At 47.8% G+C, this 230,686-nt stretch carries 233 protein-coding genes, 1 tRNA gene, 1 other RNA gene, 4 pseudogenes, 3 riboswitches and 2 other annotated features (2 of these 244 only partly in view); of the genes and pseudogenes, 51 read left to right on the top strand and 188 right to left on the bottom strand.

The genetic code is table 11. The features are described from left to right. From NOM72_RS02945 to dnaE, 7 genes are all read right to left on the bottom strand, one after another. On the bottom strand, positions 1-262 hold the 5' portion of the coding sequence (locus tag NOM72_RS02945) for a DUF441 domain-containing protein (protein ID WP_023469036.1). 209 nt of this gene lie to the left of the window's left edge; only the first 262 of its 471 coding nucleotides appear in the window; the start codon lies at positions 260-262; its stop codon lies off the left edge, out of view. A gap of 59 nt (positions 263-321) precedes the next feature. Continuing rightward, complete coding sequence (gene pyk, locus NOM72_RS02940) at positions 322-2,070, bottom strand: pyruvate kinase (protein WP_050677653.1); 1,749 nt, start codon at positions 2,068-2,070, stop codon at positions 322-324. Between the two features lie 65 nt (positions 2,071-2,135). Then, the gene (gene pfkA, locus NOM72_RS02935; RefSeq protein ID WP_023469038.1) at positions 2,136-3,104 is read right to left on the bottom strand and encodes a 6-phosphofructokinase; all 969 of its coding nucleotides are present in this window, start codon (positions 3,102-3,104) and stop codon (positions 2,136-2,138) included. Between the two features lie 147 nt (positions 3,105-3,251). Beyond that, entirely contained in the window at positions 3,252-4,187 is a 936-nt protein-coding gene (gene accA, locus NOM72_RS02930; protein WP_023469039.1) for an acetyl-CoA carboxylase carboxyl transferase subunit alpha, read from the bottom strand. Continuing rightward, positions 4,174-5,034, bottom strand: coding sequence for an acetyl-CoA carboxylase, carboxyltransferase subunit beta (gene accD, locus NOM72_RS02925; RefSeq protein ID WP_255997741.1), 861 nt, complete (start codon positions 5,032-5,034; stop codon positions 4,174-4,176). Before accD ends, accA begins: the two co-directional genes overlap by 14 nt. 21 nt (positions 5,035-5,055) lie before the next feature. Then, positions 5,056-5,574, bottom strand: coding sequence for a FadR/GntR family transcriptional regulator (locus tag NOM72_RS02920; RefSeq protein WP_255997739.1), 519 nt, complete (start codon positions 5,572-5,574; stop codon positions 5,056-5,058). Between the two features lie 102 nt (positions 5,575-5,676). After that, positions 5,677-8,838, bottom strand: coding sequence for a DNA polymerase III subunit alpha (dnaE, locus tag NOM72_RS02915; RefSeq protein WP_055968756.1), 3,162 nt, complete (start codon positions 8,836-8,838; stop codon positions 5,677-5,679). A gap of 146 nt (positions 8,839-8,984) precedes the next feature. Between dnaE and NOM72_RS02910 the strand changes: the two genes are divergently transcribed. Next, positions 8,985-9,179 (top strand): YtzJ family protein, encoded by a 195-nt coding sequence (locus NOM72_RS02910; RefSeq protein WP_023469043.1) that lies wholly within the window; start codon positions 8,985-8,987, stop codon positions 9,177-9,179. Positions 9,180-9,244: 65 nt separating this feature from the next. Here the strand turns inward: NOM72_RS02910 and NOM72_RS02905 are convergent, their stop codons facing one another. Beyond that, positions 9,245-10,180, bottom strand: coding sequence for a DHH family phosphoesterase (locus NOM72_RS02905; RefSeq protein ID WP_035396547.1), 936 nt, complete (start codon positions 10,178-10,180; stop codon positions 9,245-9,247). Positions 10,181-10,243: 63 nt separating this feature from the next. Here NOM72_RS02905 and NOM72_RS02900 point away from each other — a divergent pair, with 63 nt between their 5' ends. Then, entirely contained in the window at positions 10,244-10,552 is a 309-nt protein-coding gene (locus tag NOM72_RS02900) for a YtpI family protein (protein ID WP_023469045.1), read from the top strand. 51 nt (positions 10,553-10,603) lie between these two features. Here the strand turns inward: NOM72_RS02900 and NOM72_RS02895 are convergent, their stop codons facing one another. Next, positions 10,604-11,914: a DRTGG domain-containing protein gene (locus tag NOM72_RS02895; RefSeq protein WP_023469046.1), complete on the bottom strand. Its 1,311-nt coding sequence runs from the start codon at positions 11,912-11,914 to the stop codon at positions 10,604-10,606. 155 nt (positions 11,915-12,069) lie between these two features. Here NOM72_RS02895 and NOM72_RS02890 point away from each other — a divergent pair, with 155 nt between their 5' ends. Further along, a complete protein-coding gene (locus NOM72_RS02890; RefSeq protein ID WP_255997735.1) occupies positions 12,070-13,173 on the top strand; it encodes a M24 family metallopeptidase in 1,104 nt (367 codons plus the stop codon). 254 nt (positions 13,174-13,427) lie between these two features. On the opposite strand, the gene NOM72_RS02885 is transcribed toward NOM72_RS02890, so the two are convergent. Then, positions 13,428-14,153, bottom strand: a complete 726-nt coding sequence (locus tag NOM72_RS02885; protein WP_023469048.1) for an SDR family oxidoreductase — start codon at positions 14,151-14,153, stop codon at positions 13,428-13,430. A 154-nt stretch (positions 14,154-14,307) separates the two neighbouring features. Between NOM72_RS02885 and NOM72_RS02880 the strand changes: the two genes are divergently transcribed. Continuing rightward, positions 14,308-14,745 carry a universal stress protein gene (locus tag NOM72_RS02880; RefSeq protein WP_029342342.1) on the top strand — a complete coding sequence of 146 codons (438 nt, stop codon included), beginning with the start codon at positions 14,308-14,310 and terminating at the stop codon, positions 14,743-14,745. 107 nt (positions 14,746-14,852) lie between these two features. On the opposite strand, the gene NOM72_RS02875 is transcribed toward NOM72_RS02880, so the two are convergent. From NOM72_RS02875 to tpx, 4 genes are all read right to left on the bottom strand, one after another. After that, entirely contained in the window at positions 14,853-15,458 is a 606-nt protein-coding gene (locus NOM72_RS02875) for a 3D domain-containing protein (protein ID WP_023469050.1), read from the bottom strand. Positions 15,459-15,762: 304 nt separating this feature from the next. After that, positions 15,763-16,974 carry an acetate kinase gene (locus NOM72_RS02870; RefSeq protein ID WP_023469051.1) on the bottom strand — a complete coding sequence of 404 codons (1,212 nt, stop codon included), beginning with the start codon at positions 16,972-16,974 and terminating at the stop codon, positions 15,763-15,765. Between the two features lie 120 nt (positions 16,975-17,094). Beyond that, complete coding sequence (locus NOM72_RS02865) at positions 17,095-18,003, bottom strand: class I SAM-dependent methyltransferase (RefSeq protein WP_023469052.1); 909 nt, start codon at positions 18,001-18,003, stop codon at positions 17,095-17,097. A gap of 100 nt (positions 18,004-18,103) precedes the next feature. Continuing rightward, complete coding sequence (gene tpx / locus NOM72_RS02860) at positions 18,104-18,595, bottom strand: thiol peroxidase (protein ID WP_255997733.1); 492 nt, start codon at positions 18,593-18,595, stop codon at positions 18,104-18,106. Positions 18,596-18,767: 172 nt separating this feature from the next. Between tpx and NOM72_RS02855 the strand changes: the two genes are divergently transcribed. Together NOM72_RS02855 and NOM72_RS02850 are read left to right on the top strand one after the other, a co-directional pair. Then, on the top strand, positions 18,768-19,583 hold the full coding sequence (locus NOM72_RS02855; RefSeq protein ID WP_023469054.1) for an NAD kinase: 816 nt from the start codon (positions 18,768-18,770) through the stop codon (positions 19,581-19,583). A 90-nt stretch (positions 19,584-19,673) separates the two neighbouring features. Next, on the top strand, positions 19,674-20,441 hold the full coding sequence (locus NOM72_RS02850; RefSeq protein WP_255997731.1) for a MerR family transcriptional regulator: 768 nt from the start codon (positions 19,674-19,676) through the stop codon (positions 20,439-20,441). Here NOM72_RS02850 and NOM72_RS02845 read toward each other — a convergent pair. Next, complete coding sequence (locus NOM72_RS02845; RefSeq protein WP_255997729.1) at positions 20,433-21,992, bottom strand: amidohydrolase; 1,560 nt, start codon at positions 21,990-21,992, stop codon at positions 20,433-20,435. The two genes, NOM72_RS02850 and NOM72_RS02845, sit on opposite strands and share 9 nt — an antisense overlap. Positions 21,993-22,059: 67 nt before the next feature. After that, the gene (gene ezrA, locus NOM72_RS02840) at positions 22,060-23,766 is read right to left on the bottom strand and encodes a septation ring formation regulator EzrA (protein ID WP_023469057.1); all 1,707 of its coding nucleotides are present in this window, start codon (positions 23,764-23,766) and stop codon (positions 22,060-22,062) included. A gap of 223 nt (positions 23,767-23,989) precedes the next feature. On the opposite strand from ezrA, the gene NOM72_RS02835 reads away from it, so the two are divergent. The 3 genes from NOM72_RS02835 to NOM72_RS02825 all read left to right on the top strand — a co-directional run bounded on the left by NOM72_RS02835 (position 23,990) and on the right by NOM72_RS02825 (position 25,990). After that, complete coding sequence (locus NOM72_RS02835) at positions 23,990-24,475, top strand: GAF domain-containing protein (RefSeq protein ID WP_023469058.1); 486 nt, start codon at positions 23,990-23,992, stop codon at positions 24,473-24,475. A gap of 233 nt (positions 24,476-24,708) precedes the next feature. Further along, positions 24,709-25,308 (top strand): 30S ribosomal protein S4, encoded by a 600-nt coding sequence (gene rpsD / locus NOM72_RS02830; protein WP_023469059.1) that lies wholly within the window; start codon positions 24,709-24,711, stop codon positions 25,306-25,308. 154 nt (positions 25,309-25,462) lie between these two features. Further along, complete coding sequence (locus NOM72_RS02825) at positions 25,463-25,990, top strand: biotin transporter BioY (RefSeq protein ID WP_023469060.1); 528 nt, start codon at positions 25,463-25,465, stop codon at positions 25,988-25,990. A 45-nt stretch (positions 25,991-26,035) separates the two neighbouring features. Here NOM72_RS02825 and tyrS read toward each other — a convergent pair whose 3' ends face one another. Further along, positions 26,036-27,283, bottom strand: coding sequence for a tyrosine--tRNA ligase (tyrS, locus tag NOM72_RS02820; protein ID WP_255997718.1), 1,248 nt, complete (start codon positions 27,281-27,283; stop codon positions 26,036-26,038). A gap of 56 nt (positions 27,284-27,339) precedes the next feature. After that, positions 27,340-27,544 (bottom strand) — a binding site (T-box leader). A 148-nt stretch (positions 27,545-27,692) separates the two neighbouring features. Here tyrS and NOM72_RS02815 point away from each other — a divergent pair. Then, positions 27,693-30,233 (top strand): transglycosylase domain-containing protein, encoded by a 2,541-nt coding sequence (locus NOM72_RS02815; protein WP_255997716.1) that lies wholly within the window; start codon positions 27,693-27,695, stop codon positions 30,231-30,233. 46 nt (positions 30,234-30,279) lie between these two features. Here NOM72_RS02815 and acsA read toward each other — a convergent pair whose 3' ends face one another. Next, positions 30,280-31,983 carry an acetate--CoA ligase gene (gene acsA, locus NOM72_RS02810; RefSeq protein ID WP_058264716.1) on the bottom strand — a complete coding sequence of 568 codons (1,704 nt, stop codon included), beginning with the start codon at positions 31,981-31,983 and terminating at the stop codon, positions 30,280-30,282. Between the two features lie 146 nt (positions 31,984-32,129). Between acsA and NOM72_RS02805 the strand changes: the two genes are divergently transcribed. The 4 genes from NOM72_RS02805 (at position 32,130) to NOM72_RS02790 (ending at position 35,464) form a co-directional block, all read left to right on the top strand. Next, a complete protein-coding gene (locus tag NOM72_RS02805; protein WP_023469064.1) occupies positions 32,130-32,762 on the top strand; it encodes a GNAT family N-acetyltransferase in 633 nt (210 codons plus the stop codon). A gap of 18 nt (positions 32,763-32,780) precedes the next feature. After that, the gene (locus NOM72_RS02800; protein ID WP_255997715.1) at positions 32,781-33,413 is read left to right on the top strand and encodes an acetoin utilization AcuB family protein; all 633 of its coding nucleotides are present in this window, start codon (positions 32,781-32,783) and stop codon (positions 33,411-33,413) included. After that, complete coding sequence (locus NOM72_RS02795) at positions 33,410-34,603, top strand: acetoin utilization protein AcuC (protein WP_055968781.1); 1,194 nt, start codon at positions 33,410-33,412, stop codon at positions 34,601-34,603. Before NOM72_RS02800 ends, NOM72_RS02795 begins: the two co-directional genes overlap by 4 nt. 105 nt (positions 34,604-34,708) lie before the next feature. Then, entirely contained in the window at positions 34,709-35,464 is a 756-nt protein-coding gene (locus NOM72_RS02790) for a maltotransferase domain-containing protein (RefSeq protein ID WP_143404496.1), read from the top strand. A 53-nt stretch (positions 35,465-35,517) separates the two neighbouring features. On the opposite strand, the gene ccpA is transcribed toward NOM72_RS02790, so the two are convergent. From ccpA to NOM72_RS02770, 4 genes are all read right to left on the bottom strand, one after another. Further along, positions 35,518-36,528: a catabolite control protein A gene (ccpA, locus tag NOM72_RS02785; RefSeq protein ID WP_023469068.1), complete on the bottom strand. Its 1,011-nt coding sequence runs from the start codon at positions 36,526-36,528 to the stop codon at positions 35,518-35,520. A 158-nt stretch (positions 36,529-36,686) separates the two neighbouring features. After that, on the bottom strand, positions 36,687-37,772 hold the full coding sequence (locus tag NOM72_RS02780; RefSeq protein WP_023469069.1) for a bifunctional 3-deoxy-7-phosphoheptulonate synthase/chorismate mutase: 1,086 nt from the start codon (positions 37,770-37,772) through the stop codon (positions 36,687-36,689). A 199-nt stretch (positions 37,773-37,971) separates the two neighbouring features. Beyond that, positions 37,972-38,508: a YtxH domain-containing protein gene (locus NOM72_RS02775; protein ID WP_035396501.1), complete on the bottom strand. Its 537-nt coding sequence runs from the start codon at positions 38,506-38,508 to the stop codon at positions 37,972-37,974. Beyond that, entirely contained in the window at positions 38,505-39,074 is a 570-nt protein-coding gene (locus NOM72_RS02770; RefSeq protein ID WP_255997714.1) for a DUF948 domain-containing protein, read from the bottom strand. The genes NOM72_RS02775 and NOM72_RS02770 overlap by 4 nt, the downstream gene beginning before the upstream one ends. Positions 39,075-39,213: 139 nt before the next feature. Between NOM72_RS02770 and NOM72_RS02765 the strand changes: the two genes are divergently transcribed. Then, the gene (locus tag NOM72_RS02765; protein ID WP_029342360.1) at positions 39,214-40,326 is read left to right on the top strand and encodes an aminopeptidase; all 1,113 of its coding nucleotides are present in this window, start codon (positions 39,214-39,216) and stop codon (positions 40,324-40,326) included. Between the two features lie 53 nt (positions 40,327-40,379). On the opposite strand, the gene NOM72_RS02760 is transcribed toward NOM72_RS02765, so the two are convergent. The 7 genes from NOM72_RS02760 to NOM72_RS02730 form a co-directional block, all read right to left on the bottom strand. After that, positions 40,380-40,820 carry a Dps family protein gene (locus NOM72_RS02760; RefSeq protein WP_023469073.1) on the bottom strand — a complete coding sequence of 147 codons (441 nt, stop codon included), beginning with the start codon at positions 40,818-40,820 and terminating at the stop codon, positions 40,380-40,382. Positions 40,821-40,912: 92 nt separating this feature from the next. Then, on the bottom strand, positions 40,913-41,428 hold the full coding sequence (locus NOM72_RS02755) for a DUF2179 domain-containing protein (RefSeq protein WP_023469074.1): 516 nt from the start codon (positions 41,426-41,428) through the stop codon (positions 40,913-40,915). Positions 41,429-41,600: 172 nt separating this feature from the next. Beyond that, the gene (murC, locus tag NOM72_RS02750) at positions 41,601-42,896 is read right to left on the bottom strand and encodes a UDP-N-acetylmuramate--L-alanine ligase (RefSeq protein WP_023469075.1); all 1,296 of its coding nucleotides are present in this window, start codon (positions 42,894-42,896) and stop codon (positions 41,601-41,603) included. A gap of 78 nt (positions 42,897-42,974) precedes the next feature. Continuing rightward, positions 42,975-43,712 (bottom strand): hypothetical protein, encoded by a 738-nt coding sequence (locus NOM72_RS02745; RefSeq protein ID WP_255997713.1) that lies wholly within the window; start codon positions 43,710-43,712, stop codon positions 42,975-42,977. A 37-nt stretch (positions 43,713-43,749) separates the two neighbouring features. Further along, on the bottom strand, positions 43,750-44,358 hold the full coding sequence (gene ytpR / locus NOM72_RS02740; protein ID WP_255997711.1) for a YtpR family tRNA-binding protein: 609 nt from the start codon (positions 44,356-44,358) through the stop codon (positions 43,750-43,752). A 53-nt stretch (positions 44,359-44,411) separates the two neighbouring features. After that, positions 44,412-45,209, bottom strand: a complete 798-nt coding sequence (locus NOM72_RS02735) for a DUF1444 domain-containing protein (RefSeq protein WP_023469078.1) — start codon at positions 45,207-45,209, stop codon at positions 44,412-44,414. A gap of 53 nt (positions 45,210-45,262) precedes the next feature. Then, positions 45,263-45,571, bottom strand: coding sequence for a thioredoxin family protein (locus NOM72_RS02730; protein ID WP_023469079.1), 309 nt, complete (start codon positions 45,569-45,571; stop codon positions 45,263-45,265). Positions 45,572-45,697: 126 nt separating this feature from the next. Between NOM72_RS02730 and NOM72_RS02725 the strand changes: the two genes are divergently transcribed. After that, entirely contained in the window at positions 45,698-45,988 is a 291-nt protein-coding gene (locus tag NOM72_RS02725; protein WP_023469080.1) for a hypothetical protein, read from the top strand. Between the two features lie 83 nt (positions 45,989-46,071). On the opposite strand, the gene NOM72_RS02720 is transcribed toward NOM72_RS02725, so the two are convergent. Beyond that, a complete protein-coding gene (locus NOM72_RS02720; protein WP_023469081.1) occupies positions 46,072-47,085 on the bottom strand; it encodes a PTS sugar transporter subunit IIC in 1,014 nt (337 codons plus the stop codon). A gap of 157 nt (positions 47,086-47,242) precedes the next feature. Next, entirely contained in the window at positions 47,243-48,313 is a 1,071-nt protein-coding gene (locus NOM72_RS02715; RefSeq protein WP_255997710.1) for a M42 family metallopeptidase, read from the bottom strand. A gap of 119 nt (positions 48,314-48,432) precedes the next feature. On the opposite strand from NOM72_RS02715, the gene NOM72_RS02710 reads away from it, so the two are divergent. Both NOM72_RS02710 and NOM72_RS02705 read left to right on the top strand, forming a co-directional pair. Beyond that, positions 48,433-48,735 carry a PepSY domain-containing protein gene (locus NOM72_RS02710; RefSeq protein WP_023469083.1) on the top strand — a complete coding sequence of 101 codons (303 nt, stop codon included), beginning with the start codon at positions 48,433-48,435 and terminating at the stop codon, positions 48,733-48,735. Between the two features lie 69 nt (positions 48,736-48,804). Next, positions 48,805-49,161 (top strand): DUF1304 domain-containing protein, encoded by a 357-nt coding sequence (locus NOM72_RS02705; RefSeq protein WP_058264707.1) that lies wholly within the window; start codon positions 48,805-48,807, stop codon positions 49,159-49,161. Between the two features lie 41 nt (positions 49,162-49,202). Here NOM72_RS02705 and NOM72_RS02700 read toward each other — a convergent pair whose 3' ends face one another. Further along, positions 49,203-49,718: a hypothetical protein gene (locus NOM72_RS02700; RefSeq protein WP_058264706.1), complete on the bottom strand. Its 516-nt coding sequence runs from the start codon at positions 49,716-49,718 to the stop codon at positions 49,203-49,205. A 116-nt stretch (positions 49,719-49,834) separates the two neighbouring features. Then, complete coding sequence (gene trmB, locus NOM72_RS02695; protein ID WP_023469086.1) at positions 49,835-50,476, bottom strand: tRNA (guanosine(46)-N7)-methyltransferase TrmB; 642 nt, start codon at positions 50,474-50,476, stop codon at positions 49,835-49,837. 176 nt (positions 50,477-50,652) lie between these two features. Between trmB and cydS the strand changes: the two genes are divergently transcribed. From cydS to budA, 3 genes are all read left to right on the top strand, one after another. Beyond that, positions 50,653-50,754: a cytochrome bd oxidase small subunit CydS family protein gene (gene cydS / locus NOM72_RS16200; RefSeq protein WP_483298311.1), complete on the top strand. Its 102-nt coding sequence runs from the start codon at positions 50,653-50,655 to the stop codon at positions 50,752-50,754. A gap of 161 nt (positions 50,755-50,915) precedes the next feature. Beyond that, the gene (gene alsS, locus NOM72_RS02690) at positions 50,916-52,607 is read left to right on the top strand and encodes an acetolactate synthase AlsS (protein ID WP_255997707.1); all 1,692 of its coding nucleotides are present in this window, start codon (positions 50,916-50,918) and stop codon (positions 52,605-52,607) included. An 11-nt stretch (positions 52,608-52,618) separates the two neighbouring features. Continuing rightward, positions 52,619-53,332, top strand: coding sequence for an acetolactate decarboxylase (gene budA / locus NOM72_RS02685; protein WP_023469089.1), 714 nt, complete (start codon positions 52,619-52,621; stop codon positions 53,330-53,332). Positions 53,333-53,372: 40 nt separating this feature from the next. On the opposite strand, the gene NOM72_RS02680 is transcribed toward budA, so the two are convergent. The 6 genes from NOM72_RS02680 to pepV are packed head-to-tail and all read right to left on the bottom strand — an operon-like array spanning position 53,373 to position 60,410. Then, the gene (locus NOM72_RS02680; RefSeq protein ID WP_023469090.1) at positions 53,373-54,173 is read right to left on the bottom strand and encodes a phosphotransferase family protein; all 801 of its coding nucleotides are present in this window, start codon (positions 54,171-54,173) and stop codon (positions 53,373-53,375) included. A gap of 51 nt (positions 54,174-54,224) precedes the next feature. Beyond that, positions 54,225-56,366, bottom strand: a complete 2,142-nt coding sequence (gene pulA, locus NOM72_RS02675; RefSeq protein WP_255997704.1) for a type I pullulanase — start codon at positions 56,364-56,366, stop codon at positions 54,225-54,227. 34 nt (positions 56,367-56,400) lie between these two features. Further along, the gene (locus NOM72_RS02670; RefSeq protein WP_241492304.1) at positions 56,401-57,276 is read right to left on the bottom strand and encodes a hypothetical protein; all 876 of its coding nucleotides are present in this window, start codon (positions 57,274-57,276) and stop codon (positions 56,401-56,403) included. A 1-nt stretch (position 57,277) separates the two neighbouring features. Then, complete coding sequence (gene thpR, locus NOM72_RS02665) at positions 57,278-57,796, bottom strand: RNA 2',3'-cyclic phosphodiesterase (RefSeq protein ID WP_035396473.1); 519 nt, start codon at positions 57,794-57,796, stop codon at positions 57,278-57,280. An 8-nt stretch (positions 57,797-57,804) separates the two neighbouring features. After that, positions 57,805-58,953 carry an MFS transporter gene (locus tag NOM72_RS02660; protein ID WP_023469093.1) on the bottom strand — a complete coding sequence of 383 codons (1,149 nt, stop codon included), beginning with the start codon at positions 58,951-58,953 and terminating at the stop codon, positions 57,805-57,807. Between the two features lie 59 nt (positions 58,954-59,012). Then, complete coding sequence (gene pepV, locus NOM72_RS02655) at positions 59,013-60,410, bottom strand: dipeptidase PepV (protein WP_023469094.1); 1,398 nt, start codon at positions 60,408-60,410, stop codon at positions 59,013-59,015. 321 nt (positions 60,411-60,731) lie between these two features. Between pepV and NOM72_RS02650 the strand changes: the two genes are divergently transcribed. After that, a complete protein-coding gene (locus tag NOM72_RS02650) occupies positions 60,732-60,950 on the top strand; it encodes a DeoR family transcriptional regulator (RefSeq protein WP_023469095.1) in 219 nt (72 codons plus the stop codon). Between the two features lie 108 nt (positions 60,951-61,058). Further along, entirely contained in the window at positions 61,059-61,691 is a 633-nt protein-coding gene (locus NOM72_RS02645) for an SDR family oxidoreductase (RefSeq protein ID WP_023469096.1), read from the top strand. 60 nt (positions 61,692-61,751) lie between these two features. On the opposite strand, the gene NOM72_RS02640 is transcribed toward NOM72_RS02645, so the two are convergent. After that, positions 61,752-62,471: a pseudouridine synthase gene (locus tag NOM72_RS02640; protein ID WP_023469097.1), complete on the bottom strand. Its 720-nt coding sequence runs from the start codon at positions 62,469-62,471 to the stop codon at positions 61,752-61,754. Then, the gene (locus NOM72_RS02635; RefSeq protein ID WP_058264703.1) at positions 62,458-64,122 is read right to left on the bottom strand and encodes a putative polysaccharide biosynthesis protein; all 1,665 of its coding nucleotides are present in this window, start codon (positions 64,120-64,122) and stop codon (positions 62,458-62,460) included. The genes NOM72_RS02640 and NOM72_RS02635 overlap by 14 nt, the downstream gene beginning before the upstream one ends. A 192-nt stretch (positions 64,123-64,314) precedes the next feature. Between NOM72_RS02635 and NOM72_RS02630 the strand changes: the two genes are divergently transcribed. Next, positions 64,315-65,586 (top strand): BaiN/RdsA family NAD(P)/FAD-dependent oxidoreductase, encoded by a 1,272-nt coding sequence (locus NOM72_RS02630; protein WP_058713884.1) that lies wholly within the window; start codon positions 64,315-64,317, stop codon positions 65,584-65,586. 61 nt (positions 65,587-65,647) lie between these two features. Here NOM72_RS02630 and NOM72_RS02625 read toward each other — a convergent pair whose 3' ends face one another. From NOM72_RS02625 to NOM72_RS02605, 5 genes are all read right to left on the bottom strand, one after another. Continuing rightward, complete coding sequence (locus NOM72_RS02625; protein WP_255997698.1) at positions 65,648-66,625, bottom strand: hypothetical protein; 978 nt, start codon at positions 66,623-66,625, stop codon at positions 65,648-65,650. A gap of 131 nt (positions 66,626-66,756) precedes the next feature. Next, positions 66,757-69,162: a leucine--tRNA ligase gene (leuS, locus tag NOM72_RS02620; protein WP_035396465.1), complete on the bottom strand. Its 2,406-nt coding sequence runs from the start codon at positions 69,160-69,162 to the stop codon at positions 66,757-66,759. A gap of 47 nt (positions 69,163-69,209) precedes the next feature. Next, positions 69,210-69,432: a binding site (T-box leader), on the bottom strand. 38 nt (positions 69,433-69,470) lie between these two features. Then, positions 69,471-70,115, bottom strand: coding sequence for an HAD family hydrolase (locus NOM72_RS02615; protein ID WP_035396464.1), 645 nt, complete (start codon positions 70,113-70,115; stop codon positions 69,471-69,473). Between the two features lie 94 nt (positions 70,116-70,209). Next, complete coding sequence (locus NOM72_RS02610; RefSeq protein WP_023469103.1) at positions 70,210-71,244, bottom strand: GNAT family N-acetyltransferase; 1,035 nt, start codon at positions 71,242-71,244, stop codon at positions 70,210-70,212. A 183-nt stretch (positions 71,245-71,427) separates the two neighbouring features. Then, the gene (locus NOM72_RS02605; RefSeq protein ID WP_255997695.1) at positions 71,428-72,606 is read right to left on the bottom strand and encodes an MDR family MFS transporter; all 1,179 of its coding nucleotides are present in this window, start codon (positions 72,604-72,606) and stop codon (positions 71,428-71,430) included. Between the two features lie 153 nt (positions 72,607-72,759). Between NOM72_RS02605 and mnmM the strand changes: the two genes are divergently transcribed. Next, entirely contained in the window at positions 72,760-73,359 is a 600-nt protein-coding gene (gene mnmM / locus NOM72_RS02600) for a tRNA 5-(aminomethyl)-2-thiouridylate-methyltransferase MnmM (protein WP_255343803.1), read from the top strand. Positions 73,360-73,409: 50 nt separating this feature from the next. On the opposite strand, the gene NOM72_RS02595 is transcribed toward mnmM, so the two are convergent. The 3 genes from NOM72_RS02595 to metK form a co-directional block, all read right to left on the bottom strand. Then, a complete protein-coding gene (locus NOM72_RS02595) occupies positions 73,410-74,114 on the bottom strand; it encodes a serine aminopeptidase domain-containing protein (protein ID WP_035396459.1) in 705 nt (234 codons plus the stop codon). A 78-nt stretch (positions 74,115-74,192) separates the two neighbouring features. Next, positions 74,193-74,681 (bottom strand): GNAT family N-acetyltransferase, encoded by a 489-nt coding sequence (locus NOM72_RS02590; RefSeq protein WP_023469107.1) that lies wholly within the window; start codon positions 74,679-74,681, stop codon positions 74,193-74,195. Between the two features lie 137 nt (positions 74,682-74,818). After that, complete coding sequence (gene metK, locus NOM72_RS02585; RefSeq protein ID WP_023469108.1) at positions 74,819-76,027, bottom strand: methionine adenosyltransferase; 1,209 nt, start codon at positions 76,025-76,027, stop codon at positions 74,819-74,821. A gap of 128 nt (positions 76,028-76,155) precedes the next feature. Further along, positions 76,156-76,282, bottom strand: a riboswitch (SAM riboswitch). A 234-nt stretch (positions 76,283-76,516) separates the two neighbouring features. Here metK and pckA point away from each other — a divergent pair. Next, positions 76,517-78,085: a phosphoenolpyruvate carboxykinase (ATP) gene (gene pckA, locus NOM72_RS02580; RefSeq protein WP_023469109.1), complete on the top strand. Its 1,569-nt coding sequence runs from the start codon at positions 76,517-76,519 to the stop codon at positions 78,083-78,085. 230 nt (positions 78,086-78,315) lie between these two features. On the opposite strand, the gene NOM72_RS02575 is transcribed toward pckA, so the two are convergent. The 9 genes from NOM72_RS02575 to NOM72_RS02535 form a co-directional block, all read right to left on the bottom strand. Continuing rightward, positions 78,316-79,569 carry an EAL and HDOD domain-containing protein gene (locus tag NOM72_RS02575; RefSeq protein ID WP_035396409.1) on the bottom strand — a complete coding sequence of 418 codons (1,254 nt, stop codon included), beginning with the start codon at positions 79,567-79,569 and terminating at the stop codon, positions 78,316-78,318. Between the two features lie 167 nt (positions 79,570-79,736). Then, entirely contained in the window at positions 79,737-80,501 is a 765-nt protein-coding gene (locus NOM72_RS02570) for an alpha/beta hydrolase family protein (protein ID WP_255997691.1), read from the bottom strand. Next, the gene (ytkD, locus tag NOM72_RS02565) at positions 80,473-80,946 is read right to left on the bottom strand and encodes an RNA deprotection pyrophosphohydrolase (protein WP_023469112.1); all 474 of its coding nucleotides are present in this window, start codon (positions 80,944-80,946) and stop codon (positions 80,473-80,475) included. The genes NOM72_RS02570 and ytkD overlap by 29 nt, the downstream gene beginning before the upstream one ends. 172 nt (positions 80,947-81,118) lie before the next feature. After that, a complete protein-coding gene (locus NOM72_RS02560; RefSeq protein ID WP_023469113.1) occupies positions 81,119-82,468 on the bottom strand; it encodes a glucose-6-phosphate isomerase in 1,350 nt (449 codons plus the stop codon). Between the two features lie 113 nt (positions 82,469-82,581). Beyond that, positions 82,582-83,748, bottom strand: a complete 1,167-nt coding sequence (locus NOM72_RS02555) for an iron-containing alcohol dehydrogenase (protein WP_023469114.1) — start codon at positions 83,746-83,748, stop codon at positions 82,582-82,584. 136 nt (positions 83,749-83,884) lie between these two features. After that, a complete protein-coding gene (gene yugI / locus NOM72_RS02550) occupies positions 83,885-84,277 on the bottom strand; it encodes a S1 domain-containing post-transcriptional regulator GSP13 (protein WP_012371159.1) in 393 nt (130 codons plus the stop codon). A 437-nt stretch (positions 84,278-84,714) separates the two neighbouring features. Then, complete coding sequence (locus NOM72_RS02545; protein WP_023469115.1) at positions 84,715-85,758, bottom strand: ribonucleotide-diphosphate reductase subunit beta; 1,044 nt, start codon at positions 85,756-85,758, stop codon at positions 84,715-84,717. Further along, positions 85,727-86,215 carry a flavodoxin domain-containing protein gene (locus NOM72_RS02540; RefSeq protein WP_023469116.1) on the bottom strand — a complete coding sequence of 163 codons (489 nt, stop codon included), beginning with the start codon at positions 86,213-86,215 and terminating at the stop codon, positions 85,727-85,729. Before NOM72_RS02540 ends, NOM72_RS02545 begins: the two co-directional genes overlap by 32 nt. An 18-nt stretch (positions 86,216-86,233) precedes the next feature. Next, positions 86,234-88,501, bottom strand: a complete 2,268-nt coding sequence (locus NOM72_RS02535; RefSeq protein ID WP_023469117.1) for a ribonucleoside-diphosphate reductase subunit alpha — start codon at positions 88,499-88,501, stop codon at positions 86,234-86,236. Between the two features lie 456 nt (positions 88,502-88,957). Here NOM72_RS02535 and NOM72_RS02530 point away from each other — a divergent pair, with 456 nt between their 5' ends. From NOM72_RS02530 to NOM72_RS02515, 4 genes are read left to right on the top strand one after another with little or no spacing between them, the layout of a single operon-like run. Next, positions 88,958-89,197, top strand: a complete 240-nt coding sequence (locus tag NOM72_RS02530) for a NifU N-terminal domain-containing protein (protein WP_023469118.1) — start codon at positions 88,958-88,960, stop codon at positions 89,195-89,197. 56 nt (positions 89,198-89,253) lie between these two features. Continuing rightward, positions 89,254-90,048, top strand: a complete 795-nt coding sequence (locus NOM72_RS02525; RefSeq protein WP_035396406.1) for a glycosyltransferase family 2 protein — start codon at positions 89,254-89,256, stop codon at positions 90,046-90,048. Positions 90,049-90,052: 4 nt separating this feature from the next. Continuing rightward, the gene (locus NOM72_RS02520; protein ID WP_023469120.1) at positions 90,053-90,550 is read left to right on the top strand and encodes an Lrp/AsnC family transcriptional regulator; all 498 of its coding nucleotides are present in this window, start codon (positions 90,053-90,055) and stop codon (positions 90,548-90,550) included. Then, the gene (locus tag NOM72_RS02515) at positions 90,547-91,737 is read left to right on the top strand and encodes an aminotransferase (protein ID WP_255997687.1); all 1,191 of its coding nucleotides are present in this window, start codon (positions 90,547-90,549) and stop codon (positions 91,735-91,737) included. The genes NOM72_RS02520 and NOM72_RS02515 overlap by 4 nt, the downstream gene beginning before the upstream one ends. Positions 91,738-91,778: 41 nt before the next feature. Here the strand turns inward: NOM72_RS02515 and NOM72_RS02510 are convergent, their stop codons facing one another. Continuing rightward, positions 91,779-92,666, bottom strand: a complete 888-nt coding sequence (locus NOM72_RS02510; RefSeq protein WP_235515937.1) for a MazG nucleotide pyrophosphohydrolase domain-containing protein — start codon at positions 92,664-92,666, stop codon at positions 91,779-91,781. Then, positions 92,632-92,817, bottom strand: coding sequence for a hypothetical protein (locus tag NOM72_RS02505; RefSeq protein ID WP_035396401.1), 186 nt, complete (start codon positions 92,815-92,817; stop codon positions 92,632-92,634). The genes NOM72_RS02510 and NOM72_RS02505 overlap by 35 nt, the downstream gene beginning before the upstream one ends. A 93-nt stretch (positions 92,818-92,910) precedes the next feature. Between NOM72_RS02505 and ytvI the strand changes: the two genes are divergently transcribed. Continuing rightward, the gene (ytvI, locus tag NOM72_RS02500; protein WP_255997684.1) at positions 92,911-94,035 is read left to right on the top strand and encodes a sporulation integral membrane protein YtvI; all 1,125 of its coding nucleotides are present in this window, start codon (positions 92,911-92,913) and stop codon (positions 94,033-94,035) included. On the opposite strand, the gene NOM72_RS02495 is transcribed toward ytvI, so the two are convergent. From NOM72_RS02495 to NOM72_RS02485, 3 genes are read right to left on the bottom strand one after another with little or no spacing between them, the layout of a single operon-like run. Continuing rightward, complete coding sequence (locus tag NOM72_RS02495) at positions 94,015-94,683, bottom strand: DUF429 domain-containing protein (RefSeq protein WP_255997682.1); 669 nt, start codon at positions 94,681-94,683, stop codon at positions 94,015-94,017. The two genes, ytvI and NOM72_RS02495, sit on opposite strands and share 21 nt — an antisense overlap. Further along, positions 94,664-94,834 carry a hypothetical protein gene (locus tag NOM72_RS02490; protein ID WP_255997680.1) on the bottom strand — a complete coding sequence of 57 codons (171 nt, stop codon included), beginning with the start codon at positions 94,832-94,834 and terminating at the stop codon, positions 94,664-94,666. The genes NOM72_RS02495 and NOM72_RS02490 overlap by 20 nt, the downstream gene beginning before the upstream one ends. Beyond that, positions 94,831-96,243, bottom strand: a complete 1,413-nt coding sequence (locus tag NOM72_RS02485) for a leucyl aminopeptidase (RefSeq protein WP_023469127.1) — start codon at positions 96,241-96,243, stop codon at positions 94,831-94,833. Before NOM72_RS02485 ends, NOM72_RS02490 begins: the two co-directional genes overlap by 4 nt. 353 nt (positions 96,244-96,596) lie before the next feature. Here NOM72_RS02485 and ptsP point away from each other — a divergent pair, with 353 nt between their 5' ends. Further along, the gene (ptsP, locus tag NOM72_RS02480) at positions 96,597-98,321 is read left to right on the top strand and encodes a phosphoenolpyruvate--protein phosphotransferase (RefSeq protein WP_023469128.1); all 1,725 of its coding nucleotides are present in this window, start codon (positions 96,597-96,599) and stop codon (positions 98,319-98,321) included. Between the two features lie 108 nt (positions 98,322-98,429). Here ptsP and NOM72_RS02475 read toward each other — a convergent pair whose 3' ends face one another. From NOM72_RS02475 to NOM72_RS02450, 6 genes are all read right to left on the bottom strand, one after another. Next, the gene (locus NOM72_RS02475; RefSeq protein ID WP_023469129.1) at positions 98,430-99,947 is read right to left on the bottom strand and encodes an MDR family MFS transporter; all 1,518 of its coding nucleotides are present in this window, start codon (positions 99,945-99,947) and stop codon (positions 98,430-98,432) included. A gap of 152 nt (positions 99,948-100,099) precedes the next feature. After that, on the bottom strand, positions 100,100-102,211 hold the full coding sequence (gene ptsG, locus NOM72_RS02470) for a glucose-specific PTS transporter subunit IIBC (RefSeq protein WP_075643069.1): 2,112 nt from the start codon (positions 102,209-102,211) through the stop codon (positions 100,100-100,102). 129 nt (positions 102,212-102,340) lie between these two features. Further along, positions 102,341-103,864: a glucose-specific PTS transporter subunit IIBC gene (gene ptsG, locus NOM72_RS02465; protein ID WP_029342409.1), complete on the bottom strand. Its 1,524-nt coding sequence runs from the start codon at positions 103,862-103,864 to the stop codon at positions 102,341-102,343. A 217-nt stretch (positions 103,865-104,081) separates the two neighbouring features. Next, positions 104,082-104,939, bottom strand: a complete 858-nt coding sequence (glcT, locus tag NOM72_RS02460; RefSeq protein ID WP_023469132.1) for a glucose PTS transporter transcription antiterminator GlcT — start codon at positions 104,937-104,939, stop codon at positions 104,082-104,084. A gap of 101 nt (positions 104,940-105,040) precedes the next feature. Continuing rightward, on the bottom strand, positions 105,041-105,358 hold the full coding sequence (locus NOM72_RS02455; RefSeq protein WP_023469133.1) for a YuiB family protein: 318 nt from the start codon (positions 105,356-105,358) through the stop codon (positions 105,041-105,043). Positions 105,359-105,439: 81 nt separating this feature from the next. Continuing rightward, a complete protein-coding gene (locus tag NOM72_RS02450) occupies positions 105,440-106,651 on the bottom strand; it encodes an NAD(P)/FAD-dependent oxidoreductase (RefSeq protein ID WP_023469134.1) in 1,212 nt (403 codons plus the stop codon). A 243-nt stretch (positions 106,652-106,894) separates the two neighbouring features. Between NOM72_RS02450 and NOM72_RS02445 the strand changes: the two genes are divergently transcribed. Further along, positions 106,895-107,893, top strand: a complete 999-nt coding sequence (locus NOM72_RS02445; RefSeq protein WP_023469135.1) for an NAD(P)/FAD-dependent oxidoreductase — start codon at positions 106,895-106,897, stop codon at positions 107,891-107,893. A 242-nt stretch (positions 107,894-108,135) separates the two neighbouring features. Here the strand turns inward: NOM72_RS02445 and NOM72_RS02440 are convergent, their stop codons facing one another. From NOM72_RS02440 to NOM72_RS02365, 15 genes and pseudogenes are all read right to left on the bottom strand, one after another. Then, positions 108,136-108,627, bottom strand: a complete 492-nt coding sequence (locus NOM72_RS02440; protein ID WP_255997675.1) for a GNAT family N-acetyltransferase — start codon at positions 108,625-108,627, stop codon at positions 108,136-108,138. Then, the gene (locus NOM72_RS02435; protein ID WP_075643068.1) at positions 108,624-109,127 is read right to left on the bottom strand and encodes a GNAT family N-acetyltransferase; all 504 of its coding nucleotides are present in this window, start codon (positions 109,125-109,127) and stop codon (positions 108,624-108,626) included. The genes NOM72_RS02440 and NOM72_RS02435 overlap by 4 nt, the downstream gene beginning before the upstream one ends. Beyond that, on the bottom strand, positions 109,124-109,990 hold the full coding sequence (locus NOM72_RS02430; protein WP_035396393.1) for an NAD-dependent epimerase/dehydratase family protein: 867 nt from the start codon (positions 109,988-109,990) through the stop codon (positions 109,124-109,126). The genes NOM72_RS02435 and NOM72_RS02430 overlap by 4 nt, the downstream gene beginning before the upstream one ends. A gap of 117 nt (positions 109,991-110,107) precedes the next feature. Next, positions 110,108-110,200 (bottom strand): annotated as a pseudogene (locus NOM72_RS02425) (iron-sulfur cluster assembly accessory protein); the annotation flags it as partial. A gap of 122 nt (positions 110,201-110,322) precedes the next feature. Next, positions 110,323-111,093: a 7TM-DISM domain-containing protein gene (locus tag NOM72_RS02420; protein ID WP_255997672.1), complete on the bottom strand. Its 771-nt coding sequence runs from the start codon at positions 111,091-111,093 to the stop codon at positions 110,323-110,325. Next, a complete protein-coding gene (locus tag NOM72_RS02415; RefSeq protein ID WP_174316503.1) occupies positions 111,090-111,641 on the bottom strand; it encodes an ImmA/IrrE family metallo-endopeptidase in 552 nt (183 codons plus the stop codon). The genes NOM72_RS02420 and NOM72_RS02415 overlap by 4 nt, the downstream gene beginning before the upstream one ends. A 267-nt stretch (positions 111,642-111,908) precedes the next feature. Beyond that, on the bottom strand, positions 111,909-112,244 hold the full coding sequence (locus NOM72_RS02410) for a DUF2577 family protein (protein WP_255997670.1): 336 nt from the start codon (positions 112,242-112,244) through the stop codon (positions 111,909-111,911). A 16-nt stretch (positions 112,245-112,260) separates the two neighbouring features. Then, positions 112,261-114,822 (bottom strand): phage tail protein, encoded by a 2,562-nt coding sequence (locus NOM72_RS02405; RefSeq protein WP_255997668.1) that lies wholly within the window; start codon positions 114,820-114,822, stop codon positions 112,261-112,263. Continuing rightward, on the bottom strand, positions 114,819-115,112 hold the full coding sequence (locus NOM72_RS02400) for a hypothetical protein (protein WP_174316506.1): 294 nt from the start codon (positions 115,110-115,112) through the stop codon (positions 114,819-114,821). The genes NOM72_RS02405 and NOM72_RS02400 overlap by 4 nt, the downstream gene beginning before the upstream one ends. Before the next feature lie 48 nt (positions 115,113-115,160). Beyond that, positions 115,161-115,700 carry a hypothetical protein gene (locus tag NOM72_RS02395; RefSeq protein ID WP_255997666.1) on the bottom strand — a complete coding sequence of 180 codons (540 nt, stop codon included), beginning with the start codon at positions 115,698-115,700 and terminating at the stop codon, positions 115,161-115,163. 69 nt (positions 115,701-115,769) lie between these two features. Continuing rightward, a complete protein-coding gene (locus NOM72_RS02390; protein ID WP_370688695.1) occupies positions 115,770-117,509 on the bottom strand; it encodes a DEAD/DEAH box helicase in 1,740 nt (579 codons plus the stop codon). Positions 117,510-117,639: 130 nt separating this feature from the next. Next, positions 117,640-117,858 carry a hypothetical protein gene (locus tag NOM72_RS02380; protein WP_255997663.1) on the bottom strand — a complete coding sequence of 73 codons (219 nt, stop codon included), beginning with the start codon at positions 117,856-117,858 and terminating at the stop codon, positions 117,640-117,642. A 2,154-nt stretch (positions 117,859-120,012) separates the two neighbouring features. Beyond that, the gene (locus NOM72_RS02375; RefSeq protein ID WP_255997662.1) at positions 120,013-120,417 is read right to left on the bottom strand and encodes a hypothetical protein; all 405 of its coding nucleotides are present in this window, start codon (positions 120,415-120,417) and stop codon (positions 120,013-120,015) included. Continuing rightward, positions 120,418-120,948, bottom strand: a complete 531-nt coding sequence (locus tag NOM72_RS02370) for a hypothetical protein (protein ID WP_255997661.1) — start codon at positions 120,946-120,948, stop codon at positions 120,418-120,420. It abuts the gene before it with no gap. Then, the gene (locus tag NOM72_RS02365; RefSeq protein ID WP_255997660.1) at positions 120,948-121,133 is read right to left on the bottom strand and encodes a hypothetical protein; all 186 of its coding nucleotides are present in this window, start codon (positions 121,131-121,133) and stop codon (positions 120,948-120,950) included. The genes NOM72_RS02370 and NOM72_RS02365 overlap by 1 nt, the downstream gene beginning before the upstream one ends. Positions 121,134-121,264: 131 nt before the next feature. On the opposite strand from NOM72_RS02365, the gene NOM72_RS16165 reads away from it, so the two are divergent. Together NOM72_RS16165 and NOM72_RS02360 are read left to right on the top strand one after the other, a co-directional pair. Further along, the gene (locus tag NOM72_RS16165) at positions 121,265-121,450 is read left to right on the top strand and encodes a ribbon-helix-helix domain-containing protein (RefSeq protein ID WP_370688647.1); all 186 of its coding nucleotides are present in this window, start codon (positions 121,265-121,267) and stop codon (positions 121,448-121,450) included. 102 nt (positions 121,451-121,552) lie between these two features. After that, positions 121,553-121,744, top strand: a complete 192-nt coding sequence (locus tag NOM72_RS02360; protein ID WP_255997659.1) for a YegP family protein — start codon at positions 121,553-121,555, stop codon at positions 121,742-121,744. Between the two features lie 978 nt (positions 121,745-122,722). On the opposite strand, the gene NOM72_RS02355 is transcribed toward NOM72_RS02360, so the two are convergent. The 3 genes from NOM72_RS02355 to NOM72_RS02345 form a co-directional block, all read right to left on the bottom strand. Beyond that, positions 122,723-123,730 carry a hypothetical protein gene (locus NOM72_RS02355; protein WP_255997658.1) on the bottom strand — a complete coding sequence of 336 codons (1,008 nt, stop codon included), beginning with the start codon at positions 123,728-123,730 and terminating at the stop codon, positions 122,723-122,725. A gap of 177 nt (positions 123,731-123,907) precedes the next feature. After that, a complete protein-coding gene (locus NOM72_RS02350; protein WP_255997657.1) occupies positions 123,908-124,999 on the bottom strand; it encodes a tyrosine-type recombinase/integrase in 1,092 nt (363 codons plus the stop codon). 146 nt (positions 125,000-125,145) lie between these two features. Beyond that, a complete protein-coding gene (locus tag NOM72_RS02345; RefSeq protein ID WP_029342414.1) occupies positions 125,146-125,496 on the bottom strand; it encodes a HesB/IscA family protein in 351 nt (116 codons plus the stop codon). A gap of 111 nt (positions 125,497-125,607) precedes the next feature. After that, positions 125,608-125,749, top strand: a riboswitch (FMN riboswitch). A gap of 155 nt (positions 125,750-125,904) precedes the next feature. On the opposite strand from NOM72_RS02345, the gene NOM72_RS02340 reads away from it, so the two are divergent. Further along, positions 125,905-126,471, top strand: coding sequence for an ECF transporter S component (locus tag NOM72_RS02340; protein WP_255997656.1), 567 nt, complete (start codon positions 125,905-125,907; stop codon positions 126,469-126,471). Positions 126,472-126,547: 76 nt separating this feature from the next. Here the strand turns inward: NOM72_RS02340 and NOM72_RS02335 are convergent, their stop codons facing one another. Continuing rightward, a complete protein-coding gene (locus NOM72_RS02335) occupies positions 126,548-126,781 on the bottom strand; it encodes a YuzB family protein (RefSeq protein WP_023469141.1) in 234 nt (77 codons plus the stop codon). A gap of 92 nt (positions 126,782-126,873) precedes the next feature. On the opposite strand from NOM72_RS02335, the gene NOM72_RS02330 reads away from it, so the two are divergent. Beyond that, positions 126,874-127,926, top strand: a complete 1,053-nt coding sequence (locus tag NOM72_RS02330; protein ID WP_055968842.1) for an NAD(P)/FAD-dependent oxidoreductase — start codon at positions 126,874-126,876, stop codon at positions 127,924-127,926. A gap of 39 nt (positions 127,927-127,965) precedes the next feature. Here NOM72_RS02330 and NOM72_RS02325 read toward each other — a convergent pair whose 3' ends face one another. Then, entirely contained in the window at positions 127,966-128,262 is a 297-nt protein-coding gene (locus NOM72_RS02325; protein ID WP_255997655.1) for a DUF1462 family protein, read from the bottom strand. Between the two features lie 109 nt (positions 128,263-128,371). On the opposite strand from NOM72_RS02325, the gene NOM72_RS02320 reads away from it, so the two are divergent. Continuing rightward, the gene (locus NOM72_RS02320) at positions 128,372-128,599 is read left to right on the top strand and encodes a NifU family protein (protein WP_012371190.1); all 228 of its coding nucleotides are present in this window, start codon (positions 128,372-128,374) and stop codon (positions 128,597-128,599) included. 42 nt (positions 128,600-128,641) lie between these two features. On the opposite strand, the gene NOM72_RS02315 is transcribed toward NOM72_RS02320, so the two are convergent. Together NOM72_RS02315 and NOM72_RS02310 are read right to left on the bottom strand one after the other, a co-directional pair. Continuing rightward, complete coding sequence (locus tag NOM72_RS02315; protein ID WP_023469144.1) at positions 128,642-129,406, bottom strand: TIGR01457 family HAD-type hydrolase; 765 nt, start codon at positions 129,404-129,406, stop codon at positions 128,642-128,644. Between the two features lie 6 nt (positions 129,407-129,412). Beyond that, positions 129,413-129,856, bottom strand: a complete 444-nt coding sequence (locus NOM72_RS02310) for a DUF86 domain-containing protein (RefSeq protein ID WP_023469145.1) — start codon at positions 129,854-129,856, stop codon at positions 129,413-129,415. A 151-nt stretch (positions 129,857-130,007) separates the two neighbouring features. Between NOM72_RS02310 and glpX the strand changes: the two genes are divergently transcribed. Together glpX and NOM72_RS02300 are read left to right on the top strand one after the other, a co-directional pair. Continuing rightward, a complete protein-coding gene (gene glpX / locus NOM72_RS02305) occupies positions 130,008-130,988 on the top strand; it encodes a class II fructose-bisphosphatase (RefSeq protein WP_174316518.1) in 981 nt (326 codons plus the stop codon). A gap of 35 nt (positions 130,989-131,023) precedes the next feature. Then, a complete protein-coding gene (locus tag NOM72_RS02300) occupies positions 131,024-131,299 on the top strand; it encodes a DUF3055 domain-containing protein (protein WP_023469147.1) in 276 nt (91 codons plus the stop codon). Between the two features lie 33 nt (positions 131,300-131,332). Here the strand turns inward: NOM72_RS02300 and NOM72_RS02295 are convergent, their stop codons facing one another. The 28 genes and pseudogenes from NOM72_RS02295 to NOM72_RS02160 form a co-directional block, all read right to left on the bottom strand. Further along, positions 131,333-131,779 (bottom strand): general stress protein, encoded by a 447-nt coding sequence (locus NOM72_RS02295; protein ID WP_023469148.1) that lies wholly within the window; start codon positions 131,777-131,779, stop codon positions 131,333-131,335. Positions 131,780-131,864: 85 nt separating this feature from the next. Then, positions 131,865-132,242 (bottom strand): YutD family protein, encoded by a 378-nt coding sequence (locus NOM72_RS02290; RefSeq protein WP_023469149.1) that lies wholly within the window; start codon positions 132,240-132,242, stop codon positions 131,865-131,867. Positions 132,243-132,336: 94 nt separating this feature from the next. Beyond that, positions 132,337-133,236 carry a lipoyl synthase gene (gene lipA / locus NOM72_RS02285; RefSeq protein ID WP_023469150.1) on the bottom strand — a complete coding sequence of 300 codons (900 nt, stop codon included), beginning with the start codon at positions 133,234-133,236 and terminating at the stop codon, positions 132,337-132,339. Between the two features lie 62 nt (positions 133,237-133,298). After that, positions 133,299-134,600 carry a bifunctional metallophosphatase/5'-nucleotidase gene (locus tag NOM72_RS02280; RefSeq protein ID WP_035396386.1) on the bottom strand — a complete coding sequence of 434 codons (1,302 nt, stop codon included), beginning with the start codon at positions 134,598-134,600 and terminating at the stop codon, positions 133,299-133,301. Between the two features lie 21 nt (positions 134,601-134,621). Continuing rightward, positions 134,622-135,464 carry a DUF72 domain-containing protein gene (locus NOM72_RS02275; protein ID WP_023469152.1) on the bottom strand — a complete coding sequence of 281 codons (843 nt, stop codon included), beginning with the start codon at positions 135,462-135,464 and terminating at the stop codon, positions 134,622-134,624. Between the two features lie 77 nt (positions 135,465-135,541). Continuing rightward, the gene (locus NOM72_RS02270; RefSeq protein ID WP_023469153.1) at positions 135,542-136,096 is read right to left on the bottom strand and encodes a dihydrofolate reductase family protein; all 555 of its coding nucleotides are present in this window, start codon (positions 136,094-136,096) and stop codon (positions 135,542-135,544) included. Between the two features lie 84 nt (positions 136,097-136,180). After that, positions 136,181-136,309, bottom strand: a pseudogene (locus NOM72_RS02265) (hypothetical protein); the annotation flags it as partial. 52 nt (positions 136,310-136,361) lie between these two features. Then, on the bottom strand, positions 136,362-137,507 hold the full coding sequence (locus NOM72_RS02260; protein WP_255997652.1) for a PD-(D/E)XK nuclease family protein: 1,146 nt from the start codon (positions 137,505-137,507) through the stop codon (positions 136,362-136,364). 301 nt (positions 137,508-137,808) lie between these two features. Further along, entirely contained in the window at positions 137,809-139,206 is a 1,398-nt protein-coding gene (gene sufB / locus NOM72_RS02255) for a Fe-S cluster assembly protein SufB (protein ID WP_023469154.1), read from the bottom strand. Between the two features lie 36 nt (positions 139,207-139,242). Further along, on the bottom strand, positions 139,243-139,677 hold the full coding sequence (gene sufU / locus NOM72_RS02250) for a Fe-S cluster assembly sulfur transfer protein SufU (protein WP_255997651.1): 435 nt from the start codon (positions 139,675-139,677) through the stop codon (positions 139,243-139,245). After that, positions 139,667-140,890, bottom strand: a complete 1,224-nt coding sequence (locus NOM72_RS02245; RefSeq protein WP_255997649.1) for a cysteine desulfurase — start codon at positions 140,888-140,890, stop codon at positions 139,667-139,669. The genes sufU and NOM72_RS02245 overlap by 11 nt, the downstream gene beginning before the upstream one ends. A 1-nt stretch (position 140,891) precedes the next feature. Continuing rightward, positions 140,892-142,169: a Fe-S cluster assembly protein SufD gene (gene sufD, locus NOM72_RS02240; protein ID WP_023469157.1), complete on the bottom strand. Its 1,278-nt coding sequence runs from the start codon at positions 142,167-142,169 to the stop codon at positions 140,892-140,894. Positions 142,170-142,187: 18 nt separating this feature from the next. After that, entirely contained in the window at positions 142,188-142,973 is a 786-nt protein-coding gene (sufC, locus tag NOM72_RS02235; protein ID WP_023469158.1) for a Fe-S cluster assembly ATPase SufC, read from the bottom strand. A 133-nt stretch (positions 142,974-143,106) separates the two neighbouring features. Beyond that, positions 143,107-144,357 (bottom strand): MDR family MFS transporter, encoded by a 1,251-nt coding sequence (locus NOM72_RS02230; RefSeq protein ID WP_214771212.1) that lies wholly within the window; start codon positions 144,355-144,357, stop codon positions 143,107-143,109. Between the two features lie 79 nt (positions 144,358-144,436). Next, positions 144,437-145,270 carry a MetQ/NlpA family ABC transporter substrate-binding protein gene (locus NOM72_RS02225; protein ID WP_023469160.1) on the bottom strand — a complete coding sequence of 278 codons (834 nt, stop codon included), beginning with the start codon at positions 145,268-145,270 and terminating at the stop codon, positions 144,437-144,439. 32 nt (positions 145,271-145,302) lie between these two features. Further along, complete coding sequence (locus NOM72_RS02220) at positions 145,303-145,968, bottom strand: methionine ABC transporter permease (protein ID WP_023469161.1); 666 nt, start codon at positions 145,966-145,968, stop codon at positions 145,303-145,305. Further along, positions 145,965-146,987: a methionine ABC transporter ATP-binding protein gene (locus tag NOM72_RS02215; protein WP_023469162.1), complete on the bottom strand. Its 1,023-nt coding sequence runs from the start codon at positions 146,985-146,987 to the stop codon at positions 145,965-145,967. Before NOM72_RS02215 ends, NOM72_RS02220 begins: the two co-directional genes overlap by 4 nt. Before the next feature lie 78 nt (positions 146,988-147,065). Then, positions 147,066-147,170, bottom strand: a riboswitch (SAM riboswitch). A 57-nt stretch (positions 147,171-147,227) separates the two neighbouring features. Next, positions 147,228-148,394, bottom strand: a complete 1,167-nt coding sequence (locus tag NOM72_RS02210) for a bifunctional cystathionine gamma-lyase/homocysteine desulfhydrase (RefSeq protein ID WP_023469163.1) — start codon at positions 148,392-148,394, stop codon at positions 147,228-147,230. Continuing rightward, a complete protein-coding gene (locus NOM72_RS02205; protein ID WP_023469164.1) occupies positions 148,387-149,310 on the bottom strand; it encodes a PLP-dependent cysteine synthase family protein in 924 nt (307 codons plus the stop codon). The genes NOM72_RS02210 and NOM72_RS02205 overlap by 8 nt, the downstream gene beginning before the upstream one ends. Beyond that, positions 149,307-149,771 (bottom strand): S-ribosylhomocysteine lyase, encoded by a 465-nt coding sequence (locus tag NOM72_RS02200; protein WP_023469165.1) that lies wholly within the window; start codon positions 149,769-149,771, stop codon positions 149,307-149,309. The genes NOM72_RS02205 and NOM72_RS02200 overlap by 4 nt, the downstream gene beginning before the upstream one ends. Positions 149,772-149,774: 3 nt before the next feature. Further along, positions 149,775-150,413 (bottom strand): class I SAM-dependent methyltransferase, encoded by a 639-nt coding sequence (locus tag NOM72_RS02195; protein WP_023469166.1) that lies wholly within the window; start codon positions 150,411-150,413, stop codon positions 149,775-149,777. Positions 150,414-150,951: 538 nt separating this feature from the next. After that, positions 150,952-151,233 (bottom strand): thioredoxin family protein, encoded by a 282-nt coding sequence (locus NOM72_RS02190; RefSeq protein ID WP_023469167.1) that lies wholly within the window; start codon positions 151,231-151,233, stop codon positions 150,952-150,954. 98 nt (positions 151,234-151,331) lie between these two features. After that, complete coding sequence (gene gcvH / locus NOM72_RS02185) at positions 151,332-151,715, bottom strand: glycine cleavage system protein GcvH (RefSeq protein WP_050678664.1); 384 nt, start codon at positions 151,713-151,715, stop codon at positions 151,332-151,334. Positions 151,716-151,779: 64 nt separating this feature from the next. Then, positions 151,780-152,142 (bottom strand): arsenate reductase family protein, encoded by a 363-nt coding sequence (locus tag NOM72_RS02180; protein ID WP_149427757.1) that lies wholly within the window; start codon positions 152,140-152,142, stop codon positions 151,780-151,782. A gap of 34 nt (positions 152,143-152,176) precedes the next feature. Continuing rightward, positions 152,177-152,629 carry a DinB family protein gene (locus NOM72_RS02175; protein ID WP_255997646.1) on the bottom strand — a complete coding sequence of 151 codons (453 nt, stop codon included), beginning with the start codon at positions 152,627-152,629 and terminating at the stop codon, positions 152,177-152,179. A gap of 75 nt (positions 152,630-152,704) precedes the next feature. Next, positions 152,705-154,489 (bottom strand): acyl-CoA dehydrogenase family protein, encoded by a 1,785-nt coding sequence (locus NOM72_RS02170; RefSeq protein ID WP_255997644.1) that lies wholly within the window; start codon positions 154,487-154,489, stop codon positions 152,705-152,707. After that, positions 154,486-155,676, bottom strand: coding sequence for an acetyl-CoA C-acetyltransferase (locus tag NOM72_RS02165; RefSeq protein WP_055968856.1), 1,191 nt, complete (start codon positions 155,674-155,676; stop codon positions 154,486-154,488). Before NOM72_RS02165 ends, NOM72_RS02170 begins: the two co-directional genes overlap by 4 nt. 17 nt (positions 155,677-155,693) lie before the next feature. Continuing rightward, entirely contained in the window at positions 155,694-158,111 is a 2,418-nt protein-coding gene (locus tag NOM72_RS02160; protein ID WP_255997642.1) for a 3-hydroxyacyl-CoA dehydrogenase/enoyl-CoA hydratase family protein, read from the bottom strand. A gap of 183 nt (positions 158,112-158,294) precedes the next feature. Between NOM72_RS02160 and NOM72_RS02155 the strand changes: the two genes are divergently transcribed. Beyond that, positions 158,295-158,942: a class I SAM-dependent methyltransferase gene (locus NOM72_RS02155; protein ID WP_255997640.1), complete on the top strand. Its 648-nt coding sequence runs from the start codon at positions 158,295-158,297 to the stop codon at positions 158,940-158,942. A gap of 1 nt (position 158,943) precedes the next feature. After that, positions 158,944-159,201 carry a hypothetical protein gene (locus tag NOM72_RS02150; RefSeq protein ID WP_214859494.1) on the top strand — a complete coding sequence of 86 codons (258 nt, stop codon included), beginning with the start codon at positions 158,944-158,946 and terminating at the stop codon, positions 159,199-159,201. A gap of 359 nt (positions 159,202-159,560) precedes the next feature. Here NOM72_RS02150 and NOM72_RS02145 read toward each other — a convergent pair whose 3' ends face one another. The 13 genes and pseudogenes from NOM72_RS02145 to NOM72_RS02085 form a co-directional block, all read right to left on the bottom strand. Then, positions 159,561-160,379, bottom strand: a complete 819-nt coding sequence (locus NOM72_RS02145; RefSeq protein WP_214859492.1) for a DUF2785 domain-containing protein — start codon at positions 160,377-160,379, stop codon at positions 159,561-159,563. A 59-nt stretch (positions 160,380-160,438) separates the two neighbouring features. After that, positions 160,439-161,356, bottom strand: coding sequence for a proline dehydrogenase family protein (locus tag NOM72_RS02140; protein WP_023469178.1), 918 nt, complete (start codon positions 161,354-161,356; stop codon positions 160,439-160,441). An 84-nt stretch (positions 161,357-161,440) separates the two neighbouring features. Further along, positions 161,441-162,115 carry a TVP38/TMEM64 family protein gene (locus NOM72_RS02135; RefSeq protein ID WP_075643063.1) on the bottom strand — a complete coding sequence of 225 codons (675 nt, stop codon included), beginning with the start codon at positions 162,113-162,115 and terminating at the stop codon, positions 161,441-161,443. Beyond that, complete coding sequence (gene trhA / locus NOM72_RS02130) at positions 162,112-162,771, bottom strand: PAQR family membrane homeostasis protein TrhA (protein WP_035396436.1); 660 nt, start codon at positions 162,769-162,771, stop codon at positions 162,112-162,114. Before trhA ends, NOM72_RS02135 begins: the two co-directional genes overlap by 4 nt. A gap of 218 nt (positions 162,772-162,989) precedes the next feature. Next, a pseudogene (hisIE, locus tag NOM72_RS02125) lies at positions 162,990-163,605 on the bottom strand (bifunctional phosphoribosyl-AMP cyclohydrolase/phosphoribosyl-ATP diphosphatase HisIE). Then, the gene (hisF, locus tag NOM72_RS02120) at positions 163,602-164,351 is read right to left on the bottom strand and encodes an imidazole glycerol phosphate synthase subunit HisF (RefSeq protein ID WP_023469183.1); all 750 of its coding nucleotides are present in this window, start codon (positions 164,349-164,351) and stop codon (positions 163,602-163,604) included. The pseudogene hisIE and the gene hisF overlap by 4 nt, the downstream one beginning before the upstream one ends. Next, positions 164,345-165,049: a 1-(5-phosphoribosyl)-5-[(5-phosphoribosylamino)methylideneamino]imidazole-4-carboxamide isomerase gene (gene hisA, locus NOM72_RS02115; RefSeq protein WP_029342450.1), complete on the bottom strand. Its 705-nt coding sequence runs from the start codon at positions 165,047-165,049 to the stop codon at positions 164,345-164,347. Before hisA ends, hisF begins: the two co-directional genes overlap by 7 nt. Then, complete coding sequence (gene hisH / locus NOM72_RS02110; RefSeq protein WP_255997628.1) at positions 165,022-165,609, bottom strand: imidazole glycerol phosphate synthase subunit HisH; 588 nt, start codon at positions 165,607-165,609, stop codon at positions 165,022-165,024. Before hisH ends, hisA begins: the two co-directional genes overlap by 28 nt. Continuing rightward, on the bottom strand, positions 165,606-166,187 hold the full coding sequence (gene hisB / locus NOM72_RS02105) for an imidazoleglycerol-phosphate dehydratase HisB (protein WP_035396348.1): 582 nt from the start codon (positions 166,185-166,187) through the stop codon (positions 165,606-165,608). The genes hisH and hisB overlap by 4 nt, the downstream gene beginning before the upstream one ends. After that, entirely contained in the window at positions 166,160-167,131 is a 972-nt protein-coding gene (locus NOM72_RS02100; RefSeq protein ID WP_255997627.1) for a pyridoxal phosphate-dependent aminotransferase, read from the bottom strand. Before NOM72_RS02100 ends, hisB begins: the two co-directional genes overlap by 28 nt. Then, the gene (gene hisD, locus NOM72_RS02095) at positions 167,131-168,348 is read right to left on the bottom strand and encodes a histidinol dehydrogenase (RefSeq protein WP_255997626.1); all 1,218 of its coding nucleotides are present in this window, start codon (positions 168,346-168,348) and stop codon (positions 167,131-167,133) included. Before hisD ends, NOM72_RS02100 begins: the two co-directional genes overlap by 1 nt. Then, a complete protein-coding gene (hisG, locus tag NOM72_RS02090; RefSeq protein ID WP_023469189.1) occupies positions 168,345-168,956 on the bottom strand; it encodes an ATP phosphoribosyltransferase in 612 nt (203 codons plus the stop codon). Before hisG ends, hisD begins: the two co-directional genes overlap by 4 nt. Then, on the bottom strand, positions 168,957-169,778 hold the full coding sequence (locus NOM72_RS02085) for an ATP phosphoribosyltransferase regulatory subunit (protein WP_035396343.1): 822 nt from the start codon (positions 169,776-169,778) through the stop codon (positions 168,957-168,959). It abuts the gene before it with no gap. A gap of 122 nt (positions 169,779-169,900) precedes the next feature. Between NOM72_RS02085 and hisJ the strand changes: the two genes are divergently transcribed. Next, positions 169,901-170,695 carry a histidinol-phosphatase HisJ gene (gene hisJ / locus NOM72_RS02080; RefSeq protein ID WP_255997625.1) on the top strand — a complete coding sequence of 265 codons (795 nt, stop codon included), beginning with the start codon at positions 169,901-169,903 and terminating at the stop codon, positions 170,693-170,695. Positions 170,696-170,765: 70 nt separating this feature from the next. On the opposite strand, the gene NOM72_RS02075 is transcribed toward hisJ, so the two are convergent. The 3 genes from NOM72_RS02075 to hxlA form a co-directional block, all read right to left on the bottom strand. After that, on the bottom strand, positions 170,766-171,533 hold the full coding sequence (locus tag NOM72_RS02075; protein WP_255997624.1) for a hypothetical protein: 768 nt from the start codon (positions 171,531-171,533) through the stop codon (positions 170,766-170,768). Positions 171,534-171,692: 159 nt separating this feature from the next. Beyond that, a complete protein-coding gene (gene hxlB, locus NOM72_RS02070; protein ID WP_255997623.1) occupies positions 171,693-172,241 on the bottom strand; it encodes a 6-phospho-3-hexuloisomerase in 549 nt (182 codons plus the stop codon). Next, positions 172,242-172,877, bottom strand: coding sequence for a 3-hexulose-6-phosphate synthase (gene hxlA / locus NOM72_RS02065; protein ID WP_023469194.1), 636 nt, complete (start codon positions 172,875-172,877; stop codon positions 172,242-172,244). Positions 172,878-173,081: 204 nt separating this feature from the next. Between hxlA and hxlR the strand changes: the two genes are divergently transcribed. Next, entirely contained in the window at positions 173,082-173,447 is a 366-nt protein-coding gene (gene hxlR, locus NOM72_RS02060; protein ID WP_029342458.1) for a transcriptional activator HxlR, read from the top strand. A 56-nt stretch (positions 173,448-173,503) separates the two neighbouring features. On the opposite strand, the gene NOM72_RS02055 is transcribed toward hxlR, so the two are convergent. The 15 genes from NOM72_RS02055 to NOM72_RS01980 all read right to left on the bottom strand — a co-directional run bounded on the left by NOM72_RS02055 (position 173,504) and on the right by NOM72_RS01980 (position 186,298). Beyond that, complete coding sequence (locus tag NOM72_RS02055) at positions 173,504-174,013, bottom strand: GNAT family N-acetyltransferase (RefSeq protein ID WP_023469196.1); 510 nt, start codon at positions 174,011-174,013, stop codon at positions 173,504-173,506. A gap of 71 nt (positions 174,014-174,084) precedes the next feature. Next, positions 174,085-174,924, bottom strand: a complete 840-nt coding sequence (locus tag NOM72_RS02050) for a GIY-YIG nuclease family protein (protein WP_035396329.1) — start codon at positions 174,922-174,924, stop codon at positions 174,085-174,087. Positions 174,925-175,049: 125 nt separating this feature from the next. Further along, positions 175,050-175,408, bottom strand: a transfer-messenger RNA (tmRNA) gene (gene ssrA, locus NOM72_RS02045). A gap of 58 nt (positions 175,409-175,466) precedes the next feature. Then, positions 175,467-175,937 (bottom strand): SsrA-binding protein SmpB, encoded by a 471-nt coding sequence (gene smpB, locus NOM72_RS02040; protein ID WP_023469198.1) that lies wholly within the window; start codon positions 175,935-175,937, stop codon positions 175,467-175,469. A gap of 32 nt (positions 175,938-175,969) precedes the next feature. After that, complete coding sequence (rnr, locus tag NOM72_RS02035) at positions 175,970-178,324, bottom strand: ribonuclease R (RefSeq protein WP_023469199.1); 2,355 nt, start codon at positions 178,322-178,324, stop codon at positions 175,970-175,972. 14 nt (positions 178,325-178,338) lie between these two features. Beyond that, positions 178,339-179,079 (bottom strand): alpha/beta hydrolase, encoded by a 741-nt coding sequence (locus tag NOM72_RS02030; RefSeq protein WP_023469200.1) that lies wholly within the window; start codon positions 179,077-179,079, stop codon positions 178,339-178,341. Positions 179,080-179,180: 101 nt separating this feature from the next. After that, positions 179,181-179,414, bottom strand: coding sequence for a preprotein translocase subunit SecG (gene secG / locus NOM72_RS02025; RefSeq protein ID WP_023469201.1), 234 nt, complete (start codon positions 179,412-179,414; stop codon positions 179,181-179,183). Positions 179,415-179,551: 137 nt separating this feature from the next. Further along, entirely contained in the window at positions 179,552-180,469 is a 918-nt protein-coding gene (gene rbsB / locus NOM72_RS02020; RefSeq protein WP_035396322.1) for a ribose ABC transporter substrate-binding protein RbsB, read from the bottom strand. Positions 180,470-180,496: 27 nt separating this feature from the next. Next, on the bottom strand, positions 180,497-181,465 hold the full coding sequence (rbsC, locus tag NOM72_RS02015; protein ID WP_050678685.1) for a ribose ABC transporter permease: 969 nt from the start codon (positions 181,463-181,465) through the stop codon (positions 180,497-180,499). Between the two features lies 1 nt (position 181,466). Next, positions 181,467-182,945, bottom strand: a complete 1,479-nt coding sequence (locus tag NOM72_RS02010; RefSeq protein WP_058264675.1) for a sugar ABC transporter ATP-binding protein — start codon at positions 182,943-182,945, stop codon at positions 181,467-181,469. A gap of 12 nt (positions 182,946-182,957) precedes the next feature. Continuing rightward, positions 182,958-183,347, bottom strand: a complete 390-nt coding sequence (gene rbsD / locus NOM72_RS02005; RefSeq protein WP_058264674.1) for a D-ribose pyranase — start codon at positions 183,345-183,347, stop codon at positions 182,958-182,960. Continuing rightward, positions 183,344-184,222 carry a ribokinase gene (rbsK, locus tag NOM72_RS02000; RefSeq protein WP_255997618.1) on the bottom strand — a complete coding sequence of 293 codons (879 nt, stop codon included), beginning with the start codon at positions 184,220-184,222 and terminating at the stop codon, positions 183,344-183,346. The genes rbsD and rbsK overlap by 4 nt, the downstream gene beginning before the upstream one ends. Beyond that, positions 184,219-185,199: a LacI family DNA-binding transcriptional regulator gene (locus tag NOM72_RS01995; RefSeq protein ID WP_214771288.1), complete on the bottom strand. Its 981-nt coding sequence runs from the start codon at positions 185,197-185,199 to the stop codon at positions 184,219-184,221. Before NOM72_RS01995 ends, rbsK begins: the two co-directional genes overlap by 4 nt. 189 nt (positions 185,200-185,388) lie before the next feature. After that, the gene (locus NOM72_RS01990) at positions 185,389-185,628 is read right to left on the bottom strand and encodes a hypothetical protein (RefSeq protein WP_255997612.1); all 240 of its coding nucleotides are present in this window, start codon (positions 185,626-185,628) and stop codon (positions 185,389-185,391) included. 322 nt (positions 185,629-185,950) lie between these two features. Further along, the gene (locus tag NOM72_RS01980; protein ID WP_255997610.1) at positions 185,951-186,298 is read right to left on the bottom strand and encodes a hypothetical protein; all 348 of its coding nucleotides are present in this window, start codon (positions 186,296-186,298) and stop codon (positions 185,951-185,953) included. A 135-nt stretch (positions 186,299-186,433) separates the two neighbouring features. On the opposite strand from NOM72_RS01980, the gene NOM72_RS01975 reads away from it, so the two are divergent. Beyond that, positions 186,434-186,754 carry a hypothetical protein gene (locus NOM72_RS01975; RefSeq protein WP_255997608.1) on the top strand — a complete coding sequence of 107 codons (321 nt, stop codon included), beginning with the start codon at positions 186,434-186,436 and terminating at the stop codon, positions 186,752-186,754. 137 nt (positions 186,755-186,891) lie between these two features. On the opposite strand, the gene NOM72_RS01970 is transcribed toward NOM72_RS01975, so the two are convergent. From NOM72_RS01970 to NOM72_RS01925, 10 genes are all read right to left on the bottom strand, one after another. Next, positions 186,892-187,140: a hypothetical protein gene (locus NOM72_RS01970; RefSeq protein ID WP_230088506.1), complete on the bottom strand. Its 249-nt coding sequence runs from the start codon at positions 187,138-187,140 to the stop codon at positions 186,892-186,894. Between the two features lie 12 nt (positions 187,141-187,152). After that, on the bottom strand, positions 187,153-188,064 hold the full coding sequence (locus tag NOM72_RS01965) for an acyl-ACP desaturase (protein ID WP_035396308.1): 912 nt from the start codon (positions 188,062-188,064) through the stop codon (positions 187,153-187,155). Positions 188,065-188,332: 268 nt separating this feature from the next. Next, positions 188,333-189,625: a phosphopyruvate hydratase gene (gene eno, locus NOM72_RS01960; protein WP_023469213.1), complete on the bottom strand. Its 1,293-nt coding sequence runs from the start codon at positions 189,623-189,625 to the stop codon at positions 188,333-188,335. Positions 189,626-189,684: 59 nt separating this feature from the next. Further along, the gene (gpmI, locus tag NOM72_RS01955; RefSeq protein WP_035396306.1) at positions 189,685-191,232 is read right to left on the bottom strand and encodes a 2,3-bisphosphoglycerate-independent phosphoglycerate mutase; all 1,548 of its coding nucleotides are present in this window, start codon (positions 191,230-191,232) and stop codon (positions 189,685-189,687) included. Continuing rightward, the gene (gene tpiA, locus NOM72_RS01950) at positions 191,233-191,985 is read right to left on the bottom strand and encodes a triose-phosphate isomerase (protein WP_023469215.1); all 753 of its coding nucleotides are present in this window, start codon (positions 191,983-191,985) and stop codon (positions 191,233-191,235) included. A gap of 27 nt (positions 191,986-192,012) precedes the next feature. Then, entirely contained in the window at positions 192,013-193,197 is a 1,185-nt protein-coding gene (locus NOM72_RS01945; protein ID WP_223040747.1) for a phosphoglycerate kinase, read from the bottom strand. A gap of 121 nt (positions 193,198-193,318) precedes the next feature. Further along, entirely contained in the window at positions 193,319-194,326 is a 1,008-nt protein-coding gene (gene gap / locus NOM72_RS01940; RefSeq protein ID WP_023469217.1) for a type I glyceraldehyde-3-phosphate dehydrogenase, read from the bottom strand. A gap of 53 nt (positions 194,327-194,379) precedes the next feature. Next, the gene (locus tag NOM72_RS01935) at positions 194,380-195,408 is read right to left on the bottom strand and encodes a sugar-binding transcriptional regulator (protein ID WP_023469218.1); all 1,029 of its coding nucleotides are present in this window, start codon (positions 195,406-195,408) and stop codon (positions 194,380-194,382) included. Positions 195,409-195,523: 115 nt separating this feature from the next. Beyond that, positions 195,524-195,784 carry a glutaredoxin family protein gene (locus NOM72_RS01930; protein ID WP_023469219.1) on the bottom strand — a complete coding sequence of 87 codons (261 nt, stop codon included), beginning with the start codon at positions 195,782-195,784 and terminating at the stop codon, positions 195,524-195,526. Beyond that, on the bottom strand, positions 195,775-196,917 hold the full coding sequence (locus tag NOM72_RS01925) for an RNA polymerase factor sigma-54 (RefSeq protein WP_255997602.1): 1,143 nt from the start codon (positions 196,915-196,917) through the stop codon (positions 195,775-195,777). Before NOM72_RS01925 ends, NOM72_RS01930 begins: the two co-directional genes overlap by 10 nt. A gap of 153 nt (positions 196,918-197,070) precedes the next feature. Here NOM72_RS01925 and NOM72_RS01920 point away from each other — a divergent pair. After that, positions 197,071-197,146 (top strand) — tRNA-Arg (locus NOM72_RS01920). 182 nt (positions 197,147-197,328) lie between these two features. After that, positions 197,329-197,913, top strand: a pseudogene (gene clpP / locus NOM72_RS01915) (ATP-dependent Clp endopeptidase proteolytic subunit ClpP); the annotation flags it as partial. Positions 197,914-198,034: 121 nt separating this feature from the next. Here clpP and NOM72_RS01910 read toward each other — a convergent pair. The 11 genes from NOM72_RS01910 to hprK form a co-directional block, all read right to left on the bottom strand. After that, complete coding sequence (locus tag NOM72_RS01910) at positions 198,035-198,271, bottom strand: hypothetical protein (RefSeq protein ID WP_023469221.1); 237 nt, start codon at positions 198,269-198,271, stop codon at positions 198,035-198,037. 82 nt (positions 198,272-198,353) lie between these two features. Further along, entirely contained in the window at positions 198,354-199,310 is a 957-nt protein-coding gene (gene whiA, locus NOM72_RS01905) for a DNA-binding protein WhiA (RefSeq protein WP_023469222.1), read from the bottom strand. After that, positions 199,307-200,305 carry a gluconeogenesis factor YvcK family protein gene (locus NOM72_RS01900; protein ID WP_255997599.1) on the bottom strand — a complete coding sequence of 333 codons (999 nt, stop codon included), beginning with the start codon at positions 200,303-200,305 and terminating at the stop codon, positions 199,307-199,309. Before NOM72_RS01900 ends, whiA begins: the two co-directional genes overlap by 4 nt. Next, the gene (gene rapZ, locus NOM72_RS01895) at positions 200,305-201,174 is read right to left on the bottom strand and encodes an RNase adapter RapZ (protein ID WP_055968920.1); all 870 of its coding nucleotides are present in this window, start codon (positions 201,172-201,174) and stop codon (positions 200,305-200,307) included. Before rapZ ends, NOM72_RS01900 begins: the two co-directional genes overlap by 1 nt. Positions 201,175-201,285: 111 nt before the next feature. Next, on the bottom strand, positions 201,286-202,248 hold the full coding sequence (trxB, locus tag NOM72_RS01890) for a thioredoxin-disulfide reductase (protein ID WP_023469225.1): 963 nt from the start codon (positions 202,246-202,248) through the stop codon (positions 201,286-201,288). Positions 202,249-202,309: 61 nt separating this feature from the next. Then, complete coding sequence (locus NOM72_RS01885) at positions 202,310-203,794, bottom strand: tetratricopeptide repeat protein (RefSeq protein WP_255997595.1); 1,485 nt, start codon at positions 203,792-203,794, stop codon at positions 202,310-202,312. A gap of 96 nt (positions 203,795-203,890) precedes the next feature. Continuing rightward, positions 203,891-204,271: a sporulation phosphorelay system protein KapB gene (kapB, locus tag NOM72_RS01880; protein WP_023469227.1), complete on the bottom strand. Its 381-nt coding sequence runs from the start codon at positions 204,269-204,271 to the stop codon at positions 203,891-203,893. A gap of 30 nt (positions 204,272-204,301) precedes the next feature. Next, complete coding sequence (locus NOM72_RS01875) at positions 204,302-204,784, bottom strand: acyltransferase (RefSeq protein WP_255997593.1); 483 nt, start codon at positions 204,782-204,784, stop codon at positions 204,302-204,304. Then, complete coding sequence (gene ppaX / locus NOM72_RS01870; RefSeq protein ID WP_255997591.1) at positions 204,768-205,424, bottom strand: pyrophosphatase PpaX; 657 nt, start codon at positions 205,422-205,424, stop codon at positions 204,768-204,770. The genes NOM72_RS01875 and ppaX overlap by 17 nt, the downstream gene beginning before the upstream one ends. A gap of 3 nt (positions 205,425-205,427) precedes the next feature. Next, on the bottom strand, positions 205,428-206,261 hold the full coding sequence (lgt, locus tag NOM72_RS01865) for a prolipoprotein diacylglyceryl transferase (RefSeq protein ID WP_215147234.1): 834 nt from the start codon (positions 206,259-206,261) through the stop codon (positions 205,428-205,430). Next, positions 206,261-207,196: an HPr(Ser) kinase/phosphatase gene (hprK, locus tag NOM72_RS01860; RefSeq protein WP_023469231.1), complete on the bottom strand. Its 936-nt coding sequence runs from the start codon at positions 207,194-207,196 to the stop codon at positions 206,261-206,263. The genes lgt and hprK overlap by 1 nt, the downstream gene beginning before the upstream one ends. 126 nt (positions 207,197-207,322) lie before the next feature. On the opposite strand from hprK, the gene NOM72_RS01855 reads away from it, so the two are divergent. Then, entirely contained in the window at positions 207,323-207,706 is a 384-nt protein-coding gene (locus NOM72_RS01855) for a hypothetical protein (RefSeq protein WP_023469232.1), read from the top strand. Between the two features lie 236 nt (positions 207,707-207,942). Here the strand turns inward: NOM72_RS01855 and NOM72_RS01850 are convergent, their stop codons facing one another. The 17 genes from NOM72_RS01850 to NOM72_RS01770 form a co-directional block, all read right to left on the bottom strand. After that, positions 207,943-209,052: a DUF4097 family beta strand repeat-containing protein gene (locus tag NOM72_RS01850; RefSeq protein WP_035396288.1), complete on the bottom strand. Its 1,110-nt coding sequence runs from the start codon at positions 209,050-209,052 to the stop codon at positions 207,943-207,945. A 100-nt stretch (positions 209,053-209,152) separates the two neighbouring features. Then, entirely contained in the window at positions 209,153-212,008 is a 2,856-nt protein-coding gene (uvrA, locus tag NOM72_RS01845; RefSeq protein ID WP_035396286.1) for an excinuclease ABC subunit UvrA, read from the bottom strand. 1 nt (position 212,009) lies between these two features. Beyond that, positions 212,010-213,977 (bottom strand): excinuclease ABC subunit UvrB, encoded by a 1,968-nt coding sequence (gene uvrB, locus NOM72_RS01840; RefSeq protein ID WP_023469235.1) that lies wholly within the window; start codon positions 213,975-213,977, stop codon positions 212,010-212,012. Between the two features lie 206 nt (positions 213,978-214,183). Further along, positions 214,184-215,347 carry a PDZ domain-containing protein gene (locus NOM72_RS01835; RefSeq protein ID WP_255997586.1) on the bottom strand — a complete coding sequence of 388 codons (1,164 nt, stop codon included), beginning with the start codon at positions 215,345-215,347 and terminating at the stop codon, positions 214,184-214,186. Positions 215,348-215,369: 22 nt separating this feature from the next. Continuing rightward, positions 215,370-216,794 carry a S41 family peptidase gene (locus NOM72_RS01830; protein ID WP_255997585.1) on the bottom strand — a complete coding sequence of 475 codons (1,425 nt, stop codon included), beginning with the start codon at positions 216,792-216,794 and terminating at the stop codon, positions 215,370-215,372. A gap of 94 nt (positions 216,795-216,888) precedes the next feature. After that, complete coding sequence (locus tag NOM72_RS01825; protein WP_255997583.1) at positions 216,889-218,274, bottom strand: M23 family metallopeptidase; 1,386 nt, start codon at positions 218,272-218,274, stop codon at positions 216,889-216,891. Positions 218,275-218,314: 40 nt separating this feature from the next. Further along, positions 218,315-219,214 (bottom strand): permease-like cell division protein FtsX, encoded by a 900-nt coding sequence (ftsX, locus tag NOM72_RS01820; protein WP_023469239.1) that lies wholly within the window; start codon positions 219,212-219,214, stop codon positions 218,315-218,317. Next, a complete protein-coding gene (gene ftsE, locus NOM72_RS01815) occupies positions 219,204-219,890 on the bottom strand; it encodes a cell division ATP-binding protein FtsE (RefSeq protein WP_023469240.1) in 687 nt (228 codons plus the stop codon). Before ftsE ends, ftsX begins: the two co-directional genes overlap by 11 nt. A 195-nt stretch (positions 219,891-220,085) precedes the next feature. Beyond that, entirely contained in the window at positions 220,086-220,457 is a 372-nt protein-coding gene (gene cccB, locus NOM72_RS01810; protein WP_023469241.1) for a cytochrome c551, read from the bottom strand. Positions 220,458-220,573: 116 nt separating this feature from the next. Next, positions 220,574-221,443, bottom strand: a complete 870-nt coding sequence (locus tag NOM72_RS01805; protein ID WP_023469242.1) for a YitT family protein — start codon at positions 221,441-221,443, stop codon at positions 220,574-220,576. 97 nt (positions 221,444-221,540) lie between these two features. Further along, positions 221,541-222,044 carry a GNAT family N-acetyltransferase gene (locus NOM72_RS01800; RefSeq protein ID WP_255997580.1) on the bottom strand — a complete coding sequence of 168 codons (504 nt, stop codon included), beginning with the start codon at positions 222,042-222,044 and terminating at the stop codon, positions 221,541-221,543. Next, entirely contained in the window at positions 222,044-222,811 is a 768-nt protein-coding gene (locus tag NOM72_RS01795; protein ID WP_255997578.1) for a class I SAM-dependent methyltransferase, read from the bottom strand. Before NOM72_RS01795 ends, NOM72_RS01800 begins: the two co-directional genes overlap by 1 nt. Before the next feature lie 60 nt (positions 222,812-222,871). Then, positions 222,872-223,972, bottom strand: a complete 1,101-nt coding sequence (gene prfB / locus NOM72_RS01790) for a peptide chain release factor 2 (protein ID WP_023469245.1) — start codon at positions 223,970-223,972, stop codon at positions 222,872-222,874. Between the two features lie 68 nt (positions 223,973-224,040). Further along, entirely contained in the window at positions 224,041-226,560 is a 2,520-nt protein-coding gene (secA, locus tag NOM72_RS01785) for a preprotein translocase subunit SecA (protein ID WP_255997575.1), read from the bottom strand. Between the two features lie 3 nt (positions 226,561-226,563). After that, the gene (locus NOM72_RS01780; RefSeq protein WP_255343755.1) at positions 226,564-226,692 is read right to left on the bottom strand and encodes a hypothetical protein; all 129 of its coding nucleotides are present in this window, start codon (positions 226,690-226,692) and stop codon (positions 226,564-226,566) included. Between the two features lie 84 nt (positions 226,693-226,776). Continuing rightward, a complete protein-coding gene (gene hpf, locus NOM72_RS01775; protein WP_023469247.1) occupies positions 226,777-227,340 on the bottom strand; it encodes a ribosome hibernation-promoting factor, HPF/YfiA family in 564 nt (187 codons plus the stop codon). 279 nt (positions 227,341-227,619) lie between these two features. Beyond that, positions 227,620-227,820 carry a cold shock domain-containing protein gene (locus tag NOM72_RS01770; protein WP_023469248.1) on the bottom strand — a complete coding sequence of 67 codons (201 nt, stop codon included), beginning with the start codon at positions 227,818-227,820 and terminating at the stop codon, positions 227,620-227,622. 252 nt (positions 227,821-228,072) lie between these two features. Here NOM72_RS01770 and NOM72_RS01765 point away from each other — a divergent pair, with 252 nt between their 5' ends. The 3 genes from NOM72_RS01765 to NOM72_RS01755 form a co-directional block, all read left to right on the top strand. Next, entirely contained in the window at positions 228,073-228,579 is a 507-nt protein-coding gene (locus NOM72_RS01765) for a competence protein ComK (protein WP_255997572.1), read from the top strand. Between the two features lie 94 nt (positions 228,580-228,673). Then, positions 228,674-230,515 carry a hypothetical protein gene (locus NOM72_RS01760; RefSeq protein WP_255997570.1) on the top strand — a complete coding sequence of 614 codons (1,842 nt, stop codon included), beginning with the start codon at positions 228,674-228,676 and terminating at the stop codon, positions 230,513-230,515. A gap of 11 nt (positions 230,516-230,526) precedes the next feature. Next, positions 230,527-230,686: the 5' portion of an EscU/YscU/HrcU family type III secretion system export apparatus switch protein gene (locus NOM72_RS01755; protein WP_255997568.1), read on the top strand. 131 nt of this gene lie beyond the right edge of the window; the window shows 160 of its 291 coding nt (coding positions 1-160); its start codon is at positions 230,527-230,529; its stop codon lies off the right edge, out of view.

The following is a 230,686-nucleotide window of genomic DNA, read 5'->3' as shown; positions in this document are numbered from 1 at the left end:
ATGAGATGATGCCGATGTGTCCCCGAATACTTTGGAGCAACTCCTTAAATCCGATATCCCCTGCTGCAATCGGTACGAGGATCGCTGCCGTGATCAATGTGACGCCCCACGTGATCCCCTTTGCCTGCAAGGAAGGAAACAGTCTACCATCCAGCCCGATTGCCTTGATGATCAGCAGGAAGGCTGCAGCGATGATTAATGATTTATTTTGTGCGATGACCCCAATGAAGACGAGGGCAATCAAAAAAAGATAAGCTTCCATACGTCCTCCTCATACAAAAAAAGACGGACATGACCTAAGTCACGTCCGTCATGAATGGATTATGCGTTATATAGTTTACCTGTCAATGGATCGATTGAGATCATTTGACCGTCTTTGAAGACTGTCAATGCATCTTCGACACCAACGATGACTGGTTTACCGAGTGATGGTCCAACGATTCCAGCATGGCTTGTCAATCCGCCATCAACTGTGATCATCGCTGCAGCCATCTCGATTGCAGGCATCATGTCACGATCAGTTGAGTTCGTAACGAGGATCATGCCTGGCTTCGCTTTAGAGTTTGCTTCTTCAGCATTGTTTGCGATGACGACTTCGCCAACGACTCCACGCTCACCGATACCGCGACCGTTTGCGATCTCTTTACCGACGATGTGGATTTTCAACATGTTCGTTGTACCAGCAGTCAAAGCAGGAATACCTGCTGAGATGACGACGAGATCACCATCTGTGACGAAACCAGCGTCTTTTGCTGTGTCCGCAGCAAGTGTCAACATGTCATCCGTGTTGTCTGAAAGATGATCAACGACGATTGGGTACACGCCCCATACGATGTTTAACTGACGTGCGACACGTGCGCTTGGTGTAACCGCGACGATGTTTGGCTCCGGACGGTATTTCGAGATACGTGCAGCCGTGTAACCCGATTGTGTCGGTGTCAAGATTGCTTTTGCGTCCAAGTTGATTGCAGTGTGCGTAACCGCTTGAGCGATTGCATCCGTTACTGTGTGCTCACTACGTGTCTGACGATCTTTCAACAAGAGCTTGTAGTCGAGCATTTTTTCTGTACGTTTTGCGATCGAGTGCATCATTTGGACAGATTCGATTGGGTAGTCCCCTGCTGCTGTCTCACCTGAAAGCATGATTGCATCCGTACCATCAAGAATCGCGTTCGCGACGTCTGATGCTTCAGCACGTGTTGGACGTGGGAAACGTTGCATCGAGTCAAGCATTTGTGTTGCTGTAATGACTGGTTTACCGAAGTCGTTACAAAGCTTGATCAAGTCTTTTTGAGTTGGCGTGACTTCTTCCGTTGGAATCTCGATACCGAGGTCACCACGCGCTACCATCAAACCGTCCGAAATCGCAAGGATTTCTTCGATGTTATCGACACCTTCTTGGTTCTCGATTTTCGGGAAGATTTTGATATGGCTCGCGTTGTTTTTCTCAAGCAATTGACGAATCGCAACGACGTCTGACGCACGGCGTACGAAAGATGCCGCGATCAAATCGATATCGCTCTTGATACCGAACTCGATATCCGCAATATCTTTTTCTGTCAAAGCAGGAAGGTTAACCTTCACGTTTGGCAAGTTAACGCCTTTTTTCGTCTTGATGACGCCTTCGTTTTCGATGGAACAACGAAGCTCACGGTTCGGAAGTTTTTCAGTGACACGAAGACCGATGAGACCGTCATCAAGCATGATCATCGAACCAACTTCGACGTCATCATAGAGTCCTTCATACGTGACTGAGAATTTATCTTTCGTTCCGACGATTTCGTTTGCGTCTCCGCTAACGATGATGACTTCTTGACCACGTTCGAGAAGCGCTTTTCCTTCTTCAAACGAATGTGTCCGGATTTCTGGTCCTTTCGTATCAAGAAGAATCGTAACGATTTTGTTTGCTTCTTTCGCTGCACGACGGATATCCGTGATACGTGCACCGTGTTCTTCATAATCGCCGTGTGAGAAGTTCAAACGAGCGACGTTCATACCTGCTTCAATCATTTCTGGAAGACGTTTTTCTGACGCCGGTCCAATCGTACATACAATTTTAGTTCTACGCATATTCCATAAACCTCCTACGGTGTTTGGCCAAGTTCTCTTGTCCATTTCAATCCTATCGACGTTCGTTAAATCGAAAGCTGTTTTGAAAGCTCAAGAATATCAAGATCCAGCTCATGTTTATTTTCGTCGAGTGCCTCATCGATATCGAGATCGATCATCTTACCACCACGTACACCTACGACACGTCCTTGTTTTCCTTGAAGTAGGATTTCGATGGCATGCGCCCCCATCCGACTTGCAAGTACACGGTCCGCTGCCGTTGGTGCTCCACCACGTTGAACGTGACCAAGTACCGTGACGCGTGTATCGAGACCTGTTTCTTTTGCGATCGCGTCTCCCACGTCCTGAGCACGACCTGCTCCTTCAGCGACGATGACGATTGAGTGCTTCTTACCGCGGTCGACACCACTTTGAATACGGGAAAGCACTTCTTTTAAATCTTCAGGACGCTCGGGAACAAGAATCGATTCTGCTCCACCAGCAAGTCCTGCATATAATGCGATATCACCCGCATCGCGTCCCATGACTTCAATGACATACGTTCGCTCATGCGACGATGCCGTATCACGGATTTTATCGATCGCTTCAAGCGCCGTGTTGAGCGCTGTATCAAAACCGATCGTATAGTCCGTTCCAGGGATGTCGTTATCGATCGTACCTGGAAGTCCAATTGTCGGGAAACCAAGTCCCGTCAATTTTTGGGCACCACGATACGACCCGTCTCCGCCTACGACGACGAGTGCATCAATTTCAAATTTCTTTAGATTGACGACCGCTTTTGCTCGTCCTTCTTCTGTACGGAACTCAGGGCAACGTGCTGAACGTAGGAACGTTCCGCCTCGTTGAATGATGTCACCGACTGATCCAAGGTTCAACTGGACGATGTCCCCGTTGATTAATCCTTGGTAGCCATTGTAGACACCGAATACTTCTAAGCCATGAAAAATCGCTTTACGCGTGACAGCACGCACCGCAGCGTTCATACCGGGTGCATCGCCGCCACTCGTTAAGACAGCAATCCGTTTTAAACTCACGTTAATCACCTCTCCATTAATCTGAATCTAAAATAGCACGTTGTTTTCTTGTTTTACAACAGGGCAGATTGCATAAACTTTCACTAGCTTTTTCATCATCGATTCCGGAAATGAGGAATATCAATCATGATAGCGATTACATGGTGCTTATGTGCCAATTTGGTGATATTTTTCAGTCCGCTGATCAATGAGCTCTTCCTTGGTCAGATGAACCAATGATTCGAGCTTCTGTACCAATACAGTTTTTAATTTATCCGCCTGTAATGACACATCGAGATGCGCCCCTCCGACGACTTCTGGAATGATGGCATCCGCGATCCCGAGTCGTAATAAATCAGGCGCTGTGATTTTCATCGATTCTGCCGCTTTCTCCGCAAGACTTGCATCTTTCCATAACAATGCTGCAGCACCTTCAGGAGAGATGACCGAATACGTTGAATTCTCGAGCATCAAGAGTTGATCACACACTCCGATTCCTAAAGCACCACCTGATCCACCTTCACCGATGACGATTGAGATGATTGGAACCGTCATGCCAGCCATCTCAAACAAGTTTTTCGCGATGGCCTCACTCTGACCACGTTCTTCTGCTGCACGTCCTGGGTAAGCCCCTTTCGTGTCGATGAACGTAATGATTGGTCGATTGAATTTCTCCGCTTGTTGCATGAGACGTAGTGCTTTTCGGTACCCCTCCGGATGTGGCATCCCGAAATTACGACGAATGTTTTCTTTTGTATCTTTTCCGCGTTGATGACCGATGATCGTCACCGGACGACCATTCAGTGTTCCGATTCCACCGACGATTGCCGCATCATCATATCCATGACGATCGCCGTGCAACTCGATGAAGTCTTCACAAATGGATTCAATGTAATCGAGTGTCGTTGGACGTTCTGGATGACGTGCCAATTGAACGCGATTCCACGCTTTCATATTCCCGTAAATATCGAGTTCTAACCGATGAAGGCGTTCTTCAAGAAGTTGGAGTTCTTCCTTGAAGTCTAGTCCTTGTGTTTCCGCCATATCATGGAGCTCAAGAATTTTTTCGCGTAACGCGATGACTGGTTGGTCAAATGGTTGCATGGTTCGTTCCCTCCGCATGTAGCTTTAAGATTCGCGTATAGTACGTTTTCAGATCATGTCGTGATACGACATCGTCCAGTTGACCTGCTTGTAATAAGAATTCTGCTGTTTGGAAATCTTCCGGTAGTTTTTCACGTATCGTCTGTTCGATGATCCGTCGACCTGCAAACCCGATCAACGCCCCCGGTTCAGCGATGTTAAAGTCACCGAGCATCGCAAAACTTGCTGATACCCCGCCGGTCGTCGGATGCGTCATACAAGAAATATAAAGTAATCCAGCATCTGAATGCTGTTTTAAGAAGAGACTCGATTTCGCCATCTGCATGAGACTAACCATTCCCTCTTGCATCCGTGCTCCACCTGAAGCGGAGAAAATCGTGACAGGTAGACGATGTTTTGTTGCGTAACGAACCGCTTCAGAAATCGCAGCACCGACTGCTGCACCCATCGAGCCCATGCGGAATCGTGCATCCATGACACAAGCGACGAGTGGGTGACCATTCACATTCCCGACGCCACAGACGATCGCTTCCTCAAGACCCGTTCTGACTTGGTCGCCCTTTAATTTTTCCAGGTAATCCTGGAATCCAAGCGGATCTGCTTGAACTGCCGGTAAGTCGAAATACGTCACCGAACCTTCATCGAATAATTGCGTAAAACGTTCTTGCGCGGTCAACGGGTGATGATACCCACATGAACAGACACGTAAGTTCGCCTCCAGTTGTTTCGTATATTGGATTAATTTACATTTCGGACATTTCGTCATTAGGCCAACTGGCACATCGACACGCTGCTCCTTCGAAGTCAGCGTGACGAACTTTTTAGGTTTTCGAAAAAATGCTTGCACGTTCAGTTCCCCCTTGTCATCCTATGGGCGGTTCAAGAGTTGTTCCCGTTCCGCCTGCGTATAGAGTTCCCCTTGACCGAAGCTTTTATGGAAGGCATTGACTTGTCGCCAGATTCGTTCAAACAAATCGTTATCGACCGTCTGAATCAACGTCTCACGAAACGCTGCATCGGATGATACGACTGATGCAAGCACCGAAAGGTCATCCAGCTGCGTGAGCGCTGCTTGCTCAAGCAAGCGGAGCGTTCCTGCCAAGTCTTCGAACTTCGAATCGCCAGTCACTAAGAATTGAGCGATGATTTGAATATAGGTATGATCGTCACGGTTCAATAGAAAGCTTCCGCCTCCATGTCGTGTCTCGACGATCCCTAAATAAGCGAGCGTCCGTAATGCTTCTCGCACGGACGGTCGACTGATGGATAGTCGTTCTGCCAGTTCCCGTTCTGATGGAATACGGTCTCCTGGAACTAATCCATCTTGTTCGATCATCAATTTAATCGCCGCGATATTGGCTTCAAACGCATTTCGTTTCTTCTCCATATCGATACGGCACCACCTTTCTGACCCTTCAGTAGGTTGCTTCAATCGGTGGCATTGGTCAGACCAATTACCCCTTATTATAACAAATCTTATTACCTAGTACTAGTTTGAGCGGGGGACATTTTTCAGGACGACATGATCCTCGCCAAACCGAATACGTAGCCGAGCTAGTAATTCCTCATCATGCTGCACTGCATAGAGCGGCGGTAACGATTTCGTCTCGCGTGAATCCGCGTAGCGAACGACGACTGGAATATCGCCTGGTACTGCTTCAAGCAACTGTTCGAGTGCGGCCAGCTCATTTTTTGATGTTAACTTGACGAATAGCACATCTTGCCCAAGCGGACGCAGACGTTCCAAAATGAACTGACGCTCCCCTTCGCGATCCTGCACCTTTAGTTCAATCAGCAAGACGTTCCCTAAATAAAGTGATCGACGGAATCGTTCATATTGATTCGGGAAGACGACGACCTCTTCATTCGAATATCCGTCGACTGCCTGAATGACCGCCATCGTTTGACCGCGTTTCGTCTTGAATTCTCGAATCTGATCAATATAACAGACTAAATAATGTGTTTCCGAACCGACGCCAAGGTCATGGAAATAAGCAGATTCAACCGGAGCTTTCATTGCTGTCGTCAACGGCGAATACGTCAACCAGAACCCAAGCGCTTCCCGTTCTAATCGTGCCCAATCGGAATCACTTCGTTTCGAGGACTTCTGTGTCCGGCGTTTCCCGAGAATTGCCAACTCGTCTGGAAGTAATGTATTCGACGACTCAGTGAAATATTCGAGTACTTCTTGTTCAGCGAGTCCGCGATCGCCGTGTGTCGCTCGGTCTAGCGCACCACTGTAGAGTAACAATTCGATTTTTGCGCGCTCCTTCTTACCCCATCCGACGTGGGTCAATAGATCAGCAATCGTCGCCGTGTGCTTTGATGCTTCCTTTACACGTTCGAACTCTCGCTCGGAAATACCTTTAATCACATGTATTCCGAGACGAATCCCTTTGCCTTCTAACGAAGAACGGTAATCGGAAATCCAGACGTCCGGCGATAGGACAGGAAGACGTCGTTCGCGCATCAATCGGACGAGACGCTCCGGTTGTTCGACCGAGACGAGTAAAAAAATGTGTGGGAAATGCGCTTTGATATATCCGAGGGCGTAACTAATCTTTGAATAGGCGACCGCATGGCTTCGGTTGAATCCATACCCAGCAAATCGCTCAATTTGTTCATAGAGTGAATGTGCAATCGCATCATCGAATCCATTCGACTTTGCTCCTTCGAGAAAACGAACCCGTTCCTGTTCGAGCGAATCCGTACTTTTTTTAGAAATCGCACGTCGTAATAAATCTGCTTGCGCGAGTGTAAATCCAGCTACTCGACGGGTGATTTCCATGACTTGTTCCTGATAGACGATGATGCCATACGTTGGTGCAAGTACGTCTTCTAATACGGGATGCAACATCTGATAAGGTTGACCAGCTTTTCGTTTCGCGTACAGATCAATGAATTTCATTGGTCCCGGACGATAGAGTGACATCGTTGCTACCAAATCCTCGAACCGATTCGGTTTGACTTCGCGCAACGTCTGTTTCATACCTGTCGACTCGAATTGGAAAATATCATCCGTCTCGGCGCGGGCAAAGACTTGGAATGTCGCGCGGTCTTCTTCTGGAATTTGCGTGAGCGTAAAGGATGGCTGTTCTCGTCGAATCAATTCTTCCATCCGACGCAAACGACTGAGATTTCGTAATCCTAACAAGTCAATTTTCAACAATCCTTGACGTTCCAATGCCTGCATCAAAAACTGCGTCACATAGCGTTCATTTGGTCCCGTTTCAACGGGTGTCGTCTCGACGAGCTGTTCAGATCCAATGACGACGCCGGCCGCGTGAACCGAACGTTGTCGCGGGAGACCCTCGACCGCTTGCGCTAGTTGCAACAGTTGCCGGCGCTTTTCGCTTCCAGAGAACCAGCGATATGTCTGTTTGTTTTGTTCGATCCCTTGTAACGTCGTGGATTTTCCAAGCTGCTTGACTGCAGCATCTAATTCATCCTTCGAAAACTCTAGCGTCCGTCCGACGTCTCGCAAAGCGGCTTTGGCACCGAGCGTCGACAATGTACCGATTTGAGCGACGTGATCTTTTCCATAACGCATCACGAGATCCTCTAATACTTCTTCGCGTCGTTCATCTTCGATATCGATATCGATATCCGGCATCGAAATCCGCTCGGGGTTCAAGAAACGTTCGAATAGTAATCCATACTTCAATGGATCCACCGTCGTGATTCCAAGCGCATAGCTGACAAGTGATCCGGCTGCTGAGCCTCGACCAGGTCCAACGAAGATGCCTTTCGCTTTTGCACTACGTACGAGTTCTTCAACGATTAAAAAATAATCGGCAAATCCTGTCTTATGGATGACTGATAGTTCATAAGCGAGACGTTCCCGCGCTTCATTACTTTCATGACCATGTGCCAGTAACCCTTCCTCAGCACGTTTCCGTAATAACGCATTCGAGTCTTCCGCGACACGCGGCAGTGGACGTTGTTGAAACGGTAATTCCAAGCGTTCAGATGTCGTAGCAAACTGCTCCGCCATCGTAATTTCTCGCTCGGTAAAGTCTTCGAGTAACTCTTCCCGGGTCTTTAAATGCATCAGACGATCTGTCTTTTGGTCTTGGAACGTCGTCGCTTCACCAATCGCACGTATCGCTTGATACGCTGACGCTTCATCTCGACGGATGTAACGAACAGGATCGACTGGGACGGTCTCAACACCAAGCGCTGCTGCGACTTCGCGGTAACGCGCACGACTCTCTCGTTCGACCGTTGAGCGACTAGAGGTCACGCCCATATATGTACGCGCTCCTTGAACATGTCCCATCCATTGAACGAAGGAACGACGTAGACGCGTCGCATCTTCAGAGGCTTGACGCAGTGGCACGAGCACCGCGATCAGTGATGAAACTTCAGTCTCCCCTTGTTGACTGGCTAGTCGATACAGTTGACGCAGTCCATCAGAAGAAAAAGCAAACCATAAGATACAAAATTCTTCTTCTTCGATTCGCTGCTCCCATCCGACGATCGGTTGCATATTTCGACGCTGACATGCATCGATGAATGCGGGAACTCCTGTCAATGTCGTTTCACAGATGACCGCTCGTCCGATGTGTCGACGGACTAGTTCATCGAGATAGGGCTCGATTCGAACTAAACTCTGCAATGGACTAAACTGCGTTCGAACATTTATATGCATCTTCCATTCTCCTTTCTCTTCTGATGGATGTTTTTAAAAGTTTTCAGAACCTTCATATCTAACTGACTCAAGTACTCGCCATCTGATTTATTATTCGATACAATAAGTATAGAAATATCATGACGGGTACGGAAGGAGCGTTTCTCATGATTTTGAATCGCAGTCAAATCGCACGTGAAAAAGTCGAACAATTAAAGCTCGGTGTTACCGCTTTTACTGAAACGGAAGAAATCGCTGAGAAGATTCGCAAATCTGTCGCTGAACTTCAACTGAATGTCATTGAAGATCACACAGATCGTGGCGTTTGGTTCATTCCGCAAGACGAAACAAAAACGCAATAAGCGTAAAAAGGCTGTTCGCTTCGCTTCCTCAATGAGAGGAGTGAGACCGAGCAGCCTTTTTCCATTTAAAACTGGAAGTTAGCAGCGACCTCGTCCAGACGACGGATGACACGTTCGACTTCACTCAACTGTCCAATCGTTGCACCAGACGCCATCGGATGTCCACCACCATTGAATTCTTTTGCTACTTCATTGATGACGGGACCCTTCGAACGAATCCGGACGCGAACCTCCGTATCCGTCTCAAGGAACAATGCCCAACACTTCATGCCTTTTAAACCGGCAAAACTATTGACGAGCAACGATGCTTGCTCAACCGTCGCACCAAACTGCTTCAACGTATCTTGTGTCAATACGACATAACCGACACCTTGATCCGTCAATTGAATATGTTGCAGGACGTATCCTTGTAAATGAAGCGCCGCAAGTTCTGTTTCGTACATATTGCGATACAACCAGTCCGTATCGATTCCTGCATCAATCAATTGCGCTGCGACTTCAAATGTTCGTTTCGTCGTGCCACGGAATTGGAAACGTCCCGTATCACCAACGATCCCAGCGTAGAATTGAATGGCAGCTGATGTTGGAATCTCGTATCCCCATTCGTTCAATAAATGAACGAGCAGTTCCGATGTCGAACTCATCGTCGTATCGACGAGTTGTACTGGTGCGTATGGATCTTCATCCGGATGATGGTCGATTTTAATGACGTCTTTTCCTGTCATTGCGACCTTCCCGTCAATCCGCGCTTGATTCGCTGTATCCAGAATCACGACTAACGCCTCTTTGTATAATTCATCGTCTACTTGATCGAGCTCTCCCATGAATGACAATGATGTCGCCATTTCTCCGGCCGTTAATACCGTTTTGCTAGGAAATTGATGTTGTAACGTCAATTGCAAACCGAATTGACTACCGAGTGCATCGGGATCTGGACGTTCATGACGATGAATGATGATCGTATCTGCCGCTTCAATCATTTGTTTGATTTGCTCTTTCACTGTGCACAGCTCCTCTAATCTTGATATGATATGAGATGAAGACAAAAAGGAGGTCCTTTTAACATGCAATTCATCCTCATCGCCCTCATCGTTTTCTCGCTTGGTGGGTATTTGTTAGCAAAACGCCGCGCGTTCCATACGAAAAGCACGAACCGAAAATACTTGTTCAATACGCAAGCGAGCATTTGGTTGAGCTTGTTCGTTATCCTATTTGCCGTCAACCAGTTCGTTTCTGGAAACGGATTAACGACACTCGTCGGGAAAATCGTTTGTTCCATTTTAATCATCGTCGGTGTTGCTTCATTCATCGCCGGATTCATCCGTTACAAAAAGATTTATCCGTATGTCGTCCGCGAGATGGAGCAATCCTGAGCTAGATTCAGAGGAACCGAAGTCCATTGACTTCGGTTCTTTTTGGTTCATTTAACGATCGATGAGTTGGGATGTCACGAGTGCCTTCGCAACGATTTGTGTGCCTTGATACATCTCGACATCGACTTTCCCGAATTTTCGACCGACGTCAAAGACATTCGCCCGGATCGTTACCGTGCTCTCGATTTGAACAGGTTTAATGAAATAGATGCTGACGTTTTCGATGACAAGGTCACCTTTCTTCATGTGACGCAACATTCGCGTCGCCCCTTCGACTAGAAGTGTCGTCAACACCCCACTCGAAGCAGTCCCCATGAAGTTCGTCATTTGTGGTGAGACCTCAAGCGATAAGTACGGTCCCCGTTCGTCCTCTGCCGCCTTGATTTGCCCCGTGATTAGATCGTCGAACGTCTCTCCGACTTGTGGCTGACGATTCGCGAGTTGCAGTGCCTTGAGGACGTCTTGACGGCTAATGATCCCGAGCAATCGACCGTACTGGTCGATGACCGGCAGCATCTCGATTCCTTCCCAGACCATCTGATGCGCAGAATTCGTGACACTCGTTCGAATACCGACCGTGATCGGATGACGGGTCATGACTTTTTCAACAGCCCAGTCATGTGGACGGTCAATGATGTCCTTCGCTGTCACGACACCGACGACCTTCATTTGTTCATCGATGACGGGATAACGGTTGTGTTTCGTCTGCTCATTCAACTCGTGCCAGCGTGAAATCGGATCCGTCGTCTGTAAATAGAACGTATCATGCAACGGAATTAAAATATCCGAAACGAGTAAAATCTCCTTTTTGATCAATCGATCATAAATCGCTCGGTTGATCATCGTCGCAACCGTGAACGTATCGTAGGATGTCGAAATGATCGGCAACTCCATTTCATCCGCTAATCGTTTCGCATCTTCTGTCGTATCGAAGCCACCGGTAATCAATACAGCAGCTCCTGCTTCAAGCACGAGTTCATGTGCTTTTTCGCGGTTTCCGATGATGACGAGACTATCGACATCGATATAGCGCATCATCGCTTCGAGCTTCATTGCGCCAATGACGAATTTCGTCAACGTCTTGTGTAATCCATTTCGACCACCGAGCACCTGACCGTCGACGATGTTCACGACTTCCGCGAATGTCAGCTTCTCGATATTTTCTTTTTGTTTCTTTTTAATCCGAATCGTTCCGACTCGCTCAATCGTCGAAACGAACCCTAAATTTTCTGCTTCCTTGATGGCGCGATAAGCCGTCCCCTCGGATACGGTCAAATCCTTCGCGATTTGTCGGACGGAAATCTTTGTTCCGACATCAAGATCTTCGATATGTCGAATGATCTGTTCGTGTTTCGTAGGCATACTGTATCCCTTCTTTTCCTTTTTTCTACTCTCCTGTCATTATACTGTACTACTCTAAAGATGAAAACGTGTACTAGTCTGATTTACGATAAATGTTTTTCGAAGCGGACGATGATATACTTATGTAGAAAATGAGTAGAGAGGTGGAATCATATATGAGCGAACGTACGAATCAAATCAGTGAATTCCTGAAAGAACAAGGAATCGACTTAGCCGTCGTCACTTCGAAGGCAAATGTGTTTTACTTCTCAGGAGTCTACGCTGAACCCCACGAACGTGTTATGGCGGTTCTCGTCGATGTAACCGGTAAGCATGTATTATTCTGTCCGGCACTCGAAGCAAGTATCGTTGCAGCGAGTCCTTGGGAAGGAGACGTCGTGACCTATGAGGATCACGAAAACCCATTTGATCGATTAGCAGAATTATTCGCGACATTCGAGCACTCGAATAACCGAATCGGTATCGAAGGAGAACACATGACGTTTAGTCGCTATCAGGAACTAAGCTCACGTCTCGAGAACGCAGCCATTCTTGATATCGGTGAGTCTTTACAAGCGCTTCGTCTGAAGAAAACACCGGAAGAAATCGCTATTCTTCAAGAAGCAGCCACACTTGCGGATGAAGCAATTGAAATCGGTAAACAAGCAATCCGCCCAGGGATCACGGAAATCGAAGTCATTGCAGAAATCGAATATGAAATGAAGAAAAAAGGTGTCCGTGAGATGTCATTTGATACGCTTGTCCTATTTGGTGCAAACAGTGCTGATCCGCACGGTGTACCCGGCGAACGTGTCATCCAAGAAGGCGACTTCGTCTTATTCGACCTCGGCGTCGTTTGGAAAGGCTACTGTTCCGATATTACACGAACCTTCATTTATGGCGAAGCGAACGAAGAACAGAAAAAAATCTATGAAACGGTTCGTCAAGCACTTGAAGCCGCGACAGAAGCGAGTCAGATCGGCACGACACTCGGTGCGTTAGATAAGGCAGCACGTGACGTTATTTCAAATGCTGGCTACGGACAGTACTTCACGCACCGCGTTGGTCATGGACTTGGAATCGAGGTTCATGAATTCCCGTCCCTCGCGTCGAACAACCTACTGACGGCTGAAGCTGGTATCGTCTACACACTCGAACCAGGCATTTATGTTCCAGGTGTCGGTGGCGTCCGTATCGAGGATGATATTCATCTCACTGCGGAAGGTCCAGTTGCGTTAACTCGCACACCAAAACATCTTCAATCCATTCCATCATCTTAACTCAAGAAAAATGGAGCTGACTCAACAGTCAGTCTCTATAAAGATAAGGGTGGCAGAATGATAATCTGCCACCCTTATCTCGTGGATGACGCGTCACACGCCACTCCTACAGGAAAAGCGCATTTATGCGCTGTCAGAGACGAACAAGACCCGCTTTCCTGCTTAAATGAAGCATGAAAACTGGCTTGTGTCTCGCCTGAGGAAAGGGCGTGAAAAGACGCGTCATTCTTTTTTTGAGTCAACCTCATTTTCTCTTACTTACGGGATTGATGGACGACATTGACGCCACCTGTCACATCGAGGATTGCTCCCGTGATCATACTTGATTCTTCTGCCAACAAGAAAGAGATTGCGCGAGCGATATCTTCTCCGACACCCGTTCTTCCGACCGGCGTCGCCTCATCTTGCTCCGCTTCAGAAATCAACTTCGTCTTATTGTCACCGACGATGTTTCCCGGGTTGACCATGTTGACCGTGATGCCGTGTTCGGCCTCTTCAAGCGCTACACTCTTCGTCAAACTTACCATCCCGCTTTTAGCAGCAGCGAACGCTGCCCGGCATACCCATCCTGGCGCTGTTGCACTTTCCGGGAAACCGTACGTAATGATTCGACCGTAGGTTTGCTTACGCATGACAGGCAATACTTGACGTAACAGCCAAAAACTAGCTGTCAGATTTCCAGTGATCACTTCATTCCATTCCTGATCGGTGTAATCCACTAACGCTTTTCGTTCAAATATATAAGGTCCTGCATTAAGTATCAACGCATCAATCCGACCTTGCTCGTTGATTGCTTGTTGGGTTGCGCGTTCCAATTCTTCTTGATTCGTCACATCTGCTTGAATCGTTATGAGATTCGGATGTGTAAATTCGGGTTCGGAACGATGAAACGCTGTCACTCTCCAACCTTCTTCCAGTAACTGGCGCGTCACTCGTTCTCCCAGTCCTTTTGTACCTGCTGTAATTAACGCGTGCCTCATCTTGGCATCGCCCCCTTTCACTGACTCCATCTTACGACGGAACAGAAAGGAAGGACAATTTTTAGAACTCACTGAATGTTTCATCCGCTCCCAGTAAGAGAATGGTATAATTAGGTTGTACTCATCATATCGATTACGAAGGGATGGATTCATCATGGCAATCGTCTATCATAATGTACTCGTAGCAGTAGATGGCTCAAAAGAGGCAGAACGTGCCTTTGAGACGGCAATCGATGTTTCATTGCGGAATGATGCAAAATTGATCATCGCACACGTCATTGATACACGGACATTCGCAACAGTAGAAGCCTATGACCGCACTATCACGGAACGTGCCGAATCTTACGCGAAGGAATTGCTAGACGAATACGTCAAGACTGCTCAAGATCGCGGTGTACAGGAAGTCGAAGTAGCGATTGAATACGGCTCACCGAAAGTAACGATCGCCAAAAAGCTTGCCCCTAATCATGATGCTGATTTAATCATTTGTGGCGCAACTGGTTTAAACGCTGTTGAACGTTTCTTCATCGGTAGTGTCTCTGAAAGCATTACGCGTTACGCAAAATGTGACGTCTTGATCGTCCGTTTATGAATCACTCTTCGTCAAAAAGCCTCTCTTCCTTCATTTCAAAGGAAGAGAGGCTTTTTGACGATCTGCTTAAATAAAAAACCATCGAACCAATGTCCGATGGTTTGCAATCATTTGTATTTTACTGTGACCGAACGACGACCCCAGTTGAATGCTTCTGAACGAGAGTAGTAAAGGATATCCATCTTTTTCCCTTTAATAGCACCGCCAGTATCAGCAGCTGTATACGTCCCTTTTAATTTCCCTTTGTAATACACTTTCACTGTCGAACGAAGTGGAATGACACGTGGATCAACCGCTACGACTTTCTTTTTCGAGCTTTTGATGTTCCAACCGATTGCTGTCAGATTACCACTACCTGGATCATATGGTGTATAAGCTGTTGCACTTACGTTCGTGATTGTTTTCCAACCACCTGTCGATTGTTTTTTCGATCCACTCGATTTTACGAGTTTCGAGTATTTCGCGCTAAGATAAGCCGTTTTACCTTTGTAGCTTACTTTGTACCAGTTCCCTGTTTTTGCTTTGTACGATAACGTTTGGTTCTTATATAGAAGACCGAGTTTTTTCGACGAAGTAGTTGCTTTTTGACGAATGACTAGGCTATCGACTGTTGACTTGACGCTTTTCTTAGTTGCAGCCTCTGCTTGAAGACCTGCGAACGAACTGAGTGCTAACACGACCGTTAAAACACTTGCGAGCATCCGTTTCATCATGTATTTTCTCCTCCATCATTGTTTCGTGTTTGTTAACTGAGATTAATATACATGACAAAATGAGAGTGTGCCGTTACATATAGACCACAAAAATATGTCTGTACTATTACTTTTATGTTACAAAGGACTCATTTTTTTAAGAAATCGCTCTTTTTCAGGTTTATTTTTACAAAGATGACGATTCATTTTTCGTTATATGACAAACACCGTAACAATAGAACGTAAGTTCGTATATTTTCATTCTTAGATTTCATCAAAAAAAGGACTGAATCGTCGGAATAACGACTCAGTCCTTTTGACACAATTATGCGTTTTGAGCAACCAATCCACCAACACGAACCGTGTCGCGTGCAATCATCAATTCCTCATTCGTTGGAATGATGATGACTTTAACTGGTGAGTGTGGGTAGTTAATGAAGAGTTCTTCTCCACGAGCACCATTGTTGAGTGATGGATCCCAGTAGACGCCCATGAATTCGAGACCACGTAAGACACGCTCACGGATTGAATCTGAGTTTTCTCCGACACCGGCTGTGAAGATGATCGCATCGACACCATTCATCTCAGCAGCGTATTGCCCGATGTAACCGTGGATACGGTTCGCAAAGATACGGAGTGCCATCTCTGAACGATGGTTTCCTTCTTTAGCAGCTGTCTGGACATCACGCAAGTCACTTGAAAGACCTGAAAGACCGTAGATTCCAGACTCTTTGTTCATGACGTTCAAGACGTCTTCTGCTGTTTTCCCTGTTTTCTCCATCAAGAATGGAATCAACGCTGGGTCAAGTGAACCAGAACGTGTTCCCATCGTAATCCCTTCAAGCGGTGTGAAGCCCATCGTCGTATCGATTGATTCGCCACCCGAAACTGCTGCGATCGATGCTCCGCTACCTAGGTGACACGAGATCAAACGGAGGTCTTTTAACGGACGACCGAGTAATTCAGATGCACGTTCCGTAACGTATTTGTGGCTCGTACCGTGGAAACCATATTTACGGATACCGTATTCTGTATAGTAATCATACGGCAAGCTGTAAAGGAAGTTTTCTTCTGGCATCGTTTGGTGGAACGCTGTATCGAAGACTGCCACTTGTGGCACTTCCGGAAGCAATGCTTGGAATGCCCGGATTCCGATCAAGTTTGGTGGAATGTGAAGTGGTCCGAGTTCTGTGTACGACTCGATATCGTGCATGACTTCATCTGTAATCAATACAGAGTCTGCATATTTTTCTTTACCATGAAGCACACGGTGTCCAACACCTTTAATCTCATCGTAAGACGAGATGATTCCGAACTCCATCAATTTTTCGAGTGACAACTCGACTGCTTCTTTATGTGTTGCAAGTGGGAGGACATCTGTATACTTTTGTCCTTCACCATATTTGATCGTAAAGATTGCATCGTCTTTACCGACGCGTTCAACGAGTCCGACTGCGATCATCGTTTCGTTCGGCATTTCGAGCAATTGGAACTTCAAAGACGAACTACCTGCGTTTACCGCCATAATTTTTGCCATGATTTTTCCCCTTTTCCATTTGAATCCAATGAACATTCACATCTGTTTAGGTTTTCTTCTATTTCTGTTCTACAACTAGAATAGTCAAATTAACGACAGATTTCAATCACTTTGCGTAATTCATTTTAATTCTGTGTTAATCCATTCATCAATCTGTTTCACCATACCACCAAACGCGCGAGCATCTGTGAACGATGGCAACTCAGCAAGCAATGCTTGTTTTGGCATCTTCATACCGGCTAAATGATTACGGACGATCAAATAACTTTTTGCTGCCTGTTCTTGTTTGAACATCGTGAGCGGTAACTGCAAAATACCGATGACATGCGCTTTTGATTCGAAGTACTGTTTCAACTTCCCTTCCGTATCATGTTGAAACAGTCCGTTCGGAATGACGAAGACACCGAATCCGCCTGGTTTGACGTATTGCATCGCTTGTTCAATCAACAAGAAATGACTGTAGCTCATGCCTTCGTCTCGTTTTAAGATGTAAGAAGCGGCAGCCTCTTCATCTGGATAATAACCGACAGGAAGATCAGCCATCGCAAGATCAACTGGATCTAACAATAATGGTCGTAACGCATCTTGATGGGTATACGTGACTGGATAGTCGAGTAATTCCGTTACCGCTGCTGATAAACGAATCAATGTCTCATCTACCTCGACCGCCTCAGCAGATGTACCTGTCGAAAGCTGACTTAAGACAGCATGTAACATGCCACCTGTCCCACTCCCCAACTCAAGTAGTCGGATGTCCTCCTTACCTACCAATTTCCCGATTAGATAACCAGCAAACAAAGCGACGCTGTCTGGCGTCGGCAAATGGTTCGGTTGTGCTTGTTTCATCCCTTCTAGAATAGCAAGCGATACTGCCTTCCGAATGACCTCTTTGTCTACATTTTCAGTATGACGATCGTTCAATCGATCAATCACCGTCGTCAACGCTTCTAAATAGGGCATATCCAGATCACGTTCGATTTGTTTTGTTTGACGTGTTAATTCCTTATATAACTTTTCTAACGGCTCCATGTACGTCATCCTCTCCAAAACGAAACGGCCCCCCGTAGAGCGGGAGCCGTTTCTATCATTAGTTCCATTGTAACGCTTCAGCGGCGTTTGTAAACCATTCTTACTTCGCTTCACGTGCTGCAGCGAGTGCTGCTTCGAAATTGACTTCGTCTGTTGATTCTTCAAGATATTCAACGTACGTAATCTCGTTGTTTGAATCAAGAACGAAAACGGAACGGGCAAGCAGGCGTAATTCTTCGATGGCTACGCCGTAATGTGTACCGAATGAAAGATCACGGTGATCAGACAACGTCACGACTTGATCGAGACCGCTTGATGCGCACCAGCGACGTTGTGCGAATGGAAGGTCGTTTGAGACCGTCATGACCGTCACACCTTCAATTGTTGCTGCTTCTTCATTGAATTTACGTGTCTGCGCATCACAAACGCCTGTATCGATTGATGGGACGACGCTGATGATCCGGACACCTTGATATGTATCACGTGTTACCGGTGATAAGTCGTTAGCTAACACTTGAAAGTCAGGTGCTGTTTGTCCGACTTGAACCGCCGTACCTTGAAGTGTGATTGGATTTCCTTTAAACGTTGCCATTATGAATTCCCCTTTTCCCCTGAATGGATATACTGTATTTTCTATTTAACTATAGGAATGATCCGCGAAGATGGCAAGCATTCTGCCATAATTGATGGACTTCAGTACCCGTCTTTCCAAAAAACAGGTATAATGAAAGAGTTCATGAAACGCTTTCAAGGGGGAATTGACCATGGCTCGAAATAACGTCTACCTGTACTACCGAAATACACAAAGACACGAGACGCAGGTGCGAAAGTTGATTGATGTCGGTACACGATACGGACTGAACGTTGTCCAAGATCACCGACAAGCAAACATCATCGTCTCGATTGGTGGAGATGGGGCTTTCTTGCAAGCGGCACGCTTCACAGGTTTCCGTGATGATGCGATCTATGTTGGATTCGCTGAAGGACCAAACTCGTTCTACTGTGATTTTGATATCAATGATCTTTCTGCGGTCGAAGCGATCTTTAAAGAGACAGGCAACCGTGTCTCGGATGGTGAAATCGAAGTACGTCGTTATCCACTGCTCGAAGCATCCATCAACGGTGGACCACCGATGCTCTGTCTGAACGAATGTTCCGTGAAGTCGAGCATCATCAAATCACTCGCAATCGAAGTCTATATCGACGACTTCCTGTTTGAGACATTCCGCGGGGATGGGATGGTCATCTCAACACCGACGGGCTCTACGGCTTATAATAAGTCACTCTCTGGTGCAATCGTCGATCCATTGATTCACTGTCTTCAAGTCAGCGAAATTGCTTCCGTCAACAACAACCGGTACCGGACACTCGGTTCTGCTTTCCTACTGAACCGTGGACGGAAACTTTCGTTACGCATCATCGAAGACGGAAACGACTATCCGATCATCGGGATGGATAACGAAGCACTCAGTCTCACACGAACAGATTCAGTCGATATCCAGCTTTCTGAAAAAGAACTGAAAACCGTCAAATTGACGAACAATACATTTTGGCATAAGATTCAACGCTCGTTCTTATGACAATAAAAAAATCTGCCTCCTCGGGGCAGATTTTTTTATTGCGTCTTCCGTTACGTCACCCTTTATACTCCAATCAAAGGAGGTACACAAATGATGTATTCCACTCAGGAAATCGCCAAACTGACCGGCGTCACAAAACGAACACTCTATCATTATGAGACGATCGGTCTCCTCGTGCCAAAGCGCACCAATGCTGGTCACCGAAGTTACAGCAGAGAGGATCTTTTACGTTTACAACAAATCCTGCTCTACCGCTCTCTTGATTTCCCACTGTCAGAAATCCAAAGATTACTCACGCAATCTGATTCCAATCATCATACGACACTGAAAAAGCAGATTGCACTCCTTCAAAAAAAAGCTTCGCATTATCAAATGCTTGCTCGACTCGCTGAACAGACATTACTCACCTTAAAAGGAGGACTCCCGATGAAAGACGAACAATTATTCCGCGGTTTGCGTCATGACGAGATCGTTACGCATGAAAAACAACATGCAGATGAAGTCCAGCAACACTACGGTGACACTGACGCTTATCGAATCAGTGCAAAAAGACAACAATTACGAACACCGAAAGAGAAAGAACAACTGAGCAGCATGCATAAGCAACTCGATCAGCGCTTGACGACCCTTTACCGTGACGGGCATGCGGCAACGAATCCGGACGTTCAACAAGTCGTCAAAGAACAACATGATTTCATCGATACGTACTATTACCCATGCGCATTATCTCTCTTTGCCTCACTCGGTCAGATGTATGTGTCTGACGAACGATTCCGCGCCTATTACGATGCGTATGCCCCCGGACTATCCACGTTCTATTCGGAAGCTATTTCACACTATACGCAAACATCACACTAACGCGGCTTCCGCCTGATAAACGATTTTTCCAGCTTGGACCGTCTCGACCAAACGGTTATTCAAGATGGCTTCCCCACGCAAGCGATAGAAGTCTTCTTCAAAGATGACGAAGTCGGCATCATAGCCTGGTAAGAGCAATCCTTTTCGACCATGTGTTTCTGTCGCGAGATGTGGATTCTTCGTAAAGAGCAACAAGGCATCAAACATCGATAACGTCTCGTTCGTTTTATTGACACGCCCTGCCTTTCCTTCGGTTGCTGCATAAAGCGACCGTCGGACATCGGGGTCAGAGATCGGCGCATCTGCTCCGCCGCACAATAATGCGCCGGTCTCAGCTAACGAACGTAAACGGTAACTCCAGTCTAAGCGGTTCAATCCGAGTCGATCGACGATGAAGTCGGCGTCATCCAGTAAAAAGACTGGTTGAACGTCAATCAAGACCGGTAACTTCCGAATTCGCGCAAGCGTTTCTGGTCGGACGACCGTCGCATGAATGATGCGATCGCGTTTCCCTTTTGGTGCCGGATACTTCTCGAGCACCTGTACGAACCGCTCGATCGCTAAATCACCGATGACATGTGCCGCGACTGTGAATCCATAACTACGTGCGCGTTTGACGAGTTGTTCGAGTTGTTCTGGCGTATGCACTTCGATACCACGTGTCGTCGGATCATCGGAATAACCACGACCGAGAAGAGCGGTTCGTCCTCCGAGCGCGCCGTCGACGAACAGTTTCATCGCACCGATTGACATCGTTGACGGTAAAGTAGGTTGTTGTTGCACGAACTCATCGATGACAAGATGATGCACGAGCAGATGCGTATGGAAGCCTGTCTCTTGCGTCACTTCCTTATAGGCTTGCAAGATGTCCGCGACATCCCCGTGATACGACAAGTCTTCTGTGTGTGCCGCAATGATGCCATATTGGTATAAGTTCTTAATCGCTGACCGAAGGGACGCTTTATTTCTCTCTAAGTTTCCAGCTTGTAACGCATATAAAGGTTCAAGCGCCGCATCGTACAAGAATCCGTCTGCTTCTCCATTATCCGATAAACCGACCTTTCCACCTTCGATGACGGTTGACGCTTTATATCCGAGCTGTTGAAACAAGACATCGTTGACAAGTACTGTATGCCGGTCTGTTCGTTTCAACAAGGCAGGTGCATCAGGGAACAACTGATTGAGCCATGCTTTCGTCGGTGCACGATCAAGCTTCGTTTCGTCATAGCCTTCTGCCACATGGATTCCATTGACTGGTTCCGCCTTGAGAAAAGCTTGCCCTAACGCTTCAAGCGTCGTATAGCGCGAGGCATCGACACGATTGATCGCTTCCCCGTAACCGATCAGATGAATATGCGCATCCGTAAAGGCTGGATATACAGCTTTTCCGTTCAAGTCGTGAATTTGATCAATACGTCTACCGAAACGGCGGCGTAGCTTTCCTTCCTCTCCCATCGCGATGATCCGCGTCTTCTCGACGAACATCGCTGAATGGACATCCTCTTCGTGTGCCATCGTTCGAATCAATCCGTTTACGTATAGTGTTCCCATTCCACTCACTCCTCTTTTTACAAAAATAGGGTGACCATGACGGTCACCCTGAATTGTCGATCCTGATTTAAACGTGCAATGTTTCTTCTGGTGCACACGACCGTTTAATACGTTCGATCGCGGCCGGATCGTATTCATTTAGGACACGTTCCGCTAAGACAATCGTTCGTTCATAGTCTCCCGCTAAGAACTTCGTTTCCGCGATCGTCAGCGACATATGTATCTCGTTGTCGTGGCGACGGTACCGGTTCGCATACTGGACGAGCCGTTCGGCATACGTGACTTCGAACACTAATGTATCTAACCGTTCTTGCACATGTTTAAACGTTTCTTGGACGTCTTGACTTTGTGCGACGATCGATCGAACGTTAAACGGTAACTCCTCTAACCGTGTCTCAAGCGTCTGCAGTGAACGATTCGCATTTCGGAGCGCTTCTTCCACCTCAGCTGGTAAATTCGGTAATCCGAGTCGTTTCAGACGGAGACGTGTCTGCGACAGCTGATGACGCCATTCGACGATTCGTTCGCGAACTTCCGTCTCTTCTTTTCGAAGTGCTTGGAGTTCGATCGTAAAGCGTTCGTACTGAATCATCAACTGTTCTTCGAGGCGAATCGCATCGCGCATCTGATCTTCGAGCATACTGAACGGGATGATTTTTCCGGCAATCGACTCATCGAGATCTTTTGCTGCTTCAAACAGTAGCTCTTCGTCACGCTGGATTGTCTCATAGTGAATCCCTAAATCTGCTGAGATTTCATATTTTTCACGTAGGATGCTGAACTCTTGTGCCAATTGATGAATCCGTTCACGCATCCGTAGCGCTTTTTGTTTCAAGAATTGGTTTTCTTTTTTCACTTGATGACGCGCATCGACCTCACGACGGAACGTATCATACATTTGATCCACATCGGCCGATAACTGTTGAATCGCCTCTTCCAAACCGTCGACTTCTAGCATTTCGATTTTTTCAGAAAGGCTCAGACGTTGTTCCTCGAACCGTTTGATCTCGGATTGGAGACCGAGTGGTTCAAGTGGATACCCATCTAATGACATTTCCTTATAGCCCGCTCCGAGCTGATCAATCCGTTGACGCAATTCATGAGCGAGAATCTTCCATTGTTTCGGTACGAGTTCGACGAGTTGACGCGTCGTTGCTACTTCTTGCTCGAGTAACAAACTTGTTTCATACGCCTTCGTCACTTCACCTGAAGCTTCGTACTGACACATCTCATTCCAGTGCGCGTCGATTTGTTCACTTCGTTCTTCGAGACGCGCAAGCGCCGGACCGAATGAGTTCGCTTGAATCAATAATGATTTCCGAACTTGCCCTGAATCGGCTTCCCCTTGCGCTTTCAGTTCGGCTAGAACCGATTGATTCGTTTTGAACGTCGACATCTCGACGAGCATCTCATCGATCAACCCTTCGAGTTCTGCAATCAATTGTTCCGTTACTTCGAGGTCATTCTTGACGGCGATGAACCGATATTTATCGAGCGCTTCCTCCGCCCGGTAAAGGGTCTCATCGATTTGGGCGACGTGGACCGTTAATAACTCTTCCCACGCTTGATGCCAGGAGCTGAACTTCGTCTCCGTCTCACCCGCCATCGGTAGTTGCTTTAAGTCCTGCAACTCTTTTGGAATCGATGCACTGACGATGCCTTGTTTGCGCATATCAAGTTCATCGATTTTCGTGTAGTATTTTTTTCGACTGATCATGCTAAACAGCATGACGAGTAATACGATGACGATGACTCCGATCACCCATGCCCACATTTGTCACGACCTCCACTCTGTCCTACGACTTTAGATTTTCTCTAAATCGCAATAATCTTATCCTTATAATAGTATAGCGCAACCGTTTTGCATAGATTTACAAAGGCTTTTCCTGATTTCTTCCGCTGTTTTGAATCCTTTTTCCAAAAATCAATTGTTTGTCAGCTACGCGAAAACTCGTTAAACTAAGAAAAATACACTTTTCACGGGAGGAATTTTTATTATGTTCGAAACAAAGACATATGAAGGTGACCGGACGAAACAATACGACATGCTATCAAAACAACTCGATGCGCTATTAATGGGAGAAGACAATCAAGTCGCGAACTTATCGAATGCGAGCGCGTTGCTCAACCAGTTCCTCGATCGTATCAACTGGGTCGGCTTCTATTTGACGGATACGGAGCAAAACCAACTCGTCCTCGGACCGTTCCAAGGACTTCCAGCATGCGTCCGTATTCCATTTGGTCGTGGTGTCTGCGGAACGTCCGCAGCAGAACAGACGACACAACGAATCGAAGATGTGCATCAGTTCCCAGGTCACATCGCATGTGACGCGGCTTCGAATTCAGAAATCGTCATTCCACTCGTCAAAGACGGACAAACGATCGGTGTCCTCGATATCGACAGCCCAGAATTCAACCGTTTTGACGAAGTCGATCAAGCTGGTCTAGAAGCATTCTGTACGACACTGCTTCGCCATCTGTAATTCTGATTGACAGTCGATTGTCCACACCGTATACTTGTAAAAGTGCAGAAATGATAACGATAGCGGTCAAATCGCTTACGTATCACATTTCATGACTCGGTGAATAACCGGAGGGGCATCGTGTAACTTTGCTATCAAGCGAGGGTGCCACATCATGAAATGGGCGTAATGTGGGTTTGATGGCGTTATTATTTTTATGCAAATAATAACGAACAATAAGGAGGAGTCTTATTATGGCTCGCTATACAGGTCCAGCTTGGAAACTCTCACGTCGTCTCGGTATCTCACTTACTGAAACAGGAAAAGAAATCGCAAAACGCCCTTACGCACCAGGTCAACACGGTAACAGCCGTCGTAAAGTATCTGAGTACGGTCTTCAACTTCAAGCGAAGCAAACACTTCGTCACATGTACGGAGTAAACGAACGCCAATTCAACCGTATCTTCAACGATGCTGGCAAAATGCCTGGTATCCACGGTGAGAACTTCATGTTCTTACTCGAAGCACGTCTTGATAACGTCGTTTACCGTATGGGTATGGCTCGTACACGTCGTGCTGCTCGTCAGCTCGTCAACCACGGTCACATCCAAGTTGATGGACAACGCGTTGATATCCCATCATTCCGCGTGAAACCAGGTCAAACGATCTCAGTTCGCGAAAAATCGAAGAACTTTGTCGTTATCAAAGAAGCACTCGAAGTTGCTCCAGCAACTAAAGACTTCGTTACTTTCGATGCTGAGAAGCTCGAAGGAACGTTCGTCCGTCTTCCTGAGCGTTCTGAATTGAACGATCAAATCCAAGAACAACTCGTCGTCGAGTACTACTCACGTTAATCGATTGTTCCAGCACTCACTTCGGTGGGTGCCTTTTTTTATGCCTATGACTAAAATGTATACCTGGTCTTAAAAAAAGAGTGACGTCATTCATCCGTTTGTGTTAACCTTTAAATATACATAGTTAACACAAACGGAAAAGAGGACTTCATTCATGAAAACAAGAGATTTAACATTCATCGCCCTTGGTGCTGCCATCATCGCAGCCGTCAGTTCTTTGCCACAGATTCAACTTGTCGGTGCTGTTCCAATCACGCTCCAGATGCTCGCGATCATGACGGTCAGCGCGATTCTCGGTGGAAAACGTGGTGGACTCGCTGTCTTGATCTTCTTATTACTCGCAGCAGCTGGTCTACCGGTGCTTGGCGGAAAAGGCGGACTAGCCCCATTCGTCGGACCAACTGTTGGTTATTTGATTGCCTTTCCGATTGCCGGATTCTTCATCGGACTTGTTGCTGAAAAAACGCGTCGCTTCGTTCCCCTCTTCATCGGGATGATCGTCTTCGGACTTGGTTTAGTCTACCTCCTCGGAACATTCGGTCTAATGGCTGTACTCGATCTATCGTTCAAAGATGCTTTTGCGATTAACTATCCTTTCGTCTTATGGGATACGATCAAAGCTGTCATCGCCACGACGATTGCCGTTCGCTTGTTGCCACTTCGTTTATTCCGGACAGCTTAAAAAAACGCTCTCTGCATCTAAGTGCAGGGAGCGTTTCGTATATCATCAAGCATGCTCGATGACGAAGTATTTTTTCTTTCCGCGACGTACGATCGTAAAGCGACCGATTGCATCAGCTTCCGTGATTTCTTTCGTTAAATCTTGCTCGCGTTCTCCGTTTAGGTAGATTGCACCGTTCGTGACGTCTTCACGTGCTTGACGTTTTGACGGACTAATCTTCGCCTCAACGAGAACGTCGACGAGGTTTGTCGCTTCGCCGAGTGTAAAGCGTGGCATTCCTTTGAACGCATCTTCGATATCTTCGACTTGCAACGATTTAATATCTCCACTAAAGAGTGCTGTCGTAATACGTTGTGCTTGTGTCAGACCTTCTTCACCATGGACGAGAACGGTCATCTCTTCTGCAAGACGACGTTGCGCGACACGCTTCTCTGGTGCTGCCTTGACTTCTTCTGCGAGCGTGTCGAGTTCTTCGTGCGTTAAGAACGTGAAGTATTTCAAGAACTTGATGACGTCAAGATCGTCAACGTTGAACCAGAATTGGTAGAACTCGTACGGTGACGTTTTGTCAGCGTCTAGCCAAACCGCACCACCTGCTGTCTTACCGAATTTTTGACCGTCTGCTTTTGTAACAAGCGGTACCGTCAATCCGAATGCTTTTTCTTCATGTCCAGCACGACGAATCAATTCCATGCCTGCTGTGATGTTCCCCCATTGGTCACTTCCTCCGACTTGAAGGCGGCATCCTTTGTCTTCGTAGAGTTTCAAGAAGTCAAACGATTGAAGTAACATGTATGAGAACTCTGTGAACGAGATTCCGTTTTGAAGTCGTGAGTCAACAGAATCTTTCGCAAGCATGTAGCTGACCGGGAAGTGTTTTCCGATATCGCGTAAGAAATCGATGATCGTCAAATCTTTCGTCCAGTCCAGGTTATTGGCGATCGTGACCGGGTTTTCTCCTTCAAGTGGTAAGAAACGTGACAACTGGTCCTTAATCCGATTCGCGAACTCTTCGACGATATCCGATGTATTCAACGAACGTTCTGTTGCGCGACCACTCGGGTCTCCGATCATTCCCGTTGCTCCACCAACGAGACCTACGACATGGTGTCCTGCTTGTTGGAATCGTTTTAAGACTAAGATCGGCAACAGGTGTCCGATGTGAAGTGAATCCGCTGTTGGATCAAATCCTGTGTAAAGTGTCGTTGGTGTCTCGAGTAATGTCTTCAATCCTTCTTCATCCGTCATCTGGTTAATTAAACCGCGAAATTCTAAATCCTCTAATAACGTCATTGTGTCTCCTCCTAAAGTTCACTTTTAACAATAAAAAACCGTCCCTTCGTCTAAGACGAAGGGACGGAAGATTCCGTGGTACCACCCTGATTGCCCTTTTAAAAAGGACCACTTGGTTCGTCGATAACGGGACGGACCGCTTGATTTCTCAAGAAACTCCTGGAAGCGTAATTCATAAGTTCACTGTGTCCTAGTTCGCAGCACCACTAGGTCTCTGTCACAGGGAGTGACTTACTACTGTATTCCGATCACTGTTTAACGTATCATATGAAAATAAGATGGTTTCATGATACGTCGAAGGCGAATCCGCTGTCAAGCCAAAATTAAGCAATGGATTTATGGTATAATACGTCTATCTGTGATTTAATATTAATTTACACCTAAGTTTAAGATGCAAAGGAGATCATTTATGCGCGAGAACTGGTCCAAGTTTTGGAATCACCCCCGGACGAAAGCCGTTCGGCACTGGTCGAATATCACATACGATGTTTCATGGAACATCATTTTATTCCTCATCATAGCAGTGTTGCTCATTGGAAGCTTTTCTGTCGGAGCTGCCGGCGGATACTTCGCTTCCCTTGTCAAAGGTACGAAAGCCCCTCCATTGACGGAAATGAAACAACAAGTCAATAGCTATGCAGTAACGAGTCAGATTTATTGGGGAAGCGGCGAGAAATTGACGAACGTCTCTACTGATGAAGAACGTCAGCCTGTCGACATTAAAAATATCTCTCCGTATTTATTAGATGCCGTCTTATCAACTGAAGATACTGATTTTTATCAGCATGATGGTGTTGTCCCAAAAGCAACATTGCGTGCAGTCTTGCAAGAGCTGACAAACTCCGCGTCACGGACTGGCGGAAGTACGTTGACTCAACAATTAATTAAAAACCAAATTTTGACGAATGAAGTCTCGTTCGAACGCAAAGCAAAGGAAATCATCTTAGCGCTACGCCTCGAGAATGCGATGTCAAAAGACGAAATTCTTCAAGCTTATTTGAATGTCGTCTCATTTGGTCGAAATTCACTCGGACGTAACATTGCTGGAATTGAAGCGGCTTCTCAAGGTGTCTTTAATAAATCAGCGAAAAAGCTGACATTACCACAAGCAGCCTTCCTCGCCGGCATTCCGAAAAACCCTTATTATTACACACCGTATCTTCAAGGTGGCGTCGTCAAGAAAGATTTGACACCAAGTATCAATCGGATGAAAACCGTCTTGAAGCGGATGTATGTCGCAAAAAACATCACAAAAGAACAATACGAAAAAGCGATCAAGTACGATATTACGAAAGACTTTGCGAAACAATCGAAACGTTCACGTGACACATATCCGTATGTCTACGACTTAGCAGAGCGTGAAGCAACAAAAATCATGACGAAGTACTTGATGAAACAAGATGGAATTAAAGAAGATGAAGTCAAACCGTCTGAACTAGCAGAAGTTCGAGCAAACTACCAGGATCAAGCACTGGTTGCTCTCCGTCAAGGTGGCTACAAAGTTCACTTGACGCTGGATAAGAAAATTCATGAATCCATGCAACAACCTGCGAAGAACAATGGAAACTTCCCTGGCAGCATGCAGTACAAACAAGTCGTGGATCCAAAAACGAAAAAAACCGTTTCGAAACAAGATCCCGAAGAGACAGCAGCGGTCATGGTTCAAAACGAAACAGGTCGTATCCTTGGATTCGTCGGCGGGCGCTATATGGATGGGAAAGCGGATGACTTCAACCGGGCATTCCAAGCCAAACGTCAAATCGGATCGACAGCAAAACCAATTCTCGTATATTCAAATGGTATCGAGAACGGTTTAATTACTCCGGGATCGACCGTCAATGACGAAGAGTATTACTACCAGACCGTACCACGTCAACCAGGTGATCGCCCAATCAAGAACGAAGGCGGTCGTTATCGTGGGAACGTGACGGTTCGCACCGCACTTGAACTCTCATTAAATGTACCTGCTGTTAAGATTTACGAGAAGATGAACATGTCGAACTCGATTCAAAAACTCGTCGATATGGGCGTAGAAGTACCGGATGCGATTCGTTATGCTCCTTCGGCTGCACTCGGAACGATGGAGATCACACCAGTCGAACTTGCTGGTGCTTACGCAACACTCGCGAACTATGGTGAATTCGTACAACCATACGTCATTTCGAAAATCACGAAAGACGGAAAAAACATTTATAAAGCAAAACCAAAGAAAAAACGAATTTACGAACCACGAACGGCTTACTTGACGCTTGATATGATGCGCGGTGTCTTCACAAAAGGTACGGCAACATTTGCAAAAGACCGATTGAATGTTCCGGGAGACTGGGCAGGTAAAACCGGTACGACCAATGATGTCAAAGACTCTTACCTCGTTGGTTCGACACCTGGTGTGACCCTTGCCGTCTGGACAGGGCATGACCAAAACAACTCACTTATCGGTCCGACGACGTATTATCAACGCACACAGACGCTGTGGTCACAAATGGCGAACGCAGCATATGGCGCTAACAACAGCTATTTCAAATCAGGTGCTCGCTTCACACAACCATCTTCTGTAACAGCAAATGACTTTAAGAACAGTGGTCGTTTCAAAGAAGAAGATAAAAAGAAAAAAGCCGAAGAGGCGAAGAAAAAAGCGGAAGCTGAGAAAAAGAAAGAAGAAGCAGCTAAGCGAGCAGAAGAAGAAGCAAATAGAGCGGAAGAACAGAAACAAGAAGATCAACAAAACGAACAACAAGCTGAAGCAGATGCGAAGAAAAAAGCAGAGGAAGACGCAAAACGTGCTGCCGAGGAAAAAGCAAAAGCCGAGGCAGAGGCTAAGAAGAAAGCGGAAGCGGACGCTAAGAAAAAAGAAGCTGATGCTAAGAAAAAAGAAGCAGAGGCGAAGAAACAGCAAGAACAACAGAAGAAACAAGATGAAAAGAAAAACGATGCTGCTTCTGAAAACTAACAAAAAGGATGAATCACCTGTTGCGGTGATTCATCCTTTTTTACGTTCAATCTTCCATCGTCGACAGATCACCTGTTTCAAGATTCAACTCCCATGCTTTTAGAACACGGCGCATGATTTTACCACTTCGTGTCTTCGGCAATTTATCCCGGAAATCGATTTCTCTCGGTGCCGCGTGAGCAGCAAGCCCCTCTTTGACGAATGCTTGGATTTCTTGTTTTAGCTCATCCGTTGGCTCGTAACCATCACGCAAGGCAATGAATGCCTTGATGATTTCACCGCGGACTGGATCTGGTTTCCCGATGACCCCAGCTTCCGCGACAGCTGGATGCTCGACGAGACGACTTTCGACTTCAAACGGACCAACCCGTTCTCCAGCCGTCATGATGACGTCATCGACACGTCCTTGGAACCAGAAGTAACCTTCGTCATCCATATAGGCAGAATCCCCTGAGACATACCATCCTTTAAAGAAATACGATTCATATTTCTGCGGATTGTTCCAAATTTGACGCATCATCGATGGCCATGGTGTTTTTAAAGCAAGGTTCCCCATTCGGAATGGCGGTAACTCATTTCCTTGATCATCAATGATCGCAGCCTGAGTTCCTGGAATCGGTTTCCCCATCGATCCCGGTTTGATGTCCATCGACTTGTAGTTACAAATCATCATCGCGCCTGTCTCCGTCATCCACCATGTATCATGAATCCGTTGATCAAAGGCTTCTTTCCCCCAACGAATGACTTCTGGGTTCAACGGTTCGCCGACAGACAATACATGACGAAGACTTGAGAGATCATGATGATTTGCAACATCCGCTCCCGCTCCCATCAACATCCGGAAAGCCGTTGGTGCGCTATACCAGACCGTTACCTTGTACTTCTCAATGACACTGTACCAGAAATCCGGATTGAAGCGTCCACCGACGACGATATTCGTTGCCCCGTTCAAGAACGGAGCGAAGATACCGTAACTTGTTCCTGTGACCCATCCCGGGTCAGCCGTACACCAGTAGATATCATCTTCTTGGAGATCAAGTACCCAGCGACCTGTCATCAAGTGCTGAATCATCGCATTTTGAACGTGGAGCACACCTTTCGGCTTCCCTGTCGATCCTGAAGTGTAGTGCAGGATCAATCCGTCTTCACGATCTAACCAGACCGGTTCGAATACATCGGATGCTTGCTCGAACGCTTTGCGGAAATCGAGTAATGTGTCCGATTCTTCGACATCTTCGTCGACAAGTACTACTTTTTCAAGTGATTCCAGTTCCCCAACTGGAACACGTGGGAGCAATGCCTTCGTCGTCACGAGTAACTTCGCTTCAGAATCAAGCAAGCGATCACGGACCGCTTGTTCCATGAATGCTTCAAATAACGGACCGACGATTGCGCCTACCTTCAGTGCGCCAAGCAAGGCAAAATACAATTCAGGTGAACGTGGCATGAAGATGAAAATACGGTCACCCGTTTTGACCCCTGCGTCGACTAATACGTTTGCCGCTTTATTCGTCAATCGTTTCATATCTGCATATGTGAATCGTTGTTCCGTCGTTCCATCGAAATAGATCAGCGCATCCTTGTTCGCCCGCTCGCCTTCTGCGTGGCGGTCGATTGCTTCATGAGCCATGTTGACTTTCCCCGTTGTCGCCCATGAAAAGTACTGCTCAGCATCTTTCCAGTCGTACGTGTTCGTTTCATCATACTCTGCTAACCAATGCTTCCCCGGAAGCGCTTTCAAAACTTTCATGTCTCGTTCCTCCCCTTCTATGTTTTCCTCTTTATTATAAGCTAGTTATCCGTCAGTTCAATCCATTTGCCGTCAATTTGTTAAAAAATCCCTCTCTTTGCTCAAGCGCTTTCGTCTATAATGAATAGGAAGGTGGTGACGCTTACATGTTTGAAAAACAATTCAATCATCGGACGCATGAAACATCACTCGGTCCCGTTGACATCGAAGGTCCCGTACCGAGTCAAACACTAGCAACGTATACACTCGATTCAGGGTTGACGGCTTTTCGTCCACCCGCTGAACAACATCAAGCACTCGTTGAGATCGCAGACCTTGAGGAAGGACGGATCATCGTCGCTCGTCAAGGAACGGAAATCATCGGTTATGTGACTTACTTATACCCTGACCCTTACGAAACGTGGAGCGAAGGAAACAATCCGTACATCTTGGAACTCGGAGCGATCGAAGTCTCCTCTCGGTTCCGCGGACAACAGATCGGTAAAAAATTGCTTGAAATCTCTATGCTCGATCCTGCTATGGAACACTATTTGATTTTAACGACTGAATATTATTGGCATTGGGACCTAAAAGGGAGCGGACTATCGGTCTGGGATTACCGAAAGATCATGGAGAAGATGATGAACCATGGTGGTCTTGTCTTCTTCCCGACCGACGATCCGGAAATCGCCTCCCATCCTGCCAACTGCCTGATGGCACGTATCGGAAAACACGTCTCACCTGAAGTCGTCGCTCATTTTGATGCGCTACGCTTGAGAAGACGCTTCATGTATGACTGAGCTCGAGGAGGAATCGTCATGTTAATCGAACAAATCATGAATACGACGTGCATCACGATGCAACCGACGAATTCCATCGCGCATGCGATCGAACTCATGCAACGTCATCAGATTCGTCATGTTCTTGTCGTCAATGCCCGCCATGAACTCGTCGGTCTTGTCGGATTAAAGGAAATTCAAAGCGCAAGTAGTATCTTTCATCCGGATACAGCAAAACAAGACCTACAGTATCCGGTCTCAAGCATCATGATTGAAAGTCCTGTCACGGCTCATCCGCTCGATTTTCTCGAAGATGCGGCTGTGCTGTTTTATGAATACCGATTGACGTGTCTGCCAATCGTCCGCGGTCGACGCCTTGTCGGTGTCGTCACGGAAACGGATTTGTTGCGGACATTCGTTCAATTGACGGGTGCACTCGAACCAAGTTCTCAAATCGAAATCCGTGTTGAGAACACTGCTGGAACATTAGCAAAGATTGCCGCACTGCTTGCCAAAACGAATATCAATATCTTAAATGTACTCGTATATCCAACAGACGATCCGTATGTCCGGATCGTTGCGTTTCGTGTCCAGACGATGAATCCGATTCGGATCATCGAAAAGTTGCGCAAAGAAGGATTCGATGTACTTGGACCGGATGTGAGCAGATGAAGGATTTTGCTTATCTGTACAGTCCTGAAGAAGCGACTTATCGGTTTTCGGAGACACATCCATTCAATCCGATTCGCCTCGAATTAACTGTTTCCTTGCTTGAAGCGATGCATCAATTAGATGACATTCCTTGTATCGCGCCACGTCATGCGACTGATGAAGAATTGTCACTCGTTCATGATCAGGATTATATTGCCGCCGTCAAAGCAGCTGGAACCGGAGCATTAACCCCCCTCAAGGCACAGATGTATGGTCTTGGGACAGAAGATACCCCTTTGTTTCAAGGGATGCATTCGGGCGCTTCTCTCCTTGTCGGCGGCACGATCGAAGCGTGTGATCTCGTCTTATCTGGTCAATATAAACGGACCTTTCATATCGGCGGTGGATTGCATCACGGATTCCGTGGACGTGCCTCTGGTTTTTGTGTCTATAACGATACCGCTGTCGCCATGGCAGCCATGATTGAAAAATATCACTGTAAAATTCTTTATGTCGATACAGACGCCCATCACGGTGATGGTGTACAATGGGCCTTTTATAATCGAAAGGACGTCATGACATTGTCTCTCCATGAGACGGGTCGCTACTTATTTCCAGGAACGGGAATGGTGACGGAACGGGGGTCTGAAGAAGGGTATGGATTCAGCTGGAACGTGCCACTGGACGCCTTTACGGAAGATGATTCGTTTTTACTCGCGTATGAGACGGCACTCTTTGAAGCCTGCGAATTGTTCCAACCAGATCTCATCATTACGCAAAATGGTGCCGATGCACACGCGCTTGATCCATTGACTCATTTATCCTTAACGATGAAAAGTTATGAGCAGATCCCTCAAATCGCCGTCGCTGCAGCAAATAAATATACGAATGGAAAAATCGTTGCTTTAGGAGGCGGTGGCTATGACTGGTATCGTGTCGTCCCCCGCGCGTGGAGTCAAGTTTTTGCTGCCATGACCGGACAAGCTCCGTTTCACGGAGAGATTCCTACTTCATGGCAAAAACGTTGGAGTGGACAAGAAACACCCCCACCAACACACTGGCATGATCCAACACCACTCTACCCCACCATTCCGCGACGACCTGAAATCGAAGAAAAAAATTGGGAGACCGTCAAACGACTGATTTGGCCGTTCGTAAGTGATGAGCGTAAGAAACAATTGACTGCGACTTCCCCTTACTCCATTGATTAATTGACTTTTTATCTTCACATTTATTTCGTTCGGAGTTCACAACTTGTTGCTATACTAAATATGGAATTTTTACTTAGTAAATGAATAATAGTTGGGGGAATCATCATGAAAAAGGCATGGCTTTATTCCGGTCTTATTCTATCGACGGGGATCGTACTCGCAGGGTGCGGCAATGAAAAACAGGCAATGGATCACGATAACATGCAAGGGTCAGGAAAACCGACGGTCGAGGTCAACGTTAATGTTCCAGCCAAGACAATGGAAGAAGATAAAGTTGTTTTTAAAGCGTCAGCTGTCGAACAAAAGAAACCAGTCAATCTTGAGGACGTGACATTTGAAGTTTGGGAAGCCGGAAAACAAGACGGTGCCCATCAAAAGTTCAAGGCAACCTTGAAAAAGACCGGTTCTTATCAAGCAGAAGCTAAACTTGCTGAAGGTGAGTATGAAGGACTGTATCATATCAATGATAAAAAAGGACTCCATCATATGGATAAGATCTCATTCGTCGTCATGGATCATTCACATGAAAAAGAGGAAGCATCGCACGAGCATGGACATGATCACGAAGCCGTCGACGGTCTGTCTGTCCATTACATGGGCGCAACAAAAGCGAAAGCTGGTGCTGAACTTCCCGTCTCCTTTCATGTTTTCCTCGATGGGAAACCGCTAAAAGCGAACGTACAAGTGGAAGTCATTGAAACGGGCATTGAAAAGCATAACTACGTTCCTCTAGAAAAAAAGGATGATGCTTACAGCGGGAAAGTAACATTGACTGCACCTGGTCAGACGACGGTTCGACTCCATGTCGAAAATGACCAACTCCACCATCACCAAGATGAACTTATTACCGTCGCGAAATAAAAAAACGTCTCTTTTTTCAAGCAGCTTGCTTGAGAGAAGAGACGTTTTTTCGATTAAGGACGTGTCGAATCCCGTTGTTCGATCCGGTGTGGTAACGTGACATCGTTCGTTTCAATTTCTTCTTTGTTCAAGATTTTCGTCAATAGACGCATCGAGACTGCTCCGATATCATACATCGGTTGAACGACAGTCGTCAGTTTCGGACGAATCATCGTTGCAAGACGTGTGTTATCGTGTCCGATGACTTCGAAGTCTTCCGGTACACGGTGTCCCGCATCCTGTAAGGCATGGATGACACCAAGAGCCATCTCATCCGTTCCAGCAAAAATCGCGCGTGGGCAATCTTCTCCAAGTTCAAGCAATTGATTCATCGCCTTCATTCCTGAATCATACGTATAGTTTCCAAGGACGACATTTTGCTCGTTAAACGGAAGATTTGCTTCTTCGAGTGCTCGGCGATAACCCGCAAATTTCTTTTCACCATTGATTTGCTGTTCGAGTGGTCCAGTGATGAATCCAATCCGTTCATGTCCACGGTCAATCAAAGACTTAACAGCATCGTGCGCAGCACTCTCATAATCGATATTGACGGCAGGAAGATCATAATCTTGATTCAACGTCGCAGCAAGAACGATCGGAACCGGTGATGTTTTGAACTCACGAACGAGATCCTCATGCAAACGTCCACCCATGAAGATGATTCCATCCACCTGTTTTCCGAGTAATGTATTGAGCAAATGAATCTCTTTTTCCCGGTTTTGGTCGGAGTTACATAAAATGATGTTATATTTATACATTGTCGCGACATCCTCAATCCCGCGTGCTAAATCCGCAAAGAAGATGTTCGAGATATCGGGCACGATGACACCGACCGTCGTTGTTTTTTTACTTGCCAGTCCACGGGCAACAGCGTTTGGACGATAACCAAGCTGTTCGATTGCGTCTTGGACCTTCTTTCGTGTAGATGGTTTGACATTCGGGTTTCCGTTGACGACACGCGATACGGTCGCCATCGAAACAGCAGCCTCTCGCGCGACATCGTAAATCGTAATATTACTATTCAAAACAAATTCCTCCTTTAGTATGATCCATCTCAAGTGTTTTCATTTCGTTTTCATTTTTAGGCAACACGAAAGGAAGACAGGAAAAGATAGTTTTCTTTTCCCATTCTTCCTTCATTGTAAAACGTTTTCATTCGCTTTAGGTTACCCTTTTTCGGAAATCATTGAACGTTTAGTGCCGGAAAGGTAGTCGTCAAGTTTTCGATGAACGTATCGAATTCTTGGAAATCGAGTTGTTGATTCGCATCAGACAACGCAAGTGCTGGGAACGGATGGACTTCGACCATGACAGCGTCTGCCCCAATCGCGTATGCCGCTTTTGCTGTTGGCAAGAGTAAATCCTTACGTCCTGTCGAGTGCGTGACATCGACCATGACAGGAAGATGCGTCTCTTGCTTCAGAATCGGAACTGCTGAGATATCAAGCGTGTTCCGTGTTGCACGTTCATACGTCCGAATACCACGCTCACATAAGATGACTTGATCGTTACCACTCGCCATGATGTACTCAGCCGCGTACATGAATTCCTCGAGCGTTGCAGAAAGACCTCGTTTTAAAAGAACCGGCTTATTCGTCCGACCGACTTCTTTGAGTAAATCGAAGTTTTGCATGTTGCGTGCGCCGACCTGGATGATGTCGACATATGGTAAAGCAGATTCAACGGCGCTCGGTGTCATGATTTCAGTGATGACATGCAAACCGTGCGCGTCCGCTGCTTTTTTCAACATCTTTAGACCTTCGAGTCCTAGACCTTGGAAGTCGTAAGGCGATGTACGTGGTTTGTACGCTCCGCCTCGCATGAACTTCACGCCATGTTTCGCGAGCTGTTCCGCGACCTCAAATACTTGTTCTTCGCTCTCGACCGCACACGGTCCAGCGATCAATTGTTGTGAACCGTCTCCGATGACGGCATCTCCGATCCGGATGATCGTATTCGTCGGTTTTTGTTTCCGTGATACGAGTAATTTCCGAGTCCGATCTTCTCCTTGTAATTCGAGAGAAGCTTTGAAAATTTCTTTAAATACATGCTGAAGGCGTCCTGTTTCAAAAGGTCCATGGTTATTAGCGGCAATTGATTCGAGCATTTGACGTTCTCGAACAGGGTCGTATCGATCAAGCCCTTGTGCTCGTTTGACTTTTCCGATTTCAACGGCAATTTGACCTCGTCTGTTCATCAATTCCAATAATTCTGCATTCACTAAATCGAGTTCATCACGTAATCTTTTTAATTCTGCATGTTGATCCATGTCCTACCACTCCCTAATCAGCATATAGCTCGTAATAGCAACTAATTATAGCGAACTCTTTCCCTGTTGTACATAAAGAAGCTGCATGATTTCTTAAAATATGAAAATAAATTACGTTTTTTCATATAATTTTTTGATGTTTCCTCTATAAGGAAACATAGAAAAAGAGCCCTCATGATGAGAGCTCCTCATGTATTGATTATTTCTTATGATTCACATCAGACTGTGGATCATTGTCTTCCTCTTGTTCGTCTGCTAACTGTTCACGTAACTCCGAAAGTTCAACGACCGTCTCCGTGTCGATTTCTTCTGCAACAGACGCCCCATCGACTTCGTCGCCGATTTCACGTTCAATGTCCCGTACGAGTTGCTCCGCTTCCGCGAGAGCAGCATCAATGCTTGCCTGATCCTTCTCAAAGCCCGCATATTGTGCCGCTTCTTGAACCGTTGAATTGTTCTTCGCTTTTTCAATGACAGGTGCTGCCTTATCTTTCGCTAGTTGAATCCACTCACCTACGAGTGGCTCCGCTTTTTCGCGGACGACTTGTGTCTGTTCCGTCAAACGTTGACGGGCAGGAGCCGTACGCTCGTCAATCAGATTGCGTACTTCACGACCTGATTTTGGGCTAGAAAGGAGAGCTGCCGCAGCACCAATCAATCCACCAACGATGATTCCGGCAAGGAAGCCTCCTCCTTTAGAAGAATCTTGTGCTTGATATGGATGTTGTTTCGTCATGATTTACGATCTCCCTTCAACTCATCTGGAATGCTTTCAACGTCCGGTACTGACACGACTTCCGGTGTGACCGGCGCCTCTGCCTTTTTCCGGAATCGACGACGTGGCTTTTTCTCGACCGTCGTCGTTGCCGTCGAATGATTTTGAACCGTAGTCTCTGCCGGTTTATTTTTCTTAAATAACTCTACAGCGACCGAACCCCAACGGACTGCTTGCGCAATCTGTTCTTTATTCGTATCCGCCGCACCAGCGACCGTATCGGATACTGTCCGGACAGAATCTGTCACTTTGTTTAAAGACGTACCAAGTTCTTCGATCGAGTTTGCGACAGGTGTAAGCAATTCTGTTTTTTCTTCAATCGTATCGACCAGACGATTCGTCTTATGTAACAACGCTGTCGTCTCCATCATGATACCGTCTAATTGACGTTCAAGTCCTGCTGTCGTGTTGGCTACATTGTTGAGCGTCTTACTCGCAGCACCTAATACACGGGCAAGGAAAATGACGAGCACTACGAATGCGATCGCAGCGACTAATCCGGCGACTCCGCCTAATGTGATTTCCATGGTTCTTGCCTCCAATTTTTTTGCATAGTCTTTTGTTGATAGTTCGACATGTAGCAAGTCGTTCCTGCTACTCCAAATGGTTTATTTCCGTTACAATGATAAATGAAACCTACATAATCCATTTCGAGGGGGAAATTTCATGCGTGACCCACGTCTTACTCAACTGGCAACGAATCTCATTAACTATTCGGTTGCCCTTGAACCTGGTGAAAAAGTATTGATTGAAAACTTCGGCATCGAACGCGAACTGGTCGAGGCACTTGTTGAAGCTGCCTACGCGGCTGGCGGTCATCCGTTCGTCTTACTTAAGGATAATCGTATCCTACGAAAATTATACCGAAATGCTTCAGAAGAGCAACTCCAATTGATGGCAGACATCGAACGCAAGCAAATGCAAGCGATGGACGCATACATCGGACTACGTGCTGGTGATAACATCAATGAATTGTCAGATGTGCCGGCTGAACAGATGAAACTTTACGGTCAAACGATTGGTAAGATGCACACACAAGATCGTGTCAAAGGAACGAAATGGGTCGTCCTTCGTTTCCCAACCGCATCGATGGCGCAACTTGCCAATCAATCAACAGAAGCATTCGAAGACTTCTACTTCGATGTCTGTACGCTTGATTATGAAAAAATGGGTCAAGCGATGGAACCACTCGTTGACTTGATGAACCGGACGGATCGTGTTCGTCTCGTCGGACCAGGAACGGATCTAACGTTTTCGATCAAAGATATCCCAGCCATCAAATGCGCTGGAAATGCCAACATTCCAGACGGTGAAGTCTTTACGGCACCGGTCAAGGATTCGGTCAACGGTGTGATCTCGTACAATACACCGTCTCCATATCAAGGGTTCACGTTTGAAAACGTCAAACTGACGTTCAAAGACGGTAAAATCGTCGAAGCGACGGCGAACGATACGGATCGGATCAACCAAGTCTTCGATACAGATGCTGGTTCTCGTTTCGTCGGCGAATTCGCGATCGGCGTCAATCCTTTCATTCAGCATCCAATGAAGGATATTCTATTCGATGAAAAAATCGATGGCAGCTTCCACTTCACACCAGGTCAAGCTTACGAAGAAGCCTACAACGGTAATGACTCATCCGTTCACTGGGATCTCGTCAACATCCAACGTCCCGATTACGGTGGTGGAGAAATCTGGTTCGACGACGTATTGATCCGTAAAGACGGTCGTTTCGTTCTTCCAGAACTCGAAGTCCTCAATCCTGAAAACCTGAAATAAGAAAAAGCGGATGGCTCGTCCTACATAGGACGGGGTCATCCGTTTTCTATATCTTATTTTTTCAATGTCGCACGGAGCATCCAAATTTGTTTTTCGATTTCCTTCGCTTGACCAAGTAGATCATCTTCAACCGTCACGTCTTGTGCCTCAAGATGTTCAATCGCATCGAGCATCTCTTTTCGGACTTGTTGGAAGTCTTTGATGACGGAATCAATCATCTCATCTGCCGATAACCCCGATTTCGCTTCTTCAAGCGTCGTTTGCTCTAAATACTCTTTCAGTGTCGCAGAAGGTGTTCCGTTATTCATCAATAGACGTTCTGCAACAACATCATATTGTTCAGATACCCATGTATAAAGTTCTTCAAGCTTCTCGTGAAGCGTTAAGAAGTCTGGTCCTTTAATGTACCAATGATAATTGTGGAGTTTGACGAACAGTACCCCATAGTTTGCTACCTGTTGATTCAAAGCTGATTTTGCATGATTACTAATCATCTGATATTCCCCTTTCCTGATTTCAAATGACGTTCTATTTCATCTTTATCCTTAAATAACAAAGAATAAACATCATTCTCAGGAAAAGTGCTCTATCGAGGACGCTTTAATCCTTTCAACATATACCCACCTTTGAAGTCGACGGAATCGAATGCAACGAGGAATGCTTTCGGTTCGTATTCTTCGACGAGATTACGAAGCACTTTCATACGTGTTCGAGCCGCGAGCACATCTAACCGATAACGGACACCGTCTCGTCCTTGACCTTGATAATGTGTCACACCGAAACCATTATCGCGAATGACTTGAATCAGTTCCGCTGGAAATTCTTGCGTATGCACTTGAATCATATTGTAACCGATGGCGAGTTTTCGCTCGACATATCCACCGACGAGTATTCCTAGACCAAATCCAAGCGCATAAACGACCATACCGAGTGTCGTTAAGTCTTGGAATACGATTCCTAGTGCAAAAATGTAAATCAATGTTTCGACTGTGCCAAATAATCCAGCAATGACAGTCCGCCCTTTGACGAGCATGATCGTCCGTAATGTCAAAACAGGAACGTAAATCAACTGGAGCAATAAGATGAGTAAAATCTGTCCCATGGTGTCTTTCCTTTCCGTTAATAACTTCAACACATACACACTATTTCAAACTTTATTTCAAGATGCAATCCTATTTTAGATTTTCCTCATCGGTTTTTTGAAATTACTATCATAATTCAAAAATACGACAAAAAAAGTGCCACTCGGGTCGAGTGACACTTTTAATTCTCGTTTATTTCACACTTTGATACTGATGCTGATACGTCTGGATATCGCCCGCTCCCATGAACAGAAGCACAGCATTTTCATGCTGACGTAGAACAGAAACGTTGTCGCGCGTCAGAATAGAAGCTTGCGGGATTTTCTCCTGCAGATCTTCGACGCGAACTTGCCCTTCCTGCTCACGTGCCGATCCAAAGATTTCGCATAGATATGTCGCATCTGCCTCACGTAAAGAAGTCGCGAAATCATCCATGAATGATTTCAAGCGTGTGTACGTATGCGGTTGGAAAATCGCAATGACTTCACGGTCCGGATATTTTTTCCGTGCGGACTCAATCGTCGCGCTGATTTCCTTTGGATGGTGCGCGTAGTCATCTACTAGGATTTGTGTGCCGAATTCCGACTCACTGAAGCGACGTTTTACACCACCAAATGTGGCTAAACGTTCAGCAACGTCGTCTTTGCTCAATCCTTCGTACTGACAGATCGCAATGACAGAGAGTGCATTCAAGACATGATGACGACCGAATCCTGGAATGAGGAACGTGCCGTAGAAATCATCACGTAAATAAACATCAAATGATGTACCATCTGGCGTTGACGTCGCGTTTTCCGCGCGGAAATCATTGTTTTCTCCAAATCCATAATAGAGAACAGGTACATTCGCTTGAATGTTTTGAAGATGCTCATCATCTCCACAAGCAACGATCGCTTGCTTAACCTGCATCGCCATTTCTTGGAATGCCGAAACGACGTCATCGATTCCTGTGAAATAATCCGAATGATCGAAGTCGATATTCGTCATGATAGCGTAGTCCGGCTTGTAATATAAGAAGTGACGTTTGTATTCACATGCCTCGAAGACGAATGCTTTCGCATCCTCTACTCCTGCCCCTGTCCCGTCTCCGATCAAGAAAGCTGTCGGCGTGATACCGCTCAAGACGTGTGAAAGCAAACCTGTCGTCGACGTTTTTCCGTGTGAGCCTGTAATGGCGACCGAACGATATTCATTTGCTAGATGTCCTAAGAAATCGTAATAATGATGGATGGTTAAACCAAGTTCATTTGCCCGTGCGATTTCTGGATGATCATCTCCAAAAGCATTCCCTTGGATGATGACATAATCTTCTTTGATGTTATCCGCATTGAACGGGAAAAATGGAATTCCCTTAGCCCGTAACGCGTCTTCAGTAAAAATGTGCTTTTCGATGTCTGAACCTTGCACCTCATGATTCATCTCATGTAGTACTTGGGCGAGCGCACTCATCCCTGTTCCTTTGATTCCAACAAAATGATACTTTGTCATATAAAAGCCCTCCAATTCACGTTCCGGTCCGTACCATCGGGCTCGGGTACAAAACCTGTACCATTATAGCAAACCGATTTATTTTTTACCATGTAAATTATTTTGTTCTCGACGTGCGCGATACATCGCCATCAAGTCTTTCGTCGTCATAACGACGTTAACAGGCGGTCCGACCGGTTTTTTCACTTCCGACTGAACAGGCTTATCGACCTCAGTAACAGATGGATCTTGATCTACTTCAATAGCAGATGTATCAAAAGTCGGTGCGAAGCTCTCCGCTTGTTGCTCAGCTTCTTTTTCATCAGCAGACTCTTCACTTGATGTCTCTGTCGGAACAACTGATGGTTCCACCGTCTCACTGTTGGAAGATGTTTCAGTTTCGTCCGTTTCTTCTACTTCGGTTACGGTCGGCACTTCTTCTCTTACGAGCTCTTCACTTGTGTGAGGTTCCGGTATAAGTAATTCGACGTCCGTCACCGGTACAAGACCAGCATCTGCTTCCGCTTCGTCTAATACGACTTCTGGCGCGATTAGTTCTTGATTCGTCAAAGCAACCTCATCAGTATTTCCCTCTTCGACTGTTTCCGAAACCTGCTCACTCGTTTCCGTTTCTTCCGCAGCTTTTACGGTTTCCGATGCAGATTGCTTCGGACGTTGGAATCCATAAATCGGTGAAGGCACATCCGTTAAAACGAAGCGATCTTCACGCTCCTCTTTTTTCGGACGTTCCACCGGCTTTGTCTCACGTTCCCCTGCAAGCTCTCGACGAATCCGGGCAGCCTGCTCTTTTAGTGACTGTTCATAACGATTACTCATACGTTCACCCCTCCATCTTGTTAAAAAATCGGTCGAATCATCGACCGATTGAGAATGCTTCCCCTACTGCTTTTGTATCATCGAGTACAAGAATCCCTTTTTCTTGTGGTGCATCGACAAGTCCGAGCTCACGTACTGAACAGAGCATACCGCTTGATGGTACGCCGCGTAACGCTGAAGGACGGATGATTAACCCAGACGGCATGACCGCTCCTGGTTTAGCAACGACTACTTTTTGACCCGCCGCTACATTCGGTGCTCCACAAACGATTTGTAAAGTTCCGTTATCTACTTCTACCTGACAGACCGATAATTTATCAGCATCCGGATGCTTCTCGCAAGAAGCAACGAACCCAACAACGAATTTCGGAGAATAATCCACTTGTTCGAGTGACAATTCGATATCTCGACTCGCCAGTTCCTTTTGGATGCGTGTTGCCAATTCTTCCGTCAATTCAACCGGTCCTTGTGTCTCGATCGTAAACGTAGTCGAAGCATCAAACAGGTTGTAACCGACGACACGATCACCATGCTTGATAGTTGCTACGTCTCCTTCACGAGTCGCTGTCACTTCCGCACGTGGTGCGTCTTCCAAAATGATCATTAAGACGTCACCGACGCCCTCTTTATTATAAAACACATTCATTCAATCCATGACTCCCTTCCGTCTTTCTCACAATGCCTATTGTATCAGATTCTTCACTCTTTCGGCTGCTTGTTTTTCGCAAGGACGAAGACCGGTTCCAGATTGCCATCTTCATATAAGAATGGTAATGCTGTGACCGGTACCCGACCGTTCGAGAAGAAGTCAAACATCAGTTGCTGTAAGACATCATATCCGGCGTCATTACGAATATCCGCGAAAATCAGCACATCCTGATGCGGAATCCCGACAGCGAATTCTCCTTCGATTTGCGCCGCATAATCTGCTAATAACGTCTTGTTCAAAACACGACTCGCCTCATATCCGTCGCCGAGACTCAAGAAATAAAAGATATTCCCCGCGACTTCATCTTGTTTAAATGGCGCTTCAAGCGATTTCACATTAAAACGCGCTGCTTCTGATAACTGTTCAGCTGTCCATTCAGCAGACGCCAGTAACTCCTCATCAATCAAACGATACGTCGCTCCTAGATCAAGCGCGTACATGATTTTCGTCTCACCTGTATGTGGTGTACTGACGAGCGTCTTTCCTTCTTTTGTCGTATCGGCAAACGATTTAGCGCGAATGACAGGAAAGATTTTTTGCTCTTGTCCAACGAGTGAGATTTGATCCGTTTGTCCGAGTACAGCACGGATATATTCGATCGTCTCTTCGACTGCGATGACACCTCTTCGTTTTGCTTTTGCGACAAGCGGATTCAATCCGACATCAACGCCTGATTTATCGTTCTTTCGCTCAATTCGTAATACAGACTTTTCACGATCGAAATATGTCGTGTACCCTTCTTCTTCAAATGTTTGTGTCATCATTCTTCGGATTTGTTGTAGTTCCATTCGAATTCATCCTTTCTATCATGAAAAAAAGCGAGTCAGCGCTCGCTTTTTTCTTAAACCGTCTCTAAAAATGCTGTCACCTGTTCTGGTGTCTTCCGCTCTTTCCCGACATAACGCCCTGTCTCTTCACCATCGCGGAATGCAACAAAACTCGGAATTCCGAAGATGTCCATTTCCTGGGCAATTTCAATATGATCATCTCGATCGACATAGTAAAACTCGAAGCCGTTAAATGTTTGCTCGATTTCCGGCATGAACGGATCTAAGAAGCGGCAATCCGGACACCAGTTTGCTGAGAATAAAAAGACGGCATTTCCTTGTTTTGCTGTATCGAATTCTTGTTTGGATTGTAATGTTTTCATGATGATTTCCTCCTTTGATTTCCCTAGAAGTCATTGCCCTCATCATAGCATATTCAATTGTGACTGTGCGTTTTCGTGCTTGGTTTGCTATACTGCAACTAGAAAACACCTGGAAAGGACTTCACTATGGCAGATCAACCAATCAAACATCCGTTCGAACGCTTCGTCGGCTTCGTTGGCATGACGAGTTGTTTACGTTACGGCTATTCCTTCATTGATTCCGAACGAAGCTTACCCGAAATCTTTTTGTATTTGGTCGTCGGTTTTGCGATCATCATTTTACTCGAAGCACTCGGAAAACGACTCGCTCGAAAATTGCCCGTCGTACGCATGCGGTATTTGACTCCACTTTACCTCATTTACCTCTATGTTTTCTTTACGAGTTTTTATTCAAGTTCATTCGGATTCTCTTTATGAAAAAAGCTGATTCAAAAAGTCATATGCTTGTTCGTCCACCATTTGGTCAAACAGGCGTATCCTTTAGAATCAGCTTTTTGTATTTAATATTCGATTTTTAAATCGCCATCTTGAATCCGACCGAGACGTCGTAATAGGCGATAAATGAAATAACTGATGATGCCAGGCGCAAGGAAACAGAGGACAGCGACTGCTAGATAATACTCCATTTCGAACCCCATCGTTTTTAATAACATCAACGGACCAACGAATCCGCTCGTGCCCATACCAGAACCTTCCGGATTGCTCTCAAGCATCAACAGAACAGTCGCAAATGGCGCTAGGATTGCGCCGGCTACAGTCGGCGGTAGAAGAATCCAAGGATTTCGAATGATATTCCCTACTTGTAACATCGACGTACCAATCCCTTGGGCAACCACGCCACCGATTCCGTTATCACGGTAACTGATGACGCCAAACCCAATCATCTGTGCCGCACAACCGATCGTCGCCGCCCCTGCAGCAAGTCCATCCAAACCAAGCATGATTCCAAGCGCGGCACTCGAAATCGGCGCCGTCAATGCAAGACCCATGACGGTAGCAACAAAAATTCCCATGAATAATGGTTCGCGTTCCGTTCCCCAACGAATCAACTCACCAAGATCCGTCATCCCTTTCCCAATCCACTTTCCCGCGTAACGTCCGGCAACGAATCCGGCTAGTAACGTAACAAACGGCGTCAATAAAATATCGAGTCGTGTCGTCTTTGAAACGAGTTTTCCGACCTCTGTCGCAAGAAGCGTTGCAATGTAACTCCCTGCTGGTCCTCCTGCTTCATATCCGAACGCACCAACGGCAACTGCTGCGAACAAGATCAGCGGTGGTGCCTCAAGTGCAAACGCTACAGCCACACCGATTGCTGGTCCAGTCAGTGCGATCGCCTGCTCTCCTAACTGAATGAGGAACTTCGCCTCTACACCACGCCCCACCAGTCCTTCACCAATCGTCCGGATGATGAGACCCATGATCAACGAACTAAACAAGCCAAGTGCCATATAACTTAATACGGTGATGAAATATACTTTAGGGCTAAGTGAAATCCCTTTTTGTTTGAACATCTTGTCACGTCCTTTTCTTAACATCGCGTATCATTATATCAAATCTCCTTTCTATCCGACTACATTGTTTTTTCAACTGACAAGACAGTCCGTACTTACATCGTTCTTATTAAACAAAAACAGACAGCGGATTCACATCCACTGTCTGTCATGTCATTCACTTAACTTGCAGCGTCGCGAGCGTCGTCGTATCGAGGTTCGTGACGAGTTTCCGAAGCAATTCCTTCGCCGCATCATAATCATCTGTATGCATGATCGATGCATGCGTATGGATGTAGCGTGCTGGTAAACCAACGACTGTCGTTGGAATCCCATTATTCGAACGATGGATGACACCACCATCGGTTCCACCTGCACCGACATAATATTGGTACGGAATCTTGTTCGATTCTGCCGTATCGAGGACGTAATCTGTCATCTCTTTTGAGAGAATCATGACACTGTCTTTAATTCGAAGCAATGGGCCTTGTCCGAGTTGACCGAATTCCGTTTTGTCTCCTGATGCATCATTGGCAGGAGAAGCGTCGACGACGAACGCGACGTCGGGATCGATGAGTGCTGTCGCTGTTTGCGCTCCGCGCAATCCAACTTCTTCTTGAACCGTTGCACCCGAGAACAAAATGTTCGGATGATCCGCCGCTGTCGTCTCTTCCAGTAATTCAATCGCCATTCCGACACCATAGCGATTATCCCATGCTTTCGCCATGATCTTCTTCGGATTCGCCATCGGTGTGAACGGGAAGAATGGTACGGCAGGAATACCCGGACGTACTCCAAACGATTCTGCCTCTTCTTTTGAGTCTGCACCGATATCGATGAACATGTCTTTGATCGCCATCGGCTTATTGCGTACTTCTTCTGTCAACAAGTGTGGTGGAATCGATGCGATGACACCAGGGATGACACCGCTATCCGTACAGATCGAGAAGCGTTGCGCAAGCAACACTTGGCTCCACCAGCCACCGAGCGGTTGAATCCGTAACATTCCGTTCTTCGTGATTTGCGTCACCATGAATGCCACTTCGTCCATGTGCCCGGCAACCATGACTTTCGGTCCTGTCGCATCGCCTGTTCGTTTTCCGAAAATCGAACCGAGTCCATCCGTAACGATCTCATCCGTGACAGGTGTGATGCGCTCGCGAACGAACTGACGAACGTCGTGCTCAAACCCTGGTGCCCCATTTAATTCCGTCAGTGTTCGAAATAACTCTCTCGTTTTTTCATTCATATGTATCGCCTCCTGCTTCTCATTATACAAAAAATTGCTTCTATCACTTAACCTTTTGTTTCTCTCTGAACGAATTATTTGGTACAGTAGGAATAGAACCTGTAAGGAGGGGAATTTTAATGAAAAAACGCTATTGGATTATCGGATTGGCAGCAGCTGTCGTCGCCGCTTTCGCAGTGAAGAAAGCCGTTGATGACAAACAACTTTCTGCCGAGGAAGCGCTCGAAATCACGAAACGCACATTTTCAGCAAAAGGACGTGTCCAAGGTGCATGGATCTCTGCAACACCAGAGGCTTACGCATATGAGTCACGTGACTACCAAAGCTACAAAGGTGGCATCTCGGTCCTTGAAGGTGATGACGAAAAAACGTATCAATTCACAGTTGATGCCGAAACTGGCGCTTTACTCGAATACGCTTAATCAAAAGACCGTGCTTCGATCGACGAAGTACGGTCTTTTTTCCACGTTCATCTGAAGGAGGTATGATTCATGTCGATTCTTGCTACGCTGTTCGTTATCCTCGTTGCTTTGGAACACTTTTATATTTTAGCACTTGAAATGTTCTTTCTTTCTTCCAAAGCGGCTCGTCGAACGTTCGGTTTAACGGACGAAGCTGTTGCATCACAACAAATTCGGACACTTTTTGCGAATCAAGGCTTATATAATGGATTTTTAGCAGCCGGACTCGTATTTGGTCTGATTCGTCAGGATGTGGCTGTCCAATTGTTCTTTTTAGCATGTGTCATCATCGCTGCGCTTTATGGCGCCGTGACTGCCAATCGCTCCATTTTACTCAAACAAGGCTTGCCTGCCATACTCGCTTTCATCTTCGTGTTGCTTGCATGAGAAAAGCCCCTATCCGATTGGATAGAGGCTTTTTTTCTTAATTAACGCGGGTTGTCGTTGCGTTCGTAGATCGGGTTCATGTATTCCGTCGTCGAGTATAGACGTGGAACAACGATGTATAAGATGACTGCTGGTACAGCGATGATCAACAACATCAAGAGCATCGGTAACCAGTAGACGACTTTTTGTTGAAGATTATCCGAGTTACCGTCGATGTATTCTTTTACGCCATCAACTTTTGCAGCATCGGCACTCGTCAACAATTTACCGCTATCGGCATTGAAGAAGTGGATTTCACGTTTGATTGTGATGAAGATGCCGTCACGGACTGTCTCGATGACAGCGATCCCGCCGATGACTTCTTCTCCTTTTTCATTCGTGAACGTCTTCGGATCCTCGATTTCGACCGAACCTTTTTTATAATCGTAATGCGTCGTTGGTAATTCCTCATCTAATGCTTTCGTCATTTCTGAGGTATCAACCGCAGCAAGTACCGATTGACCGATACTTAATGCGAGAAAGAGCGCCGTTACGAAGGCTAAGCTTTTCTGCCACATCCCCAAATTCCCCCTTTACCTATAAGTACAAGTTCTTCAGTCAACAACATTGTACCAATTAATAAGAAAAAAGTGTGAAAGAAATACCAGGAAAATAAGAAAACTTTTTGTCTAAATTAATTTTGGTACGTTGCTTCCATCCGATAAATCGGTTGACCCATTGATGAAAAACGCTCTTCGTACTCTGTTCGGACGTTATCTTCCGGTTCATTCGCATGTAAATCAAGTGACATCCAGTCGAAGCGCATGCCGTATGCTGACATCGTCATCAAACTCGATTCGAACAACTTCCGATTATCTGTCTTGAAGTGGATTTGACCTTTCGCTGGTAAAATATCTTCATATGTCGAGAGGAATGTTTTATACGTCAAGCGGCGTTTCGCATGACGTGTCTTTGGCCATGGATCAGAGAAGTTCAAGTACACGCGGGACACTTCACCTTTTTCAAAGTAATCACGTAAGTCTTTTGCATCGACCGTCAAGACGCGAACGTTCGATTGTGGTGTTTCGACCAATTTTTGAACGATCGTCACGGCAACGCTTTCGAATAGTTCGATCGCGATGAAGTTGATATCCGGGTGTTGGTGCGCCATTCCGGTAATGAATGCTCCTTTCCCTGATCCCACTTCGATGTAGATCGGGTTATCATTCTTGAACTCGCTAGCCCATGCTCCTTTAAGAGATGCTGGTTCTGCTATATAGATCGAGGATTGTTCCTTCATATAATCCTGCGCCCATGGTTTATGTCGTAAACGCACTATCGTTCATCCTTTCCAAACTTAAATTATCCGCAGATAAGTTTATCATGATTCGGGTAATTATATAAGAACTTCTTCGTTTCCTATCGAAGAATGTTCAGCAGTTCGTCACTTGAGAAATAGTGAGCATTCTAATACACTTAAGGTACGTAAGAACCGAAAAGGAGGGCTATACTGTGGATGATTTCTTGATTAGTTGGGCATCTCCCATCGTTCTCGTCTTGGGAGTCACTGCTTTGTTCGTCTGGGCGACTTTCGGAAAAGTCGACGTCGAATAAGGGCAATCTCTGTACCTTGTGTAATCATACACAAGGTACTTTTTTTATTTTCTAAATGATTTTAGGTTGGTTTTACCATGAAACAGATGTATACTTTTTTGAAACAGATAATTTATTACAGCTATCGAACACCAAAAACGTTGGTAAAAAGGAGAATTGTAATGAACGAAAATAAAAACAGCGATTCAAAAGAATTAGTACAGAAGAAAACAGGTGCGGATCTAGTTGTCGATTCACTCATCGAGCAGGGTGTCGATTACATCTTCGGTATTCCCGGCGCCAAAATCGATTCCGTCTTCAATGTGTTACAGGACCGGGGACCTGAACTCATTGTTGCACGCCACGAACAAAACGCTGCCTTCATGGCTCAAGCCATCGGACGCTTGACGGACAAACCGGGTGTTGTTCTTGTGACATCTGGTCCTGGGGCATCGAATTTAGCGACTGGTCTTGTGACGGCGAACTCTGAAGGTGACCCTGTTGTCGCAATTGCCGGAGCTGTCACACGGGCCGATCGTTTAAAACGAACACATCAGTCGATGGACAATCAGGCACTCTTTACACCGATTACGAACTTCAGCGCGGAAGTACAAGATGCCGACAACATTCCAGAAGTATTATCGAATGCTTTCCGAACAGCTGAAACGACAGCTGGAGCTGCTTTCGTCAGTATCCCGCAAGACGTCGGGCTAAGCGAAGCGAACGTCACAGCGTTCCGTGCGGTTGAAGCTCCAAAGCTCGGCGTTGCACCAGAAGCATGGGTCGATGAAACAGCCCGTCTGATTCAAGAGGCAAAACTCCCTGTCTTGTTACTCGGTATGCGCGCGAGTCAACCAGACGTCGTACACTCGATTCGTTCGTTACTCAAAAACGTCTCGATTCCTGTCGTTCAGACATTCCAAGCAGCCGGCACATTATCACGTGAACTTGAATCGAATTTCTATGGACGTGTCGGACTGTTCCGCAACCAACCGGGTGACGCATTACTCGCAGAGGCGGATCTCGTGCTCTCGATCGGCTATGACCCGATCGGCTATGATCCGAAATTCTGGAACCAACCGACGCACGACCGCACGCTTGTCCACATCGATCAAATGCGCGCTGAAATTGACCACTTCTATCGTCCAGACCGTGAACTTGTCGGTGATATGGCGAAAACCGTCGATGCGATCGCTGAACGCCTACGACCACTCACATTACCTGAAAGCTCTGTTCAGTTCCTTGAAGGATTGCATCAACGTCTTGTCGATCGTGATGTTCCTCCTGTCGCGGATTCTCCGTTGACGCATCCACTTTATTTCATGAAGACGTTGCGTGAAAAAATTGCGGACGATGTCACCGTCACGGTCGATGTCGGCTCACACTATATTTGGATGGCACGTCATTTTCGTTCATATGAACCACGCCACCTTCTCTTTAGTAACGGGATGCAAACACTCGGCGTCGCACTTCCTTGGGCAATCGCGGCAACACTCGTACGTCCAAGAAAAAAAGCGGTCTCGATTTCAGGTGACGGCGGATTCCTCTTCTCTGCAATGGAACTTGAGACAGCTGTCCGCTTGAACTCACCACTCGTCCACTTCGTCTGGCGCGACAGCGGATTCGATATGGTCGCGTTCCAACAAGAGATGAAATACAAACGGAAATCCGGTACGTCATTTGGTGACGTTGATCTCGTCAAATATGCTGAGAGCTTTGGAGCAAAAGGACTTCGCGTCAATCATCCATCTGAACTAGCCGCGATCATGGATGAAGCACTCGCGACAGACGGTCCCGTCATCGTCGATGTACCGATCGATTACCGTGACAACATCGCGCTCGGAGAACAAGTTCATCTCGATCAATTGAACTAAGGAGGATTCACATGGCACACGATAAAACACTCGTCCAGATTTCAACGATGATGGCACTGCTTGACGGCGTATTTGAGAGTGAAGTCACGTATGCTTCCGTCCTTGATCAACGTGATTTCGGTATCGGAACGTTTGACCACTTAGACGGTGAGATGATTGGATTCGATGGTCAATTCTATCAACTCCGCTCAGATGGTAGTGCTCGACCGCTCCAACCTGAGACGACGACACCTTTCGCGACATTAACCCGTTTCGAGCCGGAACAAACCCTGACCGTGACGGAAGAGATGTCAAAAGCGACGTTTGAGCACTGGCTGAACGAACAACTCCCAACGATCAATAGCTTTTATGCTATCCGGATTGACGGAACATTCACGGAGGTTCAGACACGCACCGTCGCACGCCAGGAAAAACCGTTCGTTCCAATCACGGAAGCTGTCGCTTCTCAAAGCGCTCGTACGTTCGAGCACACGGAAGGAACGCTTGCCGGATACTATACACCACGATTTGGTCACGGTATCGCCGTCGCCGGATATCACCTTCATTTCATCGATGCTGCTCGCGCAGGTGGTGGTCACGTCTTTGACTACACAGTTAAGAACGTCACCGTCACATTCGAAGAAAAGCCGCAACTTGATTTACGTCTACCGACGACAGCGGCTTATCGATCGGCAGATCTCGAAAGTCATGATATTGAAAAAGAAATTAAAATCGCTGAAGGTTAAGCAAAAAAGCGTGTCGTTCCCTTTCGGAATGACACGCTTTTTAGTCGTTTGAGTATTCAAGTAGCTGTTCAAGAAAATGATAACTGTCGTCGACATCCGGATGACGCGTATCTTCATACCAGTAGAGTGACAATACTGCTTGCGCTACGACATACCAGTGCATCCGTTGTTTCAGATCACTCGTCAAAGGATGTCCATAATGTTCGAACCATTCTGGCCAAGCCGCTTCGTCGACATAACTATATAACATCATTCCAAGATCGTACGCACGGTCAGCAATAATCGCATCATCCCAATCGTTCAGATAGAGTTGACCGTCTGCTCCCGTCAACCAGTTATTGTGGTTTAAATCTGAATGACAAACGACCTGCTCATCCGTTCTTACCTGCTCCAGATTTTGTTCGAGGTAAACCATCGCATGTTCCACGAGCTCCGGATCCTCTAAATCATCCGGTTGAAAGTACAAACGACATTGTCGCAATAACTCATCAGGTTCGATCGGGCGCTGGTCAAGCTGTTGTAGCATGAACAGTAATTCCTTCGAATCATGGATTTTCCCAAGCAAACGTGCTACTTCAGGACGTTCCATCATTTCGGGCTCTAACTCGTCGCCTTCAATGAACTGTTGGGCGCTGATGACGTCCCCACTATAAATCCGTTTCGTCCATAATAACTTCGGAACGATTCCGTCTGCGGATAAAATCGCCAAAAACGGCGATGAATTTCGTTTTAAAAACAACTTCGATTGTCCGGTTGAAGCGATGTACGCTTCTCCTGTGATTCCACCTGCTGGCGTAAGGGTCCAGCCTTCGCCAAGCGCATCTAAAATATCTAATTCCATTATAATCCGCTCAACTTTTTTAGTAGATTTGCCTAAGGCACAATGCTTATCTTAACACGTTGCGATCGTCGTTGACAACGGAAGGACCTGAATCCTGTCGACACCTTTCAGAAGTGGGTCGACCGAGGCTTCATCCCCTTGTACATGCACATTCCAGCGTGAATGATCAAGTGAGATTTCAACGATTTCGCGCGTCGTATTGTAAACGATGAGCGTGCGTTGCCATGCATCATACGAGTGGACCGCTCCAAGTTCATAAGCAATGACACCCGGACGTAAGTCGATGAAATGAAGCAACTCGCGAATCTGATTCGCTCGGTGCAACCGGAATCCGCCATGCATTCTACGAATCTGCAAAATCGTCTTGATGTATGTGACAAGGGACAGATGATCATCCCGCCGTTCCCAGTCCATTCGATTGATCTCGTCTGGTGCGTTATAGCTGTTTTCAACACCTTGTTTCGTGCGTAAGAACTCTTGACCTGCGTGAAGAAACGGAATCCCTTGCGCAAACAAGGCAATCGTCTGAGCTAAGCGACTCATCCGCAATAATTGCTGTTCATCTGCCTCTGGACAAGATAACTTTAATTTATCGTATAACGTATGATTGTCGTGCGCTTCGACATAATTGATGGAATAGGTAGGTTCCGGAAAACGTCCGTACGTTTGATTGTCGATGTGGATACTTCCCGCAATCCCGTTTCGGACTTCCCCTTCCTTCCAGCCATCTCCCGCAACGAATCCTCGGTCGAATTCACTGAACGTCGATCCTTTTAACGCGTCACGGAACACATCATTAAAATGGGCGATCCGCGGCATTTGCGCAGCGGAGGCACTCATCGCCTTTAATCGTTCCGGTAACGCTGTCGCGAGATCCCACCCTTCTCCATACACTAGAATCGTTGGATCAATCGCATCGAGCGCCGCACGAACATCATTCATCGTCTCAATATCATGAATCCCCATCAAATCAAATCGAAAGGCATCAATCCGGTAGACTCGAGCAAAGTACGTCAAACAGTCAACGATCAGACGGCGCATCATGAATCGCTCAGATGCGGTATCATTTCCGACACCTGTTCCGTTCGATAGTGTTCCGTCTACTTCGTAGCGGAAATAATAACCAGGGACAAGCTGTTCGAGAGAGGAGCGTTCTCGAATGAAGACGTGATTCATGACGACATCGAATGTGACACGAATGCCTGCTTCATGGAGTCGCTCTACCATTTCCGCGTATTCTCTGACGCGAACGAGTGGTTCAACCGAACTCGCATAACTCCCAGCTAGCCCGAACCAAAGCATTGGGTCGTATCCCCAGTTATATGGAGACCGCGTCCGTTCATCGGTCGTCTCAAAAAAGTGGACTGGTAGCAATTGCAGATGGGTGATCCCGAGATCCAGGAGATAATCAAGTCCCGTCGCATGACCTCGAGGAGAGCGCGTTCCTCGTTCCGTCATCCCTGTGTATTGACCCGGATAACTTGAACCAGCTGAGTGATCGATCGTGAAATCACGGATATTCGCTTCGTAGATGACAGCGTCTGACGGTTTGACGAACAGAGGACGCGCGACACGCTTCGGGAACCACTTGGTCATCGTCCGTTCGACGTCAACGATGACACCGTATCGACCATTCTCCGATATCGCACTAGCGTACGGATCAACGATCTCTTGTGTGCCAAGGTATGTCGTCACTTCATACCGATACCAGCACTCTGCGATATCTTGTTCCAGTTGAAGATGATAAGCACCTTGCTCGTGTCGCTCCATTTCGTACTTTCCGAGCAACCGTTCATCTTGATCGTACACGACACACATGATCCGTTCTGCGACCGGTGACCAAACAGCAAAGTGAAATGTACCCTTTTCTTCCCAGACACCGAGCTTCCCTTCGTAACGGTACTTGCGCTCGAACGCTTCCGTCCGGACTAACCGGTCAGGAACGACGCGAATCGACCTCCCTGCTCCGAACACCTCATATCGGCATTCGAGCTCGACCGGTTCCAGAACCGTCAATTCATAAATCACCAGTTGTTCCTCACGGTGTGTTTCGACTTGCTGGATCGCAAGTGATTGTCCATCACATTCAAGCGACCAGTGGATTGACGGATTGCCTTCGACCTCGACTCGGATGCTTTGGAACGATGAGAACTCCGCCCGGATCACTGGTATCGCTACTTCTTGGTTTGTCATCTCTTTCGCAACGACAATGCCGTCGCTCCCTCCCTTACTCTTGAATGCGTGACTGTTCCTCACTTTGGATCGCCATTTGAAACGAAATCGATACGGTTTCCTTTAGGATTTTTTCACACACACGCATTTGAGCAGCTTTTGTATGAGTCGCATTCCCATTCATACGATTCAACCATTTAGGAAAATCCACTTTATTGACATACGTCGTCGTCGTTTCTTTTGGAATCTTATCAAAATAACCACTTGGAGCTAAGATGACCCGTTCGATCGGTAAATCGTAATCTCGTCCAAGAATCGTATGCAAAATGTCTTCCGTTCGTTTTAAACTGATATTCGGGTTCAAAATCTGTTTCACAGATGCTTTGAACGGTTGTTCCCGCCACAACTTATCTCGTCGAATATGATAAATACTCTCTTCACCATCGAGCCATTCCATGATATAGATCGCGGACGGACCGACGACAAATGGACTCAACTCGACTTCTCCGACTTGATAGTGAATGACCGCCCGATAAAACATCGCATATTGTTCATTTAGTAGATGCAACATCTGATAGAAGTCTAAATGACGTTTTAATGGAATCCGCCAAATGTCCTCCTCCCCTGCTCCGCCAGCGACGTTCAAGAGTTTTTGTAACTCGAGACGTTTTTTGTACCATTTATCAAACGCTCTTCGAGATAATTGTTTACCCGGAAGTTGAATGACTTCACTTTTTTTCATCACTTGCCACCACTTCTTCGGACGGATAAGCGTCTCCCCTGGAAACAATTCTCCTGTCTCCCATTTGCGATAAACGTTCGTATAATCAAGTGCCTGGTGTTCAACAAATCGTTTCGTCATCTCTAGCGGATTTTTTTCAAATCGACTATCTAAGTCATATAGTTTCATCAAAATTGCGATGGGGATCACCTCATTCCTCTTCACCTAGATGAATCCGATAAACCGGCTCATATCGCGGTGAAACCTCTGGTCGTACTTCAAATAGAACGAGTTCACGAACAGTCCACTCTATTGATCGGATCGGACTCGTCTTCCATTCGGCTGCCTCAGCGCGCCACTTTTTCGCGATCGTGACATGCGGAACGAATGGTCTGGTCGAATTCGGATCAATCTGTTCCACTAATTGAAACAATTCTTCCGATTCCGTTCCAAATCCTACGACGCGTGGTCGTTCATCCCGACCGAACGTGATCAAACGATCGAATCGTAGCACGAACGGTTCCATCGTACGCGCGATCTGCTGTAACTGCTGTTTCCACGACTGCTGTTCTTTTTCCTCCAATGGACCGAAAAAACGAAGTGTTAGATGATACTCTTCTAACGTATAGACGTTACGAAAGTACTCAGGTAGCGATAACCGTTCAGCAAGATTTGCCAAATCTTTAGAAGGGATCGGCAAAGCAATGAAAAAGTGTCGTTCTTGTCTCATCGTCGCGCTCACTCCTTCATACGACCACTGATACCATACAGAATCGCGCCTAGGATACTACTACTTGTATATACCCAAAAGACGGTATAGATTGTACTCTCCTCGAGTACAAAACCACTCATCAGATTAAACAACGCTGTCGCGAGTCCCGTCGTCGTCGCCATATATGTACTGACGGCTGTTGCGACCATCGTCTCTGGAACGAGAGATCGCACATAATCTAAGGCGACAGGGATCAACAGACCAACGATCATTCCTTGCATCGCAGATAATACCCACAGCATGACGATTGGAAGTTCTAAAGCAATCATCGCCGTCCGCGCAGCCGACAACAAGGAAACGAATACAAGAACCGGAATCGCTCCGAATCGTAATAACAGACGCGAGGCGATGCGCATGAACGGAATTTCGCACAGAACGGCGACGAAGAATAATGTTCCGACGAGTGCCGTCGTCTCGCCACGAATCGTGACGTAACTGCCAAAGTAATAATTGTTGGCGAAGATGGGTCCGAAGATCAAACTCCCCCCTGCTAGGAACAACAAGAAGCGTCGATTCGAGAAGAGTTGTTTTAACGGTACGGGTTGCTGATGTGAAACATGGACGCTGCCCGTCTCTTCAATACCGATCAGCACAAGGAAACCGAGAACCCATGCTGCACCGGTTGCATAAAAAATCAGATTTAGTCCGCCACCCTCAGTGATTTGCCCAAGAATGAAAACAGCTAAAGCGAACCCTGCTGAGCCAAAAAGACGTAAAGCGCCGTAATCCACTTTACGCTTTCGCGTGTACTCGATCGCTAATGTATCCACGAGCGGAATATGCGCGCACTGGAACAACGCCCAAACGCAAGAAATCAATAATAAAAGTAGATAAGCAGACGTCAATAAGTAACTGAGTGTAAAAATACCGGCAGCAAGCATCGCGACGAGCAAGAGTCGTTTCGGTTTTCCGAGTCGGTCCGCCGCGATTCCCCAAACAGGTTGTAGGAAAATGGAGAGAATCGGTCCAATCGCAACGATTGTTCCAATCTCTGAAGCCGACAGTCCGAACGCGTCGTTTGAGAAATAAAGCGCGAGATACGGAATGAGTGCTCCTTGTCCAAAGAAAATAAAGAAATATAAGGCTTGGAAATGATAGGTTTGACGATTTTTCACACGGAACTTCCTTTCAAGAAGCAATCCCCCCATCTTTACGATGCGGGGATCATCAATCATTATTTTGCGAGCTCATAAATCGCTTCTGCATAGATTGCGACAGCAAGCAATAGTTCATCAAAATCAACATATTCATCGACTTGGTGAGCAACTTCAGGACCACCCGGGAAGACTGGACCAAAAGCAACTCCCGCCGTCAATGAACGCGCATATGTGCCGCCACCAATTGCTATCAGATCAGCTGATTGGTTCGTATGGCGCTCATAGACGGCACTTAGCGTCTTGATCAATTCATGGTTTGGATCAACATGGTGCGGTGTCATGTGCGTCCGCGTCTGCAATTCAAAACCATATCCTGCCGCGGCTTCCTTGATGATTTGCAAACGTTCCGTGAAGTCTGCTGTATACGGGTAACGGATATTGATTGATGCCGTTCCTTGCTCTTCGGCGTAACGGAATACACCGCCATTGATCGTTAAGTCACCTGTCTCGTCTGAAGCAGCGACACCCATCGCTACACCGCGAGAATCCCGGAACATATGCGTCACGAGTTGAATGTAACGACGACCGTTATAATCCAAGTGAAGCGTATTGAGGAAACGTGCCAAATGTAAAGCAGCATTTTTACCATTGTCCGGCTCCATCGCATGGGCTGCGACACCATTGACATCAAGTATGAGACCTTCCGTTTCTTGCTTGACTGTTCCCGTCAAACCTTGTTCTTCAAGATAAGCATGGAAATCCGTCTCAAGCGTTCCTACTTCGACGACACGAAGAAGCGCTTGGGCATGACCTGGAACCATGTTCGGACGTTCGCCACCTTCAAAACGAACGAGATGGTAGCCTGTATCAGATGCTTGCGCTGGTTTCCCTTGAATCAATAACCCATCATAGAGTCCTTTTTCCGCATTGATGATCGGGAAGTCGGCATCTGGTGCAAAACCAAGTGTGGGCATCTCTTCATGTTTGAAGTAATGATTGACACAACGCCATTCACTCTCCTCATCCCCTCCTGCAATCAGACGGATGCGCTTCGAGAGTGGTAAGCCAAGTTCTTTGACGATTTTCAAAGCGTAATAAGCTGCCATCGTCGGTCCTTTATCATCGATTGCTCCACGTGCATACAGTTTTCCATCTACAAGCGTCGGGTTGAATGGACCGTATGTCCAGTGATCGCCACCAGCTGGTACGACGTCTAAGTGACAAAGAATACCGAGTAACTCTTCCCCTTGACCATATTCCAAATGTCCTGCATACCCATCGACATTTTTTGTCGTGAACCCATCGCGTTCCCCTGTCGCGAGCATCCAATCGAGGGCACGTTTGACTTCATGACCAAACGGCGCGCCCTCTTCGATCGTGGATTCGTCGAGTACACTCGGAATCCGTAATAATTCTTTTAAATCTTCTAATAAGTCCTCGCGACGTGCGAGTACTTCCTCTTTCCAATTCACCATCTGATTTCGCTCCTTCATTACGGGTTTTGGATTCGTTTCCTATACACCTTCCTAGTATAGCGAATATTCGTTCAGATACGAACATCCAAATTCTGTTTTCTTTTTTATTTATTGAAATGACGAACATTAATCTAAAATAAAACCTAAATTATCGACTTTACAAACCATTTGAATATATTTTTTATGAAAACGTTCGGTTAAATTACTTGCATTTTAATATCAAAACGTTATACTAAAGGCGAAACAACTGGATATTGCATTGTCTTTTGTCACCCGAAGCTTTAGAACACTATTCTATCCATTGGGGGAGTGGTTATACCAATGAAAGATTCTACAGACCGTATGTTGACCCGGATTAAATCGATCTATCTCTACATCCAAGAGAACGGAGCTACTACGACAGCAGAGTTGGTTGAAGAGTTTGGCATCACTTCAAGGACCGTCCAGCGGGATTTGAACGTGCTTGAATACAACAATCTCATTGTGAGCCCTCGACGCGGTACATGGACGTCGAGTAAGAAACAAAAGCAAGCGGGTTGATCCACTGTTTCACTATGTATATCTTTCGATGACGCGATTCTTCGCGTCTTTTTTTGTTATCTTTTTTAAAACGTGGGGTATAGCTATTGGGAGAAGGAGATGATGAGAATGAATATTTTAATCATTGGAGCAAACGGAACGACAGGACGCAAGATGGTCGAATTGATCGCTAAACAAGGAGATCACCAAGCGATCGCGGTCGTACGGGAAGAAAATCAAATCAACGATTTGATTGCACTCGGCGCATCTGAAGTCAGACTTGGGGATTTGACGAAGGATGTCAGTGGCGTCATCAGTAACGCGGACGTCGTCATCTTTGCAGCGGGTGCTGGTGGCGCATCGGACGAATTGACACGCGCCGTCGATCAGGAAGGTGCGATCAAAGTCATCGATGCAGCAAAAGCCAACGGGATCGATCGTTTCCTGATGCTCAGTTCAGTCGGTACGGAAGAACCGAAAGGCGAACTAAAAGTGTATCTTGAATCGAAAGCAGCAGCAGACGCTCACCTCAAAGAAAGTGGACTCGACTATACAATCGTCCGTCCTGGTCCGCTCAGCTACGATGACCCAACAGGTACTGTTGAAACGAAAGAGCATTTTGATTCATACGAAGATCGTAAGGTGTCTCGTGACGATGTGGCAGCGCTGTTCGTTCACTTGATTGATCATCCGACACAATCTCGTGTATTCGAAGTACTCAGCGGTCCTTATCCGATCGCAGAAGCACTACGTAATCAATAATTAAATCCCACAATAAAAGGCGATGGAATGTACATTCATTCCACCGCCTTTTTGCTTTGCTTATTCAGGTTGCCAATCAAATAACGACAATTCCTCTTGTGTCAGTTCACGGTAGTCCCCGAGTGCAAGTGCCGAATCAAGCTCTAAACGACCAATCGAGCGCCGTTTCAAGAACGTGACCTCTTTACCTAGGGCAAGCATCATCCGTTTGACTTGATGGAACTTCCCTTCCGTGATCGTCAATTCAAGCGTTGAATCTGTTTCTGTCGTCGATAAGATGACGAGTTTTCCTGGCTTTGCCTGATAACCGTCTTCTAAGGTGACGCCTGCCGCAATTGCCTCGACGTCTTCTTGCGTCAATACACCTGTCACTTCCGCGTAATACGTTTTTTCAACGTGTTTTTTCGGAGACATCAAGGCATGATTGAACGCTCCATCGTTTGTCAGTAACAACAAACCTTCTGTATCCTTATCAAGTCGTCCGACCGGAAACGGTTTGAAATACGTCACGTCTTCAAACAACAGATCGATGACGGTCTCATCTCGTTTATCCTCCGTCGCACTAATGACACCCGGTGGTTTATTCATCATCAAGTAGATGTATTTTTGATACGTGACCGGTTCGCCGTACATCAGAACCTGTTGTGACTCGACATCGACATGTTGTTTCGGATCACGAACGATCTCACCATCGACTTGAATTGCCCCTGCCTTGAGCAAAAGTTTTACTTCTTTTCGGGAGCCTGCCCCCATGTTGGATAACAATTTATCTAGACGCATGATTTCGTCCTCGTTTCAATGAAAATTTACGCCCTAATATGACCTCTGCTAAACCACTCCAAATCGAAAGTCCAGCGAAAATCACGATTCCAACTACCGCACCGATGATCAGGATCAACAGAGATGCCCATGTCGTCTCTGGTAAGAAGGACACCATTCCCCACTTCACGAGCGCGACAACCGCCCCCATCAACGCACTAATGATTAGAATTAACGATGTCCGGCGCAAGACGGTACTGAATGGAAACTTCACTGTTTGTGTGATTCGGAAGAACATCAATCCCGTCGCAACAAGGTAACCGATGATCGTTGCATAACCGGCACCTGTCCCGTCACCTGTTAAATGAATCAACGGTGCATTCAAGAGATACTTCGCAAGTAGTCCGGCAATCGTCGCAACAATCGTGAAGTATTGCCGGTTGATTCCTTGTAGGACTGCCGCTGTGACCGAATACAAGGCGAGGAACAACGCACTTGGCGCATAACTTAAGAGATAGACCCATGCTGCCTGATCTTTCGGGAAGAGCACATGGAACGTTTCTTCACTGAGGAGAATCATCCCGACGACTGCCGGAATCGTAATAAAGAAGACGAGTTGATAAATCTGCGAGATTTGAGCCCGTACTTTCCGCATATCTCCTTGCGTGAAGGACGCTGTTAACAGTGGAGTTGCAGATAACGACAATCCTGTTGCGACCGACACCGGAATCAAGACGATCTTATGACTATCCGCAATCAGATAGGCCGTTGCATTTCCAGCAGCTTCGAGTGTATAACCGATACTTTGTAATGCTGCATTCATCGTATTCTGGTCGATGACTTGATAAAGCGGCGTCGAAACGCCTACCATGACGATTGGAATCGCATAGGCTAACAACTCTTTGTACAAATCCGTTAACGGGCGATCCGGCGAACGGACGGTTTGAGTTGCACGGAGTTCTCGTAATCCACTCGCACGTTTACGGAAATAGTAAATCAGAACGACTATACTTCCGATTGCTCCAATAAATGCGCTGAATGTTGCAATCGTCGCTGCCCATGCTACCCCAGAATCAAAGAGATAGATGGCGATGCTGACTCCTGCGAGCAAGAAAATGATTCGGACGATTTGTTCTAAGATTTGTGAAATCGCGGTCGGTCCCATCGATTGATATCCTTGGAAGTATCCACGTGTCATACTCATCGGCGGAATCAAGAGTAAAGCAAAACTGACTCCTCGAATCGTCATCGTGACGGCATCGACGTATGCCGCTGAATCGACGTCCCCACCCGGAATCGCTCGGTGGGCTAAATACGGAGCGAGGAAGAATAAGGCGAGAAAAGAAACAACGCCGGTCAAGGACATGATTTTCAAACCCGATCGATACAATCGCTCACTCGTATCGTATTCCCCAAGCGCATTATACTTGGCGACGAATTTTGAGACGGCAACGGGAATTCCCGCTGTCGCGACACCAATCATGATCGTGTAATAGTTGTAGGCATACGTATAAAACATGATACCTGTAGCACCGACCATGAACTGGAATGGAAAGAGGTAGATCAAACCTAGTGCGCGGGAAATCAGTGACGCACCGGATAGGAGCATCGTCCCACGAACGAATCCCGCATTACCGGGAGAAGTGGACTGTTTATTGTTGACTGTGGACATGGTAACATCCCTCACGCTTTCTAATTTTTAAACTCGACACTCTAATCATGACTGTCTCATTATACAAGTTCTCTCGTACACAATTGCAAATCATTATACCGCTGTCTTTCTGTAATTGAAAGAGACGGTTTGTTTACAGTCGCAACTTCTGCTAAAGTGAAACAAGCAGAATTCTATGAATGAGGTGACCATATGTACGATGTAATCGTAATCGGGGGCGGACCGAGCGGCTTGATGGCAACGCTCGCCTCCTTACAAGCTGGAGCTCGAACCCTCCTGCTCGATAAAGGGAATAAATTAGGAAGGAAGCTCGCAATCTCTGGCGGCGGACGCTGTAACGTCACGAATCGAAAACCACTCGACGAGCTCGTCCAGTCGATCCCGGGAAACGGACGTTTCTTATATAGCGCCTTCTCTCAATTCAACAATGAATCGATCATCGAACTCTTCGAAGGATTTGGCGTCGCACTTAAAGAAGAGGACAACGGTCGGATGTTCCCTGTCTCAGATAAGGCAGCGGATGTCGTTCGTGTATTGATCGATCAAATCCGCGCGCATGGTGCCGAGATTCAAACGGATGCGCAAGTCGCTACGCTCGATTTCCATCCGGATGGTTCTTTTGCAGCTGTCATATTAGAGAATGGCATGCGTCTTGAAGCAAAAAGTTGTATCGTCGCGGTCGGTGGTCAATCTGTTCCGCATACCGGTTCAACGGGTGACGGCTATCCGTGGGCTGAAAAAGCGGGTCACACGATCACGGAACTCTTCCCAACGGAAGTTCCGATTCTGTTAGGTGATACGTTCATTCACGAAAAAACATTACAAGGGCTGTCGCTGCGTGACGTCGCTCTAACGGTCCACGGTAAAAAAGATAAGGCGATCAAGACACATACAGGTGATCTACTGTTCACACACTTCGGTTTAAGTGGTCCGATTGCTTTACGGTGTAGCCAATATACGATCAAAGAACGCAAACGTTCGAAAGAAACGATCGTTCATCTATCGATTGATCTCTTCCCGGACGAATCCCTCGGTGCCTTAACAGAACGTTTCCAAGCAGCCATTGCCGCAAATCCGAAGAAAACAGTCCGCAATGCTCTTCGTGGTTTCGTACCAGAACGGTTGCTTGAACTCCTATTCGCTCGAATCGGCTTTGGCGATGAAGTCTGTACACAAGTGAAGAAACAAGACTGGACGGACTTCCTCCAACAATTGAAACGATTCCCACTCAGAGCAACGGGAACGCTCGATTTCGATAAAGCCTTCGTCACGGGTGGCGGCGTCTCGATCAAAGAGATTGATCCAAAAACAATGATGTCAAAAAAAGCCGAACGGTTATTCTTCGCTGGTGAAATTCTTGATATTCACGGCTATACGGGTGGATACAACATTACAGCCGCGTTCGTGACGGGTCATTGCGCCGGTAGCCACGCTGCAGAAATGGCACGTGACACTGTCTCTTAATATGAACAAGACCCGATTCGTCTGTGTTAATCAGAAGAATCGGGTCTTTTCTTTTTATGCATCAGTCAATCGGTGTGAACGATCGGCTCGAAAACTTATCTGTCTCGACTAAGGCAAACAATTCATTATCCTGTACGAAAATCCCTTTTGAACCATAGACCTTTGGACTTGCCGTCTCTCCCGTGATCGTCTGATCTTTCTGATCAATCGAATAGAGATAGAGTGCTTCTGAATCAAGTGTGTAGATGCGTCCTTGTCGTTCCGCAAGACCAATTGGTCGGAAGTCTGATTCGAATACTTTCTTCGCATCACTTCGCATCCCATTCGCCGGTTCAATTTTACTTCGTTCTACGATCGATAAATACGGCGGCTTTTGCTTTTTCTTTAAAGCGCGTTTTTTCTTTTCCGACGCATCTGAATCAATCTTAATTTTATCCTCTTTCATGGCGAAACGAGTCAATTCCACACGTCCGATTGCACGGATATGATTGATCGTATAGAATTCCTTTTTCTTCGCATCATATCCAAGCCCATGGAAACTGTCTCGAATCGTCGTCCCCTGTACTTTTTCACGTTTTTCTTCGCTCCAGACACCATCTTTTCGCGTGATTGTCACGAGAATCTGATTCGATGTCAATAAAGCGACGGTCTCTCCGTCAACGAGTGTCATGCCATCGAGGCCAGAAAGAAGTAATTTCCCTTCTTCTAATTGGAAGGAGGCATTGATCCTCTCACCTGTTCCACTAATTTCAAAGAAACGATAATCGTCTGTGACGACGAGGTACGACCCGATGGAATCATCATATAACATCTGCTGGACATTCTTAATTAATGGTTCTTCCGGATTCGGAATGGCTGAAGGCGTTTTCGTCGGCACCTGTTTGACAGCTGCCTGATGCTTCGATTGCGTCTCGATTTTCGCGAACGTTTCCTGAATACGCGACATCGTCTCTGGTTTTGAGAAGACGAGCAGTACACAAAGAATCAAACCCGAAACGACGGCAAAAATCGTTGTATAGACTATATAAGATCGTTTCATTGATGGTAATCGCCTTTCTTTCTCGGTTTCTGATTCAGTGTATCAGAAGGACGTTCAAAAAAAAAGCGGACTTGCGACGGAAATGAAGAAACCCCCTCCATTCGCGTCAAACGAATGAAAGGGGCTATGGCTTAATTTGCTACGATGTTGATTAATTTTTTCGGTACGACGATGACTTTTCGAACCGTCTTGTCGCCGATCCATTCTTGTGTCTTTTCGTCGGCAAAGGCAAGTGCCTCGATTTCTTCTTTTGTCGCGTCGATGTTGATTTCGATTTTCGAGCGAACTTTTCCGTTCACTTGAATGACGAATTCCATCGTATCGCTGACGAGTTTCGATTCATCGAATGTTGGCCATGCCGCATACGTCAATGTCTCTTCAAATCCAAGTTGTTCCCAGAGTTCCTCACCAAGGTGCGGTGCAACTGGTGTTAACAATTGGATGAATCCACGAAGGAAGTGACGCGGAAGCACCGGCTGTTTGTTTGCTTCGTTGACGAAGACCATGAGTTGCGAAATTCCGGTGTTGAACTGGATGTTCGCGAAGTCTTCCGTAACCTTCTTGACCGTCTGGTGGTATGTCCGTTCGAAGTCAGCATCGACTTCTGCGACATCTTGAATGTCTGCTGTCCGTTCGAACAAGCGCCAGACACGATCGAGGAAACGACGCGCACCGTCAAGTCCGTTCTCAGACCAGGCAACTGATGCATCGAGTGGACCCATGAACATTTCATACAAGCGTAACGTATCCGCACCATGCGATTTAACGATTTCATCCGGATTGATGACGTTACCGCGTGATTTCGACATTTTCTCGTTGTTCTCTCCAAGAATCATCCCTTGGTTGTATAACTTCTGGAATGGTTCTTTTGTTGGCACGACGCCTGCATCATACAAGACTTTATGCCAGAAGCGTGCATACAATAAGTGGAGAACGGCGTGTTCCGCACCACCGATGTAAATATCGACTGGAAGCCAATATTTTAATTTTTCTGGATCCGCGATCGCCTCTTCATTGTGCGGATCGATGAAACGAAGATAATACCAGCAGCTTCCGCCCCATTGTGGCATCGTATTCGTCTCGCGACGCCCTTTCATTCCTGTTTCAGGATCCGTATAATCCAACCAGTCTTCCGCAAGCGCAAGTGGTGATTCGCCTGTACCAGACGGCTTGATCTCCGGAATGATTGGGAGTTCGAGCGGTAATTCCTCTTGGCTAAGCGTCTTCATCGAACCATCTTCCATATGAACGACTGGGATTGGCTCACCCCAATACCGTTGACGACTGAACAACCAGTCGCGGAGACGATACGTGATTTTCTTGCGTCCGACTTGATTCGTTTCGAGTTCAGCAATCATCGTCTCGATTGCTTCTTGTTTTCCAAGACCATCAAGCATATGCGAGTTGACGTGTTCGCCCTCTCCTGTATAGGCTGCTTCATCGACGTTTCCACCCGCGACGACCTCAACGATTGGCAAGTCGAATTGTTTCGCGAATTCATGGTCGCGCTCATCGTGTCCTGGAACCGCCATGATTGCACCCGTTCCATAAGAAGCAAGGACATAATCAGCGATCCAGATCGGAAGACGATCACCTGAGATTGGATTGACGGCGAAAGCACCCGTGAAGACGCCTGTTTTTTCCTTCGCTAAATCCGTCCGTTCGAGGTCTGACTTCGTTTGGACTTGCGAAATGTACGTATCGACGGCTTCCTTGTGATCCGCTGTCGTGATGTCAGCTACGAATGGATGCTCCGGCGCAAGCACGAGGTACGTCGCACCAAAGATTGTGTCCGGACGTGTCGTAAAGACCGTAACTTGTTTTTTATGTCCATCAATCGTGAAATCGATCTCAGCACCTTCTGATTTCCCGATCCAGTTCCGTTGCATCTCTTTAACAGAATCCGGCCAGTCGAGGTCATCGAGATCTTCAAGAAGACGATCCGCATATTCCGTGATTTTCAAGACCCACTGACGCATCGGAACACGCACGACCGGATGATTTCCGCGTTCAGATAATCCGTCGATGACTTCTTCATTCGCAAGAACGGTTCCAAGTGCCGGGCACCAGTTGACCGCGACTTCGTCCACGAACGCGAGTCCTTTTTCATACAACTTCGTAAAGATCCACTGTGTCCATTTGTAGTACTTCGGATCCGTCGTGTTGATTTCACGATCCCAGTCATAGGAGAATCCAAGTTCTTTCAGCTGACGCTTGAACGTCTCGATGTTTTTCGCTGTGAATTCACGTGGGTCATTCCCTGTATCGAGGGCGTATTGTTCTGCTGGTAACCCGAACGCATCCCAACCCATTGGGTGCAAGACGTTGTATCCTTGCATCCGTTTCATCCGCGCGAGGATGTCCGTTGCCGTGTAGCCTTCCGGGTGTCCAACGTGGAGTCCGGCACCTGACGGATACGGGAACATATCAAGGGCATAAAACCCTTCTTTTTCTGGATCTTCTGTCGTGACGAAGGCGTTGTCTTGATCCCAACGCGCCTGCCATTTTGGTTCAATTTCGCGATGATTGTACGGCATGTCTTTTCCTCCTCTAATCTAAAAAAAACCGGTCCTCCGCCCCTAGGAATAGGGACGAAAGACCGGTTTGGCTTCCGCGGTACCACCCACGTTGTCTGTCTATGACAGACCGCTTGATTCACAGATAACGGTGTGAAGGACCGGATTCGCTACTACGACTTCACGAATCGTGCTCCCTGACGAGTTCACGGTTGTTACCGACTGGTTCGCACCCTCCACCAGCTCTCTTGACGGCACCTTTCCCCTACTACTTCAGTTCCCTGCATTTGACTATCTTTTCCTAGTGTAATCTGTTTCTTCCTCAAGCGTCAACGCTTCCGTAAAATTTCCTCAATTTCCGCATGCGATCGCGCAATATGATCTGCTTGTTCTAAACGTTGCGCTGGCATCCGGTCATCAAGAAGCGCAATCACTTCCATACCAGCTGCTTTTGCGCCGATCATCCCGTTTGCAGCGTCTTCAATGACGAGACAATTCTCAGGTGCGTGCCCGATTCGTGATGCCGCAAGTCGAAAAATCGCGGGATCCGGCTTCGAACGCACGACTTCTTCCCCACTGACGTAATGCGTGATTGGAAGCTCGTAATGACGGATGACGCGTTCGATTTTTTGAAGCGAACTCGAAGAAGCGATCCCGATATCGTAACCAAGAGATGTCGCTTGTTCGATGACTTGTTTGACTCCCTCTTTTAAACCACACGCCTCTGGTTTTGCATGAATTTGAAACAAGCGATGTTCTTCCTCAAGTAAAGCACTCGCTGTTTCTGGGAGCTCGTGTTGCGCGACAAGTTCTTCCCACATCTCATCTCCTGTTTTCCCCATGAATGTCGCATACTGAACCGGATCGAGCGGAATCGATAACGTTTTGAACATCTGCTGGTGGACCTCAAAGTAGCGGATTTCACTATCTAAGATGACCCCATCCATATCAAAAATAAGACCTCGTTTTTTCAAGACACATCCCCCTCAATTGATCTATCATGATTTCAGCATATCAAAAAAACGACTACACGATGTAGTCGTTTCACCTTCTTCATTTAGTTACTGTTTAACTTGTCGCCATTTGGACACTGGTTTGTCGGTAAGCCGGAAAATAATCCGAATTAGCATCTGACCCGTATCGTATACACAACTGATCGTATATGGCTGGTTGAAGAATCGATTTTCCTTGATGATACTCAAATAAACGGTACCCGGTGTAACGGCATTTACTCTCAAAGAGACTATCCCGTTCTTGATATCCACCTCCGAGATGTTGTTCGACGAGACCGCGTGCTTTCGCCTGAAGAATCGCTTCGTACTCAAGTCGTTGATTTGGGAACATCTTCGCTTCGTCCCGCTTACAACCAATCAAATGACCGTGGGCATATTCTTTTCCGAGCAATACGAAGTATCCACCAACAGGTTCTCCGTCGATTTCCGCAATCAGTAACAATGGCTCACAGAGTGGATTCGCTTCCAATAATTGCTCAAAATAACTCGCCGTAAAATAGTAATGAGCCGAAGCATTCTTCCGGTCCATCGTTTCATGATACAACGCCAAAAAAACAGATAAATCGTCTCGTGTTCCTGTTCTAACGGTTAACGGTGAAGCGAGCGATTTACGAATCATACTTCTCGTTTTCTTATGGAACGTCTGCATGATTTCTTCTAGTGAGGGGCGCAAATCAATGCTCGTCGTATGACGGATGAAAGAAGCTTCCGTCCAGTTACGCATGAGTCGTTCATTGCCCGTCAACGGATTAAAGCGAATCATTTCCGAGACGACCGATTCTTGCTCCGCCCACCTTTCAAACGATAGACGTGCATGCTGCATTTCAGTTGCGGTTAAGCGACCGACGATTTCCGGTCCGCCGTAGCCATACGGCGTGATGAGATCTGAATAAGGCGTATCAAAAATCCGACGCTTTAAAAAGGGATAGAACAGTGTTCCCGCATGACCTTCATAACGAAATAACACCGCTTGCTCAGACGGTCTAGCGTTAAGCGTGACGTATTGGTGACTGTAGAAGATATCAAGAGGCTGTTGCTGTACGTGTGTCGTCCAAGTTGCGGCATCTGTGATGAATTGACACCTTTCCATTCGTGCACCTCCAGTCAAAAAGAAGCAACGTTCACATGAACTTTCTTTTCAAGTTCTTGATTAGAAAGTACCCGTTTCTTTGCCGAAATATTCCATATTAATAATGATTTGTTTTATAATTAGCGCATTAATGATGTAAAAAAAAGACAGCGAATCTAATGTCCGCTGTCTTACAGATGATGCTCATGATGTGATTTTAGGAATGGCACGAAGGAATACGACGCCTGCTAACAGAATCAATCCAATCAATGCCAAGAAGACCGCTGACATACCGGATAAATCGTAGATCAACCCTCCGACGGTCGGACTGATCATCCGTCCCGCTGAAGCGGCAATATTGACGTATCCCTGGAACTCTCCTTCTTTTCCGATTGGCGCGAGTCTCGCCGCCATAGCAGGAACCGCTGGCCAGATGAACATCTCACCAATCGTCAAAATGATCATCGCGACGAGGAACATCTTGAAGCCGCCTGCGAACGGAACGATCAGATAAGACAAGAGGAAGATTCCTGTACCGGTCATCAATTGTCGCTTCAAGTCATCTCCAAACCACCGGAGAATTGGTGTTAATAAAGGTTGTGCGAACACGATGAGTGCTCCGTTGATCGTCCAAAGAATCGAGTACTCGGAAATCGTGACACCGAGCGATTTCGTGTGTACGGCAAAGGTTCCTTGCCATTGCACATAAACGAACCAAAGTAAGGCATACCCGATCGAGACGAGCAACATCGTCCGTGCTGCACCGCGCGCAAGGGGTGTGCGTGTCGTTTCGATCTCGTCATGTGCCGCATGCATTCGCGCTGGTGCCTGAATCCAGGATAAACCGACTAACAAAATGATGGCAAAGGCGATGTAGAGGACGAGATTGGCGATGAAGATGTACTGAATCGAAAAGGCAGCGATTTGACCACTGACTGCTGTCCCGAGCGCTACACCGACGTTTTGTGCGACATAGATCGCATTAAAGGCACGGCGCCCGCCTTCCGGCCAGATGACACCCGTCATCGCGTAGATCGTCGGAAAAACCATCCCACCGACGAATCCAATCAATCCAAGCATCGCGACGTATCCGAGGTACGTCTGATGAAATAGCAACAAGCCAACGGAAGACAGGACAAGTCCGATGACACTGATGACAAGCGTCTTCTTGCCACCGAGACGGTCAAACGCTTTTCCACCTAAGTAGTTTCCGACGATTGCTAAGGCAGAGTTGACGAACAATGCCATCCCTGCTTTTGTCATCGACTCTCCTAAATATTCATGAATATATAATGTATTAAACGGCCATAAAAAAGAGGATCCCGTCGTATTGATGGCCATCGCAAGGACGAGGATCCAGACCGCTTTTGGTAATTTTGGCATACCTGTGGTCCTCCTATTTCATTCTCAACCTTGCCACTTTACGCAATCCGTCCCCTAACTGTCAAGCTACTTCGCTTTTCGTCAACGAATCAAAAAATGATATAATGCAGAAAGAATCTTGCACATACTGAACCATTACTAGAAAAACAGACTATAGGAACAGGAGTCTATGCCATGTCACTTGCCCGTGTATTACCTTATACGAAACAATTACTCGAGTCCGTTATCGAGCCCGGAGACTGCGTCGTCGATATGACTGCCGGAAATGGACATGATACACAGTTTTTAGCAGAACGTGTCGGTCCAGAAGGAAGGGTTCTTGCGTTCGACGTCCAGGCACAAGCCATTGAGGAATCGACGCGACGTCTCGACGAAGCCGGAATGTTAGCACGCGTCGACCTTTACCATGAAAGCCACATCCATGTCGGTGCCCGTCTTTCGGACGAACAACGTCCTGTCCGCGCTGGTGTCTTCAATCTCGGATACCTGCCTGGAAGCGACAAATCAATCACGACGACCGGAGAAGAGACGCTTGAAGCACTCGATGCCCTCCTCCCGGTCCTCGCTCCCGGCGGTCTTGTCGTCCTCGTCGTCTATCACGGTCACTTGGAAGGAAAACGAGAACGTGACGCTGTCCTCGATTACGTCACAGCCCTTGATCAGCAAGATTATGCCGTTCTCCAGTACCGCTTCTTGAACCAACAAAATCATCCCCCGTTCATCATCGCGATCGAGAAAAAAGTACGCGGATGATGGGCACAAAAAAGTGATGCCCCTTTTTTAGAGGCATCACTTTTGTGATTTCATTCTTCAACAAGCTTAAAGAACAACATTAATTTTTCTGCAAACCGTGTGTTCAACCGTTCGAAACTAAAATGCGGAAAACCGTGTAGACGTTGTAAGTAAATCTGATCGCCACCCATTTTCCGGCATACTTCAAGTGTCAGCTTGACGTCTGCGAACTGATCGTCCGGTGCATAAAAACAAGCCAAGTTCACACGCGGCAGTTTTTTTCGTTCTTCGTCATGTACGACGATCTCTTCTTCGATTTCCCGGTACTGTGCATAGGTCAGTTCACCGATGCGAACGGTATCTTCCGTACTTTGACCAAACGGCAACGTACCGAGTGGCGCATCGGGCCGGAAACGATCGAACGCACTTGCGAAGACTTGTTTGACGCCTCCGAGTTGTTTCGAAGGGTGCCAATCAAACAACGGTGAAATGAATGCAAGGCTTGCTACCGGTAATTCATATTCTTGCAACAGACGATTGACGACGAGTGCGCCCATGCTACAAGCGACGATATGAATCGGTAGCTTGCGTTTCCCGGCTTCACGTAATGCTTCTTTTAACAGTTGACCATGTTCTTCAAACGAGATACGACGTGGGGCGTCGACGAGCAATACTTCATACTCTCGTTCGAGTACCCGAATCAAAGCTTCACTCGGACGGGCACGCAGTTGTAACGGATAGACTAATACGATGATTCCTGTTGGTTGTTCAACCACAAACTCACCTCTTCACTTCATACTTCCTATTTACGATACCTTATTTCAAACGCACACAAAACCGTCCCAAGACGGATTTCACGAGGCGACATGGCGAAGGCGAATGACAGATTCTACTTGCCCAAAGACTTCTTCCGTCATCTCACTGAGTTCTTCAAAACCGAATGAGGTCAAGAACTGACGCGCTTTATAGTTACGTGCCTCCACGTATACTTCGAGTGGGACGGCTCCTTGTCGTTCGAGTTCACGGATCAATCGTCGTCCGATTCCGTTTTGCTGATATTTCGGTAAGACGTACAGACGAATGATTTCCCACGTTCCCTCAACATCAACAGCATGAATGAAACCGACGATTTCCTCATCGATGATTCCGACATAAAAATACTCTCCCCGTGCTTCTTCTGCCGTCCGGATCGCACGAACAACCTCCTCTTGCGGATACGCTTCCTGCACGAAATGCGCTTTCGAGCGCTCGGAATAGATTTCTGCGTACGTATCCAACCAGGATGTGACGGCAATGTCATGAATACGTCCTGCATCGGCTGGAATAGCTTCGCGTATTTCCATAATCGGAACCCCCCTTTGTATTCATACGAATCGACTCATGTACTTTTACCCTCTTCTAGAAAAAACATTCGTTTCCTGCAAAGTTCCACGTAAACAAAAAAGTCCGAAAACCCGCGTAGGGTTCTCGGACTTTTTGATTATGCGAAACGTTTTGCCTGTTCTTCAAGAACTGCTGCTTTATCTGTTTGCTCCCATGGAAGCTCAACATCTGTACGACCGAAGTGACCGTATGCAGCTGTTTGACGATAGATCGGACGACGGAGATCAAGCATGTTGATGATTCCAGCCGGACGAAGATCGAAGTTTTCAGCAACCAATTCGACGAGTTGTGCTTCAGGAAGTTTTCCTGTACCGAATGTATCAACCGCGATTGATACCGGGTGCGCGACACCGATTGCGTACGCGAGTTGAACTTCTGCTTTGTCTGCAAGACCTGCAGCAACGAGGTTCTTCGCGACGTAACGTGCTGCGTATGCAGCTGAACGGTCGACTTTTGTTGGATCTTTACCAGAGAATGCTCCACCGCCATGGCGTGCGTATCCACCATACGTATCAACGATGATCTTACGACCCGTCAATCCAGCATCTCCTTGTGGTCCGCCGATGACGAAACGACCAGTTGGATTGATGAAGAATTTCGTTGCTGCGTCGATGTATTCAGCCGGGATGACCGGTGTGATGACGTGTTCTTTCAAGTCAGCTTGAATTTGCTCAAGCGTAACTTCTTCCGCGTGTTGTGTCGAGATGACGATCGTATCGACACGAACCGGCTCGTTGTTCTCGTTGTATTCGACCGTGACTTGTGTTTTTCCGTCCGGACGAAGGTAGTCGAGTTGACCGTTTTTACGCACTTCTGCCAAACGGCGTGCGAGACGGTGTGAAAGCGAGATTGGAAGTGGCATGAGTTCTGGTGTTTCTTTCGTTGCGTAACCGAACATGAGACCTTGGTCTCCTGCACCGATTGCATCGATTTCTGCATCAGACATGCTACCTTCACGTGCTTCAAGCGCTTGGTCTACACCAAGAGCGATGTCTGCTGATTGCTCATCGATTGATGTCAATACAGCACATGTGTCCGCGTCAAAACCGTATTTCGCGCGTGTATAACCGATCTCACGAATCGTTTCACGAACGACTTTTGGAATGTCGACGTAAGTGGATGTCGTGATCTCACCTGCAACGAGAACGAGACCTGTTGTAACAGAAGTTTCTGCCGCAACACGCGCGTTTGGATCCGCTGCGAGGATTGCATCAAGAATTGAATCCGAAATTTGGTCACAGATTTTATCTGGATGACCTTCAGTGACTGACTCCGACGTGAATAGTCGGCGATTAAGGTTTGTCATGTATGACCCTCCCAAAAAAGAATTTGACGGTGTACTCATTTCCCCTAGTTGAGTGGGACGGTAAAATGAAAAAAACCTTTCCAAGTCCAAAAAATGGTCAGGGAAAGGTTGTGCGTTCTTCCTTTACCCTCTTATCGTTCGAAGTGTTTACTTCGCTTCAGGAGAGCACCTTTTCCCTCATTAATATGTGAATTAATGTAGGACGGTTGCCGGGTTTCTTCGGGCCTTGTTCCCTCCACCTGCTCAGAATAAGAGTATCCGTTACGAATTACATGATATAAAGTTGTAACTACTCTGTCAAGCAAGGTTTCAAATTCTAGTCGAAACTTTTTGAAAGAGATGTTAAACTGTTAATGCTGAAAGCGTTTCCAGATAAATAGAAATCAGCACTAGAAAATGATTGCTCTCTCTTTAGTATGTCATATATAATAAATGTGTCATACTAAATACAGTGAGCCAAAACCAACGTAGGGGAAAGGTGGGGTCAGGATGCCGATGACGGTCCTGAATATCGAAGAACTACTCAAGAAAGAGCATGTGTTCAAACAACTATCTGTTGCTGAACTTGTCGAACATGCGATTCGAAACGAAGAAGGTGTCCTTGCTGAGAACGGCGCATTATCTGTAGAAACGGGGAAATTTACAGGTCGTTCACCAAAAGATAAGTTCATCGTCCGTGATTCTTCCTGCGAGTCTCACATTGATTGGGGTCATGTCAACCAACCAATGGATGGAGACAAATTTGAACAATTGTTGCAAAAGGTTCTTCGTTACATGAACGAAGCTGATCATCTCTACTACACAGAAGCTGCTGCTGGAGCAGATACGCACTTCACCCTTCCGGTCCGTGTGCTCACACAATATGCTTGGCATAACCTGTTTGCCAAACAACTCTTTTTACGCGAGTATCCTGAAGTGGCTGCCTTCGAACCGTTCACGGTCGTCTACGCGCCACATTTCAAAGCAGATCCTGCCGTTGACGGAACGAACTCCGAGACGTTCATCGCGATGTCGTTCGAACACCGAATCGTCTTGATTGGTGGAACGGAATACGCTGGAGAAATCAAAAAGTCGATCTTTTCCGTCATGAACTACCTCTTGCCACAAGAAAACGTCCTTTCGATGCACTGCTCGGCAAACGTCGGACACGAAGGCGACGTCGCCTTGTTCTTCGGTCTATCTGGTACTGGTAAGACCACCCTTTCAGCCGATGATAGCCGTCAATTGATCGGTGACGATGAGCATGGTTGGTCGCACGATGGTGTCTTCAACATCGAAGGCGGATGTTACGCGAAGACGGTCAATCTATCGCGTGAAAAAGAACCGCAAATCTTTGACGCGATCCGTTTCGGAACCGTCCTTGAGAACGTCGTACTCGACGAAGCCCGTCATCCTGATTACGATGATACATCGTTGACGGAAAATACGCGTGCTGCTTATCCGATTACGGCAATCGATAACATCGCTGTTCCGTCACGCGCTGGTCATCCGAAGACGATTGTCTTCTTGACAGCTGATGCGTACGGCGTCTTGCCTCCGATCAGCAAATTGACGAAAGAACAAGCGATGTATCACTTCCTATCAGGATATACATCAAAACTCGCTGGAACAGAACGTGGGGTCACGGAACCAGAAGCGACCTTCTCGACGTGCTTCGGTTCACCATTCCTTCCACTGATGCCTGAAAAGTATGCGACGATGCTCGGCGAATTGATTGATCGTCATGGTGTTACCGTTTATCTCGTCAACACGGGCTGGACAGGCGGTGCTTACGGAACAGGTAGCCGCATGAAGCTATCTTATACACGGACGATGGTCAACGCTGCCGTTAACGGCACACTTGCAACGATTCCAACAGAAGAACACCCGATCTTTGGACTTCATATGCCGCTCGAAGTTCCTGGTGTTCCAAGTGAGTTACTCAACCCGGTACGCGTCTGGTCGAATCCGGACGAATACGACACACAAGCGCGTTCGCTTGCTGAGAAATTCCAGAACAATTTCCTTCGTTTCGAGAGTGCGACGGATGCGATCAAGTCAGCTGGTCCGCGCCTATAAAGTAGAGTTTTCTGACTTGCATCAAAAAGATAGACACCGAATTTACATCAAGTAACCAAAAAATCTGAGTCCGATCTTCACGGACTCAGATTTTTTAGTTACTCCTTAATCCTTAGAAATTCTTCCTATTAGGCGATTCGAGACGAATAAAAACGTGTAATCCTACTCAGTTAAGAGAATGATTACACGTCGTCTTATGTCTAGAAAAAAGTCTTCAAACTCTTTTTTAGTTATATGATCGAGTCTGACTCTTCTTGAATATGTTTTTCTCGCTGCATGAGCCACTCTTGACTTTCCGTCAGTAATGCATAGGCTCGCGGAAGTGATACATTTAAACGCTGACTCAGCAGTTCAAACTGATCAAAATCACCTCGATCTGCACTAATCGCAAGCACTAAACAATCCCGAAACGGATGATCCTTTCCTTGTAGAACAATCTTCAGAGAATCTTCGAGTGGCAATTGATCGATGATATCGTCAATATCAACAGATAATAACGCATCGATGTGCGATAACAAGCCAATCATGTAAGCACTCTCCGGTTGTAGTGTTCGGGTTTCGGTAGCAAAGAGTTCACAGAGCTTCGCACAGTGTAAAGAGGACCGTAATAACTCATTTGACCACTCATAAGGACTAGCAAGCTTCATCTCACGTAAAACAATCAACGAAATCCAACTTTTGAGTTGCGAAAAGCCAAGCAGTGAAATCGCTTGACGAACGGAACTGACGGTATTGCGTAAACCCATTCCTGGAGAATTGATCAGCTGTAACACTTGAATACTAATATAGGGATTCGCTTCAATCTCATCAACGACCTCATCGTACTTTTCATCCGTATCGAGCCATTTCAACATTTTTAACAAAACCGGTAGTTGCGGTGGGACCGCCTTTCCTTTCATCAACATCGGTTTAGCATAAAAATATCCCTGAAACCAGTCATATCCCATGTCAAGACACCGTGTATGATCTTCGTGCGTTTCGACACGCTCAGCCAACATTCGGATATGAGGATAATTGCGACGAACAATATGAAGGATAGCACTTTGCTCGCGAGGGGAAATCGTCTCGATGTCGATTTTAATTAAATCGATCAACTCAAACAATTCCGCTCCATGCTGTCGGAGTAAATCCGTCACAAAATCATCGAGTGCTAACGTAAAGCCCGCGTCTTTCCAACTATGTAGAACAGACAGCATCTCTGTATCGATCTCAACTGTTTCTAGAATTTCAATGACGAATTGGCTTGGATCCAAATAATGAATCAAGTCACTTTTCAACAGCTCTGCCGTGAAATTAACAAATAGCTTCTTGCCTTCTGCTACATGATCTACTCCCATATGAACAAGTGTATTCGTCAAAACATCCATCGTCGCTAAATCACCATCAAACACACTGATTTGTTCAATCGAACGATACAATAGTTCAAATGCATCAATCGAACCTACTCGATTAACGATGGGTTGACGTGCTAATAAGATATCCATCGTTCTCATGCCCCCTCTATTCTTCTCTGATGTCATCTATTATATCAAAGTTTACTTTTTAGGAGATTATTGTTTTTTACAACATATCAATGTTCTTATTTTTTAATTCTATGCCATTTTCCGTAACACAAAAAAACAGCACGACATTGGTCGTACTGCTTGAACTATCACCTTTCATCCGGATTCCATATACCAGTCTCAAACCAATTCAACACATTCCGCGTCACACGCAACTTGTCATGAATCGGAAATTGATGGGCATAGGCATAAGTCTGAAGCATCGTTTTTTCGGAATAACGTGCGGCATAAGCCGTCGCGTGGCGTAAACGAACGTTCTCATCATACGCACCGTGAATCAATAACACTTCACCTTGAGGTTCGACATGGAGCGGCGAGCGAACCGCGTATTCATCAGGAACCGTATCTGGTGTACCTCCCGTGTATCGCCGCAGCATCTTTTGCATCGTCTTCTGCTCTTCATACGTCCACGTCAACTCCGTCACCCCTGCCCAGGAAACCGTTCGAGCGACTGGACGGTGATGCGCAAGGAGCAGTGCCATCTGTCCACCACGTGAAAATCCAAATGCGTGAACATGCGAAACACGTTGCTGTAACCAGTCAAAGGCGCTGCAGGCGTCTTCGATATCGTGATGTCCAAAGTCTTCTTTTCCCGTGCCGCCTAGATTCCCTCGATAGAAAGGTGCCATGACAAAAAAGCCTGCCTGTGCGAACGCGAGCAATCGAGTCGGTCGGACCATTCCGATCGAACGCGTTCCACCACGCAAGTAGAGAATTCCCTGACCGTTCACAACTTGCGGGAGTACGATATAGGCACCGACCCGTTCTCCATCCGCTGTGGTATAAAACATCCGAAACGTCCGAAACGGACCTTGCCGCGGAAGTTCAAACCAATCGGCGTTCGCTAAGTACACGGAGCGTCTCCGGAAGGACACGGTCCTTCATCATGAAACTGTATTGTCGATTCGTATCGAGACGTTCAGGGAGTTCCTCGAATAGAAAAGCACCGTCCGTTTCATCCACGGCAAGATGAGACGACAATGATCCGATTTGCGCGAAGTAGATGTTTTTGATGATCGTATCGCCTTTTCCGGCAACCCGATACTGCCCGACATATGAGAGGGAATCGATTTCCCCACCTGTCTCTTCCATCACTTCACGACGTGCAGCTTCTTCCGCCGTTTCCCCTGGTTCAACCTTTCCACCAGGAAATTCATAACCACGTTGCTTATGATGGGTCAGCAACCATTTTCCTTCGTACACGGCAATGACCCATACGTGCAAGGGACGATCCGAGAACGGATGGTCATCAAAACTTAACTCCACTTGATTTTGATAATAATCCAAGAATGTAATCACGTACGTGCACCTCATTTCTTCTTCTAACTTCACTTTACCTGTTTCACGGGTATTCTAAAAGTGAAAACGCTAGGATTACCTGTAAATCTGGAAAATGATAGCCTACTATCATCCACTAAAGACAAAAAAACAGCCGATGTTCCACTAGGGAACGATCGACTGTCGTTTCATATTACTTCAAACGTGCTTCGAGTTCTGCTTTTTCTGCTTCGAATCCTGGTTTCCCAAGAAGAGCGAACATGTTTTTCTTGTACGCTTCGACGCCTGGCTGATCAAATGGGTTCACTCCGAGGAGATAACCACTCATCGCACAAGCTTTTTCGAAGAAGTAGAACAGGAATCCGAGGTGATACGGTGTCATCTCTGGAAGTTCGACTGTCAAGTTCGGTACTTGTCCGTCCGTGTGCGCAAGCAACGTACCTTCTGCTGCTTTATCGTTAACGAATTGAATCGACTTCCCTGCAAGGAAGTTCAATCCATCGAGATCCTGAGCATCTTCTTCGATCGTCAATGCATGACGTGCTTGACCGACTTTGATGACTGTCTCGAACAGGTCACGACGACCTTCTTGGACGTATTGTCCCATCGAGTGAAGATCCGTCGAGAAGTCGACTGCTGCTGGGAAGATCCCTTTGAAGTCTTTTCCTTCTGACTCGCCGTATAATTGTTTCCACCACTCTGACACATAATGAAGTGCTGGTTCGTAGTTGACGAGAAGCTCGATCGTCTTCCCTTTCGCATAGAGCGCATTTCGAACGACCGCGTATTGATACGCTTCGTTGTCAGCTAGGTTTTCGCTCGCGTAGCGCTCTTGCGCGTCACGGGCACCTTGCATCAACTCTTCGATTGAAATACCAGCTGCTGCGATCGGTAATAGACCAACCGGTGTCAACACAGAGAAACGGCCGCCGACATCATCCGGAATGACGAATGTCTCGTATCCTTCAGAGTCTGCGAGTGTTTTTAATGCACCACGCGCTTTATCCGTCGTTGCATAAATCCGGTGTTTGGCTTCTGCTTTACCGTATTTCTCTTCCATGAACGATTTCAAGAGACGGAACGAAATTGCTGGTTCTGTCGTCGTACCCGATTTCGAGATGATGTTGACCGATACATCTTTTCCTTCGAGGACTTCGAATAAATCGTGCAGATACGTCGATGAGATATTATGACCTGCATAGATGATTTGTGGTGCTTTGCGATCTTCTTTTGATAACAAGTTATGGAATGAGTGTCCGAGCATCTCGATCGCAGCGCGCGCTCCGAGATACGAACCGCCGATTCCGACGACTAACAACACATCAGAATCCGACTTGATTTTTTCTGCAGACGCTTGGATGCGTGCAAATTCCGCTTGATCGTAATTCGTCGGAAGATCTACCCATCCTAAGAAATCACTTCCTGCACCTGTTCCTGCATGAATCGCATGGTGAAGCGTCTTTACCGTTTCCGCCATATGATCTACTTCATGTTGACCTACGAATTGTAGGGCTTTCGAATAATCAAAACGTACTGTTGACATGCCATCGTCCTCCTTATTCATTCGCAACGAAATGCGACCTTCCTTTTCATTAAAACGCAAGAAGGAAGGTCGTTCAAGTCTTTTGTGAAATGAGTAGCAAATGTTACAGATTGTTATAGGGCAGCTGTCACGATTTGACGAACGTCTTCGTTTCCAAGTGATTTGAAGTTTCCGAAGTCGCCGCGTGTCATTGCTGACTTGACGATTGCGTCAACTGTATCTTCTTTGATGTCGTAATCAGCGAGACGATTCGGTGCACCGAGTGATGTCCAGAAAGCACTGATTGCGTCGATTGTCGCGTGTGCTGCTTCCATCTCTGATTTACCTTCCGTATCAACGTTAAAGACGTTCTCACCGAGTGTGACGAAACGATGTGCGTTTGATTCGTCGAGTACGTGGCGCATCCAGTTCGGGAAGAGGATCGCAAGTCCACCTGCGTGCGGGATATCGTGAACAGCTGAAACCGCGTGCTCGATATTGTGTGATGCCCAGTCGCCACGTGCGCCCATTTGAAGGACACCGTTGAGCGCCATCGTACCAGCGAAGAGAATCGTGCCACGAAGTTCAACGTTCTCGAGATCGTTGACGAGTTTCGGTGCTGCTTCGACGACTGCTTTCATGACACCTTCTGTCATCCGTTCTTGGACCGGCGCATGCGCAGGGTGGAAGTATTGCTCGAGGCAGTGGCTCATCATATCGACGATACCGTAGATTGTTTGATCTTTTGGCACACTGACTGTGTACTTCGGATCAAGGATTGAGAATGTTGGGAACGTAAGCGGGCTACCCCAACCGTACTTCTCTTGTGTCTTCCAGTTCGTGATGACGGATCCTGAGTTCATCTCAGAACCTGTTGCTGCAAGCGTCAAGACTGTTCCGAATGGGATGACTGTTTCTGGTGTTGCTTTGCCGATGACGAGATCCCATGCTTCGCCTTCATAAGGAATACCAGCAGCGATCAATTTCGTGCAGTCGATGACAGAACCGCCACCGAGTGCAAGCAATGCGTCAACGCCTGCTTCACGTGCAATTTTGATACCGCGCTCTGCTGTCTCGATACGCGGATTCGGTTCGACACCGTCGCATTCGACGTACTCGATTCCTGCCGCGTTGAGTTCACGTGTGACATCATCATAAACGCCATTACGTTTAATACTGCCGCCACCGAAGACGAGCATGACTTTCTTTGCACCGAGTGCTTCGAGTTGTGGTTTCAGTTGGCTGACTTGACCGTCACCAAAAATAAGTCTTGTTGGATTGCGATATTCAAAGTTTTCCATCTGTGTTGCCTCCTCAATAAGTAATGAACACCTTACATTATCCACACATTCCCCTTTCGCATCTAATTTAATGCTTATTCTATGTAAAAATCGCATAAAAAAAGAGAACCGACCGATGTCGATTCTCTCATGTGGCTTATTTTTGGAAGTTTGATTTTTCAATCCATTCTTCCAATTTACCTTTAAGAACGTTGAATCCAGGTGCTTCTTCTTGTTTGAAAGCAGGACCTGCATCGCGACGTCCAGCGTTTTTGCGTGGACCTTTCGCGCGTGCTTCACGTTTTGGAGCTTCCTGAGTTGCTTTGATCGAAAGCTTCATTTTTTTGTTAGCTTCGTCGATGTCGAGAACTTTAACAGTTACTTCATCGCCAACTTTTACGTAATCGTTGATGTCTTTTACGTAATCGTGTGAGATTTCTGAGATGTGGACGAGACCTTGTGTTTGCTCGTCAAGTGCTACGAAAGCACCGAAGTTTTGAATACCAGTTACTTTACCAGTAACGACTTGGTCTTTTTCAAAGTTTGCCATAATGTATACACTCCCTAACTAAATTCATCAACTTATAATAACACACTTTTCTTGTATCGTAAAAAATATTTTTGGAATTTGTTTATTTTTTATTTCACGAGGGAACATTTTAGTAGCAAGACTTCACGTATTCCCCCTGATTCTGCCGAACTTTCCGAGTTCGGCCCTTTTTTTGTTCTTTTGTTGAATTGACCTAAGTGACAAAGAAAAGTAATGCTTGAAACGAGAAAGACGAAAGACAGATAAGACTATCAAAAAAAAACGGACAGTCTCGGTCTGCTCGCTTTCCGCGGACAAGCCCTCATGCCGCTTTAGATGCGTCGCATCTTCCAGGGTCATGATGACTTGTTTTTCCGCAGGAGTCGAGCAGAACCTCGCCTGTCCTAGCGTAAAGGAAATATAGAGTAGAAGCAATCATCAATTGATCTATTTATTACTCACAGATCGTCGAATCCATTCGCATCCGTTACTTTCGCATACGAACGTGATTTTTGTTCGAAGAAGTCCGATTTTGTCGCGTTCATCGAATCATCCGAATACGCACGAATCCATGGCATGACATCTTCGTCGTGCCCTTCATAAAGATCCGACAAACCGATGACGCGAAGACGTTTGTTTGCGAGATATTTAACGTAATCACGCATTTCACTGACATCAAGACCGTCTAGATCACGCAAGACATATTCGCTCCACTCGATTTCAAGATCGACGGCACGCTTGAACGTGTCGTAGACGAATTGTGTGAAGGAGCCATCGGCATCGATTTCTGGATGCTCCGACAGGACAGCACGTAACAATTGGCTGATGAAGTACGAGTGTTGTAATTCATCCCGTTGAATGTAGCTGATCATCGTCGATGTTCCGACCATCTTTTGATGACGTGCTAAGTTATAGAAGAAAGCAAAGCCAGAATAGAAATTGATCCCTTCAAGAACGATCGAAGCAACGAGCGATTTCGCGAAATTCTCTGGAGTCCGGTCATTTTGGAAATCTTCATATAAATCAAGGATGAATGCATTACGCTTCATGACCATATCATCGTCTTTCGCGATATCGAAAATCCGGTTTTGTTCAGCCAATGGAACCAAGCTGGATAAGACGTAGCTGTACGATTGATTATGAACGACTTCCTGTTGCGCAACGATCGCAAGAATCGCGTGAACCGATGAATCCGATGTGAACATTGCCGATTCCAAGATATAACGTGTCTGAACCGAGTCAAGAATCGAGAGTAGCCCGATGATTCGTTTAAAGGCATCCTGTTCCCGTTCGCTCAATTGATTCCACTGCTGCATATCCTTCGACATCGAGATCTCATCTGGGATCCAGAAGTTCGATAACAGTTGTTTGTAGATCGAATAAAACTGTGGATACGCAATATCGTTCCAGTTTACGATGGCACTCGTTTCGCCACCGATGATTGCTGTCGCGCGATTCGGATGACGTGCATCAAGCAGTTTGATTTTTTGTAGCTGTTCCATGTGCTTCGACTCCTTCTTGCTGTAATTGAAGAATGGTCCGTTTCGTCCATTCCTTGACGAGATGTGGGCGATTGCGTGGTGACTGCTCGATTTTCAATAGTTCGCCGGCAAGCGGCACCCCGAATTTCGAGAGATGATACGCCATCTCATCAACGGCGCGACAATATTTGACGAACATCTTGTCCCCTGTTCCAAAAACAGCTGCCTGCGGAATCGCATGCGAACTCTCCTTTAGAACGGTTCTGAGACAATCGCGCATATCGTCGGGTAGTTGCCCATCTCCCCACGTATACGAACCAAAATAGACGATATCATAAGGCATTAACTGATACGTCGTCACTTCATCCGCAAACAACATCGTCGGCTCGATTCCCATCTCAGAACACGTCTTCGCGACGAGTTCTGCCACCTCCTCCGTGTTTCCACTCAATGACGCATATACGATTGCTGCCTTCATGATATCGTCCTCCTTATCTTATGATGAACACGATTCACATTCGTCGATTTCAACCGTCGTCGAACGCGTGTAGTAGATCGTCTTCATCCCGAGTTGCCATGCTTCCATGTGCATCTCGAGTAACTCTTTCGCCTTGACGTTATTTTTCACGTACAAATTGAAACTGATCGCTTGGTCGATGTGACGCTGACGCGAAGCATTTTGACGAATGCTCCATAGTTGGTCAATCTCAAACGCTGATTTATAGAACCAGTTCGTTTCCGGTGTTAAATCCGGAACAGTGACTGGAATCTTATAGTTTTTCTTCTCTTCCGAGTAGACTTTTTTGTAGATTGGATCAATCGATGCCGTACTACCCGCAATGATCGCCGTTGATGAGTTCGGTGCGACTGCCATCAAGTAAGCATTACGCATTCCGTACGCCGTGATGTCCGCTTGGAGACGATCCCAATCAAGTTCATCCGTCGTTTTATAGTGGCGACGTTTGATGTACTCTCCTGTTTGCCATTCTGAACCCTCGAAGAGACGGTACGCACCCTTCTCTTTCGCAAGTTGCATCGACGCATCGATCGTCAAGTAAGCGATCTTCTCGTAGAGACGGTCTGCGTATTGTACCGCTTCGACCGATTCCCAACGGATACCTTCGAGTGCAAGCAGATGGTGCCAACCGAATGTGCCAAGACCAACGGCACGGTATTTTTGATTCGTCAATTGCGCTTGCGGAACATCGATCGTATTCAAGTCGATGACGTTATCAAGCATCCGCATTTGAATCGGAATCAATCGCTCTAAGACGTCAGAACGAACTGCACGTGCAAGTGCAATCGATGATAAATTACAGACGACGAAGTCCCCTGGTGTCTTCGTGACGATGATTTTACCGTCTTCCGTGTATTCTTCCGTCACGGTCGTCGGGCTCATGTTCTGCATGATTTCCGAGCACAGGTTTGACGAGTAGATCATCCCTGCATGTTTATTCGGGTTCGCACGGTTAACGGCGTCACGGAAGAACATATATGGCGTCCCGGTCTCGAGTTGCGAACGCATGTAGCGTTTGACGAGATCGATTGCCGGAACTGTTTTTTTGCTGAGACGCGGTTCGTTGACACACGCTTCGTATCGTTCCGTGAAGCTGCCCCCTTGTTCCGTCTCATCGAAGTAATCTTCAAGGCTGAAGCCCATAACGGTACGAATTTCATGTGGGTCAAACAAATGCCAGTCTTCTCGTGCTTCGACGGCACGCATGAAACGGTCCGGTAAGTTGACACCTGTGAACAAGTCGTGTGTCCGAAGTCGCTCATCCCCATTGTTGAGCTTCGCGTCCAGGAATTCGAGGATATCTTTATGCCAGATGTCGAGGTACACCGCGATCGATCCTTGCCGCATACCGAGCTGATCGACGCTGACTGCCGTGTTGTTCAATTGTTTCATCCACGGGATGACACCGCTTGAGACACCTTTGAAGCCTTTGATGTCTGAGCCGCGTGAGCGAATCTTACCCATGTAGACGCCGATTCCGCCGCCACCTTTAGAAAGTGTCGCCACGTCCGTGTTCGAGTCGTAGATGCCGCGTAGCGAATCATCGACTGTATCGATGAAACATGAAGAAAGTTGACCGTAAGACTTACCAGCATTCGAAAGCGTCGGAGTCGCAACTGTCATGTAGAGATTCGACAATGCCCAGTAAGACTCTTTGACGAGTTCTAAACGACGTTCTTTCGGTTCGTTTTGCATCAGTGTCATCGCGATGACCATGAATCGTTCTTGTGGTAGCTCGTACAAGTTTTTGACGTGATCACGTGCGAGGTACCGGTCTGCCAGTGTTCGAAGACCAATGTATGTGAACAAGTGGTCGCGGGATGGATCGATCGTTGCCGACAGTTCGTTGATGTCTTCCTTCGAATACGCATCTAGTAAATGTTTCGTGAAGATGCCGATCTCTGTCAGTTTTTCAATCAGCGTATACAGCGAACCATACCGTTCTTCTGCTGCATATCCGCGATTTTCACCTGCTTCAAGGTATAACCGATTTAAGTAAGTCGCTGTCGCTACGAATGTCCAGTTCGGCTCTTCTGCCTTTAACATATCGAGTGCGTGCATCGTTAACAGTTCATAGACTTGATCGGCTTGTAGGGATTTTCCTTCAAGCGCTCGGATGGCACGTTCAGTATAGCGGTCGATATCAAGCTCCGGATACGTTTCCGTTGCTTGTCTAATCACGACATATACGTCTTCTATTGTCATTGCACCTTTAAAGATGCGTGCTGTATTCAGTGGAGATGCCACTATGAACCACTCCCATTCTCTATCGTTAAACAGGTTCGCATTAGACGATGAAATACGCTAAACTAAAAAAAGACGTCCTACATATAGAAGGAACTCTACAACTCTCACTCTATATATAGACGTTTTTAGCGTTTTTAAACCTGTTAATCTACAAGATATAGGTTATCATTGAAATTCAAAAAAATAACCCCTTGCTTTGAAATTCAGGTAAAACAATTTGAAAAAGGCATCATGACGCCTTTTGAGATATATTGAGATAGCGAGTAAAATGCATTATAAGGTCAAGTGAACCGTTAAAACAAAGATGGTCCATTTCTCCTACTAGAAGAAAAATATTCTCTTCGAATTTTCTGATATACTGAACGTATCGATCTTCCGTCTATCAGGAAGAAGGATTCCATCCATCTATCACGAAAAGACGGCATATACGTATGTACGTTGAAAGGAGCTTACCTCATGCAAGTCGATTACACACCAAATCCGAATTCCGTCAAAATCACGCTCGAAGAACAGCGCTTCGGTGCTAAAAGTACGAGTGTCAAAAAAGAAGATACACCTGAAGATGCGTTGCTCGCATCACTGATCGCCCTTGATGGCATCGACAATCTATTCGCTTACGGCGACTTCGTGACGGTTACGAAAGAACCAGAAGCAGAATGGAACGAACTGCTACCACGCATTGAAGCAAACATGTAAAAAACAAGAAGACACCTGTTCCTGGACAGGTGTCTTTGTTCAAGGAGCGATCACTGATGCCAACCGTATCCATCATCATTCCGACGTATAATCGTCCTCGTGAATTAGCAGAAGCGCTAGAAGCATTGACGCGTCAACACTATCAAGACTTCGAAGTCATCGTCTTAAACAATAATGGAGACGATGTCTCAGCAGTGACGGCTGCCTATCAGGACCGTCTTCAACTGACCTATGTCGCGTTACCTGAAAACCATCATGTTCGTGCTCGAAATCATGGTGTCACGCTCGCTTCCGGTCGGTATATCTTACTTCATGACGACGACGACCTCTTATTACCGAGTCACCTCGAAGAAGCGGTCGGCGATCTCGAAGCTGGTGCTGATCTCACCTATACGGACGCGGAGCTCTTTACGTATCGCTGGGAAGGCGATCACCGGATCGCACTTGATTCTGAGCCGTTCGCATATCCGTACGATCCGGAGACGATTCGAGAAGACTCGACATATATTCCGTCCGGGTCGCTCTACCGTAAATCGCTCCACGATCAACTTGGTCTGTTTGACGAAGACGTCTTCAATTACTGGGACTGGGACTGGATTTTACGCGTCGGCAAGGATCATTTAATACTGCACCCGGCGCGCGCGACCGTCTTATATGCTTTCAATCCATCAGGTAATCATGAATCCGCACGTCAGGATGCAGCGCGACGCGTCTTTTTTGAACGCCTCGTTGAAAAACACCAACTTCCGACAAATGAAATGAAGAACTTCCATATCGTCCAGGCTGAGCGACGCGAACGATTGCGCCAGACCCGCCGTACCTTCAATGGTCAATTGACAGAAAGTGAGTGATCCCATGTACACCGAAAAACAACTCGAATTATTAGCATTATTAACACAAAATGGTCCGATGGACTTGGACTTGCTTGCGCAAATGCTCGACTGGGAAGCGTCAGAAGTAGCCGCTTCGATCGAGACATTCAAACGCGACGGTGTCCTACTCGGTTACACTGCTGTCATCGACTGGCAAAAGATTCATGCCCATCATGGCGTGACGGCTTTCATCGATGTCAAAGTCACACCGAAACGTGGACGCGGTTTTGACGAGGTAGCGGAGCGGATCCATCGTTTCCCGGAAGTGACGTCCCTCTATTTGATGTCAGGCGCATATGACTTACAAGTCGTCCTTGATGGCAAATCGCTACAAGAAGTCTCTCAATTCGTCTCGGAAAAATTATCGACGCTCGACTCCGTCATCTCGACGACGACCCATTTCCGCTTGAAGACCTACAAGCACGATGGTGTCCTCTTCAGTCAGGATGATGACGACAAACGATTGAAGGTGTCTCCATGAAGTCTCTATCTGAACGTGTCGAACAGTTAGCCCCATCCGGCATCCGTCGTTTCTTTGATTTAGCAGGATCGATGGAAGACGTCATCTCCCTTGGTGTCGGCGAACCTGATTTCGTCACGCCATGGAATGTTCGCGAAGCGAGCTTCGCAGCACTCGAACAAGGCTATACAGCGTATAGTGCCAACGCCGGTTTACTAGAACTACGTCAAGAAATTGCAACTTACATGCAAGAAAAATTCGCTATCTCCTATTCAACGACGGAAGAGATCATCGTCACGACAGGTGCCTCAGAAGGACTTGATCTCGCCTTTCGTAGTTTGATCAATCCAGGAGATGAAGTCATCGTTGTTGAACCGGCATTCGTTTCGTATGCTCCCTTGATCGAACTCGCTGGAGGCATTCCCGTCGCTGCTGCGTGTCACGCAGAAGATGATTTTGCGATTCAACCGGAAACGATCGAACATTTGCTAACAGATAAGACGAAAGCGATCATTTTCTGTTTCCCATCGAATCCGACAGGCTCGACGATGTCGCGTGATCAATTAGCGGACCTAGCGTTACTCGTCCAAAAGCATGATCTATACGTCATCAGTGACGAGATCTACGCGGAACTGTCCTACGAAACGGAAGCAATCTGCTTCGCGACCCTTCCCGGTATGCGGGAGCGGACGATCATCATCAACGGCTTCTCGAAAGCCTTCGCGATGACAGGCTGGCGGCTTGGTTTCACTTGCGCCCCACCTGCGATCACGCAATCGATGCTGAAGGTCCATCAATACGGCATGATGTGTGCCCCGACACTCGTTCAATTCGCGGGCATTGAAGCACTGCGTTCTCGTCATAAGACGGTCCCTGACATGGTGACGAGTTATCGGCAACGCCGGAACTACTTCGTTAAGGCGCTAAACGATGCGGGTCTTCCGACACACTTACCAGGTGGCGCTTTCTATGCCTTTCCGTACATCGGTCATACCGGACTGACGAGTGAACAGTTTGCTGAGCAACTGCTACTCGCTGAGCGCGTCGCCGTCGTTCCAGGATCCGTCTTCGGAGCAAGCGGTGAAGGTTATGTCCGGGCAAGTTATGCAAGTTCGATTGAACAACTCCAAGAAGCGATCGCTCGGATTCAGCGCTTCATGAAAAAATGGCAGACTCAAGATGAGGCAGCATCGTCTCATTCACACTAAAAAATGATCCGCCTTGCTCAAAGGAGCAGGCGGATCATTTTTTAGTCTACATAGAGAACGAGAAACATCCGATGGTCGTCTTCCGCATGATACGGCGAGATCGGACCGAGTTGTGGCGCAAAGACTTCTAAGCGATACGGTGAATCCTTGAAGTCAAGCGGTGTCCGCTCTTTGATCAAGCGTCCCATTTCGTCCGCTAGTTCTTTCACTTCAATCAAACTACGCGAGCGTTCCATCGGTGCTTCGAAGACGAATGCCTCGATCCCCTCAATCGACGCACATCGGAGGAAACGCCGGAGTGACGGCAATGCTGCTTCCATGTTATCCTCGATCGTTTGGTTCTCCTCATACACAGGGGCTCCCCAGAGGCGTGCCTCGCTTCCTGTCGCACTTCGGAAATGATCAATCGTCTCTTCCGTGATGGGATCACGCGTCAACGCGAAGCGTGTTTTATCCCGCTTCAGATTCTTTTCATTCGTCCGGTCGATTTCTGTCAGTAAATCCAATTGAAGTGGTCGTGCTAACCGAAACAGTTCGCGTTGCAGACGTGCTAAGGAATGACCAATCGGAACAATTGTGTCTTTCGCTTTCGGAGGTTTATCCCCTTCATAACCGTTCATGACACGTGCGATTTGTCCGGCCTCATAAACGAGTCGATAAAACGAACCGTCCTGATCATCATTTACTGTACCGAGCGTCTCATGCTGTGCTTCAAGATTCGTCACGTATTGATTTGCAAGACAGGTCGAGATCATCAAGACGTCGACCAGCTCCAAGCGAAGGGCTTCTAAATCATTTTGTTCCAGTGCTTCTCCGACTTCGCCGACCTCTTCCGTCAAGCGTGCGAGACCAGACAATGGTCGAAAATAACCGCCGAGTGAGCGAATCGTCGCATCAACCTTTTGTTGTAGTGTCTTCATCTGTTCCATCTGTCTGACCCTCCACGATTGCTTGGCGTACGTGCCTTTCTGTCTCTTGTTTGACGCGTTGTGCATACGCCTGATTTTTCTTCCATTCCCGGATTCCGACAGATGTCGCAGCAATCAACGTAGCAATTAGTCCGATTTCTCTTTTACGCATCGAGATCTCCTCCTTTTGAATGACTCGTAATCTACCTAAACATGATATGATGATATCAATAAATTCTACATAATCCAGTAAGAGGTGTTGCTTGTGTCGACTGAACGTCTTTGGCAAATGGCCCGGTTCCTGACGGTGATCTTCGCCTTCTTAATTGGTGGATGGTTACTCATCCGCCTCTCGTCCATCTTATATCCGTTTGTCTTTGCGTTTCTGCTTGCCCTTTTCAGCCGTCCGCTCGTCGATTTCTTCCAAAAGCGGTTACGGATCAATCGTGGATGGGGTGCATTGTTATCGATCATTTTGATCAGTGGCCTATTAGTTGGGTCGCTCGCCTTGATCATCATGCAGTTGATTCGCGGTCTTGTGTTCGTCGCCAATCAATTACCGGCGCAAATTCAAGAGTTAAGCCTGTATTTTCAAAAGCTGTACAATGAAAAACTGGCACCCATCTGGAACGATGCTTCGGAAGCCTTACGCTCACTGGAACCATCGCAACAAAATACGGTTCAAAACAGTATCCAATCCCTCGGTAGTTCACTTGCGAGTGCGATTGGCGAAGGATCAAAAAGTATCGCTATGATGCTACAGACAGTCCTTGCGACGTTACCATCGATTGCACTGATTTTCGTCATCGTCCTACTCGCTTGGTTCTTCATCGCAAAAGATTGGCACCAATACGAGATGCGATTGAAACGTTATGAGATGCTTCCTTGGTTCGCTCGTTTCGAATCCGTCTTCTTGAGTCTACGGTCTGCCTTGTTCGGCTATCTCAAAGCACAGTTCACGTTAATCACGATCACGTTCTTCATCGTCTTGATCGGTTTGTTCATCATTGGTGTCGAGCATCCGTTTGCAGTCGCTTTTATCGCTGCCTTTTTCGATATCTTGCCGTATCTTGGTACTGGTTCCGTCTTCTTGCCTTGGATCGCTTACTCCTTAATTACCGGAGATACGACACTTGCGATTGGACTCGGTATTCTGTATGCTCTCGTCATTCTACAGCGTAACATCATGGAACCGAAGATCGTCGGCGATAATATCGGCATTCAACCCATCACGGCATTGATCGCGCTGTTCGTCGGGATCAAATTCTTTGGGGTCTTCGGACTGATTCTCGGACCATTGATCGCTGTCATCTTAAAAGCACTCTACAACGCCCAGATTTTCCATTATATTTGGGACTTCGTCAAAGGATCACCCACACCATTTCGGTGAGGGTGATTTTTTGGGTACAGCTGCATATAACGGATATCCTTCCGCGTCCACCGGTCGACTCGCCGGTAAATAATCACACGGAAAACGGGCGCCCGTCGCAAGCAGACAAGCGTCGAGCCAATCATCGATTGCAACATGCGACTGACGCTGTTCCCATAACGGTGGACAATCAAAACGCTCGAGCAATTCAATCCGTTCCGTAATGCCTTCGGTCGTCTTCTTTGAAAAGCGTGCCGGATGACCGGCGAGTCGTGCGAAACAAACTTCCGGATGGGCTTCAATCATCTCCGTTCGATATACGCTGCGAACTTCTCTGATTTTCGGTAATAGATACCACGCTTGTTTTGAAAGCCCGATCCCCGCATGTTGTTTCGCTAAATCATTTGCTTCCATATAGCTAGAAGCTGTCAGCGCACTGAGGAACGGGGCATTGAAGACACTGCTCGTTCGCCCAGGGCGTAATTCCTGTCGCAACAACTGATCCGTTTCGCGTCGTCCTTCCGTTAAACCAATCGGCATATCAACCCAAATCCGGTCAGCTCTAGGAATATTTGCAAGTGTCGGTTCGACCGATCCTGTATAACGACCGTTTTCGTACATAACGACGACCCAGCCCGCCTTCGCTGCATCAATTCCGATGACGATCATTCGTCTTCTCCCGGAAAGAACGCAGTAGTGATAAGACGGTGAAGATACCGATGAACGTTGCGAGACCGAGCGATAGACGATCGCGTGCATCCAAGTACCAGACGATTGTAAGAATCGTCAACAAGACGCCGAGTAGATTCCAGCGTCTCATTTTTCTTGCTCGACGAATCGGTACAGACTACGGACCATGACGCCTGTCGCTCCTTTTGGACCAATCTCAGACGCTTGATTTTGTTCCGATGTTCCTGCGATATCGAGGTGCAACCAAGGTGTGTCACCGACGAATTCACCGACGAACGCACCACCGAAGATCATATGTCCCATTCGTCCTGGTGAATTGTTCAAGTCTGCGACTTCCGAACGGCGGACTTGTTTAATGAACGCATCGACATACGGCATTTGCCAGACCATCTCATTCGTCTCTTTCGTCACCTGTTCAAAGCGTTCGTAAAGTGACGCATCGTTTGTCAACGCACCTGTGATTTCTGTTCCAAGCGCGACAAGGACACCACCTGTCAACGTTGCGAGATCGATGATCGCTTTAGGTTGATATTCTTTGACGTACGTGACTGCGTCTGCAAGGACAAGCCGTCCTTCCGCATCCGTGTTCAGGACTTCAATCGTTTTTCCTGCCATCGACGTGATGACGTCATCCGGCTTGAAGGCATCCCCGGAAATCATGTTATCGGTTGCTGGAATGACACCGATGACGTGAACATCTGGCTTCAGTTGACCGAGTGCTTCGAACAGACCAAGAACGGCTGCTGCGCCTCCCATGTCGCCTTTCATTCCGACGATCCCGTCTTTCGGTTTGATGGAATAACCACCTGTATCGAATGTGACACCTTTTCCGACGACCGCGATCGGTGCTTCTGCTGATCCTTTATATTCAAGGACGATCAATTTCGGTGGAATGACGGATCCTTGGTTAACGGCAAGCAAGGCGCCCATCCCGAGTGCTTCCATCTCTTCCTTATCGATGATTCGGAGATCATGTCCATGACGTTCGGCGATGAAACGTGCTTCGTCCGCAAGCGCTGGCGCCGTCAAAAGATTCCCTGGCATCGTTACGAGACGACGCGCTAAGTTCGTCGCTTCGCCCAAGGCCGTACCACGAAGGACGGCTTCATCATCAGAAGGTAAAACCGTCAGATGTAACGTATACGCTTTCGAAGGCGACGTCTTATAATGTTTGACCTCATATGTAGCGAGGGTGAACGTCTCGGCAATCAGCTCGACTGGTTGCCCTGGGAATGTCGTTGCATCGACTGTGACATGTTCTAAGCGACGTGCTTTGACATGCTGTGCCGCTTTTCCGAGCAAGCGACGTAAATCGTCTTGTGAGAGTTGATCGACTTTCCCGAGCCCGACGAACAGCACACGTGCGACGTCGCCCGCTAACGTTGGCAATAGACGCAGTTCTCCGCGTTTCGTTGAGATATCGCCTTGACGAACCCACTCTTCTAGTTTGTCACCATACAATGCTTGTAACCGTTCATCGAGCGGTTGATTTCCAGAAATCCCGACAACGAGTACGTCTACGGATTGATTCGTTTGCATATAAAACTCCCCCTTTGACTAGTATCTATTAGTATGAAGTGTTTTCAGTCATTTTCCAACTGATAGCCTCTCGACTGACCGCAAACGCTTTCACTACTTCTGTTCGACAATTTGTCGAAATGCTTGGTTTCAAACAATTGTTGCCCGTTTCACAATATGATAGGATTATACAGGTGAAATGTTGAGACACTTCAAGAAACGATGTGTTTACTGTTCCTAGAAATGTCTACGTTTTCATTCGAGGGAGAGTGCGCAGAAGGCTCGTTAAGAGAGAGGCGTTTATGGGTATCTATAGATAGCTAAGAAACGAAGTCGTCGCGTTAAAAAAACTTACTGAAAAGAGGGTAATGCACATGGCACAACATATCAAGGGAATTGGCGCTTCTGCAGGGATCGCGATTGCAAAAGCATTCGTGATGGAAACACCGGTCTTTGAGATTCCATCGCACAAAATCGAGGATGCAGCTGCGGAAAAAGAACGTTTCCAAGCGGCAATCGCAAAATCGAAGACGGAACTCGAAGTCATTCGTGAAAATACCTTACAAGAATTAGGTCCAGATAAAGCGGAGATCTTCTCGGCTCACCTTCTCATCTTAGAAGATCCGGAAATCGTCAGTCAGGTGAACGCAAAAATCGAGGACGAGCAAGCAAATGCTGCAAAAGCACTCGATGAAGTCGCAAACATGATGGTCATGATTTTCGAATCAATGGATAACGAATACATGCGCGAACGTGCAGCAGACGTTCGTGACGTCACGAAACGGACGATGGCTCACCTTCTCGGTATCACGTTCGTCACTCCAGCTCAAATCAATGAAGAAGTCATCATCATCGCGGAAGACTTGACTCCTTCAGATACAGCTCAATTGAACCGCAAATATGCTAAAGGTTTCGCAACGAACATTGGTGGCCGGACATCGCACTCTGCCATCATGTCACGTTCACTCGAAATCCCAGCAGTCGTCGGAACAAAAGTCGTCTTGACGGACGTGAAACATGGCGATCTTCTCATCCTTGATGGTGCTGAAGGTGACGTCATCGTCAACCCAAGCGAAGAGCAAGTGGCTGAGTATGAAGCAAAACGCGCAGCATACATCGCACAAAAAGAAGAGTGGAAAAAGCTCAAGAATGAAAAAACAATGACGGCTGACGGTCATCACGTCGAGCTCGCTGCAAACATCGGTACACCAAACGATGTCAAAGGCGTTTTGGATAACGGTGCAGAAGCAGTCGGTCTCTACCGTACGGAATTCCTCTACATGGATGCAGAGACGTTCCCAACGGAAGACGAGCAGTTCACAGCTTACAAAACGGTTCTCGAGTCAATGGGCGATAAAAAAGTCGTCATCCGGACACTGGATATCGGTGGCGATAAAGAATTGTCGTACCTTGATCTCCCACACGAGATGAACCCGTTCCTCGGTTACCGTGCGATCCGTCTCTGCCTTGACCAAACAGACTTGTTCCGTACACAATTGCGCGCACTTCTTCGTGCAAGTGCATACGGTAAACTCGCTGTCATGTTCCCGATGATCGCAACGATCGAAGAGTTCCGTGCTGCAAAAGCACTTCTCCTTGAAGAGAAAGCAAACCTTCAAGCTGAAGGTGTTACGGTATCGGAAGACATCGAAGTCGGTATGATGGTTGAAATCCCAGCAACAGCAGTCATGGCTCGTCAGTTCGCAAAAGAAGTCGACTTCTTCTCTGTTGGAACGAACGATTTGATTCAATACACGATGGCGGCAGACCGGATGAACGAAAAAGTATCATACCTGTACCAACCGTTCAACCCAGCGATCTTGAACCTCTTGAACAACGTCATCACTGAAGCACACAAAGCAGGCAAATGGGTCGGCATGTGTGGTGAGATGGCAGGAGAAGAATTGGCACTCCCAATCCTTCTTGGTCTTGGTCTCGATGAGTTCTCAATGTCAGCATCATCTGTTCTTCGCGCTCGTAGCTTGATGACACGTCTCAACAAGTCAGAATGTGAAGCAATCGTTGAGCAAGTGCTTGATATGGATACAGCAGAAGAAGTCGTCGACTTCCTCAGCACGACTTTCGACATCAAAAAATAAGTTCTGTCAGACGAATCTGGAACAATCCAGGTTCGTCTTTTTTTGTCTAATTCAACAAAAAAACAACGCCTCTTTCTTATAAGAAAGAAGACGTTGTTGAAATGGTGATTATTGAGCTTGTTTCTTCTTCGCTGGAGTAGCTTGTTCCGACAAAATCGGACGCTCGTTCCCCATCAAGAAGATAAAGATGACACCGAGTACTGCTGGAATCAACGCCCAGAAATAGACGGTTGAGATCGATTCTGCAAGCGACGTCTTAATTGCTGTCGCAACTTCTGGTGGCATCTTCGCAAACGCAGCAGCCGTTGGGAACTGTCCACCGGACGGCGCTCCACCTTGCGGCAATCGATCCGTTACAGCTGACGCGAACGTCCGTGATTGGATGATTCCGAGAACCGTGACACCAAGCGTCATCCCGATTGTCCGGAATGTTGAGCCCATCGAGGTCGCTGCGCCCCGACGTTGCATCTCGATGCCGTTGATACTCGCTAGATTCAATAGAGAGAAACTGAAGCCAACACCAAATCCGAGAATGATCATATAAATCGTTACCGCTGTCCGCGATGTCTCAAGCGTCATCGTACTAAGAAGATAGACACCGAGTAGGAAGAAGACCGCTGAGACGATCATGACGTTGCGGAATCCAAACTTGTTCGGCAACTGTCCACCGAGCTGCGCCGAGATGACCGAGGCAATCAACATCGGCATCAGGATCAGACCGGAATTCGTCGCACTGCCACCAAAGACACCTTGCACGAAGATTGGAATGAATACACTCGCTGAGATGAAGACGAATCCATAAAAGAACGCCACGCCTTGTGTTGCCGCAAATAAGCGACGGCGGAATAGACTAAACGTAATGACGGGATCCGCGGCACGTCGTTCAGCAAATGCGAAGGCAACGAACGCGACGAGCGCTGCTCCGAACAGACCAAGAATTTGTGGCGAAGACCATGCATACTCTTTGCCACCCATTTCGAGCGCGAGTAAGAATAACACCAATCCGGCGACAAGCGTAAACGCACCGACATAGTCGATTTTCTGTGTCCGGTGCACCGGTGATTCCTGATAGAAGACCGTCACGAGACCAAGGGCAATCAAACCAAGTGGAATATTAATGTAGAACACCCAGCGCCAGTCGAGGGAATCCGTCAATACGGCACCAAGCAACGGTCCGAAGATACTCGAGATGCCGAAGACCGCTCCAAACAACCCACTGACTTTCCCCCGTTTTTCCGGTGGGAAGATATCAAAGATGATTGTAAAGGCGATCGGCATCAACGCCCCACCACCAAGCCCTTGCAAGGCACGATAGGCAGACAGCTCAATGATCGAGTCTGCCATTCCACATAAGATACTTCCCACCATGAAGAGGAGCATCCCAAAGAGGAAGAAGCGTTTTCTTCCATACATGTCACTCAATTTACCGAAGATCGGCATTCCGGCAACGGTTGCGATCATGTAAGCCGACGTGACCCATGCATACTGATCAAACCCATTCAGTTCACTGACGATCGTCGGCATCGCTGTCGCAACGATCGTGTTATCCATTGCTGCGACTAAAATTCCAATCAATAATCCGATGACGACAGGTGTCGTATTCGTTTTTGTTGTAGTCGAAGACATCGACGCACCTCATTTCTCAAAAAATTAGCTAACTCTTATAATAGCTAACTTATTGTATCATCATATGTGCAAAATCTCATTATCAAATGTGCTCTACGATCATTTCACACAAAAAAGACGGATCGCTCAGGGCGATCCGTCGCTTTTCTTCTTTACTCTATACGATACGAAATTGCTTCTCCGGCTTCGACCGTCCGTCCAACATCAACGTCGACTTTTCGATCCCCACTATTCGTGACGATGATTGGTGTCAGTAATGATGGTACGAGTGGTCGTACTTGTTCAAGATCGACATTGAGGAGTGGTGTCCCCGGTTCGACACGATCGCCGGCTTTCGCCAACGCCTCGAATCCTTTTCCTTCGAGTGACACCGTATCAATACCGATGTGAATCAAGATTTCATCTCCATTATCCGCAAGAATACCAATCGCGTGTTTCGTCGGGAAGAACGTCGTGATCTCACCAGAGACTGGAGAGACGACATATCCTTCCGTTGGTTCGATCGCATATCCGTCACCCATCATGCGACCGGAGAACACTTGATCCGGTACATCATCGAGAGAACGAATGATACCGCTCAGTGGTGCGACATATCCATCTTCAGGCACGTAAGCCCCACCACGATCCCCAGCGAGTGGACCGGCATCTGCTGTACCAGTTCCAGAAGTCCGTGCTTCGTCTCCCGTTGGTACTTGTGGAATTGGATCTGCTTCCGGTGTTTCTTTCGGTTTATAATTTGGATCTTTCATGATATCTGCCATTTCTGTCTTGATCCCATCGGATTTCGGTCCAAAGATGGCCTGGACGTTATCTCCGACTTCAAGAACACCAGCAGCACCGAGTTCTTTCAAGCGATCCTTATTGACTCCGGACTTATCATTGACCGTAATCCGAAGTCGTGTGATACAAGCATCTAAATGTTTAATGTTTGACGGACCACCGAATGCTTGTAGAATTTCATACGGTAGATCGCCTGCTTGTGCCGTTGAAGTAGCGGCACCTTCTTTAATCGCTTCCCGCCCCGGAATCTTCAGATCAAACTTCGTGATGACGAAACGGAATCCGAAGTAGTAGATGACAGCGAAGACAAGACCGACTGGAATGACGAGCCACCACGAGGTTCGGTTCGGTAGAATCCCGAATAACGTGTAGTCAATCAATCCACCGGAGAACGTCATCCCGATCTTGACGTTCAGTAAATCCATGATCATGAATGAAAGACCTGCAAAAACAGCGTGAACGGCAAACAAGAGTGGTGCAACGAATACGAAGGAGAACTCGACTGGCTCCGTGATACCAGTCAGGAAAGAAGTCAACGCAGCTGAGAAATAAAGACCTTCGACGGCTTTACGACGATCTTTTGCGACCGTATGGTACATCGCAAGACAGGCTGCTGGCAGACCGAACATCATGAATGGATATTTTCCGGTCATATACGTCCCTGCTGTAAATGGTACACCGTCCTTCAACTGTGCGAAGAAGATCCGCTGATCCCCGTTGATGATCGTTCCGGCTTTATCCGTATATTCTCCGAACTGGAACCAGAAGCTTGAGTACCAGATATGGTGAAGACCAAACGGAATCAACGAACGTTCGACGAGTCCAAAGATAAAGGCAGACAACGGTTCGTTCGCTTCGATGATTGTTTTTGAAAATGTGTTGATTCCACTACCGATCGGTGGCCAAATATACGACAAGGCAAACCCTGCGACAAGACTGAATAAGGCGGTTGCGATCGGAACAAAACGCTTCCCTGCGAAGAATCCGAGGAAATCAGGCAGTTTGATTTTAAAGAATTTATTATAACTGTACGCTGCTATCAAACCGGCAATGATCCCTCCGAATACCCCCATTTGCAAGGTCGGTATCCCGAGGACCGTCGCATACGACAAGTCACTCGCTTTCTGTGCTTCCGTGATTTTTTCTGGTGTGATCTGTAAAAACGAACTGATGACCTTGTTCATGATCAAGAAACCGACGATCGCTGCTAGACCGGCAACCCCTTCCCCATTCGCAAGACCAATCGCGACCCCGACGGCAAACAGTAACCCGAGATTCGCAAAGATGATATCACCCGCATCCTGCATGACTCGCCAGATGACGACTAGCGAATCGTTCTCGAGGAACGGTAAATATTGCGTCAAGTTCGGATTTTGAAACGCTGTCCCGAACGCGAGCAATAGCCCCGCTGCCGGTAAAATCGCTACCGGTAGCATCAGGGCCTTACCGATCCGCTGTAAGACACCAAACACGTTTTTCCACATGCGTATATTCCCTCCTTTTTTAAACAAACTACTTAATTCATACCCTAAAATATTCTAGCGCAAAACGATTCTAAAAGATTTTTCCAAAAAAAATGAGCCCTTCCGCAGAAGGACTCATTTCTTAAAACATTAGACTGTTTTTTCTTGTTTACGTGATGCGATGACGGCTTGAATTTCAGACTTGATGTTGTCTGATTTCGGTCCGTAGATCGCTTGAACGTTGTTACCAACTTCAAGGACACCAGCAGCACCTAATTTTTTCAACTCATCTTTGTTGACTTTTGATTTGTCGAGAACTTCGACACGAAGACGTGTGATACATGCATCCAAGTGTTTGATGTTCGACTCTGAACCGAGTGCATCAAGGATACCTTCAGCGAGTTCAGAACCTTGAGCAGATGAAGTCTCTTGCGCTGCATCTTCACGACCTGGAGTTTTCAGGTTGAACTTGCGGATTGCGAAACGGAATCCAACATAGTAGATGACAGAGAGTGCAAGACCGACGACGATGACGAGCCACCACTGCGTGCGTCCTGGAAGAACACCGAAGAGAAGGAAGTCAATCAAACCACCAGAGAATGTCATACCGATCTTAACGTTCAACAATTGCATCGTCATGAACGAGAGACCTGCGAAGACTGCGTGAACTGCGAACAAGATTGGAGCAACGAACAAGAATGCGAATTCGATTGGCTCTGTGATACCTGTCAAGAATGCTGTAAGTGCTGCTGATCCAAGAAGACCACCAACGACTGCACGGCGCTCAGGACGAGCTTCGTGGTACATAGCAAGAGCTGCTGCTGGAAGACCGAACATCATGAACGGGAATTTACCAGTCATGAACGTACCAGCAGTCAATTCAACGTTATCTTTCAATTGAGCGAAGAAGATCGCTTGGTCACCACGAACGACATCACCTGCTGCATTCGTGTACGAACCGAATTCGAACCAGAATGGTGCATAGAAGATGTGGTGAAGACCGAATGGAATCAACGAACGTTCGATGAGACCGAAGACGAATGCTGCGAGTGTTGGGTTTTTCTCCATCATGAAGTGGGAGAATGTGTTCAATCCGTCCTGTGCGAACGGCCAAACGAATACAAGTACAAGACCTGCGAACAATGAAACGACAGCAGTGACGATTGGAACGAAACGTTTACCAGCAAAGAATCCGAGGAACTGCGGCAATTCGAGATTATGGTACTTCCCATACGCCCAAGCTGCAATCAGACCGATGATGATACCACCGAATACCCCAGTTTGAAGTGTTGGGATACCGAGTACGTTTGCATACCCTTGACCGTTAGCAACCATTTCTGGTGTAACGCCGAGCCAAACGCTCATTGTTTTGTTCATGATCAAGAATCCGACGATTGCCGCAAGTCCGGCTGCGCCGTCACCTGCAAGACCAATCGCGACACCGACCGCGAATAAGAGTGCTAAGTTACCGAAGATGATATCCCCGGCTGCTTCCATCAATTTTGCAACCTTGATGATTGCATCATTTTTCAAGAACTCGAGTTTTGACGTCAAGTTCGGATTTTGCATCGCATTACCGAATCCGAGTAGGATACCGGCAGCTGGCAAAATCGCTACAGGAAGCATCAACGCTTTACCGACACGTTGAAGAACAGCAAAAATCTGTTTGAACATGTGTGTTTCCTCCTTTTCCTGTTAAGAGCGAAGTATGATGAATAATGCCAATAATTGAGACGAAAAAAGTCAGACATCTGACCGTTTTTTTACAGAAAAAAATCAGGCACGAGCGGATTGTAGACAATAGACTTATCCCGTTGCATAACGGAAATAAAGCTTCTTGCCCGACATCCCACTCATGCCTGATCGTATCAGTAACACGTAGTCCGTGCGGTCATTTACCTGAATCGTACTGCACTAAGCGTTGCAAATGCATCGTAAGATACGTCGCCTCACCGCGCGGTACCGCTTTCTTCAACTGACGTTCCATGATGGACATCAGCTCCCAAGCAGTATCATAGCATAGCGGATATTCTTCACGCAATAGCTTTTCTACTTTTTCTGGAGCCTCTAGATACTCCCCATTGGAAACCCTTTCAATCGCTGAACGAAGATGCCGAATCAGACGCTTGTAATCAAGCGATTTTCGATCGATTTTAATCTCCAGTCGCTGCTCGATATGACTAGCAATTAAACCGACGAGTTGATGATGGCGGTTGACTTCAAGTACGTCTTTGAAGTTCGTCGCTGAATGAATATGAAGTGCGATGAATCCTGTCTCAGCTGGAGGCAGGTAAAAATTCATCTCGGCACTGATGAACTCGACGATTTCTTCTGCAAGGGCGTACTCTTCCGGATACAAGGCTTCCGTTTCAGCAAGAAACGGATTCGTGACTTCCATTCCTTGTTCGAGTCGCTTGAACGTAAACGTCAAATGATCCGTCAATCCGATATGGATATGTTCGTCGACCTTTTTTCCGAAGCGTGTCTCGATCATCGAGACGATCTCGTTCATCAACGCGATGAAATTTTCATCGAGATGACCGACGAGCGCCTTATATTGATCCTGTTCTTCTTTATCCTTCAACGTGTAGACTTTTTCCAACTTGTCGAGATCTGTCAGTTGATCGCCTGGCTTCCGACCGAAGCCAATCCCTTTCGCGAGGATAATGACTTCCTGATTCGCACCAGTCGAACAAATGACGACATTATTATTCAATACCTTGATAACGTGGTACATTTGTTTATCCATTCGCTCTCAACCCAATCTGCTCTTACACATTTATTTAAAGACATTGTTTTCATTATAACGGTTTTTCAGACACGAAAAAAGCCTACTTACTCAAGTAGACTTTAAAACATTTGGTAACCGCTCTTACGCAAGAAGCGAATCGATAGACCGGCGATAATGATTCCGGCAAGACCAGCCGCGAACATCGTGATATCCGCTGTCTGTAGACCAGCAATCCGGTCCCCGAGATTCGGAATTGCTTCACGAGCATTCGTGAAGTATTCGAGCGTCGATTGGTTGTCGATCATCATGATGATGATGACCGGATAGAGTACGAGCATCACCCATGTACTCCGCAACAACATGTTTAAGATGAATCCGATACTAAAGAACATGACGAGATAAAGCACACTCCCGATCACGGCTTGAATGATATGCATACTGTTCCCCCTTTGAATCTCTTCTAGTATAACCGACAAAAAAGGCAAATGCACGAGTGTACATTTGCCTAAAACGTGAACTTAGAACTTCCCTTTTTTGATCGCAAGACCAAGCTTTTTCAATTCGAAGAAGTGTTTGTTGTCGATGACTTTTTTCATGAACGATGCGTTACGGCCGTAAATCTTCTTACCAAAGACCATGCCGATGCCGTCTTTGTGACCAAGCGAAGCGACCGTTCCTTTGTTTTCGTACGTGAACGTCGATGTTTGACGACCCGCGATGAGTGCTGCGATGTTCTCAGCGACTTTGTGTGCTTGTTGTGTCGCGATTTGTGCAGTCGGTGGGTACGGACGGTTCGAACTTGGATCCATGACTGCTGAACAGTCACCGATCATGAAGACGTTGTCGTGTCCTGGAACACGGAGATCTTCTTCGACGACGACACGGTTACGCATCGCTTCGAAACCAGATGCTGCAACGACTGGGTTACCGCTGACGCCACCTGTCCAGATGATCGTGCTTGCTTCGATCGTCTCAGTCGTGTCACCTTGAAGCGGACCGAACGTGACGCTTCCTGGTCCACATTCCTTGATGCCGTTACCGAGTTTGAACTCGACGCCTTGACGCTCAAGCCATTTGTGTGCGTAGTTGACGAGATCAGCATCGAATCCTGGAAGGACTGTTGGTGCTGCCTCGATGTTGACGACACGAACGAGTTCGCGTGGAATGTCATATTGTTTGCACAGTTCTGGAATACGGTTGACGAGCTCACCCATGAACTCGATTCCTGTGAATCCAGCACCACCAACAACGATCGTCAAGAGTGAACGATCTTGTGATCCTGTTGTTTTGTACTGTGCGAATGAGTAATCGATATGTTCCTTGATTTTACGGACGCTGTTCAACGAGCTGATCGTCAGAGCGTGTTCCTTCAATCCTTTGATACCGAATGTTTCAGGAACGCCACCGAGAGCAACGACGACGTAATCGTAAGGAACTGTTCCGCCATCTTGTAAGAGAACCGTTTTAGCAGCCGTGTCGACTTTCTCAACGATACCTTTGACAAGTTTGACGCGTGACGGGTTGATGACATCATTGATGTAGATGCGCGCTTGCTCCGCAGACATCGTACCTGCAGCTGGTTCATGCAACCAAGTTGTTTGGTAATGATAGTCGTGTTTGTTAATCAACGTGATGTTCGCTTGATCGACGCCGAGTTTCTTTTGAAGGTTGACTGCTGTGATCAATCCACCGTAGCCCGCTCCAAGAATAACAATGTTAGGTGTGTTCATGTTCTGATACTCCTTACGAATCGTAGTTTTGTTGTGATTTTCTTCACATTCAATTACAGACGAATGCTCAAAAATTTTGTTCAAATAATGTTCACATGTCTATAAGCCTATTGAAACACTTTTCAGGAATGATTGCAAAAGAAAAATGTAATTTCCCTTAAAAAAATGTGAGATGTTCCGTACTTGCACCTTCACCCCCTACTTCCTATATAATGGACCTATCCAACGCTAGGAGGGAATCAGATGCACCAACCATATGATGTCACGATCATCGGCGGCGGTCCGGTCGGACTGTTCACCGCGTTTTATTCAGGAATGCGCCAGATGAAGACGAAGGTCATCGAGAGTCTACCTCAATTAGGTGGTCAACTCGCTACGCTTTATCCTGAAAAATATATATACGATATTGCCGGTTTTCCGAAAGTAAAAGCACAGGAACTGGTCGATCGGTTGCTTGAACAAGCAAATGAATTCGATCCGACATACGTGCTCGGTGAGACCGTCATCGCTTACGAACGGATGGATGACGGAATCATCCGCCTCGTCACGAATAAAGGCGAGCATTATACAAAGACCGTCATCTTGACGGCAGGAAACGGCTCGTTCGCTGCGCGTCCACTCGGAGTAGCGGATGCAGAACGCTTCGAAGAAACAAACTTACACTATTTCGTCAACGATATGGAACGTTTCAAGGATCGCCAAGTCGTCTTACTGGGTGGCGGTGACTCAGCAGTTGACTGGTCATTGATGCTTGAGCCGATTGCAAAATCCGTCACGCTCGTCCACCGTCGTGATAAGTTCCGTGCCCATGAACATTCGGTCGAACTGTTACACGATTCGTCCGTCAACGTCATGACGCCGTATACACTTGAATCGGTTACAGGTGAGACGCACATCGAGACGCTGACGTTCAAACATGCTGAAAGTGGTGAAGTCGTCGTCGTCGCTGCGGACGATGTCGTCTGTAACTTCGGCTTCGTCTCGTCACTCGGACCGCTCAAAGAATGGGAAGTCGAATTCGAACGCAATTCGATTCGTGTCAATTCGAAGATGGAGACTGCGATTCCGGGCGTCTTCGCTTGTGGTGATATCGCGACTTACGAAGGACGCGTCAAACTGATCGCAACGGGCTTCGGTGAAGCACCGATCGCCGTTAACCAAGCGAAACTTCTCGTTGATCCATCTGCTCGTCACCCGCAACACTCGACGAGTCTGTTCGAAAAAGTAACAAATCATTCTTGAGATAACTGAATGGCTGCAAACAAATAAGAGGTCGAATTCCGGATGACATACCGGAGTCCGACCTCTTATTTTCATGGAATCACATCGAGGACGTGACCAAACATCTTCGACTCCCACAGGAAAAGGAAGCACGATGCGTGCTTCCGTCAGGGATAGGGAAGACCCGACAGATCACATGGAATGGGAACTGGCGCGGCTTACATCCCGCCTAAGGAAAGCGAAGATGTTGAAAACGTCCAATTTCATACGGATGATCTTTTAACAGGTATCCGGTAAACCCGTTGCACGAGTTCCACCCCACCTCGCTCAATCATCGATTCTTCGAAGACCTGACCACCGAATCGCTCGTAAAACTGGCACGCTGGATTATCTCGCAAGACAGAAACCTGCATCGTCTCATATTCCGCTAAGTCCTCAGCGATGCGTTGAAACAGCGCTTTCCCAAGTCCCTGCCCTTGTGACGCTTGCAAGACATAAATCGCGTAGAGTTCCCCTTCACGCGCATCACTTCGATTCGCTCCACCTTGCGCAAAGCCAACGACTTCTTTTCCTGACACGGCAACATACACGCGCTGATTGACTAATGTCTGTTCCCATTGTTGCGTCCGTTTCACATGCGACAACTGTGCTAAATACAGATCTGGAATGATACCTTGATACGTCTCGCGCCAGGCATCAATATGAACGCGGGCGATAGCTGACGCATCGTCTAGACGTGCTTCACGGATTCTCATAACGGGATGATGAAGCGACGTGTCTCGCGTCCATTACGAACAGTCGGCTCAATTTCTCGTCCGCCGTTCGCTAAGATGACACGGCGAGATGCTAGATTATCAACGCCACACGTCAACAGCACTTGATCGAGTCCACGTTGCCGTGCTTCTTCTAGCGCTAAACGGAGCCCAGTCGTCGCATATCCTTTCTGACGCTCGGATGGTCGGATGCCGTATCCGATGTGTCCACCGTACAACTTCAAGTTCTCCGTCAAGTCATGCCGGAAGTTCAGCGCACCGACGATTCGTTGCCCGTCGACCATCCAGTACGTCGAATGGGTGACAAGACCCGGTCTGACTGTTGTCTCCATTTCCTTCAGTTCCGCAAAATAAGCGCCCAGTGGTTCATATGTGTCTCCGACTGCTTCCGGCACGATCGTTTCGCCCGACTCTCGCCAGTCTTCTAAAAAGGCGCGATACTCTGTCTCCCACGCAAGAGTTGGTTTCATCAACTGCATCATTGGTGATTGCGCACCTCCTCTTCAATCAAACGATCGAGCCAGTCATCGACATGTTGGAACAGATAGCCGGCTTGTTTCGCAGCTGTCGTATCCATATAGAAATCGCGTTCTGGCGCAAGTGGCGATTCATCCTCTCCTTTTGCGACGAGTTGACTTGTCGTCCCCGCAACGCGGTCGATTTTATCCACTAGGTCTTGAATGGATAAGACACCGTCACTTGCAGCGTTGATCGGTCCCGTCAGTTCGGAGCGACCACACCACTCCAGAAAGGCAGCGGCTTCGTAACTTGAGATATACCCCATCTTCGCGTATGTGTTTTCGGCAACAATCGGACGCCCGTCAAGCGCCCGCTTGATATGAAAGACGAGTCGCTCCGTGTAGTCATCTGGTCCGAGAACGACCGGGAAACGGACCGCAACGACTGGGAACGTCGCCCGTTGGAAGAAATAACTCTCCGCTTGGCGTTTCCCTTCGCCATATCCATGTTCCTTCTCGAGGTCATATTTCCCGGGAAACGGATTATAGGCACGCTCCGTGATATTCGCACCACCGCCTTCATAGACAGACATCGTCGACGTCAACACGTAACGCCCGACTTTTCCTTCAAACGCGTCGATCGCGAGCTTTGCTTGATACGGTGTGAAACAGATATTGTCATAGATAACATCCCAGTGCTGTTGGCTTAAGTCCTTCATCGTACTACTTGACGTCCGGTCCCCTTTGAAAAATGTCAAGCCCTTCGCAACCGGTGGCGTATGCTCGCCGCGTGTGACGATTGTCACGTCATCCCCCGAATCGGCTAACCGAATCGCAAGCCGGCGTCCGAAGTAGCGTGTTCCCCCGAAGATCAATACTTTTCTCATCCTGAAGCCCTCCCTGTTCGTAGTAGCATTCACTCTCTTAATATTTCGAGTCAACGGAACAGGTCTCCTGTATGCGGACAATAAAAAAATCGTGGACGATGTCCACGATTGGATTCATTAACAGCCACCCGGTGTCCCGGCATTCGTTGCCGTCCGGAACGATGTCCCGCAACCGCATGTTGCGATGGCATTCGGATTCGTGATCGTGAATTAAGAACCGAAGTATTTTCGGAACCCTACGATCATTTATCGCCAGTTTACGCAAGTTGTCGATTTTTATAAGATTGATATTAAACATGTGCGCTAATACGCTTTCTATCGATACTTAAAAATTAGTTATTCGAGTTATTTCCGTTATTTTCTTGGTTGTCTTCGTAGCCATTCTTTAATTTCCTTGCTTTGACTAGCTCGGTCAGATAGCTATAAACATCTTTAGATGGGCTGAAAACATATTTCATAACGATAATCATTAAGGCAATAACTTGAGCGAACATACCACCTACAAATACATATAAAAGTTTTTCTGTCACTAAAGGTGTTTTCCAATCTGTTTTTAAATTCACTAAAAGATAATTTATAAAAAGCAGAACGAAAGTTCCAATTACTAGATACTTAGTGAATTTCCAGATCCTATTCGACCATTGCTCTCTTGCTGCACCTTTATCTTTATACTCTTTTAAGGCTTCTATCAAGAATTGGCTTAAGTGACCATCTAAATCTTTTGCTAGTTTATCTAATTCTTCAGATGGTCGATATACATCTAATGAAGACGTAGATACCGATTCAATAAACTCTAATGAATTTCTAACTGCATCTGTAGGAGTATTTGGTCTCTTTGCTTGTTTTTTCGTACTTGAAGGTGAGCTTTCATCTTCGGTTTTTTTAGAAATAGGTGATTCGTCATCACCTTTTTTATGGGATTCATCTGTTACGCCCAAAACTACATCAGAACTCTCTTGCTCGTCCTTTGTTTCTTCCGAGTCTTTACTAAGATCTTCTTGTATTTTTCTTACATAAGCAGTGAATTCTCTGCCTAAGAATACATCTTGTTTAGGCTTACCTTTATCATTGCTATTCTGACTACCTTTACCGTGCGCACTCATGCATGAAGTGATTGTTCAATAGTATTTTTTCTTACGTCGATTGCTGATTTAGAAACCCCGAAATAATTAGCTAAATCTGCATCATCTTTTTTCTTTTCATTCAGTTCTCTAAATTTATGAGAAGGCATTAGCAACTCAGCAGCAAACATGTTAGCCTCGTATTCTTGAACCTTTTCATTTGGAGAATAAATCTCAAGATGGTGTCTATATGCGACGTTTGTTCCTGCATCTGGGTCTAATGTAGTGTTGGGTACCCAATTGAAGTGAAGTAACAAATGCCCTAACTCGTGTGCCATAGTGAATCGCTGTCTACTTACTGGCTCATCAGAATTTACTACAATCATTGGTTTTTCAGAATCAGGTGACATAGTAACGTAGCCAGAAATATTTAGTTGACTCATTTTAGATTCATAAACTTCTACACCGAGAGATCTTAAAAGCTCGATAATGCTATCTACTTTATCAACTTTAGTTCTTTCAGGGTATACATATTTATGAATTATCTGTGCAAGATCTTTAATGTGTGTAATACGACGATTTTGATTCATAAATTCATTTCTCCTTCCTTGACTTAGGTACAAGAAAAGTTTTCACTCTACATATTGTACGACTTTTAAATATTTTTGATATATAAATGCAATGTATTCGATATATTAATTGTATCATGTATTGATTTATAAAAGTAAAGATTGATATGAGCCATCAAAATTTATTATTAGGTATGATTATTAAAAAGGCGATATGTGAAATAAAATAATAAAGCGGAGTATGACGCAATCACACGCCGCACTCCGTCTATCTTCGTTAATCCAACCTTACAAGTCTTCAGCGAACATCACGCGATCAATTAAGACAAATCGTGATCTATTATCGCTCGAATCGTACATCAGTAATACGCGATCCCCTCGCTGTAACGCGTTCTTGACCTTTGCAGTGCGATTTACCCCGTCCATCTCGATGTCGACGGTGTGGTCGGTCAATCGCTCAGAAACGATAATGTCCTCCGCGGTTAACATTTCGCTAGTGCCGTCCAGCAGAATTTCGAGTGGATTTTCGCTCACTACCGTACAAATCTCTAACTCGATATATCTGTTGTGACCTATCTTCTTTATAACTCTTCGCAAATCAGTAATCGAATTTTGTTTCCCCATATCGGACGCCTCTTTCTTAACGTGCTCTATCGTCAAATCCTTCGAGTAGGCTCGCTAGCTCCGCTGCTACTTTTGCAATGTCCGCTTCTTCGCGAATCGCAACGCCTTGCATCGTAATGTTGATTGATCGGTCAACCGTTCCACCTACGCTAGCAGTCGAAGCACCTGCGCTAGGATTAACGACAGGACGGTTTCCGTTACGACTAGACAGAACGCCTGCCTTACGCAACGTGTTCGATTGGCTCGCAGTTAGTACGGACTCTCCGGAGTGTAGCGTTGCCTGGAAACCATTATGCGGAATGTTGTAGGCGCCTGAGTAGAACGATCCGTCTGACTTGCCGCCGCCCTTCTTACCGGATTTCTTACCGGTGACCGCTCCAGTGACGTAGTCCTTGATTGACGAAATGTTCGGCAACGATCCTTTAATCTGCTCCCAAACGAGTGAACCGATTGAGCTGAGTTGCCCTACTGCGCTACTGAACGCTGACAGCATGTTCCCTGGCAAGGACTTCGCCCAATCTGCGATTTTCGATTTGATCGAGTCGATTTTCGAGGTAACAGTCGTGAGCATGTTTTGGAATCCGTTTGACACCGAGGTTTTCGCATTTGAGATACCATTCGAGAAGAACGATTTGATGCTGTTCCACCCTCCGCTGACTGTCGCCTTAGCGTTGTTGAATCCACCGGTGAACAAGCCTTTAATAGTAGTCCAAGCTCCCGAAACACTCGACTTGATTGACGAGATACTATTTGAGAAGTATGTGCGAATTGAACTCCACCCGGCGGAAACAGTAGATCGTAGCCCCGTGAACAGAGCTGCGCCAGCCTTCAGTATGCGCCCTACGAAAACCAAGTTTACGTAGCCCCAAACCGCTTGAATCGCACCAAAGAAGATTTGTTTAACGCCTTCCCACATCTTGCTGAAGTCGCCCGTAAAGATACCGGTAAAGACTTTGACTACGCCCATGATGACATTCAATGCTCCCGTAATCACATTTTTGATCGCAGCCCACGCGCCGACCACAATCGTCTTCACCAACGCAAATCCAATCATGAAAATCGGCGTCAGTATCGCCATACCGGCGCGAACCACGCTAGTAATCACGGTCCACACGTTAGTCAATGCGGTCAAAATCTGTGCGCCGTTCTGCGTCCAAAACTGCTGCATCATCGTTAGCTTCGATTGGACGAACGTTGTAACAGCCGTCATAGCCTGATTGACATAAGGCGCTAGGAAATTGAACACCGACATAGCAGCGCTTTTGATCCCGTTCCAAATGGCAGTAACCCCGGACCGGAACGTTTCGGATTTCGCGTAAAGTAAATAGAATGCCGTACCGAGCAACGTAATCCCCGCTGCTACCGCAACCACCGTACCCATGATTGACGCAAACCCTACGACAACCGGCGCTAACAGCGGTGCCATCGCCCCGATCGCTGCTCCGAGCCCTCCAAACAGCCCGATACCTACAGCGAGTGGCGAAAGTATAAGCGTGAGTGCTGGTACTAAGATCATGAATACTGAGGCGACTTTCGCGATTGTCGGGTGCGCTTCCTGGAACTTCGCTATCATGTCGCTAATTTTCGTTGTGACATTATAAATCGGAGTCATCAATTCTGCGAACGTCTGAACGAGAGGATCGAATGTTTGCGAGATACTTGCGGTCATCGCTTTAAACGAATCTGCGTAGCCTTTGTTAGCATCCATCGCCGATTTGTGTAGCTTCGAGTAGAATGCGTATGCCGCGACACCAGCTACGAGTGCAACCGCTGTGGAGCGCATTAATCCCTGCGAAATCATTCGAGTCATGTCGTTTAGTTGCTTCATGTTCGCAGTCGGCCCCAATGCTCTTAGAGCCAATGCTGCAGGCGTTCCACGCTTCGCAATCCCCTCTAACCCGTTCGCTACGCTGAGTAACGGAGTATTTAATTTGTAGATCGGGTTGTTCATTCTAGCGAAGTTGTCCGCAATCTTGCTCGATTGAGTCGACCGCGCCATCATGGATCCGACCGACTGATAGAATGACATTTTTGCCACTTCGTTAGAGGCGATCATCGCGTCCTTCGTCTTCTTATCGGCTTTACCCATTTTCTCGATTTGATTGATAAAGTCGCCGGTCGTGCCGGTATATTCCTTACTAGATTTCGCCAGTTGGAAATATGCGTATTGCGATTTAATCGAATCATCCCGCAGCCCGTTCATCGCTACACGCTGTTGCGCGAATGCTGATCGAATCTCTGCGCTCATGCGCTGGGCTTCGGCACTCACGCCTTTAAAGACCGTTCGAATGCGTCGACCTAGCGAATCGTAACGAACATCAGCGCCATCTAACGGCTGAGTCACATCGACAGTACGTAGGTCTTCTGCCACCGTGTTTGTCGCGGCAGACAGGGTTTTAAACGCTCGCGATACGCTACTCGAAGCCGTTGAAGCGCCACTGAATGATCGTGTCATAGCACCTACCGTAGACATCGCACTCGTCGTACTAGACTCGAACATGCGCAGTGCTGCGGTTTGCTTCTTCATTGGTGCAGAAAATTGATCCTGCAACGAAATCAACGCCTGTAATTGCATCATGTGCGGTCACCTTCGTCGATTAGGTGTTCAACCTCTATACCGATAAGCTCTAGCGAGTCGCTGTATAGCGCCATCGCCGCTCGATACGTAAGAGCAGTCTTTTTTGTATGAATGCCATTCACCAAGATGAGCCTCTCGACGACACGTAGCGCGTTTCGGTTACCAATCTTTTTTGCGCCTTTGATGTAAGCAACAAACTCATCTTCGCTTGCCGGAAACTTGTGCAGCAGTTCAACGACCCTTGCGTCATGTAAAATGACTAGCTTCTTATCCTGCTCTAAGAATTTCATTTTATCGTCCTCCTAGAATGTAATAAAAAAACGCCGAATGACTCCATGTCACCCAGCGCGTTTTACTTTTCTTTTTTCTACATAATTGGCAACAACAGTGAAACCATCTTTGGGTTTCAATCCAAGACTAATCATTTGAGCTCTTTGGCTCTCGACAAGTGCGTCAATCTCCCCTTCCTCAAAACTATCCAACATCATTCGGGTCACTACAGGGCGCTTCCGATTGAATAGCTTGCTAAGGGGTTTCACGGATTTCCTTTTATTTAGAGGCAGTCGAACCAACTGCATGTTAGCGACAGTGTTTGTCCCTAAACCGCTCTTGCACCGTAGACCGATCACATGGTCAAGAGAAAGGTATGATTGGCTCTCCGGATCTTTGAAAGTCAGCAAGTTACCTGAAATCGCACAACGTCCCGACTGCTTCATGTACAACTCTGTAAGCTCCGCGGTAGTGATGCGATCATCCAGCCCTAGTTCTGCAGCACTTCGATTAGCTTTTTCTGCACAACGCTGCAGACGTCCTAATAGTGTGTGTCGAGACTGTCGCTTCTTTCGGTTTGCAATCCGTCGTTTTTGATCTTCCGTCATTTGGCACCATTCCAATCTAGTTTTTTATATGCAAAAAGCGCCTCCCCGAAGGAAGACGCCTTTGTGTAATCAATTTGATTTTTTATACTTCTGTGTCGAAACGCGTTCGTAGCCATGCACTGTAAAAACGCGATTTAAAGTCTGATTCTCTCGTAGAGCGCGGGTGAGCGAGTTCGGGGCAATCCCGATCGCACTGCAAATCAGCGCCTTCTTTAGCTCCGGTTCATCGTGTGTCTGTAGTAAATCAGCGATAGCTTTGACTGTATCGCTGTATTCGCCTTTTAAAATTGGTTCATGAATTATCTTCGCACCAGGGAACGCCTGCGCAATCATTGCTACAGCCTCGTCAGGAACAGCTAAGAGATAGGCAGTTAACGCGTCTTCTTTTCTTCCTGGCCGCAGTCTACCGATATTTTGGATTGTCGTGACACCGATATGCGAATTGACGACACCTTGCACTAACGGATCCGCATAGAGAATCGAAGCACTACGATCAGGCTTATAGTGTCCATCGATTTGTTCATCGGGGTAGCGACTGTCTCCGATAGCTATGTTCGTAATAGCCGCTGGAATCGCGGTTCCTACCTGCAAGATTGCGTCTGCATGCTCGTAATCGTTCACGCCTCGGCCGCTGTCATTCGGTTTGTACAAGACACTATCCGGATTAACCGCAGCAAGACGCTGCATAAGCAGTTCCATCGGATCCCCTTTAAATACGGACACCAAGAGTTGCTCATGCTCGAGCATTAGCTCGCCTTCGACTAAATAGCGTAGTCTTTCGATGTTATCTGGACTCGATGCCCATCGTTTAGAAGCAGTGACGGCGTTACAGACGCGAATTGTAAGATTTGAATAGTCGAATACTGGCGTCTCCGGGCGAATGATTTGAAGGCTCGGCAACAAGTCGTACATTGCGTCAAACTCCGCTGTGGCATCGAAGAAAACGACGTCGTACGGATTCAAGGACCCAGCTAAGGATTCGAAGCAAGACAGTCCGAAATCGTTGACGGAAGCACCAAGGTTATCAGTCAAATAAACCCCATCCGTCTTAGTTTGCTTCCACTCCAACCGCGCGCCGGTCTTTACGATGAACTCAAAAGACTTTAACAGTCGCTCGAAATCAAAGCCGAAGCGAGCGCGTGCTTGTTCGACTAGGCTTGGGGGTAGCGAAAATGCCTCATTAATCGCAGGTATGCGCTTTGCGTGAAATGACTCGCGCTCAGTCCGATCAATCACGTCAGACAAGTTCCGGATATGTTGACGTACCTCTTCGAAGGAACGAACAGCAAAGTTAGTACCGGTGAATCGGCGAGTATTCTCTACGACGTTCTCTAAATTCGTCATTATCATGCTTAAAGAGCTTCGTGAGATAGCATGCTCGCGTAGTAACGGAAGTTGTTCGTCAACGATAATTGAACGAGTGTCTTTCAATGTACCGACTACTCCTGTAAACTGCGCCAACCGGCTATCGAACATTCCGGAATCGAGCGCGATCCGGAACATTGCGTGCGTAAGGATCACGATGCGGAACTCATGCGCAACATCTAACTGCCTTGCGTAATCTGTCTCGTCAACAAAGCTATCTTTGCGCCGGATTGCAATGGCTGAACCTTCGCGTGCTTCGTTTGCTGCGGTCACCAGTTCATCCACGACCTCAACGCGCGGAACTACGACAACGATCGGACTACCGGAATGCTTCGCTGTGGCTTCGATAAACCGCGTAATCAACAGCGTCTTACCTAAACCGACGTCAGCGACGATGGCGACCTTTTTGTCGTAAGCACGACGATTAACCAGCACGTCAACCATGCGATAAAAGTGCGATTCTTGCGATTCTGTGACTGTTTTACCGCTCGTCTCTAACGTTGTAGTCACGCTTTCTACTAAACCAGTTCGGCAAAGTGTCGACTGCTTAAACGGTCTTGAAATTAGCGTCATTTCAAACCAGCTCCTTCACTATTTGTGTGCATTTTTCGCCCTTTTGCGCCAGATAATCGGTCAAAAATGCGATAATCTTGCGTTTGTTCTTCGGATCATTCGGTTGGTACGTCGGGTATGAGATGATTTGGTGCGTGATATAGCGTGAGACTCCGGTTTGGCGCGAGACTTCTCGGACCGACAAGCCTGAAACGTCCAGCATTTCTTTAATGGAATTCATCTTGTTCTCCTCCCTTGGATAAGCCAATGTGGCTAATACAACGCAAAAAAAGCAATCCGGCGAATGCCGAGTTGCTGAAATGATTTATGTTTAAATGCCTCTTCATACTTATAGGTAACAATTAGTGCTTTTTTCAGGCAAAACACGCAAATAAATTTAATTATTTTTACCGGCCTACACCTTCTCATATAGTACAGGCAACAATTTAGCCTTTTTAGAGGTTATTTATCAAAAATAAATCTAAAAAATACCCTCTCATACTTATAGGCAACAATTCGGCCTTTTTGGCGGTTATTTGTCAAAAATAAATTTAATTATTTTGATCAGGCTATGCCTTTTCATATATACGTACAACAATTAGTATCTTTTGTTCCATTTTTGAGTAAAATAAAATTCACAAAATACTTCTCCATATAGTAAGGTAACAATCGGCACTTTTATCGGGTTTTAAAGCGAAATAAATTTACTGCTTATATCTCCTCAATAGTACATACAACAATTAGAGCTTTTTACACTATTTTTAACGAAAATAATCAGCAACTATTTTTAGTGGTGTGCTCAATGACAACACTCCCTCATATACATGTGCAACAATCTAGGCTTTTTGTGCGGTTTTTAAGCAAAATAATCTTTAATACGTGCCCTCTCATACTTACATAGAACAATTAGCGCTTTTTGCAACCTAATTACGCAAAATAATTTAAAATATTACTCCCGTCATACTTATATACAACAATCTGCGCTTTTTGTACGGTTTTACCGAAAATAAATTTAATAAATACTTCCTCATATAGTAAAGGCAACAATTAGAGCTTTTTATACTATTTTTTGCTTAAATAAATTTAATTATTTTTATTAGCGCTGATTGGCGCTTACTCTCGTAGGCTTACGTAATGCTTCCTCATATACTAATAGAACATCTAGCGCTTTTCATCGACTGTTTACGCAAAATAAATTTAATAAATTCTTTCTTATAACGTAATAGAACAATTAGCGCTTTTTGTAGGCAAATTACGCAAAATAAATTTATCGTTTTACTTCTCTATAACGTAATAGAACAATTAGCTCTTTTAACAACCAAATTACGCTAAATAAATTTAATTATTTTTATTAGCGTTGGTTTGCGGTGCCCTACGCCTACTTTCGTAGGCTTGCGTAATATAGCGCAGTATATCGCCAGTGCTTTCGCCTGTATTACCAGCTGCTCATAACCACGTTAGTGAACCTCGCGCGAGATTTGTCGTTAGACAAAGATCGCTAGTTCTTATATCAGAACCAATAAACAAACAGTCTCTCATTAAAGTCTTTTATGAATGATAGTTTGTTTTTTTGAAGTTCAAGTACTAGTTCCGCTGACGCGTCACACGTATGTTAGCAATGTAATTGAATATGTCGACTATACAAGAGTTTTTATTCGCGCGAGATTTGTCGTTAGACAAAGATCGCTAGTTCTTATATCCGTAATACTGCGCTATTTAAGACTAAGAGAACTTTTTCGCTAAAAAAGCGGAAAGTCATTGGCGCTCTAAGGCTAAACGCTGTTTTGCGATTGGACGAATTTGACCCTCTTTTAGCGACCAATTGGACGAATTTGACCCTATGGCGTTTAATTGCGCTTAAACTGCGCTCTCTAAGACTAAGAGAACTTTTTGCCCAAAAAACGTGGAAACCGTTGCGGCTCTAAGGCGCAAGTCGCTTTTGCGATTGGACGTATTTGTCAGTGAAACGGCGACCAATTGGACGTATTTGTCAGTCATCACGATTTAACGCGATAAAGGATAATACGGTAGCTAACGCCGATCATCGCAACCTGGCGCCCTTGCTTCGCTATCCTCGCGCTACCTTCCGGAATCCCTCGCCCTCGCTTTCGATTCTATGCGTAATTTACCGCCCACCAACCGTAGAAATAACAGGTGGCGATAATTGCGGGTATTTCGGTATGGTTTGATGGTACAACGCTGGAATCGTGCTATAAACAGCGGTAAAAACGATAGACTATATTACTCGCTCGATTCTTCGCTATCCAATCGCGATTATAGCGCAACCCTTTCGTACCCATACCGATACCCTCGTCTGATACGCGACGTTCTGTTTTTCTATGAATAAGCGTAAAAAAGACGCCATAAGACGCCTTCTGCGATATTGCTATTAAATTTAACGAGCTACTTCGATACGTGCTTCGATACGGACAATCTCGGTGACTACATTGCCGCAAGCATAACGACCGATTTCGCCAGGTACCGGAATCCAGTCGTCAATACGGTCATCGCCGATCGACATACCTATTGCGAGGTTGATGGCTTCGCGCAAGGCTGCGGAAGAACTATCACGTCGGACGTAATCTAAATCGATTTCTGCGCCGGCGATTTCGCTATCGGTGACTGGCGCCGACTCTGCATAGACGATCTCCTCAAGCCCCCATGGTAGCGTCACTTTGATTTGGCTGCGGAAGCTGATGCTTACAGTGTTGTTTGGTACCGTCCATGTCGTGTCCAGTGCGGGTAGCTCGATGGTTGCCGCTGAGTTCGTTCTTTTTGCTCGTATAAGTAGATTTTGCATTTAATAATCCTCCCCCTCGTCTTCATCATCGCTTACATAAATCTTTTCGAATCGATCACCGTACGCAAGTTGATAGGTAAGGTCTGATATGAATATCCGAACTTTGTCGCCGTAAACTAATCTTCTTTTATCGTCATAACCTACTCGGTACAAGAATTCTTCAGCGATGGAGAATCCGAAAAGTTCATCAGATGCCGAGGAAAGTGCAGCCTCTGCTATAAACTCCGAAATTCCACGCCGTGACAGGTTATACAAATCTCTATCGTAACCTCGTTCACGAGGTCGATGGAATGAGCATCGCCCACGCCATGAAAAAGTCGGAGTATCGACTAAAACTTCTGCTTCGAAAACGATGCCGTGAACAAATGCTGCTCTGTCTCCAATTTTTAATGGATATATGATTTGATCTATAAAGGGGAATGTTTCCGAACGTTCTAAATCAGATGAAAGTTCATCAAAGCCTATTGCTGTCCGATTATAAAGCTCGGTCTTTCGATACAAGTCTGTTTTTACGTTGTCTAGTTCGATCATCAAGCCACCTCAACGTCTTGCAAAGTAGCAAAAGTAACTCTTCTCGCTTCCTCAACTGAACATTCCAAAAGTCTTGCCGCTTCTGCAACACCGACAGCGTATTTTACGCCGTCTTTATCCACCCAAAACTGATTAAATCCGCGATTTTCTATAGTCACTGTGCTTCTCCCTTTCCAAAATTCCATTTGTTACCTTAATTGTACGCACACGTGCTCACATAATCTAGTATCTTTTTCCATTAGAGGTCAATATTTGTACGCACACGTGCTCATTATTGTGGAGTGGTGTTAGGATATTTATAAAGGAAGGTGATTTTATGGAGGAGAACAGGATAAGAAAACGCATTAACTTTACTCTCGCTGAAAACACGTTAGCCAAACTTGATGAAATGGCTGAAGATTTAGGATCCTCAAGGAGTAAGCTTATCGATATTGCCATCGACAATCTTCATGCGAGATTCGAAGCATCGCTTCAACTAAAACAGAATAACCCTGATAAATAGTCCTGCTGGTGTGGGACTTTTTTGATTATCTCTTTTACCATAATATTGAATTAAATTAACTTCATTTGGATTATAATAAATATAAAGAGAGGGGGTGTTAATATGAAATTCGAAATCCGTAAGTCTAAAAATGATCAAGTGTACTTTAATGTAGTTGCTGCAAACGGTGAGCCCGTTGCAACTAGCGAAACATATAAAAGCTACGATAGTTGTTTACATGCCGTACGCTTGATTATCGCTGATGCTTCTAAAGCTGAAATTAAAGACCTGCGTTATGTATCACATTTTTCTTAACAACTTGGACCTGTTTGCGCAGGTCCTTTCTAATACACAAAAGGAGACGAAACCATGAAACTTAAAATTATCAATAATCCCGACGGCAGCCTTTGTTTTCTATTGCTTGACCATGACGATAGATTGATCGCGACCAGCGTTAACTACGAGACATACGAAGATTGCCTAATTGACGCGACAATTACGAGATCGGGAACGGTTTTTGCAGATATTGAATATCTTCCGCCGGCTAACGGTCCTATCTATCTCGAGTTCAGACGTTAATTTTGGTGCGCGGGTTTATATGCCGTTGGGAAGGAACGAAAATAGCCGGTGCCCTTGGGGGTCGCGCAATCCTCGCAGCACTCCGCAATTGATCGATGAATAAATAACGTATTAACAACGCTACAGAACCATGTTGTGTGTCGTTACTGTTATCGCAAGGAACGTTGGTGTTACGCCAATCATGCGTGGTCACTCGATCGTATCCGTATGCATGCGTTATGCATAGCGTTGAAACACCGCATAGTTGCGTCGATTGGCGCCTGTATCGAGCACCTTTTATGCAACAAATATACAGCGGATTAGTCTCCTCAAAAATAAATAGTGGACGTCTATCTGAAGCCGTGTGCGGACGTAGAGTGTAATAGAGTGTAGCGACATTATCGCGTCCCTTCATATAGTTACATCGCAACATTGCGCTACTTACACTCTATCGTTACCCTCGCCACTCCTTGCTACTACACCTAATAACCGAATCAAAAATAAATAATGCTCGTCCAGTCAAAGGTACGTGCCCGTAAAAAGTATAGAAAAGTCCACCTGTTTTTTCTGCTTCCTACTATATTACTCCTGCGCAAAACGCCCGTTATACTGTATCCTCGAAATTAAGTATAGCCTCGCATCCTACGCCCGATGCGGATTTAACCGGAATGAAACGGACATCTCGATTTCCATATCCTTCTATAATACGTGTACAGTGGAGCGTAATGTCCGCACTCACCCGACTTCACCGATATAACACTCATCGATAATACTGCGAACCATTACCAATCCTTCGCCTGATGCGCACTCCTGCGCCACATAGCGCCCATACACGATTGCTGCGTATCCGGACAACCCTTCGCCTTCTGCTTTTTCCATCGCTAACTCAGCGGCCATCTGCGCCATTTCATCGCATACTAACGAAGTGACGACGCTTAAAAAGTACCCGGTGATGCTGCGAAGGTTCTTCTTCTTCGCGACATAGGCAGTACGGATGGCTGCAGATTCAATCTGACGAATATATGCGAGCAAATCAAAATTGCGGACGAGTAACGGGAACTGACGTGATAAAACGGATCTGACGTGATTTACGATACCTTTCGTTAGCAACTCGAGTCTCTGTTCAACCGGAATCGCTAACGGCTGTATTGCCCTCGCCAGTTCTGTTCCCACGTTAAAGGCGCTCAATATTTCATTCGGAGTAGCGTCGAATGTTTTAGAGCTTGAAGAAAAAGAACTTAAAAGAGAAGAGATTAATGGCGAATCATTTTGTTGCGCTACTTGTGGATCATTTTCGATAGTTCCTTGCGAATCATTCGCCGGTTGCGTATCTTCGAATTGCGGCACTCCGTTATCTATTTCGTTAGTAGCCGCTGTTTCTTCGATTGGTAAGGGCAGTATACGGACTATATTCGAAGTCTGACGGTTATCAGAGCGTCGTTTAGCGTTATGTACCTCGATCATGCCAAGTGTGCGGAGCTTCTTAAAAGCGCGGAATATCGTTGCACGACCGCATCCGACGATAGTCGCGAGTTTGTTCGCAGATAAATAAGTCACGCCGATGTAGCGCAGAGCAAATTGATTTAACCGGTAGTACACCTCACGCTCTAATTTCGTTAGTTGATCGCCGTTTAGCGTGACTTGCGCCCAGTACGTTGCATTGAGGTCGTCTACGCTATCATGCGTCGTCATTGAGGCTAGTGTTTCGGTGTTAAGTATGTGAGTGATATTTTTAAGTGACATTAGTATAGGCTCCCTTTTCGGAGCATCCATGCAAAATAACGCATCACTATATTATTGTGTGGCGTTACTAGCTTGCTTTTCGAGTGAATATTTCTTACACTAGAACTAGAGATTGGTGTTCATGTGTCGTCTGCCCCGGCCAGGGCTTACGTATTTCGCATGGACGCTTTTTTGTGTTCAGAATCTACTTCCTTTGGATAATTTTCGGAATTTGCGAATAGCAGATGCTCTCTCATGGACGTTTTGTACGTCGTTATCTGTCATCTGTACATAACGTCTCGTCATAGTGACGCTAGAGTGCCCGAGTAAGCGCATCAGCGTATAAGCATCGCCACCGTTCAGCACATAGTTCCTAGCTGCAGTGTGTCGCCACGTATGAGCAGACGTGCGTATTCGCTTTTCAACCCCAGTCACTTCTCCGTAAAACTTCAACCTCTTATTCATGTTGTTAGGGTGCATCGGTACACCATTAGTCGACATGAAAAAATGCTCTGCTTCAGGGAAATGAAAAGTTGCTTCGGCTTGTAATTCCTCTAATAAATCCAATACTTCTTTAGAAATAGGTACAACACGTCCCTTACGATTCTTCGCCTTGTCACCGTTAATATAGAGACTTCTTGTTTTATAATTGACGTCTGAAAATCGAAGACCTGTAGCCTCGTTATTCCGTACTCCTGTATCTAACAGCAAAAATTGAAATACATAGTCTCGAAAACCTACGAAAGTGCGCTGATCGCACGCATCAAGTAACGCAGTCACTTCGTCATCTGTAAAGGACTGAATTACATCGTCATCTGTTCGCTGGCGCCGTATGTTCGCCGTAGGATTCTTCTCAACCATCTTTTCTTCTTCGAAGTAGTTGAACATCGCTCTTAAGTTGCGGATTGCTCCATTAACAGAGTTGGCAGACAGCCCTTTACCGAAATCTTTCTTTCCTAACGAAGGGTGATCGCCGTAACGTGGCGCTTCTTCCGTTAAATAAAGAACGAACTCTCGGACATGTGTATTTTCAACATCCGATACAAACATCACTTCGGGATACTTTTCGCGAAGCCAGCCGTCAAACTTTCGCCAAGTCAGCGAGTATGCTTCGACAGTTGCCGGTCTTAAATTCCGAGCTTTTCTAGACTCAAAAAATTCGCTGACTGCCCGATCTAGCGCAACATTCAAATCAGCCTTAATTATGGCGTCTTGCTTTCGCCCCTTACCGATTGGCGCACGCAATGTTCTGCGCACGCCTCCACCATTCATAGTTCTTCTTTTAGTCATAAAAAATAGCGCCTCCCATCGTTTTACCGATAGAAGACGCATTAGCGCGGTGCTCACGTAGTAATAATCAATCTTGTCCTTCGACATTATCACCCTTCGCATCCCTGTGCTCATTTGCGTCAGTTAGCGCTCAGTAGGCGAATAACTTAACAACCACCTGGTGTACCGGCATTCGTTGCCGTCCGGAACGATGTCCCGCAACCGCATGTTGCGATGGCATTCGGATTCGTGATCGTGAATCCGCCGCCGAGCATCGACTGCTTATAATCGATTTCCAGTCCTTTGACGACCGGGTAATCTTTTTCGTCCACGATGACGGTCACGCCGTGCTGTTCGAAAACGAGATCCGTTTCTTTCTGTTGGTCGAATCCCATTCCGTACGACAGACCACTACATCCACCACCTTGGACGAGCATCCGAAGATTCCGTTCATCTGCTGGTGCCTGCGCCATCATGTCTTGGACTTGTAGCGCTGCTGCCTCCGTTAAATGGATCATGTCATCACCTTCCTTTTCTTTAGTATACGCAACTTCTGAGCGAATCGAAACCTAGTTGCTTGAAACTATCTTGAATTCGTTGTATAAATGGTATGTACAACAAAATAATCGTTCCATCTTCAGGGCAGGGTGAAATTCCCGACCGGCGGTAAACAACTATTATGAGTTGAAGCCCGCGAGCGAATAGGGCGCTATTTGCTGATTCTGTGTAATTCAGGAGCCGACAGTATAGTCTGGATGGGAGAAGATGGCGGCATGAGTTTGAATTTGATCGATTTTTGCAACAATCGATTAGGTTTATTTAATGCGGACTTCTCCCCTGTTGATTTCATCAATAGGGGTTTCTTTATGGACGCAGTCATGCCAATACTTCATCGAGAGGAACGAGCAAAAGGAGACAATACTCGTATGAAACGCACACAAAAAATGGTCACTCTGTCAATGTTAGGTTCAATCTCATTTGTTCTTATGCTTATCAATTTTCCACTACCGTTCTTACCGAACTATCTGAAGATCGACTTCAGTGATGTTCCTGCTCTCGTCGCAGCGATCATGTTCTCACCGATCGCAGGTGTCATCGTCGAAGCACTGAAGAACGTGTTATACTACATCTTCCGCGGAAGTGGTGTTCCGGTCGGAGAATTCGCGAACTTCGCTGCTGGCGTCGCATTCGTGCTTCCTGTTAGCTGGTTCTACCACAAAAAGAAATCAACACAAGGTCTCGCAACTGGTCTCGTCGCTGGTACGATCACGATGGCACTCGGTCTTGCGATTCTCAACTATATCTTGATCCTTCCAGCGTATGCATGGTTCCTCGGTATGGACTACATGGCGGATCCAGCTGTCAAATGGACAGCGATCACAGCCGGTATCTTACCGTTTAACGTCATCAAGGCGTTGTTCATCTCGGCACTCTTCATTCCGTTGTTCTTGAAATTACGACCATGGATGATGCGCCGTCAACAATCTGCCTGATCCGAAAAGCTGCGCCCGCTGACGGACACGAATCCCCTCGTTCAGACGAACGAGGGGATTTTTTGGCTGTCCGTGCTCACAGCTCATTCTCTTCGATTTTCAGGTAAATCTTTTCGAGTAACTCTTCCGGTGTCTCGCCTACGACGGTCTCACCATCAACGAGACAAAAATGATCAAGCGAACAAATGCCGCAATAGCCAAGGCAACCGTATTCGACGACGTCGACGTTCGGGTCACGTTCGAGTTGCTCCATGACGACCTGTGTACCAGCCGCTAAGTTACTGATACAAAATTCAATAATCGGATTCACTTTTTTTCCTCCTTCAAGCAGGAAACGACCTGCCTCATGTCGTATTATACAAGGTCAGACTGATTTAGGGGAACTAAGGGGGATTTTACGTTATGAAGCAATTAGTCGTACTCGGCGGAGGATATGGTGGAATGCGGATTTGTGAGCGATTCAAGGACGAGGAAGTTGCCGTCACGCTCGTCGACCGTCTACCGTACCACGCACTCAAAACGGAATATTACGCACTCGCAGCAGGTACATTATCAGATCGAGATGTCCGGATTGAATTTCCGGAGGGGAAACATCTTACTTATAAATATGGACATGTCATTAAAATTTCACCAGAGACGAATACGGTCCACCTGCAGGACGGATCAGAATTATTCTATGATGACTTGATCATCGCCCTCGGTTGCGAGGATAAATACCACAACATTCCGGGTGCTCAAGAGTTTACATACAGCATCCAGACACTTGAAGAATCGCGCAAGACACAGCAAGCGATCTGTGGTCTGTCACCGGGGTCCGTCGTCTCGATCGTCGGTGCTGGTCTATCTGGTGTTGAACTTGCCAGTGAACTGCATGAAAGCCGGAAGGATTTAACGATTCGTCTGTTCGACCGCGGTCCATCCGTCTTGTCATTCTTATCCGACAAAGTCTCATCTTACGTCCAGGAATGGTTCGAGGAGCATGACGTGGAAGTCATCAACAATTCGAACGTCACGCTCGTCACAGCGGACGACGTGCGTAATGGCGACGATACGTACCCGTCGGACTTGACGATTTGGACGGCAGGTACGCAACCGGTCAAGGTCGTTCGTGATCTCGGCTTTGCTGCAGATAGCGGTGGTCGGATCAAATTGACGGAACATCACCATGTACCAGAATACGATAACGTCTTCGTCATCGGCGATTGTGCCAGCTTGCCGTATGCACCAAGCGGTCAACTCGCAGAACATCAGGCAGAACAAGTCGTCGATGTCTTGCAAGCGAAATGGCAAGGGAAGAAATTGCCGAAACTGCCAGAAATCAAACTGCGCGGGATGCTCGGATCGCTCGGGAAATCAGATGGTTTCGGGATCGTCATGGGCAAGCAAGCGCTGACGGGAAAAGTCCCACGTCTCTTAAAGTCCGGTGTCTTATGGAAACACAAAAAGATTAAATGAGCAAAAGAGGTATCCGACTCGGGATACCTCTTTTTTCGTTCACCCCGTCTGACTTAACTTTGCATCAATCGCCGCCGTGATCGTCTTCAGCTTGACGTACCCCTCGTCAATCATCTCATCATCAAGCACGATCAATGGATAAAAATAGACATCCTCTTTTAAGGCTTCCGTCCATTGATCCGCTGTCGCTGTCTCGAAATCGACATAGCGTAGCGTCATTTCTTGCTCATATTTCCGCCCGAGGACGGCTTGTAGCCAACTAAACGTCTCTTCCGAGCTGGGTGCCCCGACACAACTCGGACAAGTGACCGTTGTCCCGTAAACCGTGATTTCCATCTTGAAGTCCCCCTTTTCAATTCTCTCCTCTTTAGTATACAAGTTTTCCAGATTGAGAACATTTTTCAACCCTGTTACAATGAAACTATACGAAAGGATGTGTTTACGCATGGAAATGTTTGATCAAGTGAATGAAGTTCTTGAAAAATTGCGTCCGTTCCTTCTTCGTGATGGAGGAGACGTTGAACTCGTAGATGTAGAAGACGGAATCGTAAAACTCCGTTTGATGGGAGCTTGTGGTAGCTGCCCAAGTTCAACGATCACATTGAAGGCCGGTATCGAACGTGCCCTTCTTGAAGAAGTCGCTGGCGTCGTTGAAGTCGAACAAGTCTTCTAATACATGAAATCCCGAACGAATTCTCGTTCGGGATTTTTTGATTCATAGAATCCATTCTGCTAACGTATCGACCATGTATGTCGGTTGACGATCCTGACCTTGAATGAAGACGGGTGTATGGACGCCAGAATTGACGTGCATCGTCCGGATGCCTCCATTGATTCCGAATAGAATATCCGTATGGTAGTTATCCCCGACCATGATGACGTCTTCTTTTGACAGACCAATCATCTCCGTTGCGATATCGACCATGACCGGTTCCGGTTTACCGATGAAGAACGGTTCCTTCTCCGTCGTCACGCGCAGTACGGACGTCAAGGCACCGTTTCCTGGTAAGAATCCACGTTCTGTCGGAATGGCAATGTCTCCGTTCGTCGAGATGAAGCGAGCACCGGCACGAATCGCGAGGGCACCGACAGCGAGTTTTTCATACGTGATCTGACGGTCGAGACCGATGACGACGTAATCTGCCGCTTCTGTTGCGACAACGTCTAACCCTTCCCGTTCAAGCGCATCAATCAGTCCTGTCTCACCGATCGCATAGACGCGCGCTTTCGGTGATAGATCAGCGATATAACGACCGGTCGCCATCGCACTCGTCAAGACGTGTTTCGCATCGGAATGAACACCCATCCCGCGTAATTTCTCCGCCACGGCTTCTGCCGTCATCGACGCATTATTCGTCACGAACAAATACGGAATCCCTTCTGCTTGCAGACGATTGACGAAATCGACCGCTTCTTTTACCGGTTCCGTTCCGTTATACATCGTTCCATCTAAATCAAATAAATAGCCTTTTGCCTTCATCCTGACTCACTCCTCGTTTGGTAAAAATGCAGACACCGGTCCGAGTTCTGTCTCGATATACCGGCGAATCGCTTCCGGGAAACGACGTAGCTCTGCTTCCTCTGTCTCAAGTACCGCCCGAATCTCCGCCATACTCGACTGTGTGAATGACCGGACGATCAACGTACGTAACGCAACGAGCTTCTTCAGACTCGTCGCGAGCGGTCCATCGATGACCTTCTCATCTTCTAAAATGAGGATGATATCTTCATAACTTCCCGGATCCCGCATGATGAATCCATCAATCATACTGTTTCCGATGTCGATGACACTTTCGATGACTAAAAAACCGATCCGTTCCATAGCCAGTGCCGTCGTCACCGGATCCCCCGTAACTTCCTTACTTTGTCGAAGTGCCGTCTCATAACAAACGACCGTCTCTTCGATTTTTTGACGATTGACGAAATACATCTTCATTCCCCCTCACATCCTCCATTTTATCGTTATCCGGCAATCCTGAAAAGCAGAAAGGTCATTTGCATCACATTACTCAATGTGTTATCCTCAATTTAGATTTTTGCTGAAAATAGTATGTCACATTGGTGACGTGGAGGTTATATACATGGAACGGGAACTCGCACTGGAAATCGTACGCGCTACGGAAGCAGCAGCACTAGCTTCTGCTCAATGGATTGGTCGCGGTAAGAAAAATGAAGCGGATGATGCAGCAACGACTGCGATGCGCGAAGTCTTGAACACGGTCAACATGAACGGAACGGTCGTCATCGGTGAAGGCGAACTCGACGAAGCACCGATGCTCTTCATCGGCGAACGTGTCGGAACAGCAAACGGTCCAATCGTTGACATCGCCGTCGACCCGCTCGAAGGTACGAATATCGTCGCCAAAGGTCTCGGTAATGCGATGGTCGTCATCGCCGTCGCCGATCAAGGTGCCCTGCTCCACGCACCGGATATGTATATGGATAAATTAACAGTTGGACCGAACTTAAAAGGGCACGTCTCGCTCGACGATCCACTTGAAGTCATCATTGAAAAAGCAGCTCAATACAACAATAAACGGATTGAGGACGTCACTGTCATCATGCAGGATCGCCCACGTCACGATCACTTCCGTGAAGCCGCGATGCGGATGGGCGCACGGGTTCGTCTATTTGAAGACGGCGACGTCTCGGCTGGAATCGCACCACTCTCTCCTGCGACAGGAATCGATATCTTCATCGGAACAGGTGGTGCTCCTGAAGGTGTCATCACGGCTGCTGCTGTCAAAGCGATGGGCGGTGACATGCAGGCACGTTTACATCCGATGAACGAAGAAGAAACCGCTCGTGTCATCCGGATGGGACTTGAAGATCCGCTTCAACTCTTGATGCTTGATGACCTTATTAAAAGCGACGACTGTATCTTTGCCGCGACCGGCGTCACGACGGGCGAAATGCTCGATGGCGTTAAGTTCTTGACGGATGATATCGTTGAGACGACATCCCTCGTCATGCGTTCAAAGACACGGACGATTCGAAAAGTCATCGCCGAGCATAGCTTATCGCGTAAACCATACTTGCAAAAAGTCCCCCAAACCCTTTAATCTGAAACAGATGTTAGGGAAATGAGGGAAGCTGAATGATGGAAGAACGTGATTTTTTATATGATGATGTCGAACAAACGAAGACACGCTTTGTCAGTTGGATCGGAGAAGCTAGTCGGTTTGATCTCGCCATCACGCACTCGGAACATTTTTACGGTAAGATTCTCGTCTTGAATCTCTTATCGAATCGCTATGCGATCATCGGTGCGGACGATTTTGATGAACCTGGCTACATCGCGACGGCGTTTGACGTCGAAGACGATGCGGCAACGGAACTCGAGATGTATCTACGCGCTTATATCGGTCTATGAAAAAAGCCTTCGTCCGCGGACGAAGGCTTTTTCTTATAAGAGACGATCGTTTCGTTCATTTAATGTGTTCGGTCCGCTGAAGACGTTCGTATTGTCTGACTCGTCATGGGCACGACGCTCCGAATGCTGATCCGCTTCATCACCGACGAGTAATACGAATTGACCGCTTTCGACCGCATGATTCGCACGATCGACGTCTTCCTTCGTCAAGCCACTTCCACGAATAGCATCTCCGTGGGAAGCCGTGTCATCTTTTTTGAAGATGCTCTTGATTTCCTGCCAGAGATTACGATGATCTTCCTGTGACAGACGCGTAGATGTCTGTTGGTTGTTCAAATCCGCTAGTTCCTCGATTTGTTCGAGATCGTATTTGTCGTGTGCTAAGACTTTTAAATCAGTCGAGACGACACCGGCAACACGGAGATCGTGCACGGCACTAACAACTTCTGGTACGGATGAGTAAATTCCAACGATTCGCATGGATGGTTCCCCCTATAGGTACATGATACTTATAGTAATAGCCGAATTCCGTCCACTAGAAACGCTTTTCTGTATGACAGTTTGATTACTCGCTTTCCGTCTTCTCTGGTGCAGGTGCGAACTTCCGTTTCAACTTCAACGTATTGGATGAAGAACCGTCGAAGCGAGGTGGTGCTTCTTCTCCTTCTACCAATCCGATCTTCTTGACGATAAAGTAGGCACATCCGAAGTTACAGTATTCGTAGAGATAATCCGCCACATGCGAAATTTTCGTATCGAATGTCGCTTTCTCGTGTTGATCCTCATAGAAGCCACGTAGCCGTAATTGACCGTGCCCCCAGTCCCCCACGATATAATCATATTTCTCTAGGACATCGCTAAAACGACCGATGAAGGCTTCCTCATTAAAACCTTCCCGCTTCTCTTCGACGACCTCATAACGTTCCCGATTGACTTGTATCATTATTCCCACCTCCTGCTGTTCTTATCATAGCATATTCCATTTCGCCTGGCAGACGAAAAACCGTCCGAGCAACTGCTCGAACGGTTTTTGATCGTTAGTCGATCGGAAGTGCTGTTTTATTCTTTTTCGCTGCGTTGACTTGCTCATCCGCGTGATACGACGAACGAACGAGTGGACCTGCCTCACAGTGCGAGAATCCTTTGCTGAGCGCGATCTGCTTCAGTTCAGCGAACTCTTGTGGTGTATAGTATTTGATGACGTCGAGGTGTTTTTTCGTCGGTTGGAGATACTGACCGATTGTCATGATGTCGACGTTATTTGCGCGAAGATCATCCATCGTTTCAAGAATCTCTTCCCATGTCTCACCAAGACCAAGCATCAAGCTCGACTTCGTTGGAATTTCAGGTGCGAGTTCCTTCGAACGGCGAAGGAATTCAAGCGTCCGGTCGTATGTCGCTTTCGCACGAACGGTCGGTGTCAGACGGCGGACCGTCTCGATGTTGTGGTTCATGATGTCTGGTTGTGCATCAATCAGCGTTTTCAATGCCTCAAAGTTCCCACCCATATCTGAAGGCAAGACTTCGATTGATGTCTCTGGATTCATCCGACGAACTTCACGGACGGTTTCAGCGTAAACACCTGCTCCGAAATCATTCAGATCGTCACGGGCAACCGCTGTGATGACCGCGTGCTTCAGGTTCATCAAACGAACGGATTCCGCGACACGTTTTGGTTCTTCAAGATCGAGTTCGTTTGGGCGTCCTGTCGTCACGGCGCAAAAACGGCACGCACGTGTGCAGATACTTCCGAGAATCATGAACGTCGCCGTCCGGCGTACCGCCCAACACTCGTGGATATTCGGACACTTTGCTTCCTCACAGACAGTATGTAGCTTTTTCTCGCGCATCATACTTTTTAATTCTGTGTAGGTTTCATTCGTATTCAGCTTGATTTTCAACCATTCCGGTTTACGTTGGATTTCTCCGCGTCCCATGGTTTCGCTTCCCCCTTCATCCCCAAAAAGTCAATTCATGTCTGCTTTAGTATAACAAACAATCAGGGTTTGCGAACATGTAATTCATTATATTCCGACTTCTCCGATAAGCGTTCGAACAACAAATCCCGTAACAATTCCGGCATGAAATATTCTTTTGGCATTTCTTTGATCGCTGGAAAGAGTGGACCGAACGTGAACATATCCGGCAAGACGACCGTATAGTTTCGCGTTGGCTCAAGCGGTTGATGTGCCGCCAAACCAGCATAATGCATCCGCCCCATCAACTTACCACGGAAACCGAGACCTCGAACCTTTAGTTGTTCGAACTGATCTGTTTTGACTTCGTCGAGGAAAGTTTGTAATTCCACTCCGGTCATCGTCACTTTACAAGGATTGATCGGGTGCGGACAGAGTCGATGTAAATCAAAGGCAGAGACAGGACCTGGTGGAAGTGACCCAAGCAGAATACCTGCCGGGACACAAGCGATATCCGCATCACACCAATCACGCATCGTCTCGACAAGCAATTGTGAGAACGGCGACTCGCTGAACCAATCATTGGCTAGACCCGATGTCTCGCCAATCGGCTCCTTCATCTGTTGTTCCGCCAGATACTGTTCGCGGTCGAGTAATTTCGCCGTCGCTTCGTCCTCGACGTAATCGTGTAAGGAATGAAGGACCGCTTCCTTCTCTCCGGTATCCGTATTCATATAAATTTCACCCGCATACTGCCCATGTTTACCGGCTTGGGTGATTAAGACACCGTTCTTAACGACACCGTCATCAAGGACATGGTGCGTATGCGCACCGATGATCAAATCCAGTTCTGGAAAACGCATCGCGAGTTCTTCGTCTTGATAGAAACCGAGGTGACTCAAACAAATCAAGACGTCGACTTCTTGACGCAAATGTTCGATTTCACGCGCCGCGACGTCAAACGGTTCTTCGATCGTCCAACCAAGTAAACCGTACAGTTCGATATACGGTGCCGTCAGACCAAAGACGCCGACTTTTCCGGTCGGTAATTCGTGAATGACTCCTTGCTTGGCAAACGGTGCTTCTAAATTCGAGACGAGGACCGGAAAGTCCGCTTCCGTGTAGAGGTTCGCTAACCAGTCGTGCGGAAACGTGATGCCTTCATTATTCCCGATCGTCACGGCAGTCGGCATCAACGCATTCAGTAGATGCGTATTGATTTTTCCTTTTGTTGCTTCCGTCGCTGGATCAACACGGTCAGCATGATCGCCGAGATCAAAAACGAGCGAATCATACGTCCGGTGTTCCTTGACGAAGGACATGTAGCGAGGCCACATGTCGAAGTGTGAATGCAGATCATTATAGTGAATGATGTGTAACTTCATGCAGAAGCCCCCCTTGATGATTTAAAACAATGAGATTTGTCGCGGCGCGAGTTCATAGTCGAGATCGAGAATCTCGATTAATCGTTTCGCATTCGGGGCAGCATCTCCTGCTGAGTTGTTATTGAAGAAGACATAGACATCCTTTGCTTCCGCTGCCACGTTTCGGACGTGGTTTGCGAGTTCCTGTAACTCGTCTTCTGAGTAGCGGTAGAGACAGCGGACTTTTCGCCAATCGTCGCTGCTTTGACCCGGTTTCTTTAACCAACCCGCTTTATTTCGTCCATGGAGGCGGATGAATGCCGTCTCCTGCGTCACGACCGGTACGAATGGTACGGAACCATCTTCGGTCTGGGGTTCGTCACAAATCGTATGAATAAACTGATGTTCCTTCAAAAATCGGAGCGTCCGCTCACGATAAGCTTCCGAATACCACGATGGATTTCGGAACTCAATCGCGACCGGCAGTCCAGCAAGTGATTTTCGGATCGTTTGCAAATACTCCAAGTGCATTTTGCTGACATCGAACCAGGGCGGTAACTGCACGAGGATCGCTGCAATCTTTCCACTCTTTCGCATCGGTTCGATCGACGCGATATATTGTTCAAAAATCGGACCGAGCGGATCTTTATTCTCCCGGTCATGTCCACTCATCGCCCGGTGGACCTTGACGATGAAGCGGAACCCGTCCGGTGTCTCGGATGTCCATTTTTCGTAGTTTCGTTCCGGTTGAATCGCATAGAACGTCGAGTCGACCTCGACTGCTGGAAAATGTCCCGCATAAGCGGCGAGCTTCTCCTTACGATCTTGCGGGGTCAAGTAGAGACTATCATGATCTCCCCAGCCCGTAACACCGATATATATCATGCGCTCCTCCCCCTTACGTGTTCTATTCTACCTATTCATCATAGCATAGCAGAATCCGGGATTTCTTCTTCAATGCTTCAATTTAAACGTTCATATTCAAGTATGATACATCCCGATTCGAAGTATTGTGTTTTGATCATCTTTAAGTGTTGCGGTTGATCGAACACCGGAAACATCCGTTTTCCACCGCCGAGCAGAACAGGATAAATCACGATATGATAACGGTCGACGAGTCCAAGTCGTATCGCTTCAGCAGCAAGCGTCGCCCCACCGATCGCAATCTGTTTTCCAGGCAAGGCTTTTAGTGCTTGAAGTTCCTCGGTAAGTGACTTGGTCGCTAGACGTGTCTTTCCTTCGACAGCGTCGAGCGTCCGCGAGAAGACGACCTTCTCAAGCGATTGCCAGGTTTTCGCATACTCAACGACAATCGGCTCGTCTTCCTGATCCGCTGTCTCCCAGTATTGCATCATCTCGTACAAACGACGTCCATAGACATGGGTATCGAACGCTTTCTCGTAGTCATTGAAATACTGATGTAATTCTGCGTCCGGTGAAGCGAAATCGATCCTACCTGACGCATCTTCGATATAACCGTCAAGCGAGACTTGAAAGGAATAGACGATGTCACGCATAGTAATCCCTCCTTTTTCACTCTTTACCCGAATAACCATTTCATGAAAAAACTCCCTCATCCATAGATGAGAGAGTAAGACGAATTATCCGATTGAACCTTCCATCTCGAACTTGATGAGACGGTTCATTTCGACCGCATATTCCATTGGAAGTTCTTTCGTGAACGGCTCGATGAAGCCCATGACGGTCAGTTCGGTCGCTTCATCTTGCGTAAAAAATCATAACAAAAAATTGATTTTTTACTTCCAATATATATCAAAATATTTATTTAGCTATTTCCACTTGTATTTCCAGTAATTTAGCCAATTTAGCGATATCTTTAATTCCTTGCTCTCGACTTTTATGCGCCTCCATATAATATTCTTTATACTTTACAGGAGTTGTAAAGTCTTTCTTACTAGGATGAACGCTGTCTTTAGAAATCAAATAACGTTTGCTACTTGTCTCATATGGAAGAATCGAATCAATATCATATTTATGTTCAACAAAATATTCTAAACTAGAAACATATAATTCAGGAATGCTATTTCCTTCAATTTTATTATTATTAAATAATAATGTCATTTTTGACTGTTTAGATATAGTTGGTATAAGTGAGATATCAGTAGTATCCGATAAAGCTGACTGAATCGCTTCGAATGCACCTCTATGCTTATCATACAGTTCTAACGCTAATTCTTTTTCCTCTTCTGTCACAGCCAATTTCCTCCCATTATACGGAATTTTTAACACATCGATATATTGCTCAAGTAAATTAATTACTTGAGGATTTAATTCAGGATGCTTAATAACTGGAGTCAAAACTTTATCATGTAATAATTGATAATTTACTCCATACCAATTTGGACTCCCAGTTACTTCTTCTATCGATATAGACATCGCATCACTAGGTGCTAAAATAACTGGTATTAATTGGTGTTCGGGATATTTTCTTGACAAGTAGTTCATATATTTCATACATTGTTCTGGTCTTACCTTATCATGGACTTTTTGTTCTACGAAAATTATTATTTTTTCTCCTCTTTCTTCATCTTCAACTTTAATAAATATATCTAGTTTACCTACACCAGAACAATGATATTCTTTTTTATCCTCTTGATTTGGATATACAATTGCATCATTAAAATCTATAATTGAAGCCATTCTGGCGACATTTTCCAAATCGCAACCTTCCCCAAAAATTGTTGGGTCAGACAATGCAATTAGAAATCTCTTTAATGGATAATCACCTAAGTTATGACTACTATTAGGATCTAATAGCCATCCCATAAACATTGAATGCCATGTTTCTGTATGCGTTCGACCTACTATATCAAAAATATTGGGTCTATTTGCATTATTTTCTATCTTAATAAAATTAATATCTGATACTAAATGTAATAATTTTTGAGTTAATGACTGATTTGACATTAAATCCTCCTAATTGTTTATTTGAATTAAAAATGAACGCTTTCATTTATTGTATACTAATGCGTTATTTTATTACATAAAAATACTAATATATTGACTTTATTTGTAATTTTAAAATAGATGATAATTAATTATATACATAATAATCCGTTTTATTACTTTTTACCTGGAGACAAATCGTAATATTAAGTGCAATATCTTACTAAAAACACAAAAAAACCCTGAATGGGATTTTAATTAAATGTCCACAATTCAGGGGTCGTTCAATTCAATTAAACATTATACAAGGTCTTTTTCTAAATTATCCGATTGAACCTTCCATCTCGAACTTGATGAGACGGTTCATTTCGACCGCATATTCCATTGGAAGTTCTTTCGTGAACGGCTCGATGAAGCCCATGACGATCATTTCCGTTGCTTCCTCTTGTGAAATCCCGCGGCTCATGAGGTAGAACAATTGCTCTTCCGAGACCTTCGAGACTTTCGCTTCGTGCTCGAGCGAAATGTTATCATTGAGGATTTCGTTGTACGGAATCGTATCCGACGTCGATTGGTTATCCATGATGAGCGTATCACATTCGATGTTCGAACGTGCGCCTGTCGCTTTCCGTCCGAAGTGGACGATACCGCGGTACGTGACTTTACCACCGTGTTTTGAGATCGACTTCGAGACGATCGTCGACGATGTGTTCGGTGCTAAGTGAATCATTTTCGCACCCGCATCTTGGTGTTGACCTTTACCAGCGATTGCGATTGACAATGTCATACCACGTGAACCTTCACCTTTGAGGATGACGGCTGGGTATTTCATCGTCAGTTTCGAACCGATGTTACCATCGACCCATTCCATCGTTGCGCCAGCTTCACAGATCGCGCGCTTCGTAACGAGGTTGTAGACGTTGTTCGCCCAGTTTTGGATCGTCGTGTAACGGCAGTAAGCGTTTTTGTTGATGAAGATCTCAACGACCGCTGAGTGAAGCGAGTTCGTTGTGTAGACCGGTGCTGTACATCCTTCGACGTAGTGAACCGATGCTTCGTCATCAACGATGATCAACGTCCGCTCGAATTGACCCATGTTTTCCGAGTTGATGCGGAAGTAGGCTTGAAGCGGCGTGTCGACTTTAACACCTTTTGGTACGTAGATGAACGATCCACCTGACCAGACCGCTGTGTTCAAAGCTGCGAACTTGTTGTCTGTTGGCGGGATTAATTTTCCGAAGTACTCACGGAAGATATCTTCGTTCTCTTTTAACGCTGTATCTGTATCTTTGAAGACGACACCGATTTCTTCGAGGTCTTCTTTCATGTTGTGGTAGACGACCTCTGACTCGTACTGAGCCGAGACACCTGCCAAGTATTTTTGCTCTGCTTCTGGGATACCGAGTTTGTCAAACGTACGTTTGATTTCTTCTGGTACTTCATCCCACGATTTCTCTGCCCGTTCAGACGGCTTGACGTAGTACGTGATGTCGTCGAAGTTCAATTCTGAGAGATCGCCACCCCACGCTGGCATCGCTTGTTCGTTGAAGATCTTAAGTGATTTCAAACGGAAATCAAGCATCCATTGTGGTTCTTCCTTCATTTTTGAGATCGTTTCGACGACTTCAGTCGTCAAGCCACGTCCAGAACGGAAGATCGAGATATCGCGATCGTGGAAACCATATTTATAATCGCCAATTTCCGGCATGTTCTTTGCCATGTTCATTTCCTCCTCTTACTTGCTTGTGACCGAAGTTTACTTCCCTTCTTCTACGCCGCGTTCGAGCGCCTTCCAGGCAAGTGTCGCACATTTGATCCGTGCCGGGAATTTCGTGACACCCGAGAGTGCCTCGACGTCCCCGAGGTCGAACGATTCGTCGTCATAGTCTTTTCCTTGGACCATGTCCGAAAAGATATCCGCGAGTCGTAAGGCTTCTTCGATAGTCTTACCTTTGACGAGTTGCGTCATCATTGAAGCAGACGCCATGCTGATTGAGCAGCCCTCCCCGTCAAATTTTGCATCACTTACGACATCGTCTTCAATCGCGAGCTGGAGACGAATCGTATCGCCGCACGTCGGATTGTTCATGTCGATCGTGACGCCCCCCTCGATCGCACCGCGATTTCGGGGAGTTTTATAGTGATCCATGATCACTTGACGATACAAGTGATCGAGATTGTTAAAATCCATGACTGAAATACTCCTTCGTTTGGCGAAGTCCTGTCACGAGTGCGTCAACCTCTTCTTTCGTGTTGTAGAGATAGAAGCTAGCGCGAGCTGTCGAGCTCGCTCCGAGCCAACGCATCAGGGGCTGTGCACAGTGATGACCGGCGCGAACCGCGATTCCCTGCATATCAAGGACGGTTGCGACGTCATGTGCATGGACATCACCGAGATTGAACGTGACGAGTCCAACGCGTTCTTCCGGACCGTAGATCGTTAGTCCGTCGATGTCACGCATTTGTGCCATCGCGTACTGCGCGAGTTCACGTTCGTGTGCTTCGACGTTCTCTAAACCAATCTCTTCTAAGAAATCAATCGCTGCCGATAAACCAACAGCGCCGGCGATAATCGGTGTACCCGCTTCGAAACGATATGGAGACGGTTTGAACGTCGACTCTTCAAGACCAACGTAATCAATCATCTCGCCACCGAACTCAACGGGTTCCATCGCATTGAGTAACGCCTTTTTCCCGTAAAGGACACCAACACCTGTCGGACCACACATCTTGTGTGCAGAGAAGGCGAGGAAGTCACAGTCGAGATCCGTGACATTAATCCGTTGATGCGGTGCACTTTGCGCGGCATCAACGATCATGACGGCACCTCGAGCGTGAGCAAGACGCGCGACTTCTTTGATCGGATTGATCGTACCGAGAACGTTCGAGACATGTGCCATCGCGACGATCTTCGTCCGGTCGGACAGTTGTGCTTCGACCGCTTCGACCGTCACGCGACCATCAGCTGTCAAATCGACGTATTTCAACTTCGCTTTTTTGCGTTTAGCGACTTGTTGCCACGGAATGAGATTCGCATGGTGTTCGAGGTATGTGACGACGATCTCGTCGCCTTCTTCGACATGCTCCATACCGTAGCTTGACGCGACGATGTTGATCGCCGTCGTCGTGCCGCGGGTAAAGATAATTTCTTCATGGTGTTGCGCCTGGATGAAACGACGAACGTTCTCACGCGCACCTTCGTACGCATCCGTCGCTCGTGTTCCGAGCGTATGGACGCCACGGTGCACATTCGAATGAATCGTCTTATAGTAGTCGTCAATCGCGTTGATGACGACGAGCGGCTTCTGCGAAGAGGCCGCACTATCGAGATAGACGAGTTTCCGGTCGTTGACCTGTTGGTCGAGGATCGGAAACTGATTGCGGATGGATGCATCGATTCCCATATTAGTTTACTTTCCCTTCGATGACTTGAACGAGACGTTCTTTCACCGAGTCAATCGCAAGTTCCGAGACGACTGGCTGGAGGAATCCGTGAACGACGAGGCGTTCTGCTTCCTTCCGTGAAAGGCCACGGCTCATCAAGTAGTAGAGTTGTAGTTCATCGACACGACCGACAGATGCCGCGTGTCCTGCCATGACGTCATCCTCATCGATCAAGAGGATTGGGTTCGCATCACCACGTGCCTTTTCAGACAACATGAGGACACGTTCCGTTTGAACGCCGTTTGATTTCGAAGCGCCGTGATGGATCATCGACGTTCCGTTGAAGATAGATGTTGCTGCGTCTTTTTGGACACCGTGGATCAAGATGAAACCTTCTGATCCTTTACCGAAGTGGTCCGTCCGGACGTTGAAGTTTTGTTTTTGCTCTCCACGACCGACCGTAACGGCTTTCGTATCTGAGAACGAATCGTTTCCGACGAGGTGTGTTTTTGTTTCTGTGACCGTGTGACCGTCATTCATGTGACCGAGTGCCCATTCAAGCTTCGCACCTTGTTTGACGACACCACGACGGTTCATATACGTGATGGCACCTTTCGATAGCGTATCGACACCACCGAAGAGAACTTTTGCGTTGTCTTCAACGAAGACTTCTGTGACGACGTTGACGTTATGTGCTTCGTCACCGTAAGAGACGAAGTTTTCAATATACGTCAATTCGCTGTCAGCGTCTGCGACGATGATCGCGTGATGGTAAAGCGCTGCACCTGATTGCTCAAGCGTATAGATCGCTTGCATCGGTACAGAAAGCTTAACGCCTTTTGGTACATAAAGGAACGTACCGCCGTTACGAAGTGCTGCGTTTAATGCCGCAAGACGATCTTCGTTAACTTGAACACCTTCCGTCATGAAGTATTTCTCGACGAGTTCTGGGTGTTGTTTTAATGCGTCTTCGAGCGTCGTGAAGATGACGCCGTTCGCCGCTTCACTGTTTTGCGCGTGGACGAGTTGTCCGTTACGCGTGACGAGCATGTGATCACGGTTTTCGCCGATCAATGCTTCGATATCTGAAGAAAGACCAGTGACGGTTTCGAGTTCCGTCGTACCTTCTGTGAAGTTCCAGCCTTCAATCTTGATTTTTTCTACTTTTGGCAATGCGAGCGTTGGGGCAAGATCAAGCGCGTCTTGACGCTTTGCGACCATCCAAGATGGTTCCCCTAAGCGAGTCGCACGTTCTGCCACTGCCTCGCGATTTACTGCAAGATTCAGTTCTACAGTCATCATGCTTCCTCCCTCGTCTTACGCTTTTGTTTCGATTTCGACGTCTTCGATGCCGAGTTCTTTTTTAACCCAGTCATAACCTTCTGCTTCGAGACGGTGTGCGAGTTCTTTACCACCAGACATGACGATTTTTCCGCCCATCATGATGTGGATGAAGTCTGGCTCGATATAGTTCAAGAGACGTTGGTAGTGCGTGATGATCAAGCAGCCGAATTCAGGTGAACGCATTTCGTTGACACCTTTTGCGACGACTTTCAATGCATCGATATCAAGACCTGAATCGATTTCATCAAGAATCGCGATCGCTGGTTTAAGCATCATCATCTGAAGAATTTCGTTACGTTTCTTTTCTCCACCTGAGAAACCTTCGTTGAGGTAACGGTGTGCCATTTCTGAAGGCATCTCGAGAAGACCCATTTGTGAATCAAGCTCACGGATGAACTTCATGAGTGAGATTTCATCGCCTTCTTCACGACGCGAGTTGATCGCTGAACGAAGGAAGTCTGAGTTCGTGACACCACTGATTTCGCTTGGGTACTGCATTGCGAGGAACATACCCGCTTGTGCGCGCTCATCGACTTCCATGTCGAGGACGTCTTCGCCGTCGAGTGTGACTGAACCAGATGTCACTTCGTACGATGGGTGACCCATCAATGCTGATGCGAGTGTTGATTTACCTGTCCCGTTTGGTCCCATGACCGCGTGGATTTCCCCGCCTTTGATTTCCAAGTTGACGCCTTTCAAGATTTCCTTGCCGTCGATCGCGACGTGTAGATCTTCAATCTTCAAGTGTGAAGCCTTCATGTTAGAATCCCTCCATCTATTCATTTCGTGACTGACGATTCAGAACACGAGCGTTACTAATTTAGTATCATTCTAATCTTAAAGAAACATCGCGTATTATTCAAGCGTCATCGCTCGTTGATTTTTCTCAAAATCATGCGTTTTGTTGAGAATCATTCGAAAGTTTCACCGGTTCCTCGAGTTCCTCGATCGTCGAAGCCCGATGAATCCGTTGTGACAGTAAGAGCAGTGGTATTCCGAATAATGTCAAGCCCGCTAATATCCCGAAAATCGGTAACGGACGGTCCGCTCCATATAAACTTAACAAATGTCCTCCGGCGATCGGACCGATTGATTGTCCGATCGACGTCAAGCCCATCGCCCCGAAATAACTGCCCCGTAATTCTGGTTTGGCGAACCGATCGGTCAAGATGTCGGTCATCGTGAACATCATGACTTCTCCGCACGTGAAGATGAACATCGCGACGATCATCAACCAGATCGCGTTCGCATTTCCCATGATGAACAATCCGATCGCAACAGTCGCAATCCCGGTCGTGATCGAGACAAGCGGTGACGTCTTGACACCAAACTTCATGATCGGATACTGCACAATCAAGACGGTGATCGCATTGATCGTGATCAAAATCGCATAGAGTGTCTTCCCGCCTTCAAGCAGTGACGTTTCCGTCAAGAACTGTGGCAAGGTCGAGTTGAACTGACTGTAGCCGAAAACCCCGAAGATGATGCCAGCGAGTGCCAGCGTAAAAGCGATATCCGTCCGCAACAGACGAACCGTTGCTCCGAATGACACCTTTTTCCCACCATGCGTCTCGGTGATTGGATGACGTTTGAATAAGATACCAATCATCACCCCGTACACGATATAGACGAACGCCGTGATGTAAAACGTCGCGGACGTGTTTCCCGCACTCAGCAGTAAAGCGATTCCCGGTCCGATCGCTGCTGCGATGTTGATCATCGCGTAACGGATATTGAAGACGAACAATCGGTTCGCTTCGTCCGTCGTATCACTGATCAAGGCACGGGCGGATGGTTCAAAAATCGAGCGACAGACACCGTTCAAGGCACTAAGCGTAAAGAACGCCCAGAACGTCTCGACTTGTGCTAGCGCAATGAAGACGACCGCGAACCCAATCGTTCCGGCAAGCATCATCGCCCGACGTCCATAACGGTCCGACAAGGTACCGCCGATGAAACTCATGACGAGACTGGCGATCGCCGAAATACTGAGCACCCAGCCAACATCGACCGGATCAAACTTTAGAACAGTCGTCATGTAGATGGCGAAGAACGGCATCGTGATGAACGTTCCGAGACGCGAGAAAAACGTCCCGAACAAGACCCCGAGTGTCAACGGATGCAGTTGACGTATGCGTTGCATATGATTCCCCCTAACCCCTGTTTCAGACAAATGAAAAGCATCCTTCCATTATATAGGAAGGATGCCGGCTTCGGTGAACTTATTTGCTGACTGGAACGACAGCACCTTTGTACTTGTCGAGGATCCAATCTTGGTTTTTCTTTTCGTGCAGAACGTCAAGAAGTGCTGTGACACGCTTGTCTTTCTCATCGCCATCACGTGTAACGATGATGTTGACGTATGGTGAAGACTCATCTTCTGATGCAATTGCATCTTTCAATGGGTTCAGACCGTTATCGATCGCATAGTTCGTGTTGATGAGGACGGCGTCGCCTTCATTGTTTTTGTAAGCTTGCGGAAGAAGTGATGCTTCGATGTTCGTCTTGAACTTAAGTTTCTTCGGGTTCTCCGCGATATCACCGAGTTGTGCATCTGTCGTTTTACCGTCTTTGAGTTTGATCAATCCTTCGTTTTGAAGGAACGTCAAGACACGACCGCGTTCCGCGACGTTTGAGCTCGTTAAGATCGTTGCACCGTTTGGTAACTTATCGAGTGACTTGTATTTCTTCGAGTAGATACCGAGTGGTTCAACGTGGACGCCACCTGCGTTCGCGAACTTATATGATTTGTTTTCTTTCTCTTGTTGCTCAAGATACGGTACGTGCTGGAAGTAGTTCGCATCGATTTCTTTTGAAGCGAGCGCTTTGTTCGGAAGTACGTAATCTTGGAACTTCTTGATTTCAAGCTTGTAACCTTTTGCTTCGTATTCTTTTTTGACGTGCTCAAGAATCTCAGCGTGCGGTACGTTCGAAGCACCAACGACGAGTGTTTTGTCGTCGCTACCTGATCCTGATGATTTTTCGCCACATGCAGCAAGGCTAATAGCTAAGACGGATACAGCAGCAGTACCTACGAATTTTTTCCAAGTTTTCATGAATGATTCCTCCAATATGATTAAGTTTCGAATTAACGTTTATCGATTGCGCGGATCAGCAAGTCACCAATGATTTGGATGACGAAGACGATCGCTAAGATTAAGAGTGTTGCAATGACGATGACATCGTTTTGAGAACGCTGGAATCCTTCGATGAAGGCCATGTCCCCAAGTCCACCTCCGCCGACTACTCCGGCCATTGCCGTATAACCGACAAGTGAAACGAGCGTAACCGTGATTCCCGAAACGATGGCAGGCAATGCTTCCGGGATTAAGACTTTATAGATGATCTGGAACTTCGTCGCGCCCATCGATTCGGCTGCCTCGATGACACCTTTATCGACTTCGCGTAACGCGAGTTCAACCATCCGACCGTAAAATGGTGCAGCACCGAAAATCAGTGCCGGTAATGCTGCCGTTGGTCCGAGGAACGAACCGACGATTGCTGTCGTAAATGGAATCAATAAGATCAGTAAGATGATGAACGGAATCGAACGGAAGACGTTGACGACCAAGCTCAACACTGAATAGAACGCCCGATTCTTGAACAATAACTCTTCGTTTGTCGCATACAATAGTAAACCAATGATCAAACCGAGGACGAATGTCGAGACACCAGCGATTGCCGTCATATAGACGGTACTGCCTGTAGCTTCCCACACCATGTCCCAATCTAGATTGTCAAAGAATGAAATCATCGGTGATCCACCTCCACTTCAACATCACTGGCTTGAAGCTTCGTGATGACCGCTTGTGTTGCTTCTGTTTCCCCGATCAACTGAATGAACAGTGTACCGAGTGCCCCTTCCTGTGATTGACCGACGTTTCCGCCGATGATATTGAACAGGACCGGCGAATCCTTCATGACTTCCGCGAGGATCGGGCTTTCTGCTGTCGATCCGACAAACGTCAACTGAACGATTTTTCCGGTTGGGTACCGTTCGCGTAGTTTCGCGAACGTTAACTCGTTCTCCGACGGCGACGTCAATTGTTTGACGAATTCCTTCGTCATCGCTTGCTTCGGATGACGGAAGACTTCTGCGACCGGTCCTTGCTCGACGATTTTACCGGCTTCCATGACGGCGACCCGGTGACAGATTTTTTGAATGACGTGCATCTCGTGTGTGATCAAGACGATCGTCAGTTTCAGTTTTTCATTGATGTCGACGAGTAACTCAAGGATTGAGTCCGTCGTCTTCGGATCGAGTGCACTTGTTGCCTCGTCACATAAGAGAACGTCTGGGTTCGATGCCAGTGCCCGAGCGATACCGACACGTTGTTTTTGACCACCGGATAATTGTGACGGATAAGCTTTTTCGCGTCCGTCCAAACCAACGAGTTGGATCAGTTCCGCGACCCGTTCCTTGCGGTGTGCTTTCGGGAAGCCACCGAGCTCGAGTGGGAACATGATGTTCTCTTCAACCGTCCGTGACCATAGTAAGTTGAAGTGTTGGAAGACCATCGAGACATTCTTGCGGACGCCTCGTAATTCCTTAGGTTTTAGTGATGTCATTTCAACACCATCGATTTGGATCGAACCACTCGTTGGTGCTTCGAGCATATTCAGTAATCGGATCAGGGTGGATTTCCCTGCTCCGGAATAACCGATTATTCCAAAAATTTCACCGCGCTCGATTGTCAGATCGACATTCGCAACGGCTTCGACCGCTCCGCGCTTTGAGCGATAAATCTTTCCTACGTCTTGTAAACGAATCACAACTGTCCCTCCTAAAATAAAAAAAGTGCGCGCGTTTTAGAGCAAACGCGCGCACTTTTCAGTACACAAAACCATTTGCTCTCATCTCCCAGACTTTTGTCTGCTGGAATTAGCACCACTTCGGATTAGATCCGCGGTTGCCGGGTTTCATCGGGCCAGTCCCTCCACCACTCTCGATAAGAGTTTCGGTATTAAGTTTGTAGAATATATTCTGAATATTAGCAGGGGTTATTTTTGTTGTCAAACAGTTTTTTCAGAAACTTTTTCGAGGAACGTGAAAGCACGTGTTAAGTCTTCTTTCAAATCTTCCGCATCCTCAAGTCCAACTGAAATCCGAACGAGACCGTCCGTGATGCCGAGTTCTGCCCGACGTTCTGCTGGGATCGACGCGTGCGTCATCCGTGCCGGCACCGAAATCAGACTCTCGACGGCACCAAGACTCTCAGCGAGTGTGAAGAAGTGTGTCGCCTCGACGAGTTTTTCTGCGTTCGCTGCTGAACCGACATCAAAGCTGATCATCCCACCAAATCCAGTCGCTTGTTTCGCTTGGATGTCGTGACCAGGATGCGATGCAAGTCCTGGGTAGAAGATGTTCGAGACGATGTCTTGCGCTTGTAGGAACGCAACGAGATCATGTGCTGTCTCTTCGATCGCATCCATTCGGATACCGAGTGTACGAAGACCACGGACGAGCAAGAAGCTGTCTTGCGGTCCAAGCACGCCGCCTGTCGAGTTTTGGATGAAGTGCAGCTCTTCGCCGAGCGCATCATCTTTGACGACGACAAGTCCAGCGACGACGTCCGAATGTCCGCCGATGTATTTCGTCGCACTGTGCAAGACGATGTCTGCACCAAGTGCGAGTGGTTGTTGATGATAAGGTGTCGCGAACGTGTTGTCGACGACAAGTTTAAGATCGTGACGTTTGGCGATCGTTGCGATTGCTTCAATGTCCGTTACTTTCAACAACGGGTTCGTCGGTGTTTCGACGTAGACGATTTTCGTGTTGTCTTGGATCGCTGCTTCCGTTGCCGCAAGGTCCGTCGTATCGACGAATGTCACTTGGATGTTGAACTTCGGTAAGACGCGTTGCATCAAGCGGAACGTACCACCGTAGACGTCATCCGTCATGACGATGTGGTCGCCAGACTCAAGCAAGTGGAAGACGGCATGGATCGCTGCCATCCCAGAACCGAACGCAAAACCACGTGCGCCGCCTTCAAGATCCGCAATCAATCGTTCGATGCTCGTCCGTGTCGGGTTCGCTGTCCGTGAGTATTCGTATCCGTCCTTAAGTTGACCGATTTTATCCTGCTTGTATGTGCTTGTTTGATAGATTGGAGGTGTGACGGCTCCTGTTGCCCGATCGACACCTGTTCCTCCATGAATCAATGCTGTCTTCTTACGCATGAGTTTCGTCCACCTTTTCAAAGATTTGTTGGCTTAAATAGCGTTCGGCACTGTCTGCGAAGACGGTGACGATCGTACTGCCGGGGTGACGCTTTGCGATATCAAGCGCAGCAACGAGCGCTGCACCTGCTGAACTACCAACGAGTAATCCTTCGCGAGCAGCGAGTGTATGAACCGCGTCAAATGCATCGCGGTCAGAAATCGTATGAATCTCATCAACGAGTTCACGCGGAACGAGGCTTGGCCATTTCGCTGTACCGATACCTTCTGTCTTATGCGGACCGGCTGGACCACCATTTAAGACGGAGCCTTCCGGTTCGACGATTGCTGCTTTTGTACCGAGACGTTGTTTTAAGAAGTCCGCTGTTCCGGCGAACGTACCACCTGAACCACAACCGGCAACGAACCAGTCGATGTGCGGCAAGTCCGCAATCAGCTCAGGACCGAGTGTCCGCTGATACGTGACTGGGTTCTCTTCGTTTTCGAATTGTAACGGAACGTAGCTGTTCGGAATTTCCTGACCGAGTTCTTTTGCCCGGTCGATAGCCCCTTGCATATCGAGTTCAGTCGGTGTGTTGACGACGGTTGCGCCGAGTGCCCGCATCAACGTCTGCTTTTCCTGACTGAATTTTTCCGGAACGACACAGATGACTTGGAGATCGTATTTTTTAGCGGCGAGCGCCAAGCCGATGCCGGTATTCCCGGCTGTCGGCTCGATGATCGTACCGCCTGGTGTCACATGTCCGTTTTCGATTGCTGCATCAACGAGTTGAATGCCAAGGCGGTCTTTGACGCTGCCCCCAGGGTTCATCCATTCGAGCTTCGCCAAAATGCGCGTACCAGCAGGCAAATCGAATGAAGTGATCTCGTAGAGTGGTGTGTTTCCGACGAGGTCGCGGACGTTGTTCGCGATCATCCGAAGACGATGTCCCATTCATCACGACCGGCAAGCATTTTCTCGGCATAGTGCTTCGCTCCTTTGAGGTCATGTGCGCTCGCAAATCCACATTGGACTTCGTTTTGCGCTGGAATCTCTTCTGCTGCGAGGACGTCTTTCAACGTCTTCTCAACGAGTTCGCTCATTTTTTCGACCGAGTCGAAGTTCATCATCGCCATGTAGAAACCTGTTTGGCATCCCATTGGCGAGACATCGATGACATCATCCGAGTAGTTACGGATGTTTTCAGCAAGTAAGTGCTCGAGTGTATGCATCGCACGCATCGGCATTTGCTCAACGTTTGGTTGTGTGAAACGGATATCGTATTTGACGACTTGGTCGACTTTACCTTCTTTATAACCCGCGACGCGGATATAAGGTGCTTTGACTTTCGTATGATCCAGGTTAAAGCTTTCGACGTTCATTTTTTGAAGTGCCATGATTTATTCCCCCATTTTCTCGGCTTCTACGAGCCAGACGAAGTGATTGTATTGTATAAATTTAACAGTGAATCCTCGTGCTGTAAACAATTCTTCCATAACTGGAATCAACGGGTAGAACTCGCGTTCGAGATCTTCCGCTAACGCGTCGAACCCTTGAGCACGTGCTTCACGAATCGTTTGCAGGCGTGCCTCTTCTGAGACGAACATCGTATCCGCGTAGACGATTTTTCCGTCTGCCGGTAAATGTGATGCCATCAGTTCGATCGCTTCTCCCTTTTCCTCATCTGTTAGATGATGAAACGCATACGTCGAAACAAAACTGCGTGCTTCCTTCGCTTCGAACGAGAGGAAGTGACCGTCTTGTACATCAAGTGACGGAATCTTTTCCGTCAGGATTGCCCGCATCTCCGGACTTGGTTCGACGGCGAGTACGGCGTCGTGACGTGCCAGAAGACGTTGTGTCAGGTTCCCTGTGCCTGCTCCGAATTCAATGACCGGCGACTGCGCTTTATCCGCTACTGTATCCAAAATCTCATCGTATCGACGAAAAACCTCTTTATACTCCGGATCGTGTCCAGTTACTGTCTCGTCATACGTCGATGCCCATTCTGTGAAAACATCCATAAAACGTACTGTCATGCCTTGTCGTCCTCCATCTCACCAGTTAATTCCGAGTAATCGGATATGAATTAAAGTAATTTTCCTTATTCGCATTGTAGCAAGGAGATTCTATCCTGGCAAGCGACCGGCTCAAAAAACTTCCAGAAAACAAAAAAAGGCGTTGCCGGCGAACCGACAACACGAATAATGTGGTTAGAAATGCTACGAAGGAAAACCCAGCTCCATTCGGAATTGTTCGCTCTTCCGCGTGGAGGACGGCGCCTGTTCGACATGATTGCCAGCTTACGTTCACTTCCTGATCGGTCCTTTCGATCCACCACCCGTTCATTGCACCGCTTCGTCTTTGGGGGACGACTTAAGGGGAAACAATACACCGGCTTAGGATGGGAGAAAGGGTTCAGGACTTGAATCGTATTGAACAATCATCTCTGCTAGACTTCCTATAATGCATTTCTAGAAGTTGTTATGAATATACCATTCATATTTCTGCGTTGTCAACGGATTATTGTAAATATTCCGACAATTTAACAAAAAGAAAAATCCAATCGGACTTCTCTTACCGTTCTTGACAGAAAGCAAAGACGTTTTGAACGGACTGGAAAGCATAAAGTCGCTCTACGACTTGATTTTCTTCAATTCGCAACAACGCAGGAACACTCATGACACGGGCTTCTTCTAAGAAATCCGGAATGAAATTCCCGTTCGCCTTCTGAATCGATTGACCTGATTCCGTCGCTTCGACGATATCGAGCATACGTTCCGCGATGGCGCATGTCCCGCACATCGGTGCATAGACATACAATAGCCCGTTTTCCGGGACGGTCGTGACCTCTTGCATGACGGTCGCTCCTTTCTTCGTGGTATCTGTCGTCAGTATACAAAAAAAAGAGAGCGGACGAAACGCAAGCGCCTCGTTCACTCTCTTTTCGTTAAGTATTACTCGTTGATCATCGATTTGTATGCTGCAGCATCCATCAATGCTTCGACTTGCGATGCATCTTCGATTTCGATGTCGACCATCCAAGCGCCTTCGAATGGTGACTCGTTGACGAGTTCTGGGGAATCTGAAAGATTTTCGTTGATGGCAACGACTTTACCAGTGATCGGTGCATATAGTTCCGAGACTGTCTTGACCGACTCGACTGAACCGAATGGCTCGTTTGCTGTGATCGTATCACCGACTTCAGGCAATTCGACGAAGACGATATCCCCGAGTTCGTGTTGCGCGAAATCCGTGATTCCGATGCGCGCCTTGTTTCCTGATACTTCGACCCATTCATGTTCTTCCGAATAGCGTAAGTTGTCTTTTACTTGACTCATTTCCGATTCCCCCTGTGGACTAATTTGGACTAACGTGTTCAGTATACCAAAATCGACTCTGAACTTAATACCATTTTCCTTGATACATTTCTTCCTTGAAGCCGATCGTGACGTCTTTCCCGTCTGTAACGATCGGACGCTTCAACAACATACCATCACTTGCGAGCAACTTGTATTGCTCGTCTTCCGATAACTCTGGAAGTTTGTCCTTAATCCCTTGCGAACGATACGATTGACCGCTCGTATTAAAGAATTTCTTCAGTGGCTCTCCACTCTTTTGATGAAGTTCCTCGATCGTCGTTGCAGATGGTGTTTCCTCGACGATATGTTTGTAGTCCACTTCGACACCGTGCTGTTCGAGTGCTTTTTTTGCTTTGACACACGTACTACATTTCGGATAGCCGTACATCGTGACTGTTTTTGTCATATTCCTCACCTCATCTTCAAGAGTAGCAGATGGATCACTTCTGCTTCAAGCGTGCGAGCGCCCCGTCAATCTGATCTTGATGATGGGCGTCATGAGCAACGAACGACTCGACGAAGGCTTGCGGTCGAAAATCCTCATAGGTCGCTTCAAATTGCCCGTCAGATAGACGAGCGAGGTGATTGACGATGTCACGCCGGACGCTGATTGCTTTCTTCAATAAGGCGAGCGGATCGATATGATGCGCATATTCGACCGCCTGTCGATTGAACTGATCAAAATCCGTCTCGACGAGCGTCAACGGTTCATCCGGTAACTTCGAGATGGCATGATCGTAATAAAACCGGTCCCATAAATACAGATGACTGACGCACTCAAGGACGGTCCACTTGTTAAGCGCAAGCGGCAGATCCCATTCTTCCGGCGACAAACGTTCAAGGGATTGATAGTAGGCAATCGCAAATTGCAGTTCAACCAATTCTTGGCGCATCTCGTTTTCCTCCTCCAACCAAAAACTTCGCCTTTACAGAGATTTTCCCTGCAAAGGCGAAGCGGTAAACCTGACTTAGACCGTATATTTGTTTGACTCGATGAGGCGTTTTGCGATGTCGCGTTTCGTACCAATGACGTTGATCGGCTGGTAACGGCTGAATTTTTTCAGCGCTGAGAGCAACATCCGGAGCTCGTCGCCGCTTGCTGCCGCGTAGAGCGTCTCTTTCGCGTCACGCTCGACAGCTTCGAACGCTTGTTGTGCGAAGACTTCCGTATAACGGACTTTCAGTTCGCTCTTCTCGATGCCTTTGTTAGCAATTGCTTTATCCGTCCGGACGATCGCTGACTCGAGCGCATAGATCGCACTCATGATGTCGGCTGTGTTCGCTAAGATTTCTTGTTCTCCTTGGAGTTTGTCCTGGTATTTCTGGACCGCTGTTCCGGCAGTCAACAAGAAGATCTTCTTCATCATCGCGAGTAAGTGACGTTCGCGATCAAGTGGTGCTGTTCCGATTTCTGTCGGCATGAAGCTCATCACTTCTTGTTGCAGACGCTGTGCTTCCGCAAGCAACGGCAACTCGCCTTTCATCGCTTTCTTCAGCAACGTTCCTGGAACGAGAAGACGGTTGATCTCGTTCGTTCCTTCGAAGATCCGGTTGATCCGTGAATCACGGTACATGTTCTCGACTTCATATTCTGCCATGAAGCCATAGCCTCCGTGGATCTGAACCGCTTCATCGATGACATAATCAAATGTTTCCGAAGCAAAGACTTTGTTCATCGAGCATTCAATCGCGTACTCCGCGATTGCATCGGCGATTTTCTTACCGTCCTTGCTCTCTTCTTCTGACAACTGATCGAGACTGTCTTGGAACAGACCACCTGTCCGGTAGACCGAACTCTCCATCGCATACGTCTGTGCTGCCATCGTCGCGAGTTTTTCTTGAATCAATGGGAACGAGCTGATAGGTGTCTTGAACTGTTTACGTTCATTCGAGTACTGGACTGCGAGATCAATCGCCCGTTTTGACGAACCGACAGCACCGACAGCTAATTTATAACGACCGACGTTCAAGATGTTGAAGGCGATGACGTGACCGCGTCCGATCTCACCAAGGACGTTATCGACTGGTACTTCTGCATCTTGTAAGATCAACGTCCGTGTCGATGATCCTTTGATTCCCATCTTCTGTTCCTCAACGCCTGTCGAGACGCCTGGATACGATCCTTCGACGAGGAAGGCTGTGAACTTGTCACCGTCGATTTTTGCGTAGACGACGAACAAGCTTGCAAAACCAGCGTTCGTGATCCATTGTTTTTCACCGTTCAAGATGTAGTGCGTACCAGCTTCGTTCAAGACAGCCGTCGTTTTAGCACCAAGAGCATCCGAACCAGAGCCTGGCTCTGTCAACGCGTACGAAGCAATCCACTCCCCTGAAGCGAGTTTCGGCAAGTATTTCTGCTTTTGCTCTTCGTTACCGAAGAAGACAATCGGCAACGAACCGATTCCGACGTGTGCGCCGTAGCTGAGGGCGAACGAACGTCCACGCGCGAACTTCTCCGTGATGATCGAAGACGAGATCTTATCCATCTGATAGCCGCCGTATGCTTCCGGAACGTCTGCGCCGAGTAGACCAAGCTCGCCTGCTTCACGGAGTAGACCGACCGACAGTTCGAACTCGTGTTTTTCGATCCGGTCAAGGACAGGAACGACACGATCTTCGACGAACTTCGCTGTCATATCACCGACCATTTTGTGTTCTTCCGAGAAATCCTCTGGTGTGAAGAGACGTTCTGGTGCTAACTCATCTAATACGAAACTGCCACCTTTGATTAATTCGTTTGTCGTTTGGCTCATTGTCCTGTTCCTCCTTCAACTAGTTCGAATACGCCTGCTGCGCCCATTCCGCCACCGATACACATCGAGACGACACCATACTGGACATTCCGGCGTTTCATTTCATGCAAGAGCGTCAATGTGAGTTTGGTTCCTGTACAACCGAGTGGGTGACCGAGGGCGATCGCTCCACCGTTGACGTTGACGATGTCTTCGTTTAATCCAAGCTCGCGGATGACACCGAGCGACTGCGAAGCGAACGCTTCGTTCAACTCGATCAATCCGACGTCTTCAAGCGTGATGCCTGCGAGGTCCAGTGCCTTTGGAATCGCAACGACCGGTCCGATTCCCATCACTTCCGGACGGACACCACCGACCGCGAACGATTTGAACTTTCCGAGAATCGGTAACCCTTGGCGTTCTGCTTCTTCCCGTTCCATGACGAGGACAGCTGCCGCACCGTCTGACGTCTGCGAAGAGTTCCCTGCTGTGACGCTACCGCCAAGGCGGAACGCTGGGCGAAGTTTCGCAAGACCTTCCGGTGACGAATCCGGACGAACGCCTTCATCGTGTTCGACGATGAATGTCTTCTCTTCGATTTTCAGTTCATCATTGACGAATTGTTCCGTCACCGTTACCGGGACGATTTCGTCAGCAAACTTACCAGCCGCGATTGCTGCTGCCGCTTTTTGGTGACTCTTCAACGCAAACGCATCTTGATCTTCCCGTGAGACATTGTAGGTCGCAGCGACTTGCTCCGCTGTGTGCCCCATGCTCATGTAATATTCCGGTGCCGTGTCGACGATTGACGGATTAGGTCGGACGACGTGACCTGGCATCGGGACTTGACTCATTGATTCGAGTCCACCAGCGACGACCGCAGTTGCTTGCCCCGTCATGATTTTCATCGCTGCGTCAGCGATCGATTGTAGTCCACTTGAGCAATACCGGTTGATCGTGATCGCCGGTACCTCGTGTGATAATCCACCGAGGACCGAAGCGTAACGGGCGATGTTCATGCCTTGTTCCGCTTCCGGCAAGGCACATCCGAGAATGACGTCATCGACCGCTCCCGTGTAACCGGACCGTTTCAACGTTTCCTGGATGGCGATGCCTGCTAATTCATCCGAGCGCATCGATTTGAATGCGCCCTTTTTTGCTTTTCCGACCGGTGTCCGTGCACCGGCGACGATTACTGCTTCCTTCATCCGAATCCCCCCAGTCCTCAGTTACGAAGCGGCTTGCCTTTGACGAGCATGTGCTGCATCCGTTGTTGTGTCTTCATCTCACCGATCAGGCTCAAGAATGCTTCCCGTTCGATGTCGAGCATATATTGTTCATCGACGAGGCTACCGAAGGCGACGTTTCCGCCGGCGATGACGTGTGCGAGTTTACTAGCGATTTTTAAATCGTGTTCCGAGATATAGCCGCCGTAGAACATTTCGCGTGTCGCGAGTTCAAGCGTCGCTTTTCCAGCACGACCGACGACTGGAATCTTCGCTTTCGCTGGTGCCGTGTAGCCGGTCCGGTCCAGTTCAAGGACGAGTTGTTTCGCATCATACGTCAAGTGATCTCGGTTCATCGAGATCTGATCAACGGAGCGGACATATCCGAGTTCGCGTGCTTCAAAGGCTGATTTTGAGACTTTTGCCATCGCGACGTTCTCGAACGTTTTTTGTGCTGCTTTCTCGATATTAACGAGTCCGTCTGGTGTGTTTTCTAACAGTCGACGGTACGTATTGACGTTTCCGCCGCCTCCTGGAATTAGACCGACACCGACTTCGACGAGACCCATGTACGTTTCAAGACCAGCTTGCAGGCGAGCTGCCGGAAGCGAGATTTCTGTACCGCCACCAAGCGTCATCCCTTGTGGAGCAGCGACGATCGGACGCGATGCGTAACGAATCTTTTGAATCGATTGTTGGAACTTGTTGATGATCCAGTCGAGTTCGAACCAGTTTTCATCTTCCGCTTCCATCAGCATCATCGCTAGGTTCGCACCGACACAGAAGTTCTTGCCATCGTTCGCGATGACGAGACCACGGTGATTTTTCTCAACGAGATCGACCGACTGTTCGATCATCTGCATGATGTCGACACCGATCGCATTGCTCTTCGAAGTGAACTCGAGGACTGCGACATCGTCGCCGATATCAAGCAAGCGCGCCCCGTTGTTCTCTAGTAAAACACCGTTTGACTTCCGGACATCACGGAGTCGGATTTCCTTCGGATTGACCGTTGCTCCGACGTAATCTTTCGTTGCAACGTCATAATGACGACCGGACGCATCATAGAAACTCGTTTTTCCTGCTGCGAGCATCTCATCGACCCATGCCGGTACTGCGTAACCGTCTTGTTTCATCTTCGCGACCGTCTTCTCGACACCGAGTGCGTCCCATGTCTCGAACGGTCCCATCTTCCAACCGAAGCCCCATTTCATCGCTTCGTCGATCGCTTTGATGTCGTCTGCGATCTCACCAGTCAGCTGAGCCGAGTAGAGCAATGTTTTCGCATGGATCGGCCAGAGTAAGGCACCGACACGATCTTGCGCGAAGACGACGGCTTTCAGCTTGTTTTTTGCGCCCGGAAGTGCTTTAGCTTGTCCGATCGACGGCTCAGTAAGCGCTTTCTTTTCAACGTACTCAAATGTCTCTAAATCGAGTTCAAGGATCTGTTTTCCGACTTTCTTATAGAAGCCTTGACCCGTCTTCGCACCGAGTGCCCCTTGTTCGACAAGGCGGCGCATCTCAGCCGGAACCGCGAACGTCTCCTTCTCCTCGCCTTCTGGCAACAAGTCATAGACGTTGTTCGCGACGTGAACGAACGTGTCGATGCCGACGACGTCGAGTGTCCGGAACGTCGCTGACCCTGGGCGACCAAGCAGTGGACCCGTGACCGAATCGACCTCCCCGATCGAATAGCCACCTTTTTTCATCTCATCCATCGTCACGAGGAGACCGTATGTCCCGATTCGGTTGCCGATGAAGTTCGGTGTATCCTTCGCAATGACGACGCCTTTCCCGAGTCGTTCCTCTGCGAATTGCTTCATAAAGTCGACGACACTCGGATCCGTGTCTGACGTTGGAATCAACTCAAGTAACTTCAGATAACGTGGTGGATTAAAGAAGTGTGTCCCGAGGAAACGACGATTGAACGACTCCGAACGCCCTTCGCGCATCGCTTCGATCGAAATGCCTGATGTGTTCGAGCTGACGATCGCGTCTTCCCGAATGAATGGTTCGATCGTTTTAAACAATTGCTGTTTGACGTCGAGTCGTTCGACGACGACTTCGACGATCCAGTCTGCTTCCTTCAGACGTTCTAAGTCGTCTTCTAAGTTTCCGACCTCGATGAAGTCGATCAATTTTTTCGACGCGAGTGGTGCTGGATTTTGTTTCAAGAGTTTTTCGCGGTTATCGCGCGCGATGCGGGAACGGACGCGCGGATCACTCAACGTCAAGCCCTGCTTCTCTTCTTGTGCCGTAAGTTCTTTTGGTACGATATCAAGCATCAATGTCCGTATGCCAGCATTCGCAAGATGTGCCGCGATGCCTGCACCCATCACCCCTGAACCGATGATGACGGCGAATTGGATGTGTTTCGTCAACTGGATTGTGGTCGGCTGACCGATTTGACTCGCCATGATATACCCCCTGAGTTTAAATTGAATGAACAACCATTCATTATACTGACAAAAAAAGAAGCCGAACGACTTTCGTGTGCTTCTTCTACATCTTCATCATAAATGAATAATGATTCAGTAGCAATAAAAAATCAGTCAATGGACAAATTTTCCTGTTAGACTGATAAAAAGGAGTGGATAGAAATGAGTCAAACCGAGCATGTATGGAATCAAAAAGCCGCCGACTGGGCGGATCGCGCTGACGATATGTGGACGAACGGCAGTCGGAAAACCGTTTTGCCGTTCTTACGAAAAACGATCACCGGTGGTCGTTTGCTTGATCTCGGTTGCGGTGATGGTGCAGCCTGTCGCTTACTGACACCGGACTTTCAGACAGTCGGACTTGATGTTTCAGATGAGATGATCCGAATCGCCCGTGAGAAGTCACCCGAGCAGACGTTCATCGTTGGAACGGGTGAAGCATTGCCGTTCGCCGATCATGCGTTTGATGTCGTCCTCGCCGTCAACTCACTCGAATGGTCGACACGTCCCGTTCAAGTGCTGCAAGAAATCGAACGTGTCGCTCCGCTCGTCGTCATCAGTCTACTCGGTCCGACAGCAGCACCACGGCAACTTGCTTACCGTCGTCTGTATGGTGAGGAAGTCGCGATGGGAAATACGATGATGCCGTGGGAACTGTTGCAGCTAGCAAAAGAACGAGGCTGGACGTTACTCGATGAAGCGGTCATCCAAAAAGAAGGTGCCGTCATGACGGGGCATTGGTTACTGGATCAAGCCCATGCTTTCTCGTGTTTGTTTGCTTTTCAGACGACAGCTGTGAGGGAAAGATAGGATGTCGTATACAACTTTTTATACGTTCATATTAGTAGCGTTAGGTATCAATCTGTTGTTTTATATCGATTCACTTGATGTTTTAGAGCGGTGGCAATATTTCTTATTGTACATGGTCTTTCTAATGGGTATACCTGAACTCGGAAGACGCATTTTTCGGAGCTATCAAGAAAAACGATTCCATCCGCAGACCTCTATCTTTCTTGTCATTCTAGTATTTGCAGGCATGCTGTTTTTAGGAAATGTCATTTTGCCGTAATGATCGATGAAACTCCATCATCAAAAACTTCACTGTCTTCTCACCCGCTTTCCTCAGGCGAGATGAAACGTCGCACTTTTTCCTGTAGGAGTCGGGTGAAGACATGTGAGGAGGACGCACTCATTTATTATCCAAAGAACTCAAAAGCGATCGATTCCATTGACGGAAATCGATCGCTTTTGAGTTTAGTTCATTCAGGACGAACCGGGCATCTTCGACTCCTACAGGAAAAGGAAGCATGAACCATGCTTCCGTCAGGGAAGAGGAAGACCCGGCAAATCACATGGAATGTGAGATGCCGCGGCTTACTTCCCGCCTGAGGAAAGCGAAGATGATAGGGACGTCCGGTATACTATGCTTTATCCTCCGTGCGTTCGCTGATGTACCTGTCGCAACCACTCTTCAATTAAGACAAGATCCGATTGTTCTTCCCATTTCAGTCGGAAATAGAGTGTCTGTAGCATCTGTTTGACGTTACGATACGTCGTCCACTCCGCATCTCCCCATGTCACGTCACTCTCAAGCCACTCCTTAATATTACGTTCGATTCGTTGTAATAGGACGTCTTCCGACAGTCCATGACGACAAGCTTGCAACCACGCCGTCACCATCCGGTCCGCTTCTTCATCGACATAGAGATAATCGGATCGGATCAACTGACGAATCATCGCATCAATCGCTCCGAGCTCCTCCTGCGGACGACTCGCTGGGTGCGTAAACCAAACCGCATAGACATCTGCGATATGTGCCATGCTGTGTGCCCACCCCATTCCGTCAATGAATCCACGGACATCCTTTTCTTGCTCCAAATAGGTTTGTAAGTAAGTGGACAGCCGATCCAACTGACTTTGCGTCAATAAGTGTCGGGTTTTGTCCATCACTAACAATTCAGCGAGTGCTAATGCTGAAAATGATCGCGTCAGAACAGCTGTTGTGTCCGCTGTTCCCATTCTATACATCAATCCATGCCCGCTTAAAATAACATCGAAAATTCGATTGGTGTCTTCTATCGTAAAGGATTCTGATGCGATGTAGGTCGCTAATTGCGGATAGATCAATCCATCCCGTAACTCAGAATCCGTCGAACCGATATGTAGAAGTAACTCATCGAGTAATGCAGGCGTTACACTCGCGTCTTGTTGTAGCAGTTCCTTTAATTCTTGTTCTGTGCATGCCATTCTGTCCTCTCCTCTCTGAATCAAAAAAAGACGATGCAACGTTGCATCGCCTTCTCTTCTTATCCTTTGACCATTCCTTTGAGAACGAAGGCAACGTTTGCCGGTCGTTCTGCTAAGCGGCGCATGAAGTAACCGTACCAGTCACGTCCATAAGGAACGTAGACACGGACTTTATAGCCTTGTTTGACGAGTTCGAGTTGACGCTCGACCCGGATACCAAATAACATCTGGAATTCGAACTGGTCTTTTTCGATCCCATTTTCTTTAGCGTGACGGATGACTTGCTCGATCATCGCATCGTCATGTGTTGCGACGGCAGCATAGTTTCCGAGTGATAATTGTAACTTCACGAGCTTGATGTAGTTATGGTCGACGTCTTCCTTCTCTGGGAACGCAACCGTTGCCGGTTCTTTGTATGCCCCTTTGACGATCCGGAGATTCGTCTCGAAGCGTCCGACGCGTTTGATATCATCTTCCGACCGGTAGAGGTACGACTGGATGACCGTCCCAATGTTATCGAAAGATTGGCGCAATTCTTCAAACAATTGAATCGTCTTTTCACAACGTGGCTCATCTTCCATATCAATCGTGACGAAGACACCGAGTTCTTTCGCCCTTGTTAAGATCCGTTCCATGTTCGAGCGAATCAAGTCGTCCGAGATATCGAGTCCGAGTGATGTCAGTTTCAACGAGAGTTGCGAGTCTAATTTTTCTTCCGCAATCATCTCAACCGCACGAATACATTCTTGTGTCATCATCTCTGCTTCCGCTACCGTCGAGATGAACTCCCCTAAATGGTCCATCGTGACGCATAACCCTTTTGCGTTCAATTCCTGGATCGCCCGTTTCGATGCTTCCAATGAATCCCCTGCCACGAAGCGACTTGCTCCGAATTTAAGCCCGTATCGCTTGGCGAGACCGTTCAATGTCTTGTTTTGCGATAAGAAGATAAAACCATCCCGTAGTACTTTTTCCATCACTCATGATTCCCCCTAAATAAATGCTAGGCTGTTTTACCGTGTCGGTTCACATCTCTGCCTTTATATTATGCCATAAAGCGCTTACATACGCTCTTTCTTTTGTTTATTTTTGAGAATCTGATGGGCAACGATACCAACAGCGAAAAACAAGACATACAGACCAATCGCCACAAAGAACTGCCAAGAGAATGGATCGCGAAGGCTTGAGCCGATATTATTGTAAACGAACGCACCGGGAATGATCCCGATGTAGTTGGCGATGGCGAACTGTTTAAAGCGGATTTTTGATAGACCGGACGCATAGCTGATCGCATCAAATGGAAACAGTGGAATCAATCGGACGATCAAGACGACGAGAAAACCGTTTGTCGCGATGCGGTCGTCGAGCACGTTCAGCTTCCCTTTCCCGATCAATTTCTCGACGCCACGGCGACCGAGCAATCGGGCGATCCAAAAGCTGAGTAGCCCGCCGGTACCGGCACCAATGACGTCGAGTAGCGTTCCGAGCCATGGACCGTATGTGTAACCGCCAAAGACGGTCAACAGACTTGCTGGGAAAAAGACGAGTGGTCGAATCGTGTAAGCGAGTACGTAAAGCAACATCCCGGTCAGACCTTGATCCCGTACCCAATCTGATAATGCTTGAATGTCGAATTGCTCCAGCATTCCAGACATCCGGAAGTACAGGAGCAACCCAAGACCAAACATAAAATACAGCGTAAGCGGGAGCCAGTCCCGGAGCCGTAATTTCTTCATGACATCGTCGCTGGAGCAACATAGTAGAAAATCGAGAGGAAAATCAGGACACTGCCCGCAAGGACGAACAGATGCCAAATCGCGTGGTTATACGGCAAGCGTGCCCAGACGTAGAAGATGACGCCGAGCGAGTATGCAAGGCCACCACCAAGGAGCAGTAAGAATCCTTGTAATCCAAGTGCTTCATAGATCGGCTTGATTGCAAACAGACAACACCAGCCAAGAATCAGATAAGACGCATTCGAGATCCAGACGTATTTACCGGTTGAATAGAGTTTCCAGATGATGCCGAGCGTTCCGACACCCCAGACGATGCCAAGCAACGTCCAGCCGAGCGGACCACGGAGTGTGATCAAAGCGAACGGTGTATAACTACCAGCAATCAAGAGATAGATGCCAGCATGATCTAAAATTTGTAGAACCTTGTTTGCTTTCGTATGCATCAGCGAATGCATCAAGGTCGAGAACAGATAAAGGAGAATCATCGTTGCCCCGAAGATACTGACAGCCGTGACGTTCCAAGCGCTGCCGGATTTCGTCGCCTGCAGGATCAACATCACGAGCGCGACGATACTGAAAATGACACCCAAGCCGTGTGTAATGGCACTGGCGATCTCCTCTTTCAAGGAATCACCTTTTGCGAGCAGCTCTTCGATCGTTTCCTTGGATTGTTGCTTGATCGTTTGCTTGATTTCTTTTTTGGTAACCAATCGAACACCTACTTTCTAAAAACAAAGGACTATGCTTTTGATTATACGCTCTCATGCGACAGCGTGCCTATCGAAACATTCTGTCGATTTGATGACAACTGTCATCTGTTTGTCTTTTCCCGCCCATACAAAAATCCACACCGCCTAGGCGATGTGGATATGCCTTACCACTGTTCAATATCCGGACGATCCTTGAACGTCGATTTTGTTCCGTGACGTTCGTTCAGGACCGCTTCGACTTCTTTGAAGGAGACACCGCGCTCAGCGAGCAAGACCGTTAGGTGGTACAACAAGTCTGCTGTCTCTTCTGCTAACGTATCGTTACCGGCGAGGACAACTTCAAACGCCTCTTCACCGAACTTCTTCGCGATCTTCTCGTACCCGGAAGCAATCAAATAATTCGTATAGGATTCTGCTTCCTTTGCCTCAATCTTCGCTTTGACGGTCTGTTCCAGTTCGTATAACATTTGGCACCTCCACTTCCGTATAGAAACAACTGCGATTTCCGGTATGGCATGTCGGACCGTTCGCTTTGACTGCGATCAAAAGACTATCTTGATCACAATCGATCCACATCCGTTTGAGTTCAAGTGTGTTCCCGCTCGTCTCCCCTTTTGTCCAGAGACGATTCTTCGTCCGCGAGAAGAAGGTAACAAGACCGGTCGCAAGCGTCTTATCATAAGCGGCTTGGTCCATGAAGCCGACCATCAAGACATCGTTCGTCTGTTCGTCGACGACGACGGCAGCGACGAGTCCTTTTGAAAAATTCAATGTCGTCATCGGACTTCGACTCCCCGTTCTTTGAGGTAGGCTTTCGTTTCCGGCATCGTGTACGTCGCTTCATGGAAGATCGAAGCAGCTAAGGCTGCGTCAGCGCCTGCTTCCAATCCTTCCGCCAAGTGATCGAGTGTCCCGACACCGCCGGAAGCGATAATCGGCACGTTGACGACTTCACGCAGACGACGGATCAAGGCGAGATCATACCCGTCTTTTGTTCCGTCAGCGTCCATCGACGTGACGAGTAACTCGCCGGCACCGAGGGCGACAGCTTCCTGTGCCCACTCGATCGCGTCACGTCCGACGGGTTGTGTTCCACCGTGAGAGAAGACACCCCATGAGTCACCGGTCTGCTTCGCATCGATTGCGACGACCGTCGCTTGGACACCGAATAGGCGGCTGACTTCTTGAATCAGTTGTGGATTTTGAAGCGCTGATGAGTTGAGTGAGACTTTGTCAGCACCGGCACGAATCAAGCGTTTCGCGTCTTCGATCGTCTTGATTCCGCCACCGACCGTAAACGGCATATAGATGACTTCTGCGACGCGTTCGACGATATCAAGCATCGTCTCGCGCCCTTCTTGCGTTGCTGAGATATCGAGCAGGACGAGTTCATCTGCCCCTTGTTCGTAATAATACTTTGCGACGGCGACCGGGTCACCGAGATCACGTAAGTTTTGGAATTTTACCCCTTTGACGACACGTCCTTCCTTGACGTCAAGACAGGGAATGATTCGTTTCATCAACATACGCGTAACACCTCTTTTAAGGCAAGTGATCCGTCGAGTAACGCCCGACCGACGACGGCTCCGTCCATGCCGATTTCTTTGAGACGCGCGACGTCATCGACCGTCGTCACACCACCGGAAGCGATCAATTCGACCCCTTCCCGCTTTAGACGATCAAGTCCATCGACATCCGGTCCCATCATCATCCCGTCTCGCGAAATATCCGTATAAAGGAACGTCTTGATCCCTTTACCGATCAAGTGTGTCATTGCTTCTTCAAGCGTCCAGCCGCTCGCTTCGAGCCAACCGCGTGTCTGAACGATACCCTCTTTTGCGTCTAACGCAACAGCCAGTTTATCACCAGCGAGAGCGATCATCTGCTCGAGTAACGCTTCGTCTTCAAGGGCGACCGTGCCGACGAGAATCCGATCGATTCCGGCACCGACGTACGCTTCGACGGTCTCGATGTTTCGGACACCACCACCAGCTTCGACGAACAAACCGGTCTCTTTTTTGATGTCGGCGATCAAGTTCAAGTGTAACGGTTCGCCGGCTTTCGCGCCGTCAAGATCGATCAGGTGAATCGCCGTCGCCCCGTCTTCCTTGAAGCGCTTCGCGATCGTCAACGCATCACCGAAGAATGTCTGTTGGTCAAAATCTCCTTGCTTCAGGCGTACCGCCTGTCCGCTCATTAAATCGATTGCTGGGTAGAGTTGCATGTCGTCTCTCTCCATTCCTTCAGTAGTTTCAATCCGACTTCGCCACTCTTTTCCGGGTGGAACTGCATCCCGGTGACTTGTCCTTTTTGAACGATCGCTGGTACGAGGCGTCCGTATTCGACCGAGTCGACGATCCATTCTGGGTCACAGACGGCACCGTACGAGTGGACGAAATAGACCGCTTCGCCGTGGTTCGTCAGCTGGTGCCAGCCCATATGTGGCAAGCGGACGTCGCTCGGTAGTTTTTCGATCGTTCCCGGTAAGATCCCGAGACCTTCCGTCAGTCCATCTTCGTCACTTGATTCAAAGAGCAGTTGCATCCCGAGGCAAATCCCAAGAAACGGCTTCTTTTCGGCTTGTTCTTTTAAGAAGTCGACGAGTCCCGTTTCCTTCAGGCGCTCCATTGCCGGTGCATAAGCACCGACACCCGGTAAGACGAGTGCTTCCGCTTGGTCGAGCAACTCCGTGTCACTCGTGACGATGACTGCTTCGCCGAGCTCCTTTAACGCCCGCTCGACGTTCGCGATATTCCCGACGCCATAATCGACGATTGCTATCATTGATCAATCAACCCTTTCGTAGACGGTACCCCTTCGCTCGTCACAGCAACTGCCTGACGGACGGCCCGACCGAGTGCTTTGAACAACCCTTCGATCATGTGGTGCGTGTTCGAACCATACAAGACTTCGGCATGAATCGTCATCCGGGCACTGCGCGATAAGCCTTGGAAGAACTCTTCTGCGAGTTCCGTATCAAAGTCACCGAGCTTCGGATTCTTGAAACTAGCACGGAAGACGGTGAACGGACGACCGCTGAAATCAAGGACGACGGACGCAAGGGTCTCGTCCATCGGCACACGCGATTCGCCGTAGCGTTCAATCCCGGCTTTATCGCCGAGCGCTTCCGTCAACGCTGCCCCGAGGACGATCGCTGTATCTTCGACCGTATGGTGCGCATCGATCCACGTATCACCTTTTGCTGTCACCTTCAGACCGATCCGGGCCTGAAAGGCAAATAACGTCAACATATGATCAAAGAACCCGACACCGGTCTTGATTTCAACCGGACCTCCTGCGAGATCGACCTCAACCTTGATGTCTGATTCTGCACTTACTCGTTCGCTTGCGCCACGCCGCATCGTAATTCCTCCTCTACACACGTTTCTAATACTTGCATCGCTTCTGGTGATCCACAACTGACACGGAATGCTTGGTCAAACAAGCGGATCCGTAATCCAGCGTCAGCACAACGCTGCGTAAAGCGTTCGGCTTCTGGATACTCGACATAGACGAAGTTCGCTGCACTCGGATACGTCTTGCCGATTGGCGCGAGAATCCGTTCGATTGCTTCGCGGCTCGCATATGTTTCTTCTAAGACCCGATCGAGTTCCGGTTCTGCCATGATGGCGATGCCGACAGCTGCTGATAGACCAGAGACGTTGTACGGTGATTTAATCTGTTCGATTTCTTCGATGATTTGTTCGCTCGCGATGACAAAACCAAGTCGGAGCGATGCGAGTCCGAACGCTTTTGAGAGCGTCCGTAAGATGATCGCTTTCGGATATTCCTCGAGTAGATGAAGCATCGACTGTTCGAGCGCGAAGTCGATGTACGCCTCATCGATAACGACGTATTTGCCACTGTCGAGCAAGCGACGGATGTCCGCTTCCTTCCGGAGGACACCAGACGGATTGTGTGGGTGGCTCAGGAAGATGATCTCACCGGGTGCTGCGGTCAATCCCTCGACGTCAAGCGCCATCTCGTCAAGTAGCGGTACCCGTTCGAACGGTGCCCGTGCCCGGTCAGCATAAAACTGATACATGACGAAGTCCGGTTCTGAGGCGATGACCGGCATCCCAGGTCCACCGTAGCGGGCACATAAGTAGCCGATCAACTCATCCGAGCCGTTTCCGGCGACGAGTTGCGTCGGACGGACACCGGCGTACGTCGCGTACGATGCCTTGACTTGATCGATGATTTCGACAGGATATTCATTTAAAGGGAACGTTGCGATCAATTCTTGAATCGCTTCGATCCCAACTGGACTGTGGGTCGTGAATCGTTCGTTTTGGTGTAATCGCATTAGTCTTCCCTCACTTCGATAGCTTGTGCGTGTGCTTCGAGTCCTTCAACCCGGGCAACGGTCTTCGCTGCGTTCGCGAGACGTTGTACGCCTGCGCGTGTGGCTTCGAGCATCGTCTGGTGACGCAGGAACGTCCGCGCTGATAATCCAGACGCAAAACGGGCTGTGCCGGATGTCGGCAAGACATGGTTCGTTCCGGCGACGTAATCGCCGAGCGTTTCCGGTGTCTCGTGACCGAGGAAGATCATCCCAGCGTGACGAATCGATTTGACGACCTCTTGCGGATTGGCAACAGCAAGTTCCAAGTGTTCCGCTGCGAGACGGTTCGCTTCTTCGATCGCTTTCTCAAGTGGAGCGACGAAGACGCCACCGTTTTCCATCGCACGACGGGCAATCTCTTGACGCGGCAATTTCTGTAAACGCCGTTCGACCTCTGCATCCACCGCTTGTTTCATCTCTTCCGTTGGTACGAAGGCGATCGCGACAGCGTCACGGTCGTGTTCGGCTTGCGCAAGTAAGTCCGCTGCGATCCGGTCCGGATGCGCTGTTTCGTCCGCGATGACGACGACTTCCGATGGACCGGCGACCGAGTCGATGCCAACGATGCCGTAGACTTGGCGTTTCGCTTCCGCAACGAAGCGGTTTCCGGGTCCGACGATCAAGTCGACGGCTTGGATGCTTTCTGTTCCGAATGTCAGCGCGGCGACAGCTTGCGCTCCACCAATGGTATAGATTTCTGTCACACCAGCGATGCGTGCCGCAACAAGAACCTCGTCACTTAAGTTCGTCATCGGTGTCACCATGACGACGCGTTCGACACCAGCAACTTTCGCTGGAATGGCGTTCATCAAGACCGTCGACGGATAACTTGCCGCACCACCTGGTACATAGATCCCAACCGAATCGACGGGAACAAACCGTTGACGTCGTGTCACGTCTGCTTCGACGAGTTCGATGTCAGATGGCAGTTCTTGTTCGTGCCATTCGACGAGTCGTGTCGCCATCAACTTCAACGAGTCGATCAAGTTGGCGTCTGCCTGTTCGAACGCTTGCGTGATCCGTGTTTCACTGAGACGGAAATCTTCGAGATCAACCTGATCGAATTGGTTCGTGTAATCGCGGACAGCAGCGTCACCGTCTGTTGCGACGCGTTCGAGAATCGCACGGACTGCGAGCTCCGTGTCGCGATCGATGCTGAAAGGTTTTGTCGGTGTCATGATCGTGTCACTCCTTCTGTCAATTGCTCGAGCAAGCGGATGACTTCAACCCGCTTCCGTTTTAACGTCCATTCGCTCGTAAAGAATCGAGCGCTGATATCGATGATTTTTTCGTATTCGTTTAGTCCGTTTGCCCGTAACGTCTCACCTGTCTCGACGATATCGACGATTGCGTCAGCAAGTCCGAGTAACGGTGCCAACTCGACCGAACCGTTCAGCGGTACGATGTCGACGTCGACACCGAGTTCGCTGAAGTAGCGTTTCGCGATGACCGGATATTTCGTCGCAATCCGGACACGGCGCCCACCTTCGAATTGCAACGGTTCCTTCGCACAGACCGACATTCGGCAGACACCGAACGGTAATTCTGCGAGTTCCGATAGCTCTTGATCCGATTCGAGTAAGATGTCACTGCCGGTGATCGCAACATCGAGAACACCTTGAGCGACGTACGGAATCAAGTCCGACCCTTTCATGAAGACGAATTCGTGCTCGCCCCGTTTGACGATTAGTTCGCGTTCAATGGCTCCCCATGTCTCGACGCCAGCTTCTTTCAGATAACGTTCTGTCGCTTTCGACAGCCGTCCTTTTGTAATTCCGATTCGCATTTAGAGCACCTCCGCCAACCGTTCGACCGAGAATCCGATGCCGAACGCCTGTTGTTCTTGTCCGAATTGTTCATAAAGCCGGTCGTAGCGTCCACCGACGAGGACGGGTTCCGTCACACCTTCGATGAAGCCGTGGATCGTGATGCCGTCGTAGTACGTCTGTAAGCCCATTTGACCGAAGTCGAGATCAGCATTGACGGCTTCCGCGAGATCAAGCACGGCATTGAGTCGTGTCTCGTCGACGTACGGTAGGATCGTCTCTGCTCCTTCACGTCCGAATAATAAAGGAAGTTTCGCGAGTAAGGCATCATCGAGTTGACCCGCGATTCGCTTCAATTCGATGACGTTACGTAAACGCAACATCTGCGTCACTTGGTCGCGTAAGTGGTGATCACCGACGCGCGTCTCGATCAAATGCTCGATCAAACCGGCATCACCGATCGAGAGTGTGACTTCTTTTCCCGTCAGTTCTTCGACGAGTCGGACCGCAAGTTGAATTGCTTCAACTTCTGCGATTTGTCCCCGTTCCTCGAACCCGACCTGGAACTTCTCTTCCGGTTGAAAGACCGAGCCACTGTAAAAAACACGTTTATATTGTTCGCGACCACGTTCGCTGAGGGCACGCGCGACACTAGTCGTAAAATCCATTCGAATCTGTTCCCGTCCACCGATTTCCTCAATTAAGGGGGTGATTAATCGGGTATAGTTAGATTGTTCGAGTCCATCTTCGAGCTGACGGATGACCTGCTGGAGCCGCGTTGCCGAGGCACCAACGTAATCTGTCGCTCCATCCTTGAGTCGAATCGTAGAAAATGATTGCATACTCCCACTCCTTTATCTTATTATCACTGTACCACGCTAAATTATTTAACGATAAGATACCGCGTTTCGGGCACATTGTCAATCGCTTTGCTTGCCAATTCTAAAAAATCGGAGGGTTACTCATGCAATTATTGAAATGGGACGGTCACGTCCACAGTCCATATTGTCCACACGGTACGAAGGATCCACTTGAAGCCTACATCGAGCGTGCCTTAGAACAAGGCTTAGAACGAATCAGCTTCATGGAACATGCCCCTTTACCTGAAGGTGTGACGGATCCTGCGCCAGATAACGATTCCGGAATGTCATTCGCGACAGCCGATGCCTACCTGAAGGAATTAACGCAACTCCGCGAGACATACAAAAATCAGATCGACATCCGAATCGGGATGGAGTTCGACTACTGGGAAGGACATGTCGACGGGACGCGTGACATCATCGCCCGCTACGCTGACGTCTTAACCGACGGCATTCTCTCACTGCATTACTTATACATCGATGAGCAATATTACGGCGTCGACTTCAGCAAGGAAAGCTTCGGTGAGATCGTCACGAAACTCGGAAGCGTCACGGCGGTCCACGAACGCTATTATGAAGGCATCCAAGCCCTCGTCATGACGGACCTCGGTGCACACCAGCCGAAGCGCCTCGGTCACTTGACGTTACCGACGAAATTCATACAAGCCTATCCGCTTGAGTCGAACCCAACGAACCTCGACGACACGTTACGGAAGATCCGTCAGGCGAACTTCACACTCGACGTCAACACAGCAGGACTCCGGAAACCATTATGTGGTCTTTCCTATCCTTACCCGGAACTCCTGCAAGTCACGCAGTCGTTATCGATTCCACTCGTCTATGGATCAGATGCCCACCTCGCAAAAGATGTCGGTGCTGATTTTGATTTTAAATGGTAAGAACGTAAATAGATAAAAGATCGCGCGCTTCACTTACTCTGACGGGAGTTGTGTGAAACGCGCGATTTTTTTATTCTGTTCCCCCATACGGAAACGATCCTGACGTGACGGATGGCAGTGATGCCGCAAGTATTTTAAGACGATCAACTGATACGTTACCGGCTATCAGAACCGTCTGTTCGCCGTCCTGATAAGACAAACTAGCTTCCCGTTTCGTCTCATGGACGTAAGCTTCTATTCCATTCGCCAATGTCATAACCTCCGTCGGTTTGCTGTCCATCGGTTGCTGCGGGAGCTTCGAAACCGTAAGGATTGATTCTTTTCCAGCAAACGTCCATGTGATTGGCGCGTCTTCCGCATCACTCCAACTCATTTCGTTCGTTGTAAATGTCGAAAATGGGAGCTTCAAGCCACGTGATTCCGAGCGTTCCGTTGTAACAGGTCCTGTCGCAGGAAGAACACCAGTTAATATCCAGCGATCAGACTGTTCATAAAACAAAACGATGTAATGATGTGGTCCTTCCGGAGACTGCAGCGTGACAATCGCTTTTTGACCAAGAATCGCTTCCGACAAGATATCATCATTAGTCGGTACGGCGGTTTGTCCGTTTTTATAGGTCAGCTGTATTTGCTCGACGCTCGCTTTGCCCGGTGTATCTGCATCGACGGATGGCTCTTTAATTAAAATTTCTTCGATTTCATCTTGTCCTTTAGTTGGTTTTACGGATGTAACTTCTGTAGATGGTTTTATAGCATGTTCTTTTGTCTCCGTTGTACACCCCGATAAGACGCAACTACTGATCAAAACGACAGTTGTCATCGACTTCGTAAAACGCATTTTTCCTCCCCCTTACCATACCTTTACTTCTTTTAGTATGGCAGGTCGATTCCTGCTAATATCCGAACAAATTCGCACAAACAGGAAATGTTTTATTGAAAATCAAGTCAAAAAAGACCAGTAAACGTATCGCATACGTTTACCGGTCTTCTGGTTTATCTATTCTAAGTTAGCATGTTTCCCGTACATCGTTTGCGAATCGAGCTGTTTGTCTTCCATGATCTGCAGAATCAAGCCATCATAGAACAACAACATCGTCTGTTCGAACAACGATCCCATCGGTTGAACCGTCTCGTCCGCTGATGCCGCTTGTTCTTTCGGAACTCCGGGCAGTTGGACGACTAAGTCGGCTAATCGTGCTAACGTCGATGTCGGATTGATCGTGACGACGGCAACCGTTCCACCGAGTTGCTGTGCTTTCTCAACGATTGGAATCAACGTTTTCGTCTCACCCGATCCGGATCCAACGATTAACACGTCACCCTCACGCAAGTTCGCTGTGACCGTCTCACCGACGACATAAGCATCAAGTCCCATGTGCATCAACCGCATAACGAACGCTTTCCCCATCAAGCCGGAGCGACCGGCTCCTGCGAGAAAGATTCGGTTCGCTTGCAAGACAGCGTCTGCCAGTTCTTTTGTCTCCGTCGCATCGATTGCTTCAACTGTAGAAGTCAGCTCTTCGATAATCGTTTGAATATGTGTCATTTACGCCTCTTGCAGCATCCGGTGCATCGTTGACGCTGTCTCTTGTTTATCGTCTTGCCCTGTGATGCCGCCACCGACGATGATCAAATCAGGACGTGCAGCGATGACTTCCGGTAACGTCTCCATCTTGATGCCACCCGCAACAGCTGTTTTTGCGTTTGTCACAACCGACTTGATTGTTGCGAGATCCTCGAATGAGTTTTGACCGACTGCTTGCAGATCGTAACCTGTGTGGACACAGATGTAATCGACACCTAACGCATCAAGTTCTTTCGCCCGAGTTGCGATATCTTTGACAGCAATCATATCAACGAGAATCTGTTTGCCCGATTTTTTCGCTTCTTCGACTGCCCCTTTGATTGACATGTCTTCCGCTGCCCCAAGGATCGTCACGATGTCGGCACCATGTGCGACAGCTTGGCTGACTTCGTAGCCGGCAGCATCCATGATCTTCAAGTCAGCGAGGACCGTTAAGTTCGGGAATGCGGCTTTCATTTCTTTGACGGCGCGGAGTCCTTCGTTGATGACGACCGGTGTGCCGATCTCAACGATATCTAAATTGTCTTCCCCGATTTCTTTGACTAAAGCAATCGCACCTGCTGTATCGACTAAATCAATCGCGAGTTGTAATTTCATTCTGGATCTCTCCCATTCTTCTCTATATTGTCGTACCTGACACTTCCTTCAAACGTTCATGAAGGAACACGACTAAATATAATCCGCAGGAGCATTCTTGAGAAGTACGCACTTTTAATTTACATAGTGAGGTTTTTCATACATAGTGCAGAAAAGTATACTGTCGATCGGAAGAAAGACTATACTGGAACAGGAGGTGGAACGATGCCACATTTTGAAGACCGTCAGTTTAACTGTGAGAAGGAATTGACCCTCTCGATCATCGGGGGCAAATGGAAGATGCTCATTCTTTGGCACTTAGGCAAGGAAGGGACAAAACGCTTCGGGGAACTAAAAAGTCTGATGCCCGGGATCACACAACGGATGCTCGTCAATCAACTGCGGGAACTCGAAGACCACCACATCATTCACCGGGAAGTCTACCCGGTCGTACCACCGAAGGTCGAATATTCGTTGACGCCACACGGTCATAGCTTAATGCCGATTTTAGATGCGATGTACGACTGGGGTAAGGATTATGCGAAAAATGTTCTGGAGATCGACTTCGAACAACAAAAGATATCACCATAAAAAAAGATGCTCATGGTCTCGTCTCTTTTCAGAGATAAGTCCACGGAGCATCTTTTTTAGGATTCTTCGGTCGTATAGATTTTCGACATCGCCAGTTCATCAACGTATTCCCCATCGATGAAGAGCGACGCAATCCGTGTCCCTTCGATGTTAAAGCCAAACTTATGATAGAGCTCGATTGCCCGCAAGTTATCCTTGCGAACCGTCAACTCGAGTCGGATGAGCCCTGCTTCAATGGCAAACGCATCGACTGCCTCAAGTAGACCCGCACCAAGACCACGACCCGTATAGGCATCAAGCAAGCCGATGACAAGATTCGCGCGGTGACGAATCCGACTCGGTTCACCACCAACGACGAGCACATACCCGACGAGTTGCTCGTCGACGTCCACGACGAAGATATCCGAGTTCGCAGCCTGACCAAACTTCTCGATGAACGCCTCGGCCTGTTCCGTTGACAGGACACGTTCCTCCGGTTCATACAACATATATTTCGTTTCCCGATCAATGCGTCGCATTAAGTCCGATAAGGCTTTTCCGTCCATCAACGTGGCGCGTCTTATCATAGGTGTCAGCTCCTTTTTTTACAATATTACAGCCTATTTTTACTCTATTCCAACATTATAGAGAGTAAAAATTAAGATAAATTCTTTAAAATAACTCCATGTTTATTTTTCCATTCGACTAATCCGTTGGCACTTCTGCCCGTCACAATATCAGCTGCTAACGAAGGACTTGAAAACAATAAGTCTTCGATTACTATGTATTCTCCATCAATTATTTGAACTTTATTAGAGTCAATTAATTCTTTTCTTTTAACTTTCAATCGTTCCGAGAATGAATTGACAACTTCTGACGCAATTTTAGAGTTTTTAAAAACAACGAACCCTTCTGATGTTTGAGCCCCCATACTGTCGGCACCTCTTGTGCCTTTTAAGTATAGAACGTTCTCATTCTCAGTATCGATATTCTTTTGAACTTCTGAGAATAATTTATGTCCTAACATATTTACCAACATTTCAACATTCTTACCAAAAGTATTCATTTCAGCACGATCTGCTTCAGAGATAGAAGGCATCGGGGGAATATTACCGTTTACGACTTTATAACGGTTTGCTTTTTTTGCTTTATGATACAATTTGTTCTCTAAATATTTAATATGTGCTTTATTCAAGTTCTCATCTTTACTAATAAACACAATCACTTCATTCCAAAAATCTTTTTCACGTAAATGATCTTGAAGACGATTATACACTTCTTCAGCCTCACCAATATAAACTGCTTCTTCATCTTCTTCGTTTCGACCGAACAACATATAAATTCCAGTTGAATTTAAATTAGGGCGATCACTACATTTTTTAACTTCAGTACGTGGAATTCTATAAGCGAGACCAGTCCAATTTGACAACTCACACGTTAATCTGCCATCAGAATTACCATCAATTAAAAACATTTTAATTGTTTGACCAAATTCCATATTTTGTTCTCCTTATTAATTTTTTATTTTATTTCTAATATTTATAAATAGTTTTTTATACTAAAAAGTACTTGAACCCATTTAATGAGATTCAAGTACTTTTTTTGAAATCCACTGATTTCGTCGTATGGAGACGGTGGGAGTCGAACCCACGTCCGAAGGCATCGTATACTTAAGCTTCTACGTGTGTAGTCAATTTATTGGGATCTCGTCGTCAGGCTGCCAATTGACAGGCGTCCGTCCGACCAGTCTGATTCCATCTCTTCTCTTTCCCTCCAGACGGAAGGGTCCAAGCGTAGCCTGTTTAAAGTGAGACCCTAGAAATCAGCCGACCAGGCGACAGCTGCTAGGATCCGCAGTTGCTATTACGCTGCTGCGAGTTGTGTGTTAGTTTTGCCAGTTATGGCTGGTGCGTTTTAACGAGGCCGACCCCTCGACACGCCACAGAAGACCGAACTACCCCCGTCGAATCCGTAACGTCCCCAAGATATAAAATTGGGGCTTTCCGAATACTAATATTCTAGCAGAAAAGTGTTACGGGTTCAATACTTTTGCTTATCGCGTAGTGCTCGCTCGATATCACGCTTCGCATCCTTCTTCTTCAGGTCGTCGCGTTTATCGAATTTCTTCTTCCCGCGCCCGAGTCCAATCAAGCATTTTGCGTATCCATTCTTGATATAGACTTTCAGCGGTACGATCGTATAGCCGTCCCGTGAGACCGCCCCGATCAAGTTTGCGATTTGTTTCTTGTGCAGCAACAGTTTCCGCGGACGGAGTTGCTCATGGTTGTATCGGTTCCCCTGTTCGAAGTGGGCGATGTTCGAGTTCCAGAGAATCGCCTCTCCCCCGTCGAACCGGACGAACGCGTCCCCGATGCTGATTTTTCCTTTACGGACCGATTTGATTTCCGTTCCCGTCAAGACAAGACCGGCTTCAATCGTATCCTCGATCGCATAATCGAACGAGGCCCGTTTGTTGTTCGCTAAGACTTTCGAATCTGTTCCCTTTGGCATGTTCGTTCACCACATTTCCGATGCGGAAGCGCTTATTTGCGCTTCCGTTTCTTATTCGAGACCGCCTTATGGAATGGCGGTTTATCTTTCTTATTCTTTAACGAGAATCCTTTTCCTTTGCTTTGGTCGCTCTTACCTGACCGTTTCTTGCCGCGACGATCGTCCTTCTTCTTATCATCGCGTTTTTGTCCCGGACGTCCACCGCTTGAGCGGATCGTCTTCGACTCGAACCGTTTCTTCGGTTGCCGTTCTGGCATCCCGACGACGCTGAAGTCAATCGTCCGTTCATCGATATTGACGTTCGTGACCTTAATCTCGACGACATCGCCAATCCGGAACTGTTGCTTCGTCCGCTCACCGATTAGCTGATAGTTCGCTTCATCGTAACGGTAGAAGTCATCCGTCATCGCTTGGATGTGGACGAGTCCCTCGATCGTGTTCGGCAATTCGACGAACATCCCGAAGTTCGTCACACCACTGACGACGCCTTCAAATGTCTCACCGATGTGTTGCTCCATATACTCGGCTTTCTTCAACGCGTTCGTTTCCCGCTCTGCATCAACCGCACGACGCTCGCGTTTTGACGAATGATCCGCGATTTCCGGGAGGATCTCCGAATAACGGTCTTGTGTCTTTTGCGATTTGTCATTGTAGATGACATATTCACGCAACAGACGGTGGACCATCAAATCCGGATACCGACGGATCGGTGACGTGAAGTGCGTGTAATAGTCCGTCGACAGACCGAAGTGACCGATCGGTTCGATGTCGTATTTCGCTTGTTGGAGCGAACGGAGCATGACCGTACTGACGACGGCTTCTTCCGGCTCCCCTTCAACAGCATTGAGGATCGATTGCAACGTTTTCGGTGCGACTGACTCACCCTTACGTTCGACGTTGATGCCGAAGTTACCGATGAACTTGAAGAACGTATCGAGACGTTCAGCTTTTGGCTCATCGTGGATCCGGTACATGAACGGCAGTTTTTGACGCTGGATATGCTCAGCGACCGTTTCGTTCGCTGCAAGCATGAACTCTTCAATCAGCTTCTCAGCGACCGACCGTTCGCGGAGGATGATCTCACTCGTCTTGCCTTCTTCATTGACGAGGACCTTCGCTTCTGGGAAGTCAAAGTTGATTGCCCCACGACGTGAGCGACGTTCGCGGAGGATTGCTGCGAGTTCTGCCATCTTGTCAAAGTACTCGACGAGATCCTGGTACTTCGCGATCACTTCTTCGTCTTCGCGTTCGATGATTTTCCGGACGTCCGTGTACGTCATCCGTTCCGTCGTCTTGATGACACTTTGGAATATCTCATGGTTGACGACAGCCCCGTTCGCATCGATTTCCATGATACAGCTGAGCGTCAGGCGATCAACGTGCGGGTTAAGTGAGCAGATCCCGTTCGATAGACGGTGCGGAATCATCGGGATGACACGGTCGACGAGATAAACACTCGTTCCGCGCTCACGCGCTTCTTCGTCGAGTGCTGAATCTTCTTTGACGTAATGCGAGACGTCGGCGATGTGGACACCAAGCTCAAAGTTACCGTTCGCTAACTTCTTGACGTGAACGGCATCATCAAGGTCTTTTGCGTCTGCGCCGTCGATCGTCACCGTCAATTCGTTCCGTAGATCAACGCGTCCGACCAAATCCTTCTCATCGATCTGATCCGGTACGGCATTCGCCTCAGCGATCGCTTCCGGTGAGAAGTCGACGTTGATGCCGTGCTTATGGACGATCGACAAGATGTCGACGCCTGGGTCATTCTTGTGACCAATGATTTTTAAGACTTTTGCCGTTCCGGCGTAACGTCCATCGGGATACTTCGTGATCCGGGCAAGGACTTTATGGCCATCGACGGCACCGAGCGTATCATCGTTCGCGACGACCGGTAAGAACGTCAACTTCGTATCATCCGGTTCGATATAGGCGATCGATTCGATCCGTCCTTTTGGACTAACGAACGTGCCGACAAAATCGGCTGGTCCACGTGAGAGAATCTTGAGCAGTTTCCCTTCACGACGATCGCCGCCGTTTGACTCGGCAAACACTTTGACGAGGACACGGTCGCCGTTATAGACGTTTTTCAGTTCCGGTGCCGGCAAGAAGATGTCGCCTTCTGAGCCATCTTCCGGTGAGACGAAACCGAACCCGCGCTGGTGGACGGAAATCTTCCCAGCGACTTGACCGATTTGCGCGAGCGTTCCGTACTTATTCGAGCGTGTCCGGGCGATCAACGCTTCGTCTTCCATTGCGTTCAGCGTCCGGATCAATTCCTTGAATGCTTCCGTATCCGCTAGTTCTAGTTTTTTCGTTAATTGATCAATCGACAACGGACGTTCTTCCGTCGTGATGACCGTTAGTATTCGTTCACGTAATTCCAACGTGACACCTCCAGTTACTTGCTCCAGTTCAATGACTCCAGGAAGTCCAAGATGTCAGAGTGGAGCTGGTCTTTTTCTTTGTCGAGCGTAATGACGTGACCTGAGTTCTCATACCAGATCAGCTCTTTTTGGAAGGCACTGACTCCATCATGGATGATGTTCGCGGAGTCGGTGTTGATCATGTGATCATTGCGCGCTTGGACGACGAGCGTCGGTGCGTAGACGTCCTCAAGCGAATCGCGTGTCTCGCGCAGCAGCTCCTGTAAGTCCTTCAAGGTCGGCATCGGTTCGAAGGACGCCATCTCGTGGTCGATCTCTTCTTGCGATTTGCCTTCTCGCTTCTTGAATTCTCGTGCGTACTCGGTGACTCCTGCATACATGACTTCTTCACTTTTGATGTAGGCGGGTGCACACATCGGGATGACCGCTTTGACCGGACGGTTCATCGATAACTTCAGCGACATGACGCCACCGAGCGATAGTCCGCAAACGGCGATTTCGTCATAACCTTTATCGACGAGTTCCTGATATCCGGCAAGGACATCCTGCCACCAGTCGGCTGGCCCGGTCTTCGTCAGCTCTTCGGGTGGGGCAGCGTGCCCTTTATATTGTGGTGCGAGGGACGTATAGCCCTGCTTTTGCAAGTAGCGACCGAGGATGCGGACATCCGCGCTCGATCCCGTGAATCCGTGTAATAGTAAAACGGCACGTGGGCCGGCTTCGAAAAAGAATGGTTTTGGTAAAGTGATTTTCATAAAATGATTCCCCCTCTAACTCTATACCCCATATCCGGAAAAAATGAATATCGAGAAATACAAAAAACGACAGCGCGATCATACGGCTGTCGTTTCAATGCTCACTTATAAAAAGCGACGAGTAACGCCAAGATGAAGAGTAATGCTCCTAAGATAGACGCCACACGATTTAGGACCGCATCCAAGCCACGAGCTTTTTGGCGACCAAATAATTGTTCTGCTCCACCCGTCAATGCTCCGAGTCCGGTCGTACGACCTGACATCAATAGAACGACGATGATGAGAAGAACGGAAACGACGATGAGGCCGACAAGAGCCACGTTATGAATGATCATCGATGATCCTCCTTCAGTAATATACGCTTCTTTCATTATAGAGAAAAACAAGTACGGGAACAAGGAATAGATTTAGGAACTTTTTCCTGCCTGACGAAAAGAGACACCTGAATCGTCGACTCAGGTGTCTCTTCTCCTTATTGTTTGATCAATTCGAGATCGACTGGGATGTTCTTCTCGACTGTTTCACCTTTTAAGTGCTTGATGGCTGTTTCGACACCCATCTTCCCGATCTCCGTCGGTTTTTGAGCGATTGTTCCTGCCATTTTTCCGTCTTTGACGGCTTTGACGGCATCATCCGTTGCATCGAAGCCGATGACTTTAACATCGTTGAGACCTGCTGCTTTTAATGCTTCAACCGCACCGAGTGCCATTTCATCGTTGTGCGCGAAGACGGCTTTAATGTCTTTGTTGTTTTGGAGGATGTTCTCCATGACCGACAAGCCTTTTGCCCGGTCGAAGTTTGCTGCTTGTTTTGCGACGACGTCAAGTTTACCGTCGACTGCTTCATGGAACCCTTTACCACGATCGCGTGTTGCGGATGCTCCTGGAATCCCTTCGAGCTCTACGACTTTTGCTTTGTCGCCGACGAGTTCGATCATGTACTCACCTGCTTGTTTCCCACCCGCGACGTTATCTGACGCGATGTGTGCGACGACGTCGCCTGCTTCTGCATTCCGGTCAACTGTGATGACGGGGATGTTCGCATCGTTCGCTGTTTGGACAGCTGCACCAACTGCTGCTGAATCCGTTGGGTTGATCAAGATCAAATCGACTTTCTTTTGAACCATGTCTTCGATATCGCTTGCTTGTTTTGCTGCATCATCTTGTGCATCCGCAACTTGAAGTGTTGCACCTTGTGCTTTTGCTTCTTGTTCTGCCCCTTCTTTTAACGAGACGAAGAATGGATTGTTGAGGGTTGAAATCGAAAGACCAATCTTGAAGTCCTTCGTCTTTTTCTTCGTATCACCGTTGCTGCTGCCCGGTTGTTCCGTCGAACAGGCTGCTGCGAAGACCATTAATGCCATCATGACGACTGCAAGTAGTTTTTTCATCTGTAGATCCTCCTTTTTGAGTGTGGGTTACGCTGCTTGTTTCCGGTCCGCGAGTACCGCGAACAAAATGACTAAACCTTTGACGACGAGTTGGAAGAACGAGGAGACACCAAGCAAGTTGAGTCCATTGTTCAGTGTTCCGATGATCAAGGCACCAATCAAGGTACCGACAATCCAGCCACGACCACCTGACAGGCTCGTCCCACCAAGGACGACCGCTGCGATGGCGTCGAGTTCATACGATGTCCCCGCCGTCGGTTGTGCCGAGTTCAGACGGGACGTCAGGATGATGCCGGCAAGTGCTGCCATCAACCCTGAGAGTGAGTAGATCATGATTTTGACTTTATTGACTTGAATCCCCATTAACTTCGCTGCTTCTTCGTTGCCACCGATCGCATACGTATAACGACCGAACGTCGTCTTCTTCAAGATGAAGTAGAGGACCGCGAAGGCGATCAACATCGTCAGGACCGGTACCGGGAAGATCCAGAAGTAACCGCGTCCGAACAATTCGAACCAGCCACCTTGGCTCAGACCAGTGATTGGTTTCCCGTCCGTATAGACGAGCGTCAATCCGCGGAAGATCGTCATCGTCGCGAGTGTCGCGATGAATGGTGCGACTTTTCCGAGTGAGATGACCATCCCGTTCAAGGCACCCATGACGGCTCCGACGATCAGACCAGCCAGAACAGCAATCAACGCTGACGTTCCGTCCGTCATCAGACCCGCGACGAAGGCGGACGAGAGGGCGAGAATCGAGCCGACCGATAAATCAATCCCACCTGTCAGAATGACGAACGTCATCCCGAAGGCAATCAAGGCATTGATCGAGACTTGACGTAAGATGTTAAATAAATTATTCAATGTTAAAAAGTCCGGTTCCATGATCGAGACGACGAGGACGATCGCGAACAATCCTGCGAGTGGTCCAAGCTTTTGTCCGATCCCAAGACGTCTCGGTTTTGCTTCCGTTACCTTGCCTTGCATCAATTCCATATCATTGTCCTCCTGTCGCAAGTGTCATGATGCTTTCTTGCGTCGCTTCCTGTCGTGTCAACATGCCGCTCATCTTGCCTTCGCGCATGACGTAGACCCGGTCGCTCATCCCGAGAATCTCCGGGAGGTCCGAGCTGACCATGATGATCGCGACACCCGCCGCAGCGAGTTCGTTCATGATGAGGTAAATCTCTTTCTTCGCCCCGACGTCGACACCACGTGTCGGTTCGTCGAGGATCAAGACTTTCGGTTGTGTCCCGAGCCACTTCGCGAGGACGACCTTCTGTTGGTTCCCGCCGGACAATGACTTCGCCGGCTGGTCCATCGAGCTGTGCCGGACCGAGAGCGACTTCAAATACCCTTCTGCGAAATCGCGTTCTGCCTGATCCTTGATGACACCAGAGCGGGATAACGAACGAATCGTCGGCAGTGAGATGTTCTCACGCAGTGAAAAGTCGAGGAACAAGCCTTCGCCTTTGCGGTCTTCGGTCAAAAAGCCGATGCCCTGGCGAATCGCATCATACGGTGTCTTGATTTTCAGCGATTTTCCGTTCAATTCAATCGTTCCTTCTTTCAGGCGATCGACCCCGAACAGTCCGCGCATGACTTCCGTCCGCCCCGCACCCATCAAACCGGAGAAGCCGATGATTTCGCCTGCCTTGACGGAGAACGAGACATCGTCGAACCGTTTCCCGCTCGCCTGTTTGACTTCTAGAACGGTCGCACCGATCGACACGTCACGATCCGGATACCGTTCACCCATCTCACGACCGACCATCTCACGGACGATCTGTTCGAAGGATGTCTCGGGAATCGCGTGTGTCGAGACGGAAATCCCGTCCCGTAAGACGGTGATTCGGTCGCAGAGCTCGAAGATTTCCTCCATCCGGTGCGAGATATAGACGATTGAGACACCTTGGTTGCGCAGTGCCGTCGCGACGCTAAATAAGGCACGAATTTCCCGCTCCGTCAGTGCGGCTGTCGGTTCATCCATGATGATGACCTTCGCGTCCGTCATCAAAGCTTTTGCGATCTCGATCATCTGTTGCTGACCGACCGATAAAGTCCGGGCAAGTTGATCGACGTCCATGAAGACGTTCAATTCGGCGAGTTCACGTTCTGCCTGCCGCTTCATCTCTCCTTGCTTGAGAATCCCGAAGCGTGACTTCAACTCCCGTCCGAGGAACAAGTTCTCCGTCACCGTTAAATCCGGGAGGATGTTCAGTTCCTGGTGGATGAAGGCGATCCCCGCTTCTTCGGCAAGCTTCGGATTCTTATATTCGACGTCCTGTCCATCGACGCGGATCGTGCCTGCGTCCGCTTTATGGACACCGGTCAAAATCTTCATCAGCGTCGATTTCCCGGCACCGTTCTCTCCCATCAAGGCGTGGATCTCACCCGCAGTGAGTTCGAAGTCGACACCTTTCAGGACAGGGACGGGACCGAATGCTTTTTTGATACCTGTCATCTCGATACGCATCGCATGACCCCCTTAAAAGATTACGCCGGAATGGAAAATGACATTTGCGTACGGTGTCGCTTCCCCGGTCCGGATGATGACCTTCGCCTGCTGTGTCTGTTTCTTGAACTCCTCATGTGAGACGAACGTCGTCTCGATCTGCATATCTTCCAGTGCCTCGAGCACGTTCGGGTTCGCTCCTTTGATTTCCGTCGCCAGTGTCAGCTGTTCGATCGCCATGTCACCAGCGACGACACGGACGACGTCGAGGAATGATGGTGTGCCGAGTTCCAGTGCTAAATCAATCCGTGCGACCCCGTCTGGAATCGGTAAGCCACAATCGGCAATGACGATCGTATCTGTATGACCGAGGTCGGTCAGGACTTTGCTGATATGACTGTTTAAGATACCATGCTTCTTCATGCGTCTCCCTCCATCTGTTCCCGTGTCGGCATGCCGCCTTGTGCGCCAAGCGCGCGGATAGATAAGCCGGCTGCCCGGTTTGCGAAACGAATCGCTTCAACAAGCGGTTGTCCTTCCGTTAACGCAACGGCTAAGGCACCGTTGAACGTATCCCCTGCTCCTGTCGTATCAACGACCGTCGTCTCGATCGCTGGAATCGTCACGATCGACTCACCGTCGTAGAAGCGTGCCCCGCGGCTGCCTTCGGTCACGATCAATTTATTCGGGTATTCCATCAACCAATGTTCGATCGGCTGGTCTTGTCCGAAGATCAAACCACATTCATGTTCGTTTGGCGTTAAGTACGTGACATTTTCAATCAATTCCGGACTGAGTGACATCGCCGGCGCTGGATTCAAGACGACTGGAATGCCGGCTGCATGCGCTTCCAGAGCAACGGTCTCGACCGTTTCGATTGGAATCTCGAGCTGGAGTAAGATGATTTCACTGTCTGCGAGAATCGGCGCGAGTGTATCATCCGCAAATTTCACATGTTGATTAGCAGACTGAACGACGACGATCGAGTTATCGCCTTCAGCGAGCGTGATGTGTGCCGTTCCCGTCCGTTCACCTTCAATCGTTTGCAAGTGCGTCGTCTGCACTCCTTGCGTTTTAAAGTTTTCGCGGATCGCTTCACCGTTTGCGTCACTGCCGACGCAACCGATCATTTCGACGGTACTGCCGAGACGCGCGACTGCGACCGCTTGGTTCGCACCCTTTCCGCCCGGTACGGTATGAAAGGCATCCCCGATGACCGTTTCGCCTGCACCTGGACGACGTTTACTTTCGACGACGAGATCCATCGAGATACTGCCGATGACACTGATTTGTTTCATACTTCCTCATCCTTCCGTTTCGTCGTTTCCCGTTCGATGATCTCAACCGTCAACTCATGATGAACGGCGGCAATCGGTGTGCCCTCAATCCGTTGAATCAAGAGTTTCGCTGCCAGTTCTCCCATTTGATAGATCGGCTGCGCAATCGTCGTCAACGGTGGTGAAATCATTTGTCCGAGTTCGATGCCGTCATAGCCGATCACTTGTAGCTCGTCCGGAATCGTGATCCCGCGCTCCGCAGCGACCTGCACCGTTGCTGCAGCGATGACATCACTCGCGGCAAAAATACCGTTGCAATGATAGTGATCAAAGAGATAGTTCGCTGCGTCAAGCGCCCCTTGAAAGTGGAACGGTGACTCGATGCTTGCAACGAGATGGGTTCCGGCGATCTCTTCGAAACCGTCCCGTCGTTTTTTGATCGTCGGGAGTTTCGAAGGACCACTGATGACAGCGAGCTCCGTCGCACCAGAAGCAAGTAAGAACGAAGCTGCTTTCTTCCCACCTTCGTAGCCGTTTGACGTCACCGTCGGAATCGCACCTTGTAACACACGGTCTAACGCTACGACCGGCACTTCGAGTTCTTCATAGTTCGGATTGTTCGAGTAGTTCGTCGTGATGATCAATCCGTCGACATGCATCGCCTCGAGTGACTTGATATATTCACGTTCTTTCTGAAACTGTTCGTCTGTGTTACACAAGATGACCTGAAAACCATGTTGATGTGCCATATCTTCCACAGCCCGTGCGAGTTGTGGGAAGAACGGGTTCGTGATGTCTGGAACGATCAACCCGATCAGTCCGGACCGTTTTTGGAACAACGATCGCGCGACCCGGTTCGGTCGATAGTCCAATTGTTTGATTGCCTGAAGCACCGCCTTACGCGATTTCTCACTGACATAACCCTTTTCGTTCATGACGCGTGAGACCGTCGCGACGGAGACATGTGCCGCTTTCGCTACTTCCCGGATGGTCGACATGTTTCGCCACCTCTTTCTTTTGATAACGCTTACAAGAATCATCATATTGTGTAACCGGTTACACATCAATCTTTTTTATATAAAATATATTTTATTTTTTTCGAGTTCTTGGATTGGACTATAAAAAAGAAGCCTGACGCGGCGTCAGACTTACGATCATTCCGTATAATCATCACTCTGAATCATGTCTTAAATAAAGACAATCAGTGAAAGACCAATCAAAATATTAATGAATCCTAACCCATCCGTCGCTTTCGTGTACAACGACGGTTTATCTTTTTTGACGCTGTCGTTTAGAAAAATCAACGTCACAGCAATAACGGTCGTGATGCCGAGTGGTGCATTCAAAAAACTATCGGAATACGTAAATAAGTTATTCGTAATATAGACACTGTTCAAAATGGACAAACCGAACAACACTTTATGCATGAAACTTACCCCTATAATCACCAGGATCTTACGAAACCAACTAAAATCTGATTTCGCTCTCCCTCTATTATAGAATATTCTTCCAGTCAGTCTTCCTTACACTATTGAAAGAAAGTATTTGGAGGTATACGCAAATACACCGTAAGACAGCGTCACGCCAGCTTACGTTGTATTGATTGTCAGATTAGATAGCACTAGACGATTGATTTTCAGAAAAGACGGAGACTCCTGCGGGAATAGCGGAATAGGTAAGACCCCGCAGGAGCACACGCGACGAGGAGGCTTGCCTTCCGCCCGCGGAAAGCGACGTCTTGGACGGAAATCAATGCACGTTTCTACCTCTTTTTTTCTTCCTGCCTGTATACAAACGTCGAATCAAAGCAACAACGAACGCAACGATTGCCAGCGGCTCAAACAAATAAATCAATAGGAACGTGACATCGATGACGGCATCCTCCGGATTATAACGGATGATATAGAGCGCACCGGGTAAGATGGCAATCAGTCCACCAATTCCGAGTGCCGTTCCCAAAATCAGACTCTGACGCGAAAACCGGCTCGTGATTTGATACAAACCGATGAATAGTATGAGTTCCGTAAAATAGATGAGGCGCAACGGGATGTCACCAATCGACGTATCTAGCCCTAAAAACAAAAACCGAAATAGCATGTCGATTCCCCCTTCCCTTTAGTTCTACCCCGAACAGCGTCCTCGTAATGCTTCATTTCCAGTTTCCCTGCATATCCTCGCTTCAATTAGGGAATAGCTAGAGAGTTACAGTCACATACAGAGAGTTGGGATCGGATGAAAGAAGAACACTCGATGAGGGTCGTCAGTTGTCTGAATGATTATTTCGAACGTCATCAGCAGCCCCTTCAGGTTGATCTCTTACGAGGTCTACCACCGATCGTGCTATTGTTGCGCGATGACGCGAAACGTGCCTTTCCGAAGGAAGCGAACTTGCACGATGAACTGTTACAAGACATCAAACGTTTGATTCATGAATGTTTGGATCCCGATACACTACGCGAATTGGGAATCGATGTCGATCTCCCGGACTTTTTCGTGACCCGTGCACCGCTTCATTCTGCCCATCATTATCTCGTTACATTCATCGAAGACTGACTTCATGTTAAAAGCAGCTATTTCTTCTTTCACAAAACATGTGAAGCAAGAGATAACTGCTTTTTTAGGGATAATAAAAAGCCGATAGCGCCAAAGCACTACCGGTTTTGCTTCCCTTCACGTATGGTAAAGACGACTTAATTCTCAACCTCAAGAATCGCTTCGATTTCAGCTTCTACTTCTTTGTTGACCATTTGCGAACGTTTTTTACGTAATTCGAGATCCATCTCCTGATCGATGAATTGATTCGTATGCTTGTCGAAGCAATCAAAACAGATCGGATAAAAATCTTTCGCTTCTTTATTCAGAGAATTGAATTCCCACGTGTCGAGTTCCAAGTAACTGACTTGGTTGTTCGTTTCAGTTCCACAGATTTCACACTTCATCTTCATTCCCCCTTACGCGTCAATCTTCGCTTTTTCGAGTTGGCGTTCCTGACGTTCCTTGATACGCTTCAAACGTCCGTGATACTTCATGATGTTCGCTTGAGATTGTTTCGCTTCGTCAGTTGTCGGTTCTAAATCAGCGATGCCCCAGAATTTGACGACGACGTCTAATACTTGGTCGAAGTATTGGAGTGGTCCATAGTTCGTATCAACAGCAATCGTCTTCATACGTTCCGTGAAGTCAGGCATGACAGCACCTGGCATCGAGAAGTTGATGATGACGTCTTCGAAGAAGACGATGAAGTTCGGGTCAAGCTCTAGGTGTGCTTTGACCGTGTCACGATAGAACGCATAATGCAGTGCTTCATCCTTCGCTAGACGACGGAGTAGCGTTGCTAAGTCTTTGTCGTGTGCCCCTGCGATTTTCGCAACGTTGTTATAGAAGACGAGTGTCGCTAACTCTTGCAATGACGTATATGCCATCGTTGCTAACGGGTTCGTGAAGTCCGGGAACCAGCCGTTTTCAACGACGCGTCTTCTTAATTGATGAAGTCGCGTTGGATTGACGTTTCGCGTGACGAGTAAATATGTCTCGAGTAAGTTCGAGTGCTGATCTTCTTCTGCTGTCCATGTCCGGACGAAGTCATTGATGACTTCCATCGAGTTCTTGAACGTATAGTCTAAGTGCGACGTGTACCACGGTAAGTTGACCTCTGTCAGTAATGCCGTCTCAATTGCGACGATGACACCTTCCGGAAGTGTGACTTGGCTTTCATCCCAAGGAACGCGTTTGAACGACATCGCCTTATCCCACGGAATGAATTCGTGGTAGCTCCAGTCGATGTTGGCTGAACGCTCCTTGTGTAGTCGATATAACTCTTGAATGCGTGGTTCTAAACGGATATCTAAATCTGAATTTAGCATGATCGTATCTCCTTTAGACGTATTTGTCATCTTCATCAAGCAAGATGTAATTAATGCCTATAACTATTTAATTTGCACTTATTTATGAGTATAACATTTTAGTCATCTACTAGGATGAATCAATTTTTTGACAGTTCAGTATAGTTTTGATGACAAAAGCGACTTTTTGGTTTGACATTGCTTGATATACAAAAACCTCCTATCCGTGTGTACGTATCACACGAATAGGAGGTTTTCCTTATAGCTTGTTCAAACGATCAACCTGAAATTACTTCTTGAGGTTGTAGAATGATTTGATTCCGTCGTAGACAGCAACGTCTGAAAGCATGTCTTCGATGCGGAGAAGTTGGTTGTATTTCGCGATACGGTCTGTACGTGAAAGTGAACCTGTTTTGATTTGACCAGCGTTTGTCGCAACAGCGATGTCAGCGATCGTTGAATCTTCAGTTTCACCAGAACGGTGAGAAACGACAGCTGTGTAGCCAGCTTTTTTAGCCATTTCGATTGCGTCGAATGTTTCAGTCAACGTACCGATTTGGTTAACTTTGATGAGGATCGAGTTAGCGATGCCTTTTTCGATACCTTCAGCAAGTTTCTCAGTGTTTGTTACGAACAAGTCATCCCCAACGAGTTGAACTTTGTGTCCGATACGATCTGTAAGGAGTTTGTGACCATCCCAGTCGTTTTCGTCACAGCCATCTTCGATTGAGATGATTGGGTATTTGTCAACGAGTTGTGCGTAGAATTCAACAAGCTCTTCTGTTGAAAGGACTTTGCCTTCGCCAGCGAGGTTGTATGTTCCAGCTGCTTTATCGTAGAACTCAGAAGAAGCGACGTCCATTGCAAGGTAAACATCTTCGCCTGCTTTGTAGCCAGCTTTTTCGATTGCTTCAAGGATAACTGTGATTGCTTCTTCGTTTGATTTCAAGTTTGGAGCGAATCCACCCTCGTCACCAACTGCTGTGTTAAGACCCATTCCGCTAAGAACTGATTTCAACGCGTGGAAGATTTCAGCACCCATACGAAGTGCTTCTTTGAATGTTGGAGCACCGACAGGCATGATCATGAACTCTTGGAAGTCCACGTTGTTGTCTGCGTGTGATCCACCGTTGATGATGTTCATCATTGGTGTTGGTAATGTTTTCGCGTTGAATCCACCGAGGTATGTGTAAAGTGGAAGACCAAGCTCATCAGCAGCAGCACGTGCAGCAGCCATAGAAACACCAAGGATCGCGTTAGCGCCGAAGTTACCTTTGTTTTTCGTACCGTCGAGATCGATCATCTTTTTGTCGATTCCAGCTTGGTCGAAGACATCGTAACCGATGATTTCTGGTGCGATTTTTTCGTTGACGTTGTCAACAGCTTTCAAAACACCTTTTCCGAGGTAACGTGCTTTGTCGCCATCACGGAGTTCGACTGCTTCGTGCTCACCAGTTGATGCACCTGATGGTACGAGTGCGCGACCGAAACCGCCATCTTCTGTATAAACTTCTACTTCTACTGTTGGGTTACCGCGTGAATCAAGAATCTCGCGTGCGTAAATCTCTGTAATCATTGACATTTAAATTCGCTCCTTTTGTGTGTAAGAAATATGTGCTGTAATTCTTTCGATCGACGGGATTATTTCTTCAATACGATCGATTTACCAGTCATTTCTGCTGGTTGGTCCGCTCCGAGAAGATCAAGGACCGTTGGTGCGAGGTCAGCGAGTGCACCTGTGAGTGGTTCAAGGAGTTCGACGTCCTCGACCGTCACGATACATGGAACCGGTTCTGTCGTATGCGCCGTCATCTTACTGCCGTCCGCATTGAGGACTTTATCCGCGTTCCCGTGGTCAGCCGTGATGACTGCCGCGCCGCCTTTGCTGAGAATCAAGTCAACGACTTTCCCAAGACACTCATCGACAGCTTCGATCGCCTTTTTCGTCGGCTCGAGCATACCCGAGTGACCGACCATATCCGGGTTTGCGAAGTTGAGGATGATAGCGTCGTGTTTGTCCGAGTTGATTGCGTCGACGAGCGCGTCTGTGACTTCATAGACGCTCATCTCCGGTTTCAAGTCGTATGTCGCGACTTTTGGTGAAGGGATCAAGATCCGATCTTCCCCTTCGTATGGTTCTTCACGTTGTCCGTTGAAGAAGAACGTGACGTGCGGATACTTTTCCGTTTCCGCGATGCGTAGCTGTTTGAGACCTTGTTTTGACAATGTCTCACCAAGCGTGTTCTTGATGTCTTCAGGCGGAAAGACGATGTCCGTATCAATCGCATCCGAGTACTTCGTCATCGAGACGAGTAGCAGGTTCTTCGGTGCGTTGTCCGGAATTTCGAATCCGTCGAAGCCACCCTTTTCTTTGTAGACTTTCGAAAGCTGAATCGCACGGTCAGGACGATAGTTGAAGAACACGATCGCATCGTTATCGTGGATCGGTGCGACTGGCGTACCGTCTTCCTGCACGACAACAGTTGGTTCGATGAACTCATCCGTTACGTCTTGTTTGTACGAAGCTTCAACCATGCCGATTGGATCCTTCGTCGTTGGACCTTCACCGAACGTGATGACGTCATAGACTTTCTTGACGCGTTCCCAACGGTTATCGCGATCCATCGCATAGTAGCGACCAGAGATACTCGCGAATTGTCCAACATTCAATTCATCCATCTTCGCTTGCGCGTCACGGAGGAAACCAGCGCCCGATTGTGGGTCGCAGTCACGACCGTCCGTGAAAGCATGGAGGTAGACTTTTTCGATTTCGTGAAGTTTCGCGAATTCGAGCACCGCATATAAGTGGTTGATGTGACTGTGGATTCCACCGTCAGAGACCAAACCGAAGATATGAAGCGCTGAACCGTATTTCTTCACGTGACCTGCCGCATCGTTCATCGCTTGACGCGAGAAGAACGAGCGATCCTTGATTGCGTTGTTGATTCGGGATAGCGATTGATAGACGACGCGACCTGCACCGATGTTGAGGTGACCCACTTCTGAGTTCCCCATTTGACCTTCAGGCAAACCGACGTATTCGCCTTTCGCATTCAACAACGTATGCGGGTATTGACCCCAGTAACGGTCGAAGTTCGGTTTGTTTGCCGCCGTAACGGCATTTCCGAACTCCTCGTCACGCATACCAAAACCATCAAGGATGATCAGTGCGACTGGACGTTTTTTCATTTAAATCGCCTCCAACAGTTTGAGGAACGATCCTGTCTCAAGACTTGCACCGCCGACGAGCGCGCCGTCGATGTCTGGTTGAGCCATATATTCTTTGATGTTTTCCGGTTTGACGCTACCACCGTATTGGATGCGGACAGCTTCTGCTGCTTCAGCACCAAATTCAGCTGCAACGACGTCACGGACGAATTTACAAGAATCTTGTGCATCTTGTTCTGTCGCTGATTTACCTGTTCCGATTGCCCAGACAGGCTCGTATGCGACGACGAGATTTTTCACTTGGTCGACAGTAAGACCTTTGAGGCTGTTTGCTGTCTGTTCGCGGATGACGTCTTCGAACTTGCCGCCTTCACGCTCTTCCAGTGTTTCACCTACACAAACGATTGGAACGAGACCGTGCTCGAACGCTTTTTTCGCTTTGCTGTTGATGAACGCATCTGTTTCGCCGAAGTACTCACGACGCTCAGAGTGACCGAGGATGACGTATGTCACGTCGAGTTCTTTGAGCATGAGCGGGCTGATTTCACCAGTGAACGCACCGCTCTCTTTGTCGTACATGTTTTGAGCACCGATCTTAAGATCCGTACCAGCTGCTGCTTCTGTCAAGTGTGCCAAGAATACTGCTGGCGCACAGACGGCTGCGTCGACTGTCGTCGAAGCAGGTACAGCTCCTTTGACTTCCTCAACGAATGCGACTGCATCCTTGAGCGTCAGATTCATCTTCCAGTTACCTGCGATAATTGGTTTACGCATTGAGAAACACTCCCTTGTGAACTTAGATTACTTGTCGTTTAGCGCTTCGACACCAGGAAGAGCTTTCCCTTCCATGAATTCGAGACTTGCTCCACCACCTGTAGAGATGTGGCTCATTTTGTCAGCAAGACCGAATTTCTCTGCCGCAGCAGCTGAGTCGCCACCGCCGATGATTGAGTACGCATCGCTGTCCGCAAGAGCTTGCGCGACACCTTTTGTACCGTTTGCGTATTTATCGAGTTCGAATACGCCCATCGGTCCGTTCCAGACGACGAGTTTCGAGTTCTTGATTGCCTCTGAGTAGAGTTCAACCGTTTTTGGACCGATATCAAGTGACATGTGATCTGCTGGGATCTCTGTGATGTCACGTGGTCCGACATATGTTTCTTCTCCGAATTCCTTCGTGATGACGCAGTCGATTGGCATGAGGAACTTAACGCCTTTTTCTTCTGCTTTCTTCATGAATTCCTTCGCTTGGTCGATTTTATCGACCTCAAGAAGTGAAGTACCGACTTCGATACCACGAGCTGTGAGGAACGTGTACGATAAGCCGCCACCGATGATCAACGTATCGACGATGTCGAGTAAGTGATCGATGACACCGATTTTGTCCGCTACTTTCGAACCACCGATGATTGCCGTGAACGGGCGATCCGGGTTAGAAAGAGCTTTACCGAGAACTTGAAGTTCTTTTTCGATGAGAAGACCGGCAACTGCTGTGTCGACATGGTGTGCGATACCTTCTGTCGATGCGTGTGCACGGTGTGCTGCGCCGAACGCGTCGTTGACGAAGACGTCAGCGAGTTTCGCGAATCCTTTAGCGAGCTCTTCGTCGTTTTTCGTTTCACCAGGGTAGAAGCGAACGTTCTCTAAGACGACGACATCGCCGTTTTCGAGTTTGCTGACTGCTTCTTCTGCAACTGGACCGTATGCTTCTTCAACGAGCTTGATGTCTTTACCAAGCAATTCGCTGAGGCGTGCTACGACTGGTGCAAGTGAGAACTCAGGGTTCTTTTCGCCTTTTGGACGACCCATGTGGCTAGCGAGAATGACTTTTGCTCCGCCGTCGATCAAGTGTTTGATCGTTGGGAGTGCAGCACGGATCCGTGTGTCATCCGTGATTTTACCGTCTTCCAACGGTACGTTGAAATCCACGCGTGTAAATACGCGTTTTCCTTGTACATCGATGTCGCGAATCGATTTCTTATTCATACATTCGTCCTCCGTCTCTTACGTATAGTGAGGGGCGAATGCCCCTCCCGCTTTTTTCCGCAATAAGAGCGGAGACTGATATCGTTTCCGCTCTTATTCAATTGCTATTTAATTGCTCGAATTACTTAGCGATTTCTGCGAAGTGTTTGAGTGTACGAACGAGTTGGCTAGTGTAAGACATTTCGTTGTCATACCAAGCAACTGTTTTAACGAGTTGTTTGTCGCCGACTGTCATGACTTTAGTTTGTGTTGCATCGAAGAGTGATCCGTAAGAGATACCAACGATGTCAGAAGAAACGATTTCGTCTTCAGTGTAACCGTAAGACTCGTTAGCAGCTGCTTTCATTGCTGCGTTGACTTCTTCTACAGAAACTTTTTTGTCGAGTACAGTTACGAGCTCAGTGAGTGAACCTGTAGCGACTGGTACACGTTGTGCAGATCCATCAAGTTTACCTTGAAGTTCTGGAAGAACGAGACCGATTGCTTTTGCAGCACCAGTTGAGTTTGGAACGATGTTTGCTGCTGCCGCACGTGCACGACGGAAGTCACCTTTAGGGTGTGGAGCGTCGAGTGTGTTTTGGTCACCAGTGTAAGCGTGGATCGTAGTCATGAGACCTTCAACGATTCCGAACTGATCTTGGAGAACTTTAGCCATTGGCGCGAGACAGTTTGTAGTACAAGAAGCACCAGAGATAACTGTTTCAGTTCCGTCAAGGATTTCGTGGTTCGTGTTGAAGACGACTGTTTTCATGTCGCCAGTTGCAGGTGCAGAGATAACGACTTTTTTAGCGCCAGCTTTTAAGTGAAGCTCAGCTTTTTCTTTGTCTGTGAAGAAACCAGTACATTCGAGAACGATGTCAACACCGAGCTCGCCCCATGGGAGTTCTTCTGGGTTGCGGTTAGCAAGTGTTTTGATTTCTTTACCGTTGACGAGGAAGTAACCGTCGTGTACTTCAACTTCGCCGTCGAAACGACCTTGAGTCGTATCATATTTGAGAAGGTGCGCAAGCATTTTAGTGTCTGTAAGGTCGTTGATCGCGACTACTTCGATTCCATCGAATTGAAGAATTTGACGAAGTGCCAAACGTCCGATACGTCCAAATCCGTTAATACCAACTTTTACTGCCATGATAATTTTCCTCCTTTTAATGTAAAGCGAGTTATCTATTATTCAAAAGGGGGTTACCCTTTCAAAATCGAAGCTGCTGCGCCTTCATCCGTAATCAGGATGATGTCTGGCGACTGTTTGACATAGGCGTTGATCGCTTCTGCCTTCGAATGACCACCTGCGACGACGATGACGTGTTCGACTTGCTTCAAGTCAGCCAGTTGAAGACCAACTGTCTTGACCCGGTGCACGATGTTCCCGTCTCGGTCGAAGTAATATCCGAATGCTTCCGCTACTGCCTGTTCATGTTCCAGTCGGGTTAGGAGATCCTCAGACGCGCGACGACGTTTTGCCATCGTTTTCGCCTCACCAATTCCATGTACCACGATTGAAGCACCTTTAATCATTTGAAGCACATTTTTTATGCTCGGCTCTTCGATCATCTTGACGAACGTCTCTGTACTGACCATGTCCGGGATGTGAAGCAGATGATAATCACTTTGAGCGCGTGATGCCATCCGTGAGCATACTGTGTTCGCTTGTAATTCGAGCGTTTCTCCCAGTCCTCCGCGTGCCGGAACGAACGTCATTGGACGGTGTTCCTTGTCTGGCGACATCATCGCCGCGACGGATGCCATCGTTGTACCGCCTGTGACAGCGATCGTATTGTGATGGTCTGAAGAAAGCTCTCGTTTGAGACGTGCGACGGTTGCCCGCCCCATGTCTCGCTGTACCCAGAAGGTTTCATCGGAATCACCCGGTACGATGACGACGTCACGTACTCCGAGTCTCTCTTTCAAGGCTTTCGCCATGTCTGAGATCCCTGCGAGTTCTCCCATGATGCTGTGCATGCTGCGAAGAACATTTCGTCCTTCATCCGTCAAGGACATCCCCTGCGTCGCGACCTCTAGGAGGTCTTGCTGCTTCAAGAAGTCGACTTCCCGCCGTAAGACGCGTTCCGTCAAGCCAAGGCTCGTCGCAAGCGTACGTCGTCCGATCGGTTGCATCAGTCGTACATAATGAAGGATGTCGTAGCGTGTCTGCATTTCTTCGATCAGATCAGGCACGATTCGTTTTTGGATCTGGACTAACTGCCGAATCATGTATTTCCCTCTCCTCTCAAGTAGCTGGACGCTTTCTGTCCCGCATGTCATAACGTGTCCCACTTGGTACACCGTTATCATAACAGTCCATTTCTCGCCTTGCAAGTCTCGTTTCTCAAGTTTTTTGAAGTAAGCGGTTTCTTATCGTTTCCGTCTCGAATTTGCCATAACTCCAGATTTCCTCGTCATGCATGACGACCGGAATCTCGTATAAGAATCGTAGACTGAGCGCTTCATCCTGATCGATGTTGACTTCCTCGAACGTCCATTCCGGAAACTCATCGAGTACGAAGTCGAGTAAGATGGCGGCCTCTTCACATAGCGTACATCCCGGACGTGAATAGAGTGTTAAGTGTCTGTGTCGTTTTAATCCCATTCTGATTGCGCCTTCCTTTGCTGCATCGTTTTTTTCGTTAAACCAAGCGCTGCCCGGTACTTCGCGACCGTCCGCCTTGCGACTGTCAGACCGTCTTCTTGCAGACGATCCGTCAATTGCTGATCACTTAACGGACGATCGCTGTATTGAATGTATTCGGCGATCCGCCGTTTAATCAAAAAACTCGAATCTCCGGTTGTCGTCCGTGAGACGAACAAGTCTTCTAGAGCAACGAGACCATGGACCGTCTCGACGTACTTCGCAGCAATCGCTCGACCAATCGTTGACGGATGATGCCCCGTCGCCTCAGCGACTTGTTTTTTCGTCAATGGCTCAAGATGCAGTTCTCCTTTGAACCAGCGTTCTTGTCGCTCAAGCAAAACTGAGAGGATGGCATGCATCGTGACACGGCGTCGTTCGTACGCGCGCAAAAAAGGCGTTGCCTCTTTTAGTTCGAGCCACGTCTGATCCGTATCGAGTGTCATCCAATCGATCTGAAGTTTTCCATCTAACAGGTGAATCCGTGCTTCTGCCATGACCAGTCGTTCTTCTTTAGGAAGATCCGGTGTCCGGCTCAGGCGTGTCAATCGTTTTCGCAACCGCGCTCGATCCGCCTCACTGTACTGAGCGAATACCTGACTCGCCGGTTCATGTCGCAACCGATCCGTTAGTCCGATCAATTCCGTGTCGTCTAGCTCGATTGCCTGTAACCATTGGCACTCGCGCTCCGAGCGGGCAGCGATGCCGACCGGTTGACATTGTTGTAAGAGTGTCCGTGCTTCTGTAATCGTTGCGACATCGGTCGAGAAGGATGCAGCGAGCTGCTCGTCCGACGTCCGTAATAAACCGTCCGCTTCTAAATACACGATGAGTTGTTCCGCCATATATCCTATTTCCTGTCTGACTGATTCTAAACGTATTTGTGCAAGAAGCTCGTCTTCATAGGATGCCATATTACCTGCCATCTGCTCGACCTCTAGCGAAACCTGATTCGGGTAATGACGATGCAACCGTCGTTTCAACCGTCGCCATTCCTCCTCGAGCTCTGCCACCGGTTGCTCAAGCACATGTAATTGATACTGTTGTGACGCCGATAACGTCATCTGTTGCGTCTGTTCCTGGCGTTGATCCATCGATTCCCCTCCCTCACTTCTTATTATAGAAGAAACGTTTTAAGAAACGTGCTCTGAACCCCTTTTGAGTCGCCGGAGAAAAGAAAAGTCCTGCTTCCCTATTGCTTTTCTGAAAAAATGTCGCTATACTATTAATTGTTCAGTACATCAGATGCACCCGTAGCTCAGGGGATAGAGCACTGGTTTCCGGTACCAGGTGTCGGGAGTTCGAATCTCTCCGGGTGTACCATTTATTCAACTACAAGGCAATGCCAGCAATGGCGTTGCCTTTTTTCTATATTGATATGTTTCATTTGCCCTTGTAATGGAAAAATACCTAAAAGTCGCATCGTATCTTTTGACCAATATTGACCAAAGGATTATGATAAGGATAAGTCGAATAGGAAGCTACATACCAACTATAAGGAGGCAAAGACTATGTTAATTCCAACAGTCATCGAACAAACAAACCGCGGGGAACGTGCTTACGATATCTACTCACGTTTGCTAAAAGACCGCATCATTCTTCTCGGGAGCGCGATTGACGACAACGTCGCCAACTCAGTCGTTGCCCAACTTCTGTTCTTAGCAGCAGAAGATCCAGATAAAGAAATCTCGCTTTACATCAACAGCCCAGGTGGTTCGATCACTGCCGGTATGGCGATTTACGATACAATGAACTTCATCAAGCCACAAGTCTCAACGATTTGTATCGGTATGGCAGCATCGATGGGTGCGTTCTTGCTCCAAGCAGGCGCAAAAGGAAAACGTTTCGCGTTACCAAACGCTGAAATCATGATCCACCAACCGCTCGGTGGTACACAAGGTCAAGCATCGGATATCAAAATCCATGCGGAACGTATCATCAAAATGCGTGAGCACCTCAACAAAATCATGGCTGAAAACACAGGACAACCACTTGAAGTCATTGAACGCGATACAGAGCGTGACAACTTCATGTCAGCACAAGCTGCTGCTGATTACGGTCTCATCGACCGCGTCATGGAACGTGCATAAGTCACCCAGAGTGTCTCCTTCGGGAGGCACTTTTTTTGTATCTGCAGGAAAGCGAACTCTTCTCTATTCATCTGTATACAACAAAAAACCTCCCGTTCCTTGTAGAACGAGAGGTCGATGATCAGTCAATCAAGTCTGTGATGTCTGAAACGATGTCGTGGTTTTCACGAATCAGCGAGTAGATTGCGTTCGCATGTGGCGAAAGCTCTTCTTCCGCTTGTAATTGTTTCAGGAATAAAGATGTTGCGAATGCAACGAGTGTGCTTTTCGGTACACCGATTGATTTTGCTTTTTTCGTTAATACTTCGTCAAACTTCGCGTCTACAGTGAGCGAAATACGTTTCTTTTCGTTAGCCATTTCAAAAACTCCTTAATTCGAACATTTAGTTGCATCGACTATATATTATAGTAGACTATGGTTCATCTCGCAAGCGACCCTCTTATAAGGCCCCTGTCATCGACTCTCCATTCCGTACTTTTTCAGCGATTTGATCAATCTTCCGCAACCGGTGATTGATTCCTGATTTTGAGATGGAGCCGCTTTCGACCATCTCCCCGAGTTCTTGTAACGTGACATCTTGATGTGTGACGCGCAAGATCGCGATCTCTTTCAACTTATCCGGTAAGACATCGAGCCCGACCGTCCGCTCAAGGAACTTGATGTTCTCGACTTGGCGTAATGCCGCACCGACCGTCTTGTTGAGGTTCGCTGTCTCACAGTTGACGAGACGGTTGACCGAGTTACGCATGTCTTTTAAGATACGGACGTCCTCGAACCGTAGCATCGATTGTGTCGCATCAACGAGCTTGAGGAAATCGGAAATCTTCTCGCTCTCCTTGATGTAGAGGATGTGTCCCTTTTTCCGTTCGATCGCTTTCGCATTCAAATCAAAGACGTTCGATAGACCACGGAGCGCTGCATTATGTTCCTCATATAAGCTAAAAATCTCTAAGTGATACGACGACGTCGCCGGATTGTTGAGCGAACCACCGGCGAGGAACGCTCCTCGTAAATACGCGCGTGCCTTCCGTTCATCGTTTAAGATCGTATCACTGATTGAACGAATCATCGTGAATCCTTCTCCAAGGATTCCGAGGTCTTGCAAAATCTTGTCCGCCTGTTGCTTAACACGGACGATGTAGACATTATTCTTTTTCAGACGCATTTTCTTCCGCACGAGCAGATCGAGATGGACTCCGTATGCTTTTTTCAACAGCGAATAGATCCGGCGAGCAATCGAAGCATTCTCGGTCGAGATATCGAGTGTCAGACCACGTCCGAGACCGAACGAGATCGCACCGTTCATCCGTGCGAGCGCCGCAAGTTCCGCCTTCATCTCATGATCGGTGATCGGAATCTGCGTTAATTCTTTTTTGACTTCTGAGGCAAAGCTCATGTCAGCTCCTCCTTCCCTTCGAGTTGACGCATCCGACGAATCGATAGTACTTTTCGCATGACGAGGCTAGCGACCGCATCTGAGTCATGGCGAATGAAATGATGATTGTAGTCGACAATATCATCTGCCAGCACTTCAACGCCTGCGAGCTCGAATTGTTTTTCATTATAGGTGACAATGTCGGCATGATCCTTTCGATACTTTTTCAAGTAACCGGCATCGATCGACTCATTATTGACGATGATCGTATCGACGACGCCTTGACCGAGAAAACGTTCGAGCGTCGATAAATGCTCGTTGGCTGTAAATGCTGTCGTCTCGCCTGGTTGTGTCATGACGTTACAAATATAGACGACTGGCGCCAGTGATTGCTGAATTGCTTCGCGGATCTCATCAATCAAGACGTTCGGGATGATACTCGTATAGAGACTACCCGGACCAAGGACGATCACATCAGCATCGAGAATCGCTTGAATCGCTTCCGGTACCGGACGGACGTCTTGTTCTTCAAGGAAGATCCGTTCAATCTTCTTACCGACCGTTGGAATCAGTGACTCTCCTTTAACGATCGTCCCGTCCTCAAATTCGGCACATAACGTGATCGTCCGTTCCGTCGCCGGATAGACTTTTCCTTCTGCGTTCAACAATTGTCCCATGACACCAATCGCTTCGACGAACGAACCGTTACAGAGTTGTGTCGCTGCCGTCAGCATCAAGTTGCCGAGCGAATGCCCATGCAATCCTTCGCCGGTCTCAAACCGGTACTGCATGATTCGGTCCATCAAGGTTTCCGATTTCGACAAGGCGACGATGACATTGCGAATATCGCCTGGTGGCAACATATTAAACTCCGTCCGCAGACGACCAGAACTGCCGCCGTCATCCGCGACCGTAACGATCGCTGTAATGTCGAGCGGGTAATGCTTCAGTCCACGAAGAAGCGTTGAGAGTCCTGTCCCGCCACCGATGGCGACGACTTTACGTTCCCATTTCATCACTTCTCCTCCTTCGCATGCACATAATCCCGGTGATTCGTCTCGATGTGATACTGCGTCGCGAATTCCTTGCTGATGGCTTCCGCAAACGTGATCGACCGGTGTTTCCCGCCTGTACAGCCGAGGGCGATCACGAGTTGCGACTTTCCTTCCCGCTCATATTGCGGAATCAAGAACTCGAGTAGATCAACGAGTTTTTTATAAAACAGCTTCGCTTCCGGCCACTGCATGACGTAGGACGCGACTTCCTCATCGAGTCCTGTCTTTGGACGCAGTTCCGGAATGTAGAACGGGTTCGGTAAGAACCGGAGGTCAAAGACAAGATCGGCATCAAGCGGTAAGCCATGTTTGAAGCCAAACGACATGACATTGACCGTAAATGGAATCCGCTCTCCTGTCGTAAACTCTTTCAACAAACGCTCTTTTAAGGCAAGCGGTTTGATGTCACTCGTATCGATCAGCATTTGTGCTTTATCACGGAACCCTTCGAGCAACGTCCGCTCACGTTCAATTCCGATCAGTGGTGAGTCAGTCGGTGCAAGCGGATGGGAACGACGCGATTCTTTGTAACGGCGTACGAGAACATCGTTACGCGCATCGAGATAGAGCATCCGCGTTTGTAAGTTCGTCTTTTTCAAATCCTCATAAACGACAAAAAAACTATCAATGAAATCACGCGCACGTGTATCGATGGCAACGGCGATTTTAGGACGCACTTGTCCGATGACTTCGATGAGCTGTGGCAATAGCGTCGGTGGTAGATTGTCGACACAGAAATAGCCTAAATCCTCAAAGCTGTTCATTGCGACTGTCTTACCAGCCCCACTCATACCCGTAATGATGACAAGTTGCGGTTGATTCTGTTCCATCTTTTCGCCCTCCAGACAACAGTTCCGTGTGTATTTTTCGCTTCTTTCTCAGTATATCATAAAAAAAGAGCCAGCCTCACTGAAGGTACCTTCAATGAAACTGGTTCGTTATTACGCGTGTGAGGATTCTTGGAGTTCTTCAAGTAACGCTTCGATGAAGTGTTGCGCGTTTTGCGCGGCAATCGAACCATCGTTTGTCGCTGTAACGACTTGACGCAATGTTTTTTCACGAACGTCACCAGCAGCAAAAATCCCTTTGATGTTCGTTTCCATCGCTTCGTTTGTCACGACGTAGCCTTGGTCGTTCAAGATACCGAGATCTTGTACGTAACCAGTAATCGGGTTCATCCCGATGTAGATGAAGACCCCATCGATCGGATGCGTCGTCACATCAGCTGTTTTTGTATTGATCAGCTCGATACCGCCGACTTTCCCGTCTTGTTCGTTGATCTGTTTAACCGTATGGTTCCAGATGAAGTCGATTTTCGGATTGTCGAACGCACGTTTTTGAAGAATCTTTTGAGCGCGGAGCTCATCACGACGGTGTACGATCGTGACTTTTTTCGCGAAGCGCGTCAAGTAGACGCCTTCTTCTACTGCAGAGTCGCCCCCACCGATGACGAAGAGTTCTTTTTCTTTAAAGAACGCGCCATCACAGACGGCACAGTACGAGACACCGCGACCGCCGAGCTCTTCTTCACCCGGTACACCGATTTTTTTATATTGTGCACCAGACGCGATGATGATTGCCCGTGCGTAATAATCTTTGTTGTGTGCATGAATTGTTTTGTATGCTTTACCGTCTTCGATGCTTCGAACATCTCCGTACGCATATTCTGCGCCGAATGCTTTCGAGTGGTCGAACATTTTTTGCGAGAGATCGGGTCCGAGGATGCTATCGTATCCTGGGTAGTTCTCGATATCTTCTGTGTTCGCCATTTGACCGCCCGGAATCCCGCGTTCGATCATCAATGTCGAAAGGTTCGCACGTGATGCATAAAGTGCGGCTGTCATCCCAGCAGGTCCTGCCCCGATGATGATGACGTCATAAATTTTTTGTTCTGTTTCCGCCATGATTCCACCCCATTTATCGTAATCGTTGTAGTTTGAGTATAGGTGAGAATCGCCTAAACGTCTAACACTTTGCTTGTAGCGGTGCCAACATCCGTTCATGTGTCCGGATCATCGATGCGACGTGATCGAACGAACAATCGACGAGTGATGCACATTCCTCGATCAACATCCCGTCCCGTAAATCATGGAACAGATAAAGCAGTGATGCAGCAGATGCTTCAATCGAATCGAACGATTCCCCGCTTAAGACGAGCTGTGCGAAGCGTTCATAAAAATCCCCTTCGAGACTCATCCGTTCTTCGTCTGAAACGAACCGTTCCGCAAGACGGATCGTCTGCAATGCCCGGTGAATGCGTTCATCCACGACATCAGTCCGTCCTTCCATCTCGATGACAATCTGTTCCGTCAATAAGAGGACGTCTTCCTGCTCTGTCACTTCTGGCATCATCGACAATGCAAGCCGTGCTTCAGCATCGTTCAGTTTGCCAAGGAGAAGTGCCGTAAAGATCCGCGAGACATCATCTTCCGTCTTCAGCGCTTGGATGAGTGCCGAGCGAAACTGCAGGTTGTGCCGAATGTCATACGTATCCGTCTCTTCCTTTAACGCTTGTGCTTCGTCCGACTTCAAGAAAGCGGCTGCTTCTTCGACGCGTCCTGTTTTATAGGCAGAGATTGATAACCAGTGCCCAAAGAGTGGATCTCCCCGGTAACCGCGACGCTCGAGCAACTTCAACTCTTCATAGGCGATATCGTATCGTCCGATGATCGCAAGCGTTGATGCGACCTTATAACGTGTCTCAAGGTGCACGGAACGGACGTGTTCGAGTTGACGAGAGAGACGATGCGCCTCTTCGTCCTGACCCATCTCGTGTAACAAGACGAGCGTGTTACAGAGGGCATGCAAATTCCCCGGATTCCCTTCAAGGACCCGTTCAAGGGAAGCGAATGCCTGATCATTCTCTCCTAAATAGAACTCGACGATCGCGAGGTTGTTGTAGGCAGGCCAGAACGTCGGGTACTGGGCAATCAGTCCCGTCAACGTCTCCTGTGCCGCGAACAGCATCCCTTTATCGATCTGGCGTTGTGCCTGACCGTGCAGACGAATCAATTCATCCTCTTCGTCGTCTTCCATCTCTTGTTCGAGATCAATCAGTTCCACGAGTGCGGCCGATGCCTCCGCGTGTTTGCCGTTTGGTGCTTGCTCTAAATATTCCATCGCATGTTGTCGCGCTTCTTCGTAAAGTGAGACGTGTGCGTAGTTATTCGCTAAATAAAAGAGTGCTTCCGTATTTGATGCGTCGAGTGCGCGTACTTGTTTCAAGACATCATTCGCATGATTGATTTCTCCTGTCTCGAATAAGACACGGGCATAACGGAGCAAATAACGGATGTCCGCTGGCTGAAGTGTCGTCGCCTCATCTAAATGATAGACGGCTTCGTCCAGTCGCCCTTCCCGGTGCGCCTTCCGTCCGCGGAAATAAAAAAGTTCCGCTTGGCGCGCTGTTATCGCAAAGGGGTCTGCTTTGTATTTGGTTAATTCCATCATGATTCAAGCCCCCATAAATAGTAAACTGGTTTCGTAGTTGCAGACACAAGAATACCCTATCTCTAGGAGGCATGCAACAGAAAAAAACGCCGGAGTTCATCCCCAGCGTTTTGCATAAATCGATTCCAGTTCTTTGTAATTCTCTAAGCATTTTCGTACAAAAGCATCCGTCTCTGGATTCAGTCCTTCAAGACGTGCCACGTCCTTGTCATATGCCTGCCGTAAGCTCGTCGCATAATCGGGAATCTCTCCGTCATACGCATAAACGACTGCGGGCGAAACCGTGATCTTTTCGTGCTTATGCAAGGCGGTCCGGATATGGAAGAGTGGAACATCGACTTGGTTCGGTTGGTGAAGATCTCCTTGAACGGGATGCTTCTCAACAGCCAACACCTCAACGACGAGACCTTGTGGACGTTCGGCGAATAATCTTCCGAAATACTTTCCTGTCTTATACGTAAAGCGGATGTGCGTCATCTTTTTTCCTTCTTCCTTCTCACAGTTTTGTCACATTTCGTGCCGGCGAAGCGGCTGACTCGAGACGCGTTCATTCGGCGCAATGTCCCGGTGAACGACCGATCCGGCACCAACGACAGCACCATCTCCGATCGTTACGCCCGGTAGGATTGTCACGTTCGCACCGATCAAGACATTGCTTCCGATGACGACGTCACCTAAACGGTACTCCGTCGTCAAATATTCATGACAGAGAATCGTCGTATTGAAGCCGATGATCGTATTATCACCAATCGTGATCCGCTCCGGGAACATCGTGTCCGGCATCACCATCAAGGCAAGTGCCGTCTTCTCCCCGATCTTCATCCGGAGGCATGTCCGGTAGAGTGCGTTCTTAAAACCTAGCGACGGAGCAAACCGACCAATCGTGATGATCGTAAAGCACCACATCACTTTAAAGAACGACACGGTCCGGTACATGTGCCAGAGTGGATTCGTCGTCCCGACCTGAAACCGATCAGTTCGCCGTGACATTTTGTTCCTCCAGCCAAGCAGCGAGATGATCCATCGAATCAATGATGACGTCCGGCTCGAGGGCTTCTAAGTACGCGCGTCCTTTGATCGCCCAACCGACCGCGACCGTCTTCAGTCCCGCGTTCTTACCACCGAGAATATCCGTATCGTTGTCACCGACCATGATCGTTTCGTCTGCCGTTGATCCAAGCAACTGCATCGCCTTTTCGAACGGCTCGACGGCTGGTTTTTCTTCCGTTACGTCGTCGGCTGCGATGACGGCGTCAAAGAGTGACGTCAGTCCGAACAACTCGATGCCGCGAAGAGCGACACGACGACTCTTCGACGTCACGACCGCCATCTTGTATCCTGCTTCATGCAGACGACGTAATCCGTCAAGCACACCCGGATACTCGAGCACGAGTGCGTCATGCATCGCGATGTTGTAGCTGCGGTAAAAAGCGACCATCTCTTTCCACTGTTCCGCATTCATCGCCGAGAACGATTTTTCTAGCGTCGGACCGATGAACGGAAGCAGTTCCGCTTCCGTGAACGTCCGGTCCGGATAATAGTAACTGAGCGTATGCTCGAAGCTTTTTAAGATCAGTGGATTCGTGTCGATCAACGTTCCATCTAAATCAAACAGTAGCGTGCGAATCATCGATTACTTCGCCTCCTTTTTCGAACCGTCCAAGTAACGAACGGCGTTGCGGCGAACGACCATCATGATCACACCGAAGATGATCAAACAGATTGAGACGATTTGCGCCGTCCGGAGTCCATCTCCCATCAACAGACTGTCCGTCCGGAGACCTTCGATATAGTAGCGTCCGATTGAATACCACACGAGATAACCGAGGAAGATATACCCACGACGTGGATTGAACTTCATACGCCAGACGATCAACAGAATGACACCGATGATGTTCCAGATGCTTTCATAGAGGAACGTCGGTAAATAGTATGTTCCATCAATGTACATCTGATTGACGATCCAGTTCGGTAAGTGCAGCGTATCTTGTAAGTACGACCATGTCGTCTCGCCACCGTGTGCTTCTTGGTTGAAGAAGTTACCCCAGCGTCCGACAGCTTGCCCGAACAAGAGCGATGGTGCCAAGATATCAGCGATTTGCCAGAACGAGATCTTTTTCTTACGCGTATAGATGATGACCGTCAAAATCGCCCCGATGATCGCACCGTGAATCGCGATCCCACCTTGGCGGATGTTGATGATTTGGTCAAGATGTTGACTATAGTAATCCCACTCGAACGCGACGTAGTAAATCCGGGCACAGATGATACTGATCGGAATCGACCAGATGACGACATCGACCGCGTACTCTTCGTTGAAGCCGATCCGCTTCGACTCGAAGATCGCAATCAGGAGACCGACGACCGCACCGAGTGCGATGACGATCCCGTACCAGTAAATCGGTACAGGACCGAGTTCAATCGCCACGCGGTCAAACGTTGGTTGTACAGAGGCTAAAGTTCCCATCAAAGACCACCATTCCCATCTTCAATTGCTTGCGCGAGACGTCCCGCGAATTCTTCTGCTGTGTTGATGCCCATGTTCTTCAGACGATAGTTCATCGCTGCGACTTCGATGATGACAGCAAGGTTTCGTCCGGGACGAACCGGAATCGTCAGGAACGGAATTTCCGTATCGATGATTTGGAGTGTCTCTTGGTCCAGACCGACGCGGTCATAGACTTTCGATTGATCCCAAATCTCGAGGTTACAGACGAGGCTGATCTTCTTATGCGAGCGAACCGCACCTGCACCGAACAACGTCATCACATCGATAATCCCGATTCCGCGAATCTCAAGCAGATGTTGAATCAACTTCGGTGCCGTTCCGACGAGAATCCCGTCGCCGGTTTGACGAATCTCAACTGAGTCATCTGCCACCAGGCGGTGACCCCGCTTAACGAGTTCGAGTGCCGTTTCCGATTTACCGACACCACTTGCTCCTTTGATGAAGACACCGACACCATAGATATCGACGAGGACACCATGCATCGCTGTCGTTGGTGCAAGTTCCGCTTCGAGGAAGTTCGTGATCTGTGACTCGACCGATGTCGTATGCCCTTTTGTCGTCAACAGTGGCACGTTCGTCTCGTCCGCGGCTTGGATGATCGCTTCTGGTACGTCAAATCCACGTGTGATCAAGATACCAGGTGTTTCATCCGTACAGAGGACATTCGCTCGTTCGCGTTGTTCCTCGTACGTTAAATTATTGAAGAACGTCAATTCTGTTTTTCCGAGAATCTGGAGACGTTCTGCCGGGTAATAGGCATAATAACCGGCAAGCACAAGGCCAGGTCGGCACAAATCAGCCGTCAGAATCGGGCGGTGTAAGCCCTCTTCTCCCGTGACGATGTGGAGATTGAATTGTTTTACGATTTCAGCTGTTCGCACTTTTGGTTGCACGCTTCGTCAGCCCCTTTCACTTGAAGTATTGTACCATATTTTTATTCGATTCATGGAATTGGATTAGAAGCATGATTTCTTGGGAATGGAATAAAGAGTTAATATTTTGAAGGAGGTTTTGCCGTGATGTCAGGCGGTGGTATCGGATTAATTTTAGTCATTATCTTATTTGCGGTTCTAGCGATTGCTGGTTTTGTCTATCTCATCATCTCACTAATTGATATGTGGAAAGCGTATTCGCGTAATCAAGATCAAACTGCTCTCTTATTCTTTATCATCTCAATCATCGGAATCTTCATCAGTGGTTCATTCATTTCCTACGTCCTCGCGATCATCTTCTATTGGAATCGCGCACGCGGAAAGAGTTGGCTCGGAATCGGTCTGATTCTCGTTTCGATCGTTCTTGCAATCATCGGTGTCATTGCCTTACTCTCGTTCGGTTACGATATGAATAATATCGAGAACATGAACTTCGACGAGCCGATGATGGATCAGGATTACGATTATTGATGTAGGCTACACCCATCCTTTTCAGTAAGGATGGGTGTTTTTGTATATGCAGCTGACGTCTGCCCGTTTGCGTGACTCCTACAGGAAAAAGCGCGGACATCCGCGCTGTCAGAGACAAACGAGACCCGGCTACTCGTGTAGCCGCGGCTTGTGTCTCGCCTGAGGAAAGCATGCAAAGCGGATACGACGTCATAAGAAAAGCGCAACCTCTTTTTCAAGAAGTTGCGCTAGTATGCTTATAAAGCTTGTGGGCTGAGGTGAACACCGTGCGTGACCGAAATCGTACCTGTCTTCGTATCCGCTTCGACCTCGATTTTTGGTGAACGACCGCGACCTGATACGAAATGGAGCTTCCGGTTGACGATCTCTTTTTGATCCCGGATTAATTCCATGTCATCGAGGTTGCAGTTGAGACCACCGAAGTTCGTCTCAAGCTCACCGTAGACTTCTGCGCCGTGCGGCAACATCAAAGCGATGCTTCCAGCAAGGGACGAAGCTTTGACCTTCGCGTTTTGTACGGTCTTCAGCTCACAGCGGACGTTTCCGTTCGCTGTTTTCAGTTCTGAACGTTCGAAGACACCTGTCGTGATGATTTGTCCGTTGGCTGTCTTCGCCTTCAAGACTTTCAACTCCGACTCTTCGATTTCAATCGAACCGTTCGCTGTCGATACTTTGACATCCTCACTGAACAGATCGCGGACGTTGACTCGACCGTTTGCTGTCATCAGTTGAGCGGATGTCGTATCAAGTGACGTCAACGAAATTTCCCCGTTCAGCGTCTGTAAGACGAATGATTCGTAATGACGGCGTGGTACTTTCAGATGGACTGTCGCACGGACACTCTTATCCTTCAAACGGATCGAGAGTGTGTTTGCTGAGACCGCGTGTTGAACAGCGGCTTGAAGTTGCTCAAGCGCCTGTTCTTCCGTCACCTGTTGGCGGCGGAGTGGACGTCCCGTCACCGTTAATTCGCATTCTTCGAGATCACTCGGTTCAACGACCAAGTTCGCATTGAACAAATCGACGTGCACGGTCTCACCGCTGAACGGGAATTGTTTGACGTAGGTGACGTTCGGACCGGACGCCTGATTAAGCGAAAGATCACTGTCCTTGATCCGGCTGACGAGATTATCGAACGCTGACATGACTTTCGTCGTCAGCGAATCGACGGAATACTGGTCGACCCGATCATATTGTTCTGGTTCATCGACGTACTTATGTTCACTGGCAGAAGTTGCACGTTCGTCGATCGCTTCGAGCCGCTCGAGTTTATCGAGTGCCTCATCAATCGTTAACTTTCCTTCTTTGACTTGCTCCAATATCAATTGACGCATATCTTGCTTCATGAACCGTTCCCTCCTATTCTTGAACCTCAAACGTGTGTTACATGATACTTTCGTTTAAGTTCCCTTAGTTCCTCCCTACGAATCCTCATCCACAAAAGTTTCACGATTCAATTCGTGCCGCATCGCGTTCAAGGACAGGTGCGAGGTATCGTCCCGTGTAGGATGCTTCAACTTCAGCGATGTGTTCCGGTGTACCGGCAGCAACGATAGTTCCGCCACCGTCGCCACCTTCAGGTCCAAGATCAATCAAGTAGTCGGCCGTCTTGATGACGTCCAAGTTGTGTTCGATGACGAGTACCGTATCGCCATTGTCGACAAGACGTTGCAACACTTTCAGGAGACGCGCGATATCATGGACGTGAAGCCCTGTCGTCGGCTCATCGAGAATATAGATCGTCTTCCCAGTCGAGCGTTTATGCAACTCGGACGCCAGTTTAACACGTTGCGCTTCCCCGCCAGACAGTTCCGTCGCGGGTTGACCGAGACGCATGTACGTCAGACCGACGTCAGCGATCGTCTGCAGTTTCCGCGTAATCTTCGGAATGTTCTCGAAGAAGGCAAGGGCATCTTCAACCGTCATCTCAAGCACGTCGGCAATCGTTTTGCCTTTATATTTCACTTCGAGTGTTTCGCGGTTGTAGCGTTTTCCGTGACAGACTTCACACGGAACATAGACGTCCGGTAAGAAGTGCATCTCAATCTTGATGATCCCGTCACCACGACACGCTTCACAGCGTCCACCCTTGATGTTGAAACTGAAACGTCCTTTTTTGTAACCACGGAGTTTCGCTTCGTTCGTCGAAGCAAAAACGTCCCGAATGTCATCGAAGACACCGGTATACGTTGCCGGGTTCGAACGCGGTGTCCGACCGATTGGTGACTGGTCGATATCGATGACCTTATCGATTTGATCAAGACCCGTGATCCCTTTATGAGCACCCGGTTTTTCTTTCGCCCGGTTCATCTCGTGCGCGATCGTCTTATAAAGAATTTCATTGATCAACGTCGATTTCCCGGATCCCGAGACACCTGTGACGGCGACGAACAGACCAAGCGGAATATCGACATCGACGTTCTTCAGGTTGTTTTCCGATGCTTTATGGATATGAAGCATCCGACCGTCTGGCTCTTTGCGTGTCGACGGAACAGGAATGAACTTCTTCCCGGACAAGTATTGACCAGTCAATGAGTTCGCATCCTGCATCAACTCTTCTGGCTTCCCGGCTGCCGTGACGAATCCACCATGATCGCCAGCACCAGGTCCGATATCGATCAAGTAGTCGGCTGCCATCATCGTATCTTCATCGTGTTCGACGACAATCAACGTGTTGCCGAGATCACGCATCGCCTTCAGCGTATTGATCAGACGATCATTATCGCGTTGGTGTAAGCCGATCGATGGTTCATCGAGAACATAGAGGACACCCGTCAGACGCGAACCGATTTGTGTCGCAAGACGAATCCGTTGCGCTTCCCCACCGGACAACGTCCCCGCTGCGCGTGAGATCGTCAGGTAATCGAGTCCGACGTTCTCAAGGAACGACGCCCGTTCGTGAATCTCACGGACGATCATCCGCGAAATCGTCTGATCCTTCTCACTTAATTTCTCCGGCAGTTCGTCAAAGAACATGACCGCTTGTTTAACAGACATCTTCGTCACTTCACCGATATGGTGATCGGATACTTTGACGGCGAGCGATTCCCGTTTCAAGCGATGTCCTTTACACGTCGGACACGCCTTCTTCGCCATGTAGCCTTCCATCTGTTCCCGGATATAATCAGACGACGTCTCCTTGAAGCGACGTTGTAAGTTATTGAGGACCCCTTCGAAGTAGAGGTTCGTGTTCCGGACCATCCCGAAGTCGTTCTCGTAACGGAAGTGGATCTCTTCCTTCGTGTTTCCGTTCAAGATCGTTTCGCGGTGTTCTTCTGACAATTGTTCGAACGGTGTATCCATATCAATCTTGAAGTGGTCACAGACCGCTTTAAGCAATTGTGGATAATACTGCGAGCTCGTTGGTTCCCACGCCACGATTGCCCCTTCGTTCAATGACTTATCAGGATGCGGCACGACGAGATCAACATCAACCTCAAGCTTCGTTCCGAGACCGTCACATGACGTACAGGCACCAAACGGTGAGTTGAACGAGAACATCCGTGGTTCGAGTTCGCCGATCGAGAAGCCACAGATCGGACAAGCGTGATGCTCACTGAACAACAATTCGTTGCCGTCCATCGTGTCGACGATGACCCGACCATCCGCAAGGCGAAGTGCAGTCTCGAGTGAGTCCGCAAGACGGGCTTCGACGTCTGGTCGAACGACGACACGGTCAACGACGACTTCGATCGAGTGTTTCTTGTTTTTCTCAAGCGTGATTTCTTCGGCGAGATCCATCGTCTCTCCGTTGACACGAACGCGGACGAAGCCTTCCTTCTTCAAATCGTCGAGCACCTTGACGTGAGTTCCTTTTCGTCCGGAAACGATTGGCGCGAGAATTTGCAGACGCGTCCGCTCCGGTAACTCCATCACTTGGTCGACCATCTGACTGATCGTCTGGCTCGAAATCTCGATTCCGTGATTTGGACAAATCGGTTTACCAATTCGTGCGTACAACAGACGCAGATAATCATAGATTTCTGTGACCGTTCCGACCGTCGACCGTGGGTTTTTACTCGTCGTCTTCTGGTCGATTGAAATTGCTGGACTCAGTCCTTCGATCGTGTCGACATCCGGTTTATCCATCTGTCCGAGGAACTGACGGGCATAGGCTGATAAACTTTCGACATAACGCCGTTGTCCTTCCGCGTAAATCGTGTCGAAGGCAAGCGACGATTTCCCTGACCCGGACAAGCCCGTCAAGACGACGAGCTGATCGCGGGGAATTTCGACATCGATGTTTTGTAGATTATTGACGCGAGCGCCTTTGATGATAATCTGATTCTTCTTTTCTCCCAACTTAGGCACCTGCTTTCAATTCTAATATGAGGTCGCGGAGCTCAGCAGCTCGTTCGAACTGCATGTCTTTCGCCGCTTGACGCATCTCTTGGTCGAGCTGCTCAAGCAACGTTTCGCGCTCGGGTTTTTTGAGTTTGTTGAACTTCTCGAGTTTCTCGACGGTGTCGTCGCTCTCGATCGTCGTACTGATGACACCACGAACGTCTTTTTTGATCGTCTGCGGCGTGATGCCATGTTCTTCGTTGAACGCCATCTGGATCGCGCGACGGCGTTCCGTCTCATCGATTGCGCGTTGCATCGAATCGGTGACTTTATCAGCAAACAAGATGACGTGTCCTTCCGAGTTCCGCGCCGCCCGACCAATCGTTTGAATCAGCGAACGGTCCGAACGGAGGAAACCTTCCTTATCGGCATCGAGAATCGTCACGAGTGAGACTTCCGGAATATCGAGTCCTTCTCGTAACAAGTTGATCCCGACGAGGACATCGTATTTCCCGAGCCGTAAGTCACGGATGATTTCAATCCGTTCCAGCGTCTTGATCTCCGAGTGCATGTAGTTGACCTTGACACCGTTCTCTTTCAAGTAGTCGGTCAAGTCTTCTGCCATCTTCTTCGTCAGTGTCGTCACGAGAACACGTTCGTTCTTCGCGACCCGGTCACGGATGTTATCCATCAAGTAATCGATTTGTCCCGTGATCGGATGAATCTCGATCGTTGGATCAACGAGACCGGTCGGACGGATGATTTGCTCGACCATCTCTTTCGAATGTTCGAGTTCATACGGTCCTGGTGTCGCCGAGATATAGATCGCCTGACTGACTTTTTCCTCGAACTCCTCGAACCGTAACGGACGGTTGTCTTTTGCCGACGGAAGACGGAAGCCGTGATCGACGAGGACTTGTTTCCGTGCCTGGTCGCCGTTATACATCCCGCGAATTTGCGGCAGTGTGACGTGCGACTCATCGGCAACGAGTAAGAAGTCCTTCGGGAAGTAATCGAGCAATGTATACGGTGTTGCCCCTTCCGGCATCAAGTTCAAATGGCGCGAGTAGTTCTCGATTCCGGAGCAATAGCCCATCTCACGCATCATCTCGAGATCGTAGTTCGTCCGTTGTTCGAGCCGTTGCGCTTCGAGCAACTGATTGTCTTCGCGTAGCTTCGCAAGCTGGACCTCTAGTTCCTTCTCGATGTTCGCGATCGCCTTCTGCAGACGGGTATCCCCCGTCACGAAGTGGGACGCCGGGAAGATCGAGATGTGCTCACGGTCCGCGACGATCTCACCTGTCAGCGGATCCATATCACGAATCCGTTCGATCTCGTCACCGAAGAACTCGACCCGGACACATTGTTCATCGCGTGACGCCGGGAAGATTTCGACGACGTCTCCGCGGACGCGGAACCGTCCGCGCTGGAAGTCGATGTCGTTACGCTCATACTGGATGTCGATTAGACGACGGAGCATCTCGTTTCGCCCCATCTCATTGCCGACACGCAGTGACAAGACGTGGTTGTTGTACTCTTCCGGGTTACCGAGACCATAGATACACGAGACAGAAGCAACGATCAAGACGTCCTCCCGTTCGAACAGGGCGGACGTCGCCGAGTGACGTAGTTTATCAATCTCATCGTTGATCGAAGAGTCCTTCTCAATGAACGTATCCGTCGACGGTACATACGCTTCCGGTTGATAATAATCATAAAAACTAACGAAGTATTCGACCGCATTGTTCGGGAAGAATTCCTTGAACTCCGAGTAGAGTTGTCCCGCTAGTGTTTTGTTATGGGCAAGGACGAGCGTCGGTTTCTTGATTTCCTTGATGACGTTCGAGACCGTGAACGTCTTCCCGGTACCGGTCGCCCCAAGCAACGTCTGATGTCGTTCGCCTTGTTTTAGCCCAGTCACCAATTTTTCGATTGCCGTCGGCTGATCACCGCCTGGCTCAAATGGTGAAACGAGTTCAAAATCCATCGTTTGCTTCCCCCTCATCACGTAAAAAATCTATTTTTATTGTACCACTTTACGAACAAACATTCGATTATGAAGTGCTTCTTTTAGGAAGTTACCCTTTTTTTCGAAAATGCAAAAGTTTCTTTTTGCTTCTAGTGTTGATCCTCGGTTTTTCTGCCGACAAAAAAATCCCCGTCACGGCTGTTCCGTGACAGGGATGTACTAATTTAATGCAAAGACCGCACTTTAGTGCGACCATGGACCGGCTCGTTGACGAACAGGATACCAAGCTCATGATGATCTTGTTCATAGAAGGCACGTTGCGCAAACCGGATGTCACCGTTATGGTTCATGACTTCAAGACGCAGATACGGTTTGTGTTTTTGGATCGCTTCGTAGAACGATGCTTCCGAATCGACCTTCTCACCATTGACCTTATAGATCGCTTCACCCGGAATCAAGCCCATCTCGGCAGCTGGTTTATCAGGTAGCGTTCCAAGAATGACGGCACCACGCGTTCCATTGAGGAACAATGGTGTCTGTGCCCGGTTCAAGCGTTTGACCCGCTGATGCAATAGGATATGCAGAACGAGCAACAAAACGATCCCGTACAGCCATTCAGCTTGTCCGGTGACGTATGCAAGAACCGTCAATAGAATCGCGACGAGACTCGTGATCAAACGTCCTTGAACGAGCGGACGCATCAATTCTTTCGGCAACTTACCCGTAAAGAGGAAGCTGAAGCCGATTGGTAACCAAAGCACGATTGGAACGAGCTCTGGGAAGCTGTAACGTGGCCACCAGGCTTCAAGCACGTCGCCCGGAACAAAGACGAGCAAAGGCAATAGCCAAAGTTTATTCGCTGACAGCCCACCGATGAAGCGACCACGCTTCGAGACGACGAGTGACGGTGACAGGCGTCGTTGCCCGCGCCACCAGACGAGGAGACATTCCGCGACGAGCGTTAACGTCGCAAGCAATAAAATCATTTTCGGCTCAACCTGACGAACCGGATCAAGACGTGCATCCATTAGGAACCAACCGGCAAGTCCAAGCAAGACGATCGGCCAAAGCGGTATGTTCAAGCGAACGATACCGACCAACAGCAAGACGCTCGAGAGTCCGAGTAACAACAGAGCGTATTGCGGCGTCAGCGTCAATCCGAACCAGCCGCTGACGACAGACAGGACGAGACCAACGAGTAACCCCGGTAAAAGCGTTTCGAGGACATCGCTTCGTTTACCGTGCGTCCGGGAGCGGAACAGTCCACGTTCCCGTTTGACACGCCGGATGCCGATGACCCAACTGACAAGGAGTGCTAACCACAAGGTCGGACTGGCGATGAGACTAATCGCGGTCCAACCAATTTCATCGAGTAATTCCACGCGCATTCAGACCTCTTTCCATTCCTTATTATTGAGCAGCGACCTCGAGTGCTTTTTTCCGCTGGACGTCATTCTTATCGTCCTCGAGTTTCTTCAGGAGACGCGTCTCCATCTCACCCGCTGTCTGCTGATCGATTTTTCCAGTGACATCAAGCTTCGCATCCTTTTGCAAGGCTTCGACGGCTTTCTTCATCGTGTCACCGAAATACCCATCCTGTCCTTTTGGCTCGAAACCGATTGCTTCGAGGACGAGGTGAGCATTTTCGACTGATTTTCCATAATCGCCGACTGCGAGTGACTTTTGATCAGTCAAAATCTTCGTGACGTTGAAGTACGCCGGTTGCTTGACTTCAATCGTCGGCTTAACGCCTTTTTTATGAATCCAGTTGCCGTCCGGTGTCAGCCATTTGTTCGTCGTTAACTTCAAATCGCTACCGTCCTTCAAGTCATAGGCACTTTGGACGATGCCTTTACCGAACGATTTCGTACCGACGACCTCGGCTCCAGCACCTTCTTTCAGACCAGCTGCTAAAATCTCGGACGCGGACGCTGATCCGCCGTCTTCGAGCACGACGATGTTATAAGGTTTCTTCTCGTCTGCCTTCCCGAATTCCTGCTGACGCTCTCCCTTATTGTTCTCGACTTGATAAATCGGAACGTCCTTCGGAATAAACGGTGCAATCATGCTTGAGACAGCCGTTAAGAGACCACCCGGATTTCCGCGAACGTCGATGACGAGTCCATCGATATTCTGACTCTCGAGTTTCGCGAGCCCCTTCTCGAACTCTTTAGCCGTCGGTTCTGAGAACTGTGTCACTTGCAAGACACCAATCTTCTTCCCGTTGACGTCCTCGGTCGACGTATAGACCGTCTCAATCGGAATCGTATCCCGTTTGATCGTGATGTCCATCGCGTCTTGACCGCTGCGTTGAATCGTCAGGACGACGTTCGTTCCTTTTTCACCACGGATTTTCTTGACCGCCTGATCCGTCTTTTGCCCTTTCGTCGACTTGCCGTCGATTTCTAAGATGACGTCACCCGGTTTGATGCCAGCTTTTTCAGCGGGTGATCCTTTGATTGGTGAGACGATGACAATCGACTCGCCTTTTTGTTCAAGCGTCGCACCGATTCCTTCGAACGAAGACGATAGATTCGTATTGAACGATGCTGTTTCCGACTCATCCATATAGACGGAATACGGATCGTCAAGCACTTCCGCCATACCGGATAACGCACCGTCGAGTAATTCTTTATCCGTTACGTCTTCTAGATAGTTCTGTTCGATCATTTGACGGACCTGATCAATTTTTTTCCAATCACCCGTCGCATTCGCAGACGACGATGACGTCGAGACAGAATCCGTTCCGCCAGCCGCTAACATTCCGACGGCGCCTGCCCCTAAACCAAGCCCGAAGGTACTGACCGCGATGACTGCTGTTGTAGATTTTTTCACGCTTGATTCCCCACTTCCGTTAAAAAACGCATTATTTTTTTCAGTATAGCAAAAAAAGATAGGTTACCCTATCTTTTCAGTATTCTATGGGATGTCAAAAGATGTACGGTGCCGGGTCGACTGCATTCGGTTGACCGGCAGCCCACTCTCCCTTATGCAATTCGAAATGCAGATGCGGTCCTGTCGACCAGCCGGTTGATCCAAGTGTGCCGACGGTTTGACCCGGCATGACCGTTTGACCGGCTTTGACATCGATTGACTCCAGGTGGGCATAAACGGTCGTATAGACCTGATCATCAATTAAATGAGTTACCATGACGACATTGCCGTACCCCGTCGCACTGCCTGCACGCAAAACAATTCCTCCGGCTGCCGCATGAATCGGTGTCCCTTTCGCATTGACGAGATCGATTCCCTTATGGATCTCCGGCTTTCCAGTCAACGGATTGTTTCGTGGACCGAACGGTGATGAGACATAGCCTTGCACCGGTAAATGGAACGGACGATTCGAATCGACGTCTGCTGGTGTATCAGGTGTTTCAGAAGGTACTTCGACTTCAGGGACGGGTGGCTTCGTTTTCTCAGCATCCGCTTCCTGTTGTTTCGCTGCAGCAGCACGCGCAGCTTCTGCTTGCCGTTTGGCTTCCGCTACTCGCTTCGCTTCGGCTTGACGTGCTGCCTCGATTGCCCGTCGCTTTGCTTCTTCTTTTGCTTTTCGTTCTGCTTCTTTCAGTGTAGCCAGTTCATTTTGAATCAACTGTCGCTGATCAGCGAGAATTTCTGCTTCTTCAGCTTTTGAGAACTGCTCTTGTTGCAACGCTTTTACCTTCGTGTTCAACTGGACGACCAGCTTTCGCTTCAACTCCGATTCTGAGATGATTTGCGTCTGAAGGACAAGTAATTTCCGTTGCTCCCGCTTCAGACTTTCGAGCAACAACGCTTGATCGGATCGCTGTTCGTTCAACTGAATGACGTTCGCCTTATATGTTTGCAGGACATCATCATCTTGCTTCATGATCTCACTGACTGTGCTGAAACGCGAAATCAAATCACCGAAGTCTTTCGCGTCAAGCAAGACCTCGATGTAGGTAACGTCTCCCTTTTGCTGGACGGCACGTAAGCGACTGCCTAGTAAATCTTCTTGTTGATGTAGTTCCTTCAACGTTTCGGAAATGGCTTCTTCCGTCAGACGTAATCGTTCCTTAGATGCAACAACAGCCGCTTGTTGATCGGCTATCTTACGCGCTAAATCATCCAAACGGCTGTTGACTTCATCCAGTTGCGCACGGGCTTCCTTGCGCTGCTGTTTCGTCAAGATCAACTTCTCTGATGTCTGATTCTGTGATCGTTCCGTCTCTTTTAGACGGCTTTCGACCTCCTGTTGTTCCTTCAACAAATCTTCTTTCGACGTGGCATGAACGGACACGCTAGTTCCAATCAAAGCTAAGCTCAGGACGACAGAATAGAATCGGACTTTCATGAGAAGCATCTCTCCTCTATTTTATTTTTAAATGAATCGATTAAATCTTTAAGAAACGACCGAGTGACGTCGTCGATCCCCAGACACCGATGAATGCACCGAGACCGAGTAAAATTAAGACGACCTCTAGTGATAATTGTCCTGGCGGAATCAGTGAGAAGATTCCTTCGTTAATCGTTGCTAGTTGAGGTTGAATCACATTATATGAGGCTTCATAACCAAAGTAGACAACGACAATCGGGATGATGGCACCTAATATCCCCATCAACAACCCTTCAACGAAGAACGGTGCACGGATGAATCCGTTTTTCGCTCCTACGAGACGCATGATCTCGATTTCCCGACGACGGGAGAAGATCGTGACTTTGATCGTATTCGAAATGAGGAACATCGCCATGAACGTCAAACCGACGATCAGGATGATTCCACCGATCCGAACTCCTTCAAGGAAGTTAAACATCTTTTTAACATAGTCCTTACCATATTCGACACTATCTATATTTTCCATTTTATTGATGGAATTTGCAAGTGTTTCTGTCTCTTTTGGTGAGGTAGCTTTGACGATGTATCGATCGTGAAGCGGGTTATCTTTTTCAACAGACCGATACGCTTGTGAACCTTCGCCAAGTTGCTCCTTGAAGCGGTCCAGTTCTTCTTCTTTCGAACTATAACGGACAGAGGCGACACCCGGTAATTGCTTCAATGAATCGCCAACTGAATCAATTTTTGCTTGGTCTGCTTCCCGTTCAACAAAGACTTGGATTTCGACATCTTTTTCGACGTTATCAGAAATCTTGTTGACGTTGAACATGAGCATTGCGAATATTCCTACGAGAAGTAGTGTGACGGTAACGGCACTGACTGAAGCGAATGTCATCCAGCCGTTCCGGACGAGACCTTTTGCCCCTTCCCGTAAATGACGGAATCCATTAAACTTCATAGCCGTACATTCCTTTCTCTTCGTCTCGGACGATTTTTCCACCGTCGATCGCTAAGACACGATGACGCATCTTGTTGACGATGTCTCGGTTGTGTGTCGCCATTACGACCGTTGTCCCACGGCGATAGATCTCTTCGAACACTTCCATGATCTCCCATGCAGTATCCGGGTCCAAGTTTCCTGTCGGTTCATCGGCGATGACGAGTGACGGACGGTTGACGATGGCTCTCGCGATCGAGATTCGTTGTTGTTCGCCCCCAGATAATTCATCCGGATAGTTCCGTTCCTTATGCTTGAGCTTGACGAGATCGAGTACCTCGAGCACCTTCTGGCGGATTTGTGACTTGTCTTCTCCTACGACCTCTAATGCGAAGGCGACATTTTCATAAACCGTCAATGACGGGAGTAGTTTGAAATCTTGGAAGATGACGCCGATTTGGCGACGAAGTTCGGGGATTTGACGGTTCTTCAACTTACCGACTTCGATTCCTTTAAATAAAAATGAACCGCTCGTTGGTTTCTCTTCGCGGTACATCATTTTCATGAATGTTGACTTACCCGCACCCGACGGACCGACGATATAGACGAATTCGCCTTGATCAATCGTCAAATCGACCTCACGGAGTGCCGTGACGCCGTTCGGATAAATCTTACTGATTCGTTGCATCTTGATCACGTACTTCACATCCTTACTTATTTACTGATGCTGAATGGATAGGTCTAAAAACCTACCGACCACCATTATAACAGGGACGAAATTGAACGCACATTACAATCAAATGTCATTTCAAGCGATGATACCATAAAAAAGAGGTACGAGATGACGAACACATGTCGTGTCTGTCATCTCATACCCCATCATATCCCATAATTACTTTTTATCCGCGAGCCAGTCAGCAACGGCAACGATTTCTTCATCCTCTTTGAGGATTCCAGCCGGCATTTGCCCTTTCCCGTTCTTGATGATCTCTTGAATCTCTTCTGAAGAGTATTTCGAGCCGACCTTCGTCAGATTTGGTCCGACATTTCCTTCAAGGTTGTTCCCGTGACACGATGCACAGTTGTTCGCGAAGATTTTTTCCGCATCAACAGCTGTTTCCGTCTTCGACGAATCATCGTTCATCGTCGACTCTTCCTTCGTACTTGACGAATCGCTAGAGCTGGAGTCGTCACTACCACCACATGCTGCGAGTGCAAGCGTCGTGCCTAACCCTAACGCGAGTAACAAGTTTTTCAGCTTCATCCGGATATCCCCCTCTTGTAAGTATCTAAGTAAACGCTTCTGATCCTAGTTAGAGTATAACCGTTATGCAGAAGAGTTAAGCATGATTTCACAAAAACTTCACGAGTTTGGAACAATTACGGCACATTCCGGTAGCGTTTGTCGTCCGTAAAACCGAGTCCGAGAACTTCATGCGCTTCACTGACGACAAGGAACGCCGACGGGTCGATGTGTTTGACGATCTCTTTAAGCGTTGTGATCTCTCCTTGGCGGACGACGACCATCAGCATCGGTTTCCGTGTCCGCGTAAACGCACCCGCTGCCTCGATCTCCGTCGCTCCGCGATCGAGCGTCTCAAAGATTTCCTTCACTAACGCTTCCCGTTGATCGGAAATGATATAGGCGAGCTTGTCGTTCGTGATCCCGAGTTGGACGACGTCGATCATCTTGATCGTGATGAACAAGGCGACGAGCGCGTACAGTCCGATCTCAAGCGAGAAGATTGTCGCTGCACTGATGACGATCGTTCCGTCGAGCAAGGCGATACAGAGATGGAGTGGCAATTTTGTGAAACGGTGCAAAATTTGCGCAATCAAATCCATTCCCCCGGTCGAGGCACGTCCCCGGAAGATCAGACCGAGTCCGATCCCGACACCGGCACCACCGAAGATCGCAGCAAGCATCGGATTCATCGTCGCAGCCGGAACATCGAACCGCTCGTAGACAAGGATGACGACCGGTAAAAAGATCGACCCGACGAGTGATTTGACGCCAAAACCCATCCCGAGGATCATCCACCCGATCGCGAGCAAGACGACGTTCGCGACAAGTTGGAACAAGCCGGGTGAGATCCCGAACAGATCGTTCAAGACGATCGATAAGCCACTAACGCCTCCTGAAGCGAGTTGATTCGGTGCTAAAAATAAACTAAAGGCACTTGCGACGAACAAGGACCCGATTAACAAATACGCATAATCGCGCACGACTTCCTGACGTGTCGATGTCATGACATTCCATTTCCCCTTATCGATTGATTCTCGTGTTTCATTTTAGCGGAAAAGTCAGACAACGACTAGAGAGGCGGAACAACTCACAGTGTTCCCTTTATACCGCACTAAAGGGGGGACTGTAGCGGACGATGCCGCTGACGCTACGCAACCCATTCCGTTCGAGTGCAAGGACGAGAAAGACTTCTGGCGGAACGGGGAACGGTGGCTCAATACCGTAGTCGATCGCCCGTTCGAAACCAAACTGTGGATAGTAGCTGTCGTGACCAAGCACGACGATATGTGATTCACCGGCATCCCGTGCATCCTCGATCACCTGGCGGATCAACTCAGAACCGATGCCCTTTCGTTGCCAAGCCGGCAACACACCGACCGGCGCTAAGGCAAGTGACGGGATGTCACCGATATGGATTCGGCTCAAGAGGACATGACCGACGATTTCTCCTTTGTCGGTCATCGCGACGCGACCAAAGACCGGTTGCGCGGCTTCGTCCTCGCGTAACGCATCCACGAGGTTCGCTTCGCTCGGTTGTTCGAACGCTGCCTCATGGACAAGCCGGATTCCCGCTGCACCCTTGAAGCCTTCTTTCCGAATGATCATCAAAGATTTCTCCCTTCAAGTGGTTTCGTTGCGAGGAGCGTGAACTCCTTCGGGATGTTCTCACCGTTCCATCCGCGATGCTCCTCAAACTGTTGTAACGTAAATCGCGTCGCGATAACGCCGTTTAAAATCTCACTCAGCGTAAAGTAACGGACGGAGACGTCCGGAAAATCGATTTGTTCCGCGTCCGTAAAGTGTGTCTTATACGCTAAGTCACCCGCTTGTAACGCTTGATCGAAATAACGCGGTCGATACGTCAAGTCCGCATCGATCCAGCGTCCGACCGGATGAAAATCGCTAAGGATCAGCTGTCCGCCAGGCCGCAAGATCGTAAACAGAATCTGCAGAAAACGCTCGAAATCCGCAAAATAATGCAAAATGCCACCTTCTAAGTAGAGGAGATCAAACGTATCGCGATATCGTTCAAGGTCAATCGCGTAGAGATCGCAGACGACATAGTGGATTGATGTCTCAGCATAGTGCGCCAGTTCAAGCGCATACTTGGCATTCTCCTCTGAGATATCGAACACCGTGACGTCCGCCCCGAGTAACGCTAACGGCACCGCCTTGCGTCCGTTCGAACCACAGATGTTCGCGATTGTCTTCCCGGCGACGTCTTCGAAATGACGACGATGTTTCTTCAAACATGCGGCTGGATCTTGTTTGATGATCGCAGCATATTCTACCGGTGCTCCGTCGCGTTTCTCCCAAAACTCATACGCTCGGTACTCCCACGCCTGTTTGTTGATCCGACTTTGCTCCTGCATGACTGTTCCCCCTTTGACGGTCAAAAAACCAGTCGAACATCGTCCGACTGGTTGATTGTCTTACATATTCATCAGACGGAGGTACGCATCGATGAAGCCCATGATGTCACCATCCATTGCTCCTTGCGTGTTCCCGACTTCATAGTTCGTCCGGTGATCCTTGACCATGCTGTATGGGTGGAAGACGTACGAACGGATTTGGCTACCCCATGCGATATCCGATTTTTCACCACGGATCTCGTCGAGTTTCTTTTGTTGCTCTTCGATTTCGCGTTGGTAGAGTTTCGCTTTCAACATCTTCATTGCCGCTTCACGGTTTTTGATCTGCGACCGTTCTTGTTGACAAGAGACGACGACGCCTGTCGGAACGTGGGTGATCCGGACAGCCGAGTCCGTCGTATTGATGTGCTGACCACCGGCACCAGAGGCACGGTACGTATCGATCCGTAAATCTTCCGTCCGGACTTCGATGTCGATGTCATCGTTGAATTCCGGCATGACGTCACACGAGACGAACGATGTATGACGGCGACCTGACGAGTCAAACGGTGAGATCCGGACTAAACGATGGATCCCTTTTTCGGCTTTTAAGTATCCATAGGCATTGTGCCCTTGAATACGGAGCGTGACCGATTTAACACCTGCTTCATCACCCGGTTGGTAGTCCATCGTTTCGACTTTCCAGCCTTGCTTGTCGCAGAAACGTTGGTACATCCGCAACAGCATCGATGCCCAGTCTTGTGACTCGGTACCACCCGCACCTGGGTGCAACTCGAGGATCGCGTTGTTTGCGTCATACTCACCGTTCAAGAGGATTTGAAGTTCGAAGTCTTCGAACTTCTTCTTGAGATCGCCAAGTTCTGATTCGAGCTCTTCTTGAAGATCCGCATCCGGCTCTTCCTTGATCAATTCGTACGTCAAAGCGACGTTCTCGTGACCTGCTTCGAGTTCTTTATATTTGTCGACCATCGCTTTTAAGCCGTTCGACTCATCGATGACTTTTTGTGCCGATTCCTGGTTGTTCCAGAAGTCTGGGTACGTCATCTCGTTTTCAAGTTCTTCGATCCGGGCAATCTTCGACTCGAGGTCGAGTGATGCCTTATATTCGTCGAGTTTCTTTTCCATCCACTCGGCGGTGTTGCGAATTTCTGCTAATTCCATGTGTTCCACCTTCTCTTTCCGTGAAAAGAGGCAGGAATCTCCTGCCTCTCTTTCAGTCGATTCATCACTTATGCCTGACGGCCGTGACAGTTCTTATATTTCTTACCGGATCCACACCAGCACGGATCGTTGCGTCCGATTTGGTCGTTTGGATTTTTCCGGACCGGTTTTTTCTTGACCGCTTTGTCTTCCTTACCCGAAACGGCGACTTCGTCTTGGACGACTTTTTCGCGTTTGAGGTTCGGATCGAGATCTGCCCGAAGGACGAATTGCGTCACTTCTTCTGCGATCGCAGCGTTCATCGCATCAAACATCATCGAACCTTCCGATTGGTATTCACGGAGCGGGTCGTTTTGACCGTATGCCCGGAGGTGAATCCCTTCACGGAGTTGATCCATTTGATCGATATGGTTCATCCAGTGTTGGTCAACGGCACGAAGAACGATGACTTTTTCAAACTCATCAAATGCTTCGGCTGGTACTTCTGACCGTTTGTGCTCGTAGTGTGCGAATGTCCGCTCTTTAAGCAACTCGATGATCTCTTCACGTTCTTTTCCGAAGAGGTCGCTTTCCGTGACCTTCTCTTCGATCGCAAGCGTCTGGTTTGCCCACTCCGCAAGCGCACCGATGCTCCACTCTTCCGGGACGAACTCGATTGGCGTGTACTGATGGACGCCTGCTTCGATCGTCTGCTCGATCATCGGACGGACGATATCTGACACGGAACCCGCATCGAGAATTGCTGCCCGGTCCGCGTACATGACTTTCCGTTGGTCCGCCATGACGTTATCGTAGCCGAGAACTTGTTTCCGCGCATCAAAGTTGTTTCCTTCGACGCGTTTTTGAGCCGATTCAACGGCACGAGACACCATCCGGCTCTCGATTGGTTGCGAATCATCCATCCCAAGACGATCCATCATCGACTGCAATGAGTCTGAACCGAAACGACGCATCAACTCATCTTCAAGTGACAGATAGAATTGTGATGCCCCTGGATCTCCTTGACGACCAGCACGACCACGGAGCTGGTTATCGATCCGGCGTGATTCGTGACGTTCTGTCCCGAGGATGAAGAGACCACCTTTATCTAAGACACCTTCACCAAGCTTGATGTCGGTACCACGACCGGCCATGTTCGTTGCGATCGTGACCGAGTTCGCTTGACCGGCGTTCTCGATGATTTCTGCTTCACGCGCATGGTTCTTCGCGTTCAAGACTTCGTGACGAATGCCACGTTTCTTGAGGATGTTACTGAGTAACTCCGACGTCTCAACGGCAACCGTACCGACGAGGACAGGTTGCCCTTCGCGGTGGGCACGTTCGATTTCGTCTGCGACGGCAGCGAACTTCCCGTTCATCGTCTTGAAGATCAAGTCCGGCATATCGTTTCGGACGACTGGTTTGTTCGTCGGAACCGGTACGACGTGCATGTTGTAGATGTTACGGAACTCTTCTTCCTCCGTCTTCGCTGTACCCGTCATCCCGGCAAGCTTCGTATACATCCGGAAGAAGTTTTGGTATGTGATCGTCGCAAGCGTCATCGATTCGCGTTGAATCTCGACGCCTTCCTTCGCTTCGATCGCTTGGTGCAGACCTTCTGAGTAACGACGCCCTTCCATGACACGACCTGTGAACTGGTCGATGATCATGACTTCGTCTTCACGAACCATATAGTCGACGTCGCGATGCATGACGGCATTCGCCCGCAGTGCGAGGCTCAAGTGATGGTTGAGTGAGACGTGCTCGAGACCGAACAGGTTATCGATGCCGAAATATTTTTCAGCGCGGTCGATCCCTTGCTCCGTCAACAGAACACTCTTCGTCTTGATGTCGACCGTGTAGTCTTCATCTGCTTTCATGATTTTCGCGAACGTGTCCGCTTGCGAATAGAGCGCTGTCGATTTCTCGGCAGACCCTGAGATGATGAGCGGTGTCCGCGCTTCATCGACGAGGATTGAGTCGACTTCATCGACGACAGCGTAATGGAGCGGTCGTTGTACACGGTCTTCTTTATACAGGACCATGTTGTCACGCAAGTAGTCGAAACCGAACTCATTGTTCGTTCCGTACGTGATGTCACAGCTATAGGCTGCTTGTTTTTCCTGACGCGACATGCTTGAGAGATTCAAGCCGACCGATAGACCAAGAGCCGCATAAAGAGGTTCCATGATGTCACGGTCACGTTTCGCGAGATATTCGTTGACGGTAACGACGTGAACGCCGTTGCCAGCGAGGGCATTCAAATAAACAGGGAGTGTTGCGACGAGTGTCTTACCTTCCCCGGTCTTCATTTCGGCGATATCCCCGTTATGCAGGACATATCCACCGATCAACTGAACGCGGTAGTGGCGCATGCCGAGAACGCGTGTCGAAACTTCGCGACAGACCGCGAAAGCTTCCGGTAAAATATCATCTAAGTCTTCTCCGTTAGCGAGACGCTCACGGAATTCAACGACTTTTCCTTCGAGTTCTTGATCCGATAACGCACCGATTTGTGTCTCGAATGCTTCCACAGCGTCTGCTGCTTTTTCGGCTTTCTTCAGGACACGTTTCGTTGGTGCAAATAATTCTTTTAGAAAATTAGCCATGCCTTACAGTCCCCTTACTTCGAACGATTCTTTGAACGAACAGAATTCCGAGATTTTTCCTTTATTCAGTGTACCGAATACGACGTCAAATTTCAACAAGCGGACCGAGTAGCGGTCTCGGTCTTTCGTCATAGAGCAAACGTATCGTGTTTAAAAATAGTTTTCCATCATATCAAAAAGGGACTCGCCCGTAAGAGTGAGTCCCTGTTGCATTCATTATTCTGGTTCAATCAAACCGTAACGACCATCCTTACGACGGTAGACGACGTTCGTGTTGCCCGTTTCTGCGTCTGAGAAGACGAAGAATGCGTGTCCGAGCATGTCCATCTGAAGAATCGCTTCTTCCGTGTCCATTGGTTTGAGTGTGAAACGCTTCGTCCGAACGAGTTCGAGTTCTGCCTCGTCCTCTTCATAGACTGGCGCTTCCGCTTCCGGTCCTTCGAGCGTTTTGAAGTACTCTCCGATGCCGCCTTCTTTAGCGCGTCCTCTCCGGTTCAACTTCGTTTTGTGTTTCCGGATTTGACGTTCGAGCTTATCGACGACGAGGTCGATGGCTGCATACATATCGCCATTGATATCCTCTGCGCGGAGCAAGAGGTTTGGCATTGGAATCGTCACTTCGACTTTTTGCTTCTCATTGTTGACTTTGAGATTGACATAAGCCGTTTGCGCTTCCGTAGGAGTTGTAAAATAACGAGTTAACTTTTCAAGCTTTTTCTCGACGTAATCCTTGAGAGCATCTGTGACGTCCAAGTTTTCACCGCGAATGTTGTAGATCATGTAAACTCCTCCTTAAGTAACCGGTTGAACCTATGAATTCGAGATGATCCAGTCGTTTCCTTCTGAATATTCGAAATTCTTTGGTTCGTTTTTATTATAGCACGATAAGTGAAGGAAGACCATGAAAACGATGACATTCTCATGAACGTTCACTTCGATTCTTAGCGTACGATAATATTGAAGCATGTTGATGTTAACGTATATACCCGTTTCAAATGGATTCAAAACAAAAACCGCTTTTAGGCGGATAGCCTAAAAACGGTGGCGGCTGCTATTGGATTAGATCTTTGAAACGTTCGCAGCTTGTGGACCACGATCGCCTTCAACGATTTCAAATTCCACTTCTTCGCCTTCTTCAAGTGATTTGTAGCCATCGACTTGAATCGCTGAGAAGTGTACGAAGACGTCTTTCGCGTCAGACGTTTCGATGAATCCATAACCCTTTTCAGCATTAAACCATTTGACTTTACCTTGTTCCATTCGAATTCACGTTCCCTTCGCAAACCAGAGTACGAGAGCAAGCTCTCACGAATTAGTCTATCAAAAGAAGGAATTATTGACAATTAAAAATTCTGATTATTTAGAAACCATTACCACGTAATTATCAATTTCCACCAAGACATTGTTCTATATTTCAAAAAATTACATTGTCATTACATTTGTAATATTGTATTATATCGTTAGTAATTACCTGTTTTATCCATTGTCCCATTTGAGGAGGATGTAGTCGACATGCGACCATTCCATAATGATGAAAAGTATCGAATCACGAAGCGGACCGTAGCAATCTTACCTTGCTACGACATGATGAAGCAATCCATCATCGTTTTAGAAGATGGTTCTACCATCATGACGCCACTTCGACCGTATCAACTGTTGCAATTATCGTGCAGGCAGTACAATAGTTCTATTGAGGAACGGATCGTCACCGCAAAACGTGTCGCATCCGTGAAAGGAAAAGTCCCGATTGTCATCGAACCGTCACTCGGCCTCGTCTTTTTCCCTACCAAATCACCGAAACGTGATGATTGCGAATGGTACGCTTGGAGTCATATGATTGATGTCCTCGAAGAGGATGGACAGACTAAGCTGAAGACCCGCAATGGCATGCTCCTTCCCGTGAACGCCTCTCCTTACATCGTCCGCAACCAAATGAAAGCAACAGGTGAGCTTATGGCTCGCTATCAACAATTGAACGCGATGACATTAGAGGAACGCTTTAATGCAATCAAATCTTGAAAAAACGAAGGTTGGGCGATATTTTCGCTCAACCCTTTTTCGTTTCTGCCGATATATAATAAGATGATGTATTTTGAAAAAAGGAGGACGTTTGATGAATATCCAGTTGAATCCAGCTCGTTCGACGGTACCTGCCGGACAAACCGTTCTTTCGGAGACGAAGACATATAAAGGAACCGTCTTGGAACAAACGGGACCGCATACGGCGCTCGTTCAGGTCGGACGGGATAAAATCGAGATGACATTCACTGGAGATGTTCCGACAGGTGATTTCCAGTTTAAAGTAAAAGGTCAAACGGCAGAAGGCTATCTGATTGAACAGCTACCGGCTGTCTCAGGACCTGACGCTGAAACACCGTCCGCCGTCTCGATTCCGTCAAACGTCGATCCCGCTTTACTCGAAGGCGTGCCAGCAGAACTGAAACCGGCTGTCGCAAAACTCCTTGCGAGCGGTCAGTTGCCTCAAACACCGGAAGTCGTCGCCCAACTGGTCACGGCTTTACAAGGCAGCTACAAGGATCTTGTCCTTGAACTCGTCTCGCGTCCTGATAACTCCCTTCCACCGGAAGCGGAACTCTTGATCGATAGTCTGTTAGCGACGACCGAAGACTTTGTCGATGTCCTTCCGGAACGCGACGCCTTACGCAACCAACCGACATTCGAAAAAGCCGTTGCGCTTGACGTCGCCCGCGTCACCTTACCGACGCAGCGTGATATCGAAGACGCAACACCATTGCATATGCGTCAGTACATTGAACATTTGCCAGCGAAGGAACGTCCCGCACTCATTACAGCGCTTGAGCAAGGAGACGTCGAAACGGTCCGTAAACAACTGACACCTCACTTCCCGCAAGCTCCACTCGAGCCGAAGACGAGTGTCCGCGAACAATTGATCGGTCTGACGGCACGTGCCGCAAGTCCGGTCGAGCCCGCAACTGCGACGCGTTCAGCTCTGACTCTCGTCCGGGAGGTGACACCTCGCTTAGCGGAGGTGACGAACGACTTCAAGAGCCAACAGCGAACGATTGTGTCACAACTGCGACAAATCGAACCACTCGTCGAGTCCCGCCCGGTGCAAATGGTTGCTGTCATCGAAAGTACGGCACACCGCTTGAAGCAAATGTTCCAGCAAACGGACGCGATGTTGCATACGACGATGCGGGATGAAAAACAGTTGATCCACTTTTTATCGAAGCTCGAACGCGGTGCTGAACTCGCTTCCCTCGGTCGGGGAACAGAAGCGAAGGCACTACTGCAAGAAGTCCGGACGGGCTTTGAAGCCTTCCGCTACGCGCCAGCAAACGTCCGTCCGACCTATTTACCGGAATGGAACGCACCAAGCACACGAACGCCAAGCGACGCACCTGCAAAGCTCGTACCTTATGAGCCGAAACAAAACAGTCCGCGGGTTTTACAAGAAACGGTTCAAAAAGCACTGCAGCTGCAAAGCGCCGAGTTGAAGCTCGCTGCTCCGACTCTCAATCCGGAAGCTTCAAAGCTCCAATCGTTCTTAACGACGCAACAGCAAATCAATAAGCCTGACAATCAACAGCATTTGAATCAGATTCTTTTATCGCTTCCGGTACAGATCGTCGAAGCGACGGCCGGTCTTCATGTTCACCTTCAAAACAAGCGACCGGATGAAGTAATCGACTGGGAAAACAATACGTTGTACGTCCAGCTGAATACGAAACGCCTCGGGGATATTGGCGTACGTGTCGAAACCGTCAACCGGAAGATGCAAATCACAATTGAGAACGATTTCCCGATTCTCGAGCGACTCGCTGCACCGTTCCTTGAACGGACGACGGACGCCTTAGAAGCGACCGGTTATCAAGATGTCCGGATCCAGTTCCGACCGTTCACGAAGGAAGAACGACAAGACGTCGCCAAACAAAAGGATGAGACACCAAACGGGTATGATTACCGGATTTAAAGGAGGAAGCCATGTACCAGAAAATCGATTTGAAGCACCGGAAATCTGCTGCCGTTCTGCGTTACGATGAAGCGTCCGGACAAGCACCCGTCGTTGTTGCTCGCGCAACAGGACAAGCGGCAGACCGGATCTTACAGGAAGCACGCGCCAACGGAATCGCTATCGAACACG

Origin of the sequence: Exiguobacterium sp. LL15, from assembly GCF_024436095.1 — a bacterium.
In the GTDB taxonomy this organism is placed as follows: Bacteria; Bacillota; Bacilli; order Exiguobacteriales; family Exiguobacteriaceae; genus Exiguobacterium_A; species Exiguobacterium_A indicum.
This window is presented reverse-complemented; position numbering and strand designations above follow the sequence as displayed.

Bases quoted from the DNA above. Each gene is read 5' to 3' on its own strand.
- hpf (WP_023469247.1), bottom strand. From the start codon at position 227,340: ATGATCTACAACATTCGCGGTGAAAACTTGGACGTCACAGATGCTCTC.
- leuS (WP_035396465.1), bottom strand. From the start codon at position 69,162: ATGCCGTACAATCATCGCGAAATTGAACCAAAATGGCAGGCGCGTTGG.
- NOM72_RS02825 (WP_023469060.1), top strand. From the start codon at position 25,463: ATGAAAACAAGAGATTTAACATTCATCGCCCTTGGTGCTGCCATCATC.
- NOM72_RS01805 (WP_023469242.1), bottom strand. From the start codon at position 221,443: ATGACATCGACACGTCAGGAAGTCGTGCGCGATTATGCGTATTTGTTA.
- sufD (WP_023469157.1), bottom strand. From the start codon at position 142,169: ATGACTGTAGAACTGAATCTTGCAGTAAATCGCGAGGCAGTGGCAGAA.
- ptsP (WP_023469128.1), top strand. From the start codon at position 96,597: ATGGCACAACATATCAAGGGAATTGGCGCTTCTGCAGGGATCGCGATT.
- hisH (WP_255997628.1), bottom strand. From the start codon at position 165,609: ATGATAGCAATCGTCGATTATGGCGTCGGGAATATCGCGAACGTCGAG.
- NOM72_RS01965 (WP_035396308.1), bottom strand. From the start codon at position 188,064: ATGCTAAATTCAGATTTAGATATCCGTTTAGAACCACGCATTCAAGAG.
- hxlA (WP_023469194.1), bottom strand. From the start codon at position 172,877: ATGAAATTACAACTCGCGATTGATTTAGTCGATACAGCAGGTGCGATT.
- rpsD (WP_023469059.1), top strand. From the start codon at position 24,709: ATGGCTCGCTATACAGGTCCAGCTTGGAAACTCTCACGTCGTCTCGGT.
- pyk (WP_050677653.1), bottom strand. From the start codon at position 2,070: ATGCGTAGAACTAAAATTGTATGTACGATTGGACCGGCGTCAGAAAAA.
- rbsK (WP_255997618.1), bottom strand. From the start codon at position 184,222: ATGAAACAAATCAGTGTCATCGGCAGTATCTCGATGGATCTCGTCGTC.
- NOM72_RS02875 (WP_023469050.1), bottom strand. From the start codon at position 15,458: ATGATGAAACGGATGCTCGCAAGTGTTTTAACGGTCGTGTTAGCACTC.
- budA (WP_023469089.1), top strand. From the start codon at position 52,619: ATGGCACACGATAAAACACTCGTCCAGATTTCAACGATGATGGCACTG.
- NOM72_RS02295 (WP_023469148.1), bottom strand. From the start codon at position 131,779: ATGCGAATCGTTGGAATTTACTCATCCGTACCAGAAGTTGTTAGTGCC.
- sufU (WP_255997651.1), bottom strand. From the start codon at position 139,677: ATGGATTTTAACAATCTCGATCACTTGTATCGTCAAGTGATCATGGAT.
- hisG (WP_023469189.1), bottom strand. From the start codon at position 168,956: ATGCGAATCGGAATTACAAAAGGACGGCTGTCGAAAGCGACAGAACGT.
- NOM72_RS02075 (WP_255997624.1), bottom strand. From the start codon at position 171,533: ATGCGTTTTACGAAGTCGATGACAACTGTCGTTTTGATCAGTAGTTGC.
- NOM72_RS01835 (WP_255997586.1), bottom strand. From the start codon at position 215,347: ATGCGCGTGGAATTACTCGATGAAATTGGTTGGACCGCGATTAGTCTC.
- NOM72_RS02155 (WP_255997640.1), top strand. From the start codon at position 158,295: ATGAGTCAAACCGAGCATGTATGGAATCAAAAAGCCGCCGACTGGGCG.
- lgt (WP_215147234.1), bottom strand. From the start codon at position 206,261: ATGGGAACTTTAGCCTCTGTACAACCAACGTTTGACCGCGTGGCGATT.
- NOM72_RS02165 (WP_055968856.1), bottom strand. From the start codon at position 155,676: ATGAAGGAAGCAGTAATCGTCGCCGGTGCACGGACACCGGTCGGAAAA.
- hisB (WP_035396348.1), bottom strand. From the start codon at position 166,187: ATGCGGCGTGGCGCAAGCGAACGAGTAAGTGCAGAATCAGACATCAAG.
- NOM72_RS02340 (WP_255997656.1), top strand. From the start codon at position 125,905: ATGAAACGCACACAAAAAATGGTCACTCTGTCAATGTTAGGTTCAATC.
- hxlR (WP_029342458.1), top strand. From the start codon at position 173,082: ATGCCACATTTTGAAGACCGTCAGTTTAACTGTGAGAAGGAATTGACC.
- NOM72_RS01875 (WP_255997593.1), bottom strand. From the start codon at position 204,784: ATGTCACGGCGAACTGATCGGTTTCAGGTCGGGACGACGAATCCACTC.
- NOM72_RS02605 (WP_255997695.1), bottom strand. From the start codon at position 72,606: ATGCCAAAATTACCAAAAGCGGTCTGGATCCTCGTCCTTGCGATGGCC.
- secG (WP_023469201.1), bottom strand. From the start codon at position 179,414: ATGATCATTCATAACGTGGCTCTTGTCGGCCTCATCGTCGTTTCCGTT.
- glcT (WP_023469132.1), bottom strand. From the start codon at position 104,939: ATGGATAAACAAATGTACCACGTTATCAAGGTATTGAATAATAATGTC.
- rapZ (WP_055968920.1), bottom strand. From the start codon at position 201,174: ATGGAACAGAATCAACCGCAACTTGTCATCATTACGGGTATGAGTGGG.
- NOM72_RS02190 (WP_023469167.1), bottom strand. From the start codon at position 151,233: ATGCAAGAGGTCACGACCGTCCCGGAAAACGGGCTATTGTATGTCTAT.
- NOM72_RS02545 (WP_023469115.1), bottom strand. From the start codon at position 85,758: ATGGAACAGCTACAAAAAATCAAACTGCTTGATGCACGTCATCCGAAT.
- NOM72_RS02770 (WP_255997714.1), bottom strand. From the start codon at position 39,074: ATGGAAATCACATTAGGCGGAGTCGCCGGATTAGTCGCTGCGATCGCA.
- NOM72_RS02870 (WP_023469051.1), bottom strand. From the start codon at position 16,974: ATGGCAAAAATTATGGCGGTAAACGCAGGTAGTTCGTCTTTGAAGTTC.
- NOM72_RS01765 (WP_255997572.1), top strand. From the start codon at position 228,073: ATGCGACCATTCCATAATGATGAAAAGTATCGAATCACGAAGCGGACC.
- kapB (WP_023469227.1), bottom strand. From the start codon at position 204,271: ATGACGCACATCCGCTTTACGTATAAGACAGGAAAGTATTTCGGAAGA.
- gap (WP_023469217.1), bottom strand. From the start codon at position 194,326: ATGGCAGTAAAAGTTGGTATTAACGGATTTGGACGTATCGGACGTTTG.
- NOM72_RS02085 (WP_035396343.1), bottom strand. From the start codon at position 169,778: ATGCAATCATTTTCTACGATTCGACTCAAGGATGGAGCGACAGATTAC.
- NOM72_RS02180 (WP_149427757.1), bottom strand. From the start codon at position 152,142: ATGACAAAAACAGTCACGATGTACGGCTATCCGAAATGTAGTACGTGT.
- alsS (WP_255997707.1), top strand. From the start codon at position 50,916: ATGAACGAAAATAAAAACAGCGATTCAAAAGAATTAGTACAGAAGAAA.
- NOM72_RS02170 (WP_255997644.1), bottom strand. From the start codon at position 154,489: ATGAGCCAAACGACAAACGAATTAATCAAAGGTGGCAGTTTCGTATTA.
- NOM72_RS02835 (WP_023469058.1), top strand. From the start codon at position 23,990: ATGTTCGAAACAAAGACATATGAAGGTGACCGGACGAAACAATACGAC.
- NOM72_RS02795 (WP_055968781.1), top strand. From the start codon at position 33,410: ATGAAGGATTTTGCTTATCTGTACAGTCCTGAAGAAGCGACTTATCGG.
- NOM72_RS02395 (WP_255997666.1), bottom strand. From the start codon at position 115,700: ATGACGGAAGATCAAAAACGACGGATTGCAAACCGAAAGAAGCGACAG.
- NOM72_RS02715 (WP_255997710.1), bottom strand. From the start codon at position 48,313: ATGAATGAAAAAACGAGAGAGTTATTTCGAACACTGACGGAATTAAAT.
- NOM72_RS02705 (WP_058264707.1), top strand. From the start codon at position 48,805: ATGTCGATTCTTGCTACGCTGTTCGTTATCCTCGTTGCTTTGGAACAC.
- yugI (WP_012371159.1), bottom strand. From the start codon at position 84,277: ATGGCAAACTTTGAAAAAGACCAAGTCGTTACTGGTAAAGTAACTGGT.
- NOM72_RS02390 (WP_370688695.1), bottom strand. From the start codon at position 117,509: ATGGTTGACGTGCTGGTTAATCGTCGTGCTTACGACAAAAAGGTCGCC.
- NOM72_RS01970 (WP_230088506.1), bottom strand. From the start codon at position 187,140: ATGAAGTGTGAAATCTGTGGAACTGAAACGAACAACCAAGTCAGTTAC.
- NOM72_RS01935 (WP_023469218.1), bottom strand. From the start codon at position 195,408: ATGATTCGGCAGTTAGTCCAGATCCAAAAACGAATCGTGCCTGATCTG.
- NOM72_RS02030 (WP_023469200.1), bottom strand. From the start codon at position 179,079: ATGAAAATCACTTTACCAAAACCATTCTTTTTCGAAGCCGGCCCACGT.
- NOM72_RS02525 (WP_035396406.1), top strand. From the start codon at position 89,254: ATGCCAACCGTATCCATCATCATTCCGACGTATAATCGTCCTCGTGAA.
- NOM72_RS02555 (WP_023469114.1), bottom strand. From the start codon at position 83,748: ATGGAAAACTTTGAATATCGCAATCCAACAAGACTTATTTTTGGTGAC.
- NOM72_RS02325 (WP_255997655.1), bottom strand. From the start codon at position 128,262: ATGGAAATCACGGTTTACGGGACAACGGTCACTTGTCCGAGTTGTGTC.
- pckA (WP_023469109.1), top strand. From the start codon at position 76,517: ATGCCGATGACGGTCCTGAATATCGAAGAACTACTCAAGAAAGAGCAT.
- NOM72_RS02410 (WP_255997670.1), bottom strand. From the start codon at position 112,244: ATGGGGAAACAAAATTCGATTACTGATTTGCGAAGAGTTATAAAGAAG.
- NOM72_RS02055 (WP_023469196.1), bottom strand. From the start codon at position 174,013: ATGATAAGACGCGCCACGTTGATGGACGGAAAAGCCTTATCGGACTTA.
- NOM72_RS02010 (WP_058264675.1), bottom strand. From the start codon at position 182,945: ATGCGTATCGAGATGACAGGTATCAAAAAAGCATTCGGTCCCGTCCCT.
- hxlB (WP_255997623.1), bottom strand. From the start codon at position 172,241: ATGACACATATTCAAACGATTATCGAAGAGCTGACTTCTACAGTTGAA.
- NOM72_RS02780 (WP_023469069.1), bottom strand. From the start codon at position 37,772: ATGGATCAACATGCAGAATTAAAAAGATTACGTGATGAACTCGATTTA.
- glpX (WP_174316518.1), top strand. From the start codon at position 130,008: ATGGAACGGGAACTCGCACTGGAAATCGTACGCGCTACGGAAGCAGCA.
- pepV (WP_023469094.1), bottom strand. From the start codon at position 60,410: ATGGTGAATTGGAAAGAGGAAGTACTCGCACGTCGCGAGGACTTATTA.
- NOM72_RS02845 (WP_255997729.1), bottom strand. From the start codon at position 21,992: ATGGGAACACTATACGTAAACGGATTGATTCGAACGATGGCACACGAA.
- NOM72_RS02430 (WP_035396393.1), bottom strand. From the start codon at position 109,990: ATGAGAAAAGTATTGATCTTCGGGGGAACACGCTACTTCGGACGCCGG.
- pulA (WP_255997704.1), bottom strand. From the start codon at position 56,366: ATGACAAACCAAGAAGTAGCGATACCAGTGATCCGGGCGGAGTTCTCA.
- thpR (WP_035396473.1), bottom strand. From the start codon at position 57,796: ATGAGACAAGAACGACACTTTTTCATTGCTTTGCCGATCCCTTCTAAA.
- NOM72_RS02635 (WP_058264703.1), bottom strand. From the start codon at position 64,122: ATGTCCACAGTCAACAATAAACAGTCCACTTCTCCCGGTAATGCGGGA.
- murC (WP_023469075.1), bottom strand. From the start codon at position 42,896: ATGACAAAGTATCATTTTGTTGGAATCAAAGGAACAGGGATGAGTGCG.
- gpmI (WP_035396306.1), bottom strand. From the start codon at position 191,232: ATGAAAAAACGTCCAGTCGCACTGATCATCCTTGATGGTTTTGGTATG.
- eno (WP_023469213.1), bottom strand. From the start codon at position 189,625: ATGTCAATGATTACAGAGATTTACGCACGCGAGATTCTTGATTCACGC.
- NOM72_RS02625 (WP_255997698.1), bottom strand. From the start codon at position 66,625: ATGAAACGATCTTATATAGTCTATACAACGATTTTTGCCGTCGTTTCG.
- NOM72_RS02725 (WP_023469080.1), top strand. From the start codon at position 45,698: ATGGCAGATCAACCAATCAAACATCCGTTCGAACGCTTCGTCGGCTTC.
- NOM72_RS02315 (WP_023469144.1), bottom strand. From the start codon at position 129,406: ATGAAGGCAAAAGGCTATTTATTTGATTTAGATGGAACGATGTATAAC.
- NOM72_RS02330 (WP_055968842.1), top strand. From the start codon at position 126,874: ATGAAGCAATTAGTCGTACTCGGCGGAGGATATGGTGGAATGCGGATT.
- gcvH (WP_050678664.1), bottom strand. From the start codon at position 151,715: ATGAGTCAAGTAAAAGACAACTTACGCTATTCGGAAGAACATGAATGG.
- NOM72_RS02405 (WP_255997668.1), bottom strand. From the start codon at position 114,822: ATGATGCAATTACAGGCGTTGATTTCGTTGCAGGATCAATTTTCTGCA.
- trxB (WP_023469225.1), bottom strand. From the start codon at position 202,248: ATGGCGGAAACAGAACAAAAAATTTATGACGTCATCATCATCGGGGCA.
- sufB (WP_023469154.1), bottom strand. From the start codon at position 139,206: ATGGCAAAGAACATGCCGGAAATTGGCGATTATAAATATGGTTTCCAC.
- NOM72_RS02710 (WP_023469083.1), top strand. From the start codon at position 48,433: ATGAAAAAACGCTATTGGATTATCGGATTGGCAGCAGCTGTCGTCGCC.
- NOM72_RS02455 (WP_023469133.1), bottom strand. From the start codon at position 105,358: ATGCATATCATTCAAGCCGTGATCGGGAGTGTGCTTTATCTCGTCATG.
- NOM72_RS02420 (WP_255997672.1), bottom strand. From the start codon at position 111,093: ATGAGTGCGCACGGTAAAGGTAGTCAGAATAGCAATGATAAAGGTAAG.
- rbsB (WP_035396322.1), bottom strand. From the start codon at position 180,469: ATGAAAAAACTACTTGCAGTCGTCATGATGGCATTAATGGTCTTCGCA.
- NOM72_RS02220 (WP_023469161.1), bottom strand. From the start codon at position 145,968: ATGATTTCATTCTTTGACAATCTAGATTGGGACATGGTGTGGGAAGCT.
- rbsD (WP_058264674.1), bottom strand. From the start codon at position 183,347: ATGAAGAAGCATGGTATCTTAAACAGTCATATCAGCAAAGTCCTGACC.
- tyrS (WP_255997718.1), bottom strand. From the start codon at position 27,283: ATGACGTTATTAGAGGATTTAGAATTTCGCGGTTTAATTAACCAGATG.
- NOM72_RS02175 (WP_255997646.1), bottom strand. From the start codon at position 152,629: ATGCGCCAAGAATTGGTTGAACTGCAATTTGCGATTGCCTACTATCAA.
- NOM72_RS02415 (WP_174316503.1), bottom strand. From the start codon at position 111,641: ATGAATCAAAATCGTCGTATTACACACATTAAAGATCTTGCACAGATA.
- NOM72_RS02775 (WP_035396501.1), bottom strand. From the start codon at position 38,508: ATGACGAAACAACATCCATATCAAGCACAAGATTCTTCTAAAGGAGGA.
- NOM72_RS02270 (WP_023469153.1), bottom strand. From the start codon at position 136,096: ATGCGTGACATCGTCTATTCCTTTCAAGTCTCGCTTGACGGTTATATC.
- NOM72_RS01770 (WP_023469248.1), bottom strand. From the start codon at position 227,820: ATGGAACAAGGTAAAGTCAAATGGTTTAATGCTGAAAAGGGTTATGGA.
- NOM72_RS01800 (WP_255997580.1), bottom strand. From the start codon at position 222,044: ATGATCATTCGGAAAGAAGGCTTCAAGGGTGCAGCGGGAATCCGGCTT.
- NOM72_RS02730 (WP_023469079.1), bottom strand. From the start codon at position 45,571: ATGAAAACATTACAATCCAAACAAGAATTCGATACAGCAAAACAAGGA.
- uvrB (WP_023469235.1), bottom strand. From the start codon at position 213,977: ATGGATTTTGAACTCGTTTCACCATTTGAGCCAGGCGGTGATCAGCCG.
- ptsG (WP_075643069.1), bottom strand. From the start codon at position 102,211: ATGTGGAAAAACGTGTTTGGTGTCTTACAGCGGATCGGTAAGGCCCTG.
- NOM72_RS02365 (WP_255997660.1), bottom strand. From the start codon at position 121,133: ATGGAATTTTGGAAAGGGAGAAGCACAGTGACTATAGAAAATCGCGGA.
- acsA (WP_058264716.1), bottom strand. From the start codon at position 31,983: ATGAAAGTTTTGAAAGCGCTTCCGGGGAAGCATTGGTTAGCAGAGTAT.
- NOM72_RS02050 (WP_035396329.1), bottom strand. From the start codon at position 174,924: ATGGAATTTGGTCAAACAATTAAAATGTTTTTAATTGATGGTAATTCT.
- NOM72_RS02650 (WP_023469095.1), top strand. From the start codon at position 60,732: ATGAAAGATTCTACAGACCGTATGTTGACCCGGATTAAATCGATCTAT.
- NOM72_RS02230 (WP_214771212.1), bottom strand. From the start codon at position 144,357: ATGCAACGCATACGTCAACTGCATCCGTTGACACTCGGGGTCTTGTTC.
- NOM72_RS02205 (WP_023469164.1), bottom strand. From the start codon at position 149,310: ATGATCGCGAACAACGTCCGCGACCTCGTCGGAAACACACCACTCTAC.
- NOM72_RS02630 (WP_058713884.1), top strand. From the start codon at position 64,315: ATGTACGATGTAATCGTAATCGGGGGCGGACCGAGCGGCTTGATGGCA.
- NOM72_RS01945 (WP_223040747.1), bottom strand. From the start codon at position 193,197: ATGAATAAGAAATCGATTCGCGACATCGATGTACAAGGAAAACGCGTA.
- hisF (WP_023469183.1), bottom strand. From the start codon at position 164,351: ATGTTGATGAAACGAATCATTCCCTGTCTTGACGTCAAGGAAGGACGT.
- NOM72_RS02140 (WP_023469178.1), bottom strand. From the start codon at position 161,356: ATGGAAAAAGTACTACGGGATGGTTTTATCTTCTTATCGCAAAACAAG.
- NOM72_RS02495 (WP_255997682.1), bottom strand. From the start codon at position 94,683: ATGATCGTCATCGGAATTGATGCAGCGAAGGCGGGCTGGGTCGTCGTT.
- tpiA (WP_023469215.1), bottom strand. From the start codon at position 191,985: ATGCGTAAACCAATTATCGCAGGTAACTGGAAGATGAATCTGACGCTC.
- metK (WP_023469108.1), bottom strand. From the start codon at position 76,027: ATGACAAACCTTAATCGCCGACTATTCACGTCGGAGTCAGTCACTGAA.
- NOM72_RS02150 (WP_214859494.1), top strand. From the start codon at position 158,944: ATGTCGTATACAACTTTTTATACGTTCATATTAGTAGCGTTAGGTATC.
- NOM72_RS01825 (WP_255997583.1), bottom strand. From the start codon at position 218,274: ATGAAAGTCCGATTCTATTCTGTCGTCCTGAGCTTAGCTTTGATTGGA.
- ptsG (WP_029342409.1), bottom strand. From the start codon at position 103,864: ATGTTCAAACAGATTTTTGCTGTTCTTCAACGTGTCGGTAAAGCGTTG.
- ezrA (WP_023469057.1), bottom strand. From the start codon at position 23,766: ATGTGGGCATGGGTGATCGGAGTCATCGTCATCGTATTACTCGTCATG.
- accA (WP_023469039.1), bottom strand. From the start codon at position 4,187: ATGCAACCATTTGACCAACCAGTCATCGCGTTACGCGAAAAAATTCTT.
- NOM72_RS02910 (WP_023469043.1), top strand. From the start codon at position 8,985: ATGATTTTGAATCGCAGTCAAATCGCACGTGAAAAAGTCGAACAATTA.
- NOM72_RS02290 (WP_023469149.1), bottom strand. From the start codon at position 132,242: ATGATACAAGTCAATCGGGAACGTTATGAGGTCGTCGAAGAGAAGCGG.
- NOM72_RS02720 (WP_023469081.1), bottom strand. From the start codon at position 47,085: ATGTTCAAACAAAAAGGGATTTCACTTAGCCCTAAAGTATATTTCATC.
- NOM72_RS02450 (WP_023469134.1), bottom strand. From the start codon at position 106,651: ATGAACACACCTAACATTGTTATTCTTGGAGCGGGCTACGGTGGATTG.
- NOM72_RS02280 (WP_035396386.1), bottom strand. From the start codon at position 134,600: ATGAAGTTACACATCATTCACTATAATGATCTGCATTCACACTTCGAC.
- NOM72_RS02360 (WP_255997659.1), top strand. From the start codon at position 121,553: ATGAAATTCGAAATCCGTAAGTCTAAAAATGATCAAGTGTACTTTAAT.
- NOM72_RS02805 (WP_023469064.1), top strand. From the start codon at position 32,130: ATGTTTGAAAAACAATTCAATCATCGGACGCATGAAACATCACTCGGT.
- NOM72_RS02515 (WP_255997687.1), top strand. From the start codon at position 90,547: ATGAAGTCTCTATCTGAACGTGTCGAACAGTTAGCCCCATCCGGCATC.
- rbsC (WP_050678685.1), bottom strand. From the start codon at position 181,465: ATGGAATTGATGCAAGGCAAGGTAACGGAAGCAAAACCGAGACGTCTT.
- NOM72_RS02610 (WP_023469103.1), bottom strand. From the start codon at position 71,244: ATGGAAAGGTGTCAATTCATCACAGATGCCGCAACTTGGACGACACAC.
- ppaX (WP_255997591.1), bottom strand. From the start codon at position 205,424: ATGATTCGCACGCTACTGTTTGATTTAGATGGAACGTTGATCGACACG.
- NOM72_RS02310 (WP_023469145.1), bottom strand. From the start codon at position 129,856: ATGTATTTCGTCAATCGTCAAAAAATCGAAGAGACGGTCGTTTGTTAT.
- NOM72_RS01990 (WP_255997612.1), bottom strand. From the start codon at position 185,628: ATGCATAAAGTGTTGTTCGGTTTGTCCATTTTGAACAGTGTCTATATT.
- NOM72_RS02520 (WP_023469120.1), top strand. From the start codon at position 90,053: ATGTACACCGAAAAACAACTCGAATTATTAGCATTATTAACACAAAAT.
- NOM72_RS02345 (WP_029342414.1), bottom strand. From the start codon at position 125,496: ATGATCCATTTAACGGAGGCAGCAGCGCTACAAGTCCAAGACATGATG.
- NOM72_RS02505 (WP_035396401.1), bottom strand. From the start codon at position 92,817: ATGCGTAAAAGAGAAATCGGACTAATTGCTACGTTGATTGCTGCGACA.
- NOM72_RS01930 (WP_023469219.1), bottom strand. From the start codon at position 195,784: ATGGGATTAAAACGACACAGACACTTAACACTCTATTCACGTCCGGGA.
- NOM72_RS01850 (WP_035396288.1), bottom strand. From the start codon at position 209,052: ATGAAGCAAGATATGCGTCAATTGATATTGGAGCAAGTCAAAGAAGGA.
- NOM72_RS02380 (WP_255997663.1), bottom strand. From the start codon at position 117,858: ATGAATTCCATTAAAGAAATGCTGGACGTTTCAGGCTTGTCGGTCCGA.
- NOM72_RS02435 (WP_075643068.1), bottom strand. From the start codon at position 109,127: ATGATGCAGTTGATGAAACCAACTCTTGCGTGGGAGACAGAGTATCGC.
- NOM72_RS02880 (WP_029342342.1), top strand. From the start codon at position 14,308: ATGGCAATCGTCTATCATAATGTACTCGTAGCAGTAGATGGCTCAAAA.
- NOM72_RS02560 (WP_023469113.1), bottom strand. From the start codon at position 82,468: ATGTCAACAGTACGTTTTGATTATTCGAAAGCCCTACAATTCGTAGGT.
- NOM72_RS02485 (WP_023469127.1), bottom strand. From the start codon at position 96,243: ATGCAAACGAATCAATCCGTAGACGTACTCGTTGTCGGGATTTCTGGA.
- hisD (WP_255997626.1), bottom strand. From the start codon at position 168,348: ATGACACCGACAAAACCTTTCAGCATCGATCGCGACACGGAGCTCGCA.
- NOM72_RS01900 (WP_255997599.1), bottom strand. From the start codon at position 200,305: ATGAAATGGGAACGTAAAGTCGTCGCCATCGGTGGCGGGACAGGACTC.
- NOM72_RS02920 (WP_255997739.1), bottom strand. From the start codon at position 5,574: ATGGAGAAGAAACGAAATGCGTTTGAAGCCAATATCGCGGCGATTAAA.
- NOM72_RS02895 (WP_023469046.1), bottom strand. From the start codon at position 11,914: ATGCCTACGAAACACGAACAGATCATTCGACATATCGAAGATCTTGAT.
- NOM72_RS02760 (WP_023469073.1), bottom strand. From the start codon at position 40,820: ATGATTAGTAATCATGCAAAATCAGCTTTGAATCAACAGGTAGCAAAC.
- NOM72_RS02135 (WP_075643063.1), bottom strand. From the start codon at position 162,115: ATGAAGAAATTACGGCTCCGGGACTGGCTCCCGCTTACGCTGTATTTT.
- whiA (WP_023469222.1), bottom strand. From the start codon at position 199,310: ATGAGCTTTGCCTCAGAAGTCAAAAAAGAATTAACGCAGATTCCGATC.
- NOM72_RS02475 (WP_023469129.1), bottom strand. From the start codon at position 99,947: ATGTCTTCGACTACAACAAAAACGAATACGACACCTGTCGTCATCGGA.
- hisJ (WP_255997625.1), top strand. From the start codon at position 169,901: ATGCAATTATTGAAATGGGACGGTCACGTCCACAGTCCATATTGTCCA.
- ytpR (WP_255997711.1), bottom strand. From the start codon at position 44,358: ATGAATGTGTTTTATAATAAAGAGGGCGTCGGTGACGTCTTAATGATC.
- NOM72_RS01980 (WP_255997610.1), bottom strand. From the start codon at position 186,298: ATGCTATTTCGGTTTTTGTTTTTAGGGCTAGATACGTCGATTGGTGAC.
- NOM72_RS02370 (WP_255997661.1), bottom strand. From the start codon at position 120,948: ATGATCGAACTAGACAACGTAAAAACAGACTTGTATCGAAAGACCGAG.
- NOM72_RS02375 (WP_255997662.1), bottom strand. From the start codon at position 120,417: ATGCAAAATCTACTTATACGAGCAAAAAGAACGAACTCAGCGGCAACC.
- NOM72_RS01855 (WP_023469232.1), top strand. From the start codon at position 207,323: ATGTCAGGCGGTGGTATCGGATTAATTTTAGTCATTATCTTATTTGCG.
- NOM72_RS01925 (WP_255997602.1), bottom strand. From the start codon at position 196,917: ATGGATCAACGCCAGGAACAGACGCAACAGATGACGTTATCGGCGTCA.
- NOM72_RS02575 (WP_035396409.1), bottom strand. From the start codon at position 79,569: ATGGATATCTTATTAGCACGTCAACCCATCGTTAATCGAGTAGGTTCG.
- NOM72_RS02765 (WP_029342360.1), top strand. From the start codon at position 39,214: ATGCGTGACCCACGTCTTACTCAACTGGCAACGAATCTCATTAACTAT.
- NOM72_RS02400 (WP_174316506.1), bottom strand. From the start codon at position 115,112: ATGAAATTCTTAGAGCAGGATAAGAAGCTAGTCATTTTACATGACGCA.
- NOM72_RS02160 (WP_255997642.1), bottom strand. From the start codon at position 158,111: ATGGCGAGTCAAATCGGTCAGCCGACCACAATCCAGTTGACGAAACAC.
- NOM72_RS02800 (WP_255997715.1), top strand. From the start codon at position 32,781: ATGTTAATCGAACAAATCATGAATACGACGTGCATCACGATGCAACCG.
- NOM72_RS02815 (WP_255997716.1), top strand. From the start codon at position 27,693: ATGCGCGAGAACTGGTCCAAGTTTTGGAATCACCCCCGGACGAAAGCC.
- hisA (WP_029342450.1), bottom strand. From the start codon at position 165,049: ATGCAACTCTACCCAGCAATCGATTTAATGAGCGGACAGGCGGTACGC.
- NOM72_RS02320 (WP_012371190.1), top strand. From the start codon at position 128,372: ATGGAAATGTTTGATCAAGTGAATGAAGTTCTTGAAAAATTGCGTCCG.
- NOM72_RS02245 (WP_255997649.1), bottom strand. From the start codon at position 140,890: ATGGGAATCGATGCATCCATCCGCAATCAGTTTCCGATCCTCGACCAA.
- NOM72_RS02445 (WP_023469135.1), top strand. From the start codon at position 106,895: ATGCACCAACCATATGATGTCACGATCATCGGCGGCGGTCCGGTCGGA.
- NOM72_RS01975 (WP_255997608.1), top strand. From the start codon at position 186,434: ATGAAAGAAGAACACTCGATGAGGGTCGTCAGTTGTCTGAATGATTAT.
- NOM72_RS02745 (WP_255997713.1), bottom strand. From the start codon at position 43,712: ATGAGTAATCGTTATGAACAGTCACTAAAAGAGCAGGCTGCCCGGATT.
- NOM72_RS02540 (WP_023469116.1), bottom strand. From the start codon at position 86,215: ATGAAGGCAGCAATCGTATATGCGTCATTGAGTGGAAACACGGAGGAG.
- dnaE (WP_055968756.1), bottom strand. From the start codon at position 8,838: ATGCATATAAATGTTCGAACGCAGTTTAGTCCATTGCAGAGTTTAGTT.
- NOM72_RS01885 (WP_255997595.1), bottom strand. From the start codon at position 203,794: ATGATGGAATTAACCAAATACAAAGCAGACCCCTTTGCGATAACAGCG.
- NOM72_RS02510 (WP_235515937.1), bottom strand. From the start codon at position 92,666: ATGGAACAGATGAAGACACTACAACAAAAGGTTGATGCGACGATTCGC.
- NOM72_RS02850 (WP_255997731.1), top strand. From the start codon at position 19,674: ATGATGTATTCCACTCAGGAAATCGCCAAACTGACCGGCGTCACAAAA.
- NOM72_RS02275 (WP_023469152.1), bottom strand. From the start codon at position 135,464: ATGATATATATCGGTGTTACGGGCTGGGGAGATCATGATAGTCTCTAC.
- NOM72_RS01780 (WP_255343755.1), bottom strand. From the start codon at position 226,692: ATGACGAAAGACCGAGACCGCTACTCGGTCCGCTTGTTGAAATTTGAC.
- NOM72_RS02755 (WP_023469074.1), bottom strand. From the start codon at position 41,428: ATGGGACAGATTTTACTCATCTTATTGCTCCAGTTGATTTACGTTCCT.
- NOM72_RS02640 (WP_023469097.1), bottom strand. From the start codon at position 62,471: ATGCGTCTAGATAAATTGTTATCCAACATGGGGGCAGGCTCCCGAAAA.
- NOM72_RS02790 (WP_143404496.1), top strand. From the start codon at position 34,709: ATGAAAAAGGCATGGCTTTATTCCGGTCTTATTCTATCGACGGGGATC.
- NOM72_RS02855 (WP_023469054.1), top strand. From the start codon at position 18,768: ATGGCTCGAAATAACGTCTACCTGTACTACCGAAATACACAAAGACAC.
- NOM72_RS02900 (WP_023469045.1), top strand. From the start codon at position 10,244: ATGCAATTCATCCTCATCGCCCTCATCGTTTTCTCGCTTGGTGGGTAT.
- NOM72_RS02735 (WP_023469078.1), bottom strand. From the start codon at position 45,209: ATGGAACTACAACAAATCCGAAGAATGATGACACAAACATTTGAAGAA.
- NOM72_RS02200 (WP_023469165.1), bottom strand. From the start codon at position 149,771: ATGGCACTTCAAAAAATGAACGTCGAAAGCTTTAACCTGGATCATACG.
- NOM72_RS01760 (WP_255997570.1), top strand. From the start codon at position 228,674: ATGAATATCCAGTTGAATCCAGCTCGTTCGACGGTACCTGCCGGACAA.
- NOM72_RS02355 (WP_255997658.1), bottom strand. From the start codon at position 123,730: ATGTCACTTAAAAATATCACTCACATACTTAACACCGAAACACTAGCC.
- lipA (WP_023469150.1), bottom strand. From the start codon at position 133,236: ATGGGACGCGGAGAAATCCAACGTAAACCGGAATGGTTGAAAATCAAG.
- NOM72_RS02490 (WP_255997680.1), bottom strand. From the start codon at position 94,834: ATGAGACGCTGGAATCTACTCGGCGTCTTGTTGACGATTCTTACAATC.
- NOM72_RS02440 (WP_255997675.1), bottom strand. From the start codon at position 108,627: ATGAGAATCCGTGAAGCACGTCTAGACGATGCGTCAGCTATCGCCCGC.
- NOM72_RS02225 (WP_023469160.1), bottom strand. From the start codon at position 145,270: ATGAAAACTTGGAAAAAATTCGTAGGTACTGCTGCTGTATCCGTCTTA.
- tpx (WP_255997733.1), bottom strand. From the start codon at position 18,595: ATGGCAACGTTTAAAGGAAATCCAATCACACTTCAAGGTACGGCGGTT.
- NOM72_RS02100 (WP_255997627.1), bottom strand. From the start codon at position 167,131: ATGCGATTACACCAAAACGAACGATTCACGACCCACAGTCCAGTTGGG.
- secA (WP_255997575.1), bottom strand. From the start codon at position 226,560: ATGGCTAATTTTCTAAAAGAATTATTTGCACCAACGAAACGTGTCCTG.
- ftsX (WP_023469239.1), bottom strand. From the start codon at position 219,214: ATGAAGTTTAATGGATTCCGTCATTTACGGGAAGGGGCAAAAGGTCTC.
- NOM72_RS02590 (WP_023469107.1), bottom strand. From the start codon at position 74,681: ATGGAAATACGCGAAGCTATTCCAGCCGATGCAGGACGTATTCATGAC.
- NOM72_RS02195 (WP_023469166.1), bottom strand. From the start codon at position 150,413: ATGACAGTACGTTTTATGGATGTTTTCACAGAATGGGCATCGACGTAT.
- NOM72_RS02145 (WP_214859492.1), bottom strand. From the start codon at position 160,379: ATGGCATGCACAGAACAAGAATTAAAGGAACTGCTACAACAAGACGCG.
- NOM72_RS02680 (WP_023469090.1), bottom strand. From the start codon at position 54,173: ATGGAATTAGATATTTTAGATGCGCTTGGCGAAGGCTGGACCCTTACG.
- NOM72_RS02300 (WP_023469147.1), top strand. From the start codon at position 131,024: ATGATGGAAGAACGTGATTTTTTATATGATGATGTCGAACAAACGAAG.
- sufC (WP_023469158.1), bottom strand. From the start codon at position 142,973: ATGAAGGCTTCACACTTGAAGATTGAAGATCTACACGTCGCGATCGAC.
- cccB (WP_023469241.1), bottom strand. From the start codon at position 220,457: ATGAAGCTGAAAAACTTGTTACTCGCGTTAGGGTTAGGCACGACGCTT.
- NOM72_RS02260 (WP_255997652.1), bottom strand. From the start codon at position 137,507: ATGTCAAATCAGTCATTAACTCAAAAATTATTACATTTAGTATCAGAT.
- NOM72_RS02350 (WP_255997657.1), bottom strand. From the start codon at position 124,999: ATGACTAAAAGAAGAACTATGAATGGTGGAGGCGTGCGCAGAACATTG.
- NOM72_RS02890 (WP_255997735.1), top strand. From the start codon at position 12,070: ATGAGCGAACGTACGAATCAAATCAGTGAATTCCTGAAAGAACAAGGA.
- NOM72_RS02885 (WP_023469048.1), bottom strand. From the start codon at position 14,153: ATGAGGCACGCGTTAATTACAGCAGGTACAAAAGGACTGGGAGAACGA.
- NOM72_RS01995 (WP_214771288.1), bottom strand. From the start codon at position 185,199: ATGTCGACCATCCGGGAAGTAGCGAAAGCGGCACATGTCTCCGTCGCG.
- NOM72_RS02865 (WP_023469052.1), bottom strand. From the start codon at position 18,003: ATGGAGCCGTTAGAAAAGTTATATAAGGAATTAACACGTCAAACAAAA.
- NOM72_RS01795 (WP_255997578.1), bottom strand. From the start codon at position 222,811: ATGCAGGAGCAAAGTCGGATCAACAAACAGGCGTGGGAGTACCGAGCG.
- prfB (WP_023469245.1), bottom strand. From the start codon at position 223,972: ATGGAATTAGCAGAAATTCGCAACACCGCCGAGTGGATGGAAAAGAAA.
- NOM72_RS02645 (WP_023469096.1), top strand. From the start codon at position 61,059: ATGAATATTTTAATCATTGGAGCAAACGGAACGACAGGACGCAAGATG.
- NOM72_RS16165 (WP_370688647.1), top strand. From the start codon at position 121,265: ATGGAGGAGAACAGGATAAGAAAACGCATTAACTTTACTCTCGCTGAA.
- NOM72_RS02530 (WP_023469118.1), top strand. From the start codon at position 88,958: ATGCAAGTCGATTACACACCAAATCCGAATTCCGTCAAAATCACGCTC.
- smpB (WP_023469198.1), bottom strand. From the start codon at position 175,937: ATGCCAAAGGGAACAGATTCGAAAGTCTTAGCGAACAACAAACGGGCC.
- NOM72_RS02700 (WP_058264706.1), bottom strand. From the start codon at position 49,718: ATGTGGCAGAAAAGCTTAGCCTTCGTAACGGCGCTCTTTCTCGCATTA.
- NOM72_RS01910 (WP_023469221.1), bottom strand. From the start codon at position 198,271: ATGGCTAACGAAAAGAAACGTATTTCGCTCACTGTAGACGCGAAGTTT.
- NOM72_RS02210 (WP_023469163.1), bottom strand. From the start codon at position 148,394: ATGCGTAAGAAGACAGCATTGATTCATGGAGGAACAGGTGTCGATCGG.